Consider the following 230686-nt stretch of genomic DNA (forward strand, 5'->3'; position numbering starts at 1 on the left):
TCAGTTTCGCTAAAGCGGTTTTGTCCAATTGCTCTTTAAGCATATTTAGCGGCACGTCGTATATGGTAGGAGCGTCGATAGACTCAACTACCGCATTTATATTAACATTACAAAATTGAGCAAGTTTTTTCCTGATTTCGTGTGTTAGTTTATGTTCCGTACGGCACACGAGGATATCGGGTTGGATACCATATTCCAAAAGCGTTTTTACGGAATGCTGTGTTGGTTTGGTTTTCAGCTCCCCCGCGGCTGCTAAATAAGGAACGAGGGTCAGGTGTATGACCAAAGAGTCACTGTTGCCAAGTTCCCAACGTAGCTGTCTTACTGCCTCAATAAACGGGAGCGACTCGATATCGCCGACGGTGCCTCCTAGTTCCGTGATAACAATGTCGTACTCTCCGGTTTGTCCTAAGAGTTGCATTCTCCGCTTGATTTCATCGGTAATATGTGGAACTACTTGAACGGTCTTTCCTAAATAGGCTCCTGCACGCTCCTGATCAATAACATGTTGGTATATTCTTCCCGTCGTAACATTGTTGGCTTGCGAAGTGGGAACATTCAAAAATCTTTCGTAATGACCCAGATCTAGGTCCGTTTCGGCGCCATCCTCCGTTACATAACATTCTCCGTGTTCGTAAGGGTTCAATGTTCCCGGATCGATGTTAATGTAGGGGTCGAATTTCTGTATGGTCACTTTAAGCCCTCGAGCTTGGAGAAGTTTGGCGAGAGAAGCAGCAATAATGCCTTTTCCTAACGACGAAGTTACGCCGCCCGTAACGAAGATGTATTTACTCATAGCAATAATGAAAATTTCAGCTATTTTAAGACCTAAATATGGCTTTAAATCTGCTTTATGTACGGGATACAAAGATAAGTTTTTTTTGATACTAACCGAAATTAAAGCATAAAAAAAGCCCCACAATGGTGAGGCTTTTTATACTTTAAGGCGGTATGTATTTATTATATGCGTTTCGCTTTGATACGTGCGGCTTTACCGGTACGGCCACGTAAATAGAATAATTTAGCGCGACGAACTTTACCTACACTATTAATATCTATTTTTTGGATGTTAGGCGAATTTATCGGAAAAATACGTTCAACACCTATACCGTTAGAGATTTTACGCACTGTAAAAGTAGCGTTAGAACCTTCGCTGTTTAACTGAATAACGACGCCTTGGTACACCTGAACACGCTCTTTATTTCCTTCGCGAATTTTATAATGAACGCTGACGGTATCTCCTGCTTTGAAAGCGGGGATTTCATTTTTCACTACCGCTTGTTCTTCTACAAATTTTACTAAATCCATGATTTCGAGTAATTATTAAAACGATTTTATATCCTGCAAAAATCGGAATGCAATATTACGGCTTTTATCTTGAATAAAAAAATACTTTTTTAAAAAACCTGATAAACGCTTTTTCAATAAACGGATGCAAAGCTAAAGAAAAAGTAATTAATAATGCACGATATTATTATTCTGCAATTAATGAGGAGATTAGGGAATAATCGTAAATAAAATCTTGACAGTAATAAAATATGCCGTATATTTGTGCCACACAAAAAAGGTGATACCTTTTCGGGGTGTAGCGTAGCCCGGTATCGCGCCACATTTGGGATGTGGAGGTCGTAGGTTCGAATCCTGCCACCCCGACAAAAAAAGCTCGACAACAAGTCGGGCTTTTTTTGTTTTAGGGCAGGATGAGAACCGTTGGTTCGATCCGCAGGAGCTTTCGGGTGGAGCTTGGGGATTGCGTGGCTAAAGCAATCCTGCCACCCCGGCCGAACACAGAGCTTATTTGACATATCTGGCAAATATTAACAGCCAATTGGAACATCTGTTAACGATGATATGCTTGGTTATCATAAATAAATGTTCAATTTCTTGTCTTATGCAAAGAAGATAAAAAACGGATATTTTTAGATTTGTAACGAAAAGATTGTGACAACGATAAAGATTGTTGCATTTTGGGCGTTCAGACAAGATATTCCTGAAAATATGATAAACCAGAATGGGTTGTTCAACGACCTAGTAATATCTCTATTCCAAAACACGCCTGCACAATTTCACGGCAGACCTGAGGCGGTTGCAGAAATGACCAAAGAATTAAGCTTGTTAAAATAGGAGTAAAACAAAGATTGATATGAAACGCTCTTCAAAAGCAGAAAACGTCTTGGCCCAAATCAATAGGGGAGCTAAGTTGGGCGATCTACGGAAGATTGCGAGCGAGATTAAAAAAGATCACGAACTTGCTTTGGAACTTTGGTCTACGGGGGAGTTTTTACCCCGACAATTGGCTATTCTGATTATGGACAAGAAGCAGCTTTCGCAAAAACTCATCGATAAGTTAGATAACAACATTAGGCAACATAATGATGGTGAAAAACTTCAGTTAATTGACTGGTTAATGGCAAATCAACTTTCCAAAGACAAAAAGACAATTTCATTAATGGAAAGTTGGGAAAATAGCCCGTCTTCGTTGCAAAGACGAGTTTTTTGGTATTATCAGGCTCGTCTACGTTGGGTTGGACAAACACCACCTCCAAATACGGAAGAATTGCTCTCTAAAATCGAAATACGGATTGAAAAGGAGGTGCCAGAAGTACAATGGGCTATGAATTACACGACGGCTCAAATCGGAATTTTTGAAGAAAAATATCGCTCCAGATGTATTGAACTTGGCGAACGCACTGGCTTATATAAGGATGAAATAGTTGCCAAAAATTGTACACCTAATTATTTGCCCAAATTAATAGCTATACAAGTAGATAAGCTGAAAAAATAGAAAGAGTAAATTGTTATCGACGAACCGCGTGTCTTGATGATAATAAAGTATATTGTTTGATTGGAAAAGGTGCTATCAACAGAACGCAAATGCCTACAAAATAGGGTATATTAAAAAAAGACTGATTTTCGTCAGTCTTTTTTTAATTTTAGGCAAGATGAGAACCGTGGCTCGAACCGTTTTCCATTTATAATAATATTACAATTTAAAACTTATATCCAACAGATAAGCCTACTATTCGATCTCGGCTATCAAGGGCTTTACTCGTTTTGTTAACCGAGTGATTATATCGAAGATCTATCGTAAAGCGATTGATGTCCGTTCCGATGTTCACAACGCCATCAAAAGTGAATGTATTGAAATTTGTGTTATCTGTAGCATCAATCTTTTTTAAGTTATAGTTTACTTGAGGACCTACGGAAGCTCGTAAATTCATTTGCGCTGTTTCTATGATTTTATAGCCTAGTTGGATCGGTAAATTCAATTGATAGAAAGTCGGCTTGTAGTTTCGTTGTTGAAATGTATATTTCGACTTAAAGGTAGAAAAGGTTAATTCTCCTTGCAGATATAGTTTTTCAGAAGTTCGAGCGAAAACTCCCGCTTGTATCCCAAACTTCGATTCAGAATCACTGACCGCTTTATTGCCAAAGCTTGGCATATTGTATAAAGCTCCTGCCCTCAAACCGTATGTAATGTCTTGGGCATATGCTGTTAACTGAAAGCCAAGACATAAAACGAAAATCGTTAATACGTGCTGTGCTTGTTTTTGCATTTTTTGCGTTTTTTTCATTTTGTGATTACGTTTAAGATTAAATATTGTTTATTCTTTTAGGTATATGACAGTTTATTCTGGATATACCCTTACTGTAAAATAAAAATAAATTGTCGTTGTCTATTTTTGTTCCAAAAGAATGGAGAATGTGGATGAAAAAACAAAAAGAGAAAATCTTTCAAGGGTGAAAACCGAATTGATTGTCTTTATAGATAGTTAGGGCATTTAGAATATAAATATGCTGTTAGATAAAGAAAAAAAATTTGAAGAAGTATTCAGGGCTCATTTTGGAGAGCTGCATCGATATGCTTTTAAAATATTGGGGAATACCGAGACGGCGGAAGAAACTGTTCAACAAGTTTTTTTGAAACTGTGGGAAAAAGACTGGCAACGAATTATCCATACATCTGTTCGATCCTATCTGTACCGTGCGGTATATAACGAGAGTGTAAATCTCATTAAGCGAGAACAACGAAAGGTTCGATATGAAATAGATCTGCAACATGCTGGGGCTAATCACACCTATGCAGAACAAAGTGATACTGAATTGCGACGACAATTGCATGTCGCCCTGGCTAGATTACCAGAAAAGAGCCGGATGGTATTTGAGATGAGTAGGTTTCAGGAATTGAAATATCATGAAATAGCAGACGCGCTGACATTGTCACTAAAAACTGTGGAAGGGCATATGACCAGAGCGTTGAAACACTTGCGACATCATCTCGCAGATTATTTAAATCTATTGACTTTAATCATCATGACAGGATTATGAAAGAATTGATAATAAAATATATTGTTGGAGAAGCCAACAATCAAGAGCGTCTTTTGGTGGAAGCGTGGGTTGCTGAGCAAAGCGACAATAAAAAGGAATTGGAGGAAATGAAAAAAGTATGGGACATTGGGGGCGAATTTAATGAGGTTCCTGAAATAAACATTGATAAGGCATGGTCTGATTTCGTTCGGATGCGTGGCAAGGGGAAGCGATATAGCCTGAATTGGATGCACATAGCTGCGTCGTTGGTACTGTTGGGGGCATTTGCTTTTTGGGGACTCCGATCTTTTCTAAGCGTAGAAACACAACTAGCAACAGATCTACAGGTACAACACATTGGATTGCCGGACGGGAGTACGGTGCATCTAAATACACACGCAGAAATGGTGTATCGAAAGCAATGGCTTGAGAAAGACCGAAAGGTTCGGCTACTGAAAGGAGAAGTCTTTTTTGACGTAAAAAAAGACATACATCATCCTTTTGTCATCGAAAGCGGTAAAAGTAAAATCACAGTGTTAGGGACAAGTTTTCAGGTTCGGCGAGATGGAATGGATACAGAAGTTATTGTTGCGAGTGGTGCTGTAAAAGTTGGCTACAGGGGGCAGGAAGTTGTTTTAAAGCCTAATCAGATGATTGTTGTCTCGGATACCTCTGATCGGGAAGCCCGCATAGACACCGTTCCGGATCAGCTTTATCGGTATTATGTTCATCAGGAATTTACATTCGAAAATACGCCCTTGCCACGAGTTTTTGAAATTTTAGGGAAGGCCTATCAAAAAAAGTTTCTTATCGAAGACCCAAGAATCAAGGCTTTAACCTATACGGCAACGTTCGAGCAGCAGGATCTGAACGAAATCATTGACGTGATTCTTAAAACGTTCAGCTTAAAAATAAGTAAAAAAGATGAGGCCTATTACATTAATTAAACAGTTTATGTCAAAATACGCTGACGTTATCAAACATTTGAAAATTATCCTATATATTATTCGGAAATCGAAGCTTTTCCTGGTTAGCGCGGTGATCGTTGTTTTTAACTATTTACCAGTCTTTGCTCAAAATAGACTTTCAAACAATATACAGCTGCCGAAATTTGAGGGAGCAAGTATGAGAGATGTTTTTGAGATCTTAAAAAAAGATCAAGCGGTATTGTTTTCCTATGATAGCAAACTACTCGATTTAGATAAAGAAGTTTTTGTAGGCTCTTATCAAGGGACGTTGATCGATTATTTGGAAAAGTTGCTTGGCAAGCAATACAGTTTTAACGAGACCAATTCGCATATTATTATAAGGTATGCTCCGCAACAGATGAATTTAAGTACCGTCGATTTGGATACGACCAAAAATAATCGGACGAGAATTTCTGGCTATGTTAAAGATATTCGAACGGATATACCGGTTAGTTTTGCGACTGTATACGACAGAACGACATATCAAGCAGCTACGCTTACGAATAAACGTGGATATTTTGAGCTAGATGTTAAGCATCCAGAAGCTACTTTTACAATTGCCTTGAGTAAAGAAAACTACCGCGATACGATGCTCGTCTTATTGCTCCCGGTAGAGGTGTCGCTCTCCGGGAAGGAGAGGAAAACTGGGTATTATTATGCGTCTGATTCTAGTAAAATGATTTCAAATACCGCCTTTGGTAGATTCTTTACGAGTTCCAGACAACGAATACAAAACCTTAATTTAGGAGGATTCTTTGTGTACAGCCCTTTTCAAGTTTCGATGACTCCTGGTTTGAGTACGCACGGGCTTTTCAACTCGCAGGTAGTTAATAAGTTTTCGCTAAACATCATTGGAGGATATACAGCGGGAGTGAATGGGACGGAAATTGCTGGTGCTTTTAATGTCAACCAGTTTGATATGCACGGCCTCCAATTTGCCGGTTTATTCAATGTGGTTGGAGGCGACGTTAAAGGATTCCAGGCGGCGGGAATCAGCAATGTTGGTTTGAATAAATTGGCCGGTGCACAATTTGCAGGCGGGTGGAATAGCGCGGATACGGCTCTGTCGGGAATACAATTAACAGGGGGTATCAATAAGGTTAATTATGCTCCAAAGAACCTGCAGTTTGCCGGCGTGATGAATTTAGCTAAGGATGAGATCGGAAGCCAATTGGCGGGAGGAATTAATGTGGCCAAGAAGGTGCACGGTGTGCAGTTTGCTGTTGTTAACGTTGCTGACAGTAGCGATTATCCTATCGGCGTGTTTAATTGGATTAGAAATGGCTCCCGTCAATTGTCAGTAGGCATCGACGAAAGTCGGTTCACGAATTTAAATTTTAAAAGTGGTGGACGGGTGTTATATAGTGTCTTGGGAATAGGAGCCTATCTAAGTTATCATGACGTTAAATACGGTATTGAGGCGGGTATTGGAGCGCATCTGTTGCGAAGAACAACGTTTACCTTGTCTACAGAACTGGTTCATCGCACACATTTTGATAAGGATTTTAAATACATTGATCCTAACCGAAGTTCTCTACGTCTTGTACCGGCGATCAATTTAAGCCGGCATCTTCAGGTATATGCGGCACCTTCGCTAACCTATGCGGAGGCAGTCAATCCTATGCAGGAAGCTAGGGGTCGGGTATGGAGGTTTTGGGGAGCCGACCAGAGAAGAAATACCTTTCACGGTGGGGGAACAATTGGTTTGACGTATATTTTCTAACGTTATAGAAACGCACAAAGATTAGATCAACAAAAAGAGAGCGCATATATGCGCTCTCTTTTTGTTGTCCCACCTGGATTCGAACCAAGACTAAATGAACCAAAATCACTTGTACTACCCTTATACTATGGGACAAACTTTTGTCGAAACCGGGTTTGTTTCCGTTTTGACGATGCAAATATACAGCAGTTTTTAAAACTTACAAAAAAAAATAGCTAAAATCCTATATCCAGACTGATTCTCAGTGAAATATTTTTTTACGAGAAGTAGAAAGTATGAGCTTTTAATTGTAGTGTTTGTAACAAACTTCGTTAAAATGTGCAAATAATATTTAATAGTCGGTTAGTATTCCTTATTTTCGGAGCGTATTTTAGAATAACCTTATCTAGTATAGAATGGATTACAAGAAGATCAACAACCTTTTGGGATGGATATGTGGAATCATCGCGACGGTAATATATATCATGACGGTCGAACGTACGGTGAGCTGGTGGGATTGTGGTGAATTTATTGCCTCGGCTTTTAAAATGCAGATTGTGCACCAACCGGGCGCCCCTCTGTTTTTGATGATACAAAATCTATTTTCCAATTTAGCGATGGGGGATACCTCCCGGATTGCATTTTGGATGAATATAGGATCTGTTGTCTGTAGTGGTTTGACAATTCTCTTTCTGTTTTGGACAATTACCGCCTTGGCGCGTAAAGTATTTGTCGGCACATCGGACCATGCCGAATTAAGTTCTCCGCAACTATTTGTCGTTATGGCTTCTGGAGTGGTAGGGGCACTAGCATATGCTTTCACGGATACGTTTTGGTTTTCTGCTGTGGAATCGGAGGTATATGCGATGTCTTCCCTTTGCACGGCCGTCGTATTTTGGGCTATATTGAAATGGGAAGCGCGGGCGGATGAACCGCAAGCAGATAAATGGCTTGTACTGATAGCGTATGTGATGGGGTTGTCCATTGGCGTGCATTTGCTGAACTTATTGGTTATCCCTGCAATCGCTTTGGTTATTTATTTCCGGAAAACAAAACAAAGTACCAGTGCTGGAATTTTAAAAGCGTTGGCGCTAGGAGTCGTTGTGTTGGCCTTTATCCTTTGGGGGGTCATCCAATATTCTGTTAAAATTGCGGCCTATTTTGATTTGTTCTTCGTGAATACGCTGGGCTTAGGTTTTGGTTCGGGTCTCGCTTTCTTTATCCTATTACTCGTTGGCGGATTGACCTATGGTATTTATTATTCTGTCAAAAAGAAGAAGTATATCTTGAATATTGCCATGATCAGTACGGCTTTTATTATTTTGGGGTACAGTTCTTTTGCGATGATTATGATTCGTGCAAAAGCTAACCCTACTTTAAATAATAGTGATCCCGATAATGCGTTTTCATTTCTCAGTTATTTGAACAGGGAACAATACGGCGATGAGCCCCTCTTTAAAGGTAAGTTCTTCGACGCCCGGCTTACGAGTGTAGAAGATGGAAAGAAAGTGTATCGCAAGGATGGTAATAAATATGTGGTCGCTAAGCGTAATCCGGCCTATGGTTATGATAGAGAAACTATATTTCCCCGAATTTACAGTGATAAAGGTGGACATCCAGAATATTATCGAGAATATTTGGGATTGGGACCGAATGAGGCACCGACATTTGCAGACAACTTAAAGTTCTTCTTTGGTTATCAGATTGGGCATATGTACGGTCGCTACTTTCTATGGAATTTTGCTGGACGCCAAAATGACCAGCAAGGACATGGTTCCTTTACGGAGGGAAATTGGATAAGTGGTGTCAAACCTATTGATAATATGTTGGTTGGTGGACAAGATGCGCTACCCACTTCGGCGAAAACAGACCCGTCTCGGAATACGTATTTTTTTCTACCACTTATTCTAGGGTTACTTGGAGCTTTTTGGCACTTTGGTAAACGACAGCGTGATGCTGGTGTAGTCGGGTTATTGTTTTTCTTTACGGGTATTGCTATCGTATTATATCTGAACCAAAACCCATTACAGCCGCGGGAGCGAGACTATGCTTATGCCGGTTCTTTTTATGCATTCAGTATTTGGATTGGTCTGGGTGTTTTGGCGATTGCAGATTTCCTTCGAAAGAAAACGAATATAAAGGTTGCGGGGTATGCGGCAGCAGTTGTAGGTGTATTGGCGGGTCCTGTTATTCTTATTGCGCAGAATTATAATGATCACAATCGTTCCGAGAAATCTTTAGCGAGAGATATGGCTCGAAATTATCTGGAATCTTGCGCGCCTAATGCGATTTTGTTTAGCTATGGGGATAACGATACCTATCCGCTGTGGTATGTGCAAGAGGTGGAAGGTTTCCGTACCGACGTTCGCGTTGTCAATTTGAGTCTACTTAGTGCGGATTGGTATATGAAACAGATGATGAAGAAAGTCAATGACGCTGACGCATTGCCCATTAATATTGACCCTGAACTGATTAAAGATGGTGTGCGTGATGTAATTTATTACCAAGATTATAATGTGCCGGGCTATATTCCTGTTCAAGATCTTCTGAAGGTGATGTTGTCAGATAATCAGCAGAATAAAGCGCAATTACAGAGCGGTGAGTTCGTTAACGTGTTGCCAACTAAAAAAATGGAGTTGACTGTGGATAAAAAGGCTGTTTTGGTAAATAAAGTTGTTCCTAAAGAATGGGAATCTGCTATTGTGGATACCATGCGCTGGACATACAGTCAAAACTATGTGAGCCGCGCGGAACTTTCGATGTTGGCAATTTTGGCTAATAATAATTGGAAACGTCCTATCTATTATACGATTACTACACCGGAAACAAACTACATGGGATTGGATAGGTATTTAATAAACGAAGGTTTTGCCTATCGCCTGATGCCGGTCGACTTCGGATTACAAGAAGGAGATCCATCCACGATCGAGAACACCGAACAGATATACGATAACGTAATGAATAAATTTTCGTGGGGCAATATTGGAAATGCGTCGTATATAGATCCTGATTCCTATCGCTATATCAGTATGTATGTGGGATCGATATATGGTCAATCTGCACAGCAACTGTTGTCGGGAGGGGAAACGGACAAAGCGAAGAAATTGGTGTTGGATGCGTATGAAAATATGCCAAAAAAGGCATTTCTTATGTCGGAGGTAATGGGTTATGTTCCTCTACTGGGGGCTATGTATGAAGTAGGTGAAGCTGATAAGGCAAATGAGATTACACAGCGAAACTTAACCTTTATTCGCGAAAACATGGCGTATTACGAGAGGGTAGGACAAACAAAATCTAACTTGGAATATCAGAATATGCGTTTTGGGCTAGCATCGATTCAACGATACAAACACATGTTAGATGAGATCGACCAACCGGAGTTGAAAAAACAAATAAACGAGTTATTCCAGACGTACAGACATTATTTTGAACAAGCTGGCGAATAAAAAAAGGAAAAGCACAAAAAATACATTATTTTTGCTTAAATATTCCCATGATGAAACAATCCATTTTATTAGAAGGAGCTAAATTTCAAATAACGATCAAGCGTCTATGCCAGCAACTGATTGAGGATCATGGCGATTTTTCCAATGCGGTGCTTATTGGGATTCAACCCCGCGGCACTTACTTGGCGAAACGTATTCAAAATGAACTGGAAAAAATGACGGGGGCAGAGATCCAACTCGGTATTCTAGATATTACTTTTTACCGCGATGACTTTCGAATGAAGGGTGCTAATCCGTTGATCGCAAACAGTACAGATATCGATTTTATGGTCGATGACAAAGACGTTATTTTGATCGATGATGTACTCTGGACAGGACGAACCATTCGTTCCGCAATGGATGCGATTCAAGCTTTTGGCAGGCCGGGTAAAATGGAACTCATGGTGCTCGTCGATCGTCGTTTTTCTCGTCAAATACCTATCCAGCCTGACTATATTGGCATACAGGTGGATTCTATTGATTCGCAAAAAGTGATTGTGAGCTGGCAGGATATCGACGAGACAGATAGCATTGTGCTGATTACGGAAAAGAAATAACGCGAGAGAAAATTTTGATAACATGTCAACTACAATAGAGCAGCTAAGTACAAGACATCTTCTGGGAATAAAGGATTTGAATGAAAATGATATTCAACTTATTCTGGATACGGCAGCAAATTTTAAAGAAGTATTAAATCGTCCGATAAAGAAAGTTCCGTCTCTACGGGATATTACGATTGCAAATGTGTTTTTCGAAAATTCTACGCGTACGCGTTTATCTTTCGAATTAGCAGAAAAACGCCTCTCCGCTGATACTATCAATTTTGCAGCTTCTTCTTCCTCTGTTAGTAAAGGTGAAACATTGATTGATACGGTTAATAATATTTTGGCCATGAAAGTTGATATGATTGTCATGCGCCATCCGTATGCGGGAGCTGGCGTTTTCCTGCGTAAACATGTCGATGCACAGATCGTCAATGCCGGAGACGGTGCGCATGAACACCCTACGCAGGCTTTACTCGATTCCTTTTCTATTCGTGAGCGCTTGGGTGATGTCGCGGGGCGAAAAGTAACGATCATTGGCGATATACTACACTCCCGTGTTGCACTGTCGAACATCCTTTGCTTGCAAAAACAGGGAGCGGAGGTCATGGTATGTGGGCCGACGACCCTGATTCCAAAATATATCAGTTCCCTCGGTGTTAAAGTGGAGCACAATTTACGCAGGGCGTTACAGTGGTGTGATGTGGCTAATATGTTGCGTATACAGCTTGAGCGGCAAGATATAGGTTATTTTCCTTCCTTACGGGAATATTCTATGCTCTATGGGCTTAATAAAGAGATTCTAGATTCTTTGGATAAACAGATTACGATTATGCATCCCGGTCCGATCAATAGGGGGGTAGAGATCACATCAGATGTGGCGGACAGTGAACATTCCATCATTCTGGAACAGGTTGAAAACGGTGTGGCGGTGCGTATGGCAGTGCTTTATTTGCTTGCTGGACAACGGGGGTGATCGACGGATGTTCGGTCCTGTGGCGTTAAAAAAAATGAAATATGCCCAGCTTTTAAAAGTTGGGCATATTTTTTGGGTAAAAAGTTCGTTATAAAGACATGGTTACCAACAGATGTTAAGAACTTTTGAGGAAAACGTGAAAGTTTAGTTATAATTTAGTATCCTGAAGAATTGAGCCTTGAGGTGAGGCGTTTTCATGTTTAATGCGAAGATTTAGTTGTTGAATAATTCATCAGTATGAATAAGAAAATTTATGGTGTAGGAGTGGCATTGAGTTTAATGGGGGCCACTGCGTTTGGGCAACAAACGGCCTGGCAACAGATAAACAATGCGTACAAATCCGGAATGGAGTTGTTTGAAAGAGGGAAATTTAGCTCTGCAGCAAAGCAGTTTGATCGAGTCGAAGACATCCGGACTAAATCTACCTTGCAACTGGACGAGACGGAGGAGCTCACCCTAATCAAAGAAAATGTTCGCTTTTATCAAGCTATCTGTGCACTGGAGTTAGGCGATACCAATGCCGAATCCCGTTTCTTGAAATATATTAAAGACTATCCAGCCAGTGCCAATTCGAAAGCGGCGTATTTTCAGATAGGTCGATCATATTATGCGAAGAAAGACTATGTTAAAGCCATAGAATGGTTTGAAAAAATTGACAGTAAGAACCTTGCAGGTGCCGAGAACGTAGAGTACCGTTTTAAACTTGCTTATGCGAAGTTTATGACGGATGATTACGAGACTTCCAAACCACTATTTGAACGGTTGAAAGATGAAAGTGGTCAGTATCAGGAAGCATCGATCTATTACTACGCCTATTTGAGCTATTTGGATGCTGAATATAAAACGGCATTAAATGAATTCGAAAGGCTAGAGGGATCGAAGGCCTATGAAAACAGCTATCCTTATTATATCACTGCGCTTTACTTTTTAGATAAGCGCTATGATGATGTTTTAAATTATGCTTTGCCCATCTTGGATCGTACGAAGCAAGAGAATGAAACAGAGCTTTTCCGGATCGTCGCGGCAACTTATTTTATAAAAGGGGATTTAGAAAAGTCAAAAAGCTATTACGATAAATTTCAGGCCCAGGATCAAGGAAAAACACAAAACAATCAAGATAGCTACCAGATCGGTTACATTGCTTATAGACTGAAGGATTATGACAAAGCCATCAGCGAATTAGAGAAGCTGAGTGAGCCAGATGCCTATTATCAGAGTGCGATGATTACATTGGGGGATGCCTTTTTGAAAACTGGAAATAAGCAAAGTGCACGTAATGCTTTTTTTAGAGCTTCAAAATTGGATTTCGATCCGGAGCTTAAAGAAGAGGGGCTTTTTAATTACGCGAAGCTATCGTACGAGTTGGAGTTTCATCAAGTAGCCTTGGACGCAACGCAAGAATATTTAGATACATACCCACGTTCCGCGCGTTTGGAAGAAGCAAAAACTTTATTGGCAGAAGTATTGTTGAGTACAAAAAACTACCGTGCTGCGGTCGATATTTTGGAAAGTATCGGAAAGCGTGGCCAGGAGGCTAATGCCGCTTACCAAAAAGTAACCTATTATCGTGGATTGGAGTTCTATAATGAACGCGCTTTTGAAAATGCCATCTCCATGTTCATGCGTTCTGAAGCCCACCAATATGATCAAGAGATATATGCTTTGGCGTTGTACTGGAAAGCGGAAGCCATGTATGAAGTACGTAAGTATGGCGAATCTGTAGCTAATTTTAACAAATTCATGCAATTGCCTGCAGCGCGTAAAACGGATGTATACAGTTATGCCAATTATGCGCTAGCCTATGCAGCATTCCGTAACGATCGTTATAATACCGCCGCGAATTACTTTGAACGCTTTTTGGCAACAGGTGGCAAAGAGGGAATAGAGTTGAATACACGCAACGACGCCATTGCCCGTTTAGCAGATTCTTATTTCGGTATGAAAAACTACGGTCGGGCGATGGAATATTATAATCGGCTGATTAACTCGAATGCGGCGAGCCAGGATTACGCATTGTTCCAAAGAGGAATTATACAAGGATTACAAGGGGATAACAATGCGAAAATTGCCACATTAAATTCCGTTGTAACGAAGTATCCAAAATCAAATTATGCGGATGATGTAGCCTTTGAAATTCCCTATACGCATTTCTTAATGGGTGACCATGATCGTGCAATTGATGGCTTACAACAGATGGTAGAAGATTACCCTCGTAGTAGCTATGTGCCTCGAGCATTGGTTACGATTGGATTGGTTCAATATAATAAAAATGAAAATGAAGCTGCGTTAGCGACATTCCAGCGCGTCGTAGATCAGTATGCGATAACAGATGAGGCGCAGCAAGCCATGCGTTCCATTGAGAATATCTACTTAGATAAAGGCGATGCAACTGGATATATCCGCTATGCCACGAGTACCAATATTGGTGACTTGAGCACGGCCGAACAGGATAGCCACACCTTTAGCGTGGCAAAAACATTATTTGATAGAGGTAATTATCAAGGGGCGGTCGAGGCAATAAATGCCTATTTTGATAAATTTCCAAAACCTATTCAAGAGAAACACGCACGCTTTATCCGCGGGGAAAGTTATGCGCGGTTAGGTAAAGACAGCGAAGCTCTTCACGATTTTAATATTATCATGAACGATTGGACTAGTGCTTATACCGAACAAACTTTAGTTAGCGTTGCCAAATTACACCTAAATAAAAAGGCGTACAATGAGGCTGTACAGGTATTGCGAAAGCTAGAGTTGACCTCCGAATATAAGTCAAATTATGGTTTTGCGATCAAAAACCAATTGATCGCTTACTATAATTTAGGAGATTATGTGCAGACAGAAACCTACGCAAAATTGGTGAAAGAACACGATAAATCTTCCGAAGAAGATATTGCACTTGCTCATCTTTATTCGGGTAAAGCATATGTGGCTACTAATAAATCGGCGGAAGCATTGAAAGAATTTAATCTCGCAGCATTGAAGAGCAATACCATTACGGGAGCAGAAGCGAGATATCTCGTAGCGGACCAACAATTGAAAGCGAAGCAATACGATAAAGCGATTGAGTCCGCATTCGATATTTCCAATACCTTTTCTTCGTATGACTATTGGGTGGCTAAAGGATTTATTCTAATGGCTGATGCTTATGCTGGTAAAGGCGATACCTTCCAAGCGAAGTCAACATTAGAAAGTGTAATCGACAATTATGATAATGAAGAGGACGATGTACTAAAAGATGCTCAGTCTCGTTTACAAAAATTGAAATAAGTAAGAATAGGAAGAATGATGAAGCATAAAAAAGTATTTAAGAATTACGCTATCATGGCGTTATTACTTGGTATAGGTGTGGAGGGGTATGCACAACAGCGGGATACTGTTCCGGACAGACCGGTGACAGTCGATTCATTTGATATTGTCCGTGATTATAGGCCTATTCTAGCAGATGCGGTTAAGATTCGTCGTAGCCCCGATATGACAAATAAGCGTAGCTACATGCCGAAATTATCTTATGGAAATATACCCGACAAAAAGCTGGATATCAACACGGGATTGAAAGAATTAAATGTGCAGGAAACACCTTTTTCTCAGGCACAGGATTTGCGAAGTAATTACGTGAAGTTTGGCTTAGGAAATTTCAACACCATATTGGGTGAAGGTTATTTCTCTTATGATGAATATGAAGATATGCAGGTGGGCGGTTTCCTAAAGCACCTAAGTCAAAAAGGAAGCCTAGAAGGGCAGAAATTTTCCCGTCAGGAAGTAGGTGTATTCGGCAGACGAATTCTACCTTTATTTACGGTCGATGGTTTAATCGGCTATAATCGCTATGCGACCAATTTTTATGGAATACCACTGGCGGATGATGGTATGTCGTCTCTAAACCCATCGCCAGAGAGTCAGGCATTCAACGATATTTATTTTACGGGCGAGCTAACAAGTAACTATGACCCGAATGATGACCAAGCCATAACCTATTCCGCAAAGTTGGACGCCTATTCGTTTAGTGATAAATTTGATGCGAAGGAAACATCATTCGCATTATCTGCTTATCTAAATAAGCGGGTGAACGCTTTTAATGTTGGAGCAAATGTAAGCGTCGATATAAATAGTGTTGACGGCACGAACAATATCTCTAGTGGAGGAAGAACAAAGAATTCGCTAGCAACTTTAAACCCGTATATCCGTTTTAAAGGAGATAATTATGCGATTACGTTAGGCGCGAACTTTATTCCTGAGTTTGGAGATAGTACTAGTTTCAATATTTTCCCGTCGGCTGAAGTGGATTTTGCATTAGCGCCAGAATACTTCCATATTTTCGGTGGGGTAAATGGAGGAGTAAAAAAAGCTTCTTATCGGGAATTTGCCAGACAAAATCCGTTTTTAGGTAGTCACCTTGCTATTCAGAATATGGTGGAGCGTTTACACATTTTCGGGGGGATTAAAGGAAACGCAGGAGCAACATTCGGTTACAAAGTAAAAGCCATTTACCGACAATTAGAAGGAATGCCTTTGTTCGTTAACAATACAGGAACGCCTTTTCAGTTTGATATCCTTTATGATGGAAATGGCGATAAAGCGGTAAAACATGTTGGCGTAGAGGGAGAGATTAATGTGCGTCTTTCCAAATTAGTGAATTTGGGAGGTCGTTTAAATATCGATGAGTATACCTCTGCACAGCAAGAGGAGGTCTGGCATACACCAAAAATACGGCTGGCAGCCAATGCACGCTTTAATATTTCTGAAAAATTGTATATAGACGCAGAGGCGTTATTCCACGGTGTATCTTATGGAAAAGCTTTTGATTATAGTTATGACGCTTCTTCAGGTGCTTATATCCCAACAGGCGACTACTATAGAAAAGAAGTACCTTCGTTTTTCGATTTGAGTGCGGGAGCCGAATATAAAGCGACGAAGCAGTTGGGGTTATTTGTGAAAGCAAATAATATTTTCAATACAGAATATCAAACATATTTATATTATCCGAAGCTCGGATTTAACGTACTCGGTGGTTTAAATTTTTCATTTTAAGCGCAGAACATATAACTTTGTGAGTTAATAGAAAATAGGATGAATTTAGGTAGGAACGTTTATAACCTGTTAAAGAGGCAACCCGAAGTATACGTAGAGGGGTTGGGTTCTTTCAGGCGGAACCATACGCCGGCAACGTATGACGAGAAGCGAAATGTCTATCTTCCACCTATAACATATATTGATTTTGAACAGACAAGCCGACAAGGATATGATTTTATTCAATATATACAGCAGTTAGAGCTTATAGACCGAAAGGAAGCCGAGGAAGCGGTAGCATTACAAGTTATCGATTTGCTACGTCATGTGCGAGAGGAGGGCCAAGCGAAGTTAGATGATTTAGGTCATTTGGTAAGCTATGGAGATAGCTATGTTTTCAAAGCATTGGATCTGTCCGGCTTTCATTATGAACCTGTCGAAGCGATAGCCGGACAACCGCAACCCACCGAAGAGGATACCCCTGAATTGGATGAAAAGAGCCCTGTAATGGAAGATGTTGCCAACATTGGTGAAGAACCGACGGAGGGCGCGCAATCAATACCGGAAATAGAGCAACCCGTCGCAGCTGATATTGTGGAATCGGTTGTTGCTGATGAAGAGGCGGTCAGCCCACGGAGCAATACAATATGGTATGCAGTTATCGTCGTGATTGCGTTAGGAATCATGGTTGCGTTGTATTTAGCAAACCGACATCAATCGAGCGTACCGGAAACACAAGTGTTAGCTATCGATTCAAATTTGCACAAACGAGATACGACGGCGCTTTCGTTGGCAGGAGATTCAACACAGGTCATCGACTCACTGGCACAAAATAATATAGATAGCGCCGAAATAAAAACAAAAATGAAGGAACTGTTGGTTCCCGAACACCACACTTGGCAGATTGTGATAGGTTCACATAAAACGTTGGCACAGGCTTATGAACAAGCAGAATCCTACAATAAAGCTGGATTCCCGAAGGTAAGGGTCATTCCGAGCAACCTAGCAAAGAATCGGAAGAAAGTAATCTGGGATTCGTACGGAACAAAACAAGAAGTGGACTCTGCCCTGAAATATGTGCAAAGGCATCACATCAAGGACGCCTGGCCGGATAAGATTAAATAGAAAGTAAACAAACTCATAACAAATATTATAAAAAGACGATGTCATTTATGCAAGAGATGGATTCTTTGAACACAGTTCAACAGCAGACTATAGAGTTAGCGACGACCGAAGAGAGCCTGAATATGATTCAGATGTTGATGAAAGGCGGATGGATCATGATTCCCATCACATTTCTTTTGTTTCTCGCATTGGTTATCTTTTTTGAGCGATATATCACGATCAGGAAGGCGACAAAATCGGATACCGGTCTAATGTCACAGGTGAAGAGTAATGTAATGTCTGGTCGCTTGGACGCGGCAGTTGCCGTATGTCGTTCCAACAATTCGGCATTGGGACGGATGCTCCAAAAAGGATTGTCTCGTGTAGGAAGGCCGATTAAAGATATTGAAGCTGCTATAGAAAATGCAGGTAAACTGGAGGTGTCTAAATTGGAGAAAAATATCAATATTTTAGGTATTGTGGCGGGTATCGCACCGATGATGGGTTTTGTTGGAACCATTTTTGGGGTTATTCAGATTTTTCGTGAGGTAGAAATGGCTGGAGGTATCGATATCGGTACGGTTTCGGGCGGTCTATATGTGAAGATGATTGCCTCGGCTAGTGGTTTAACGGTGGGTATCTTGGCTTATATCGGTTATCACGCATTGAACATGATGGTGGAGAGACTAATTCTGCGGATGGAAACAGATGCCGTAGAGTTTATCGATTTATTGGACGAGCCGGGTGTATAAAATTTTTTAAAATGAATTTAAGGAATAGACGACATAAGCCTGCAGCAGAGGTACACACTGCAGCACTGAACGATATCATGTTTTTCTTGATGTTGTTTTTCCTATTGGCTTCTGCAGTTGCGAACCCACAGGTGGTCAAGTTACTTTTACCAAAATCAAGCGCGGGAGAACAATCGGTGGCAAAAAAGACCATGACGGTTTCCATCACATCGGATTTGACTTATCATGTTGATAAGCAACCGGTGAGTTTAGAACAATTGGAACCGCTTATTCAGTCGAATATAGCGACAGGTGAGGAATTAACGATTATGTTATACGCAGATAGTGCAGTGCCTATTCAGAACGTCATCGCGGTGATGGACATAGCCAATAGGAATGGTGTCAGGATGGTTCTAGCAACAGAGCCGAAGAGAGAGTAGAATTAAACGTTTGGAAAATAGCATGGTCAAAAGCTAAACAAAAAAGATATGTATTACCACACACAAGAGGAAAATAATATGCCTAAGGCGCTGGGGCTTTCGACTGCGGTGATGGGTTTATTCGTGTTGATTGGTTTTTTTATCGTATTTGGAGGAGATATACCGCGTTATGGCATGGGCGGAATTATTGTAAATTATGGTACTGCAGAGGAGGGAATGGGAGACGATTACATGAGCGTTGACGAACCGTCTATGAATGAAAACGCCAATAATGTACAACCCGATAAAGTAGATCCAAATACGACTCCTGTGCCGACACCATCACAACAAGTGACGGATAAAGTGGTCGCAACACAGGATATGGATGATGCGCCTGCTGTGCCTAAGCAGGAAAAACCGATACAGGCAAACGCAGATATCGCTACGCCGGAAAAGAAAGAATCGAAACCTGCGGTTAATCCAAATGCTTTATACAAAGGCAAGCAAAATAATACTACAGGTAAAGGTGATGGAACTGGCACGACTGCTGGAAATCAGGGTAGTAACTTAGGAGATCCGTTGGCTAGTAATTATGGTGATGGCGGCTCGGGAGATGGGAATATGATGTTGGACATTAAAAACCGAAACTGGGCAGTACCACCTAAATTTGACGATCGCGGACAACGTCCCGGACGGGTGGTGGTGCTGTTTACGGTGAATAAAGAAGGAAGAATTACTTCTGCCAGAGCCGGTCGTTCTGGGACGACCTTATCCGAGCCAGGACTCTGGGAGAAAATTGAACGTGCAGTTATGTCGGCGCGTTTGAATCAGTTGCAGAACGCACCGGAATCCCAACAAGGAACCATTGTTTTCAACTTCAAGTCTAGGTAACTTACATGGTAAAAACATATGATGAGGTAATTGGGTATCTATTCGCTCGGTTACCCATGTTTACCCGTGATGGTGCCAGCGCGATAAAAAAAGATACCGACAATACGATGCGTCTTTGTCAGGCACTGGGTAACCCGCAAAACAAATTTAGATCTATTCATATCGCCGGCACCAACGGAAAGGGCTCCACATCTCATATGTTAGCTTCTATTCTGGCTTCTGCCGGATATAAAACAGGATTATACACCTCACCACATCTCGTCGATTTTAGAGAACGTATCCGTATAAACGGAGTAATGATTCCACAAGGAAAAGTCACCAATTTTGTTAATAGACATCGTTCTTTAATAGAAGAGACTCAACCGTCTTTTTTTGAGGTAACGGTAGCTATGGCGTTTGATTATTTTGCGTCAGAAAATGTAGATGTTGCCGTTGTAGAAGTAGGGCTAGGTGGGCGATTAGACAGTACCAATATTTTAGTTCCTGAATTATGTGTGATCACTAATATTGGTATGGACCACATCGATTTGCTCGGCAGCACGCTAGCGGAGATAGCGAGCGAAAAGGCGGGTATCATCAAACCGCATGTGCCAGTCGTTTTATCGGAACGAGATGAATCAATTGCTTACGTCTTTCAGCAGAAAGCCCGAAAAATGAATGCTCCCCTTCGTTTTGCTTCAACAGAATTAGCCGTGCAGGCTTGCGAACCTAGCGGTATTGGCCTAACGTTAAATATCGTAGATAACATACACCATATAGCGAACGAGATCTACGTTGGATTAGCGGGATATTATCAACAAAAAAATATCTTGGGAGTATTGACGGCTGTGGATGAATTGAGAAAACTTGGGTGGGAGATTGGAGAAGAGCAATTACGGTATGGTCTCGCTTATGTAGAAGGGAATACAGGCTTACAAGGAAGATGGCAAACACTATCTGTAGATCCCCTTATTATCTGCGATACGGGACATAATGAAGATGGTATACGGGAGGTTGTGGCGAACATCCAAGCAACAGCACATCATAATTTACATGTTGTTATTGGAGCTATGCGGGATAAAGATTTAAGCCACATGCTTCCTCAACTCCCGAAGGAGGCCGTTTATTATTTCTGTAGCCCGGATATGCCACGAGCCTTGCCTGCCATGGAATTGAAAGAGGAAGCGGACAAATACGAATTAAAGGGCCAAGCATACTCTTCTATCGCTAACGCCCTTACTTCGGCAAAGCGAGCTTATGCAGACGGAGATCTAATCTTTGTCGGAGGTAGCAATTTTGTGGTGGCCGATGTACTAAAAGAATATAAATAACCGTTTTTATTCGTTGTCTGTATTCATCGTAGACGAATCATTTTGTCGCGGGATACGCGAACGTTTGTAATCTCGCACAATACCCTTACCGTACTCATTGCTATAAACCTTAACCAATACGCCAATGGAAGAAAGGATCAATGGGCCAAAGATAAGTCCGAGCATACCGAAGAGGTTTAAGCCTAATAATACACCAAATACCGTAATCATCGGGGGAACGTTTCCAATGGTTTTTAAAATGGTAAAACGTAGGATGTTATCTATCCCACCTACTAAAAAGAAACAGTATAGCGTTAGACCAATAGCATTCCCTAAAGAACCTGTAGCAAAGGCGATGAGGCAGATAGGTACATAAATCGTCATGGTTCCCAAAATAGGAATAATGGATGCGATTCCTGTTAATAATCCAAGCAAGATATAACTTTCGACCCCGAAAATCCAATATCCTATCATCGCAACTATACCTTGAAAAAATCCAAGTATAGGGATTCCAAGCGCATTGGAACGGACCATCATGTTCACTTCATCCCATATCTCCTGTTTACTCGTACGGCTGAATGGGAGAGCGCGATATATGGTGATTTCCATTTTCTTTGCATGCACCTGCATAAAATAAAGGACAAAGAGGGTTACGATAATGTTAACGGCTACCTCTGCAACGGAATTTAAGATATTAGGCACGTAACGTGTCAAGTTTTGCAAAAAAGCTAATAATGCCGCGTCTGACATGTCGATATCCCTTAAGAGAGGTTTATCAGCCATATATTCCTTTAGCATGTTAAATTTCTCAATGATCTCATCGCGGTTGCCTAGAAAACTGTTGAGCTGTGCTATCAGATAATCGATAAGCGCCCACAGGGGCAATACGATAAAAACAACAGAAAGCACGATAAAGAAGATACTGGTCAATGATTTTTTCCAGTGACGAACATCTGTAAGATGGAAATAAGACTTACGAAACAGGATATAAAGCGTAATGGCTCCCAAAAAGCCAGGTAAATAGTATAATAGATTACTGAAAACGAGAATCAATATCAAGACAATGATAATGATCAGCATAATCTGATTGATGGAATTGTTGTTAATTTGTTTGTATTTCATGTTTCGACGTTATACTGTCACAAAATACATAATTAGCCCCATTTTTCATTTATTTTTTTTGATGGCTAATGCCAAGCTCGGTCATTTACATCTTGCTTTTCAAATCTAATATCTCTTCAATTTTGGGTTGAATGATTTTTACCATGCGTTCGAAACCAACATCTGTTGGGTGTGTCCCATCTATGGTGCCCTCATAATCGTCGCCGATTAGATGATCAGCAGGCAGGTAAAACAGGTTTTTATAGCCTGCTGCTAGCAATCGTTCATATTCTGTTCTGAAGTTTACGTTTTGCTTATGCCGTTTTTTCTTCCATTCTAGGTTATAATTTCCGATCTGCCTTATAATACTCTCCATCATTAAGATAGGTGTGTTCGGATGTCTTTTTCTGAGTTCTTTTACGAACGCAAAAGTACGTTCTGTAACCTGCTCGGGCGAGCAATTGGGAACACAGTCCATGACGATAAGATCCACACCTTCGATGTCATTTATCATTTGGGCGACGGACAGTTCCATTCGCGCATTACCACTGACGCCCATATTGATGACGTCGGCATGCATGCTGCGAGAGATTTTTGCCGGGTAGGCCAAACCTGGACGGCTTGCTGAGGCTCCATGTACGATACTGGAGCCATAAATGACTATTTTTTTGTCAAATTGTTGTATCGTAGGAGAAAACGAGGCATCTTCATCAATACGTAGTTGGAAGGAACGAAGTTCTTTATAAAGAGGGAAATAAAGAAGAAATTCTTTTTCGGTCTTCTCCATATTTTCGACGATAGTATAGCTACTCTCTGCTTTTTTCAATTGGGGACGTGCAACACCAGCGAAACGCCAGCCATCAGGTTCTTTCACATAGGCATCAAAGCCACGAGACATAATAGGAGTCGAGTTATTACCCAATGCGGCATCAGCCGTTTCCCAGTCAATGGAAAGTTTAGCACTATTTGTGCGGAAGGTAATAAATAGCCCCGCAGCATGTGCATATAACTTCTTCACCGCAGGGGGGATATTGTGGTATTTTATGGTGTCTACCCGGTGAAAACCAGGGACTTCAGAAAACGCCCGACCTTGCACAGTAAGAATAGATGATGGGATAACTTGTTGAGCCCGTATGCCGGTAAGACTACTCAGTAACACAATAATCACCAAGAGATATTTTTTTTGCATATATTATCGATTAGGTTTTCCAAACATAAATAAAATGTTTTGTATTTTCAAATTCATTGTTGTACCTTTGCAGACCTTATTGTAGGGATTACAGTAGGAAAGAACATTTTTATTAATATTTATTTAATCGAAAGCAAGTGAATACGTTAAGTTACAAAACTGTCTCTGCCAACAAAAACACCGTTAACAAGGAGTGGATTGTTGTTGACGCTGAAGGAGAGATTTTGGGGCGCTTAGCAAGCCAGATTGCGAAAGTAATTCGTGGTAAGCATAAGCCGGAGTTCACCCCACACGTAGACTGTGGAGATAACGTGATCGTTATCAATGCAGACAAAGTAAAGTTGACTGGGAACAAATTAAGCGACAAGGTGTATACCCGTTACACAGGCTACCCAGGTGGTCAGCGCTTTACCTCTCCAAAAGAAATCTTGGCTAAGCATCCGGAACGTCTTATTGAGAAGGCAGTTCGTGGTATGTTGCCTAAAAATCGTTTAGGTCGTCAATTATTTGGAAACCTTTATGTTTATGCAGGTACAGAGCACAAGCATGAGGCGCAGAAACCAAAACCAGTTAAATTTTAAGGAGAGCAAATATGTCAACAACAAATACTTCAGGAAGAAGAAAGACAGCCGTTGCCCGCATTTATTTATCTGCTGGTAGTGGAAACATTATCGTAAACGGTAAAGATTATAAAGAGTATTTTCCAACATTGCCATTGCAATATATTGTTACTCAGTCTGTTGAGGTAGCAGGTGTTGCTGGAAATTTTGATGTAAAAGTTAACGTGAATGGTGGTGGCGTTAAGGGCCAAGCTGAAGCGGTACGTTTAGCTATAGCGAAAGCTCTAGTAGAACTTGACCCAGAGGTAAAACCAGCGTTGCGTGCTAAAGGTTTGATGACACGTGATGACCGTATGGTTGAGCGTAAGAAACCAGGGCGTCGCAAAGCACGTAGAAGGTTCCAATTCAGTAAACGTTAATCAAAGGAGGATCAAAAAATGGCAAGAACAACATATCAAGAACTATTGGATGCAGGTGTTCACTTTGGTCACCTTACTCGTAAGTGGGATCCGAAAATGGCTAAGTACATTTTCATGGAACGCAACGGTATCCACATCATCGACTTGAACAAAACTTTAACGAAATTAGAGGAAGCTGCTTCAGCTATCAAACAAATCGTTAAATCAGGTCGTAAAGTGCTATTTGTAGCAACAAAAAAACAAGCAAAAGAAATCATCTCTGAGCAAGCGAAAGCAGTAAATATGCCGTTCGTAACAGAAAGATGGTTGGGGGGTATGCTTACTAACTTTGCAACAGTGCGTAAGTCTATCAAGAAAATGTCTAACATTGACAAAATGCAAAAAGACGGTACATATGCGGTATTGTCTAAAAAAGAGAAGCTCATGATTCAACGCGAGCGTGTGAAATTGGAGAGTCTTTTAGGAGGTATCGCTGATTTGAATCGTTTGCCTGCTGCTTTGTTTGTCATCGATGTAAAAAAAGAACATATAGCGATTTCAGAAGCAATCAAGTTGAATATTCCTACTTTTGCAATGGTGGATACCAACTCGGATCCTTCTAATATCGACTTCCCTATTCCTGCAAATGATGATGCTACAAAATCAATTAGCTTAATCGCAAGCATTATAGGAAAGGCTATTCAAGAAGGTTTGGATGAACGCAAACGCGATAAGGAAGAAGAGGCTGAAAAAGAAGCGGTAGCTGCTAAGGCTGCGGTAGATAACGGTGAAGCTGAAGAAGCTAACACTGGAAAGCGTCCTCGTAAAGCAAAAGACGGAGAATAATATTCCTCTCCGTGTGGAAGCCGGATGAACAAGTGTTAGTCTTTATGGAGCATTGCTTCGCGGAGTCTACATAAGTTCGTCCGGTTTTTTTATTATTTAACAAAAGTTTAATGCCTGCGTTACATATACATATTATACTTGTCAGGCTGTCGAATTGTAAAAATTATTAAAGAAATAAAACATGTCAGTAAAAATTTCTGCATCAGATGTAAACAAATTGCGTCAACAAACGGGCGCTGGTATGATGGATTGTAAAAAAGCATTAGTAGAATCAAATGGTGATTTCGAAGCTGCTATCGATTATTTGCGTAAAAAAGGTGCTAAAGTTGCTGCTAGCCGTCAAGATCGTGATTCTAACGAGGGTGTGGTTATCGCTAAGGCCACTGCTGATGGAAAATCAGGTATCGTAGTGGAGGTGAACTGTGAGACAGACTTCGTAGCAAAAAATGCAGACTTCGTAGCCTTCGCAGAAAAAATCGCTGACATCGCTTTGCAAAATAACCCTGCTTCCGTTGAGGAATTGAAAGCTTTAGAGCTGGATGGTAAAAAAATTGGCGACGCTTTAATCGAGCAAACTGGTGTGATCGGTGAAAAAATCGATGTTTCTAAGTACGAAACTGTTTCTGCAGAGAAAGTGGTAGCCTATATCCACGGAAATTATCGTTTAGGTGTATTGGTTGGCCTTTCTGCTAATGTAGCAGGGATTGATGAAGCTGGTAAAGATGTGGCTATGCAAATTGCTGCAATGAACCCTGTTGCAATCGATAAGGATGGTGTAGATCAAGAGATCGTTGATCGTGAAATCGCTATTGCGAAAGAACAAATTATCGCAGAAGGTAAGCCTGCTGAAATGGCGGAGAAAATTGCACAAGGTAAATTGAACAAATTCTTCAAAGATACGACGTTATTAAACCAAGAGTTCGTGAAAGACTCTTCTAAAAATATTGCTCAATTCTTAGATTCCGTTTCTAAAGGTTTGACGGTCAATGCATTTAAGCGCGTTCAATTAGGGGCATAGTTCCTGTTCGTGGCAAAAATAAAGCCTGTCTGATCGTTCGGACAGGCTTTATTTTTGCCTGAAAAATTAAAATTTAACCTATTTTAAGATACAATCACTAAACTTTTACTTTTTTTTGTCATCTTTATAAGATGGGCACTTTACCCATAGTATAATAGGAAGGACTTTGGATGAATATGTTTAAAAAAATAGCTTATATCGGATTGCTTGTTATTGTAGGATTGTTTTGCACAACGTGTATGTATGCACAGCAGGCACAAACTGACGACAAACCGTATAAGCAGTTGTTGGTCGATGTGGAAGCAAGGCTACGCACGGGGGACTTCGCAGGGGCGATAGAAAAACTGGATGACATTATCGCCAAATATCCCGATGCAGCGGAAGTATATTATGCTAAGGCACTTTTATATGGACAAGCCCGCAATTTCGATGTAGCGATTTCGTTGACAGAAAAGGCATTAGAAATAGAGCCTAAAAATATGTTATATGTCAACTATCTAGTGGAATTATATAAAGGCAAGGGAGATGTTGCTGCTGCGATTCCCGTTATCGACCGAGCAATCGCTATATATCCGAATAACGCATCGCTGTACCGGGAGAAAATGCTCTTGTTACATGCTTCAAAGCAATCAGATGAAGCTTTGAAGATATATGATGACGCGGTTGCCGAGTTTGGAAGCTCCGACACGTTAGATGTGATGAAAGCGGAGATGTTACTTGATTTGGATAGAAAGCAGGAAGCAGAAAAATTGTTATTACCGCAAGTTCAAAATAACACTAGCCTCCGCCAGGTTTACAGCACCTTAGGATTCATATACATGGATCGGAATGCTACGAAGCGAGCCGTACAGATATTAGAGAAAGGATTGAAGAACACGGAAGACCCGCTCTTATATTTAGATCTTGCAGATGCATATACAGCGGAAAAAAAAGATAAACAGGCCTTTGAGTCGTTGCGAAAAGCTTTCGAATCGATGGATGTTAATTATATGGATAAACATCGCGTGATGTTTACATTATTGAGTGGGAAGTCAGGTTTTAAACTGGAGCAAATTCAGCAGTTAGCTAATATATTGGTGTTGAAACACCCACGCATAGCCGATAGCCATGTAGCGAAAGGCGATGTGCTTTGGAGACAGGGAAACTTGCAAGAGGCGAGATCCCTTTTCCTTACAGCTGTAGGGATCAATCAGGCACATGTAGATGCTTGGCGGATGTTGATGAATGTGGAAATGGCACTTAATGAGGTTGATCAAGCAATTCATCACGGTTTAGAGGCATTAGAAGTAAATCCCAATAATCCGATGCTGTTGTATTTTACCGGCTTGGCTTATATGGTGAAGGATGACGGAGAAAATGCCCGCAAAATGATGGAAGCGGCATTGGATAACAATGGAGAGGATAATACGTATTTACAGTCGCTTATTTATGCGGGGCTTGGTGATCTATACCATAAACTGGAGATGGCGGATGTATCTGATGTTGCGTATGAAGAGGCCATAAAACTTGACAGTACAAACGCTACTGCTATGAATAACTATGCATACTATCTGGCAGAGCGTAAAGAGAAGCTCGATTTGGCAGAAAAACTTTCTCGACAATCCAACGAATTGGAACCTGCATCTGCTACTTTTCAAGATACTTACGCATGGGTACTTTTTCAGCAAGAAAATTATAAAGAAGCCCTAAAATGGATAGAAAAGGCAGTTCACGGATCATCGCCGTCAGCGGTACTATATGAGCATTATGGTGATATCCTTTTTAAATCTGGGAATAGTAAAGATGCGTTAAAGCAATGGCAAAGAGCATTGACGATGAGTGACGGAAGTGACGTCGATGTGGAGAAATTAAAATCAAAAATAGAAACAAAAAAATATGTGGAGTAGAGTAGTTTTGCTCGTGGTGGTGAGTGTCGTGGCCTTTACTTCTTGTAAAACGAAACGAAAAGTAACTATGCCTACGCATGACACACCAGCGGAAACTGGGAACGCCCTTGCAACGAATATCAAGACTTTCGAAATGAGTAATCTGGATTTTTATACCTTTTCCGGACGAGCAAAAACAAAGATCGAGATGGGTAAAAACATACAGGATGTTACATTAAATGTACGAATAGAACGCGATAAAGCGATTTGGTTATCTGTTACAGCCATATTGGGCGTTGAGGTAGCTCGAATCTTAATAACCCCCGACAGTGTTAAAATACTCAATAAATTGCAGGGAGAGTATATCGCAAAACCTTTTCATTATATATATAATTATACAAATCGAGGTGTTACCTTTGCTATACTACAAGATCTATTGATGGCAAATGTGTCTTCTAATTTGTTACGTACCAACGACGTACAGGTGGCTAGTGCTACAGATGAATTCATTGTCGTTGGGATTAAAGAAGAATTATCCTATCAGTATCGTATTAATAAAGAAAATAGACCTTTCAATTTTGTCTTGCAAGAAGTGGGGGGTGGGCATAATCTTGAAGCGTTTTACGGAGACTATGTGAAAACGAACGGTTATAATTTTCCGGAAGATATGGCGTTAAATATCGTAGGGGAAGAGGTGTCGTTGAAAGCACGGTTGGGGTATAACCGTGTTTCTTTTAATGAGCATATCGAAATGCCCTTTTCTGTTCCTAGTCGGTACAAAGTAATAAATTAGGGATAATCATAAAATCATAAAAAAGCATAAAATAATTTTTATTTTTGTAGGCTTATTTTTGCCGAAAAGAGAAAACGGTACATGGATATTAGAAAAATACTATTTAGCTTCTTATTTGTTTGTAGTGTCGGGGTGGGACTGGTTTCCGCGCAAAGTAGTGCTGAATTAAAAAAGCAACGAGAAAAGATAGATGCAGAGATTGCGGAATTGATGAAGATTGTCCGGGCTAAAACACAAGAAAAGCTATTGTCTCAAAAGGAGGTGAATGCGTTAAGCCGACAACTTAATCTCCGAGAAGATAAAATTAAAACGATAAGTTCAGAGCTACGGATCATTAATAGCAATATACAAAAAAATACAAAAGCGGTTAATGAATTGAAAGCGGAATTGGAAAAGATGCGAAAGGATTATGAGAAAATGATTCTCTTTGCTTTCCGAAACAAAAACGGTTATAATAAACTGATGTTTATTTTTGCCTCTAAGGACTTTAACCAAGCCTTCAAAAGGGTGAAATATTTGCAGCAATTTAACGACGCCCGCAAAATAAAGGCGGCAGAAATTGAGGCTACAAAACAGGAAATAGAGCTGAAAATTTCGCAATTAGAAAGAGATCGGGAAATGCAAAATAAACTGTTGAAAGAACAGGAAGCGGAGAAGGCCATCATTGCCAAAGATCGATCTGCGCATGCGAAAGAACTCAGTCAATTGAAAAGAGAAGAAACGGATTATAGAGGGCAACTCAGCAAGAAACAGCAAGAAAAAAAACGTATCGATGCGATGATTCAAGCGGCCATACGTAGAGAGATCGAAGCACAGAGAAAACTCGCTGAGGCAGCACGAAGAAAAGCAGCAGAAGCAGAAGCTAGACGAACGGGTAAAACTGTTGAAGAAGTGGAGAAATCAACACCACGGAAATCAGATAGTGAGGTTCTGCGTTCTACACCGGAAGCTGCAAAGCTGTCCGCAGATTTCAAATCCAATCGTGGACGCCTGCCTTGGCCAGTATCACAAGGAAACGTTGTGCGAAATTTTGGTTTCGAAACAGTAGAGCGGAATGTACGTATTGATAACTCGGATGTGGCTATTCGCACAGCTGATAACGCTGCAGTGAAAGCGGTTTTCGAGGGAGATGTGGTACAGGTGGTTGGAAGTTTTGTCGTAATAAAACACGGGGAATATTTTACATCTTACTCCAACTTGAAGAGTGTGTCTGTAAGACGCGGGCAGAAAGTAGGGAGAGGACAACAAATTGGAACAGCGGGGGAAGATCCGGACGCCGGTTATTCCATTGTAAACTTTGGGGTGTTTCAAGGACAGACTGCAATGAATCCTGTTTCGTGGTTAGCAAAATAGTTACAGGAAATTCAGGATTTTAATTATATATTTGTAATACGTTGATAATGAAAGCAACGCTAAGAATGTTAAAGCTATGTATACATCGGGATTATTATTTATTGGAACGCAAGAGATTATTATCATAGTTGTTTTGGTTTTGCTACTTTTTGGTGGTAAAAAAATTCCAGAATTAATGCGTGGTCTAGGCCGCGGTGTTAAGGAGTTTAAAGACGGACAGCGAGACGACGCTAGTGAAAACCAAAACAACAACACAAATAATAACAATAACCCCCAGAATTAATTAGAGGGTGGAAAAAAATAAGAGTTTCGTGGGGTAGTCCTTTACGAAACTCTTTGAGTTTTTTGACGTGAATATACTACTTGGGGAAAATTTACGTTTAGATAAAAACACCAAATACCGTATGATTAAAAGCCTTTTGTGGTTAATGCCTTTTTGTCTATTCGGGTTTCAGTCCTCCTTGCATGCGCAAGACATGGAACTCGTTGATATGGAACCCGTCCCATTACATCTGATCGAGGCCGCATCCAACCAACGGCAAATCATTATTTCTGGCTTGGATTCGCTTAAAACATTGTCTTATTGTGCTCCTCTTTACACGGCAGAAGACTCCTTGGTCTTCAACCGTATGCGTAAAATACAACAGACTATTCCATTAGCCCTGAACGAAGAAATTAAGTCTTATATCGATAAGTATATTTCACGTAATTACAATCCTTACATGAATAAATTAAAAGGATTGACGGAGTATTATTTTCCTATATATGAAAAGATATTTTCTGAAAATCAGTTGCCTGAAGAATTAAAATACCTATCCGTTATTGAATCGTCCTTAGATCCGAACCTGGTATCTCGTGCAGGTGCAGTGGGGCCATGGCAATTTATGTACCCAACGGCTAAGGTATACGATCTGACAATGGATAGCTACATAGACGAACGGAAAGATCCATATGCTGCCTGTTATGCGGCGAGCCGTTATTTTCAGGATGCTTACGACGAATTTAACGATTGGTTATTGGCATTGGCATCTTATAATTGTGGGAGGGGATGTGTGCGACGCGCCATTCAAAGATCTGGACTGCAAAATCCGGACTTTTGGCAGCTCGCTCCTTATTTGCCGAAAGAAACTCAAAATTATATACCCAAGTTCATAGCGATGACATACACGTTAAAACACGCAGATGACTACGGCATATCCGCCGCTGCTACCGATTTCGCTTGGGAAGCAAGGCCTATCATGGTGGAAAAACCAATTAACCTACAACAAGTTGCGCAAGCGGTCGATTTACCCTTGGAAACCATCAAGAAGTTTAATCCCGCGTACAAACGTACAGTTGTAAATGCCAGTACGGAAAGTCCGAAACGTTTGGTTTTACCGCACAAGGGGTCTTTGAACGATAGCTTGCTATATGTCGTATTAAATGATCAGGTCGGCGATAGAAGTAATATGTTGGCTATAAAAGATGAGCGTGCATCCACCTCTCCGAGCAAACGTTCGTCGGGATCGGGAGAAAGATTGGTTGCTGTTTCCAGGAAAGCTACAAAAAGAGGAGCGGTATACACCACGTATACTGTTAAAAAGGGCGATACATTATCACATATAGCGGCTCGATATAAGGGAGCCACTGTTGCTCAGATAAAAACAGATAACAATCTGCGTAGTACAAGACTTAAGATAGGCCAGAAGCTGCGGATTAAGAAATCGTCTTGACCTTCTACGATAACCAGGCTGCGTCTTCTTTTTTGTCGAACTCTTCCAGTTCAACTTCCACATGTTCCTTTAATATTGTAGAGAGTTTAAGTCCATAATAATCACTGAACAATGGAAACTGATGATGAGATCGGTCGATGAGTACTGCTGTTCGCATTTTCTTGAGAGGTACGTTAAGGAATAAGCCAAGCCCATATGCTAGCGTACGACCGCTATTGAGTACGTCGTCGATCAATATAATTACTTTATTTTTTGCCGTTTCAACGGGAATGTCGGTAATCGCCTCTAAATTTCTTTTCGTTTTTGAAATCGAAACTTTGATGAGTTCGATGCTTTTTTCTGGAGCAATGTCTTTTAAAAGCTGCTGAAGTCGCTCTGCAAAAACGTAACCTCGGTCTGCAACGCCAACCAATACCAAAGATCTTTCATCGAAGTTATCTTCGAGTATTTGATATGCGATACGAATAGATTTTTGTTTGATCTGTTCTTTATCAAGAATAAGAGTTCGTTTATTAGACATATTACACATGTTGATTATTGCCCCATAAAAATACAAAAAAGGTTCGGATATCCTTTACATCCGAACCTTTTGTAATCACCTTTCAAGAAAAGAGATTAATGTAAGTTTTTATCTTCATCGTCGGACCCAGTATCCGCTAACATGGCTTCATTTATTTCCGACGGCCTACCGCCGTTGTAATAATACCGTTTCCAATAAGCCTCATTAAGATTGCTAATCATAACACCCCTACTAGAGGCAGCATGCGCGAATTTATCATCGCCCAAATAGATGCCTACATGCGTAATCTGCCGGCTACGAATTTTAAAAAATACAAGGTCGCCCGGTTGCAGATCGTTTTTACGGATTGGTTTTACGTTTGCGTATTGATTACGGCTGTTGTAGCCTATAGTTGTATTAAAAACATTCTCGTATACAGCGAGGGAAAACTTGGAGCAATCAATGCCTTTTTTGGAGTCCCCACCTAAACGATAAGGAGTGCCTAACCATTCGTATACGAATTGATAAAGCTTTGTGTTTGCCATCGCATTAGACGCGACGCCCATTATCTGTGAAAAGTATTCTTTGGCTAGGTTATCAGGGTCAGAAGAAGTCGATTTTGCTGTTTGTGCCTGAGACACAGTGCATAAGCCTACGAAAAGCATGCCTGCTGTCAGTTTTTTTATATTCATTACGTCGCCTATTTCACTATTGATGATACGTTTGTGTCCTGTCTTATATTTTCTACAGGACTGAAGCAAATCTACTACATAATGTCTAGGGTTCCAAGCATTTTGGTGTTTATTTTATACTTTTTTAACGTATTTTAACAAAAATTTTATTGTTTTTCAATTAAACTATTTTTTAAACGCGTAGTTGGATTGCTACTTTTTCTAAAAATGCTTTTGTTAAAATTCAATTAAAATTAAAAAATATTTGACTGTTTCAAATTAAAACCCCTATATTTATATCGTTTTTCAAAAATATGGAAAGTTTACACCTTATTATTACAACGATTATTATTACCACCGACGCGATTCATCGGAGGAAGTAATTCTATTGTATAAGAAAGTGTACATAACATATAGAGCCTTCCTCCAAATGGGAAGGCTTTTTTAGTTAGTATATACATTATTTTAAATTAATAAATAAACTGAAATGAAAGTATTAAAGTTTGGAGGGACGTCAGTTGGCAATGTAGAGAGTGTAAAAGCTGTATTAGACATTGTTAAGAGCTCTTACGATAAAGGAGAGAATCCTTTAGTCGTCTTGTCGGCTATGTCTGGTGTAACGAACTTGTTGACCAAAATGGCAGAAAATGCAGCAGGACGTATCCCTTTTGACGAAGATTTAAAGTTGTTGGAAGAACGTCATTTTGAAGTGGTGAAAAAGCTCATCGCGGTAAAATACCAGAACCCGGTTTTTACCAAATTGAAATTGATGCTCAATGAATTAGAAGACGTTTTGCAAGGGATCAATGCGCTCCGCGAACTAAGCTTGCAGAGTAAAGACTTGATTATCTCCTTTGGAGAACGACTATCAAACTATATGGTTTCTAAAATCATGGAACAGTACGTGGAACAAACCACATATATTGATGCCTCTCATTATATAAAAACAGATTCCAATTTCGGACACGCACACATAAATGAGGAGGTCACCAATCAACTTATTCAGTCGCTGGCTCATACATACGGAGAAAAACTTTTATTTGTTACCGGTTTTATAGGGTCGAATGAGAACGGACGTGTCACCACACTAGGAAGAGGGGGATCTGATTATACAGCGGCGATTTTTGGGTCGGTTCTGGAAGCTTCCACTATTGAGATTTGGACGGATGTCAATGGGATGTTGACGGCGGATCCCCGTATTGTAAAGAAAGCCTTTTCCCAACCCACTTTATCCTATAATGAGGCGATGGAGCTTTCTTACTTTGGAGCGAAGGTCATTTATCCACCGACTATGATTCCAGCTTTTTTGAAAAAAATTCCTATTGTAATCAGAAACACCTTCGAACCAACATTTCCCGGTACAGTTATCCAATTTGAAAGTGGGAAATCTGTTTATCCAATTAAAGGGATTTCCTCTATCGCTTCTATTTCTGTTATCAATGTTTCCGGAAGTGGCATGATTGGTAAGTCAGGGTTCAGTGGTCGTCTTTTCACGTTGTTAGCAAGAGAGCAGATTAACGTGGTACTGATCACGCAATCCTCGTCGGAGCACAGTATTACTTTTGCGGTCCATCCAAACGATGCTACGAAAGCTGTACAACTTATCAAAATGGAGTTTGAACTCGAGTTGGAAGCAAATAAACTAGTTCTCCCAACCGTTGAAAATGATCTTTCCGTATTAGCAATTGTTGGAGAGAATATGAAACAAACACCGGGAATGTCAGGTCGTTTATTCCATGCATTGGGCAGAAATGGGATCAATGTGCGGGCTATTGCACAGGGATCTTCCGAGCTTAATATATCGGTAATTATCGAGCAGGAGAATATGGCGAAGGCGCTGAATACAGTGCACGATGCATTTTTTGCGGAATTAAAGAAAACCTTGTACGTATTTAGTATAGGCACAGGTAATATCGGCGGCACGTTGTTTAAGCAAATCCATGAGCAATATAACTTTTTAGTGGAGAATAACGACTTGGAAATTAAAGTGGCGGGTATAGCTAACTCAAGAAAAATGCTTTTCGATGCAGAAGGTATTGATTTGGCAGACTGGCGCACAACGTTGGAAGGACAAGGTGAGGTGGCAGATTTGTCCGGTTTTGTGGAACGTATGAAGGCCATGAATCTTCCAAATTGTGTTTTTATCGATAATACAGCTAGCCCACTTCCATCTACTTATTATTTGGATGTATTTAAATCGAATATTTCAGTTGTCACCTGTAATAAAATAGCCAACTCCGGCGAATATACGCAGTACAAATCGCTTCATGATACCGCACGTAAATATGGTGTCGACTTTTTCTATGAGACGAATGTAGGAGCCGGCTTACCTATTGTTCGCGTGTTGAAAGATCTGATGTTGAGTGGAGACCGTATTGTACGTATCGAAGCTATTCTCTCCGGAACGATTTCGTATATATTCAATAACTTTACAGGAGATGCTTCTTTTTATGAAATCGTCAAGCAGGCACAAGAATTGGGATATACAGAACCCGACCCGCGGGATGATCTAGGAGGAATTGACTTCATGCGGAAGATGCTTATTTTAGCGCGAGATGCAGGGCACGTGATTGAACCTTCGGATGTTAATTTAGGTGCCATCCTTCCCCCGGCATGTTTAGAAGCCGCATCTGTTGATGATTTCTATGCCGAGCTGCTTAAAGCTGATCAGTATTTCAACAAATTAAAAGAAGAAGCAGAAAGTCAAAAGAAAGTAATCCGGTACATTGGAAAGTTAGAAGATGGTAAAGTATCGATTGCGTTGGAGATGGTTGACGAAAATCATCCTTTCTACGCCTTGTCGGGAAGCGACAATATCATCTCATTTACGACAGAGCGTTATAAGGAACGCCCGTTGGTCGTAAAAGGCCCTGGGGCCGGAGCGGAAGTGACTGCTGCGGGGGTATTTGCTGATTTGGTTAATGTGGGAGCGTAATCAAGATAGAGTTATAAGTTATAGTAATGAATCAAAATAAAACAGTTAAAAAAATAGATTTTGATAAAATCTTGAATACCGTCCGGGTGTTTGCACCGGCTACTGTAGCGAACATGATATGTGGATTTGATATATTGGGTTTCGCTGTAGACTATCCGGGGGATGAGGTCGTTATGTATCGCGTAGCAACGCCTGGAGTGCGTATCCGTTCGATAACCGGAGATGATGGAAGACTGCCGGTCGATGCAGATAAAAATACGGTAAGCGCCTGCGTACAAATGGTATTGGAATATCTTGGCATTTCGAAAGAAATCGGAGTAGAGATTGAACTCATCAAACATATGCCTATCGGGAGTGGTTTGGGGTCGAGTTCCGCTAGTACCGTAGGCGGGTTGTTTGCCATCAATAGTTTGTTGGGAAACCCGTTGACCAAGGAAGAATTGTTGCCTTTCTGTGTGGAAGGCGAGCGTCTTGCCTGCGGTCATGGACATGCTGATAACGTGGCTCCAGCTTTGATGGGTGGTATTACGTTAATCCGCGGACAACATCCGCTTGACGTGATCAAACTGCCGGTGCCGGAAGAACTGTATGCGGGAATAGTCTTTCCCAAGGTTGATGTACCTACGCGTGATGCGCGGCAGCTTATAAAAGAAAAAGTGTTTTTGAGAGATGCCGTTACCCAGTGGGGCAATATCGCTGGGCTAATCGCAGGCCTATATGAAAGGGATTACGCGTTGATTAGTAGAAGCATGCACGACGTGCTTATCGAACCTACCCGCGCGATTTTGATTCCAGAATTTTATACCATGAAGCAAATTGCGCTCGATGCAGGCGCTCTAAGTTTTGGTATTTCGGGATCGGGACCTTCTGTAGTTGCTATTTCCCGCGGTGAGGAAACGGCTAAAAATGCGGCGAACCTCATCCAGAAACACTTAACAGATTGTGAGATCGATAGTTTTAAATATGTATCGCCTGTCAATATCAATGGCCCAAAAATTTTATAATAAAAGATGAAATTATATAGTACAAACAATAAGGAACTTCGTGTTTCCTTTCAGGAAGCCGTCTTCAATTCATTGCCGTCGGACAAAGGCTTATATATGCCCGAAGTTATTCCATCATTGGATCCTGCTTTTATTCGTAATATTCAACAATATTCTTTACAAGATATCGCTTTTGAAGTAGCGCAGGCGTTAATCGGAAATGATATTCCAGACGATGATTTAAAGAGCATTATCGCCGATGCGATTAATTTTGATGCGCCCGTTCGGTTTCTAGATGCGGAAACAGCCGTATTAGAATTATTCCACGGACCGTCATACGCCTTCAAGGATTTTGGCGCGCGATTTATGAGTCGGGTAATGGGCTATTTCTCTAAGCAAGGAGATCAATTGTTAGATGTTTTAGTTGCTACCTCCGGAGATACCGGTGGAGCTGTCGCATCAGGGTTTTTAGGCGTCGAAGGTACACGTGTAACCATACTTTATCCCAAAGGCAAGGTGTCTAAAGTGCAGGAAGAACAATTGACAACGAACGGGAAAAATATACGTGCATTGGAGGTTGACGGTACGTTTGACGATTGTCAAGCACTGGTGAAAACGGCATTTAATGACGCTGAGCTTAATAACGTGCTGAGATTGACTTCTGCTAATTCCATTAATATTGCTCGATTGATACCGCAAACATTCTATTATTTTTGGGCATACGCACAACTAAAATCACAAAGTATTTCTGAAGTCGTTTTTACAGTTCCTAGCGGTAATTTTGGTAATATCGGTGCGGGCTTATTAGCCTATAAAATGGGACTACCGGTGAAACACTTCGTAGCGGGAACCAATATCAATGATACTGTTCCACGTTTTTTGCAATCAGGTAGCTACGATCCGAAGCCGTCGGTGCAGACACTGGCAAACGCAATGGACGTGGGGAATCCGAGCAATTGGGTGCGTATTCAAGATATGTTTCACAACAATTTGGAAGAACTTCGTCACATCGTATCATCTTATACGTATGATGATGACCAAACGGTGAAAGCAATGGAAGAGCTTTATAATAAATATCAGTATATAGCTTGTCCACATACAGCTATTGCTTATCTCGCATCGAATCAATATCGGCAAGATCACCCAGGAACATATGCTTCTGTGTTTTTATCAACAGCCCATCCATGTAAATTTCCCGATGCTATTTCTGCGGAAGTATTTGCAAAAATTGAATTGCCAAAAGGTGCCGAGGAATTAGCTGGGAAGCCAAAGATAGCGACGGAATTACCTGCGGACTACGAAAGATTTAAATCCTATCTGCTTGTCAATAATTAATTATAAAAAGGATTAAAAGCAACAGTTCTACTATTGATGTGTTTATTCCGTTTTAAAAAGATAACCTTAATTTAACAAAAAACTAAGGATATTTGTGCCTAAATTAATTTGGGTAGATGGCAGAAAGATTGCTATATTGTAAACGCAATATAGCAATCGATCGGATTATGATGTTCCAATGGTTCGTTATGGAGTCCGACGTTTAAGTTAGATATGACGAATTATTCGCACATAGAATATTGGCAGCGTTTTATTCAGGGAGATCAAGAGGCATTCAGAAGCTTATATGACCTATATGTCAATGCGCTTTTTTCTTATGCAATTCGATATTGTGCCGACGAGGAAATAGTAAAGGATAGCATACATGATTTGTTTGTTGATTTACATCGGTATCGTTCCAGATTGAATCTTCACGTGAATGTAAAAGCCTATCTGTTTGGTTCTCTTCGCCGAAAAGTGGTAGAAAGTAAGAGAAAAAGTATAGACCGTTCTATTTCTGCCGAAAACTATCGTTTTCGATTGGGATTGGATACCGAAGACTATATTACGTTATCTGATGATAAAGAAAACGAGGTTTTAACGAAACTTCGTGCTGAAATGGAGAAATTGCCATACCGCCAAAAAGAGGCTCTTTATTTGCGGTTTACCTGTGAAATGTCCTATGAACAGGTTGCCCAAATTATGGATATTTCTATCGCATCTTGTCGTACGCTTATATATAGGGCTATAAAGGATTTGCGTCTACGGATGGAAAACAATAAAATTTCTCAATTATTATTCATCGCATTTCTGCCGGTTCGGGAAAGTAACGATCAGCCTATTACAAGTCGCTCCATGCTCATTTAATCAAGATACCTTCTGTTCTGTATATTTAAGCTTTTGCTTTTTTACGTTGATTTCCGGTTGATTCTAATTTTTTTCTTTTTTTTCAAAATTCCTGTCTATAAAAAGATAATTCGGTTCTCTATATATGTAGATAAAGACGGAATTATTTATAAATCCCAAAAGCGTTAATCGATATATGGAACGTAAAGTAGAGGACATTCTAAGTGGCGACTCACCCCGCGAGGATCTCGATAAAGAGGCGGCTGCCGACGTTAGAAAGTTGGGAGACCGTATTTTAAACATATTGCAATCGACGAAATCCCTCAGGTTGTCATCTGAGGCGCACGTGACGTTATGGACACGTATCGAAGAAACAACGAAAAATGCCCGTCGACGGAATCGTCAAATTAAAATCTTAAGATATAGCGCAGTTGCTTGCGCCTTTATTGCGCTTTCATTCTTTTTTTGGAATAGGCAGGACCCTGATATTTCTTATAATTCCTTATTGTATAATGCCATGAATAACCAAAATTTGATAACAGAGGAACAAGAGGTATCTATGAGACATGGCGATGGACAAAACGTGCGTATTTCCGACGGGCAAGAGGTTATTGATTTAAGTTTGGATCAGAAGTATGAGAATGCCAGAAAGAAAACGTCTACATTCAATACACTTACGGTGCCTTATGGAAAACGTATCGAAGTCATATTGCCGGATAACTCGAAAGTGTGGTTGAATGCGGGGTCGCAACTGACATTCCCAACCATATTTGACGCTGCTGAAAGACGGGTATATTTGGAAGGCGAGGGGTATTTTGATGTAGAGAGCGATGTAAAAAGACCGTTCTACGTTCATACGGCAAATCTGGAGGTCAAAGTATTGGGGACAACGTTTAACATTAGTTCTTATAAAGATGATCCTTTTGCTTCAACAGTGTTGCTTAGCGGAGAAATAGAATTACAAGGGGCGGGAGAGACATTATTTGAACCTCAAATCCTAAAACCAGGAACTGCTGCCGTATTGCGCAAGGACAGTAAACATTTATCTATTTCCAACGAAACTGTTGAAGATCATATCTCATGGAGACAGAAACAACTTATTTTGAAAAATACCCCTTTGGCAGAGATTACCACGAGGCTAGAGCGTGTTTATAATACGGATATTACAGTAGAATCTACGTCTGGATCTAATGAAACCTTTTCGGGGAGGTTAGATTTAACACAGCCTTTAACGAGTTTACTGACAACATTATATAACCCAGTTGAATACCAACTTCAACAAGAGGAAAGGAGGATCACGATCAAGAAAAAGTAACACGATGTTTAACTGACATACTAACAAAAGTCGATAAAAGAAATAGGCAGATGCGGCTACATCCACCTATTTATAAGTGTATTAATTAACAAAATATTAATTTATAACGATTGTAAATCTATGAAGTTTCTTTACAATAGGCAAACCTTTTTTGTCAAAGAAAGGCATAAAAGTCTATACCAAAAAGCGATCCGTATGATAAAGTTAACAGCTCTTTTTTTGTGTTTGGGAATGGTGGCAGTTCATGCCGACACCTATTCACAAAATGTCAGTGTTGATATCAGAAACGGTAAATTGATCGATTTATTTGAGGAAATCGAAGGACAAAGTGAATACGTATTTCTGTATAGAGATAAATTAGTTGCCGATAAAAAGATAAATATAACCGCCAAAAATGAAAATTTACAACGTCTTTTGAAGAAGACGCTAAACGCCGAAAATTTAGATTATACCATTACCGGTAATCAAATTACCATTATGCTGCGGAAAGAAGTCCAGCAGCGAGTTGTTTCCGGTACCGTCAGGGATGAAGATGGGAACCCGCTTGCGGCGGCGAACGTATTGATCAGGGGATCAACGGTAGGCACCGTGACAGATGACGCAGGGCGTTATCAAATTACAATAAATGGCGAGGTGACATTAATGTTCAGTATGATGGGATACCAGGAAGTGGAAGAAGGTACGCAGAATCGAACCCGTATTGATGTGGTACTACGTTCTGATACTCGAGATATAGATGAAGTGGTGGTGACGGGCTACAGCCAGATCGAGAGAAGACACGTGGCTTCTTCGGTATCCGAAGTGAATATGGACCGGGTTACCAATAGACCGATGTCCAAATTGCAGGAAGCATTTAGCGGCACTGTGCCGGGGGTGATGATGATGCAGAGTAGTAATATGCCGGGGGAGACGCCCGGAGACATATCGATTCGTGGAATTAGCACGTTAAAAGGACAGGCACCTTTGGTCATTGTCGACGGAATGGAACAGACGCTTACAGACATTGATCCCAATCAGGTTAAAAGTATTTCCGTACTGAAAGATGCTGCATCCGCTTCACTTTATGGTTCTAAAGGAGCAAATGGTGTAATCATTATCGAGACGCATCGTGGACAGCCGGGGCAGTTTAAAGTGGACCTACACCATTGGTCGGGTGTTAGCTCACAGATCGACAAGCCTGATTTCGTCGGCGCTGCAGATTATATGCGTCTGAACAATGAAGCACGTGGCTTGCAGGGGCAGTCGCACCTTTTTTCGGATGAAGATATTGCAAAAGCTGAATCGGGCGAAACACCTTCTGTAGATTGGTTGGATGCTATTGCGGAACGTACCCCATTCAAGCAGAATACCAGTGCTAATATCTCTGGTGGCGGAGGTGTCGGAACATTTAATCTGATGCTGGGATATATGGCCGATAAGGGGTTGAATAATATTGAGGGATCTGACAAATTCAGTGCACGTTTTAATACCAACATCAATATGGCGGATAAGTTTGTGTTGTTGGCTGATTTTTATGCACATCGCTTACAGAACGATCGACTTATGGCTAACACCAACGGGCATGGATTATATCAGGATGCTTGGAAGATGAATCCGACGCAATCGATATTTTATGATACCGATCGGCCAGATCACTACGCGCTATACAATAATCTTAATCCTGTGGCATCGATCCACCACGGTGGGACACGAAGCAGTATGTATGATCGGAGCACGATTAATTTAAGGCCTCGTTACTTCATCAGTGATAACTTCTCTATCGATGGTAACGTATCTTATCTGATCAATAAATCAGCATGGAAACAGGAGCGTTTAACCTACCGTTTTTATGATGAAGAAGGTAAACCGGCACTGATATGGGGGAACAATGTTGATGCAACCCAGAATGTAAGCGAGAGCCAGTTGACCGCAAGGGCAAACATCAACTACCAGGAATCTCTGTTTAACAATCGTGATAAAATCTATTTGATCGCCGGTACAGAGACCATGTCAAATATTTTTTCGGACTATAGAGAAATTAATAAAGCTTCTTTCTTCGGGAAGTTAAACTATGTATTTGATGAACGTTATCTCCTCGAAGTGACGGCACGCGCCGATGGCAGTAGCAAATTTGCACCCGGCCATCGCTGGGGATTTTTCCCCTCCGCAGCCTTAGCTTGGAATGTACATAACGAGAAGTTTATGCAGGATTTGAAGACCAGTGGAGCGATCAACAACCTGAAATTCCGGTTCTCTTATGGTAAAATCGGTAACGAAAATGTGGATCCTTATCTTTGGCAAGAAGTGGTGAATAACTGGGGATGGTACACACGTGTCCCTAATCCTGAGTTTAGTTGGGAAAAGCAAAATCAATGGAATATTGGGATGGATTTGGCAGCTTTGAAGAACCGATTGAATGTGACGGCAGAAGTATATCATAAACATTCCTACGATCTGATTTACGATAACTTTCCTATTCCCCCGCTAATTGGTGCAAGTATTTTAGAATCCAGTGTTAATATTGGCGAAGTCGAAAATAAAGGTTGGGAGATCGGTGCCAGTTGGAGTGATAAAGCCGGAGATTTTTCCTATTCCGTCGGCGGGATGCTGTTCGATAACGTAAACCGTGTACTCAAAGCTGGTTATTCCACTACTGATAGTTTGGTGTTTAAAGGAAATGAAGATAAAATATGGTATCGAGGTATTGCTATTGATAACTATTATGGATACCAAAGCAATGGCTATTATCAAAATCAAGAAGAACTGGATGCTACTGAAGCGAAACTGGCGAACACGCAAATCGGCGATATTCGCTATGTGGATCAAAATGGAGACGGTATCATTAATGAAAATGACCGTATAAACCTGGGAGACCCCTTTCCGCATATGAATTTTGCTGTTAATGTAGATATGCGATACAAAAACTGGGATTTTAGTATGCTAGGGCAGGGCGTAGGTCGTCGAACACAACGGATACGGGGACTTGAAGCTTATCCGGTATTGATGGACGGCAGTGAGAATAGTTTAGGTACGCCGCGGCAGTATTATATGGATAACCGATGGACACCGGACAATCCGAATAGCCGCTTTCCGAGGGTATGGACTGGCGCTTCGCCGAATGCCAATCTCAGCGACGTGTGGTTGGGCGATGCGGCTTACTTTCGTATCAAAACAATACAGCTAGGCTATACCTTTAAAAATATTGGTAAATCTATCCGTAATGTGCGTGTCTATGTGAATGCACAGGATGCGATTACCTTCACCAAGTGGGAAGGATTGGAGCCGGAAATTGAAGAGAAAGATTCGGCGCGCTTTTACGGTAACGGAGCCTATCCGCGAATGGCTACATACAGCATAGGTATTAAAGCAACAATATTGTAATCTACAAACATAAAGAAGATGAAAACGAAATTTATATTTATGATTTCTCTATTGGTAGTTCTTACGAGTTGTGAGAGTTTTTTGGACAAGCGCGACCCAACTGCTACTACCTTTGAGGAGTTTTTCAATACCGAAGCTGATTTACAGCGTGTGACCTACAGTTCTTATCTGGATTTTTTCACTCCCCGGGATAACCGCAGACTTCTCTTTTATATGAAAGATGGTAGATCTGATGATGCGTATGCTCGAGTGGAAGGCGATCATCACCTGCGCATTGCGAACGGTAATATCAACGCCAATACACGAGCATTTGAATATTATTATACCTTGCATATGAAACATATTGGTCGTATCAATATGTATATTGCTAATATCGATAAGCCTTATTTAGAAAATGAAGCAGTACGACAGAAATATAAAGCTATCCTGGAAGGATTGCGTGTATGGCACTATTTTGAAGCTACAACACGATGGGGAAATATCCCCTTTCTGCTGGAGCCGGCTACGATAGAGGAAGCGAAACAACCACCTTTACCACAGGCCGAGATATTAGACAAGCTGTTTGAAATGTCAGATAATATTATTAGCCGCTTACCCTCGGGGGAATATTCTACAGATAAGCACTTTTTGAATAAAGAATCTTTCAAAACGCTTGTAATGCGCTATGCTTTGTACCATGGGCGTTATGAACTAGCGGCCCGTTTGGCACAGGAAGTTATGGAAAGTGGAAGATATGAGCTTTATCCGAATTATGGAGATTTGTTTCAGTACGCCGGAGCATCGTCAAATAAAGAATTTATCCAGCATCATAATTTGGAAGCAGTAGGCGCTAATAACACCTGGTCTTTCCGGGATTTGGGTCCGCATTTCCGTACAGGAAATGGGCAATCTTATAGCGTCCCGACCAAAGCATTAGTAGATGCTTATTGGACGTTACAAGGACGGCCCATCGATGATTGCCCACTCCATAGTAAGGAAGAATATGAATTAGATCCCAAATTGAACAGAGACCCACGTTACCAAGCGAGCATCATGGGACACGGAGATATATTTTATGGCGAAGAAATTGATATCTATACCCCCGGACAACCCATGTACTACCAGAACCTGAGAGCCAGTAAATCGGGATATTGGTATCGTAAGTTTGTACCCGAAGAAGATGCCTTTCGTAACGGCAATTTAGTATTTGGTATCACCCGTTATGCCGAAGTCTTGCTAACCTACGCGGAGGCCAAAATTATGCAAGATGATATCGATGCTTTGGCAAAAGACTGCATCAATCAGGTGAGAAGACGGGCGGGGTTGGATATGAGCTATGCAGACGTTACACTATCGGAATATAGTGCTTATAACCAACAGCAGTGGATTGATTTGGTCCGTAACGAACGCCGTACGGAGTTTGCAGGAGAAGGGATGCGTTATGACGATATTATCCGATGGAAAATTGCCGAAGATGTATTAAATAAACCAGCATTAGGGCATACTAGAATGGTTGGGAATCAAAAACAAACGCTACACATCGAAAATAGGACTTTTGCACCACACAATTATTTGTGGCCGCACCATGCGTTACAGCTGAAAATAGAACCAGATCTCGTACAAAACCCAGGTTACTAAACTTAATTAAAAAAACAAAACAGGTGGAAGAAAAACTTTCACCTGTTTTTTTCTGATTTTGCCCTCCTAAACCCATACTTTTGCAAATATGAATAAAATAACATTGCATAAAGGCAAAGAGAAGGCTGCCTGGCAATTACACCCTTGGGTTTTTTCTGGCGCAATAAAAAATGTAGATGGGACACCTACAAATGGTACTGTTGTTAAGGTTTTTAATATAGATAAAGAATTTATAGCATATGGCGTTTACAACGCCCACTCAAGGGTAGCCGTCCGTTTATTGGAATGGGACCCGGAGCATCCGATAGACGAAATTTGGTGGCGCAATAGGATACGCCGAGCTTTAGAACTGAGAACTCATTTGTTAACGGATCAGAATAATACGGTGCGTTTGGTTTTTGCAGAAGCCGATTTTTTACCAGGGCTTATCGTCGACAAATATGGTGATTTTTTGTCGTTACAAGTACATTCTTCGGGTATAGAAGCTGTAAAGAACATCATTGTTGATGAGCTGGTACAGCTTGTACAACCTAAAGGGATCTATGAGCGGAGTGATTTAAACGCCCGCCAACATGAGGGACTACGAGACACCAATGGGCTACTTTACGGAGACATGCCACCCGAATTTGTCGAGGTCGTAGAAAATGGTATTCGCTATCAAGTCAATATTATTGAAGGGCAGAAATCTGGCTTTTACTGTGATCAGCGGGATAATCGCTTATTAGCGGCACAATACGTCAGCGGGAAACGTGTGTTAGACTGTTTCTGCTATTCCGGCGGGTTTACACTGAATGCTTTTAAGATGGGAGCCTCTTCCATTGTTTCTGTGGATAGTTCTGCGTTAGCGATAGAAACGCTAAATAAAAATATAATATTGAATGGTTTTGACGCGACGATGTTGACAGCAGTACAGGCCGATGTCAATAAATATCTTCGGCAGTTGGGAGAGAAAGAAGAAAAGTTTGACGTTATTATTCTCGACCCGCCTAAGTATGCACCATCTCGTTCGGCATTAGACAAGGCGGCTAGGGCTTATAAAGATTTGAATAGACGAGCTCTGCTCTTGCTGGAAAGTGGTGGGCTATTGGCCACGTTTTCCTGTTCGGGTGCAATGGATATGGATACCTTTAAGCAAGTTATCGCATGGTCGGCCTTGGACGCTGGGAAGGAAATCCAGTTTATCAGGCAATTCAATCAGCCAGAGGATCACCCTATTCGAGCATCATTTCCAGAAGGTGAATATTTAAAAGGATTGTTGATTAGAGTAGTGTAAGATACTCGGCTTTTTGACAAAAATGTGAATATATTCAAAAAGTAAGCCTTTGATAAGATCGTGATACATGGTAACTTTGTTTGCTTTGTTTATCAAAAATATGTGCTATGGCAAAGAAATTATATGTTTCTAACGGGACCGAATCCGTTCGGATGTTTAAAAATAATTTTTTAGAATCTCTGACCAAAATACATTACAGTATTCCACTGATATTTTGGATTCCAGTGATAGGCTATTTTATTTACAAAGCATACACAGAAGGGGAAATGTCTGTAGGAAATATTATCCTGTATTTTTTCGCTGGGCTAGCATTTTGGACGTTAGCAGAATATATACTGCATCGCTGGGTTTTTCATTATGAGCCAACTTCTAGTTGGGGCAAACGGATACATTTTATTTTTCATGGCGTTCATCACGATTATCCGAAAGACCGTTTACGGTTAGTGATGCCCTTATCGGCTAGTATTCCACTGGCGACCATCATTTATCTTATTTTCAGTCTGTTCTTACCGGAGTTTATATTAGCCTCTTTTTTTGCGGGATTTTTATTGGGCTATCTTATTTATGATGAATGCCACTATGCCATGCACCACGCTAATTTTAAGTCGGGCTTATTCAAGAAAATAAAAGATCACCATATGTTGCATCACTATTCGGATCCAGAGCGTGGATTCGGTGTGAGCTCGGCGATATGGGATGTTATATTCAATTCTGGTTTTCGGAAAAAAAAGAAGAAGAACACGATAAAAGAAAAAGACGTTGATTAGTCAGCGTCCTTTTCATTTATCTACCAACGTATTAGCGCCGAACCCCAGGTAAAACCAGCGCCAAACGCTGCTAAGCATATGAGGTCACCATCTTTAATTTTTCCCTCCTCCCACGCTTCACATAAAGCGATAGGGACTGATGCTGCGGTGGTATTCCCATATTTCTGAATATTGTTAAAAACTTGATCATCCCCTAGCCTTAACGTTTTCTGAACAAATTGGGCAATTCGTAGGTTGGCTTGATGGGGGATAAGTAAATTAATATCAGTTGATTGAAGATTGTTTTTCGTCAAGGATTCTAATATGACTTCCGGAAATTTAACCACGGCTTTTTTGAATACTGCTTGTCCGTCCATATAGGGGAAAGCAGTGCCGTCGTCCAACATTTCCTTGGTCATCAACATTCCGCCAAGTTCCTGCTTCGGCCAGTCGGGCTGTTGATCTTGATCTAACCATATTCCGCTTGAGCTCCCTGGATAGTACATAGCAAGCTTTTCCGCGTCAGCGCCGTCCGAATGTAAATGGGTGCTTAGAATGCCTTTTCCTGGCTCGCTCGTTGGTTGTAAGACAACGGCCCCGGCCCCATCTCCAAAAATAACGGACACTGAACGCCCTCGGGTAGAATAATCTAGCGCAAAAGAGTGCTTTTCTGCACCTACAACCAAGATATTTTTATACATACCCGTTTTGATAAACTGATCAGCAATCGAAAGCGCATAAACAAAACCGGAGCACTGATTTCTGATATCCAGTGCACCAATTTCTCCCATCCCCATTTCACGTTGTAATAACACACCACAACCCGGAAAATAGTAATCGGGCGATAATGTTGCGAATATGATAAAATCAATATCTTCTACTGTAGTATTTGCCCGTTCGATCGCAATTCTAGCCGCTTCGATACCCATTGTAGTAGTCGTCTCTCCTATACGGTCGGCATAGCGTCGCTCTTTGATGCCTGTCCGCTCTTGGATCCATTCATCATTGGTATCCATAAACCGGGTAAGGTCATCATTTGTGTAAACATTTTTTGGCACGTAATAACCTATGCCGGCAATTTTCGATTGAAACATCTTACTTTCCTCATGATTAGTTTGTAAATCTACATATTTTTTAAAATATTAATTATTTTTGCAGAATGGGGGTACAAATAGAGCAAGAAGCGTTCACGCTTGAAGAGATATTGGCGACTGTCCGGTCTTCGAACCGTTTGATTCTATGGAATGACGAAGTTAACACATTTGATCATGTTATCGATTGCCTGATGAAGCATCTGCAGTACTCGGAAGGGCAAGCAGAACAAATTGCGTGGAAAGTACATACGGAAGGCAAATGCGCCGTACTCGAAGGTTCTTTCACAGAGATGGAAATATACCGAAAAATCTTAAAATCCGAGGGGTTGACAGTTTCTGTAGAGTAATATTTTGATGCGTCCCACTAGCCCGCACTTTTCTCGCATCGACAATAGTTTACATATGGCATTAAGAAGGTTGAGGATGAGATAGTACAATTGTACAAATATCCCTTTAACACAACAATGTCGCATCCGGATTTTTGGGATCTGTAGAAACTCATCCTTATTACGATCCCCTCCTCTCAAACATCCAAAGCGACGATTTTTTTTGTTTCTTTTTTCGGAAAAAAAATAAAAATCCCATCGTAATAATGCGGTTACGATAGAACGATAGCAGCTTTTATTTTGTTTTTTTGTGAAAAGGATAATTTTTTACATGATGTTTACGCGAAACTTGAAGCTTATTTTTTTTATTATTTTTTGCCCGATATTTCTTTTTGCACAACAAGGGAAGATAGAAACTATTATTATCGACGAGGAGACAAAGGAGCCTATCATAGGCGCTAGTGCTTCCCTTCTCCAACAATCCAACCAACATTATATTCAAGGAGCACAGAGCGACATTGAAGGTAAACTAATGTTTTCTGATGTTGATTTCGGAACATATGCGATCCGGATTACGTACGTTGGGAAAGAAAATGTTCTTATTGAAAACGTACGTGTAGCGAATTCACAGCCAGTAAAACTGGCGCAGGTATCCATGATGGATGATGGCAAGCTGATCGAGGAAGTAGTTGTGGAAGGACGTACGCCAGAGATGCGTTTGGGAATTGATAAAAAGGTGTTCGATGTTTCCCAAAGTTTGGTCAGTGTAGGGGGGTCTGCCAGTGATTTGTTACAGAATGTGCCCACGCTTGACGTCGATGTCGATGGGAATGTTTCTCTCCGCGGTTCCAGCAGCGTAAAAATTTTGATTGATGGAAGAGAATCAGCGATGGCCGGTTCCGATATAAATGCATTGCTACAATCCTTGCCTGCCAATAGCATAGAAAAGGTTGAACTTATTACCAACCCGTCTGCCAAATATGATGCGGAGGGCCAATCGGGTATTATCAACATTATATTAAAAAAGAACGTGAGAACTGGGTTGAATGGAAGTGTGACGGCATCGGGTGGTTCTTATGATAACTACAGTGCTGGGGTGGACTTGAATTATCGAGATCGCAAATTTAATTTCTTTGGCGGATATAACTATGCGAATAGGGTTCGTCCGGGGAACGATTTTAATGATAATACAGAACTCATCGATGGCGTAATTCAGGAAAATAGTGCCCGTACAATTAGCACGAGTGAAAATAGCCGGAAAGGTAAGAACCATACGTTTAGGTTTGGTACGGATTGGTACGCCGCACCGAAAACTACGCTTAGCCTAGGTGCAAATGTTAGCGTTCGCGATAATGACAGGCGCTCGGATATTGATTATCGTTATTTTAATGTCCTGGGTCTAGGGGACCGATCTTCTCGAATTTCACAGCAATACGAAGAAGATCTGGGGATGGATATAACCTTTGATTTTAAGCAGGAACTCAAAAGAGAGGGAGAAGAGATTACCGCTAATATTACGTATGGTAACGATACGGAAGATGGGACAAATGATTTTCATCAAACTTATGCCAATAATCGTGCGGATTTCCGACGCCAGAATGTAACGAGTGAGGCCGGAAAGAACTGGAATTTTCAAGTAGATTATGTTCTGCCGTTCGGGGAAGATCACAAATTTGAAGCAGGTTATCGTACCATCGTACGTAACAGTGAGGATACCCAATGGTCGGAAGTATTGGATACCCTGACGAATCAATTTCTGCCGGACTATAGTGTTAGCAACGATTTTGACCTGGCGAATAGTGTGCATGCATTATATGCGAATTATCAACGAAAGCTGACAGAGAAATTAGGTATGCAAGTGGGGCTGCGTGGAGAGCAAACCTATTTAAGGTCTACTTACTATAATTTAGATCCAGACGCACCCGAAGATGAAAAAAGAAATGACGGAAATCAAGATTTCTTTCGTCTTTACCCGAGTGCTTTTTTGTCGTATGAAGTGGGTGATTCCGGTGACAAAGTACAGCTTTCTTATACACGCAGAGTGCAACGCCCACGAGGGTGGCAGGTGAACCCCTTCGTCAACGTAAATGATGAAATCAATTATCGACAAGGTAATCCAAACTTATTGCCCGAAGATATACATTCCTTTGAATTGAGTTTTGCGAAATTTTATGACAAGTGGAACTTTATTAGTTCCGCGTATTATCGTCGCTCAAGTGATATGATGAGTCCGTTTTTGAGGGATCCCGAAGAAATAGCGGATATTGTCGGCGACAGAAGTAACGTGACGTATAGTCGCTGGGAAAACGTTTCGAAACAAAATGCGATGGGACTGGAACTGATATCAAAAGTGAACTTTCTGCAGTGGTGGGACGCCACGGCAAATGTGAACTTGTTTTATGATAAAACCATGCCTTATGCAGAATTCAACACGGGAGATGTAGAGAACTTCAGCTGGAACGGAAACATCAATACCAATGTGAAATTTACAAAATCCACCACTTTGCAGGCTCGTGGTTTCTATCGTGCTCCCCGGAAATGGGTGCAAGGTCGGATGAAATCCATGGCGGGCTTGGATGTTGCTGTACGTCAGGACGTGTTAGCCGGTAAAGGGAGCGTGATGTTTAATGTGCGTGATGTATTCAACAGCCAACGGTTCCGTATGGAAAATAACTTGCCTACCCAGTTTAATCAAAGGGAAAGCCGATGGATGCGACGCATGTTCTCACTGTCATTCACCTACCGTTTCGGTATGCAAGATTTGACAAAGAAACAAGAAGATCGTGGAGGAGATAATGGGATGGACGAAGGTATGGAAGGCGGCTTTTAAAAAATCAGATATTTTTCTACCTTTAACGGACAACTAAAAAAATAAAAGATGTGTTTTAACATGAAGAAAAGATTTTTGTATATGGTAGGATCGGTAGTGTTATTGTCCTCCACTATTTGTAAGGCACAAGATGTAGCCGGCAACAATGTTCCCCCCTATGAGTTGAATAATCTTCCCAAGATGGATATGAATAAAATTCAAAAAAATGCGGAAGGAGCCTATGTGCTCTTTAATGGCACATCATTGGAGGGGTGGCGAGGGTACAACAAAGCAAATGTTCCAGCAAAGTGGAGTATTGAAGAGGGAACCTTAAAATTCTCTGGGAAGGACGCGGGGCTAACCAAAAACGATGGGGGAGACATTATTTTTGCACACGATTTTCAGAATTTTGAATTGGAGTTTGAATGGAAGATTTCCCATGCAGGTAATTCAGGCGTGTTTTTCTTAGCAAAAGAAGTAAAAGGACAAGCTATATATATATCGAGCCCGGAATACCAATTGTTAGATAATGAGAATCATCCGGACGCTAAACAAGGGGTTGATGGCAATCGTAAATCGGGATCCCTTTATGACATGATTCCGGCCAAGCCACAAAATGGTAAACCCGCTGGAGAATGGAATAAAGCGAAGATTGTCGTCAATAAAGGGAAAGTTACCCATTATCAAAATGGAGAGAAAGTGGTTGAGTATACATTGTGGACACCCGATTGGACCGCCTTATTGCAAGCGAGTAAGTTCAGTCAAGAAAAATGGCCATTGGCATTTGAATTATTGAATAACGTAGGGGGAGTTTCTAAATCGGGTGTGATCGGGTTTCAAGATCACGGTGATGATGTGTGGTTGAAGAATATAACCGTGAAAGTTTTATAATTCAAGCCACAGAGATATGCAGAGATGGGATTATCCTGAACTCTCCAAGGGTCATTTAATCGCATCTCTGCATTTTAGAATACCTGTTGTAATTCCGCTAAATCGCGAATCATATGACGGATATCTTTCGGTTGTTCGAGACCCATGGCATTAAAGAAGATAGCATCAATACCCGCGTTTTGTGCACCACGAACATCGGCATCGAGACTATCTCCAATCATGATAGATGTTGTTTTCTCCGCTTCTCCATGCTGTAACGCGTGCTCGAAGATTCTAGGATCGGGTTTATTTACTCCGAATAATTCGGAAATAACAATCGTTTTAAAATAGGGCTTTAGTTTGCTGTGTTCCAACTTCTTTTCACAGGCCTCTTTGAAACCATTTGATATCAAATGTAGTTTATATTTACGCTGTAAATAGGCTAATGTTTCAATCGCATTTGGAAACAGGTTTGTTTTGGTAGGGCAAATGTGTAAATACTCCTCCTCAAAAGCCTCCGGAAATAGTTCTGGGTCAATTCCAAGCTGGGTAAAAGTATCAGCAAACCGAAGTCGGCGTAGGGTCGACTTGTCGATTTTTCCGTGATGGTAAAGTGCCCAAAGCCGGTGATTATTTACAGTATACGTCTCGATAAAAAGATCAGAATCAGCCTTTCCGATCAATTTGTCAAAATGATATTTATAGTAAAGATCATGTAGCGTTTCCTGTGCGTTCTTGTCAAAATCCCAAATCGTGTGATCTAAGTCGAAGAAAATATCTTTTTTGTGGAAAAACATAAGGCAAATATAGCACCTTTCTTAACCTATTGTCATATTGCGCCGAGTATTTCCTTTCAGGTTAACAAATGGTTATTTTTGTATGACATTAATTTATCTGTATGAAGCGAGCGCTCGTGCTGTTTTATTTTTTGGTGTTTTACGCTATTACACAATTACTTTGGTGGGGGTATCTGCTGGTTAATTACGAACCGGAACGCAAGGGGATGATCATTGGAGAAGGGCTTTTCTTCTTTTTGATTTTTATTTGGGGAGCCATGCGGCTGAAGAAGCTATTCACGCGCGAGCATAAACAGCAGCAGCAGCAACAAAACTTTCTACTCTCTGTAACGCATGAATTGAAATCACCTCTCGCTTCCGTAAAGCTATACATCCAGACTATTCTAAAGCGTGATCTAGAAAGAGAGCAGCAAAAAGTTTTCCTCTCTAATTCCTTAAAGGATATCGAAAGATTGGACGATCTTGTCGAAAATGTATTATTGACAACCAAATTGGAAAACCGAAGTTTTAATTTTCCAAAAGAAAATTTTAATTTAACAGAATTGGTGGACAATGTGGTTGACAGACTGCAAAAAAATGCATGTAGTTCTCAGGTGATAAAGCCGGATTTGGAAGCAGGGCTAATTATTCGTGCAGATAAATTTGCCATCACAAATGTTGTGACTAATCTAATTGAAAATGCGATTAAATATTCGCCACCTTGTGCGACTGTAGAAGTGCAGCTTAAAGAGGAAGAGGAAGGTAATCGTATCATCTTTTCAGTGGCTGACCACGGTCCGGGCGTTGTAGACGAAGAAAAAAAGAATATATTTAATAAGTTTTACAGAATAGGCAATGAGTCGACGCGTAAAACTAAAGGCACAGGTTTAGGGTTGTATATAGTGAAGACGGTATTGCAAAAACACAACGCCTCCATTAAGGTAAAAGATAACGCTCCATCTGGGAGTATTTTTGAAGTAACATTTGAAAATTATGCAAGCTAAGCAACGTATATTATTGGTGGAAGATGAGGAACACTTGTTAGAAGCCATCAAATTGAATTTAGAATTAGAAGGCTATCGTGTAACGACAGCGACCGACGGAAAGAAAGCATTAAAGATATTTAAAGAAGAACGCTTCAATCTAGTGGTTTTAGATGTGATGATTCCCGAAATCGACGGTTTTCAGGTTGCGGAGACCATTCGTTTACAAAATTCGGAGGTGCCTATTATGTTTTTAACTGCAAAAAATAGTAGCGAAGACCGTATCACAGGCTTAAAAAAAGGTGCGGACGACTATCTAGTAAAGCCTTTTAACTTGGAAGAGTTGATTCTCCGTGTAGGCAATTTGATCCGTAGAGGACTTAAGTCAGACGATCTAAAGGAATTTAACTCGTATACTATTGGTGATAAGACAATTTATTTTAACTCCTATGAACTTCATCATGCGGATGGAAACATCACCTCACTAACAAAAAAGGAAACCATGCTGTTGAAGCTATTGATCGAACGTAAAAATGAAGCGGTTTCCCGAGAGCAAATATTAGAGACTGTGTGGAATTATGATGTCTATCCATCGACGCGTACGATAGATAATTTTATTTTGACATTTCGTAAATATTTTGAACCAGATCAAAAACATCCTGTGTATTTTCATTCAATCCGTGGGGTGGGGTATAAGTTTACGGATACACCAACATAAGAGTAAATGAACACACGAGCAAGAATGATTGTCATCGGCATTGCGGTGACATTTCTTCTTTATGCAGTTTACGAGAAGCATTACAATATTACAATTTATATTTTAGGGCTGATTGGATACTTCATTTGGAGCCATTATCGGGAAGGTACTGTTTTCTTGGCTACGCAAGCTTTTCACAAACAAGATTACGAGAAGACAAAAAGCTTGCTGTCGGAAATTAAAGATCCCGACAAGTTGCGGAAGAAGCGACGGAACTATTACGAATTTATGATGGGTAATATTGCGTTGAAAGAGGAGCGGATTGACGACGCTGAGTATCATTTTCAATTAGCATCTCGTTTACCCTGGAAACGGGATACAGAGAAGGGGTTCGTATTGATTAATTTGGCAAATATTAGTTTACGCAAGCGTAATTATGAACGTGTTCCAGCCTATCTTGAACTCGCTAGTAAGCTCAAGCTTACAGAACGTCAAAAAGGAATTATCGAAAAAATACAAAAAGAACTAAATAAACAGACGTAGTGAACAAAACTTTACAGAACGATTTATTGATTAGAGCTGCGTTATCGCAGTCTACGGAGAGACCTCCTGTTTGGATGATGCGTCAAGCTGGACGCTTTATGCCCGAATATTGGGAAATAAAGAATAAATACAGTTTTTTGGAAATGTGTAAAACACCGGAAATCGCAGCAGATGTCACCATGTTGCCGGTAGATCTGTTGGATATCGACGCAGCGATCCTATTTTCTGATATCCTGGTAACGGGTGAGGCCATGGGAGGAGACCTATCGTTTGAACAAGGAGTAGGCCCTCGATTTAGTAATCCCGTACGTACGCAGGCGGATATAGATCAGCTCGAAGTCGATTGTTTAGATAAACTACAATACGTGGCAGATGCTATTCGAGTAGTACAAGAACGTCTGGGAGGACGTATCCCTTTAATTGGCTTTGCAGGAGCACCATTCACGCTATTAAGTTATCTTGTAGAGGGAGGTTCGTCTAAAGATTTTAAACGAACAAAATTGTTGCTTAATAATGAACCCGCGTTAGCCCATCAGCTTCTGCAAAAAATTGCCGACGTCACGATAAGTTATCTGAATATGCAAATTGATGCCGGTGTCAATGCTGTACAATTGTTTGATAGTTGGGCATTAGCATTATCATGGAACGATTATCGCGATTTTGCACATTACTATAATAAATATATTCTGGACAATATCAAACGGTCCGTTCCCGTGATTTCTTTCTGTAAAGGTTCTTCGGTATTTGCGCCGATGATGGCAGAAGCAAATCCAGATGTGGTATCCATCGACTGGAATGCTGATTTAAAAAATGTGAAACAAATGCTCCCCAAGGGGATTGCCGTACAAGGCAATTTAGATCCATTTGTATTGTATGCAGATAAGCAGGTTATTACGGATAAAATTTTACAATTGTTTGAGCGTATGCGTGGCGAGGATGGATTTATCTTTAATTTAGGGCATGGGATTATGCCGGATATTCCCTTTGATAACGTGAAGCATGCTATTAACCTTGTAAAGGAATTTCGATATTAGTCTATTGTGATTCGTAAACTTGCTCAGGCAGGAACGAATCACAAACAATGAATGAACAGATGATATACCTATACGCAAAATCACTGCATATTATCTTTATGGTCTGTTGGATGGCGGGGCTGTTCTACATGCCCCGTTTGTTCGTCTACCATACAGAAGCAAAGCAAAAACTGGACATGGAGTACCAGGTTTTGCATGCGCAATTTATCGTTATGGAACGAAGGCTTTGGTGGGTGATCACCACGCCGGCGATGTATATCACTGTCGCTTCTGCATTGACCATGCTTTATCTATCGCCAGGTTTGTTAAGTCAAGGATGGATGCACGTGAAACTTACATTTGTCGCGGCTTTACTCGTTTATCATTTTAAAAGTCAGCACATCATGAAGCAATTGGCTGCAGGTACGTCTACATGGACTTCCACACAGTTACGCCTGTGGAACGAAATTTCCACCATTATTCTTTTTGCCATCGTTTTTTTAGTTATTTTTAGGTCTGCGATCGATTGGATTTACGGTGTGGTAGGTTTGTTAGGGCTAGCGCTCTTATTGATGCTGCTGATTAAGCTTTACAGAAGGTATCGAAATGCGAAAAAAGAGTAACGTAGGAGACTAATTATCAGGAAATAGACATATGAAGAATATAGTTTTATTATTACTTCTATCTGTAGTTGTATGGCAAGGAAAAGCACAAGAACATGCTTGGGCATTTGGTTTCTACGGTGATGTGCAGTTAGAATCGCCAGATTATCAAGGAGCATTTGGCGTTCAGGGAAAGTACGACTTCGCCAAACGCTCTGCCTTACAAGCACAGGTATATGGTCGAAATGGATACGTAGCCGTTGGCACTGATTATCTGTTGTCATTGTTAGATAAAACCCAGCGTAATTTTAATGTATTTATCGGAGGGGGATTAAGCCAAGACTTTTACCGTTACAATGAATTGATGGTAGACCAAGAACAGGTATCACCCGAAAAACGCGAGAATTTTACCATATTGAATGGACAAGCTGGTGTTAGTTATTATATGCCGGCAGTAAACCTATCGTTATATACGGGATATAAACTTAAATACCATTTCGAATGGGAAGAAGTACAGCCTAATTATTTGATGTTCGGCATGCGTTATCATTTGTGGTAAAGAACTTTATAACGTAGCTGATGACATATTCACATGCTCGTTATCTGGACAAATAAAACAATTGACTTTAAAGCATGCTTTTAGAGAAACACGCATGTCTGTAAATTATATTTCGAATAAAAACCGTACCCTATTCGGCGTAGTTGTTTCGACAATAATACTAATATTTGCTAGCCAATGTAGCCCGACGGATTCATCTTCAAAATCTCTGGATACATTAAAGCAGGCGATTGGGGACCGTGAATATTACCTCGACAGGAAGTTAAATCAGATTGACAGTGTGCGAAAAGAATTGCAATCATCTACCGAAGCCGTGGAGCAGTTTGATGCATGTAGAACGCTATATCATATGTACTATGATTTACAGATTGATACCGCTTTGGAGTATGCAGAGCATATGCGCTCTTTGTCGGAGCGTATACTTAAATCTCACCCGGCTTACCTAAAAGAGTCATTACTTTTGACTGCTCGTGTTTATGCATACACAGGAATGTATAAAGAATGTGCAGAATTATTAGAAGAGCATTTCTTTAAAAAGGAGCTCTCGGAAGATCTCAAACGACTTTATTTTGTCGCACAGATGGAATTATACAAAGGTTTAGCTGATCAAGCTATTAGTGAACGAGAGCTGAAAGCTTACGAGAACATAATAGAAGCTAGCCGAGACTCCTTAATGGCTATCATTCCAAAAAACTCCGTTTGGTACCTTATACATTTATCAAATAAAATCAAGGTAGAAGGCGACTATAATCAGGCGATGGAAATATTGTACAAAGCCTATCACCAGCTAACTACTGAAGACCGCGATATGGCCCATGTCGCTTTTTATATGTCTGATTTGTATAGACTAAAGGGGAATGTAGAAAAAGAAAGACAATATTTGGTGATATCATCTATTACAGATGTAAAACATGCTGTAAAAGAATACGTTTCCCTTTGGAAGCTTGCAGAGATTCTTTATAATGAAGGTAACATAGAAGTCGCGTATAAATTTATTGAAATTTCCTTACAGGATGCGATATATAGTGGTGCATATAGGTGGACGCAGTATATCATAAAAATTATGCCGAGCATTTATGCAAGCTACAACGCCAAAATTCTACAGCAGAAGAATACGATTTCATCCGCTTTTTTTGTAATTGTCTGTTTATTAGGTTGTTCGGTTTTTCTGTCGATATATATCGTTAGACAGTACAGAAAGTTGGACAGAGCAAAAGGTCAGCTGAGCAGAATGAATGACGACCTGATGGAGATGAATGAGGAATTGAATGCACTGAGTGATAAATTACACTTAACGAACACCGAACTAGAAACGACCAATAATCAGCTCCGTTTTGTCAACAGCGAATTGGTATCAACAAATATCTTGAAAGAAACCTACCTAAGCAAGTTTATAGACTTATGTTCTGATTATATTGATAAACTTGATGAATATAGAGGTAGTTTAAAACGACTGCTTAAAGGAGGGAAGTTAGACAAAATAGAAAAAGAGTTACAGTCTACAAAATATATTGAAAATGAACATAAAGTGTTTCTTGCAAACTTTGACGAAACATTTTTGAATTTATACCCGAACTTTGTTTCTGAATTTAACGGCTTGTTCGCTGAAGAGGACCAGCAAAAAATAAAACAAAACGAGTTATTGACGACAGAGCTACGTGTGTTTGCACTTATTAGACTCGGTATAACGGACAGCTATAAAATAGCCAAGTTTTTGAGGTGCTCCATTACAACGATCTATACATATAGGTCAAAAATGAAAAATAAATCAAACTATCCACATAGTTTTGAAGAGCGAATCAAAGAATATCGGAAACACAAACAATGGGGTGCCTCTACCCTATAACCTCTTTTTTATAGACGAAAAAGTTTAGATTACGGGGATTCGTGAAGTGTTATAATCGATTCATTTTCAGATTATTATTTATTTCTTTTGTTTTGATTTTTCCTGTATAGACAGCAGGGGTATCTTTATCTCAAATCAAAATTCAGAACTTTGATGTCGCTAATAATATTAAGATACCAAAAAAATTATTGTACTTATCTACTATCATAATCATAGAATCATAAAATACCGACTGATGCTTATATGAAGTACGTATCAGTAAATGAAAATGCGAGCCATAATTAATTTATATAAATATGAAACAAAAAAGAAATATTTTCTGGGGCTTTGTACTATTGCTCGGCTGTCTAGGATTTTTTGCCTGTTCAAAGGAGGACAATACCAAGAATGCTGCTGCACGTCTCAAGGTAGACAAAATACAGCTATCTGTTATCCAATCGGGAAGATTGAGCTCCGGTAGCAAGCCTACGCTTACCGTTTTAGCAAATTTAGGATATGAAATAACGAGTGATGTCAACTGGATAACGACGGATAAACCTATAGGAAGGGGACAAACAGACGTGATAATCGACATCCAGGAAAACACCACTGGGGATACCCGTATAGGGCAACTTACTATATCTTCTAAAGAGTTAAAAGAAAAAGTAACGGTTATACAGACTATGGATTTAGACACGGATGATGGTCAAGATGTAGGATTCGTATACTTGGAAGATGACTTTAGCTGGTGTGAAGAATTTGGAGGAGAAGATGAAATTGAAAAACAAGCTACCGGAACGACAATTAATGCGAATACCGTAGCCGCTGCAAAAGCGGCACTCAATTCCAGAGGATATGAAGACATTAATTCGGGAGGCAATTGTTTCTATTTAGGGAAACATTACTTTAAAATGGGGAAAACTAACTATCAAACTGGGGTTCGACTTACCAATATTCCTAATCTTGAAGACGGTAAAACAACAAATGCCCGTCTTACATTCAATGCCACCCCAATTCGTACGGGTAGCGGGAACTATGACAATGTACAGGTTATCGTTGAGATTGAGGGGCCGGGTACTGTCGGCGGCGGATCAAAAAAGACAAGTGAGGAAATCAGCATACAGATTCCCAACGGTGGCCCTTGGCATTGGGTTGAAAGAAGTGTGGAACTTTTCGGAATAGAAGCAGGTAGCAAGATCACATTAAAAACAACAAAAACAGGTTCCGATACAGGTACTTTTCGCTGGAGCTTGAATGATATCAAGATTGAAAAAATAAAAACAAACTAGCATCCAATAGATTATGAAAAATATAAAAGCAACTGTCATCTTGCTGACCATTTTGGCAACAATGTCTTTTCATTCTTGTAAGCAGACATTGGATATGGATGACATTTTCGAAGTATCAACGAATAGCGTTTCGTTGAATTATCAGGGGCTATTAGAAAACGGAGATCATGCCCAGATTGAAATCGGTACCAGCGGAACCTGGCAAGTATCGTCAAAGCCGGAGTGGATAGAACTCAGTAAAGGCACTGGTGATCGTGGTCGTTATACGATCTTTTTAACCGGAGAAGAAGCTGGGACGATGGAAGACAGAGAAGGCAAGATTGTATTTGAAAGCCTCGGTCAAACGATTTCTGTCGATATCAAACAAGTGAAAAAAGTAGAGGAACTAAATATATCTCCTGCAGAAATAGCGGTTAATATCAGAGGTTTACTTGATAATGGAAAAGCACCGGCTATCTATATATCCACGAATTCAGATTGGCGTATTTCCGAATTACCGGAATGGATTTCCGTGGACAAAACGGAGGGAAAAGCGGGGAATGTCTCGGTAATATTAACGGTTACGAAGAATAATACAGGAGAATCTCGTCAAGGGTCGTTTACGGTTATTTCCGGTGATAAAACGGAAAAAGTCGATGTAGAACAGGACCTTACTTATATTCCGCTGACGGAGGTCACTATAATCACAGGGAATCAAAGTGGAGCAATTACCAGCGGGGCGGCAACCTTTGAGATTAATGCTGTTGAGGCTTGGACATTGGCAAGCGACAGTTGGATACACGTAACGCCCAATAAAGGAGATGCTGGTACAACGGAAGTGACTGTTAGTCTGGAACCGACTGCCGTAGCACGTACCGGTGCGATTACCATTAAAGATGCTGATAATTTAACTACTGTTGTTACCGTGAAACAAGAAGTATTGTTGCCGGACGATGGAAAAGCGGTTGGATATTTATATTATGCAGATGACTTTGAATGGGTACGTCCATATGGCGGAGAAGACGAGTTGTTGAAAGCACCTACCTCAGCGGGGCATGGAAAAGGTTTCGCGGGATCAACTAAAAATATGCACACCACCGGTCCCACGGGATCTGCGACAGTGTCTGCCGCTACAGCCTTCGCAAATCGCAACTATGAGGATGTCAATTGGAACGGGAACGCCTTCTATTATGGTGCGCACTATTTCAAAATGGGAAAGACAGACGTAGAAACCGGAATTAAATTGGTGTCTATACCGAATACAACAGCAGACAGATCAACGAATGTGAGACTGACGTTTAATGCGACACCTGCGCGAGGAGGAAGTTCGGGAAGTGGGTTCGATGATGTCATCTTGATGGTCGAGATAGAAGGGCCGGGATCGGTTGGCATAGATGATAAAAGCACCAAGTATAAAGATGATCTTGACATCCAGATTCCAGATAACGCGGCTACTGATTGGTATTGGATAGAAAAAAGTGTGGTTCTTTATGGCATCACCTCCGAAACAAAAGTCATCATAAGGCCAAGTACGAAAACCCTTGGTGGCAGATACAATCGTTGGTTGTTGAACGACATCAAGTTGGAGAAACACAGTAAGGTAAATTAGTAGCTCTTTGTCATAGAAATAATATCATAAAATGAAAAAATTAAGAAAGCGTGCGCTTTATCATATATTAGCCCCCATATTTGCGTTCTTTACGCTTATATCGACAGCCCAAGGGCAGACTAATAATATCTCGGGAACCATCAAGGATGAAGATGGTGAAGTAATGATCGGCGTGAGTGTCACCGTGAAAGGGGAGCAAAAAACAACCGTTTCTGACCGGGAAGGAAACTATGCGATCAGTAATATTCAACCAACAGATGTATTGGTATTTTCACTTATCGGTTATCAAACCGTAGAAGAGTTGGCGGGTGACCGAAGTGAGATTAATATTCAATTGGTCTCCTCATTCATTGATTTAGGCGAGACCGTTGTTATCGGGTACGGCTCTTTGGAAAAACGACAGGTTACTTCCTCCATTACATCTATTCGAGGCGATAAGCTTACTTCAGGACTTGGCGGAGCTACCATTGCAACTGCTTTACGGGGAAAGGTGCCGGGATTGATGATTGACGGTACTTCGAGTCCGAACGCCGGTAACAGTTTTCAGTTAAGGGGAGTTGCTTCTGTAAACGCAGGGCAAGGACCATTGGTTGTTATTGATGGTATTCCCGGTGGCGATATCCGGGCGCTTAGCCAAGAAGACATTGAAACCATTGACGTGTTAAAAGATGCCTCGGCAGGTGCTATTTACGGTACGCGTGCCGCAGGTGGTGTTATACTCATAACTACCAAGCAAGCTAAAGTGGGCGATGTAAAAGTGCAATACAGTGGAGAGTTTTCGACAGAACAGGTAAGAAAACGTCCTGATCTTCTTACATCGAGTGAATATGTCATGTATGGTCTTGGTCAAGATTATGGATACGATACGGACTGGTATAGTGCGTTGACCAATGATCGCCCGTTTTCACACCGTCAAGTGCTCAATATATCTGGCGGTAGTCCGAACGCGCTGATATATACTACGTTTTCGACACAGGATCAAAAAGGAATTGTCATTGGCGACGGACGGAAAGATTATGCTGGGCGTATGAATAGCAAATTTTCCTTATTTGACAATAAAGTAGAGATTCAGGCACGTGCAGAATACCGTCAAGCACAACGAGATCAGCGAAACGGTTCCGGTTCTTTCAATGCGGCGATGATGTTAAATCCAACCATACCGATATACAACGATGCGAATGAATCGGGGTATAACGTAAGGGAAATTGGTATTTCTGGAACGAGTTACAATCCCGTCGCTGATATCATGTTGAAAACCTATGATGGAAAAGACAGCTGGTTGTTAAGCGATGTTTCGCTTAATATTAACCTGACAGATAATTTATCTGCAAAGGGAACTGTTGGATATCAAGAATCAAAATGGCAGTTGTACCGTTATACATCTCCTCATCATAAATCATCCGTCGATAATGCAAGACGAGGAGAGGGTTATCATGGATTTAGTAAAGATAACCGTTTTTCTGCAGATGCTTATCTTAACTATAAGAAGATATTCCAAGAGAATCACCATGTTGATGCGGTAGCCGGATATAGTTATTGGGAAGGAAATGGCGAAAGCTTTAATATGACAAATTACAATTTTACGATCGAAGGGGTGGGGCCGTGGAATATGGAAGACGGTACGTGGCTAAGCGATGGAAGAGCAGGCATGGCTTCACAGAAAGATCCACGTGAACGCCTTTTATCGCTGTTTGGGCGTGTTAATTATACGTTTAAAAACCGTTATATCCTATCCGGAAGTTATCGGCGAGAGGGCTCTTCTAAATTCGGTCCAAACCATCGTTGGGGGAACTTTTGGGCTGTTTCGGGAGGATGGCGACTTATTGAAGAAGACTTTATCAAAGATTTACCTTTCATCAGTGACCTAAAGCTACGTGCAGGTTACGGTGTAACAGGTAACAATAGTTTTGGTAACGGTTACGCGACCCGTATGTACAGCCCGGATAGTCAAATGTATCCGACGCCCACAGGTGAGTGGATCTACGCATACGGACCACAACGAAATGTCAACTCTAATCTCAAATGGGAAGAAAAAGGTGAGTTTAACGCTGGAGTAGACTTTGGATTCTGGAACAATCGCTTATTTGGTAAATTTGATATTTATCAACGGCGCGTGAAAGACCTGTTATTCCAAACGGATGCCCCAACGCCTCCAATGACCCATACCACCATCATGCGAAATGTGGGAACCTTACAGAATAAAGGTTGGGAATTTGAACTGGGTGGCGAAATCGTCCGTAATAAAGATTGGAACTATAATACCATAGCCCGTTTTTCACACAATACGTCCAAAATATTGGATTTGGGAGAAGACGGTGTTATCGATATGGATGCTTTTCCTTCTCCGGGTAACCCAGGAAGGGCCGGACGTCTATTGAATGGATCGACCATCGGTCAATTCTTTGTCTTTAAATATGCGGGACTAGACGAAAATGGAAAATGGTTGATCCACGACCAGAACGGCGAGATCGTTCCAGGCACAAGTGAAAATTTGATCAACGATAATAAACACTATGTTGGCAATGCCATCCCTAAGTTGACCGTTTCATGGGATCACAACTTAAGCTATAAACAATTTGATTTCTCGGCATCTCTACGTAGCTATATTAATTATGATGCGTTTAGTCAAGTCAATATGTATTATGGGTTGCGTACGCAGTCGCAATTTAATGTATTAAAAGAAGCATTTGATCGATACGCTGCTGTCAATGATGAAAAAATATTGAGCGATGTATTTATAAGCGACGCTTCTTTTGTAGCGCTTGATGCAGTCAGCGCTGGATACACGTTCGATTTAAAGAAATATACACCATATATATCGAAAGCACGATTGTACTTTACCTCAAGAGACTTATTGGTATTGACCTCTTATAAAGGAATCAATCCTGAAGTAAGTTTAAACGGACTATTCCCAGGTTTTGAACAAATTAATAGTACGGCTAGTATGTATCCACAAACCCGTCGGTTCACGTTAGGCGTACAATTGACATTCTAAAATTAGATAAGATATGAAACGCAATTCACTAAAATATTTTAAACTATCTGGAGTCATGCTTTCCCTTTTATTGGGAGGTTGTGATCTCAATGAACAACACTATTCTTCGGTTACGCCGGATACCTTTTTTACATCAAAAGAAAGTACATACGCTGTCCTTGCTCGTCCGTTTACCCATTGGCGATGGTTTATTGGTGCCGACCGTTGGTATCTACAGGAGTTGACGACGGATGCAATGACCTGTCCGCAGCGTGCTGAGGATTGGTATAATGGAGGTGAATATTTCCGCTTGCAGTACCATACTTGGAATCCGGATGATCGTTTTGTCGAAAATACGTATAACGGAGTTGGAGGGGGGATCGCCCGTACGATGTCTGCTAAAGAAGATTTGGAGGCATTGGATTATTCGACTGTCGGAATGACAGAACAAGACAAGGCAGATCAAGTTCAACAATTGGAGGCTTTGATTGCATGGTTCTATATGCGCGGTCTTGATTTTTTTGGTGGAATGCCCATATATGAATCAACCCAAGATGAGCTACGTCCAAGAGCTTCGGCACAAGAAACATTCGACCACATAGAAGGATTGCTGAAAAATGCAATTCCCAACTTGAAGAAAAAGACGCAATTGGGCGCATTTGAAGATGGATATATCAGACAAGCGGCCGCTGCATCCATGTTGGCACAGCTTTATTTCAATGCAGAGGCTTATACCGGACAGGACCGATTTGCGGAATGTGCTGCTATTTGCCAAGATATCATTAACGTTGAATACGGCGTTTATGAACTTGATAATACATGGTGGGGACCGCACGGTTTCGATAACGATCGCTCTCCGGAAATAATTTGGGCAGCTCCTTCCAAAGGCGGTTCCACAACAGATGCCGCATGGCTTTGGTACTGGCGATATTTCTATCATCAGGAAAGCGGTAAATACTTTGGTGGAGTCTCCGGGAATGGAGCACCATACAATGGTTTTATGCTTAGTCCTTCCCGCAAACCTACCGGACAGATATATACAGAATTTAAATTAGGGAATCCTTACGAGAAATTCCATGATAATGATCTTCGAAAAAAACCTTTTGTTTATAGAGGTAATAAGAATTACGAAGGTATGTTCTTGGTGGGTACTCAAACAAATCCTATAACAGGGGAATCTACTAAAGGAACAAAGGCATATTCGGGAGAAATCCTTAATCTTGTTGACATTGTTGCGCCATTTAAAGAACTCAATACAAAGTATGGCGGGGATGTATCCAAATTGCCTTCAAATATCCAAGTAGGAGAGGAGAACAGTGGAATACGTCTCGTAAAAGTCCCACAGCCCAATTTAGCGGATCAGCCACTTCAATTTGATCCGGATGCACCTGTTATTCGTTTGGCTGAAATATATTATATGCTCGCCGAATGTAAGCTTCGTGAGGGAGACGCAGGAGCAGCTGCTACATTAATCAATACGGTCCGTGAACGGAACTTTGCAAACAGGGTCGATCCAAACCCGGCGACGGCTGCTAATATGGATAAATACAGAATGCTGGATGAATGGTTGATCGAATTTCTTGGAGAAGGACGTCGTCGTACAGATCTTATCCGTTGGGAAGCATTTACACAAGAGAAATGGTGGGATCATGAGCCGACAGATAACACGAAAAATAGATTTCCAATACCATACTCTGCTATTTCAGCGAATAACTTATTGTTACAGAATCCGGGATATGGAGGAAATAGCAAATAATCAATTTAAATCATTTAAAGAGAAAATAATCGAATCATGACAAGGAAAATATTTTTTAAATTGTTAACGTTAAGCCTACTCTTCTTTATCGGATGCAGTGAGGATGAGCGACTTGTTAGAAATCCAGCTCCCGAAGAACCTACGGATATCGTCGTAAAAGAGGGTATGAATCTGGTCGGTAAGCTTACAGATGGTGATACACCTGTTGTTGGCGCTGTTGTCAGCGATGGGTATACCACGACGCTGACAGATGAGGAAGGTATTTATCAGCTAGGAGCAAACGAACGCGCAAAATTTGTCTTTGTTTCCGTTCCATCAAACTATGAAATACCCATGGAGAATGGATTACCGAAAATCTATTATGCGTTGCCTGCGGACAGGAGTGAAGTTATGCGACGGGATTTTAGTCTGAAAAAACAAGCTGTTGTAAATAAATTTCAGTTGCTGGCGTTAGCCGATGTGCAAATCGGCCAAACGGTGGAACTGAACTGGTTGCGTAATACAGAAATACCGCTAATAGCAGAGTATGCAAATAGTATGAAAACCGAGTCACCGGTGTACGGGATTTCTTTGGGGGATCTAGTTTGGGACAACATGGCCTATTTCCCAGAATACGCGACGGAGATAAAACGTCTACAACTGCCGGTATTTCAGGTTATTGGTAACCACGACCATGACCGGACAGTTTTAATGGACGATTATAACGCAGCACGCCAGTTTGAAGCGAATTTCGGGCCAACCTATTATTCCTATAATATCGGAGATTGTCATTTCGTCGTATTGGACAACGTTAATTTTAACGGGCATAGTGATTATAGCGCGCATATTACACAAAATCAGCTTGATTGGTTGGAAGAAGACTTAAAACATGTAAGTAAGGATAAACTTATTATATTGGGTACGCATATCTATACATCAAGAAGAGACCGTCCAAATCTAGGCGTTAGCAATAAAGAGGATCTCTATAAGCTATTAGAAGGCTATAAAGTGCGCATACTAACGGGGCACTTGCATAATAATCGCATGACAACAATCAGTGAAGATATTGAGGAGAATAACTTGGGATCGGTCATGGGGGCTTTTTGGAACTATCTATGTAATGATGGTAGTCCGCGTGGGTATGCTGTTTATGAGATTGAAGGCAATGAAATTAAAAACTGGTATTATAAGGGTACGGATCAATCAAAAGATTACCAGATAAAGATCTATAAACCGGGACAAGCCGTAACAACTTCTAGACAGGATGGTGTTATTATCAATATTTTTGCTTGGCATACCAATTGGACGGTTAAGGTCTATGAGAACGATGTTTATAAAGCTACTTTAGCGGAGAATCTACGGTTTGAGATGGATAGGGATGCGTACGATGCTTATTCCGGAGACGAAAAACCTGCTCACCGCCCTTCTGCGGAACCAGAGGCGTATAATGACCATATGTTTTATTATAAACCTTCTGCAACGACAGGAATCACTATTAAAGTGGAAGCAGAAGATCCTTATGGGAATGTTTACGTCGAACGCGTAACGTTATAGTGTATTGGCAAGGTAACAGAAAAAGAAAAGGTGAATTTTTTAAGTTCACCTTTTCTTTTATACTTCTTGATATCCTACGACATTTATTTTTATTCTACAACTTTTAAAGATTTTGTTTGTAAGTGTGTCCTTCCGAACATATCGGTTGCCCTTACTTGAATATTGTGTTCACCGACTTCTAACTTTCTAGGTAGTTTGGCTTCCCAGATATGAGTAGAAGGTGTGGCAGCTGATGGTCTGCGTCCATCCATTAAGGTTTCTGCGTTATCAAATTTCAATACGTTGAATTGATAGCTAGGATCTTCTATTAGCGTATGTTGCATTTTGGTCCAACTTTTTCCATCCAAACTATATTCCACTATATTGTCCTCACTACCGATAAAAAAGTTTACATAAAGGGTATGTCGTCTAACATTCTTCTGCTGTAATTCTGCAGGGAAGGTCAAGTTGAGCTGATAATCAGCAGGTTCACCCGCTACCTGATAGTCAAAAGTGTAAGTATTGCCGGTTATATTCAGGATAACATAGCCTTTTGGAGTTCCGTCACGCATCGTCGATGCAGGTACACCTTGCTTATTTTTTAATCCCGAGTACCAGTCTCCGGAAGTCGTGCCCACATTATATTCATGGTGTGGTTTCTCCTGTCTCCAACCATCATTTTTTGTATAAAAATTATGTCTTTGGAGATGCGTATGTGCCGAAAGTGAAAGCGTATTGGGGTATTCTGCCAATAAATCGAATAAACGCTGTCTGTCTTCATCGCGGAAAACATTCGAATTTTGGTGTAAGAGCGGAATATGAAAAGCTAGTACAATCAGTTTATCTTTCGGGACGAATTTTAAATTGTTCTCAACAAAATCGAGTTGATCTTTCCGAAAGCCACCCAAATAGCCCTTTCCCGTACGAGGGTTTGGATATAAGATATTGTCAAGGACAATAAAATGAGCGTCGCCGTAATTAAAAGAAAAGTTGTTGGGGCCAAAATTCTGTTCATAGGTTTCATCAGAGAATATATCTTCCTGAACATCGTAGTTCATGTCATGGTTTCCCATCACATTAAACCATGGAAGTCCAAGTTTACCGACAGTTTCTATATAGGGACCATGTAAAGCGAGGTCATCACCCACTAAATCTCCTAAACTTAGTCCAAAAGAAAATTTTTCTTTATCAGCGATGTCCTGTATAATGCCTTTATCAAAATAACTGATTTCGTCCATATTGTATGCCTGTGGATCGCCAAAAACTAAGGCGCTGAAATCTTTTTGTTCATTGACGTCCTTTTGCAACGCAAAATCGACAGATTTCGGTAATTTACCTGTAGGTTTGCTCCCCGTATATTTCAAGACAGGAGATCCTTCTGGCTTGTGGATATAATAAAATTGGGGTCTGTTGTTTTCGTCTACCGGAAACTGATAGCCGTTGGGTTTGATTACGAAAAAAACACTGTTTTCCCGGGCCGGAATGTTATATCTCCCTGATGCATCGGTAAGCACAACGTCCACGCCGTTACTGATAGCAACCTGCGCGATTCCTTTTTCTTTTGCATCCCGCTTACCGTTCAGGTTGGTGTCTTCATAAACCAAACCGCGGGCAATCTCTTGTCCATAACCTAGACTTGAAACAAAAAGTCCAGCAATTATCAGGGTAAATTTTAAATTCATGGTTTTAGTTGATAAATTATTATTTTTCACAAAGGTCACTTTTTAAAATTAACAAATCGTAGCCACATTTTTAAGAATATATTAAGTGTGTTACACCAGCGGGCAAATTGGCCTATTTTTTTAGCATCAAAGTATTGAAAAGCGATCAGATTTTTTAGACGCTTGGTTATAATAATTCATATTCGCATAGCCATACTTAGTATAAGCTTTTTTCATGATTTCTATTCATTCCATTTATAAATCGATTTTCCTTCTTTTATGGTTTCCAATACCTTAATATCTTTTATTTTTTCTGATGGTATTTCAAGGGGATTTTGATCGAGAATAACTAAATCTGCGAGTTTCCCCACTTTAATGGAACCTTTTATTTTTTCTTCATGGAACTGATAGGCAGCATGAATGGTGATCGCTTTCAATGCATCCAAAGGTTTTATTCTTTCGTCAGGTCCTAAGATTCTTCCTGACCGTGTTTTTCGATTTACAGCTGCATATACAGCAGTAATGAGATCTGGCGGTGTAACCGGAGCATCGTGATGGATTGTGAAAATAATACCTGCTTTTTTTGCAGCGTTAGTAGGACTGATAAAAGCTGCCCTTTCGGGGCCGAAAACACTAGTGTAATGCCAATCTCCCCATAGATATACATGTGTGGGGAAATAAGAAGGAATCACACCGATATCCTTAATTTTTTGAATATGATCTGGACGACTATTTTGCACATGAATAAAGGTCGTGCGTAATTCTGGCTTATAGGTACCTTCGCTTTTTAATCGGCTAATTACCCGAATAGCTTGATCAATTGCAGCGTCGCCATTAACATGCATTTGTGCGGTGATATGGTTTTGAAACAATGTTTTAAGGTCTGAATACAAAGTTGAGTCGGTGAAAATAGGAAAGCCCTTATAATCGGTTCCCTGACCTTCTGGAGGAACTAAGTAGGGTTGGGTCAACCATGCTGTCTTTCCCTGTGGAGAGCCATCATCAGAAAATTTGAAACCACCTAATTTCAGGCGATTGTAATATTTCATGTATTCGGGCTTGAAATCCTTCAGGTGTTCTTTATAGTGTTCATAGTCAGGGAAGTAAATAATGTCTGCTTTTAAAAGATTTTTATCCGCCGCGTCCTTTAAGAGTGCAAGGCTCTCGCCCATTGTTCTTCCATCACAGATGGTAGTTTGTCCGTAGCTTAACCATTCATCTTGGGCTTTCAACAAATTTTTTAGAGCATTTGATATCGTATCATTATTTTCGTTTCCATTTTCTTGGGCGATCTTTTTTGTCAAATTTAGCAACGCTGTAAAACTTGCGTTCTCTTCTAATTTCCCATTAAGTTTTCCTGTCTTTTTATCTCGACCAAAATGGCCACCTTCCGGATCTCGTACTGTTTCATCTATTCCTAAGAACTTCAGCATAGCTGAGTTAACAACACTAGCATGACCTGATGCATGAATAACAATAATTGGATGAGTTTGACTAACAGCATTCAATTCGAGTATTGTAGGGTGTCGGTGTTCGGTAATGATGGCATCGTCATAACCATTTCCAATTATAGGTTGATCTACTGGTAAATTATGTTTTCGAATATATTCCTTTAGTGTTTGTTGTAAGTCAGCAATTGAATTTACTGTTCCATAAGGTGTAGGCGATAAATCAACGGCTTGCATCATGCCTGCTCTTGATGTAATATGTCCGTGAGCATCTATAAACCCAGGCAATAACGTCTTTCCTTTCAGATCATACTCGACGGTCGTTTCATCGGCATATTTTTCTGCTTCTTGCTTGTCACCGGCGAAGATGATTTTTCCATCATTTAGCACCACGGCCTCAACCGTTGGGGACGTATCCTCCATGGTCAAAATCGTTCCTCCAAAATAGATGGCATCACCCTTATGTCGGTCGCTAACGTGTCCGCAACCCGACAGTGCAACTATCAAAAATGTGTATAAAATAACCTTCATGTTCACATGGCTTATGAATGGTGAACATTTAACAAACAAAAGTAAATTAAGTTTGCAGACCACGGAGAAAAATATAGTTAATTCCCTCTAATAGCTTTGTGCTATTGGTTTTTTATTCAAAGTCTGGCGGGACGGAATTTTGCTGTGCTTCGCAGGAGGATTAACGTCCTTTAAATACTAGGTATTCCAATTTTATCGGTATTTCCTAAGATTTCCATGGACAAGCCATATTTCTAACTTTTATACAGAAACGGAAAAAGCCACATACCTGTTTGAGGATGCAAAAATTATACCGCCAAGTGAACCTTATGTAAATCCGGCGGTTGATACTACGTCTAAACCGTTTTTGCTGCTTTACAAAAAGGGAGGAAATGGTAAAAAAATACCTTGGGTGGTCGATCTCCATAAGGGAACGTTAATAAAAGGGAAGTCGGCGCAGCGTTTTGTGGATGAACAACTACCGCTGTGACACCCGCTACTTTATTTCCGTATTTTTAACCTCCGGTAATAGGAAGATCTGAAACCTCATCTACATTTTTCCGATTAACACTGGATTACCCTAAATAAAAATAGGAGAAGCGATTGTTTTAATCACTTCTCCTATTTAGTAGCGGGGAGCAGGATCGAACTGCCGACCTCAGGGTTATGAATCCTGCGCTCTAACCATCTGAGCTACCCCGCCGTTTTTCGTGATGCAAACCTAAATAAATTTATTTATATATGCAATATATTCTCGTCTGTATATAAAATAAATTTTATTTCGCTCTCCTCGGTCATCAAGGGCTATTTTGTAGAGGTAATATAGCAATAAGTCGTCATTTCCAAAGGCAAAAAATTATTTTTTTAATTTAACTAAATAGGATCGTCAAAAATTAATTCAGCTATTCCGTTTTAGAATAACAAAATAAAATTGTATACTTACCGACAGACAAAATACCTTGGTTTTTAAAATGGCCGAAACGAACTATATGGAAAAGAAAGTAGAAATTCACTTAGAGTATATCATAAATTCATCACCACGCATCTTGTTTCCTTTTATCCATGAACCAAATGCATTGGCACAGTGGTTTGCCGACGATGTCAATTACAAAGAGGGCATCTATGAGTTCATATGGGACGACGAGATGAACCGTGCCAAATTGGTATCGGTAAAAGAGAATAAAAGTGTTCGTTTTAAATGGCTCGAGGATGAACCTTATTATTTTGAAATAGAGATTATTCAAGATGAGTTAACGAATGATGTAGCCCTTTCCATAACCGATTTTGTAAAGCCCGATAACCTGGAAGATAGGAAACAGATATGGAATAATTCTGTCGGTTACCTGCAGAGCGTAATAGGCGCATAAGTTAGATTACTTACTGGAAAAATAGTATCTTTGTAACCATATTGCGGTGATCGATAAGAGGTGATATGAAGAAGATACACTTATTAATTTTACAAGCATTTATTAGACCATTCATGGTATGTTTCTGTATCGTGATGTTTGTGCTATTGATGCTTTTTTTATTTAAGTATATCGATGATCTCATAGGCAAAGGTTTTGAATGGTATGTGTTGATGGAACTTATCGGTTACCAGTGTGCTGTCCAATTGTCTATGGCATTACCGCTTTCCATGTTGCTTTCCTCTATTATGACCTTTGGTAACCTTGGAGAAAGCTATGAATTGGTCGCCATCAAAGCGGCTGGGTTCTCCTTGCGAAAAGCAATGACACCACTTATCATTCTCGTCACATTATTTGCAGGTGGTTCTTTTTTATTTTCTGATTATATACTACCGGTGGTTAATTTAAAGATGGGGTCTTTATTGTGGGATGTACGCAACAAGAAAGCTGATTTTTTAATCAAACCTGGAATCTTTAATAAATCCATCCCCGGCTATTCGATTCGGGCTAAGAATAAAAGTGAAGACGGGACAATATTGTACGATTTGATGATTTATGATCATCGAACCGGCAACACCGCAAATAATGTCCTGTTGGCAAAAGAGGGTTTTATGCACAACTCTGCCGATAACAACTACATGATACTGCGTCTGAGAGATGGTGTTCGTTATGAAGAATCACGCGTAAAAAATGCGAAGCGATACGACCCTAGGCAGCAGTTCACTCGCTTCCGCTTCGCGGAAACAGAGCAAAAGTTTGACATGGAAGCCTTCCAAATGAAACGAACCGATGAAAGCCTTTTTAAGTCACACCATCAAATGCTGAATTTAAAACAGCTCAGGCATTATACCGACTCGAATCGTATACAATTAGATAGTATTTCTCGCCAGATTTTAGTAGAAACGCAAAGCTACGTTTCTTATTTTTCGCCTTATTACCGAGTTGATACCGTACAGCACATAGCTGTACAAAAATTTAATCATTTTTTGATGGACTATGTGCCGGAAGACCAACGTCGCGGTATTATCAGCAACGCGTTGAGCCAAGCGCAGCAAATGAGTAGCGTTTTAGAAATGAAGGACATCGAATATCGAGCTTTTTCCGATAGAGATATTCGCTACCATATTGAGTTTCATAGAAAGTTTACATTAGCGGTGTCCTGTCTTTTACTTTTTGCTATCGGAGCACCACTAGGTGCCATTATCCGCAAAGGAGGTCTAGGATTGCCTGTTGTGGTAGCTATTATTTTCTTTCTGATATACCACATTATATCTACAATGGCCGAAAAAGCAGCAAAAGATGGCAGTATGGATCCGCTTATCGGTATGTGGATGGCGATTATTGTACTAACGCCTTTGGCCGCGTTTTTAACCTATAAGTCAACAACAGATTCCGCATTATTTGATGCAGACCAATATAAACAGAAATTGGAACGCATCTGGAAATGGATCAGCTTCAAATTTACTAGAAAGAAGATATAGCATTGGATTTTGACAAGTTTGTTATACAAAACAGCATAAAGAAATATCCACGATTGTAAAACACAAATGAATACGACGGGATATTCCATATGACCTTTAAAAGACAAATTATTTACATATGAAATCTACCTTTGCATAGATTAAGCGTACATGAAGATGGATATAAAATTAAACACAATAGCGGAGGCTATAGAAGATATTAAAGCGGGGAAAGTGGTCATCGTGGTGGATGATGAAGATCGGGAAAATGAGGGCGATTTTGTCACCGCAGCCCGGAACGCCACCCCAGAAATAATAAACTTCATGGCTACGCATGGTCGGGGGCTTGTCTGCGTTCCTTTGACGCAAGAACGTTGTGACGAATTGAATCTTGGCCTGATGGTGGGGCAAAATACCGCGGTGTATGAAACTAATTTTACGGTGTCGGTGGATTTGCAAGGATATGGATGTACCACAGGCATTTCTGCTTCTGATAGATCAAAAACCATTCAAGCGCTCATCAATCCCGATATTAAGCCTGAGGAATTGGGGCGTCCAGGACATATATTTCCGTTAATTGCAAAAGATGGAGGTGTATTACGACGTACCGGCCATACCGAGGCCGCGATCGATCTAGCTCGTCTAGCGGGGTTTGAACCCGCAGGTGTATTGGTCGAAATCTTAAAAGACGACGGAGAAATGGCCCGTCTTCCGGATTTAATCCCGGTAGCCGAGCGTTTTGATCTCAAAATAGTGAGTATTCAGGATTTGATAGAATACCGACTAAAACATGATTCTCTTATTCAGGAAGAAGAGACGGTTCAAATGCCAACACAGTGGGGCGACTTTAAGCTGAAAGCATTTACACAAAAAAATACCGGCGAACAACATCTCGCTTTGTATAAAGGAGAATGGGAGGAAGGCGAGCCTGTTTTGGTACGTGTACATAGTTCCTGTATGACCGGAGATATTTTTGGTTCATGTAGATGTGACTGTGGACCACAGCTTCATAAAGCCATGGAGATGATCCAGAAAGAAGGGAAGGGAATTGTTGTTTATATGAATCAAGAAGGGCGTGGAATAGGTTTGGTAAACAAGCTTCATGCTTATCGTCTACAAGAAGAAGGCGTGGACACTGTAGATGCTAACTTGCAGTTGGGTTTCAAATCAGACTTGCGGGATTACGGTGTAGGTGCGCAGATTTTACGACACATGGGGGTTTCTAAAATGCGCTTGATGTCCAATAATCCTACTAAGCGTGCCGGACTTATCGGCTATGGTTTGGAAGTAGTTGAAAATGTGCCGATAGAAATAGAGCCAAATCCTTATAATGAGCATTATCTCAAAACAAAAAGGGATCGGATGGGCCATTCTATCATGAAGAATTTATAGGGAAAGACGCGAAAGCGTCTTTTTCTTTATACGCTCGTATAGGGATAACCCGAGGTATGTATGAGTTTTCGAAAATAAGCAATGGTATTTAGCAGACCTTTTTCTAGTTGTATTGTTGGTGTCCAATCCAGTACTTCTTTGGCCAATCCAATGTCTGGCTGACGCTGCTTTGGATCATCCATAGGAAGGGGCATAAATTTAATTTTGGACGTGGAGTTGGTAAGTTCAATTACTTTTTCTGCAAGCTGGAGTATGGTAAACTCATGAGGATTACCCATATTTACAGGGCCGATAAAATCATCCGACGCCATCATTTTGATCATACCGTCTACCAGATCATCTACATATTGGAAACTGCGCGTCTGCGTTCCATCTCCATAGATAGTAATATCTCCACCTTGGAGAGCCTGTACGACAAAATTAGAGACAACGCGTCCGTCTTGAGGGTGCATTCTTGGACCATATGTATTGAAGATTCGTACGATCTTAATATCGACCTGATGCTGACGATGATAATCCATGAAAAGTGTTTCTGCGCACCGTTTGCCTTCATCATAACACGAGCGAATACCGATAGGGTTGACATTACCCCAATAATTCTCTTCCTGTGGGTGTACGGTAGGATTGCCATATATTTCACTTGTGGACGCTTGTAATATACGAGCATGTGTGCGTTTGGCTAACCCTAGCATATGAATGGCCCCCATTACCGAAGTTTTAATTGTTTTGATAGCATTATACTGATAGTGTAAGGGACTTGCAGGACACGCAAGGTTATAAATCTGGTCTACCTCAGCTAAGAAAGGTTCCGTGACATCATGTCGGATTAGCTCGAAATAGGGGTCATTCAATAAATGTACTACATTTGATTTCGCGCCGGTGAAAAAATTGTCCAGACAGAGTACTTCATTGCCCTCTCTTAGCAGTCTTTCACAAAGATGGGAACCTATGAATCCAGCTCCACCCGATACCAGTATACGTTTACGTGTAATATCCATTTTGTTCTCTTTTTAATCATTCACGGTTAACTCTCCGCGTATATTCTTTTCGACCCAATAGGCAACGTCATCTTGTTCGGCCAGCTGTCCTTGTAGATAAATGAGCTTTGTCACAGCAGCTTCGAAAGTCATATCGTATCCGTTGAGAACACCTAGTTCTTTCAACCCTTGTGACGTTTCGTACCGGCCCAGTTCAACCGACCCCACTTTGCATTGCGAAATATCGACAATATTCTTTCCCTTTTTTATCGTGTCAGCAAGCATATCGAGAAACCATTGATCGGTCATTGTATTTCCCGATCCAAAGGTCTCCATGACAATACTACGTACATCGGCATCTAAAATAGACTTGACAATGGTCGGACTAATCCCCGGAAACAATTTAAGAACACCTACTCGGTTATCTAGCGCTGTATGCATAATGAACTCCTTGGCTGTGTTGTCTAATAAGGCTTCGCGGTTGTAATTGATGTGGATACCGGCTTCTGCTAAAACAGGATAGTTGGGCGAGCGGAATGCCTCAAACTTAGCCGAGTTATATTTGAAAGAACGGTTTCCCCGAAACAACTTGTTGTCAAACAAAATACAAACTTCCTGGACAATAGATTTGCCATTGTCCTTTGCAGACGCAATTTCCAAGGCTGTCATCATGTTTTCCCGTGCATCCGTTCTGATTTCTCCGATGGGGAGTTGAGAACCGGATAGAATAACGGGTTTTTGAAGCCCCTCGAGCATAAAGCTCAAAATTGACGCAGAGAACGACATCGTATCAGAACCATGTAATATAACAAAACCATCATAGTTGTCGTGGTTATTCCGGATAATTTCCGCCATTTCCACCCAAATCGTCGGATTCATATTGGAAGAATCAATAATAGGGGTGAAGGAATGGACTGTTAATCTATAATCCACTCTTTCCAAATCGGGCAAGTTGCGGGCTATTAAATCAAAATCGAAGGGAACAAATGTACCCGTTTCAGCATCTTTGACCATGCCGATTGTGCCCCCCGTATAAATAATAAATATATTTTGCATATCGGAATGTTAGATGGCAAATATTCTCTTTGAGTTCTCTGTGGTAATCTTGGCTACTTCTGAAATATCTATTTCATGTATGTCAGCTACCTTTTTTGCAATGTGATAAAGATAACTACTTTCGTTTTCTTTACCGCGATAAGGGCTTGGAGCTAAGTAAGGTGCGTCTGTTTCCAATACAATATGTTGAAGATCTATTTCTTTGACGACGGCGTCCAGTCCGGCTTTTTTAAACGTAACGACACCACCAATGCCTAAAGAAAACCCGAAATCAATGGCGCGCTTCGCCTGTTCGAGTGTTCCGGTGAAACAATGAAAAATACCGAATAGTTTGTCGTCTTTTAATTCCTCCAATAATTCGAATAGTTCATTAAAAGCATCTCGACAATGAATGTCGATGGGTAACCCCATAGTCTTTGCCCAACTTACTTGAATGCGAAAAGCTTCACGTTGAAAATCCAACGTGCTTTTATCCCAATAGAGATCTAATCCAATTTCGCCAATGGCGTATATGCGGTGGGCAGCTAGTAGACGCTCTATTCGTTCCAATTCTTCTTTATAATTCTCTTTCACAGAGCAGGGATGCAGCCCCAACATGGGAAAGCAGTTTGTCGGATAGGCCCGAGCCGTTTCCATCACCAAAGGAACAGACTCGTTATCGACGTTTGGTAAAAACAAACGTTGGATATTTTTCTCAAAACATCGTTGAAGCTGCTCGTCCAATTCGGGCGTTCCCGCATGGTAATAAATGTGCGTGTGGGTATCGGTGAGTGTATAGGGATCAATAGACGTTGTCATAGCGGGCTAAATTTAGGACTTTCATGCTAAAACACCTAATGCCGAATAAAAAAAGCGAGATTGGTAAGGAGATCTTGCATTTGTTGTGGATTTGTTAATGTTTTTGGTCTTCGCTGTGAACATTATCGCATGACAACGGATTTTTAACTCCCTATTCTCCAGCGTAGTTTCCAAACGACACCCCTGTTGATTTTGTTCAGAAAGATAATATAAAAGCAAAAAGATGAAAAAGAACATTTTACCAAATGCCTGATGTCGGCTATCGAGAAGCAATGGATGTATAGGTTGTGTTAGGTTACCTGTGATGTCATGGAACCCTTTTAGATACAAAAAGCTTGAAAAAACGTATATTAGCCGCCAACATTTGATAAACGTAGAGGTTCTGAAATCTGAAATGAATAAAAAATCCTATAAAATTATACGCATTCAACATATTGTTTACGTCAGTTTCATGGCCGTCCTGCTTCTTGCGAGCTGCTCACCAAAGTTACACACAAGCAGTAGGGAAGTGCGAGAGAATGGCAATGCTTCTTATTATGGTGGTAAATTTCACGGGAGGACTACCGCTAGCGGTGAGAGGTTCAATCAAAATGCAATGACGGCAGCCCACAGGACTCTTCCTTTTGGTACCAAGGTTACCGTAAAGAACTTAAGTAACGGAAAACAGGTGGTCGTAAAAATCAACGACAGAGGTCCGTCTTCCAAGTCAAGGGTGATTGATCTTTCCAAAGGAGCGGCCAAGAAGATTGGGATGATCCAGGCGGGAGTTGTGCCGGTGGAATTAAGGTATAGCCACGGAGTCGCCGGTACGGGAAAAAAAAACAAAGCAAAAAAAAATACCAGGGTTAAAAAGAGATCTAATAGGAAGGTAAAGAACTAAACCAATAATGGCAACCACGTGAAATGGCATTTGTTTAAATTCAAAGATAAAAATCAATACGGCATACAATATCCCGGATTTTGGGGATTTCCATTCAAATTTATTTTCTGGATTTTTGATGCCAACAAACTAGTTTTCATGGCAATGACAAGAATATTTATAAAAAACACAGCCGGTGTTATATCCATATTATTCGCAATAATGCTGTTAGCATCTTGTGATAACAGAAATGCAACGCGGAAGGAATTCGTTTGGGATGACGAAATAAAAGAACTTACTGGAGAAAACCTCCATGCTTGGCTGGAGAACGCCCCCTTTGATAACGAATTAAAAAAATATGAAAAGGATAAGCTAGTTTTTACCAATGCGAAGCAAGTATTCCCTTTTTTGGGGCGCTATTACAACGCTATAGAAGAGCTTCACAGGGATCATAGTACAGATATAGATACCCTCATTTTTACGGAAACTGATATCCTTTTTCAGGATTCCATATGGGGCGATTTATTTCTTTCGGCAACGTTACTTTATAATCATGAGGAAGTTTTTTTGAGCGATAGTTATCTCGAAATGGGAAGTCCTTTTTTCGGCGGAGTGGATGCTTTTACAGAAATGCACCGTGCATCGCTATATGAAACCGCTGTTTTCAAAAAACAGCAGCAGTACAAAACGGGAATATATTGGGTATCCGCGAATTACCGAGACTATCTCCTCGGGTTCTACCAACAAGGGCAGTTGATTTTTGAAACGGCTGTACCTTTATTAAGAGGAGACACCCTAGCGACCCTCGATAAATTGAACGAAATCAGTCATAAGCTCGGGCTGAATATTGTCGAATGGGAGCGTGCCCAGGTAGCGGATCTGCAACGTGTTGAAGATCCAGAAAGCTTCTGGAAAGATCCTTTTCAGGGAATTTATCCCGGGGAATATACAGATGATGTCTACCTAAAAACAAAACAGACACCTTTTGTCCAAGACGACAAAGCGCGTAAAGGAGATTATTATTTCAGCTATCGCTCAGACGACGGTTTGGTTGAGCTGTATACGGAGTTGCGGGAATCAGAAATGAATAAAGAAAACTTCGAAAAAGCCAATAAGAAAATGGATAAATATAGGTACAGTTATCAGGATATTTTCTATGAGGAACGAGCTGAAAATGGAATTGTTAACGGTGTAGCAAAAACCTATTATAAGGATAATCAATACCTGGAAATGCATTTTTCTTATCCGGAAAAAGATAGCGAAGCAAAAGCGCAGGTACACAGTGTCTTGCATTATATTAAAGTACTTAACTACGGAGCGCAATAATGATGAACGAGAGAGAAGGCTACTTCCCTCCCGTTAAAAAAGTCTAAATTCCGTAGCAAGTTTGACGACGACTGCCATACTGTTGGTATTGAATTTTTCCATTAGATTCTTGCGGTGTGAGTCCACTGTATGTGTGCTGATGAATAGTTTGTCTGCGATTTGCGAAGAAGTGAGTCCAGCTGCAATTAAAGATATAACTTCTTTTTCCCTGCGGGTGATGGCAGGAACAGCGTCGGGACCCGAATCTTGATCGTTATCATATATTTCCCGTACTTGCCGGCAAAAGTATGTTTTGTTATCCACAACTTGGTGTATGGCGTCTATGATTTCATCTCCTGTGGAGTTTTTAAGTAAATAACCTTTTACCTTATTTTTTAAGACAGATCCGATAACTGCTTTTTCATTATGTATACTTAAGATGATAATGTGAAGATCCGGATAAAGTTCATTAAATTGGCGACTCAATTCAATGCCATTAATGTCCGGTAAGTTAATATCTAATAAGAGCACATCAGGAACCTCCTCTTTCAATGCTGCGATCGTATCCGCACCCGTGTTAAACAATCCTTTGAGCTCCATATCTTCTTGAGCACTAATTAGATTTTTTAATCCATCCAATACAATCGGGTGATCATCGGTAATATATATTCGTATCATGTTTTTATGTTATGAGATAGTTTACCCTGTTATCTTATGACTTTACAACCTTGTTCTTTATTTACCTAAATAGGGCAATGTAATACGGTTGAGGTGCCTGTTTCCGGTGAGCTATCGATTTGTAAGGTGCCGTTCAGAAATACTGCGCGGGCTTCGATATTTTGCAGTCCAGAACCCTTTTTTTGTTTTGCTAGCCCGATATCAAAACCAATGCCATCATCTTCCACGATTAACGACAAATGCTCTTGTTCCTGTCGTAATTCTACGAGGATGTGGCTTGACTTTGCGTATTTTATTGCATTGTTGACAAGCTCTTGTGCGATACGATATACCACCACTTGTTTGTTTTTCGATAAGTTATTCTGATAATTGAATACCTGACATGTAATATTCACCCCCGAACGTTTTAACGATTGACAGTATTCTTTCATGGCTTCTTCCAAGCCATAATGCAATAATATTTCGGGCATCATGTTACGAGAGATACGCCGGAGCTCGTCTACCGCCTGGTCAATACGTAACAAGCCGTTGCGGATAAGTTTTTGTGTATTTTCGATTGTCGGAAGTGTCGTTCCTCCTGAAAGTTCAATTTTCAATCCAGAAAGCAGTCCACCCAGCCCGTCATGCAGATCGCGGGCAATACGACCCCGTTCGTTCTCCTGCCCTTCGATCATAGCCGATAAGAGGGATATTTTGTGTTCCTGTTTGATGTTATCGAGCTCCATGAGATGCAGACGCTGTTGTTGCTTTAAGCTCTTGGAGCGTTGTCGATAGGCTAAGAAAAGAAAAATGAGCGCGATGAAAATTGTCAACGAGAAGAGGATATAGATGAGGTTGAGCTTTTTTCGGTGTGCTACCTGCTCTTCTAGCATGATGAGTTTTTGCTCCTTCAGTTCTGTACTGTATTTTACCTCCAGTTCTTTACTGGATGCCATCTTTTCTTTATCAAATTGCTGCTTATAATAAGATAAATAGTTTTTATAGTATTCCAAAGCAGATCGATAATCTTCTTTCTTTTCGGCCACCTTAGCAAGCGCTTCCGTCAGGTGGAGCTGGGTGGCGAGTTCAGGCATTTCATTCATCTGATTATACAGGGTCGCCTGGTTTAAGGAATGCGATGCGTCATCCCACCGATTTTCACGTTGAGCGTATTCGCTCATAATACCATAGACCCCGGTAACCACCGTATATTGCTTACTTCTCAACCCTTCTTTCAATGCAATATCCAAATACCTTTTGGCCGTATCTTTATAGCTTAATGGATAAAATTCTGCGTACAAATTGGCCAAACCCAATGCATTAAAAGGTAACTGGGAACGCGGTGTGATACGATTTTCATGAACGGTGATGGTGGATATGGATTGCTTGTAATAAAATTCTGCCGAATCGCGGAAGGAAGGATCCGTTCTATCGGTACGATATCTTTCTTCAAAGGTATAGGCTAAAGAATACTGCGTTGACGCGATCTGTTCAGGATCCCCTGATTTCTGGGCATTTTTTAGTCCAAGTCGGGCATACTTTTCCATATTCTCTTTATCTCCCCACGCACCATAAATACTATACAACTCATTAAAGACAGACGATTTGGTCGTCATATCGGAAAGTATTTCAGTATCACCATAGTATTGTAATGATTGAATAAAACTGGCTGTGGCCTCTACAAGTTGTTCGTTACGCGCTTCCATCCAGCCTTTGGCATACCACACATAACCCTTAATACTTTTGTCGTCACTTTCGGTAAGCTGATCAAGAGCCAACTGTAATTTCTTCCTCGCGGTTGAGTCCCCTTGTATACGTAGCATCATTGCCTGCACGGCTAGTGTCCGGGCAAGAAACTGTTTGTCTGTTAATGTTTCCGCTAATTGTACTGCTTCCTTTAGTAGCTTTTCACCTTCGGCTTGTTTGCCATTAAAATAGTAGTGGGTACCCAATCGGCCCATGGTCAATATATTTTCGCTTATCGATGTGTTCTCGCTTCGCAACAGCTGTTCTAGGGAATCTTGTTTACTGCCTTGGGCGGGCAACATATCGGTAATAAAGCAGGTAATGAAGAGCAGGAGTATGGGCAATAACGTAACGTTCAATCCGAAAGTAAGGTGTTTTGTCATATGATAATATAGATCAAGGGGTGTTGTCACAAAAATATTTAAAATCTTACTAAAAATATGTGTATCAAATAGATGGTATCTCCCCGATAGGCGTATGATTTTTTTTGCATTCATATGTTGGGTGTAGTGTCGCTTGTTGCTGCTATCAATGATATTTTTAGAACAATATATCTTACACTTCACATTCAGCAGATAATACATATTGTGCTCATGAGATAAGCCGTGATTAAAAACAAGATAATGAAAATAAGACCAGCTATTACAGCTACCCACGCACGGGTATTACGTTTTATGAGGAGACTATAACCTCCCAATAATACTGCGACAATAGCGAAAAATAAATAGGTATAGATTACAAAATCCAACCATTCTATCGGTACCAATATCAGTAATACAATGCTAGCTATTCCACACAGTAAACTGGTAATAGCCAACACAGCGGTTGGATAATGGTCTTTTTTCTTTTGGTACATCTTGAAACAAAATTACCTAAAGGTCGTAGGAGAGGAAATAGCGGAATTTGGGGATTTTGAAATAAAAATGCGAGATCACGTTACTGATCTCGCATTTTTATTTCAGCTGATATTGCTGTTATGTTACTACATCAATATCAATTAATTTACAGCTGTTGAATCTGCTGGAGCGTCTTTTGGTCCAGGCACAATGTCTACCAATTCCACATCAAACACTAATGGCGCATATGGAGGAATTTTACCACCACCACGTTCACCATAGCCAATACTAGAAGGTACTAGTAATGTTGCTTTCGAACCTTTGCTAAGCAGTTGTAACCCTTCTGTCCATCCTTGGATAACAGGATCGTGGCCTACACGGAAACGAATAGGCTCGTATTGACGCATCGGATTAAACACATTTTCTTTTTTGGCGACCTCGGCGTCGTTTGTATCGAAAATAGTACCAGATACCAAAGAACCCGTATAATTTACGACAACGGTATCACCAACTACTGCTTTGTTTCCTGAACCCTCTTCTTTTAAGATATACTGTAAGCCAGAATCTGTTTTCTTAGGCTCCAGTTTGTTTTTCGAAATATAATTTGCCAACTTACCCTCTTCCGCGGTCTTCAAAGTTTCAATTTCTGCTTTGAAATACTCATCCACTTGCGCATACATCGCTGAATCTGTCAGGTCACCTTTTTTGAAATGCTTTCTCACTTTTACCTTGAAGGTAGCGTAGTGATCTGCAAACTCTGGCTTGGGTTGGCCAGTTTTGGCGGCCATAGTATCTAGGTTCAGACGGAAAATAGCACTGTCGCCTTCTCCTAACATTTTGAACATCGAATTATAATCGCCAGCATACAAGCCAGGAATAGAATCGGGTGCAATATTGACGATTTGGGGCAAACCGATGTCGTAAGTACTTTGCAACAAAGAATCTTTACGATCCGATGTTACGATCATGTCTACCGACAATAAATCGCCAGCCTCGGCTTTTTCAGCTCCTGCGTCTTTTACAATATTATATTCAAGACCGCCATCACCTTTCTTGAAATTTTGGCAACTCGTTGCGGCTAATAAGCCCACAGCAGCCGAAAGGAATAAAATTGATTTCTTCATTCTGATATAGTCACTTAAATTATGTTGTTAAAATTTCTTTATATGTTGGTAATATGGATTTGAACTTATTTACGGTCTGGCTGAGTGTGTCTGTCGAACTACCCCCCGAAGCGTTTAAATGTCCTCCTCCGTTAAAGTACTTTTTACAAATTTCATTACATGGAATTTCTCCAGTCGATCGCAAAGATAATTTAATTAATTCGGTTCTGTCAATAAATAATGCAGCTAATCGTATGCCTTTGACTGATAGTGCGTAATTTACGAGTCCTTCCGTGTCTCCCGTAGTGACGTGGAAACGCTCTAAATCCTCTTTTGTAACAGCAAACACTGCAGTATTGTATTGTGGGATGACTTCTAAGCAATTCAATAGACAATATCCCAAAAATTTCAATCGGTTTTCTGTTGAACTATTGTAAACATGTTCATGAATTTCCCAGTTTCTAGCGCCTGCTTCGATTAGTTTTGATATAATCAAGTGTACGGCAGCGGTGGTAGAGCGAAAGCGAAAAGAACCGGTATCGGTCATGATTCCTGCATACAGGCAAGTAGCTATTTCCACCGTTATAGCTGCTGTATCCTCACAAATATCCGTGATAAAGGTGTATACCAATTGAGCCGTGGCCGCCGCCATAGGATCCCAATAACGAAGAGAAGCAAAATCTTCTGGATCCAAATGGTGATCGATCATCCATTTTTGGCCAGCTGCAGCCTGAAGAAGGGGCTCCAGAATATTTGTACGGCTGAGTGCGCTATAATCCAAACAAAAAATAATGTCGGCCTGCGCGATAAGATGTTCTGCTCGTGTGTTTTCATGCGGGAAGATAATAACATTTTCACGACCGGGCATCCAGTCTAAAAAATCTGGAAAATCAGAAGATAAAACGACCTCCACGTGATGTCCTTTCGTTTTTAGCCAATGATACAAACCTAAAGAAGAACCAAGTGCATCCCCATCCGGTTTGTGGTGGGTTGTGATAACGATTTTCTTAGGTTGGGCCAGTAAGTGTAAATTATTTTCTCCTGTCAGCATAAATCTTATAAGTGTGCAAACCTACTATTATTTTATGGGTTGCGGAAATTTTTGCGGCCATCACTTTCTTAAAAAATGTTAAGAAAATAGTTGAAGAAAAATAAGACTAGTGCTTGAATGCATATAGCTTACGATCACGTCTGACACATAGTAAATAGGTAGCACTATTATAGTCGATTTTCCCATAATAAAAGTCCGGTAGCGCCTCAATGGGAAAACCATCGCGTATCGATCCCTTTTCGTCAAAGAGATAAACAAGATAGTTTCTACGCGAGGCAATCCCTAATAAATAATTATTAGGGCCCTCCGCGAAATATTGCGGACGATCCGTAATCTCTTGTGTAAAGGTGAAATCAAACAATGCGCTACTGTCTTGTATACCTTTCGTTAATACATGCTTTTGATTAATGATTACCATGCGATGGGCAATATCCTCTGTATTTGGGAAAAAGGATATCAAGGAGCGGTGTCCGTCCGGTTCCAGTCTATAGGTTTTAAGTTCGTCTCTAAAATCTATGGTAAACGAAACGTTGGCGGTATCAATAGCGTATACCGCATATTGGTTTTGTTCCGGACGGATAAGGGCTATCGGATTGTTGAAGTGGCTGTCGGCGATAATTTCTTCTTTAAGAAGATTGCCTTGTGCATCAAACTGATAAAAATGACCATTTTCTGTGCCCACGAAGATCTGATCATTATGAACTTTTACATCAAATAGGATTTTTCCCTCCAAATTTTTGTGATTCCAACTTTCCGGCTTTTTACCGTCCAAGGTGAAAACGAGCAACTTTTGACCAGCAGGAATAAAAATTAAAGGTTTACCGCCTACATCTCCTATAGTTGGTGAATAAGTAGGTTCATTATCCATGCCTAGGGAGAATCCCGGTAAAGAATTACCGTCTGGATCAAACCTGTAAAGTCTATTTCGATCCGTTACTAATACAATGGATCGGTCTTCCAGTTGTTGTGCTTCACCTACCACACGTCCATGAAATACCGTAGACCAAAGTTTGCTCCCCGCAGGGCTAATAGCGTGCACCGTATGATCCTGTTCCTGCATCAGAATAAATTGGCTGGTATCTGAATGTTCGAAAACTTGTGGGGCAGTGATCGGTCTATGGTCAAATTCATATGTCCAATCGGCTACGGAACCCAATGCATTTTTACTTTTGTAGACACCATAAATACTCGATTGGAAGTGACCATTGTTACCGGCAATCTGTATGGACCAGGAATAAAAGTCTTGGTAGCCGAAATCCTTTTTGTCACGGAAAGATTCGCGAAAGTCCGGTTTTAGTAAATTATTGATGATCGAAGACGATGTGCTTGTACGGATAAAACAGGTAATATTCGCTTCATTTCCCTGTATCCGTTCCGAATTCTTGAAACCTAATGTATTGGTGAGTAGATTGACCCGTCGCCAGTCGCGCTGGTACTCGCTCAATAGACTTTCGTAGTTGGCTAATACAAGAATATTCGCGATGCGAAGAAAATACGGACGTTGAAAAGATTTGAGTGGGTCGCCATAAAGTGCAAACGGAATATTGGAATGATCGAATCGATAAAGAGAGTCGCTTATATGGGTGGCTATAGAAGAAAGGAATGCGTCGAGTTGATTAGAATCGGCAACAGAAATAAAGGCAAGCTGAGCTTGGTTACTTTGTTCTACCAACGCAAATTCTTTTCCGAAGATCGGGCGTATATCTTCTTCAAAGGAAACGTCTTTGCTTCGTTTTATTTCCGCAAACTGTGCTTGTAATCGAGGTAGTTCCTTCTGCTGTTCTAACCATGAAAATAAATCGTTTCGGAAGCGATCGGGATCACTGATAGCAAAAGATAGGTAAGAAGCCGTACTTTGAGGAAAGTAATTATATAGCGTCTGTGACGTCTTATGTTGGTTCGCGAACAGTTCTATATAATGTTCTTTTCGATGCGCTGTTTCACTTTCGCCACTTAGGATAAGCGCGTCATTTTTGAAACTTAAGTTCCATGCCGATTGACCGCCCAGGTTCTTGAATAGTTCGATAAAGTCCCCCGTTTTTCTACGCATAAGGTGTTCCGCGATCTGGGAAATCTGTTCATGGACAAAATATATACTGAGCGGTGAATTACGGCTGTTATTATCAATAAAGTAATCAATTTGATCCCTGCCGAGCTTAGGACTTTGTTTGTCTATAACTTGGTAAAGTATACGTTCCGAAAAAGATGCGAAGAAAATATCCTCGTGGTAAACGATATGAAAAACGGAATCTTTAACCCCCTTATCCAAGCTATAAATACGATGCTCTAGGGTGTCTTTCTGTGTTATGGTGTACGTAGATGCGGCGTTGTCTAAAAATGACCTGATTGCCGACGTGTCGATACGCGCTGAAGTAGGAATAGTAAACAAGCTGGTGATGGCATCTTTTTCCGGATGAAAAGAAACGTATAGATCGACATCATTCACATAGGGTTGCATAGCTGCGTGTCGAAGTAACTTAGCTTTTAATGTTTGCCACTGTTCAAATTCTTGTCTACCCACCAACGCTCCAAAAATTTCAAAATCTTTGAAGATGTTATCGGTCGTTGCATTATTTTGAAATGTAGTAATTAGAAAAGTCTCTTTTGGAAGGAAAGTAAGCGGGCGGAGTGTTTCCTTTTTATCGCCGTCTAAATTCGCAAAATAATATATGGAAGCACCAATAATGGCGACAAACAGTAAAACGGTAATGATAATCGTATTTCTCATCAAGAACAACCTCTAACAGATCCAAATTTAAGTAAAATGCGTAGCATTTTACGAACCGAATACTAAATGAGCGGCTGTTAGCCTCTAAAAATAAACAACTATGCGCAATACCAGCCTCATAAAATCGTGATCAATAACGCCTGGCAGTGTGTTTTGTAAAATTTAAAATACATGATGTGTTATATTTTATTACATTTATACCCACGGAAGAAATTTCATTAGAATACGATCTCTTTTATGAATAAACAAATTATATTAATAGCATCTTTTTTCGGATTGACGGCTGTAATATTGGGCGCATTCGGGGCGCATGGGTTAGAGGGGAAAATTAGCGATTATCATTTGGAGACTTGGAAGACCGCAAACCAGTATCATTTCTACCATACTTTTGCATTGTTGTTTTTGTCTACCTTTTCCCGAGCGAAGAATTCCTCTATACGTGTTTCGTTTATCGCTTTTACGATTGGTATGCTATTATTTTCGGGTTCACTTTACTTATTGAGTGTTCGTTCGTTAATTGGATTAGAGGGATTTGGATGGTTGGGTCCGGTGACGCCGCTTGGAGGACTTTGTTTTATGGTAGGATGGATAGGGTTGTTTGTAGCTGCTGTCCGGAATCGTTCATAACGGTTTTGTTTGTTCTTTTTTTAGAAAAAAGAACGAAAAAATCGTCGCTTCGAATGTTTAAAATGATGGTTTGTGCAAAAAGGAGATTTCTACATGCTTCAAACATTCGGATGCGACATGGAATGTTAATAAAGGGTAGTGCAATCTGCCTATCTCTGAAAGAGCGTGTTGGGGATAGATTAGAGGAGACATTGTGGGACGGGGAAAGGATGGGCTATGCAATGGCGTAAATAAAAGTGGAGAATTAAAAAATAGCTGTAATGCGGACTAAATCGGCCTCGCATTGTTCCGTGACCAACTTTACGCAGGATATTCCGTTAAAAACAGCATTTGTCTGAGCGAAGCGAGTTTATGCTGTTTAGGAATAAACAAGTAAAGATAGCGGAACCTTGCAAGTCTTGATTTTTTTGTTTCTTTTTTCATCAAGGAAAAAAGAAAAGAAAGATAATTATGTCAGAAACTTCTTTATTTCATAGTGATCGAGAAACACTGTTTGTCGATGTTATCTTACCGTTATACATCGCTAAAACATATACCTACCGTGTTCCTTTAGAATCGAACACCGATATTGCCGTTGGAAAACGTGTCATCGTACAATTTGGTCGCAATAAAATCTATGCAGCGATCATCCATAAGATTTCTAAAGAAGCACCTTTAAGTTATGAAGCAAAGTATATACTCAACGTAATAGATGAAGAACCGGTAGTTGATGCTAATCAGTTAGCTCTTTGGGAATGGATTGCCGGTTATTACATGTGTTATCTGGGAGAAGTTATGCAAGCGGCTTTACCAGCAGCGTTAAAGATGGCGAGCGAAACAAAAATTGTGGCGTCAGAAAATGTCGATTTGGATCGTTCGCTTTTATCTGACAAGGGATACATGGTCATGGAAGCGTTGGATGTGGCAGGAGAATTGACGATAAACGATATTGTGAAGCTATTAGGGCAAAGCACGGTTTTCCCCCTACTGAAGAAACTTTTTGATCAAGGACATATATTGATATCTGAAGAGATCAAAAACAGGTACGTGCCAAAGCGTAAGGCATATTTAAGATTGGCATCGGAGTTTGACGATGGCGAAGGTATCCGGGGATTGCTGGATTCTTTAAACCGAGCACCAAAGCAACAGGATGCGGTTTTAGGTTTTATTCAGCTTCGGAAGACCAAAACCGATATTACCCGACAAGATATTATGGAGGTTACGGGTGTGAGTTCCGGGATTGTTGCGTCATTGATTGAAAAGGAGGTGTTTGTGGTGGAGGAGAAGATCGTCTCCCGTTTAGGAGGTGAAGAGGTAGAAGTAACGGCAGCATTCAACTTCAATGCGGCACAACAACAGGCTTTTGATCAAATAAAAGTTTCTTTTGAAAAAAAAGACGTTGTGCTTTTGCATGGTGTAACCGCTTCGGGCAAAACACAGATTTACATACGGCTGATTGAGCAAGCTATTAAGGACGGTAAAAATGCCTTATATCTTTTGCCAGAAATAGCGCTGACCGCACAGATTACAGATCGATTGAAACTGCATTTTGGGGATAAATTGGGAGTTTATCACTCAAAATTTAATGATAATGAGCGAGCAGAGGTGTGGCATAAGGTATTGAAAGGTGAGTATAAAGTGGTTGTAGGAGCTCGTTCTTCCATATTCTTGCCTTTCCAAAATTTAGGGTTGGTGGTCGTTGATGAAGAACATGAGAACTCTTATAAACAATATGAACCAGCTCCGCGATACCACGCTCGGGATACCGCGATCTACTTGGCCTATTTACAACAGGCAAAAGTACTGTTAGGGTCAGCTACGCCATCGATAGAAAGCTACTATAACGCTAGAGCGGATAAATATGGATTGGTAGAATTAACGGAACGTTTTGGAGAATCTCAATTACCCGATATACAGATTGTTAATGTCGCAGAAGAAGGCCGCAAAGACCAAATGTTTTCTTATTTCAGCAGTGTCTTGTTGCAGGGGATAACAAATGCTTTGGAGCGAAAGGAACAGGTGATTTTGTTTCAGAACAGACGTGGGCATACACCATTTGTACAGTGCAATACTTGCGGCTGGGTCGCTAAATGTGTGAACTGTGATGTGAGTTTGACATATCATAAATCCACCAATCATTTGCATTGCCATTATTGCGGACATACGGAGCCCCCGGTGCAGGTTTGTCCCGCTTGTGGGATGCCACACATTGAAAGTAAAGGTTTCGGAACTGAAAGGGTAGAGGAGGAACTGGAATTGCTGCTGCCACAAGCACGGCTAGGGCGTTTGGACTTGGACTCTACGAAAGGGAAATATGGATTTGAGAATATTATCACAGCGTTTGATGAACACGAATTTGATATTCTTGTGGGTACACAAATGGTGGCAAAAGGATTGGATTTCGGGCGTGTTAGTCTAATTGGTATCATCAATGCAGATGCGATGATTAATTTTCCAGACTTCCGGGCCTATGAACGGGCATTTTCGCTATTTTCGCAGGTAGCCGGACGTGCCGGACGCAGGGAGCACAAAGGGAAAGTAATCATTCAAACACATACCCCCAATCATCGCGTGTTGGAACAAGTTATTCAGCACGATTATGAAGGTATGTTCATGACGGAAATAAAAGAACGAAAGAACTACCAATATCCTCCTTTTTATCGCATCATTAAACTGGATGTTCGCCATACAGAAATGCAAATCGCCAGTGATGCAGCCACTCGTTTGGCAATTTTGCTTCGTGCCCTGTTGGGGAGTAGGGTCTTAGGACCTGAGCCACCGATGATTTCTCGTATACGGAATCATTTCATTCAAACGGTTACCTTAAAAATAGAGCGAAACAACGTCAGTATCACACGCGTGAAAGAATTAATAAACCAAGCTATAACGCAATTTGGCATGGAAAAACAATACAAAGGTGCGCGTATTTCTGTTGATGTTGATCCTTATTGATCTCTCCGCTCTTTCCATTGCTTAGTGAATGATTTTTCTGCGAGTTTTGGCAGTTCCCGATGCTTGCCCCAAGTTTTCTTGAAAAAACTTTGCAGAAAGAAATTTTTGGTTTTTCCGCTGAAGAAATCGATCAGCCCACGACGTTGGATGGCGTAGGTAAAACCTTTCCATGTCCGTCTTTCCATGCCCGGTGCCAAACCCTGTGCAACAGCATCTCGGCGGTTGAGCAGAAGCATCTTCTGAATGTCTATACCGACTGGGCATACTTCGGTACACTTCCCGCAGAGCGATGAAGCATAACTTAGGTGTTTAAATTCCTTCATGCCCTGTAAGTGGGGGGATATCAACGAACCGATAGGGCCTTGATAGGTTGTTTCATACGTGTGTCCACCGATATTCTGGTAAATGGGGCATACATTTAAGCATGCTCCACAACGAATACAATAAAGTCCTTGACGTTGATCTTTTTGTGCCAATACATTGGTTCTGCCGTTATCAAGTAATATAACGTACATTTCCTCTGGGCCGTCTATATCCTTTTCTTGCCGAGGCCCTCCTAAAATGGTGTTGTATACGGTAAGATTTTGCCCTGTTCCATGTGAAGCGAGTAAGGGCCAGAATAAATCGAGGTCGCTCATGGTCGGAATAACTTTCTCAATGCCCACTAGGGCGATATGCACTTTTGGAAAAGACGTCGTTAATCGTGCATTTCCTTCGTTTTCTGTAATTGCGATACTACCTGTATCAGCGATGATGAAATTTGCGCCCGAAATGCCCACACCTGTCGATGTATATTTCTCGCGTAACAATTCCCGGGCTTTCATCGTCAATTGTTCCGCTGAGGCGTCCAGTGGAGTGTCAAATTTCTCGTGAAACAGTTTCGCTATCTCCTCCAAACTGAGGTGCATGGCAGGTGTAACAAAATGATAGGGTTTTTGATCGAGTAGCTGGATGATAAACTCCCCTAAATCACTTTCGAAGACTTCTACATGTTGTTTCTCCAAAAAATGGTTGAGTTCGATTTCCTCGGTGGCCATAGATTTCGACTTGACAACCGATTGTGCTTGGTGACGCTCCATAATCTTCGCAATCGCCTGTCGAGCCTCTTCTGCATCATTTGCCCAAATAACCTGTCCCCCTTTTTTCGTAAAATTGCTCTCGAAATCTAGGAGATAGCGTTCCAAGTTTTCGATCGTTTTCCATTTGATCAGGTTCGCTTTCTTTTTTGAGTTTTCTAGATCGAAAAATTTACTTTTTCCACGCTCAAATGCGAGGTTATATTTATCTATATTGGTGTTGATGATCTCCCTATGGCGTTGATCAAAGGATTTGACCGCGCTATCTTTTAAAAACTTTTCTGCAACATCTCGAGCCATGAGGTAAAGCTAATCTTTTTTCGAAAGATTCACAAAAATTTGCAGGCAGTTCTGTCGATATATCGGTTACTTCTTCGATCGTTGTTTGGAGCAGTTTCGACCTTCCTTCGAAACTGCTTCGGAGCATCTTAGGCTATTGTTTGACCTCTGTCCGGGTTGGTGCTGGCATATATCCGGATTTATACCGGTACCCATCTGAACGCCACGCGGAACACAGTCGTTGCGTACATAATTTTGGTTAAACCGTTTAAAATTCCGATTTTAGTTTTCTTGACAACAATATAGAATGGAATGTTGAATTTTTTCAAGAAAAGTAATACAAAAAAAGATACTAAACACCAATCAACAGCCCTTGAAGAGGCGATAAATCTGTATCGACATGTGTTGGAGCAAAAACGTTGTTATTCTAACAGAGACTATATTGTAAACCGGTATACCGAGGCAATGGGGCAAGCACCTGATTTGGAAAATCCAACATTGTTTACTGAAAAAATGCAATGGCTTAAGCTGCACTACAATAATCCACTGTATATAACATGTGCGGATAAATATGCGGTTAGAACGTATGTAGAAAGCAAGGGGTATAAATATATCTTAAATAATTTGATTGGTGTTTATTCCGCTGCGGGAGATATTCCGTTAGCGGAGCTTCCAGATAAGTTTGTGTTAAAAGCGACGCACGGTTGTACATGGAATTATCTCTGTAGAGATAAATCGGAAGAAGTCCCGAAATGGACGGAGACCAAACGATTGCTGGACGAATGGCTTACCCAAGATTACGCTATGCATGGTAGGGAACTTCATTATACTTACATCCCGCCAAGACTCATCTGTGAACGTTTTTTAGAAAATGCAGATGGGAGTCAGATAAGAGATTACAAAATACATTGTTTTCATGGAGAACCTAAGCTAATTCAAGTAGACTACGAACGTTTTACGGAGCACCAACGCAATTACTATGATCCAGATTGGAGTCTAACAAATATTAAATGGGTGGAGCAAGACAACTACCCCCGAGCAGAAGATAAGCCGACTAATCTAGAAGAGATGTTGGATATTGCGCGTGCGCTTTCGGCCGATTTCGGATACGTACGTGTGGATTTATATAACGTAGGGGGAAAGGTTGTTTTTGGGGAATTAACGTTTACACCCGGTTGTGGCTTTACGAAGCTGGAGCCAGCGGAAATAGATGCTCTTATGGGAAGCTGGTTGACGCTACCGTTAGAAAGTAAACATGTAATACAGTAGGGAGGTAAAGTTTCCCCCTACCGTATTTGAAGTCTTATAACGCACTACGAATCTTTAAGTTCAGTTCGTCGAGTTGCGCATTATCAAGAACCGCTGGAGCATCAATCATCACATCGCGCCCTGCATTATTTTTTGGGAATGCAATAAAATCACGTATGGTCTCCTGTCCACCTAAAATAGCTACCAGGCGATCAAGACCGAATGCCAATCCACCGTGTGGAGGTGCTCCGTATTGAAAAGCGCTCATCAAAAATCCAAATTGCTCCTGCGCCTGCTCTCGTGTAAATCCGAGATGTTTAAACATTAGCGCTTGTGTTTCCGCATCGTGGATACGAATTGAACCGCCGCCAATTTCATTGCCGTTCAGCACCAGATCGTACGCATTGGCACGAACTTTTCCGGGGTCCGTATCCAAGAGGTGCATGTCCTCTTTTTTTGGAGAAGTGAACGGATGGTGCATAGCGTGATGTCGCCCTGTCTCCTCATCCCATTCAAGTAAAGGGAAATCCGTTACCCATAGCGGAGCAAACTCACCTGGTTTGCGCAACCCTAAACGGTTGGCTAATTCCATACGTAAGGCGCTTAGTTGCGCGCGCGTCTTGTTCGCTGGTCCGGACAAAACCAAGATAAGGTCTCCTGCTTTTGCATCGGTAATTTCCGCCCATTTGGCAAGATCGGCTTGATCATAGAACTTATCAACAGATGATTTAAATGTTCCATCAAGCTCACACTTGCAGTATACCATGCCTAAGGCACCTACTTGTGGACGCTTTACCCAATCAATTAATGCATCGATTTGCTTTCTCGTGTAGGATGCCGCGTCTGGTACAGCGATACCGACAACCAATTCGGCATTGTTAAACACGGTAAACTCCTTATGTTGGGCAACGACATTCAGTTCGCCAAACTCCATGCCGAAGCGGATGTCGGGTTTGTCGTTTCCGTACCTTCGCATCGCTTCGTCGTAGGTCATACGGGGAAATTGCGCAATATCGACCCCGTGTGTCGTTTTCAATAAATGACGTGTCAATCCCTCAAAAATATGTAGAATATCCTCTTGTTCAATGAAGGACATTTCACAGTCAATCTGCGTGAATTCCGGCTGACGGTCTGCCCGAAGATCCTCATCGCGGAAACATTTCACAATCTGAAAATATTTATCTAGACCGCCTACCATCAATAGTTGTTTAAAAGTTTGCGGTGATTGTGGTAATGCGTAAAACTGGCCAGGATTCATACGAGATGGGACCACGAAGTCACGTGCACCTTCTGGTGTAGACTTAATTAAATAGGGAGTTTCTACTTCACAAAAGTCCAAATTCGAGAGGTAATTACGAACCTCCTGTGTTACCTTATGACGGAAAAGTAGACTATTTTTTACCGGATTACGGCGAATGTCCAAATACCGATATTTCATGCGTAGGTCTTCGCCGCCGTCAGTTTCATCCTCCATGGTAAAGGGAGGGACCTGCGATTGGTTCAGCACGGTCAACTCGTTTACGAGTACTTCAATCTCACCGGTGGGAATATTCGTATTTTTAGATTCGCGTTCGATAACGGTGCCTTTTATTTGGATGACGAATTCACGGCCCAATGACCTTGCCTGTTGCATAATGGTGTCATCGGTACGTACCTCGTCGAAGATCAATTGCGTAATGCCATAGCGGTCACGCAAGTCTACCCAGATCATAAACCCTTTGTCGCGCGACTTTTGGACCCAGCCCGCTAATATGACTTCCTTGTTTGTATCGGTGATCCGTAATTCACCGCAATGATGGCTTCTGTACATGTTCGCAAAAATATCGGATTTTACGGACAATAAAGATTTGTTTGTTCTTTTTTTGCTCCAATGATCGTTCCGAGCCTCACGCTTCTCCCACTTTACCCCACTTGGAAAACACAACCCGTAGCTGCTCACACCGTATTGCTTGATTATTGTCTGAACTGTGATTATTCATTACTGTTTTTTTTAATGGTATTCATGCGTTCACTTCGCTCGGTTTTTGTGATCGCATCCTTAGTATTATCCCATCCTGTCAAATATCCGCAGCGACGGGTTTTATGGACGAGTGCTTGTTTTGATGTCCATGAGCCCCTTTCGGTCAGTTTTAGTTCTTTTTTAGAAAAATCACGAAGTGTTCATGCATACCATTCAACATAAATCTTCATGGATAAAAGAACCACTATGTAGTATTTCTTCGATGTGGAAAACTTTTTTGTGTTATATTGTGGGAGAAAGTGGGAGAAAGTGTATACTTTTACATTAAAATTTAGATTAGCTGTATAGACTGTGAACTATTTAATCGGAGAATACGAATGCAAGCTGGACGCCAAAGGTAGAATGGTGGTTCCTGCCGCGCTCAAAAGGCAACTGCCGGATGTAGAGCGAGACGGGCTTGTCGTGAATCGTGGCTTCGAGAAAAATTTGGTCATTTATACGCGGTCTGAATGGAATAAGATTTTGAAGCAGTTGTCTAGGCTTAACCAGTTTCAGCCCAAGAACAGGGATTTTGTAAGGAAGTTTATGAGTGGAGCGACTGAATTGATGCTTGACTCGGCGGGAAGGGTTTTATTACCTAAGGGGTTGTTGGAATATGCTGAAGTGGGGAATGAATTGGTTTTGGCTTGTAATTTAGAAAAAATAGAAGTTTGGTCGAAAGCAAAATATGAAGAGCAGTTGGGTGCGATATCCGAAGATGATTTTTCGGACTTGGCTGCGCAAGTGATGGGTGGATTTGACTTGGAAGGAGGGCGGGATGGCGAATAATCCGAATGGTTATCATGTTCCGGTGATGTTGGAAGAGTGCATAGAGGGCTTGGCGATTAAGCCGGATGGTGTATATGTTGACGTGACGTTCGGCGGTGGTGGTCATTCTCGGGAGATCTTGAAAAAATTAGGTGATAAAGGGAGGTTGATAGCGTTTGATCAGGATCCGGATGCGGTAAAGAATGCACTAGATGATCCGCGTTTCACACTCGTACAGCACAATTTTAGATTTTTGAAAAATAATCTTCGATTATTGGGTGTTCGGCAAGTAGATGGAATATTGGCTGATTTGGGTGTTTCTTCCCATCAATTTGACTCGCCTGATCGTGGTTTCTCTACCCGTTATGATGCGGATTTGGATATGCGAATGGATCAGGTGGCTGATTTGGATGCAAAGAAAGTTTTGAACAACTACTCGGAAGCCGAATTGCATCGCATTTTTGGTATGTATGGTGAAATAAAAAATGCGCGCTCGCTGGCAAAAACAATCGTCACAGGACGCCTAAGTTCGCCTATTGAAACGGTAAGCGGGTTGCGGGATGTGATTAAGCCTCAGGTTCCGAAAGGAAAAGAGCATAAATATCACGCACAGGTTTTTCAGGCCTTACGCATTGAGGTGAATGGTGAATTGGAGGTGCTGCAAGATTTTTTAGAGCAAACGGGAGCTGTTTTGAAGCCTGGTGGTCGTTTAGTAGTGATGTCTTATCACTCATTAGAGGATAGGTTGGTGAAGAATTTTATGCAAAAAGGCAGGTTTAAGGGTGAGGTAGAAAAGGATTTCTTTGGCAATGAAATAAAACCATTCCATGTTGTCAGTCGTAAAGCTGTGACGGCAAGTTTGGCAGAATTGGAGGTAAATAATAGGGCGCGTAGCGCGAAGTTACGTGTGGCCGAGCGCAAAGCTTAATTTTTGGAGAGATATGGCTAAAAAAAACACCGTCCGAAACAACGAATTAAGTGAAGAGGTTCAGACAAAAATGAATGAGTCTGTAGAGGAAAAGGTGGAGGAAACACAGCATTTTCTTCGCTCTATTTTCTCCACAAAGTACTTGTCCAGTTATCTGGTGGCAAGAAATTTGCCCTTTGCCGCCTTTGTGGCACTGCTTGGTTTGTTGTATATCTCCAATCGCCACTTAGCCGAAAGAACGGTGCGAACTATTGATCATGTGGGGCGCGAAGTGAAGGAGTTGGGTTGGGATTACAAGTCGCTGTCCGCGGAATTGATGAAGCTAACAACGCAAACAGAAATTGCGAAACGGGCTGATACCCTAGGATTAAAAGAACGTATGCAACCTCCGATTAAGTTAGAGGTCGTAAAAGAAAAAAAATAGATAGACACGGAGTCGTATGAATATCAGGAAGACTATACTTATCCGCGTGTACGTGGCATTTGGCCTCATGGTGCTTTTTGCGCTAACGGTCTTTGGTAAGCTCTTGCATTTACAATATATAGATGGGGGAGAGTGGCGTGCTATGGTCGATAGTTTGACGATTCAGGAGCGCGGGATTGAGGCGGCTCGTGGTAATATATACTCCAATGACGGTAGTTTATTGGCTACCTCTGTTCCGGAATACGAACTTCGTTTTGATGCGATGTCGATACCTACCGAAGAGAGCGATGTGTTTAATTCCAAAGTGGACTCCTTAGCCGCGAGACTAGCTGTTCACTTCAAAGATAAATCATCCCGACAGTACCTTATATTGTTGAAAAACGCCCGCGCAAAAAAGCAGCGGTATGTTCTGATCAAAAGAAATGTTTCCCATCAAGATTTAAAAATTATCAAGACTTTTCCGTTGTTTCATACATTCAGAGAGGGGAAGAAACGCTATCCTACTAGTTTGGTTACCGTGCGTGAAAACAAACGGATTTTACCATTTACGAATTTAGCAGCACGTACTATTGGCTATAAAAATATCAAAGGGGATACGGTGTTGGTCGGCTTGGAAGGCGCTTACGGATCTTATATAGATGGGAAAAGTGGTTCGCAGCTCATGCAGCGTATCGCAGGTGGCGTTTGGGTACCCGTAAATCGGGAAGTCGAAGTTGCGCCGGTGGATGGCTCAGATATCATTTCCACACTGGATGTGAATATGCAAGATATGGCACAACGGGCATTGGAGAAACAGTTGATTGCAAGTGATGCAGACAACGGCTGTGTGGTGGTTATGGAGGTGAAAACCGGAGAGGTAAGGGCAATCGCGAATTTTACACGAGATAAAGAAGGCGTCTTTCGCGAGAAATACAATTACGCTATTGCACAGGGCGCTGACCCGGGATCAACATTTAAGCTGGCGAGCTATTTGGCATTATTGGATGATGGTTTTGTCGATACATCAAGCACAGTAGATGTCGGAAATGGCACATACAAAGTGCCTGCTCACACTATCCGTGACTCACACGCGCCAAAAAAATCCGTGATGACCGTTAAAGAAGCATTCGAGCAATCATCTAACGTTGGGGTTGCTAAGCTGATAAATACTTATTACGGCAATAAACCAGCGAAATATACGTCGAAGTTGCATCATTTTGGTTTAGGTAAACCTTTAGGGTTACAGATTCCTGGCGAGGCCACTCCATGGGTAAAGATGCCAGATAGTAAAACATGGAGCAAGCTGTCGTTAGTACAAATGGCCTATGGTTACGAGTTACGGTTAACACCGTTGCAGATGTTAGCTCTTTATAATGCCGTTGCCAATGATGGGGAATTACTTGCCCCATTATTTGTAAAGGAAATTCGTCATTTAGGTAATACGGTGGAGCGCTTTGAAGCAAAAGTACTTAATAAGCAGATTGCGTCAAAAGAGGCGATTCATAAAATGCAAGATATGTTGGCAGGCGTAATGATAGAAGGAACCGGTAAGCGCTTGAGTTCGCCTTTGTATTCGTCGGCCGGTAAAACGGGTACCGCACAAATGAACGATGGTGCGAGAGGGTACGGGCAACGTCGTTACCAATCCTCGTTTGCAGGTTATTTTCCCGCGGAGAACCCAAAATATTCGATGATCGTGGTTATTCGGAATCCGAGAAAAGGCTATTACGGAGGAACAATTGCCGGGCCGGTTTTTAAGGAGCTGGCGGATATGATTTATGCGAATGACTTAACCTTGCACGGAACGTTGGCAAACAGAAAAGTTAATACAGCTGGATCAAGATTACCCCTGACGTTGAGAGGATCCAAAGAGGCATCGAATGCGGTGTATCAAGCATTAGGATTCCATCCATCCAATTGGAATGGGATAGCACAGTCAGCGGATTCTTCTACTAAAGCTGTCCCGTTTGTAGAAACACAGGTGAAGGAAGGTGTTGTGCCCGATGTCGTGGGCATGGGGTTGTCTGACGCGATATTTACCATGGAAAATGCAGGGTTTAAAACGAAGGTTACCGGTTGGGGAAAGGTGGTTAATCAATCCCTCGCTGCCGGAGAAAAATTAAAAATAGGAACGCCGATCGCATTGGCGCTTAATTAGAAAATATGAAGCTAAGAGAATTACTACATGCGATTCCTGTACAACAGCTCGAAGGAACGGTTGACCTCGAGGTGTCGTCGGTATGCTTTGATTCGCGAAAAGTTTCAGCACACAGCCTTTTTGTTGCCGTGCGAGGGGTGCATACCGATGGGCATTTGTATCTCGATAAGGCGATCGAAAATGGTGCAAAAGTATTGGTTGTTGATGCTTTGCCTGATCAATTGCAAGCCGAGGTGACCTATGTAATGGTGGCGGATACTTCGTATGTACTGGGATTGTTGGCTTCTAATTTTTATGGAAATCCATCTAAAGCGTTGAAACTTGTCGGTATCACGGGAACGAATGGAAAAACGACCATGGCCACGCTTCTTTTTAACTTGTTTAAAAATTTAGGGTATCATGTCGGGTTGCTGTCAACCGTCGAGAATAAAATTGGAGACCGTGTTATCCCAGCAACGCATACAACGCCTGATTCGATAGCGCTGAATAGTTTGCTTTCGGAGATGGTAAACGAAGGGTGCGACTATTGCTTTATGGAAGTGAGTTCGCACGCTGTCGTGCAACAGCGTATAGCGGGGTTGCGTTTTGCGGGAGGTATATTTTCCAATATTACGCATGATCACCTGGATTTTCATGGTTCGTTTGATCATTATATCAAAGCCAAGAAAAAGTTTTTTGATGACTTGGATAGGTTTGCCTTTGCGCTGACCAATGTAGATGACCGGAATGGAGCGATAATGCTGCAAAATACGTTTGCGCATAAAAAGACTTACGGGTTAAAAAATATGGCGGACTTCAAGGCGAAAATTATAGAAAGCCATATGGACGGGATGCTACTACAGGTAGATGGGCATGACGTGTGGGTAAAACTCGTTGGAGGATTTAATGCGTATAATATGCTGGCTGTTTATGGTGCGGCAATATTGCTGGAGCAGGAGACCATGAAAGTGTTGACCGCCATGAGCGATATCATAGGAGCGGAAGGAAGATTTGATGTGTTACGTTCAACAAACGGTATAGTGGGCGTGGTAGACTATGCGCATACCCCAGACGCGGTAGAAAATGTTCTTTCTACAATCCGGGAACTTAGGCAAAGTGGGCAACAGATTATTACCGTGTTAGGTTGTGGAGGTGATCGAGATAAAGCCAAGCGTCCCGAAATGGCAGCGGTGGCTGTGCGTTTGAGTGATAAAGTTATTATTACCTCTGACAACCCAAGGACGGAAGATCCGATGATGATTATTCGGGACATGGAAGCGGGAGTAGACGCCAAGGATCGCAAACATGTTTTTACCATTGCTGAACGTAAGGAGGCTATCCGTGCCGCATGTCATTTAGCGCAGCCGGGCGATATCGTCTTGGTTGCGGGTAAAGGACACGAGAAATACCAGGAGGTTAACGGTATGCGTCAACATTTTGACGATAAGGAAATTTTAATAGAAACGTTTAACGAACAATAAGAAATACGGATGTTATATTATCTATTCAGTTGGCTACAAGAACATATGCATATACCCGGAGCGGGATTGTTTCAATACATCTCCTTTAGGACAGCAATGGCCGTTATTGTTTCGTTAATTATTACGACGGTGTACGGAAGCCGTCTGATCCGTGCTTTACGCAATAAACAGGTCGGCGAGACCATCCGTGATTTGGGCTTGGAGGGCGAGAAGAAAAAAGTCGGCACGCCAACGATGGGTGGATTGATTATCATCGGCGGGATTTTGGTTCCTACACTTTTATTCGCCAAACTAGATAATATCTACGTGATCATCATGATTATCACGACCATTTGGATGGGTACGATTGGTTTCTTAGATGACTACATTAAAGTATTCCGAAAAAATAAAGAAGGACTTGCTGGACGCTTTAAGATCATTGGACAAGTCGGGTTGGGGACATTGATCGCGATTACTATGTACTTCCATCCCGATATTGTTGTTCGTGAAATAGTGCAGAACCCCACATCGACAAAAGCGGTAGAGGTGATGATGGACGTCCAAACAGGGAAACGTTATTACACTGAAAATGTAAAATCGACGAAAACGAATATTCCATTCTATAAAAACAACGAATTCGATTATGCTAAAGTGTTGAGCATGTTTGGGTTGAATGGCTATTTAGTCACATTTATTGTGTTCCTAATTGTAGTTGTGTTTATCGTCACTGCTGTATCCAACGGTGCGAATATCACGGATGGAATAGATGGGCTGGCTACGGGAACCTCTGCCATTATCGGGATCACTCTAGCTATTTTAGCTTACGTATCCGGGAATGTGATTTTCTCCGATTACTTGAACATTATGTATATCCCTAATTCGGGAGAACTGGTGATTTTCGCCGGGGCCTTTGTAGGTGCCTGTACGGGCTTCTTGTGGTATAATGCTTATCCAGCTCAGGTCTTTATGGGAGATACTGGAAGTTTGACCATTGGTGGTATCATCGCTGCGTTTGCTATTCTTATCCGGAAGGAACTGTTGATTCCGATGCTATGTGGTATTTTCTTGTTAGAAAACCTGTCGGTCATTATGCAAGTGTCCTATTTCAAATACACGAGGAAAAAATATGGGGAGGGACGACGGATATTCCTGATGTCTCCCTTGCATCATCATTACCAAAAAAAGGGATATCATGAATCGAAGATTGTGATGCGGTTTTTTATCGTATCGATTATTCTTGCGATTCTGACTATTGTCACATTAAAAATAAGATAAGAAATGTCCAATATAGCACATACATATTATCCGCAATCTGGTTTTCTTGTCATATTAGGCGCAGGGGAAAGCGGTGTTGGTGCGGCTATATTGGGTCAGGATAAAGGGTTTGATGTATTTGTTTCCGACAGCGGAACGATAAGCGAGGGGTATAAAAATACATTACAGCAGGAAGGAATTGCCTTTGAAGAGCGTCGACATAGCGAAAATAAGATTATGCAAGCTACGCTGATTGTCAAGAGTCCTGGTATTCCAGCGCACGCACCTTTAATAAAAGCCCTAAAAGCCGCGCATATTCCTGTTATTTCGGAGATCGAATTTGCTGCGCAGTATACAGACGCGAAACTCTATTGCATTACGGGCTCTAATGGTAAATCAACCACAACGATGTTGACGTATTATATGTTGCAGCGTGGTGGTGTAAATGTGGGTTTAGCCGGAAACATCGGCAAAAGCTTTGCGCTACAGATAGCACGTGAAAATTATGATGCATATGTGTTGGAAATATCCAGTTTTATGTTAGATGATATGTATCATTTCCGTGCAGATGTGGCGGTTATTTTGAACATCACGCCCGATCATTTGGACCGTTACGACAACCAGATGGAACACTATAGGGCGTCCAAATTTCGTATGATTCGAAACCAGACAAAAGACGATTATTTTATCTATTGTTTGGATGATGAAGAAACGATAAAAGGACTAAGCGGATTTAAAACAGAGGCTCAGCATTTGCCCTTTACACAAAAAGAAGTGGTGGGGCAGGGAGCGTATATAGATGAAGAAAAGAATATTATAATAAAAGTACCTCATAAAGACATTTTTGCGATGAATATGGAAGAGTTATCATTACAAGGGAAGCACAACGTATACAATAACATGGCCTCAGGCTTGATTGCGAAGGTTCAGGAATTACGCAATCAAACGATGAAAGAAAGTATGGAATCGTATGTGAATATAGAACATCGTTTGGAGCATGTGGCCTGTATCGGTGGTGTAAATTATATTAACGACTCGAAAGCAACAAATGTGAACTCTGTTTGGTATGCTTTGGAGAGTTTTTCACCCGATATTATATTGATTATGGGCGGTGTAGATAAGGGGAATGACTATGAGATGATGCGTGATCTGGTGAAGACTAAAGTTAAGGCAATCGTATGTATTGGCAAGGACACCGTGCGTATCCATGAATCTTTTGAAGAAGATACGGATGTAATTGTGAATAGTTCGTCGATGCAGGACGCTGTTGAGATTGCTTCTTATTTGGCGAAAAAAGGAGACACCGTTTTGTTGTCGCCAGCATGCGCTAGTTTTGATTGGTTCAAAAATTACGAAGAACGTGGAGAAAAATTCAAGGAAGCCGTAATGTCTTTGTGAAACGAATAAAAATTTGATAAGCGATGATGGATCAGATTTTCAGTAAATTAAAAGGAGATAAATGGATTTGGATTATTGTGATTGTCCTGTCCGGCTGGTCTCTGTTGGCGGTGTATAGCTCTGTTGGAACGCTTGCCTATAAGGAGGGTAAAGGAACGGAATTATATCTGTTTAAACATTTTTCCATCATTGTGGTGGGGTTGGTGTTGATGTATCTATCGCATAAATTAGATTACCGCTATTACGCTGGTATTTCTAAGTTGTTGATGATCATTGCTATTCCCTTACTCTTATTTACGCTGATTGGGGGAAATAAAGTAAACGAAGCTAGTCGTTGGGTAACGATTCCGGTTATAAACCAGACATTTCAAACATCAGACTTGGCAAAACTGGCGCTGATTACTTTTTTAGCGCGCATGTTGTCACGTAAAGCACATGAGATAAAGGATCTTAAAAAATCATTTATTCCCATCATGGGAACAGTGTGTCTGGTGTTCGTCCTGATCGCATGGGCAAATTTATCTACTGCCTTAATGTTGTTTGGAACAAGTGTACTACTTCTTTTGATTGGTCGAGTAAGTTTTAAGCAAATCGGCATTGTTTGCGTCGGAGGTGCGTTTTTGCTTTTGTTAGTAATCCTTATCGGTCCCAGACGCGCCACATATATTAGCCGCTTCGAAAGTTTTTTTAAGACTGAACAAACGACACAGGGTCCCGTCTCTTTTCAGGAAGATAAAAATTATCAGGCAAATCTGGCGAAAATGTCTATCGCTTCCGGGGAATTATTCGGCAAAGGCGCAGGAAATAGTGTAGGCAGAAATCTATTACCACACCCTTATTCTGATTTTATTTTTGCGGTGATTGTGGAGGAATACGGAACTATTGGAGGCGCAATTTTACTCTTTCTGTATGTGGCACTCATGTATCGCTGTATACGCATTGTGACGCTGAGTCCACGGGCCTTTGGCGCGTTCTTGGCTGCTGGGTTAGGCTTTAGCCTCACTATACAGGCTTTGGCGAATATGGCGGTTGCTGTGGGGTTAGGGCCCGTCACTGGGGTGCCGTTACCATTGGTCAGCATGGGTGGGACATCCATTTTGTTCACCAGTGTAGCGTTAGGTATCATTTTAAGCGTGAGTCGCAGTGTAGAAGAATTGAAAGGAAAAGAAGAATTGAACGAAATTCCGAAAAACCCAAAAGTGGTTGTTGGAACGATTTAATAACGATAGAACAAACAAGATATGGCGCATAGAATAATCATAAGCGGAGGAGGGACAGGGGGACATGTTTTTCCGGCTATTGCTATAGCCCATGCATTACGTCGTATAGAGCCGGAAATTGAAATATTGTTTGTAGGCGCAAACGGAAGAATGGAAATGGAACGTGTACCACAGGCCGGTTATAAAATAGTCGGACTAAATATACAAGGCATAGACAGAAAATCCATACTGAACAATCTGACGTTGCCCTTTAAACTGGTAAGTAGTTTGCTAAAAGCACGAAAAACCATCACTGATTTTCGTGCGGACGCTGCTGTAGGTGTTGGTGGCTACGCATCGGGACCATTATTGATGGCAGCGAATAACATGGGGTTGCCGACATTGATCCAAGAGCAAAATTCATACGCAGGTGTAACCAACAAAAGTTTAGGGAAGAAAGCAAAAAAGATATGCGTAGCCTATGAAGGGATGGATAAGTTCTTTCCAGCTGAAAAAGTTATTTTGACGGGCAATCCTATACGCCGTGATTCGGTAGATATTGAAGGCAAGCGTGAATTTGCCATACAGCTGTTCGGACTACAGTCGCAAAAAAAGACGATCCTGATTATCGGAGGAAGTTTGGGTGCCAAGCAGCTGAACGGTTATGTCCTGGATGTGATACACGAACTTGGTGAGAAGGAAGATGTGCAATTTATTTGGCAAACAGGGAAAACGTATTATGAGGACATGAAAAGTATGCTGAAAATGGATCAGTTAATTCCGGGAAATGTAAAAGTAAAACCATTTTTAGATCGTATGGATCTGGCGTATGCGGCAGCTGATTTGATTATTTCTCGAGCAGGTGCTGGGACGATATCCGAACTTTGTGTAGTAGGTAAACCTGTTATATTAATACCATCGCCCAATGTTGCTGAAGATCACCAAACAAAAAATGCACAGGCTTTAGTGGCAAAAAATGCAGCAATAATGATCTCGGAAGCCGATGCTCGGGATACGATGATGTATGTGGCGCTAGAGTTACTTTCTGATGAAACCAGATGTGCGACTTTAGGTAGGGAAATAAGAAAGATGGCGATGCCCGACGCGGATGAAGTGATCGCAAGAGAAGTATTGAAACTTATTAAATAGATGATGAACCTTGACCATATAAAACGTGTTTATCTGCTCGGAATCGGAGGGATTGGTATGAGCGGACTGGCTCGTTATTTCAAGCACCTCGGCTGCGATGTGCAGGGGTATGATAAAACGGAAACCGAGTTAACACGCGCGTTGGTGCAAGAGGGTATTGAGGTGACTTATCAAGATGATATAGCGTTATTACCGGATGCATATAAGCAGCCGTCTGCGCAAACATTGTTGATCTTTACACCGGCGATTCCAAAAGATCTCAAATTGAAGGCTTACTTTTTAGAGCGTGGCTTTGTACCCTACAAACGTTCGGAGGTATTGGGCATTATTAGTGCCAGCAGGTATACAATCGCCGTGGCTGGAACGCATGGTAAGACGACGACGTCGACGATGATTGCGCATATACTGAAGGATTCGGGATATGATTGTTCGGCTTTTTTAGGAGGAATTAGTTCAAATTATAACAGTAATGTGTTGTACGGGGCGAACAACGTGGTTGTGGTGGAAGCAGATGAATATGATCGCTCTTTTCTCACTTTACATCCGAATATCGCTGTGGTTACCTCGTCAGATCCTGATCATTTGGATATCTATGGGGATGCCAAGCACCTCATTGAATCTTTTGAGCTTTTTTTGCAGCGCGTCGTCCCAGACGGTGTGTCTATCGTGAAAAAAGGATTGCCTTTTCGTGGTCACGTAACTTACGCACAGACGGATGCGTGTGATGCCTATGCAAGTCGTATCCATATAGAAAATGGGGTGTTTTATTTCGATTACATCAGTAAACAAACGGAAATACGAAATATATCGTTGGGGATTCCGGGGTTTCATAATGTGGAAAATGCTATTGCCGCCATTACCGTTGCGTTACGGCTTGGAATAGCGGAAGAGAAGATCCAATCGGCGTTGACGTCGTTTAGAGGGGCGAAGAGACGGTTTGAGTATATCGTCAAAGCACCAGCACACGTATATATAGATGATTATGCGCACCATCCAGAAGAATTGCGTGCGTTTCTGGTATCGGTGAAGAAACTCTATCCGACAAAAAAGTTGACTGTCGTTTTTCAGCCACATCTATATAGTAGAACCCGGGATTTTGTGGACGGCTTTGCGGAAGTGTTGGAATTGGCCGATGAATTGCTGCTGATGGATATCTATCCGGCAAGAGAGTTGCCTATGGAAGGGGTAACCTCCAGTTGGCTATTAGACAAGGTTGGAATCGATAATAAACAACTTGTTTCGCCTAATGAGGTCATGGAAATTGTACAACAAAACAGTCCCGAACTAATCGTGACGATAGGCGCGGGAGATATAGACAGACTGGTGAAACCTTTAAAAGAGATATTAGAAAATGCTGAAGATCGTTCGTAACATACCGTGGAGACAGCTTGGTTATCTGTGTATCGGGCTTCTTGCTTTGGCAGGGATAGGTATGTTGATGGGCGTGGTCAAAAAGAAAGACATGGCGCAGGCCTGTGTCTCGATGAAAGTAATTGTAGAAGGAAAAGAAACCTTTATCGACCAACATGATATTTCTAATCTAGTCAGTGCACAATTCGGGAAGGTCGTCGGAAGACCGTTGGCGGAGATTCCCACGGACAAAATCGAGAAAGCATTGATGGAGCTTCCTTACGTATCTAGCGCGGAGGTGTATGCCGATATGGACGGGATTCTGCAGATCCTTGTACAGCAACGGGAAGTTATTTTACGTATTGTTAATAAGGTGGGTAAAGAATATTATATTGATACACAGGGAGAAAAAGTACCTGTTACTTTAAAGTATGTTCCGCATGTTTTAGTGGCTAACGGTAATATACGGGAAGGATATGAAAAGCCGTTAGACACCATTCAAACGCAATTGGTAAAAGACTTAGTTGCCATTGTGGAGCATGTGAAAAACGACCCTTTGTGGAGTAATCAAATTGTACAGTTGTATGTTGATCACCAGCAAGATATTGAGATTATTCCAAGAGTAGGAACGCAGCCGCTGATCATCGGCGATGCATCTAAATTGGAGGAGAAATTAGGAAGGTTAGAGATTTTTTATAAAAATATTCTGCCAAAGGTAGGTACACGCGCTTATGAAAAAGTAAATGTGAAATATGACGGACAGATTATCTGTGAACGAAGGGATGGATGGATGTTAGATAGTTTACAGATGAAACTAAAAATGAAATAATTGATTTGAATAAACAGCAACAAAACACACAGCATATGAAACCAAGATTAGCAGAAAACGAAAAAGATAGTCCAATCATCGTAGGATTGGATATTGGAACAACGAAAATTTGTGTTACAGTCGGTCGTCGTAGTGGAGCCAGTAAAATTGAGCTTTTGGGTGTAGGGAAAGCGGAGTCCTCGGGGGTTAACCGTGGAGTCGTTGCGAACATCCAAAGAACGGTCAGTAGTATCCGGGACGCGGTTTCCATTGCGGAATCTCAATCGAATGTAGATATCAAGGTGGTGAATGTAGGAATCGCTGGCCAGCATATCAAGAGCATTCAACATCGGGGTATTCTAACCAAACGCGATTACGACGAGGTTACCCGTGTTGACGTGGAGCAACTCATCTCCGATATGTATAAGCTGGTTCTCCCTCCGGGAGAGGAAATTATCCACGTATTGCCCCAGGAATTTACCATCGATAACGAACCAGGTATTAAAGAGCCTATTGGGATGGCTGGACGTCGTGTAGAAGCTAATTTTCATATTATTTCCGGACGTGTAACAGACATTAACAACATTAAACGGTGTGTAGACAATTCGGATTTGGAGATTTCTTCCTTGGTTTTGGAACCTCTAGCATCATCTGAAGCTGTGTTGGATGACGAGGAGAAAACAGCTGGTGTGGTGTTAGTGGATGTTGGTGGCGGTACGACCGATGTTGCGATTTTTCATGAAGGTATTATTCGTCATACGGCGGTGATTCCATTGGGAGGGAATATTGTGACGGAAGATATAAAACAAGGTTGTTCGGTTTTGCGTAATCAAGCAGAGCAGTTGAAGGTTCGCTATGGCTCTGCGTTGGCTGATGAAAATAAAGACAATGAAGTGATTTGTGTACCAGGTATTCGTGGGCGTGAAGCAAAAGAAATATCGGTGAAGAACTTAGCCTACATTATTCAGGCACGGATGGAGGAAATTATTGAGCACGTTTATTACGAAATTAAATCGTCTGGTTACGAAGATAAATTGATTGCGGGCATAGTCATCACCGGCGGCGGTGCGCAATTGAAGCATTTGGTGCAATTGGTAGAATACATTACCGGAATTGATTGTAGAATAGGTTATCCCAACGAATACCTGGCAAAGACAGAAATGTTGAACAAACAGGCGTTAGAAGAATTGAAAAGCCCGATGTACGCAACTTCCATTGGATTGCTAATCAAAGGTGTTCAAGCTGTGGAAGACGCCGAAGCTACCGAACACGAAGAAGAAGCGTTCAAAAAAAGCGGACGAGTAAAAGATATAGCTGAAGAAAAGAACAAAAAAGAAAGTTGGTTTTCCAAACTGTTATCCGACTTCATCAAGGATGACACGGGAATTGATGACGATACATTTATAGGAAGGAAATAAGTAAGTTTTCCACATCAGGTCTTTTTTCCACAAATTCACAAATGTGGAAAACTGTTGTGAGGAATTTGGTATTATTACATTTGAATTGTTGAACCTATCGGGGATTTCTAAGTGGTTTAGCAAGAGTTAAATAGGGTATTTTATGTCGATACAATTTGAAATGTTAAAGGAACAATCGTCAATAATCAAGGTTATTGGGGTTGGTGGTGGTGGTGGCAATGCCGTAAACCACATGTACAAGCAAGGGATCAGCGGTGTAGACTTTATCGTTTGCAATACGGATGCACAGGCGTTAGAGCTAAGTCCTATCCCAAATAAGGTGCAGTTAGGCACAAGTTTGACAGAGGGAATGGGCGCAGGTGCTGACCCCGACGTAGGTGAAAATTCGGCTATTGAAAGTATCGAGGATATCAAACGTATGCTAGGTACCAATACGAAGATGCTTTTCATAACAGCAGGAATGGGAGGTGGTACGGGTACTGGAGCTAGCCCCGTATTGGCTAAGGCTGCAAAAGAGCTGGGCATCCTCACCGTAGCTATTGTAACTACTCCTTTTACATTCGAAGGTAAGCGACGTCGCGCGCAGGCGGAAGAAGGTATGGAAGAGTTGCGTAAATATGTAGACTCTTATCTAGTTATCTCGAATGACCGTTTGCGAGAGATATTTGGGAACCTTACCATGCAGGCGGCTTTTGCGAAGGCGGATGATATTTTGACAACAGCGGCGAAAGGTATTGCCGAAATTATTACCATTCCGGGCTACGTGAATGTGGATTTTAAAGATGTACGTACCGTTATGAATGATAGTGGTGTTGCCATCATGGGGAACGGAATATCTACCGGCGAAAATCGCGCTATTGAAGCTGTAACAGGCGCATTGGCATCGCCGCTATTGAAAGATAACGAAATTGAAGGTGCGCGCTATATTTTGCTGAATATTACCTCCGGTAAAAATGAAGTAACGATGGATGAAGTTGCTATTGTTACCGATTATATCCAGGAAAAAGCAGGCTTATCTGCGGATCTTATTTGGGGTAATTGTATTGATGAGAATTTGGACGACGAGTTGTCGGTAACTATTATTGCGACAGGTTTCCAAACGGCGGAAGAGCGTGTTATAGAAAAAGAGAAGGAAAAAATAGCATTACCTTTAACACCAGAGCCTACCACAAAACAATTCGTAAAGCCAGTAGTTCAAAATCAATTTATAAAGAAAGAAGGAAGTGCTGATACACAACAGCCGTTTATTAAACCAATCCAGGATACTATCGAGAAAACACCTTCTTTTGGAGGGACTAGTGCGCCTCAAGGAGATTTGTTTACCTCGCCGAAGCCCATTCATGCGGCAGTTGTAAAAAAAGAAGAACCAGAAGTGATTCGCCATACGCTGAGCTTAGATGAGCCGGAGCAAGAGGAGGCTGTTGAAGATGCTGGCTTTGAACTGAAGACTTCTCCTTCCATGTTTGAATTTAAGTTGCCATCGGTATTCGATGCCTATAAAAAGGAAACACCATCACCATCAGAGGGGGAAGAAGCGGAAAAGCCGGAAAACATAATAAGAGAAGAAACGGTGGCACAAGTAGAAGCTACACCGGAAAAGGAAATTGATTTTGAAGATCAATTGATGAAGACGAAAGAACGAATATTGCGCTTGAAAGAATTGAGCATGAAGTTGAAGTCTAGCAATGGTTTGCAAGAGTTGGAAAATGAACCGGCTTATAAACGTCGACAAAAATCATTGGAAGATGTGCCACATTCGTCGCAATCCCAAGTGTCAAGGTTTACGTTGTCGTTTGATGACGGAGAGACAGAGATTCGTCCGAACAATTCGTTTCTGCATGATAACGTTGATTAATCGCACATGAAATACACCTGAAAGACAGCCGAAATGCTGTCTTTTTTGTTTATATTTAACCGAATTGAAAATTAAAATATTGACGTTATGTTGGCTAAACTAAATAATCCGATATGGGTAATGAGCTCTGCGTATGATAAATTATCTTTGGACGAACTGATAGCGACCTCCAAGCAGGTGGGGGCGCAAGGGATTGACTTGTGTGTGTTTAGAAAAGACGGTACACGAGAAGATCACACCGCTACACATCTAACATACGAAGACTTTTCGCCGGAAGATGGTAAGCGCCTTATTGAAAAATTTAATACAGCAGAATTGAGCTTATCTTTGGGTGCGTTTGAGAACATGATTGGTGGCGACCCGGAACAACGTGTAAAAAATCAGAACCATCTGTTGCGTCTTATTCGAATAGCGCACCTTTTGGGAGGAGACGAGAATGATGTGAAAGTAGGAACATTTGTAGGATACAATCATGACCTGGGAAATGAGATAGACGGGTTTCACAAGAATTTAGAAGAGTATAAGCGTGTATTCGAGCCGATTGTAAAATACGCGGAAGATCTCGGCGTCACGATTGTATACGAAAATTGTCCGATGGAGGGTTGGCGTTCTGCTCGTTATACCTCCACGTATAATAATTTGCCTGCTGTATTGGCCGCGAGAAAATTGATGTATACATTAATTCCGAGCAAAGCACATGGTGAAATATATGACCCTTCACATGATATATGGCAAAATGTAAATCCTGTGGACGTGATAGAGCACATGGATATCGATCGATTGAAACGCATTCACGTAAAAACGACTCGTAATTTAAAAACCAAAGCCCGTGTAGAATGGGGAGGAATGTACCCTATGCAATATGTAGATACATCCTTAGCAGAACGTGCAGGAGTAACTATTCCACAACATGATTGGGATCGTCACCATTACGAAGCTATGCTTCCGGGGTTTGGCGGAACGGATCATATGGATTGGAATGATTTTGTGGCCGTATTGCATCGGAGAGGTTTCGATGGCCCTTTTGAAATTGAAAATGAAGCTAAGAATTCCAAAGATACGGGTAATCTTGCGGCAACTAATCAAGGGTTTGCAAATTGCATCCGTTTCCTATCACCCCTATTGTGGGAGTTAGATCTTGAAGAGGGATATACTTTTCAGCGGAGAAGTTATTTGAAAGAGCCTTCGGTAAAAGATCTTCCAGAGGTTTTCATAACCGACTTGATATAGATAAAAAAGGCTGCAACGCAGCCTTTTTTATCTATATCTTTTATGTATTTCCCTCACTATGTAATTTAAATAGCTCGATCAATTCGGGGATATTACCTACATTTAATTTTTCGAAAACACGACTTTTATAAGTGCTTACCGTAGAAGAGCTTAACTCCATTAGTTTTGCCACCTCCAAAATACCAAGTCCCTTTGTTAGATGCTTGGCTACATCCATTTCACGATTGGATAATTTGTGCAACGGATTGTTCTTGACGAAAGAAGATTTGCTTGTTGTGAGTTTCTGTATGTAGAGTTCTTTAACCGTATCTGACATATATTTCCCGCGTGTCATGATACTCTCTATGGCGTTTTTAAGCTCGGACATCGCGGTTGTCTTATTTAGGTATCCACAGGCACCTGCATCGATATAACGCAAGGCATAAATACTTTCCTCATAAGAGGAAAAAACCAATATCTTCACTGCGGGTTGGATATCTAATAACTTCTTAACGACTTTAATATTATTTCCGCCGGGCATGTTGATGTCGAGCAGGAGTAAGTCGAAGGATTCTTTGCGTAAATGATTGTAGACTTCGTCGTAAGTTTGTGCCTGTTGAATATCTGTATTGGGAATGCACTCCTTAATAATCATAGAAGCTCCTAGCCTTACAATGCTATGGTCATCAGCTATTAATATTCTCTTCATTTACGTGGGTACTTCTGTTGATGTTACGTAACTTTTGCTGTCGACGCAATTTTTTGCATCTAACTACAAACCTACATAAAATGCTTTGTATTTTCCAACCGAATGTTAAACGAGTCCATACATGTCTCGAAAAAACAAAAATGCTTACTGCCTATAGTACAAAATAGGCATGTGGAGTTCATCGTTCTGCACAATATCATGTCGCTGTAATATGAAGACGGATATTGTAGTTCTCCACTTATATATTTTTTATAAAAAATATAAAAAAGTGTATTCAGCAAATGTCATCATCATATGTGTTGGCATGAATAATGATATATATGGCTGTGTTAAAAATATTTCGAATTTTTTGAATATTGTAGATTTAATTGTCATTTTTGATTATTGATTATTTTTAAATTTAAAATTATGGGGTTTCTAAAAGAATTTAAAGAATTTGCCATGCGGGGAAGTGTCGTCGATCTTGCTGTCGGTGTGGTAATTGGAGGTGCCTTTGGCAAGATTGTGACGTCCATGGTAGATGATATTATTATGCCGCCCATCGGCTATATTACTGGTGGAGTAGACTTCAGTAATATGAAGTATGTCCTCACGGAAGCTAATGAGACGGCTGGTACTACCGAAGTAGCCATTACTTATGGCAATTTTATCAATGTTATTATTCAGTTTTTGATTATCGCGTTCTGTATATTCTTGGTTATTAAAGGAATAAATTCTTTAAAACGTAAAGAAGAAGCTGCGCCTGAAGAAGCCCCTGCACCATCCAAAGAAGAGATACTGTTGGCTGAAATCCGGGATATACTTCGTAATAAATAGCGTGTTTCGGCAAGCGTCTTCAGCGAAGAAGAAAATTATAGAGATGAAATTTGCTTCTTTTCGAGGAAAACAGTACTTTTGCATTCCCTATTATATAGGGAGGGATTGATTTAGATATAAAAACAAGCATAATAGCGTCATGAAAAGAACATTTCAGCCTTCGTTAAGAAAAAGAAGAAATAAGCACGGTTTCCGTGAGCGTATGAGCACAGCTAACGGTAGAAGAGTATTGGCGGCTCGTAGAGCTAAAGGAAGAAGACGTCTTTCTGTATCAGACGAATACCGTCACAAAGGATAAGTCAACTCTGTGGCTCCTGAGGGCTTGTGTTTCGGCAAATAGTCACGATGAGCTATACATTTACTAAAGAAGAACGATTATGTAGTAAAAGACTTCTCGAGCGTCTTTTCCGTAATGGTTCTTCTTTTGTTGTTTATCCTTATCGAATCGTGTTTCTGTATAGCCCATTAGTGCAGAAAGACACCATTCCAGTACAGTGTGTGATTTCTGTTTCCAAACGTCGCTTTCGGCAAGCGGTGGATCGGAATGCGATAAAGCGTCGTATACGCGAGACCTACCGCCTGCAAAAATCAGATTTATACAACTTTCTTCAGGAACATTCCCTACATTTGCTCTTGGCATTCCAATATGTGGGAAAGGAAAAGGAACCCTATGCAATGCTCTATCAACGTATGGGAAAAGTATTAGCCAAGCTGAAAGATGCACATACTCAAATTTATATGGGAGAAGCTGATTAAACAACCATTACAGTGGTTTTTTGTACTTATTATTCGTTTTTATCAACTTTTCATTTCACCGTTTCTGGGTGCCAACTGTCGATACACGCCTACTTGTTCACAATATGGTAAGGAAGCTATTCTAAAGCATGGTCCTTTTAGAGGAGGTTATCTGGCGATTCGACGGATTTTGAGATGCCATCCTTGGGGAGGGCATGGGCACGATCCTGTTCCATAATGTTTATGACTGAAAATACGTACATCTTACAAATAGAAACAGCGACGCCGGTGTGTTCGGTCGCTATCAGTAAAAATGGTGAAACCATTGCTCAAGTGGAAGCAGACGGTCCTAATTTACATGCAAGTTATCTGACGTTGTTCATTGAAGAAGCTTTAGAAAGGGCAGACGTTAGCCGGAAAGACCTGCATGCCGTAGCGGTGAGCAAGGGCCCTGGCTCCTATACCGGTCTCCGAATAGGTGTTTCGACAGCTAAAGGTTTGTGTTATGCGCTCGACCTTCCATTAATTGCTGTCAATACGCTGGAAGCGATGGCGCACGGATTTGTTCGGCAAAAGGATAACCTAGCAGATATAAGCTCTATTCTGGTTCCGATGATTGATGCACGTCGGATGGAAGTCTATATGGCCGAATATAATGAACAGTTGCAATGTATGAAAGAAACAGCTGCCTGTATCATAGATGAAAATTCGTTTGCCAATCAAACAAGAGATCGGTATTATATTCTCTTTGGGAGCGGTGCGGACAAATTTGAGACACTTTTCGAAAATAGGGCAGACGTACAGGTGAAAATGGGATTTCGTAATGCCGCGTCATTTTTCGATAGCCTAGCCTTCCAAAAATTCAGGCAGGGCGCCTTTGAGGATGTGGTTTATTTTGAGCCGTATTATCTGAAAGATTTTATCGCAACGACTCCAAAAAGACGTTAGCTATAACCATCTGCGCTTTTTGAACCAATAATAAATAAGTGCAGCAAGAATAGCCATCGCTAGCATTATTGCCGGATAACCATAGTACCACTCCAGTTCGGGCATATTTTTGAAATTCATACCATATACACCTACGATGAATGTAAGCGGCATGAAAAATACCGATATAATGGTTAAGGTGCGCATAATGTCGTTCGTATGATTGGACTCTATATTGAAATAAACCGAAAGCAGTTGCGCTGTATTTTCCGAGATGTTGCGGTATAAAGTAGATGAGCGGGCATAAATATCTTTTAAGTCCTGCGTATAAATATTTTTGAATGCCGATAAGTGGAAGAAATCTACGATGTCTTTGTAAAGTGTCAAAATAATACGAATAAGATCTATTTGACGTTTAATATGATACAGCTGGCGGAGGAAATCTCTTTTCCGCCGGTTTAAAAAAACCATTTCTTCATAGCTGTCCAATTGGGTATTCAGTTTGTTGATAACCAGGTTTTCAAAGGTCTTTAGTGCTTCTGAGGTAAGGTGGTTGATTAAAAGCTTGCTGGAGTTAAGCTTGTTAAACGGAAAGTTGTCAGCAAGTTTTTCCAAGTACTCGACATTTCCACGGTGCACCGTAATGACAAACTTATCACTAAAGAATACAGATATGCGTTCGGTTATTTCCGTTAAGGTATCGGAAAAGTTGTCAAATTTAGTCGGAATCGAACGGATGATGAGAAAGTGATAATTTTCAAATTCTTCGATCTTAGGCAACTGTCCTACCTGTAGACAATCTTTAATGGAAGCTTCATGCAATTGATATGTCGTCTTGAGCGTTGCGAAATCTTCCAGTGTAGGTTCGGATATATCGATCCAGTCGAAAGGCGCATTGCCAGCATCTAAGATAGTACGTACCATATGCGTTACAATTATCCATAAATATATAAAAACAAATAAGGCTATTCTTAGAATAGCCTTATTTGTTTGAATTTTCTTATTTCTTTTCTTTCGCTTTTTTGTCTTGGTATTCCTTGTTTAACGCCGCTACTACTTCGGTGGTAATATCCTTTTTCTTTTCCGCATATAACACGGTAGGGTTGGAGACGGAGTAGGTTAATACTAATTCATAGCCTTTCTCTTCTGCATGTTTTTTCAAATACTCCGAGATCGTGTTATACACATTATTGAACTCAGTCGATTCATCCTGCGCAATCGAAGCGGAAGCATTTTGGTCTAGACGGCCCAATTCGTCTTGTTTACGAGCAAGTCTTTCTTCGGTAGCCTGGCGGTCAGAAGCACTCATGGTAGCCGCTTTTTGTTGATACTCAGCAACCTCACGTTGGAAGGCTTGTCCTTTACTTTGTAAATCACCTTGTGCTTTTTTGACCTTCGCTTCGAGCTTCGTTCTAACATCTTTGTAATATTCGTATTTTTCGGATAACGTATCAGCGTTTATATAAACGATTTTCTCTCCTTCGTTAGCGTTCGCTACCGATGCCGTCGAATCATTTGTCGTATTCGTGGCTCCGGTATTCGCATTTTGATTACAGGAAGCTATAGCCAAAACGGCGACTAACCCTAAAGATACGTTTGTTACAGTTTTAAGTAGTTTATTCATATGTATATAACTTGTTTTTTTAATGGTCATATGGAATATCCAGTCATATTTGTGTACACTTTTATCGCGGACTGGTGGACATACTGCTTTGCCGTCATTCGTGTACGTTTAGCCATCGTGGATATTTCATTCTAATATAGTTTTCAGAAAACAAACCTAAGATAAAAAATCAAATTTTAGAAGTTCTTTATTATTTCTTGGCGAAATAAGACGTTATAGCCAACAGAATCAACCTTGTTTTATCGTTATTTACGATTTTGATGAGGTCGATTGTATAGATATCATCTCTTGATTTTTAGGGAAAAAAATCGTATTTTTGGATGTTAAACGATACTCATTTTAATTTAATTTCATGAGCGAAGAAAATAAGAATTCATCAACGTACTCTGCAGACAATATTCAGGTATTAGAAGGTCTGGAAGCGGTACGTAAGAGACCTTCCATGTACATTGGCGATACGGGTGTTAAAGGTTTACATCATTTGGTTTATGAGGTGGTCGACAACTCTATTGACGAAGCGGTTGCGGGGTATTGTTCAGAAATTACAGTTACGATTCACAGTGACAATTCCATTTCTGTTAAGGATGACGGACGAGGTATTCCTACCGGTATCAACAGGAAAGAGAATAAATCGGCTCTGGAATTAGTGATGACCGTGTTGCATGCCGGGGGTAAATTTGATAAAGATACCTATAAAGTGTCTGGTGGTTTGCATGGTGTAGGGGTTTCTTGTGTAAACGCGCTGTCTACCCGTTTGTCTGCCGTGGTACATCGTGAGGGAAAGATTTTTCAACAAGAATATGAAAAAGGGAAACCTTTGTATGATGTGAAAGAAATTGGAGAAAGTGAAATCACGGGGACCATTGTCACTTTTCGGCCGGATCCCGATATTTTCACGATGACGATTACGTACAACTACGATACATTGGCCAATCGTTTACGAGAGTTAGCATTTCTAAATAAAGGCATACGTTTATCGCTGATAGATGAGCGCGAGATGAATGAAGATGGATCCCGTAAGTCGGATGAGTTTTTCTCGGAGGGTGGTTTGCGTGAATTTGTTAAATTTTTGGATGGAACGCGTCAGGCGCTTATTCCGGAACCGATATATGTAGAGGGTATCAAACAAGGGGTGCCTGTAGAACTCGCTCTGCAGTACAATGAGACGTATTCAGAAAACGTACACTCCTATGTCAATAATATTAATACCATTGAAGGAGGGACACACGTAGCGGGTTTCCGACGGGGATTAACTCGTACGCTAAAAGCCTATGCGGATAAATCAGGTTTATTGAAAAACTTGAAGGTTGATATAACAGGCGATGATTTTCGGGAAGGTTTAACTGCGGTAGTATCCGTTAAGGTAGCCGAACCACAGTTTGAGGGACAAACCAAAACAAAACTGGGAAATAACGAAGTGATGGGGGCTGTTGATATGGCTGTGGGGGAGATTTTGGGTATTTATCTAGAAGAAAACCCAAGGGAGGCAAAAACCATTGTACAGAAAGTTGTCATAGCAGCCCAAGCACGTGCCGCTGCACGTAAAGCAAGAGAGCTGGTACAACGTAAAACCGTTATGGGAGGGTCTGGTCTTCCTGGTAAACTAGCAGATTGTTCAGATACTGACCCGGAAAAATGTGAGATTTTCTTCGTCGAGGGTGATTCGGCAGGTGGAACAGCTAAGCAAGGCCGTAATCGCCGTTTTCAAGCCATTATGCCTTTAAGGGGTAAAATCTTGAATGTTGAGAAAGCCATGGAACATAAGATTTATGAAAACGAGGAAATAAAAAATATGTTTACGGCGTTGGGCGTAAGTGTCGGGACTGCAGAAGATTCCAAAGCCCTGAATATAGAGAAATTACGTTATCACAAGATCATCATCATGACGGATGCCGACGTCGATGGTTCACACATTGCAACGCTGATCTTGACTTTCTATTTCCGTTACATGAAAGAGCTGATAGAGAAGGGTTATGTATATATAGCAACACCACCGCTTTATCAGGTCAAGAAAGGGAAAGAGTCCGAGTACGCATGGAGTGAAGACCAGCGTCTGGCAGCTATCCAGCGTTTGAAAGGCACGGGAAAGGAAGATTCCGTCAGCGTGCAACGTTATAAGGGGCTTGGTGAAATGAATGCCGAACAGTTATGGCAAACCACTATGGATCCAGACCAGCGTACTTTACGCCAGGTGACCATCGAAAATGCTGCGGAAAGCGATCGTATCTTCTCCATGTTGATGGGAGATGAAGTCGCTCCGAGACGAGAATTTATCGAAAGAAATGCGAAATACGCAAAAATTGACGTATAACACATAGGTTGATGCACGATCCCGATCTAAACCAGATCGGGATTTTTTTATATACTATATCAGTTTCTGTTCGATAGCCATTTTAACCAATACGGCTGTGTTTTTTGCACCCAGTTTTAATAGGAGGTTTTTCCGGTAACCACGGATTGTTTCCGGACTTAAAAAGATTTGGTCAGCAATTTCTGTATTGGTCAAGCCTTCTGAAATAAGACGAAGCAGTTCTCGTTCCCGCGGGCTTAGCCAGATGTTTTTTTCTGAAGGCCGTTTCATCAACAAGTCTATCTCATGGCAAAGAAACGTTCCACCGGCAGCAACGACTTCTATCCCCATCAATACTTCATCCGCCATCGCGTTCTTAATGAGATATCCAGAAGCACCGTTATCTAACATTTGCCGAACAATGGCATATTCATTATGTGTCGTTAGTGCCAATACCTTGATTTTGGGGAATTGTTCTTTTATTTCCTTGCAAAAATCCAGTCCACTCGTATCAGGCAAACCTACGTCCAACAATAGAATATCTGGTTTCCAAAAACCAAGGGATAATCGACACTCCGTGGCGCTATGCGCTACACCAACAACCTGAGCTATACCAGAATCTTGAATAAGACTCTGTAACCCCTCCGTTAGGATTTTGTGATCGTCTACAATAGCTACGTTAATCATTTTCATTTTCTGTTCTCTCCCCGAGCTTCATCCTTTTGTGTATGGTCCAACTCGACATGAATTTCCGTGCCCTGCTCAGAAGAATAGATATTCATCTTCCCTTGAAAGGCCTCCACCCGTTGCTGTACATTCTGTAAGCCCATCCCTTTTGCAATCTTTTTCTGATCGAAGCCCTTACCATCATCTTGCACCGTAAAAGAGATTCGATTTTCTTCCTGCACCAGCTGCACGTGGATATGGTTAGCTTCAGCGTGCTTGAGCGCATTATTAACCAGCTCATGGATACAACGGTAGATCATAATTTCTAATTTTTCCGGCAACCGGGTTTCATCACCAAAGTAGTGAAAATCAGCTGTAGAAATCGCCATGCAGAAATCGGTCAAGGAAGTCTTTAAACCGTAACGCAGTAATGATTCTGGCATCATGTGATGGGCTACGCGCCGCAGTTCCTGTATGGAATCATCCAGCATACCAAGAGCTTTTTGAAAGCGAGATACATCAATGGTTTCCAATACGGCTGCCTCTCCCTTCATCTGAGGCAGATTAAATTTTACCAACGATAACATACTACCTAAACCATCATGGAGATCTTTCGCCAGGCGAGTTCGTTCTGCCGCCTCACCATCCAAGGTGGCCTGTACAGCCACCAATTGCTTCTCTTGTTCCAGTCGTTGAGATTCTTTCTCGGCAAGTTTTCTTTTGGAAACGGCCAAACGATAGCGGATGAATGCAAAGGCAAGTGCGATGAGAAATATAGTCGCCCCAGCAACACCTAGTAAAATATAAAGCTTTCGTTGTTTTTCTAACCCTGCTATTTTGAGTTCTTTTTTCTCCGTTTGATATGTTGTTTCCAAAAACGAAGTTTGTTGTTGACTTGCTTCATTATAGAGCGTATCTTTAAGTGTATACGCTTGCAACAGCTGCTGATAGGCCATTTCAAAATTTAGGTTGTTAGCACTCACTTGTGCCCCGACCGATAACGCGATTTCTTTTTTATCTTTTGATTGCAACTGTTCGGCTAACTGTAAAGTTTTTTTAGCCGCTAACCAAGCGTTTTCATATTGTTCATTTTGTAAGTAAGCCTCCGATAGTGCAGCGTTTTGCCGCATGAGCTCCCATTCATCGCCTATCGATTCCGCTAATTCTGTGGCCTTCTCGTATTCTACCACGGCTGATAGATAGTCTTTTTTATATTTCATAAGATAGGTGCCGTAATTTAAGTGATACAACAATATCTTATAGGGGTCATTGTAACGCTCTCCATATTCTAAAACTTTGTTTAGCAAAGGAATTATTTCGTGGTATTTGTCTTGCTGTAATAAGGCATCTGACAACGCAATGCTCCCGGTCGCTTCCATAAAACTATCATTGATTTGCTGCGCGTGCGAAATGCATTCGCGGGCGTACTTTTCTGCTTTTTGGTTATCTTTAACAAGGGCATACATGGTCGAGATATTGTTCAGGGTATACGCATAAAATTTTGTGTTTTCAACTTCGTCAAATAATTTCAACGCCTGAATATAATCATCAATTGCGCCTGCGTATTCCCCTTTTACTTGTTGGATTGTGCCGAAATTATGAAAAACCATCGCAAGGCCTTCAACAGCCTCTTTTTGGTTCAACGAACGGAAGAGTTGTTGTGCTTTTCCAAAACAATAAATAGCCGAATCGTAATCTGCTTTTATCTGAAAATAGCAAACTCCCATAAATTGATAGCTTTGTGCGAGTTCTAGCGGAACTCTTTGTCTTTTTGCAATAGAAAGCGTTTTCTTTGCAAGATTGAAGGTTTCCGTAGGGTGGCTATAAACTCGTTTTTTTTCCGTTTCTAATAGCGTTGTTATATTCAATTTCCCCTGACTATCCGTATGCTCCAAAATCAAGGAGTCTATATATTGTCCTAGTGAGTTCAATGGCAAACTAAATCCCAAGAGAATTATGAGCCATGGCCAGAATTGATTTGTCGTTTTATATACATGTCTTTTCATCAACCTATCTATAAAGGGTTATCCATTTGTGTTAGTTTAATGATAACAAAGGTAACGCATTTACCATGAATAAAAACCCCCTTTTGGGGGTAAGCTAGCTGTCCGACCTCTTATAACTTTGCCTTTACCATATCGAGAGATGTGAAAAATTAAACAATAAAAAGCAGGCAGTGGACCGTAAGTCTCGAGTCGTTCTTCATCGATTAGTTAAAATTAGACTGCCTGTTAGGTTAAACTCAGGCTTACGGTTTTTTAGATATGGCAACAATACTTTATAACAAATAACAATTAACAAAAATGAAAAAATCAATCTTTATTCTTCTGGCTATTTTTATGGCCGTAGCTGCGGAGGCGCAGCCATTTCAAAAAGGAACGACTACTGCCAATATTGGTGTGGGGCTAGGAACCGCACTTGGCGGGCTTGGTAAGGCACGTCCTGCTATTAGCGCCTCGATTGACCATGGGGTTTGGGATGTCGGTGGACCCGGAATTATTAGTTTAGGCGGCTATGTCGGTAATACCGGTTACAAATACGCAAGCGGTAATTATACCTACAAATGGAATTATATCGTAGTCGGGGCACGCGGAGCCTACCACTACAACGGGTTCACCTCAGTTCCTAAATTGGATGTGTATGGCGGCGTCATGCTCGGCTATAATATCGTTAAATATTCGTCCGATGGCGATGATATGTCCATGGCCAATAGCTACGGTAGTGGTATGGGATTCAGTGGGTTTTTAGGTGGTCGATGGTTCTTCAGCAACAGCATGGGTGTCTATGCCGAATTAGGATATGGTGTGTCTGTCTTGAATGCAGGTTTAACATTCAAGTTCTAATAAAGGTTATAATAGAAAGCCCCGATGGATTTCCAATCGGGGCTTTTGAAGTATAAAGATCAATCTAAATTATTTAGATTTCTTTTCGTCACCTTCCATTTGCTGTTTTAATTGTGCAAGAACATCTAAGTCACCTAATGTAGATTTCTCAACAGAGTCTTTTACTTTTTTCACAGCTGAATTAGCCGCTTTGGCTTCTTTTTTACGGTTATTGAATTCTTCGATGCGAGCTTCTGATTTTTTGTCCTCCCAAATACGTGAGTGAGAGATAACCAAACGCTTGTTCTCTTTGTTGAATTCGATGATTTTAAACTCAGTAACTTCGTCAACTTTCAATGGGTTACCGTCTTCTTTGATAGAGTGTTTGTTAGGGCAGAAGCCTTCAACACCATATTGTAATGCAACGATATCACCTTTGTCACCAACTTTGATTACTGTACCTTCGTGGATAGAACCTTCTGTAAAGATGGTTTCAAATGTATCCCAAGGGTTTTCCTCCAATTGTTTGTGTCCCAGAGAAAGTTTACGATTTTCTTCATCAAGCTCTAAAACAACAACCTCTAATGTTTCACCTACTTTAGTGAATTCGTTAGGGTGGTTGATTTTCTTAGACCAAGAAAGATCAGAGATATGGATTAAACCATCTATACCATCTTCTAGCTCTACAAACACGCCGAAGTTGGTCATGTTTTTAACAACAGCAGATTGCTTAGATCCGATTGGGTAGCGCTCTGTGATGTTTTTCCAAGGATCCGGTGTCAATTGTTTAATACCTAAGCTCATCTTCCGTTCTTCACGGTCTAATGTTAAGATTTCTGCTTCGATTTCATCGCCTACTTTCAAGAATTCTTGTGGAGAACGTAAGTTTTGAGACCAAGACATTTCCGATACGTGAATTAAGCCTTCTACTCCAGGAATGATTTCAAGGAATGCACCATAGTCTGCTACGGTAACAATTTTTCCTTTTACTTTAGAACCAACAGCTAGTTCCGTATCTAAAGATTCCCAAGGATGCTCTGATAGTTGTTTAAGACCTAAAGCGATACGTTTTTTCTCATCGTCAAAATCTAATACAACCACGTTGATTGTTTGATCTAAAGCCAAGACTTCTTTCGGATGTTCAATACGGCCCCAAGAAATATCTGTAATGTGAAGTAAACCGTCAACACCACCTAGATCGATGAACACACCGAAATCTGTAATGTTTTTAACAGTACCTTCCAATACTTGTCCTTTTTCTAACTTAGCAACGATTTCAGATTTTTGGTTTTCTAGGTCGTCTTCAATTAATACTTTGTGTGATACAACAACGTTTTTAAACTCATGGTTGATCTTAACCACTTTGAATTCCATCGTTTTACCGACGTATACGTCGTAGTCACGGATAGGTTTGATGTCGATTTGTGAACCCGGCAAGAAAGCTTCTACACCTTTGATGTCCACAATTAAACCACCTTTTGTACGAGATTTAACGAAACCGTCAATGATAGCATCGTTTTCCAATGCCTCGTTGATGGCCTCCCATGATTTTTGTGTTTTAGCACGTTTGCGTGATAATACGAGTTGACCATTTGCATCTTCTTGCGATTCTACAAACACATCTACTTTATCACCAGGTTTCAAGTCAGGTAAGTCGCGGAACTCCGAGGATGCTACAAGGCCGTCTGATTTGAAGCCTACGTTCAATACAACATCTTTGTTATTGATCGATACAACGATACCTTCAATAATTTCACCTTGGTTGATTTGATTGAACGTTCCAGCGTACTGCTCTTCTAATTTAGCACGCTCTGCGTCACTATAGTTACCGAACGCTTTTTCATCTAAATCCCAATCGAAGTCACCTTCTGGTGTGCTCCAAGTTGTAGACTTGATGTCGTCGATTAATTTTGAATCTGCTTCAGACTCGATTTCTTCAGTGTCTTTCACTACTTTAGTGTCAGCACCTTGTAGCTCTGCGTTTTTCGCCGCTAACTCTTTTTCTGCTTCTTGTTTTTTTGCCATTAATTATTAATTCTCCTTTTCCTTGCGTTGCAAGGACTGCAAAGATACGAAAAACTTTTATTTACAATAGATTATATTAAAAAAAAGGCTCCATTTTTTCTTGGAAAATCTGCGGAGCGCGGCAGGGCCGATTCTTTTTCATATCAACGAAGACGAGTTGTGTATACCCTGTATTCAACAGTACGCCATCTTGGTTGTATATTTCATATTCAAACTGAATACGTACTAAAGGTTTTTCCTTAATAGAGGTTTTGATCGTGATCAGATCGTCGTATCGAGCGGGCTGATAATATTTACAAACCAGATCAGTAACGGGTAGCATGACGCCCATGTCTTCCAATTCCTTATAGGAAATTCCGGTGCTACGGAGCATTTCTGTACGTGCTACTTCATAGAACGCAGCGTAATTCCCGTAATACACATACCCCATATTATCTGTTTCTGCGTATCGTATGCGTAGGGTGGTTTCGTGTGTAAACATACTACTCCTGCTATCTCATTATATTGCGTTCGTTCAACGCGCGTTGAAACTTTCGTGCGTTTATTAAATGTTCTGCCTGCGTTTTAGCAAAATTATGGTAACCCGAAAAATCATCTTTGGCACACATATAAATGTACTCGTGCTTTTGGTGATTCAGGACAGCGTCGATAGAAGCAATGCTCGGAAGCATAATTGGTCCTGGAGGTAGCCCCTTATATCGATACGTATTATATGGATTGTCGACAGTTAAATGCTTATTGAGGACACGCCTAATTGTAAAGTCGTTATTTGCGAAAATGACCGTGGGGTCTGCTTGCAATAACATCCCCTTTTCCAGCCTGTTGAGGTACAACCCGGCAATATCGGGCATTTCATCCGTATGCAACGCTTCTCCTTTGACGATAGAAGCGAGGATACTGACTTCTTGGGTCGTTAAATTAATAGCTGTTGCTTTTTCTTTACGTTCGGCTGTCCAAAATTTGTTGTATTCATCATGGAACCGAGCAATAATTTTATTGGGAGCCGTATTCCAATAAATTTCGTAGGTATTCGGCACAAACATCGTGAAGAAGTTTTCCACGGTAAAACCGTACGACTCTGCGATATCTTCCTTATTTAAGATCTCGATAAAAGAGGCGGAGTCTGCCTCGAAGTTTTTTCCTAGCAGGGCCGCGAAGTTTTCTTTCAAGCGGATGTTTTCAAACCGAAATTTAACCGCTTCCTGATATCCGCCTCTAAGATTCCCTATCAAGCGTCGGTTAGACATACCTTCGATAAGTTTGTAACGCCCAGGTTTAATATTTCCGGGGTATTCCATTGTTTCGGCTACGTAGCGGAAAAAATCGGGATTTTTGACGATTTGTTGCTCGGTAACGGTATGCAACACATCGTCGAAGGTATCGCTTGTCTTGACATATAAATATTCCTGTTTGTCACTGACGCTAGGCCCCATGAAAGCTTGGTAGCCTATCCACGCCATTACAGCGCCTACGATGACTAGCAACAGGAGTATAATGCCGAATATTTTTCGAAAACCTCTTCTCTTTATCGCCATGTTTCTTTAATTAGATAACGTTACGTTTACCGCACTGCCTAAGCTTATAAAACCGGCCGTACTATCCGGTTGTTGAGAAGTAATAGTTGTCGATAACGAGTCGGTTATTATTCCCCCATAGGAGATATTTCCTAAGTTTAACCCCACGCCAGAAAGGGCAAATCGTGCTTCACTTAACGATAAGCCGACAAGATTAGGCACTTCAACATCGTCGGCTCCCCGACCGTTACCCAATACAAGCGTTATCTGAGAGCCCTTCGGTATAAGTCGTCCGGCTTTTAATGGTTGTCCAGCAAATTTAACATCCAAAACAACATCTCGTGCAATATCCGCAATATATACGGTGTCCGCAATTTTAAGAGACTGGTTTCTCAAAATTGCAGATGCCTCTATCCACGTTTTTTCAATGATGTCTGGGAAGGCTACCTCTGGTGGCGTTTCAGTGATAATGGTCAAATAGACCGTCCGCCCGTTTTTCACCTGTGATTTCGGATCCGGATCCTGATCGATGACGAGCCCCGGTTGCGCATCCATCTGATATACGTAATCAATTGAATATTCCAAATCCGCTTTCTCCAATGTTTTGACAGCTTCATCGATATGTAACCCTTTTACCTGCGGTACTTCAATCGAAATGCCGTGTTTTGTATACCATTGAAGCCCGAGATAAACACCTAAAAACAGGAGTGCGAGCGCAATTAGCGCTCCAATTAAATTTTTTCTAAAAGTATCCGTTCGGAGATACAGTAATAATTTCGACATGTGTTGTTCCTCTATAATTAAAGCACATTATGCTATGGGCCGAACATGCAATATAATACACAAAATTATTCTTTTTTCCCCGTAACACAAGTTATATTTGTTTTCGTTTAACATTAATTAAGAATAAACGGTAAAGAAGTGAAGAGTTGGAAAAGATCCTTCCTTCGTCAGGATGAGAGGTTTTAGGAGTCCGCCAGTCGGTGGATGCATCTTTAGATAACCGAGCTTGTGTGCTCATCTTTAGATAATAACAAAAAGAATATGAAGACGAAAGTAGCTTTGATTACCGGAGGTTATACCGGGGAAGCGGAGGTTTCTTTTAAAAGTGCTGCATTTGTACAGGCGCAACTCGATAAGGAAAAGTATGCGGTCTATCCGATAACGATCACGTTGGATAGTTGGTTTCATGTAACGGATGCCGGAATTAAGATTTCGGTCAATAGAGAAGATTTCTCATTGGATATCGACGGGGATATCGTCATGTTTGATGTCGCTTTTATTATCTTACATGGCTCACCGGGAGAAGACGGACGGTTACAGGGATATCTCGATATGATTGGGTTACCCTATACGTCCTGTGGAGCGTTGACATCTGCGTTAACCATGAATAAGGAGTACACCAAAGCCGTTATATCCGGTATCCAAAATCTCTATGTGGCAAAATCCGTTTTGCTGTTTGGACCCGATCGGCAGGGAGCGGGCGATGTTGTGCAGAAAAATCTAACTTTACCTTATTTCGTAAAACCCAATGCCGGTGGAAGCAGTATAGGAATGTCAAAAGTGAAAGTGCCATCCGAACTACAAGAGGCGTTGGATAAAGCTTTTGACGCCGCAAATACAGGCTGTCAGGTTCTTGTCGAAGAATTTGTAACAGGTCGTGAATTTTCGCAAGGTATTTTTCGAAATGCAAAAGGCGAGCTGCTGGTGTTACCCGCGACGGAGGTTCGTACGACGCGTGAGTTTTTTGATTTTGAAGCAAAGTATGTGGCGGGCTTAACGGAAGAAATCACACCTGCTGACTTGACAGAGGAGCAGAAAGAAAGAGCTTCCCGAATTATTCGAGATATTTATATACGGTTGAACTGCAAAGGCATGGTGCGGGTTGATTTCTTTTTAGAAAAGGATACAGATAAGTTTTACTTTATCGAAATTAACACGATCCCTGGCCAGACGCCGCAAAGTTTTATCCCACAGCAAGTTCGCGCATTAGGTATGAAAGAAAGCGAGTTTTATGCAGAATTGATTGAAGCGGTTATAGCACCCGATCCCACACTTCGAACGTAAAAGCATATGCATGTCGGTCATCTTGTGCGTGTCTTTCTTCACTTACCTTTTTCCACTCTGTTTGTGGAAGCTCCGGAAAGTAGACATCACCGTCTAACGTCGTATGTACCCGGGTTAATAAAATCTTTTGCGCGAACGGAAGCACCTGTTGATAAATTTTGGCTCCACCGATGACGAAGATTTCTCTCTCATCACGACAATACGTAAGTACCTCGTCGAGCGAATTCGCGACATCGACTTCCTCAGCAGACCAATTTAGATCTTTTGTTAATACAATATTGCGTCGTTGTGGAAGGGGTTTCCCTATAGATTCAAATGTTTTTCGCCCCATGACAACAGAATGGTCTAGGGTATGCTGCTTGAAATATTTAAAATCGTCTGGCAAATGCCATAGCATCTTATTGTTTTTTCCAATAGCATTGTTCGCTGCTGCAGCAACAATCAGTGTTATTTTTAGATTACTCATCGTTTGTTATTTTACCCTAATACAAATCCTACATCATTACACGGCAACGGGTGCCTTGATATGGGGGTGAAATTGATAATTTTCCAGCTCAAAATCCTCAAATTTAAATTCAAAAATATCTTTCACAGCCGGATTTATTTTCATTGAAGGCAGCGGTTTTGGTTCCCTGCTCAATTGCAATTCTGTTTGCTCAAAATGGTTGCTATAGATATGAGCGTCGCCTAGGGTGTGTACAAAATCGCCCACTTCCATATCACATACTTGAGCGACCATCATGGTCAATAAGGCGTATGATGCGATATTAAAAGGAACACCTAAGAAAATGTCCGCACTTCGCTGGTAGAGTTGGCAAGAAAGCTGTGGTTTCAGGATACCCTTTTCAGGTTGTGCGGGTGCAACATAAAATTGGAAAAAAGCATGACAGGGCGGAAGTGCCATATTCTCTATTTCCCCTACATTCCATGCAGATACAATAATCCGACGGGAATCGGGTGATTTTTTTAGTTGTTCAATAACTTGCGTTATCTGATCGATATGACGACCATCCGGTGTCGGCCAGGAGCGCCATTGCGAGCCGTATACTGGACCTAAATTACCGTTCTCATCTGCCCATTCATCCCAAATGCTCACACCATTTTCTTTTAAATATTTGATATTCGTCTCACCTTTTAAGAACCATATCAGTTCGTGTATGATGGAGCGAAGGTGTAATTTTTTTGTTGTTACTAACGGAAAACCATCGTTTAGATTGAAACGCATCTGGTAACCAAACACACTCCGGGTACCTGTTCCCGTACGGTCTGTTTTTTCAACTCCATTTTCGTAAACATGCCGCAGTAAATCCAAATATTGTTTCATATTGATTACGAAGATAGGCCTTTTTCTTCATTTTTTTCTTGATAAAAAAACGAAGCAAAAAAAATCAAGACTTGCATCGTTCCGCTACCTTTACTTGTCTATTCCTAAAACAGCATAAACTCGCGGTGCTCGGACAAATGCTGTTTTTAACGGAATATCCTGCGTAAAGCTGGCTGCGGAACGATGCGAGGTCGATTTAATCTGCGTAATCGCTGTGCAATTATGGATTGCGAACATTACAAGATTGCACGATCCCTAAATTAACCTTAAATGTCGCATCCAAATGTTTTACAACTGCACGAATCTATTTTTGGCACTATCCTAGATGTAAAACATTTGAAGCGACGAGTTTTTTATGGATAAGTGTTTATTTTAGTATCCATGAGCTCACTTCGTTCGGTTTTGGTTATTTTTTTGAGGGAAAAAAAGTAACTTTGCACCATTATCATGAACAAAAAAGTAGCTTTTTATACGTTAGGATGTAAACTGAATTATTCAGAGACGTCTTCTATTGGTCGTATTTTTAAAGAAGCTGGTTATGACGCCACGCCATTCAATAGTCAAGCAGATGTATATGTGATCAATACCTGTTCGGTAACAGATCATGCCGATAAGAAGTGCCGTAAGGTTGTGAAAGAAGCCCTAAAGCATTCTCCCAATGCCTATATCACCATTGTAGGGTGCTATGCCCAATTGAAGCCACAAGAGATTGCTGAAATTCCAGGTGTAGATATGGTATTGGGGGCGGCCGAGAAATTCAACATTATCGAACATATCAACGATCTGACTAAACAAGAAAAAGCGGTTGTTCATAATGCTCCGATTGACGAAACAAATCAGTTTGTTCCCGCCTTCTCCATAGGCGACCGTACCCGGACATTTCTAAAAGTACAAGATGGTTGCGATTATTCCTGTACATTCTGTACCATTCCGTTAGCACGTGGAGCAAGTCGTTCGGGCAAGATCGAGGATATTGTGCGGCAAGCGGAAGAGATTGCGGCTTCAGGCGTGAAAGAGATCGTGTTGACCGGCGTGAATATTGGCGACTACGGTATACGGGATGGAAAGCGACAGGATCGTTTTTTGGATTTGGTAAAAGCGTTAGACGAAGTGGACGGTATAGACCGTATCCGTATCTCGTCTATTGAGCCGAACCTTCTCGCGAATGAGATTATAGAATTTGTTGCGCAATCAAAGCGTTTTGTGCCACATTTTCACATGCCACTACAGTCTGGGAGTAACAAGGTGTTGTCAAAAATGCGGCGACGATATAAGCGAGAGCTGTATGCGGAGCGTGTTGCGAAGATAAAATCGCTTATGCCAGATTGCTGTATAGGGGTTGATGTTATTGTAGGATTCCCCGGGGAAACGCGAGAAGATTTTCTAGATACCTATAATTTTCTCCATGAAATGGACATCTCCTATTTGCACGTTTTTACCTACTCAGAAAGAGAAAATACAATTGCTGCCCAGATGGAAGGTGCTGTTCCTGGTGCACAGCGAAGTGACAGAAGCAAAATGCTTCACATCCTTTCGGAGAAAAAGCGGCGGTCATTTTACGAGCAGCAGCTCGGCAAAGTAGGAGAGGTGCTGTTTGAAGGTGATGTGAAAGACGGTTATATGCATGGCTTCTCCAAAAATTATGTGAAGGTACGTTCGTTGTACGATCCATTGATGGTCAATGAAATAGTGCCGGTTAAATTCACATCGATCACCGAGCAGTGCGAAGTGGAGTCAGAAGAGCTACCCGAGCTATTAGCACATTCCTAACATCGTAGTTTGGAACTGTCTCTGCTCGCGTATCATTTACGAAGGTGAAGTAAGTAAGATGTTCATTCTGCGGCGCCAAATATAAAAACATTGTCAAACTAATTTGGGATGCTTATTTTTGTTGTATGCAGCGACAACTCTATCGATACATCGCACTATTTTCGTGGATTATAGCCGTTTTCTTATTGGTATCTTGTGGAACGAAAAGAAAGGTGCTTCATCGCGGTGATCATGGGCAAGGCACGTCTTCTACGAGCAAGTCAATTCCCACAGATGCAAGTGATGCGCGCGGTAAATCAATATCAGGAACCGGTCTAGATAATTATGCATCCATATTAGGCGTATCTTCTCGGGATTTGAAGAATAGATCGTTGTATGAATTTATTGATAAATGGTTGGGCAGCCCCCATCGTTTGGGTGGCATGAAGCCATCAGGCATAGACTGTTCTGGTTTTGTGGGGATCTTATACCGCGAGGTTTACGGCAAAGATCTGCCTCGTACCTCACGGGATATGGGGAGCCAAGTAAAGCGAAAATACGAAAGGCAGCTGCGTGAAGGTGATCTGGTTTTTTTCTCATTTGGTGGTAGAAATATCGATCATGTGGGCGTATATCTGCATAACAATAAGTTTGTACACGTATCCACGCGCAGAGGAGTTATTATCTCCGACATAAAAGATAGTTGGTACTATAAATACTTTGTACGCGCCGGAACGCCTAAAATCTAACATTCAAATTACAAAAACACGCCAATAAGCAGTGGCCTTTGGTGGTTAAGTTCCATCTAATGTGTATTTTTGCGACAAATTGATTTGTCATGAGTAAAAGAGCGAAGGCCATCTTTTTGGCGTTGTGTATTATCGGTTCCTTTTTTATCTATTGTGTTTATTACTATTCCAACATGATAAAAAATGCCCCATTTCGATATTCAGATTTTGAATATGTTTCCATTCAATATGGTTTGCGCGATTCGATGTTGAACAGTTACAATTCCGCGACGCAAGACTACCAATATTTGAATCGACAAAATGAAGTCATCAAAAAAAAATTGAAACTTTCGGATGATGATTTACTTTTTCTACATCGGAAAGCGATGGAAATGGGATTCTGGAATGTAGATGATGATATGACTACGCCTCAGAAAGATTCCGTTGACGGGCGACGAGTTCCGCGTTATATATTGGAGTATAAGTACAAGGAAAAAGGAAAAACAGTGACGATGGATGCAGATTATCCGGGTAACCAAAAAATGATGGACGCAGCCAAAACAACGATCGAGACGGTATTGGAGCGGATAAATATCGCTAATGCACGCTAGCGAAAAAACATAACTTTTAACATAGTGCTAATCATTACTTCATATTAATACAGCACCTTTGTGATGAGTAATTTTTGTTCGTCATTAATGGTTTAATTAATGGTTAGTGTTTATGTTGAGGTCTATTGTGAAATACGCCGAAAACAAAGGGTTGTCCCGAAGGATAACCCTTTTTTATTTCCTAAAAATTTTCACATCTTAGACAGGGCTAGTTTGGTGCTTTTTCACCTGCTCTTAGCGCTCCCTGCGAAAGCAGAAGCCTTAAATCATCAGAAGCTGGTAATTCAAATACTTCGAGATGAAAGTATTTTATTGCGGCAAATAGGTGATCAAATAAATCAGACATGGTATTTTCGAAGAACGCCCATTGCGTACCATTCGTAAACATATATAGCTCTAGCGGTAAGCCATGTTCATTGGGGGCTAATTGACGAACCATAAAGGTCAATCCCTTATGGATATCGGGGTTATTTTTGGCGTAAGCATTGATGTACGCTCTAAACAGGCCGATATTGGTCATTCGCCTGCCGTTCACCAGTACCGATTCGTCCACGCCGGTACGTTCATTATAAGTTTTGATTTCCTCTTCCCGTTTTGCAATGAAAGGCGCCAGTAGTTCAATTTTCTTCAGTTCAGAAATTTCTGCTTCTGAAAGATAGCGGATCGTCGAGATTTTGATATTGATCGATCGTTTAATCCGTCGTCCGCCCGATTCCTGCATCCCCCGGTAATTTGTAAAGGAATCACTTAATAAGGTATATGTAGGAATAGTGGTAATTGTCTTGTCGAAGTTCTGTATTTTTACATTGTTCAAGTTGATCTGTACGACATCACCATCCGCACCGTACTTCGGCATGGCAATCCAGTCGCCTACACGGACAGAATCATTTGCCGACACCTGTATGCTGGCGACAAAGCCGAGAATAGTATCCTTAAATACCAACATTAAAATGGCCGATGCGGCTCCTAGTGAAACAAGGAAAGACCACGGTGAATTACCGGTTAGTATCGAAACAATAAGGGTACCTATAACAAAAAATAAAAATATTTGTACAACCTGTAAATAACTGTCAAGTGGTTTGTCTACAAAGGCTTTAGAGGTACGTAAAATATCCCGCCCAGTTTTGAGTAAGCTATTGATGAATGCATAAACGGAAAGGATAACAAGTATGTTTAGAAATTTTTGGAGACCTGCGGTGAAATTCGGGAAGCCCATAAAAATGAATGGTATCATCTGCTGCGCAATGATGACGAGAATAAGCTGACTAAGTTTGTTTAATACCTTATTACTCAGTAAAAAATCATCCCAGTTGGTTTTGGTCTTCTTGATAATTTTTGTCAACACGGAATTAAAGATAGCGGCTATAATAATGTTTATTATGTATAAAAGCGCAAAAGCAATAATAAGCAGGCTGACAGAGGTTGTTATATGCGCTACTCGGTCGGATAGGCCGACGTTTTGTATGGCGTTAAATGTCCAATTGTAGAGTGCGCTGGTTTGTTGTGAGGCAATGTTAATGATGTCTGTTTTATCCATATCAGCAGACAAACCTACATAAAATGCGCTGCATTCACGAACCGAATTTTAAATGAATTCCTACATGCCTTTAATAAACATGATGCGTAATTCATCATGACTCGTGTTTGTGTTTAAAAAGCAAATCGAATAAAAAGACAACTATCAACGTATAGCCAGCAAAAGCCAGCCATATATTACGCCAATCTTTTAGGAGTACATTTTCGCTCAGCGCGCCATCAGGTGATACGGAGATTCCACGCGATTGGATAAATAGCAACAAGGTATTATTAGAAGCTTCGGTTTGCAAGTAAGATGCCAACATTTCTATAGTGGAAAACTGTAGCGTGAAAAAGTAATCTATTACCCATCCGGATATGAGGCTGCCGAGTATCGCGCCAAAACCATTGGTCATCATCATGAAGAGGCCTTGGGCCGCATTGCGAATTTCAACCGTGGTAGATTTTTCAACAAATAAGGATCCCGATATATTGAAGAAATCAAATGCCATTCCATATACAATGCAGGAAAGGATGATCATCCATAAGCCGGTTTGCGGATCTCCGAAAGCAAATAGTCCAAATCGAGCCACCCAGGCCCACATGGCGATAAGCATCACTTTTTTGATGCCATATCGTTTCAAAAAAAAAGGTATAGCTAAGATAAAGAGTGTTTCCGAAATCTGAGAGATGGACATAATCAGTGTAGAGTACTTGACCGCGAAGGCGTCGGCATATTTTGGGTAAAATTTGAACTCATCCAGGTATACATCGCCGTAAGCGTTGGTCAATTGCAATGCACCTCCTAAAAACATACAGAAGATAAAAAAAACAGCCATCTTGTAATCTGCAAACAGTCGGAAGGAATCGAGTCCCCATGTTTTTGTCCAAGATTGTTTTTCTTGCCACTGTCGATTTTTTGGTGGACACTTGGGAAGTGTTAATGCATATAATCCCAATCCTACAGCCGCTATTCCAGCGACATAAAACTGATAAGACGTGGCTTTATTTCCGGTTAGGTTCACCATCCACATCGCGGTGATAAAACCTATCGTACCCCACACTCGTATCGGTGGAAAAACCTTGACCACGTCAAATTCGTTCGCAACCAGCGTTGTATAAGAAATGGAATTAGAGAGTGCAAGTGTTGGCATGTAGAAGCACATCGCCAACAACATAACATAGAAAAATAGTTGTGGATTGTCAACCTGTGGTAAGTAAAAGAGGGTGGCGGCGTATAAAATATGCAGTATAGCGTATAACTTTTCCGCATTTATCCAGCGATCGGCAACGATACCCATCAGTGTGGGCATAAAGATTGCAGAAATGCCCATGGTCGAAAAAATAGCGCCAAATTGTGTGCCGTCCCATTGTTTTGTGCCAAACCAATAATTGGCAATGGTGATTAACCAAGCTCCCCAAACAAAAAATTGAAAGAAGCTTACAATGGTTAACCGGAATTTGATAGGCATCGTGATGATATTACCTGTTTTTCCTTCTTTCTATCTCGTCGCGGATTTTGGCAGCCGTTTCATATTGTTCTGCTTCAATGGCTTTGTTGAGATTTATTTCCAGTTGGTCGTCGCTTATATTACCATAGGGCGATTTTGGTGTATGTTCTTTTTCCGTGGATGAAGCTGTTGCTCCAGTCATCGTATTTTCTTTTGGGAGCCCCTCTAAATTCTCTAGAAAAGCAAAGTCGTTACTTTCGATCACGATACCGGCCGCATCCATTATAAAGTCGTAGACATATATGGGGGCACCAAAACGTACCGCTAAGGCAACAGCGTCCGAAGTTCGTGAATCAATATCAAAAGTTTTGTCCCCGTTGGAGCATACCAGCTTGGCGAAGAATATGCCATCTATCAAATTATAGACCAGTATCTCTTGGATATTGATCTGGAAATTGTCGGCAAAAGTCTTGAAGAGATCATGTGTTAATGGGCGGCTTGGTTGCATTTTTTCGATTTCTACGGCGATTGCTTGTGCCTCAAAACCTCCAATGATAATGGGCAGTCGCCGGTTCCCTCCGGTCTCCCCCAAGACTAATGCGTACGCACCAGACTGTGTTTGGCTGTACGACAACCCCACTATATCTAATTTGATTTTCTTCATTCTTAAAGCCTAAACTATAGTACAAACATATATATTACTTTTTTTACCTCAAAAAAAGTATGCAAAAAACCGACCAACAGGAAAAAAAATGATCGGCTGTAATGCATTACAGCTCGACCATTTTTCATTGTTTCAATTGTTTCTGTTTAGTGATTCTTATATGCTTTGAACGCGTCGATAAGCTTCGGGACGACATCAAACGCATCTCCCACGATGCCATAATCAGCAACTTTAAAAAAAGGAGCCTCTGGATCGTTATTGATGACCACAATAGTCTTGGATGAGCTTATTCCTGCAAGGTGTTGGATAGCGCCCGAAATACCGATTGCGATGTACAGATTTGGACTTACGGCTAACCCTGTTTGTCCGACATGCTCCTCATGCGGACGCCAACCTGCATCAGAAACCGGTTTAGAACATGCGGTAGCTGCACCTAAAACGTCCGCTAATTCCTCTATCATTTTCCAGTTTTCTGGACCCTTTAATCCACGTCCGGCAGATACGACAATATTCGCCTCGGGCAATGGTATTTTGTCTGTTGCCTGCATGATATCTTTAACAACCGTAGACAAATCCGTAGCGGCAACTTGCGGTTGGAAAGCTTCGATTTCAACCGTTGTCTGTGCTTCTACTGCCTCTATGGTATTCGGCGTCAATGCAATCACTTTAATAGGAGCCGTGAGCTCCTGCGTTGCAATAGCTTTGCCTGAAAAGGCAGACTTCTTAATCTCCCAAGCGTCTCCCTTGATAACGGGTAATGTAATCGCACCGTCAGCAAGTGCGGCATCCAATTTAGCGGCAATACGCGGTGCTAGTCCTTTTCCGCTAAAAGAATTAGATAGCACAATGGTCGTTGCCTGTATGCTATTCGCCACCTCCGCGATAACGGCAGCATACGCTTGATTAACGAATTGATGAAGCTGTTCGGTATTCACTGCTATTACTTTGCTGACGCCGTAGCGGCCGAGACCTTCTAAAGATCCGGTATCAACCTTTCCGATACTGAGTGCAGTAACAGGCTGACCGGTAGCGTCGCCAATGGCTTTCGCATAGGACACCGCCTCGTATCCAGATTTTTTAAATGCTCCTGCTATATTTTCGATATATACTAAAATTGCCATAATAAGCGCTTTAATGAAGATTTATATAACTTTTGCTTCACTGTGTAACAACTCAACCAGTTGCGTTACATGATCTTTGTCAACAAGTTTAACGTTGCCCCGAGGAGGCGGTGTATCAAAATGAGTAATATGAGATAATGCGGGCACATCAATGGCCTGAATTACTTCGAGTGGTTTCGTGCGCGCACTCATAATTCCCCGCATGTTTGGTATTTTGGGTTCCGCGACACCCTCGGCTGTTCCGATAACGACAGGTAAAGGTACTTGTATTACTTCCTTACCTCCTTCAATTTCACGTTCTACCGTTGCCTGCGAATCGTTGATGTCTAGTTTTTTAGCAATAGAAATCGACGGTATACCTAACAGTTCTGCAATATATCCCTGAACCAAGCTGCCATTATAATCAATAGATTCACGCCCGGTTAAAATCAGGTCAAAGTTTTGTGTCTTCGCGTAGGATGCGATTTGATGCGCTACAAACCAGGCATCGCGTGGATAGGCGTCTATACGGACAGCTTGGTCTGCACCAATTGCCAGTGCCTTTCTAATGGTAGGGTCAGCGGCAGCTTCGCCCACATGGATAACCGTAATAGTGCCTTGACCGTTGCCGGCAAGTTCTACAGCCCTCGCCAGCGCAATTTCGTCATATGGATTAATAATATATTGTATGCCAGCTGTATTGAATGCTGTATTATTATCCGTAAACGTGATTTTAGATGTTGTGTCGGGCACATTACTTAAACATACAAGTATCTTCATTGGAGTGTTTTTTATTAGCCTTCACCCAAACCTAGCAATTTCAAAAACCAAAAACAAGAGATAGACCGACGTAAGACGTCAGCAAACTGTCATTTTTCTATGCAAGCATAGTATTGTTGCGTAATGCTTTGAGATGAGAATTTCCTATTTTTGCTTTATTATGGAAAATAGGTTAGAAGAATTACAACGGTTTTTAAACGAGAGTCCAGAAGATCCGTTTTTAAAATATGCCCTTACGATGGAATGGAAAAAGAGGGGGGATGCCGAAAAGACGTTTGCTGGCTTTCAGGACTTACGACTAAACCATCCAGATTATGTGGGGGCATACTATCATTTTGCTAAATTTTTAGAAGAGCGGGCAAGAAGAGCGGAAGCCTTGGAAATTTATCAAGCAGGGATGGAGGTGGCGCAACGATTGCGCAACCGTCACGCATACAACGAGCTACTGGCAGCCTATAATCTCGCAATGGGGGTGGACGACGACGAATGGGAGGGCTAAAATGTGGTACCTTTTTTGTAGTCTATAGTAAAATTCGATGTCATGCGCTTGGTTGTATATTTATGTGGACTATTGCTGTCGGGAATATTCATCATCATCAGTTGTGTGAATACCCGCACCAATGCCAATATAGAAAACAACAAAGTGAGTAACATGACCGAGAGTCGTTTAGTCGGGACCTACCGTGGTAGTCTACCGTGCACAGATTGTGACGCAATTGCGACTTCCTTAACCTTGTCCAATGACAGAGGCTATTCGTTGAAATATATATATATGGGAAAAAGTGCCAAATCCTTTTCTAAAACAGGAAGCTGGAAATTACAAGATGGAGAGCTTAATTTAGAGGGTGTAGACTACAAATATAAAGTGGAACTCGATCAGTTAAGACAGCTCGATCTGTCAGGGAAAGAAATTCGGGGTGAATTGGCAGAACGCTACGTGCTCCGTTTTGCGAATTGACCCCTTTCTATTTTTACCGGTGTTCCTCGCAGAGCTCTTTCAGTTTCTTAACAACAAAGTCGATTTCTTCCTTCGTGTTGTATTTGCTAAATGAAAATCGAACAGCAGGTTTATCGTCGTCTGTTCCAAGGGCTTGAAGCACATGACTGCCCAGTTGCGAGCCAGAACTACATGCACTTCCTCCCGAAGCCGAGATACCGGCAATATCGAGGCTAAATAGCAACATATCTGCCATCTCTGTACAGGGAAGGGATACGTTTAAGACGGTGTAAAGAGACGCTTCCGCTGCAATATTTCCGTTAAATGTAATTTCGGGGATATTTTTTTGCAGTTCCGTACGCATATAGTCTTTCAACTCTTGAATATAAATCCGATGGCTTTCCATGTCTTGATAACACAATTCCAAGGCCTTTGCCAAGCCGACGATGCCGTAAACATTTTCCGTTCCGCCACGCATATTTCTTTCCTGCGCGCCACCGTAAAGGAGCGGACGAATTTTATTTTTACCGTTAATATAGATAAAACCTACCCCTTTTGGACCGTGAAATTTATGAGCAGCGCCCGTCAGAAAATCAATATGTAATGTAGAAAGGTCGTGTTTATAATGCCCCATGGTCTGCACCGTATCCGAATGAAAAACCGCATTAAACTCCTGGCATATTTCCGAAATTTTATGGATGTCGGTCAAGGTGCCGATTTCGTTGTTGGCATGCATCAGGGACACAAGGGTCCGTGGGTTTTGAGATAACAATTCCCTTAGATGGTCTACATCAACATTGCCTTTTCCGTCTACGTATACAAAATCCAACTGTATAATGCCTTGCTGCGCTAAATCCTCCATCGTATGCAAAACAGCATGATGTTCCAAGGCGGAAGTAATTGCATGTGTTATACCGAGATCCGCGATGGATCTAACAATCGCCATATTGTCTGCTTCTGTACCTCCCGATGTAAAGAAGATTTCGGAGGGCGATGCTTTTAACAAGCCTGCTACCGTCTTTCTTGCCTTTTCTATAATAGTCTTGGCTTGACGACCGTGCGCATGGATAGAAGAGGGGTTGCCAAAATGTTCTTGCATAGCCTCTACCATGACCTTTGTTACCTCTGGATCTAATGGCGTCGTGGCGGCATTATCGAAATATACTTGCATGATGGCAAAAATAAGGAAATTTTATGTTCTTTTTTTCCTCAAAAAAGAACCAAAAAAATCGTCGCTGGGAACTTTTGCATAATGGGTAAGTGCAAAAGGAAAATTTCTACAAATGCAAAGTTCCAAGGCAACCTTAACGGTTAAGGGTGGGGGAGTGCAATTTACCACCCCGTCCAACGGGCACTCCTCCAACGGAGGGGGAATAGCGTAGCTGAAAGCGATCATTATCGCAATGCGATTATACAGATCAAAACGGCCTTATATTGTTCTGCGTTCATTTTGGTATCCATGAGCTCACTTCGTTCGGTTTTGTCTCCTTTTTTGTCAAGAAAAAAGGAGGAAAAGAACTTTTCTTAAAAAGCAGAAAAACAGAAAACAACCCGCCGAATAATGCCAAATACAAAATCAAATCACCATTTTTGGTATAAAAAGTCAACTCTTCATTCAAGTTGATTTCCTGTGCCAGCGCATCCGCGGTCCACCAGGCTGTTTTTTGGACAATATCGCCGCGTTGATTGATGAAACCGGAAATCCCAGTGTTTGCAGAACGGGCTACCCAACGCCGGTTCTCTATCGCCCGTAGTTTGGCATAGAGTAGGTGTTGGTCTTTTCCGGAGGTGTTGCCCCACCATCCGTCGTTGGTCACGATGGCGATAAACTGTGCGCCTTTCCGGATATATTCGGCCACATAATCGCCCCAAATAGATTCATAGCAAATAACAGGGGCTGCTCCAATGCCACTTTGAGAATAGAATACCGATGGTTCTTCTTGGCTGCCATACCCTCCTGTAGAGCCACCGAAATGCGCAAAAAGAGGCTTCATAAAACTTAGTGTCTCGCCAAAAGGAAGCTGTTCTACACCAGGAACTAGCTTCGATTTATGGTAGAACTGCAGTTTACTGGATTGATCTATCAAGACGGCAGCATTAAATGGGTCAAGGAAGACACCGTTACCATAATCTCGGGCAGTTGAGGTTTTCGCGTAATTATAAATTTGATAACTTTCAATACCCGAGAGTACATTGCCGTTCTTGTATCGATTGAGGAAATCTATCACCCGTTCATAAGCCGGATGGGCTCTAAATTGCTCTTCATCAATTGCACCCCGTTCGGACGAAAGAGCTGTTTCTGGCCATAGGAAAAACTCGGTATTCGGTTTAGCAACGCGCTCCGATAGTTCTAATAGCGTAGTTAGTTGTTCCGCCGGAGGAATCAACCCAAACTTTCCATACGGGTCAATATTAGGTTGAACCACCACAACTTCCGATGGGTTGGTGTGCTCGACGTACGTATTATATTGTATAATGGAAGCCCCGATAGGCAGTGCCAAAGTCGCCGTAATAGCGATCATAAGTTTTTTGGAATGAAAGACTTCTATTTTTTCGCGTTTTTGCCAGATAAACATAAACACGAATAAATTGACTGCCCAAATCCACACCGTACCCCCAAAAACGCCCGTAAAGCTATACCACTGAACAAGCTGGTGAAAATTAGCAAAGCCATTGCCCAACGTCATCCAAGGAAAGGCTAAATCCCACCATTGGTGTAGAAACTCGTATCCCAACCAAAAAGAAACCAGACCGATAAAACTATAACCGATGGCTGTTCTCTTGCGGAGTTGATAGTAAAGCCGAAAAACAAGTGCCATTAGTAGCGGAGCCAGCCCGAAAGGAATGAGTGAAATGAGCAGCGATACATAGGATGGTAAATACGCATTCATGGCATTGTATACCCAATAGATAGAAGCCGTATTCCATATAAAACCAGTGAGGAAACTCAACCAGAAGATCTTTTTGCCTTTATGCGTATAATTCCCCCTCATAATTTTTTCAATAGCAATGAGTAAGGGTACGAAACCCACAAACAACAATGGACTGCTATAGGGGACTGGTGGCCAAGCCAACCATAAAATAACTGCGCTTAAAAGTGCTAGAAGATAATTTTGTTTCATGAGTGGATAAACTGTCTTTTAAAGGCCGCATGGCATATCCAGATGATCTGTATTTTTTATAATCACGGATATTTCACAGATCAGAGCTGTGATAAAAGTTCTGATTTTTTGTTTTCGTATTCGGATTGTGTGATGAGCTGCCGGTCATAAAGTGTTTTAAGCTTTTTTAGCTTTTGTGTAAGCTCATCGTCTCCTACAACGGATATATTGGATTCTGTTATTTTCTCCTCTTTGTTTTTCTCCGTAACCGGCGGTATTGCTGGTTCATCAACAACGGGTTGCACCGGTATCGTGAGAGGCTCAATCGGCCTTTCCGCTGGAATAACCGGAGTAGGTTCTTCGCTTTTATTGCCTGCTGGATTTTCCAACGCTGTTTTAATAAGCTGATATAACTTTCGAGCCTGCACCTTTGGAATATAATCAATGGTGAGATTTTCCCCTGTAAACGGTATGACCGTCACTTTCGATCCAAAGATTTCCTCCTTGAATGCAATATCTTTGATGTCGTTCCAAGAAAAAATTTCAAAATTTGTTGCTAATCCCAGTTTTGTAAACTCACAAAGGAAAATACGCTTGTTGCTGATCGTGATACTGTCGGGCAGTAGCGTCACCGCTGGTTTCTTCTGCAGCGAGATGTATTGTATAAATTCGCCTGCCGTTAAAATATCGACAATTTTGTCGTGGATTCTTTCCGCCACTTTGGCATCCTGTCCATCCTGAATAAATTTATCTACACTCATTATTTATGTCATTAATCGTAATCAGTAACTATATAGTTAACCAATTTTCACGCATCACCCTTTCCCTGCTACACAAAATACAAATTCCCCCTTAATAGCGTGTTGTTCAAAATGTAATTTTAGCGTTGCAAGGGTGCCTCTTATCGTTTCTTCGTACAATTTACTGATTTCCCGTGAAATAGCGGCTTCTCTTCCTTCCCCAAAATATTGTATAAATTCCTCAATGGTTTTAAGGATACGATGCGGAGATTCATAGAAAATCATCGTCCGTTTTTCTTCTGCCAATTGTTTCAGCCGCGTTTGGCGTCCTTTTTTGACGGGCAGGAAGCCTTCAAAACAAAACCGGTCGTTCGGCAGGCCCGAATTGACAAGGGCAGGTACAAAGGCGGTGGCGCCGGGTAAGCATTGTACAGCTAGCCCCTCTTTAATCGCTTCCCTCACCAACAAAAAGCCGGGGTCAGATATGGCAGGGGTTCCGGCATCGGAAATTAATGCTATCTGTTGGCCCTCTTTCAGAAATCGAATAATTTCCGCAACAGCCTTATGTTCATTATGTTGGTGATGGGCAAAGACCTTTTTGTCGATGCCAAAATGCTTAAGAAGAGGAGCACTTGTACGCGTATCCTCCGCTAAAATTAAGTCGACCTCTTTCAAAATACGTATCGCTCGAAAGGTCATATCTTCCAGATTGCCAATAGGCGTAGGTACGAGATATAGCATGATCAAAAATAAGCATTAGTTATGAGTTATAAGTGATGCGTTATGAATTATATGTTGAAGGGAGTAATTTCCGGTAGGTGTAATATGTATTTTAAAGAAAGAGTGATGTTTTTAAAAGATATTATAAAAAAAATATCCCCCTCGGGGTGAGGGGGATTAGTCTTCAAAATCGTTGAAGTCGTCGCCATCATATGCAAACTCAAGTAAGTCTGGATAGATGTCTTGTTCGAAAATTTCTAAATCTTTTAACATGTTACTATTTTATTTTATATTACAAATATACTACAGTCATATGAACTCTACGTGATACTTATATCAAATAATTGTTAATATGATTGATAATGACTCTAAAGTATGTAATATTTTTAACAATTACAAATTATTAATACGAATATTTCATTAAAATAGCCTTTTAGTTGATATATTGACTGGTTTGAGGTATTTTGATTACACTTCTCGTGTTTTTATTATCTTTGCTCCTCTAATTTACTTATTCATTTTATGTTACAGATAAATTATATCCGTGAAAACAAAGATGCAGTCCTTGAACGATTGGCAGTAAAGAATTTTAAAGACATGGAATTGGTTGACGAAGTCATTCAATTGGACGAGTCGCGTCGTAAAATTCAGAACGAATCGGATGCGATTGCTGCGGAAGCCAATGCTGCTGCCAAGCAGATTGGGGATTTGATGCGTCAAGGAAAAAAAGAAGAAGCCGAAGCCGCGAAATCCAAGTCGTCCGGATATAAGGAGCAAGTAAAAGCGTTGACCGAAAAACTGGCGGAAGTTGAACAAACATTGCAAGACAAGATTGTGCAATTGCCGAATTTACCACATGTATCCGTTCCGGTAGGGGTTTCTGCTGAAGATAATGAAGTGATATTGGAGTATGGGGTTGTACCGCAACTGGGAGAGTCGGCGTTGCCACACTGGGAACTGTTAAGCAAATATGATATTGTCGATTTGGAACTCGGGGTAAAAGTAACCGGAGCAGGTTTTCCAGTCTATAAAGGGAAAGGAGCTCGGTTGCAACGTGCCCTCATCAATTTCTTTTTAGACCAAGCCGTAGAAGCTGGCTACAATGAGGTACAGGTGCCTATTCTGGTTAATGAAGATTCGGCATTTGCAACTGGACAACTCCCGGATAAAGAAGGGCAGATGTACCATGTTGGTGATGACGATTTTTATCTGATCCCCACAGCGGAGGTACCGGTGACGAATCTTTACCGCGGTACGATTGTGAAAGAAGAACAATTTCCGATCAAGCATTGTGCGTATACGCCATGCTTCCGCAGGGAGGCAGGTTCATACGGTGCGCACGTCCGCGGCTTGAACAGACTCCATCAGTTTGATAAGGTAGAGACCGTACAGATTGTACATCCAGATAAATCATACGCGGTACTGGAAGAAATGAGCCTATATATACAAGGCTTATTGCAACAACTGGAATTACCGTACCGCGTATTGCGTTTATGTGGCGGAGATATGGGCTTCACTTCTGCGCTGACGTATGATATGGAAGTGTTCAGTGCAGCACAGCAACGCTGGTTAGAGGTGTCGTCCGTGTCCAACTTTGAGACCTACCAATCTAATCGTTTGAAAGTACGGTTTAAAGACGAGAACGGCAAAATGCAACTAGCACATACTCTTAATGGCTCAGCATTGGCACTACCCAGAATTGTAGCCTGTATTCTAGAAAATAACCAGACCGAAAAGGGCATACGTATTCCCGCCGTTTTGGTTCCTTATACCGGTTTTGAATGGATTGATTTGGCGTAACGACTTGTTACAGGAATATCAAAAGCCCCATAAAGTGAGAAGCTTTATAGGGCTTTTTTATGCGTCATACTTTGGGATTGTCTCGGTAAATACAACTTGCTAAATAATAAGGATATTATAGGGACTTTATACGGACCTCGTTCGGACCTTATTCGGATAAAAGCGAAAAATGTGCGTTCTATGTCCTTAAGACTTCGCTCTAATATAAGCCATAATAAGGAACTTGATATGAATTTATTCTTTTCTCGGTTCCATTCTCGCTAAATACTGATCATTATCATCTTCAAAAAGAATCTGTACCACCCAACCTTCTTCATGGGCGATTTTAATGAGTTCCTGCTGGTCGATATATAACCAAGGAAACGGTTTCCCGAGAATGCCCTTATATTCATACTGGAAACGGATCTCGCCCAAGTAATATTCCGGTTTAGGAATGCGGTATTCTTCGTATAAATAGGAAATATCAGACGAATCAAAGAGCAGTTGCCCTCTCTCAGACAACAGCTTTTTGCTGTGACGAAGTAAATCCCGTAACCCGGTGATGGTACCGGCAAGACCAATACCGTTCATCAGGAATAGAAGCGTGTCGTAATTTCCATTCTGCAACGTGAAGAAATCATGTTGAATAATATGCCGCACACTGCGTTTTTTCATGATGCTGCACGCAGATTCCGATATTTCCAAAGCATCCACCTGAAAACCTTTATCTTGTAGGTATAGTGCATGGCTGCCGACACCAGCTCCTACATCCAGTACATGGCCATCACAAAGCGCAAGCGCAATATGTTCCAATTCTGGGAAATCGGTCTCATCCCGGAAAAAGACTTCAATAGGCATTTCTTCGATATCGCCATAACTGCTATGTAACAATAGCGGATCATTTAATTCTTGAAGCATGTGAAAATCATACAAAGCTTCTCCATATACATCACGCTCCATTAATCTTCTATTTTCAATATTTGTTTGGCAATAGCTATTTCGTTGCGGTCGCCGGTGTGCTTACCCGGTTCATCGGAAAGTTTAATGACGGTCGTCCAGTCGCCGTCTTCCGGTTTAGCCTCTACCATTTTTAAAACGATATTCATGCGCGGTAGACCGACATCATTCGTGAAGTCCGTCCCTATACCGAAGGAGATGCCGATTTTCCCCTCGCAAAAGCGAACGATATTTTCGACTTTATCGTAGTCCAGTCCGTCCGAAAAAATGATGGTTTTCGACTGCGGGTCGATTCCTTGCTGTTTATAATGTTCGATAGTCATTTCGGCGAAAGTAATAGGATCCCCGCTGTCGTGCCGCACACCATCGAACAATTTGGATAATTTTTTATCGAATTGTTTGAAGAATACTTCCGTCGTATACGTGTCTGATAGCGCGATACCTAAGTCGCCCCGATATACGTCCGACCAATGTTCAAGCCCAAGCAGATTGGCCATTTTGTATCCATATTTCGCGGCATGAAACATGAACCATTCATGGGCGTGGGTGCCAATAGGTGTTGTTTCGTATTTCATCGCAAAATGTACATTCGATGTGCCGATAAAAGTCTTGGACGGGTGGTTTTTTAAGGTGCGGATAACGAGATCGTGTACTTCGTAGGAATGGCGACGTCGGGTACCAAAATCGGCAATGGTGATATTCAATTTATCGTATTTTTCCATTTTATCTTCCGCTATCTGGCAAACCTCTTCGTTGGCGACACGCGCCGTCCCGTCCATTTCGTAATACAGTTCGCAGATTAATGACATAATCGGCACTTCCCAAAGAATGGTACGGTACCAATAGCCATCTATCGTGACGGACAGCTCACCACCAGTTTGTGTAATGTAGACCTCATCGGGATCATAGCGATAACCTTGTAGGAAATCCAGATAGGTCGGGTCGATATAAGGACATTTGGTGCGTAAAAATTCTTTCTCTGCTTTGGTAAGTTTAAGCCCTGCCATCTCGTTTAAAGCATCTTTTAGCAACTTGTCAAAGCCACGAGGAAACTGGTGTTTGCCTCGGTTGATGAACGCATAACGGGCTCGTGCCCTAGGAAACAATTTACTGGCGGCAAATTGCATAGTGAATTTGTAGAAGTCGTTATCGAGAATGGAGGTGAGTGTTGCCATGTAAAAGCCTTTTTATGTAAAATTAGCGTGAAGTTACGGAATTTCTATAGGGAAATATACGATAAATTCAGTCCCTACACCAACTTTTATTTCATCGGCATAGGAAACTTGATAAGAAGTGAAACCAATGAAAAGATCTAAACCGATACATAAAAACAAAAAGCTTAATGGAATTTTTGTTAATAACAAGCCTCCTGTTTGCAAGAGCAAAACAGGAGGCTATCGCATCAATATAAAACAGAAAGTTTTTATCTGCTACCTCGACTAGACGAAGAAGAGCGATTGCTTCTACTATTTGAAGTTGCCGATCCGCGCGACGAAGAATTGCTACTGCGTTGTACGCTGGATCTGTTTGAACTGTTCGAACGGTTTACACTGCTCGAAGAGCTGCTGCGCGAACGATTAACCTGTGCAGGTGCGCTGCTCCGCTGGCTAGTTTGCTGCACGTTGCGGGAAGGCGTAGACTGCTGACGAGGCTGACTGCTACGCGAGGGCGTCTGCGTACGGTTAGGCGTAGTACGTTGTACCCTACCGCGATTATTTTGTTGCGGTTGTGTGGTAGTCCTGCGATTCACCTCGCTTCGTTGTTGGGAGCGGTTATTAGACTGCTGACTCCGCGGTTGTGTCGCACGTTGGTTCCGTTGTGTTGAGCTGCGGTTAACATTCGTCCGTTGCTCGTTAGAACGTGTTTGGCGCTGCGTCGATGTACCTTCGCGATTATTGGACGAAGAACGGTTGTTCGTATTCGGTGTCCTTGTCGCCCGTTGATTTTGTGTACGATTGGACGTTGTATTGCCGCGTGTCGCTCGATTTTCTGTCGAACGCTGATTGTTACGATTAGGGTTATCTCCAATATAACGTTCTGTTCTTCCTGTGTTTGACCGTGTAGTGCGACTGTTGCGGCTCGATTCCGAAACTCGTGCAGAATTTCGGTTGCTACGGGTGTTGGCCGCTCTATCCGGACGGTAAATGGAAACCGAACGACTGTCTACACGCGAGCGTCCAGGGCGCTCGGTCGTGCGAACGTTTCGAACAGCTACGCGGCGTCCAATATTAAGTTCAATATCACGACGGGCCGGACCGCCATAATAGCGGTTGTTGTTTACAATATAGGTATTGTTGATAATCGTTGTGCGATTATAGATAGCACGTTGACCGTGAGACCAATGACGGTGTATATGACGGTCGTAAATACGGCGTGAGGGAAGAAATACCCATAAGTTAATTGGGAGACCCACAGAAACCGTAACACCTACTGCAGGAGCCATCGGCGCCCATCCGTAATATCCGCCACCACTTCTCCAATCTACCCATGCCGGACCCCATTCATAACCCGGAATCCACCCCCAACCGCGGTGGTTGGTGTAGACCCAACGACCGTAATGAAACGGTGCCCATCCCCAATCATAGTCGGATACCCAAGTATTACCATATTCGGTCATCGCCCAGTAACCGTTTGTACCGTACGGACGAAAATTAGCTTCTGCCCGTGGAAACCAGATGTCACCGTAGGCAGCGTCTCGATCCCAATGTCCGTATGGAGCTAATTCATCGTAAAATAAATCAAATGAAACTGAACCGTGAGGTTGAGCAGACACTTGTTTACTCGAGAAGACACTAAATGCAAATGCTATTAGTGTAATCAGTATGGGGGATATTTTTATGCTTCTCATGATCTTCGTCTTTATAAATGAAACCATCTGCTGTCTGTATTGTTATGACTGCATAGTAATATAAAAGGTTTAATAAGTTGATCACGTTGATCTTCATAAAAGTTTTTATATTTGCCGAGTACTTTTTTGGAAACCTCATACATACATGGGACGAAAAATAGAAAAATTACTTATCGAGTTCGCCAGAATCCATCGTTTTATGATGAGCTTCCTGCGGGAAGCGGTGTCTCCTCCCTATGAATTTAAAGAGATTATCCGGCAGTGTTATGAAATAGGTTGGAAATCGTTCCCATTAATCAGTTTGACAGGATTTATTGTAGGGTTCGTATTTACCAAACAGTCGCGCCCTTCTTTGGAAGAGTTCGGAGCAACATCTTGGTTGCCGGCCCTCATATCTATTGCCATTGTACGGGCGCTAGCGCCACTAGTGACCGCACTTATTGCCTCCGGAAAAGTTGGTTCTCAGATCGGCGCTGAGTTGAGTTCGATGAATGTGACCGAGCAGATTGACGCCATGGAAGTTTCGGGCACAAATCCAACAAAGTTTTTAATTTCCACACGTATTATTGCCACTACAACCATGATTCCCGTATTGTGCTTTTATGTGGCCGGAATAGGGTTGTTGGGAGGATACCTCAGTATATCGGCAAAAGATGATATCAGTATTCTGGCATTTTTCACACAGGTTTTCGAAGCTATTGCTGCCAAGGATATATTTGCTATGGTAATACGGGCAGTGGTCTTTGGCTTCACGATTGGTTTTGCAAGCACCTATGTCGGATATTATTCTTCCAAAGGAACAGAAGGGGTAGGTAAGGCTGCCAATGCCGCCGTCGTATCTTCGATGTTCCTTGTGTTTATCGAAGAGTTACTTATTGTTCAGTTACTTTCATTGATTGGGTAAACGGATATGGAAAAGAAGATTGTCAATATCAATCAGGACGACGTCGTTATCCGCGTAGACAACGTCAGTAAGTCATTTGGTGACCTGCATGTATTACGCGATGTCGATCTCCAGTTATTTAATGGAGAAAACTTAGTTGTATTAGGGCGATCGGGTACTGGTAAATCCGTATTGATCAAGCTGATATCGGGTTTGTTAAAACCAGATAAAGGCAATATTCATGTGCTAGGAGAGGTGGTAAATCAGTTGGATGAACGCGAATTGCGAAATTTACGCCAGCGTATTGGTTTTTCTTTTCAGAATAGTGCTTTATACGATAGCATGACCGTACGGGAGAATTTGGAATTTCCGTTGGTCAGAAATAAGCGTAATTTGACCAGAACAGAGATTAACAAAGAAGTAGAAGAAGTACTGGAGGGTGTAGGGCTATCGCAAGCGATTAACCAGATGCCTTCTGAACTATCGGGTGGACAACGTAAACGCATAGGGATTGCCCGTACATTGATATTGCGCCCCGATATCATGCTTTATGACGAACCAACAGCAGGGCTTGATCCACTGACTTGTCTGGATATCAATTCATTGATAAATCAGGTGCAGGAACAATACCAAACTTCATCCATTATTATTACCCATGATTTGTCCTGTGCAAAAATGGTCGGAGATAGAATGGTGATGTTGTTGGATGGTAAATTTGAAAGGCAAGGAACGTTCGAGGAAATCTTTGATACGGACGATGAACGGGTGAAGCCTTTTTATGATTATAATTTTATCGATTAAAGATATATGAAATATTCACGATTGCAAACCGAACGGAGCGCGCTCATTGATGCAACTGAAAATAGACAATTATCAATAAATACAAGCATCAATGATGTAGTCTGGATATTCCATATGACAATTAAAAAGCAAGTTTTATACATATGAATACAAACGAAAGGAAGCGTTCGCTTACAGTGGGATTATTCGTCCTGATCGGTTTGATTATTTTAGTTGCGGGTATTCTGGTATTGGGTACACAGCAAAATAAATTTAGCAAGAATTTGGTGGTGACGACGTACTTTCATGACGTGAAAGGGTTGAAAGTCGGAAATAACGTCTGGTTTTCGGGTGTAAAGGTAGGGATCGTCAAGGAAATAAAATTCCAGAGCATTGACGATGTAAAGGTAATAATGCACATCGAAGAGAAGTCCAGTCAGTTTATTCGGGAGGATGTCGTCACCAAGCTCGGTTCTGATGGATTGATCGGAAACGCTATCGTTAACTTGGTGGGTGGAACGGACCAAGCTCCGCCTATAAAGGACGGTGCGGTTATTAAATCCGTGACAGGTACGGATACAGATGCCATGTTTGCAACATTACAGACAAACAATGAGAATTTGGTGGAAATAACGAAAAACTTTGCGGTTCTTTCTCAACAAATGGTGGAGGGAAAAGGTGCTGTTGGCGCTCTAATGACCGACTCCACTATCGCACTTTCGTTAAAAAGTTCTGTGAACTCGTTAAATAAGGTGATGACAGATGTCAATAAAGCATCGGGAAATCTCGCAGTTTTGATGGATAAGCTGAATAGTAATCAAGGGCTCATTCATGATTTAACGACCGATACGGCTGTTTTTGCCAGCTTACGGGCGTCAGCCTCCCAATTGCAGGACGTGACCACGACAGCCTCTACGTTGATGGAAAATCTGAATACGACTTCGGCTCGCCTAAACGATAAAGATAATGCGATCGGTGTATTGACTAATGATCCAGAAGCGGCAGCAGAAATTAAACAAATCCTGCGAAACCTCAATATGAGTACAGAAAAACTCGATGATAATATGAAGGCACTGCAAAGCAACTTCCTGTTTAGAGGGTATTTTAGAAAGCAACAAAAGGAGCAGGAAAAGCTCGCAAAGGATTCCTTATAGTTATTCGAATGGGTGTGACGGATAAAGATGTTATCTACGAAGACAACCACTATCTTGCCATAAACAAACGAGCGGGCGATATTGTCCAAGTTGATGATACCGGCGACAGGTCGCTAGAAGATATGGTGAATGTTTATCTTACGGCCAAATACCAAAAGCCAAATGGTGCTTTCGTGGGTGTTATTCACCGACTGGATCGGCCCGTTAGCGGGATGATTCTTTTTGCAAAAACAAGTAAGGGGTTGGATCGTATGAACCGGCTGTTTCACGACCGAAAGGTATCAAAAACTTACTTGGCCATAGTTCGGATGCGCCCGCCTAAAGAGGCCGATACGTTGAAGAACTGGTTGCTGCGTGATCGAAAGAAAATGGTTACCAAAGCCTATGACCGGGAAGTGAAAGGGGGTAGTTTTGCACAATTGGATTACGAAGTTTTAGGTATCCTCGATGGCTACTACCTCTTGAAAGTAACCCCTCTCACTGGGCGTACACATCAGATTCGCGCGCAATTAGCCTATATGGGTTGCCCCATTGTAGGAGATAATAAGTACGGCTACCCTCGAGGAAGCCTCCGCCGTACGATTTGTCTACATTCTCGTTCTCTGGAATTCATCCACCCTATCAAAGATGAAAAGTTGACGCTTACTGCAAAATTACCGGTTGACGGTTTTTGGGAACGGTTTAATGTGCTGTTGAAGTCCTAAATTATTATATTAAAAGGTTTATACTTTTTTTGTTTTAAACAAATAACTACTCGATGGGGTTTTACTAGAAATAAGTCAAAATCTACATGATATGAATGCTAAAAGACTGATAAGAGGAAAAGCCTTTATAAACGGACGATGGATAGAGGGTACAAATACATTTGATGTGGTAAACCCCGCCTCCGATACGGTTGTTGAAAAAGTAGCAAATCTAACCGTAACCGAAGTACATGATGCGGTAGACGCAGCATATAAAGTTTGGTCATCTTTTAAAATTAGTGATACCTCGCAGCGCGCATCCATGTTGGAGCGTTGGTATCAATTGATTATGGAGCATAAACGGGAGCTGGCGGAGATTATAACGCTGGAATCGGGAAAAGCGTTGGCCGATAGCTTGGGGGAAGTGGATTATGGGGCATCCTTTGTGTTATGGTTTGCGGAGGAGGGCAAGCGGGCTTATGGGGAGACCATGCCTGCACCGAAGATATCAAACAGAATACTTACAATTAAACAGGGAGTGGGGGTCGTCGCAGCAATAACACCATGGAATTTTCCACTAGCGATGGTGACGAGAAAAATCGCTCCGGCTATTGCAGCAGGCTGTACAGTGGTGCACCGCCCGGCTTCACAGACGCCATTGACTGCTTTAGCGCTTGCTATTCTCTCGGAGAAAGCCGGCTGGCCGGCTGGGGTATTAAACGTCGTGACGGGGACTGATTCTTCGGGCATCGGTTATGAGTTGAGTACAAATCCGTTAATCAGAAAATTATCGTTCACCGGTTCGACTTCTGTTGGGAAGTTATTGATGAAGCAAGCCGCAGATAATGTAAAGAAGGTTTCTTTGGAACTTGGGGGAAACGCTCCATTTATTGTATTTGAGGATGCGGATATGGACGCTGCTGTCGAAGGCGCTATGTTTGCGAAGTTTCGTAACGCCGGACAAACTTGCGTAGCTATAAACCGATTTTTAGTACAGGATTCTATTTTTGATAAATTTTCAGAGCGATTAGCGGACGCTGTAAAAGCATTGCACGTTGGGAATGGATTGGATGACGGTGTTCAGATCGGGCCAATGATCAATAAAAACGGGTTGGTCAAAGTCCAGGAACATGTGGCAGACGCTATTGATAAGGGAGCTCGCATATTGACAGGAGGTAAGGTAATCGAAGGATTGTTTTACGAACCTACAGTCCTAGTTAATGTACCCGAAAATTCGCTGATTGCAAAGGAAGAAACTTTTGGGCCAGTAGCTTCGCTATTTCGGTTTACTACTGAAGAGGAGGCTATCCAAATGGCAAACGATACAGAATTTGGACTCGCGGCCTATTTTTATAGTAATGATGTACACCGTTGCTGGCGCGTTGCAGAGGCCATTGAAGCTGGGATGGTTGGAGTGAACGAGGGGCGGATTTCATTTGCTGGAGCGCCGTTTGGCGGAATCAAGGAATCTGGTGTCGGCAGAGAAGGCTCAAGGTATGGCCTGGACGAATACCAAGAAATAAAATATATAAATTTTGGCATGGCTGATAGATAAATGGCGGTGATTACGCGAAACCATAAAATTTTGGTATTTTTGTGCATGATTTCGAAATGGAAGCCCCTGTTGGTTGTAGCAACATTCATCGTGTTGGGTATCTTATGTTATACGGAGGTATCTGCCCAATGTGCAATGTGTTCCTTAAACGCGGAGAACAGCGCGACCAATGGCAATACGCAAGGTAAAGGATTGAATGATGGTATCCTCTTTCTATTGGCTATTCCCTATCTGATTGCCATAGGAATTGGTCTATTGTGGTATAAAAAATACCGGAAGAACAGTTCAAAAAAAGTATCACCTTTTGGAGAGCAAATCTAATATGGCAACATCTAGGTTTTCGGCGATGATACATTCTAAATGTCCGAAATGCAGGGTTGGGAATGTCTTTGAAGGAGCGGCATACGGTTTTAAAAAACAAAAAATGCACGAACACTGTCCGCATTGTGGGCTAAAGTTCGAAATAGAACCGGGTTACTTTTATGCGGCGATGTATGTGAGCTATGCTTTTTCCGTCGCAGAAGTAGTCACTTTAGGTTTGGCAACAGGCCTGTTGACAAAAAGTGAATCACCTTGGGTATATGTTTTAGTCCTTTTGGCGGCTATACTGATTTTTGCACCGTTTAATCTTCGCTATTCTCGCTTGGTATTGTTACATTACCTTTCGCCAAAAATTATTTATAACCCGAGCTACCAAGATGCCTTAAAAAAGGACTAAAATAATCCTTTTTTGAGTTTGTTATTCCAGCGATAAATATTGCATCTTGCTGTCAAAAATAAAAGCTTTCTCGGTATGGTTGGTTGCGAGATACGTTTGTAATTCGGCTACGACATCTTCTTGAAACTTAACGATTGCGGCGTGGTCGGTTGCCAGAAACTGTACACAATACGTGTTGCCTTCGTGGGGAGAGTCCAACATTTTTAACAATGTCGTCTCATAATTACTTGCGCGTAAATGTGATTTGAGCCATTGAATCACTTTATGGTGGCTGCTATCCTCGACAATAACGGAGATATTATATAAAATCATGCGCAAAGATACGGGAATAACAAGAAATGAACAAAGCGATATAAATCCCCGTATAGGTTCTTCTATAAAATATCCGCGATTGTGGCATACGAACGCGAATGAAATAGAGATAACCTTGTAAAAATAAGGTTGCACATACTATATTTAATAAAAAAATAACAATATTTGAAATTGCAATAGATTGGAATATGTTTAGATGTTTGCTTTGGGTATTTGCTGTATGTTTCTTTGTCGCTTCCGTTTCATGTGAAAACAAACAAAATACGAAGAAATTAATCCCCATTGAAGATTTTTTCGTCAAGCCGGAAAAAAGTAACTTCAAAATATCCCCGGATGGTCGTCGGATTGCTTATTTAGGGATAGACGACCATTGCAGGAATATTTTTGTTTTGGATTTACAGAACAAAAGAAAATCCAAACAACTTACCTATCAGTCGGATATGAATGTGCAGTATTTTTTCTGGGCGTCTGACTCCTTGATCATATATTCCAATAGTCACTCACCGCAGGATAGTCTGCGTATTTATAGTATCCTTGTCGACACGGAAAAAACAACACCGTTATTGCCCGTTAAGAAAGCTCGATTACGGTGGTTAGCACCGCATACATTATATGGAGATTATTTGCTTGCTACGCTAAACGATCGAGATTCGACCGTATTCGACTTGTATAAAATTTTTGTAGATGGCACGGCTCCCGAATTATTGACACGTAATCCGGGCAATATTTCCAAATGGTTTTCGTCGCCAGATGGAAAAGTACGATTGGCGATGACCAATGATAGCGTACAAGAAAGTATCTTGTACAGAGCGGAAGAGGATATGCCTTTTCGACAAGTTACCACAACCGATTACCAGACATCGATAAGACCTTTGGGGTTTGTGAGGGATTCCGATACGCTCATCTATGCGCTGTCTAACCATAATAGAGATCGATTGTCTTTGGTGGAATACAACGTGTCTACAGGAGAAGAAGAACGGTTAGTCTTCGAAAATTCAGAGGTAGATATTGAGCCAGTCGGATATGCTGAACATCTGCAAGAACTTATTTATAGCCAATACACGATTAATAAGGTGAAAAGACATTTTTTTCACTCCACCGTTCAACAATATTTCGAAAAGCTTTCTGCGAAATTCGATAACCAATCTATTGATATTATTGATACAGATACCAGTATGCGTCAATGGCTTGTTAAAGTTTATACGGACGTAGATGCCGGTGGAATTTATCACTATGATGTGCAACACGATACAGCGGAACTATTGGAAGAGATGAATCCGAAATTATCAGCGGTATCCCTATCTCCGAAAGAACCTGTTGGTTTTCAAAGTCGAGATGGTCTGACATTGCATGGCTACCTAACTTATCCACTAACCGGAAAGCGGGAGGGATTACCGGTAGTCGTACTGGTACACGATGGACCCTATCGTCGCGAAACAAGTGACTTTGATGCGGAGGTACAGTTTCTTGCAAACAGAGGCTATTTGGTGTTTCAATTGAATTATAGAGGATCGGCAGGCTATGGAAAGAAATTCTGGGCAGCTGGATTCAAGGAATGGGGGGGGAAGATACAAGCCGATATGATCGACGGCGTGACTTGGTTGATACATCAAGGGATTGTCGACAAGAATCGAGTGGCTATCATGGGAACTGGTTTTGGAGGGTATTCCGCGTTACATGCAGCTACCTATAATTCATCCTTTTATAAGTGCGCTATTTCCATGTCGGGGTATACCAATTTATTTACCTATTTCAGAGAAATTCCGCCTCATCATCAACACTACGTTCGTCTTTTCTACAATATAATCGGTGATCCAGTTACAGAATACGAGATGTTCAAGGCAATATCACCCGTCTTTCACGCAGATAAGGTGAAAATCCCGGTGCTTTTTGCACAAGGAGGAAAAGATAGATTCAGTTCGTTGACGGACGCAAATCAATTTGTACAGAAATTGAAAAACAATAATGTGCCGATTAAGTATATATATAGAGAAGAGGAAGGAAGACGATTTAGAAGCGAGGAAAACATTATAAACTATTATCAAGAAGTAGAGGCTTTTTTAAATAAGTATCTATAACCGCATGGCGTATAACCAGCTAAAATACCGAAAGAATTTTGGGTTGCTGATTGCTTTTGTAATATTGGTGACGATATTATTTGGTGTCGCTATGCTCGCGGCTCGATCTATGATCGCGAATTTTATCGAAACAGAATTTAACAACAGAAAAGTAGAAGTATTCGATAGATCCGTACAGCCTTTCCATGAGTTTTTTAATGATAAGATCCCTGAGATATCGTATTATCAAGGATATTTGGACTCCGTAAAAGCCGCTTCATACGTTAACGATGTTATTCGAAAATATCCTTTTGTTGATCGCGTTCTTTTTTACGATATTGTTATCACGAATTCCGATTCCATAGATTTAGGTATCAAGTATAATCACTTGCTGCTGTACCCCAAAAACATAACCTCTTTCCATTTAGATAAAGAAAATAGGTTTATTGCCCAACGTCCTGAAAACACACAAACACGCGCTTTTATAGATGATTTTAACACGATGGTGTTGAAGTTTGTCGGCTTTTTAGACCGTGTAAATGAATCGACCAGTATGTCGGACGATGATATTTATCGCGTATTTTACACGTTGAATCCGGGTAAGGTAACTTACATGAATATTCCGCGTATTTCTGACCTATTGGTGTATAAGCATATGATGTTAGCGCCGGATACAAATATTGTTGCCTATGATCAGGATATGTTCATGTTTTTAATTGATCCCAGCAAGATTCAAATTAAAAACGTCGCTTTAAATTTATACGAAAAAATTGAGATACAACCCATTGTTTCGGGTAGCGTGAGTGATCAGAATTTCTATCTGCAAACCGAATTGCCCCTTCCGGGAGCATTGTCTGATTATAAATTGCAGTATACCAGTTCCGAAACATTTATTAATAAAGAAATTAATAGACGGTTCTTCCCAGTCAGCCTTGGTATATCGGGGGTATATCTCATATTGATCTTGATCGCTTATCTGATTTATCGAAATGTAACGATCAATAGTAGACTGTTCCAGTTGCAGTATGATTTTATCAATAATCTAACCCACGAATTTAAGACACCCGTCAGTGTGATTAAGATTGCTGGAAATAACATTCAGAGCAGTGAGAAGCTTTCAACGGAAGAGCAACGTATGTACGGGAAGATTTTAGACCAGGAGGCCGACAAGTTGAACAGTTTGATGAATAAGTTGTTGTCATTTGCACAAATTGAAAACAAATCGATTAAACCCAATAAAGAGGAGGTAGGCGTAGAGGAGTTTTGTGAACCGATTTTCGAGGCTGTCAGATTAAAATATCCTGATTTAAACTTTTCCTATGTGATCGATGTCCAAAACAATATGATGGTGGATACAACACTTTTATTGAGTGTATTCCAAAACCTGATTGACAATGCTTATAAGTATTCGGAATCGGAGCGAAAGTTCCTTGATATCGACGTGCAACAAAACAAGAAAAATTTTGTTATAAAGTTTAAAGATAGAGGGATAGGTATAAATAAAAAGGAATTTAATAGTATTTTTAAAAAATTTTATAGGGTAAAGAATCAATTCAACCAACAAGGAAGCATTGGTTTAGGTTTGGCGTTCTGTAAGGAAATTGTAGATTTCATGGGAGGCGAGATTAAAGTGGATAGTGTGCCAGATCAAGGCACCACATTTACACTGTTCTTACCCCTAGGACCGAAAAGAACTAAATAATATTATGAGTAAAGATATCACTATTGCTGTAATAGAAGACGACGAAAACTTACGTTTTTTGGTAACACACCGTTTGCAAACGGAGGGGTACAAAGTTATTCAGGCCGCCAACGGCCTGGAGGCCGAAGAACAAATACTGCAAGAGAAGCCCGATGTCGTTCTCTTGGATTGGATGCTTCCTGGCAAAGAAGGTATTGATGTGTGTGAATCCGTGCGTCAGGCTGGTTTTGAGAATATCATTATTATGATGACTGCGAAATCACAAGATGTCGACAAAATTGATGCTTATAGCTACGGTGTAACCGACTATATTACGAAGCCGTTTAATATGGACGTGTTGGTCGCTATGATCGAAAACAAAGTTCGATTCTTCGTTCCCAAAAATAGCGATGTGTATACTTTTGGCCAAACGGAACACCACCCCACCATACATTCCTTGGTAAGAGATGGACGTAAGATCGAGTTAACGATCTTGGAAAATCGAATATTGCTTTATTTTCTACAAAATGTGGGAAAGGAAATTACACGAGAGGAGCTTATGGAGGTTGTTTGGGGTTATAGTTCTAATGTCAATACGCGAACGCTCGATATGCACGTGGTACGGCTTCGTAAAAAAATCGAAACGAATCCCGATAAGCCTCATTATTTACAGACTGTCCGCGGATTAGGGTATAAATTTGTCGATACAGACGAGCAAGAATAATAAAAGAAATTTGTTTTATTAGAAGTTGCTCACTATCTTAGCAGACAACGAGCAAGACCATGTTGTCCTGACAAAGGGCGGTATGGTCTTGTCTTTTTTTAATTTTTTTTGTAAACAAATAAGAAGAAATATGGCAGAAGTAACTTATTACACACAAGAGGGTTTAGATAAGCTGAAGCAAGAGTTACACTATCTAAAAACGGAAGGCCGGGCGAGTATTGCGAAAGCCATAGCGGAGGCCAGGGATAAAGGAGATTTATCCGAAAATGCGGAATATGATGCTGCGAAAGAAGCACAGGGTTTGCACGAAGCAAAGATTGCTAAGCTAGAAGGCGTTTTGGCCAGTGCCCGCCTAATCGACGAATCTAGTTTAGATACGTCAAAGGTATTGGCGTTATCTTATGTGAAAATTAAAAACAAGAAAAACAACGCTGTAATGACCTATCAGCTGGTGTCGGAGACAGAGGCTGACTTGAAAGCCGGGAAGATCTCCGTAAAATCTCCTATTGCGCAAGGTCTTCTTGGTAAATCTGTAGGAGAAGTAGCCCAGGTGGAAGCTCCCGCAGGTGTTATGGAGTTCGAAATCTTGGAAATCTCAAGGTAAAAGATATACGGTTATGTGCGGTTTCTGCCATAACCGCACATCATCTAAGAAATTAAAAAAACGGTTGCGAAAGAGCAACCGTTTTTTCTTTACTAGAATTTTCCAATGCGCGTATGTCGTCTGGTTTTTTCTATTTGGATTTGTGCATTTTTGTTTATCTATAAGGGCATACATGAACTCATTTAAAATTCGGTTCGTGAATACTGGGCATTTTATGTAAATTTGTTTGTTTTGTTTAAAAAAGATAAAAATGTCAACAATTTTTTCAAAGATAGTGTCCGGTGAAATTCCAGCTTATAAGGTAGCGGAAAGTATTGATTATTTAGCTTTTTTAGATATTAGTCCTTTGGCTAAGGGACATGTATTGGTGATTCCGAAGAAGGAAACGGATTATATCTTTGATATTAACGATGATGAATATATGGGTATGTGGGTGTTTGCAAAAATTGTGGCCCAAGGTATAAAAAAAGTGTTTCCTTGCCCTAAAGTGGGGGTTGCTGTAGTCGGTTTAGAGGTGGCACACGCGCATATTCACTTAATACCGATAAATAAAGTGGACGATATGAATTTTGCGCGCCCTAAACTGAGCTTGTCAAATGATGAAATGATGAAAATAGCGGAAGATATCAGAGAAGCTATTTCGGAAGTAACTAATCCATAATTAATGATGTCTAATTGGAAAACGAAAAGATTTCAGTTCAGCTGGTGCTGATAGAATAAATGGAAATTATGCAAGATTTATGGCTATCCTTTCAGCAGATGATGGATCCGGAGTATTTATTAAGCCACGGTGGATTCTATCTCGTAGTGCTGATCGTTTTTGCTGAAACAGGTCTTTTCTTTGGCTTCTTTTTACCAGGAGACTATTTACTATTTCTGGCAGGATTGTTTTGTGCGTTAGGGAAAATAGACGTCGATATTGTGACGATGTATATGGGAATTCTCGGAGCCGGTATTTTAGGGAATTTTACGGGATATTGGTTTGGCTATCGAACGGGGCCTGTACTCTTCAAAAGGAAAGATTCTCTTCTTTTCAAACGTAAATACGTGATTATGGCAGAAGAATTCTATCAAAAATATGGTGGAACAGCCTTGGTCATCGGTCGTTTTGTACCGATTGTGCGTACCTTTGCTCCGATATTCGCCGGGGTCGTGAAACTGAATTTTAAAAAATTCGTTTTCTATAATATCTCCGGTGCGTTCTTATGGGTCAGCTTACTCACGTTGAGTGGGTATTTTCTTGGTGTTAAATTCCCCGCTATCATTAATTATGTAGAATATATCATCGTAGCATTGATTGCTATCGCCTTTCTACCGATTGTTATCGCACTTTTTAAAAGGTGGTTAAAGAATAGAAAAAAAGAAACAAATAAAACAAACAGTAATAACAGTAACGTTAATTAATTAATGAACAAACAACATCCTTGGCATCAGATAGCTCCCGGCAGCGACGTGCCAAATTCGGTCAATGCAATCATTGAAATTACAAATGGCTCTAAAGGGAAATACGAATTAGACAAAGAAACGGGACTTCTTTTACTAGACCGTGTTTTGAGTTCGTCGGTAGTATACCCTGCCAACTATGGTTTTATCCCGCAAACGTATTGTGATGATAAAGATCCATTGGATATCTTGGTTATTTGCTCGGTAGATATTTTGCCGATGACATTGGTTGAAGCGAAAGTTATCGGTGTAATGAATATGATTGATGGCGGAGAACAGGATGATAAAATCATCGCCGTAGCAAAACATGACCCTAAATATAGCTATCTGAACCATATGGAAGATTTGGCACCGCATATTATGAAAGAAATCGTTCAGTTTTTTGAAAGCTATAAGGCGCTTGAGAAGAAAAAAGTGAGTGTGGACGGTATCCACGGTCGTGACCGTGCGCAGGAGATTTTATTGGAAAGTATCGAATTATATAAAAAGGAATTCGGTAATAAATAATCTGTAGCATGGCTCTCGATGTTTTTTGGACGGTATTTTTGGTTTTGGCTAATGGTTTTTTCGTTGCTGCGGAATTTGCAATTGTCAAAGTTCGGGCTTCGCAGATTGAGCTTCAGGCAAAATCGGGTAGCAAAGTTGCCAAAATTGCTAAGAATATCACCGAACACTTAGATGGCTATTTAGCGGCTACACAGCTCGGGATTACATTGGCTTCTCTTGCTCTGGGATGGGTGGGAGAGGCTGTAATGACCCGAATTGTTCATGAGTTTTTTGGTTTGTTCAATGTCGAGTTGACTGGAACATTAGCGAAAAACTTGGGACATGTCTTAGCATTTGGTATTATTACATTTTTACATATCGTTTTTGGGGAATTGGCGCCAAAATCGATAGCTATACAACGGCCGGTGGCAACAACCATGCGTATAGCGGCACCATTGCAGTTCTTTTACTACATTTTCAGACCAATTATATGGGTGTTGAATGGGTTTGCTAATTTCTTGTTACGCCTGATAGGCATTGAAGTAAACCCGCATGACGCGCATCACTCTTCCGAAGAATTACAATACCTGTTAGAAAAAGGAAAAGAAAGTGGCGCATTGAATAATGCGGAGCACGAACTTATTAAGAACGTTTTTGATTTCAATGAGCGTATCGTAAAGAATATTATGGTACCGCGTACAAAAATTGTTGCCGTAGAAGTTACAGATACTACAGAAGAACTCATTACGACAGCTACAGAGGAAGGTTACTCCCGAATCCCAATTTACGATGATAATATTGATCAGATCGTGGGAATCGTACACACGAAGGATTTATTGCCCATTATTGTACAGGGGAAGGAAGTCGTCTTAAAAAATATCATACGTAAGCCTTATTTTATTCCCGAAACGAAGAAAATCAACGACTTGATGGCAGAATTCCAGCAAAAGCGGATTCAGATTGCTATTGTTTTGGACGAATTTGGTGGTACGGCAGGCATGGTAACACTGGAAGATATCGTCGAGGAATTAGTTGGCGAAATTCAAGATGAGTATGATGAGGAAACACCGGTTGTGGAAAAAATTTCGGAAACGGAATATATGGTGGATGCCGGTGCTAGCGTACACGACGTTAATGGATATTTACCACTAGAACTACCCGAGAGTTCTGACTATGACACCATGGCCGGTTTAGTGAGTCACTATTTTGAAAAGATTCCCGATGTGGGGGAGGTTCGCGTGGCCGCGGGTTATTCATTCACGATTATGAAGAAAACCCAGCAAAACATTGAATTCGTGAAATTGGAACTGCTAGAGACACCATACGATGATATTGATGAAGAGTAGAACCTCATAACGTTCAAACATGCATTTGTTTTACACACCCACTATCGAGCCGCATTATACAGAATTCATGCTTACCGAAGACGAAAGTAAGCATGCTGTTCGGGTGCTGCGCCTAACCGCTGGGGATGACATCTATTTGATTGATGGTGTTGGAGGGTGGTATACGGCTAGAATTTTGGATCCGCATCCCAAGCGAACAACATTGTCTATACTGCAGGTAAAACAGGGTTATGAAAAGCCAGCATATTACTTACATGTTGCCGTAGCACCGACTAAAAATATCGATCGGATGGAGTGGTTTTTAGAGAAGGCCACGGAAATTGGTATACAGGAGATCACACCGATTATTTCGGATCGTTCGGAACGCAAAGAAATAAAGTTGGAGCGCTTAAATAAAGTCGTTGTCTCGGCGATGAAACAATCGCTTAAGGCGTACCTCCCGAAGATAAACCCAGCAATTTCGCTTTCGCATTTCTTCGAGCAGATAAAATCAGAAGAATATACCACCACAACGATTGCGCATTGTGCCGAAGGGCAAAAACAATATTTAGCCGATATTTGTTCGCCGGAAGAGAAATATTTAATCCTGATAGGACCAGAAGGCGATTTTTCTGAGAACGAAATTGCACAGGCGTTATCTTTAGGATATCAACCTGTTTCATTAGGAAGCAGTCGTCTCCGCACCGAAACCGCTGCGCTAGCAAGTTGCATGGAAATAGCGCTACTGAACCGTTCTTTTTAAAAGAAGGTTTTCTTTAATCAAATTTCTTTTACTCCTTTTTTCTTGACAAAAAAGGAGACAAAAAGTCAAGACTGAATATCGTTCTGCTATTTTTCTTTGTCTATTCCTAAACAAAATAAACTCGCTATGCTCGGACAGTATTTTGTTTTTTACGGAATAATCTTCAGAAAAATGGCCGTAGAACGATATAAGGTCGTTTTAATCCGCACAGTAGCTATTTATTATTGATCGTTCATGTCAACGCGGGTGCACTATCCCTTCCTTAACCTTAATTGTCGCATCCGGATTTTTGACAACTGTAGAAATCCTCTCCTTGCACTTTCCCGCCCTTTCAAACATCCGAAGCGACGAGCTTTTTGTTTCTTTTTCGCGGAGAAAAAGAAAGAAGAAAAAGTTATTTAACTAACACAGCATCTACAATTTGAATCTCTGCATTCCCCTTTAGAGGTTCCGGATTAAACACCATTTTACCTTTTACCTTAATGGGTTCCTCTGTAAACCTTACAGATTCCGTCTTCATGAAAATTTCGACCATGGGAGGTATACCATTGCTTCCACAGAAAGCGCATTGCATAACGGGAAGCACCGATAGCATAAACGTCTGGTGATTGCGACCACTGTTTAATGGCACAAGATAGCCCGGAAGTTCTACCACTTTGTTTTCTAAGGCTTTTAGAACGGGTGGATAGTGGGGGGTATATACCTTTTTATTGTTCTCTGTAGTCACTTTATACATCATTTTATCGACAGCTTCCCAAGTGCTGTTCATCATAGGCGTATGGTCAGGCACATTGGCATCTGGAAATTGTCCGATTTGAGCTTTTGCCAAACCCGATGTAAATACAGTAATAATAAATGCTAATATATAGATCTTTTTCATCTTCATTTATCTGCTAAAATTGTTGAAATGGATGTTTTGTAGGCTTTAATAGCCGGAATAATTGCCGCTAAGATGCCGAGCAGGCAAGCAGCGAGGACTAAAACCAGTTCCCGTCCGTGAATATGAAAAGCCTCCATAAAATCTGCACTTTCAGTGGTTTGCTGACTAATAGCATACAAGGCCCCATGTCCAAGCAGTAATCCAAGTACTCCACCTACCCATGTAATCACTAAACCTTCGACTAATACCAAGCTGAAAAGTTTAGTTTTAGATGCGCCCATTGAACGCATGATAGCGAGGTCGTATTTACGCTCTTTCAAAGCGTTATAAAGACTAATAAACACACTTAGACCTGCGATAAGCATGATAATATAAGCCAGGATAGCAAGAGAATCTAATCCTACGCCCATTAGTGAGAATAAACGGGAGCTTTCGATTGCCGGCGATGCAGCCTGCATATCGGTTGATTCGTTCACCAAACGGGGAATAACCCCCATTGCCGCCGGCGAACTATATTTGATCAACAAGGCTGTCACTTCCTCACCGCGGTCTTCCAGCATATCCGCTCCAATGCTTTTGACGAACATATCTTTCGGTTTTTCAGAAACCATTTCATCATGATCGTGTACATCCTCGTCATGTTTATGCTCTCCATGTGCATGCTCGGTATGGTGCTCGTGTACATGGTCGCTGTGATCATGTTGATGGGCTTCGTGCTGATCATCGTCGTGTTTATGATCCGGATCGTGGTCATGCTCATGCGGTTCCCCATGTTCGTGTTCATGGTCATGCTCGCCATGGTGGAGCCCATGCACATCCCACACGCTTTCCAGATTGCATAAAATAAGGTTGTCCACAATAGATCCCGATTTTTCCAAAATACCGACTATTTTAAACGGATGCTCGTCGTGCACATGTCCATCTTCCGAAAGACCATGAGCTGTATGAAATTCATCACCAATTTTCAGGCCCCTTTTGCGCGCCACCTCGCTCCCTATTACAGCTTCAAACGATGTTGTCCATGGTTCACCGTTTTCTATGGATAGTCCATATAGCTCCAAGTAAGAAGGCTCTGTACCAATGACGCGGTGTCCTTTGAAGTTATCACCTAAAGAGATAGGAACCGCCATCTCGATAAACGGATTTTCGCCGAGTTGCCTGGCCTCTGCCAATGCGATATTACCGGTGGGGTTGTCTACATGGTAAAGCGAACTCAGAATGAGCTGCAAAGGACTTCCCTTTGCTCCGACGACAAGATCGATGTTTTTGGTGTTATTGGTGAGTTGCTTTTCGAACGTATCTCCCGTGATGTAAATAACACACAAAATGGCCACACCGAAAGCGGTGAGTAATATGCTGAGTAAGGTAGAGCCCAGTTGTTGGGTAATGTTTTTCCAGACGAGTTGCAAATTGTTCATGCCTAAAGCTGATAAGAGTTAGCGAATTGATCCTTGATACGCTTATCGTGGGTAGCGATAAGTAGGGTAGAGCCGTAGTCGCTAGCAATGTTGAAAAGCAACTTTAATACGAGATCCGTATTTTTATCATCTAACGATGCCGTAGGCTCATCTGCTAGCAATAACCCCGGACGATTAACGACGGCCCTGGCTATGGCAACACGTTGTTTTTGGCCGCGGCTCAATTGGCTTGGCAATACTTGAGCTTTCTCCTTTAGTTGCAAATAATCCAACAGCTCGATAATAGTTTGTTCATCCACTGGATTTTTAGCTAGGCTCTGTGCCAGCTTGATATTTTCGGTTATGGTGAGGTTTCGTAGAAGATGCGCTTCCTGAAATATAAAGCCAAGATTCTTTGCACGGAAAGCATCCAGCGTCGTGCCGTTCATGGTATATAAAGATTGACCCATCAAGTGAACTTCGCCGGTAGTCGGTTTGGACAAACCACTCAATAAGTGTAAAAGTGTCGTTTTGCCACTCCCGGAGTCGCCTAAGAGCAAGCTATGTTGGTTTTTCGCTATATGGATGTCAGGAAAGTCCAATTTAACACTTTGTGGGTATTGGTAACTTAACCCGACGGACGATAGTATCGTATCTGCCATAGTTGTTGTTTTAAGGCACCAAATTACTAACTATTATACACAACTCCGAATAAACAAATGAGGGATGCTAGGATTTAACGAAAAAAATACAAATCGCCCTAACAAAGGTTAACAATTTATTAACAAACAAGTGATGTTTTAATAATTTAGTGTTAACAGTTAGCTAATATTATGCTCATAATATTGCAACATAATATTAACACACGATGATTAAGTTTAGTTATTATGTTGCTTTAATCGTTACGCTAGTCACTGTACAGGCTGCGCGGGTTAACGCACAACAATTTGGGGTAAAAGGGAAGGTCTTAGATATTGAAACCTATCAACCTATTTCTGGCGTGAGCATCAAAATCGCGAACACGCAATATGCAACCTCGACGGACAATGCCGGAGAGTTTTCGATTACATTACCGGAGAAACAGACGGAATATGTTCTTGTCAGTACGTTCGTAGGATACGATACCGATTCTACCGCATTCAACGTGGGAGCCAGCGAATGGGAATATGTACCGGTAGTGATGGTCAATGCGAATTCTACGTTAGAAGAGGTCGTCATTACGAGAAGGAGAGAGCGCATCAGTGAAGCGGCTCTGTTGGCAGAGCGTAAGGCGTCTAACTTAATGTTAGAAAAAATTGGTGCACAGGAGTTGTCGAGAAAGGGAGTTAGTAATGCGGAAGCTGCATTGACAAAAATGAGTGGAGTAACCAAATCTGCAAGTGGAGCGAATGTATTTGTACGTGGTCTAGGTGATCGTTACAACAGTTCATCATTAAACGGTTTGGCGCTCCCGTCAGAAGATCCATTGAATAAGAATATTTCCTTGGATTTCTTCGGTACGGGCATTATTCAAAGTATTGGGGTAAATAAAACGTTTAATCCTGCTATCGGGGGAGATGTTGCTGGTGCGAATATAGATATCGTATCTAAGGAATTATCGGAGGAAGCTTTCTTTGAAATAGGCGCTTCAGCAGGCGTTAACTCTCAGGCGGTTAAAGCAACAGACTTTAAGCGTATTTCCGGAACGAATTGGTTCGGTTCACTACAGGAGAGAACACATTCGATTACGGATCTCTCACAATACCAGTTTAAAAACAGCTGGGATCCGAAGAATGTAAAAAATCCCGTAAATTCTAGTTTTTCTTTGTCTGGCGGAAAAAAATTTAGAATAGGTGATGGAAATCTAGATGTATTTTTAACCGGAAACTTCAATTCCGAGTATCGTGATTTTGATGGTATTTCCAGACAGACGCTGCAAAATGGAAATATCCTGATTGATCAAAATATGCGTCGATCTCAATACAATGTTTCGAAGACCGGTATGGCTAACTTGAAATATACGTTTAATAACAACTTTATCGCATTTAATTCTTTATATATCAATGATCAAATGCAAGATTTTGGGCATTATTATGGCAAGCACGAAGCTATCAATATCGGTGATAAGCGCTTGTTTCAAAGAAGCTACGTTGTTGACAATAATCTATATGTCAATCAATTATTGTCGAAATTGAATTTGTCGGAAAATTGGCAATTGGACTTAGGTGTAGGCTATAATGTTGTAAACGGGATAGAGCCAGATCGTCGTACGACCAATCTATATGAGCGTGACGGCATCATACGTGTATTGAACGATGGAAGAGGGACAGATAACGAACGTTATTACTCAGATATGTTTGAAAAAGGATGGACTGCAAAAGCTCTTGCTACTTACAAATTTAATAATGACGACAATTTCGATAGAAAAATCGAATTTGGATACAATGGTAGTACTGCGAGGCGAGAATTCAACGCCAATATTTTTGTCCACAATTTAAGGATGCCTTACGAAGTTGATAATATTGATGTACATTTTGATGATATTTTTAGTGGGGCTGCTCAAGATGCTGGAAGATACTATCTAGAAACACTCGGTAGTACGCTTAACCCATATTGGTATAAAGGCGATAAACAATCACATTCTGCCTTAGCTTTTGGAACATACCAGTTTACTGACAGATTTACTGCGGTATTAGGTTTACGCTATGATAAGGTCATGCAAGAGGTTACTTTTTTTACGCAAAACTACAGTAGTGATCTGAACGGTCCTTCCAAAATTGATAAGGACTTCTTCCTTCCTAGTTTGAATCTAAAATATGTCTTAACAGACAAAAGTAATCTAAGAACATCTTTCAGCAAGTCATATACTTTGCCCCAATTTATAGAACTAGCACCTTTTCGGAATACATTTGCGACCTATAAATCAGAGGGTTATCCAGATCTAGTGCCTGTTGAGAACTATAATGTAGATGTAAAATGGGAACTTTTCCCATCGGACAGCGAATTAATTGCTGTGGGAGCATTTTATAAACAGCTTAAAAATCCGATAGCAAGAACGGAAATGCCGGTTGCGGGTAATACCGTTTCATATAGGAATGTAGGAACGACCGCACAAGTTGCAGGTGCAGAAATCGAAGTGAAGAAGAACTTGTTTAAAACGCAGACAACACATGGTGAAAATGTGCTTTCTGCGGGTGCGAACTTATCTTATTTATATTCGATGCAAGATTTGGCAACTTCGCCAGCCGAATTTACAGAAGATGAAAGTGCTTTGCAGGGCGCATCGCCGTTCTTGGCAAACGCCGATGTATCTTATTTATTCCATGGACGGAAATGGAATGTTACGTCGTCTGTTGTGTTTAATTATTTCAGCGATCGTATTTATACCATCGGAACACGAGGATTTAATAATATTGTCGAAAAAGGGGTTCCCGTTTTAGATTTTGTAGCTAATGCCTCCATTAACAAGAACTGGGGAGTGAATATCAAAGCTCGTAATATCCTGAATGCAGCAATTGAGCTAGAACGTGAGTCTAATTCAGGCGAAAGTATCGTGTTGGAATCCTATACAAGAGGAGTAGATGGGAGTATTGGTGTTTCTTATAAGTTTTAACAGTAAGATAACATCAGCTTAATGATGGATTTAAAAGAGAAGATTAATATTGCACTATAAAAATGAAGAAGATTATGAAAACAAAATTACTTGCAATCGTAACCGTTTCTGCGCTAGCCTTTACAGCTTGTTCAGATGACGACAATCCAACACCAGGACAAGAAGATGTGGTTTTAACGGAGTTAAAAGGCAATATCACTGGAAATGCTACGCTAGGATCCACTAATGTTCCCTTGAGTGGTGCAACGATCGTCAGGGAAGGAGCAACGTTAACCATTCCTGAAGGAACAACGATCACGGCAGATGCGGCTGGAACAGGAACATATTTGTTGGTGGAGCGTGGGGCTAAAATTATTGCTGAAGGTACGGCCGATAACCCGATTGTATTTACATCTTCAGGAGGCAAGTCTGCTAGCTGGGGAGGACTGTTAATAAACGGCTATGCACCTATCTCACGTTCTGAAGGTGGTTCTCTTGAAGCAGCTACTGAAATTGCGGGAAATATTATGTTTGGTGGTGATAAACCCAACGATAATTCTGGTATCCTAAAATTTGTTAAAATTGAATACTCAGGCGCTAAAATTGATAATGATGCGGAACACAATGGATTAACATTGAATGGAGTAGGAAACGGTACTGTCATTAGCGATATCTTTATCGTTGACGGAGCAGATGATGCGATCGAATTCTTTGGCGGAACAGTTAATGTAACTAACTTGTTAGTGGTCAACTCGGAAGACGATATGTTTGATTTCTCGCAAGGGTACAGTGGTACACTGGCGAATGCATATGGTGTATGGGAACCAAGTTATGTAAGTACTTCTAGTGATCCACGTGGTATAGAAGCTGACGGTAACTTAGACGGTGACGGTCCAGATGACATAAATCAATCAAATTTTACGGTCAAAGATATGACGATTGTAAACCGATCGCAAGCAGATATGAATGACATGATCAAAATCAGAAGAGGTGCTACGGCCACAATTACTAATCTTTTATTAGAAATTGCAGAAGGTGCTAAGTTTGTGGAGACTGATATCATTGATTTTGAAGATGGTAAAGGTGCGGGTGAAAGCACTTCTTCTATTACGTATACTTTCAATCCAGCATCTTTGTTTGATGCGTCCAAAGTGAAAGACGAAGGTGCTACAATCACGAAAAACGATTCGCAAACAGGTGCAAATACTTCAGTATTCAGCTGGACAGGTTATTCTTTCTAAGCTTGTGTAAAAAGCGGATACGCTTCAGAACATAAAAAATACCTCTCAAAAAGCCGGCTTCCTATAAGGAGCTGGCTTTTTTTTGGTGTTTTAACAAAACGATAATATTGCTCTCATTAACGGATGACATTAAATTTGTTATTTCGGCTAACTAGCAAAAGAATATGATAAAGATTAAATTTATACTTCCATTAACGATGATAATGGTTAGTTGCTTCATCGGCTGTGAGAAAAATACGTCAGATGAGCCTGAAATAACGGATTCGGAAATCGTAGAACCAACATTAGAAGAACCAATAGAACTCAAATTTGTGATTAAGAACCTCGCGGAGGGCAATAGTACGACAGATGTAGAAGGGTATGGCGAGCTTAATTTTTTAGGGTTTGGCTATGATGTTACCGGTAAATATTCTCATAAGAGTTCCGTTAGAGAGGCTATAATTAATACACCGACATTTGGACAAGACAATCCCAGCCGTCTTGATGTACGATTTATTCGTGAAGCGAGTTTTACAACCGTTTATGGCGTCGATTCGGAGGATTTTACAAATTGGTTGACAGATGAAACGACTGATACCAATTACTTTAAGGGCAATATCATACATCCTTTTCCAAATACCGATCCCAAAGGAAGTAAATACGTTTATGGGCTGTATGATACCTATATACAACACAAACGACTCAGAATATTTCGAAATCCCGGAGAAAACCGTTTGATACGGTATTTGACCAAAAATTTTCAAACCGACAGCGAATCTCTGAAACCAGCGGAACTTGTTGAAAAATATGGCACACATGTGTTACTTTCTTTGTTTACCGGAGCTAAGCTAAGCTTAGATTACCAAGCCGAATATACAGGGAAAGACAGACAAAATGCTGTGAAGAACAGTTTTAACCTTGGTCTAAGTGAGTGTTTTGGATTTTTTTATGGCTCTTTTGATCCAATAGATTCAACGGCGCTCAAGGATGTGGGTACTCCGATAATCGCTTTCGAAGCAATTGGAGGTGATCCATCTAAAATAGTAATAGATAATACGCGAGGTTATAATCCAAAGGTTAGTATTTCGGAATGGTCAAAAAGTGTCAACGAAGATAATCATCGGTTTGTATATATTGATGGTCTCGATAACTTGTTGCCTATTTCAGAGCTTATAGAAGATGCTGAGAAAAAACAAAAGGTAGAGGTTTATATTAATGACTATATTAAGGCGAATGAAGTGAAGTTGAACAACTAACTAGCAAGATGCGCTTGTTGACAGCCTGAGGTGCGCTGTTCAGTCGCTACAATAATTATATGAGCGAATGGAAGGGACAGGATGAAGATCAGGTCTATCTTGTGTATGGCCCGCCGATGCGTAAACAAGCGCTTAAAGATGGGTGAACACTTATAGCGTATGCTTATAAAGCACTGGATGGAGACAGCATAATCACATGCGGGATTAGATTCAAGCTGCATGATGGTGTTGTTGAGCAAGCGAACTACGGAGGTAATTACGGTGCGGTATCACGTTTTGTGAAAGGCCTTGGAAAGTAGTGTCTAGTCGTATTCCGAGAAAATAGCCATTTTGTACATTTACATAGAGCCTTCCGCAATGTAGTTAGCGGCTATGTACAGTGACATAATCAACAAAGCAAAGTAGTTGTCGGCTTTGACGGGTTACAATATATACTTGTTGCTTGACATAACGGCTACGTCACTCTAATGGGCGACTAACTAAAGTGACATAATCCATTTGTCCCCGCTCAAGTGAAACATGCCGTCTGCTTTAACGGCGATGTCCATGTAATCGACGACAAAGTCACGGAACAAGATCAACAACCCATCTGACAACGAAAAGATGTTCCGTGCCGGCATTGACATGTAACCGTACATAATCGCTTAGACCTATCCAAAACGTTTGTGAGTCAAAAGTGAGTTTTCACTTCCAAATTTCTTTATATGTATAGAATTCTATATATTCACAAATATACAAAGGAGTATTAGAGAGGAAAACACCTGGGAGTAATTCATTTTATTTATAGCAATATAGTATCCTAACCATGATTATCAAAAAATACGGAATCGCATTAAGCTTGTTGATGGCCAGTCTATTTAGCTTCAGCCAAACAAAGCTACCTTCCATGATGGTGAAGGATATCGATAAAGCAACGGCATTCGAGGAATTAGTGGAACTATTGGCAGAGAGTGACTATTTCATCCAAAATATAGAAAAAGATGTGGGATTTATTCAAATTAAACGTATTCAAAAAAAGAAGGCAGGCATATTTGGTAAAAATACGGGAGATAGAATAGTTTATAATATATTATTGCGAGAAAGGGAAGGAGGGGGCGTTCTGCTTATGCTGCAAGCCAATGTAGAAAAGGAGGTATGGAATGGTCAGGTTAATGGCAGCGAGTACTATTATAGGGATGAGGGGGTCTCTAGCGACCCCAAAGATTATGAAGAACTGCTAAAGCTGATCGAATCTCATTTTGAAAATCAGTAATTCACGGCTAATCCTACACCAAAACCCATATCGCTATCATAATGCGTGCGGATACCAAAATTCCGAGTAAGGATATACCGTAAGTCGAGCATATATTCTTTATCGGTGTTGACCATAAAACCTGCGCGCAGTCGTCTGGATACAGGAATATCTTCACGCATCAAGGCTAACCGCACAATACCGTCATGATACATTTCCGCTTGAAAATTAATGAGCATCGGTAATGTGTACATGACTCCTACACTAAAGGCACTCCGGCTATCTTTCTTATTTACCTGTCCGAACATATTCTTTTCCTGTTCGTTGTGCCCCATTTTTCGATAGCGCCAGTCGAAACCGACAAACGGCATAAGCCACTGCATTTTTCCGATATACCGGCCGAAGTGCGTTTCTACCTCATAACCATGCATATCATGATAGCCTAACCGCCATTCTGTCCCTAAGCTCCAACGTGTGTTTTGCAACATCGCTTGCCCGTCATTACCGTTGGTCGCAAAATCATTTTCGGCCATGAAATGCAGCATATTGCTTTCGCGTTGTAGCACTTTATAAGCCTTTTCCTTATCGGGGAGCAAGTCATTTTGATAATCACCTACCGCGAATACACGGTTCATGCCGGCCATCATATGGTATAAGATATGGCAATGGAAAAACCAGTCTCCTTCCGTGTTTGCCATAAATTCGATGGTATCTGTTTCCATGGGCATGATATCCAACACATTTTTTAAAGGAGCATATTCACCCTGCCCGTTCAGAACACGGAAATCAAAACCATGCAGGTGCATGGGGTGGCGCATCATGGAGTTATTGAATAGAATAATCCGTAAAACTTCTCCTTTATCCACCGGGATTTTGTCTGTTTCGGATAAAACCTTATTGTCCATACTCCATACATACCGATTCATGTTCCCCGTCAATTCAAATCGAAGTTCCTTGACAGGCGCATCACTAGGCAAGGTAGTCTTGTGAGGCGATTTCAACATCGCATAGTTTAACGTCACCATTTTCTGGGATGATAGCTCGCGTCCGTTATGTTGTTTATGGTTAACGTGGTTATGATCAGATGTATGTTCCTGAGCGTAATGATGAGCGTTTTTCTGTTCTTGCTGATGCGCTGCATTATCATCGTGGTGATGATCATGCTCCGTTTGGTGTGTATTACCATCTGATGAGGTTGCACCGTGCTCGTGATGCCCCTCCTCTGCGGGGATTTCCGGATACATCACCGCGTTCATATCCATCTTTTGAAGCCCCATATCCATGCCCATATCGTCCATATCACCGTTCATCTTCATCATGTCGTTCATCATCTTCATCCCCTCAAAGTACCGTAAACGGGGTAAAGGCGAAACGAGCTGGCGAATACCTTCGCCGATATAAACAGAAGCAGAACCGGAACGATCTTCCGCTGTTGCCATTAGCTCATAAGCGGTATGTTCTGCCGGAATATCGACAATAATATCATAAGTCTCCGATACACCGATGATCAGTCGGTCCACTTCTACGGGAACCACATCGTTACCGTCGTTAGCAACGACCGTTATTTTGCCGCCGGCATAGGTCATCCAAAAATAGGAAGAGGCACCACCGTTAATAACCCGGAGGCGCACGCGATCCCCTGCTTTAAACTGGGAAAGTTGTTGTTCGCTCGTGCCGTTTATCAAAAACTTTTCGTAATAAACATCACTAACGTCCATAGCTTCCATACGCTTCCATTCATTCACTACTTTTGTTTTAAAATGACCTGCCTTGATTGCCTCGGCGTAGCTTTGTACCGTATTCTTCTTGATACCAAACCAATCGTTCCCCGTACCCAGCATACGCTGTACATGATGCGGGTGGAGATCCGTCCATTCACTCAAAACCACAGGGATGGTCGGTATGTCGTCAATTCCCTTCCGAAAGCTACGGTCATCCTTGCGTTTCTGAAAAATGATAGCACCATACATGCCTATCTGTTCCTGAAAGCCAGAGTGGCTGTGGTACCAATAGGTACCATTTTGCTTTACAGGGAAACGATAAGTGTAAGTTGCCCCCGCAGGTATAGGCATTTGGGTAAGAAATGGTACACCGTCTTCTCGGTTGGGTAGCTGTACACCGTGCCAATGCAAAGAGGTGCTTTCTTTAAGCTGGTTATGCACGACGATTTCGGCGGTGTCGCCTTCTGTAAAGATCAATGTCGGCATCGGAATCTGTCCATTTACGGCAATGGCGTGTCTTTCTTTTCCACTGTAGTTAACCAGTGTATCCGTCACGTATAGATCGTATCGGACGACGTTTTGGGCAAAAGTAAACGAAACAGATAAAAGGAGAGGGAACAGGAAGGATAGATACCGACTAAACATATTCATCTTTTTAAATATTGTTATTTTTTAATGATGTTTTCCTTGATGTGATGAACCTTGATGGTGATCATGTTGCGAATGCTCATCGGTCTTTGTTTTGGGCTTCGATTGCTTCAATTTACGATCATATTGACAACAGTCATGTAAATTACTGTAGACATCATCAGGAGCCAAATATTTTTCATTATCATAGCCCACTTGTGCAATACGTTTCAAGACTGTGTCCACTGTCGTCTTTTCTGCATCGTAGGTAATAGAAGCTCGCTGGTTATCGGCATCCCAAACAACCTGTGCTTCATTTTTTACATTACCTGCTTTCTCGATTGTACGCTTGCACATACCGCAATTGCCATTGACTTTCGCGGTCTCGGTTTTTGCATTTTTTATCTGCGCGATCGATAGCGTCGATAAAAGGACGAAACATGTCGTGATAATATAAGATAATCTCTTCATTTTTTTATTGTTTTATCGTTTACTAAACTTGCGTCGGTTCTATTTTAAAGCCCGCTTTCTGAACCGAATCTATAACCTCTTTTTCCGTCGCCGTATCTGCAACAACGGTTAACACTTTATCTTTATTGTCGGTGTCTACGTCCCATTTGGTTACCCCATCCAGTCCATTTAGAAATGGTGTTACACCAGATACGCATCCGCCACAATTGATGTTTGTTTTGAATTTAAAAGTTTTATTTTCCATGATGTTCCATTGTAAATTATGTGTGTGAATTATATTTATTATCTGTAGTTGTTTACGTTTGGTGCAACGTTACTTCTTCCATTTCAACCGTAAACTGTTACTTACCACGCTTACACTACTCAATGCCATCGCCGCACCGGCAATCATTGGGTTGAGCAGGAACCCATTTATCGGGTATAATATACCTGCTGCAATTGGGATGCCAATTAGGTTGTAAATGAAAGCCCAAAATAAGTTCTGTTTGATAGTAGCCACGGTCTGTTTAGATAATTTGATCGCTTCGGGTATCTTCTTTAAATCGGAGGAAATGATGGTCATTTTCGCCACATCGATCGCGATATCACTTCCTTTCCCCATAGCGATACTCACATCGGCGGTTGCCAAAGCGGTGCTATCGTTAATACCGTCGCCTACCATAGCAACTACCTTTCCTCGCTGATGTAACTCCTTAACGAAGTCTGCCTTATGCTGCGGTAACATCTCGGCTTTATAATGGGCGATTCCTATCTGCGCTGCAATTGCTTTGGCAGTTGCTTCGTTGTCGCCGGTAAGCATATATAATTCGATGCCCATCTCCTGGAGCTGTTGGATAGCTTCGGCCGAAGTATCTTTTATTCTATCGGAGATTGCCAATACGGCAAGCGCTTCTGTACGATTAGCAAACCAAATAACCGTTTTAGATTGGGTGCTCCACGTGTCGGCGTGTTGCTGGAGTTTGGGTGAAATTTGGATCCCATTTTCCGTCAATAGCTTTTTGTTGCCCGCATAGTAATTTTCATCTTCGTAAGTTGCTTTAGCACCTTTCCCGGTAATGCTTTCAAAGGAAGATAACGAAAGCGTCTGGCTGTTTTCCAAATGTTTTACGACGGCGTCGGCTAGGGGATGTTCGGATTGTTTCTCCAAACTAAATAATATATTTTTGTCGATACCGCCATCGCGAAGCCAGTGTGCGTCCGTCACTTCTGGCTTACCTTCGGTAATGGTACCGGTTTTATCCAGAATAATGGCGTCCACCTTTTGGGCCAATTCTAAGCTTTCCGCGTCCTTAATTAAAATACCCCGCTCAGCCCCTTTTCCAACGCCTACCATAATAGCCGTAGGCGTTGCAAGACCCAATGCACATGGACAGGCAATGACCAAAACAGTAACAGCAGCTAGAAGACCATGCACAAGACCTTCATTTCCGTCTAATACGAGCCATAAGATAAAAGTGAGCAACGCAATCGCCATAACGATAGGAACGAATATACCGGCTATCTTATCGACCAGCTTTTGTACAGGCGCTTTACTGCCTTGTGCATCCTGCACCATCTTGATAATTTGCGCAAGCATTGTTTCTTTGCCTACCTTGGTCGCTTTAAATTGGAAGCTTCCTTTTTGGTTAATGGTGCCGGCAAAGACTTTTTCGTTTTCTTGTTTCTGCACCGGGATAGGTTCGCCGCTGAGCATGCTTTCGTCGACGTATGAATTCCCGGAGGTAACTATACCGTCTACGGCGATCTTTTCACCCGGCTTTACCAAAATCACGTCGTCCACATGGACGTCTTCAATAGCCATTTCTTTTTCGGTTCCGTCGGGAAGGATGACGACAACATTTTTGGGTTGTAGGCCCATCAACTTTTTGATGGCCGTGGAGGTGTTTCCCTTGGCTCGTTCTTCTAATAATTTGCCCAATAGAATAAATGCAATGATAACGGCGGCCGCTTCAAAATAGACATGTGCTTCTAGTCCTCTGCTATGCCAGAAATCTGGGTACAGCATATTAAAGACACTAAAGATATAGGCGATCCCCGTGCTCATTGCGACGAGTGTATCCATATTCGCCGAACGGTGTTTGGCTTGCTTCCAGGCGTTGATAAAGAAATCCCTTCCCAGCCATAGGACGACCGGAGTAGAGAATAACCACATAATTTCATTGCCATAGGGCATGTCCATAAAAAACATGCCGATCACAACCACCGGAAGTGATAGAATAATTGCCCAAAGCGTTTTGTCTTTTAGCGTTTTATATTTTTTCTCATGAATGGCTTCGAGGGTTTCCTGCTGCGTACTTTCATCTTCCAAGAGCAAATCATAACCTATCGCTTGCAACGCTTTTTGCATAGTCATAGGGCTGGTCGTCTCCGGCTGGTATTCAACGGTAAGGGTGCCATTGGCAAAGTTTACCGCAGCGTCCAATACTCCCGGCACTGCTTTAACGGTGCTTTCGGAACTTACAGCACAGCCTGCACAGGTCATATTCAAGACCGGAAATGATTCTTTTACCGCCGTTTGTTTATTATTTGTAGCCATAGCTTTATACCTTTCTTGTTGTTATCAACAAAGTTCGGCATAAAGAGTTGATAGGATCTTACACTATTTCGGGAAAGAGTTGTAAGATTTACATACATTATACTTCATCTAGCGGCTTACGCTTATCCTCTTTAATTTTTTTAAAATGGCTGGGCGATAGGCCGGTAACCTTCTTAAACTGGTTGCTCAGATAGGCTACACTGGAATAGCCCAGCTGATAAGCGATTTCGCTTAACGACAACTCATCGTACACCAATAATTCCTTCACCCGTTCTATTTTTTGCGCGATGTGATATTTTTCGATCGTGATACCTTCGACTTCGGAGAATAAGTTAGACAGGTAGTTGTAATCATGATGGAGCTCATCGGCTAAAACATCGGAGAGGTTAACCGTACGTTCTCCATCTTGTTCGCGAACCCATTTTATAACGATGGCCTTTATCTGCGCAATGAGTTGGCTCTTTTTGTCGTCTATTAACTCAAATCCGAGTGGCTCCAGAACGTCTGCAATCTTACCTAACTGTACTTGCGCCGATGCCTCCGTCAACACCACTTCTCCTAATTTTATCGCCTGTATATGGAAACCGAGTTTCTCTACCTCTTGTCGAACAACCATGATACAACGGTTGCATACCATGTTTTTGATGTATATCGTCATGTTTTTATACATTATACGAACCTATAGCTATTATGCAAAATAACGAAGAATAATGGGATTCTCTTTTCTTTTTTTCTTGATAAAAAAAGAAACAAAAAAATCAAGACTGAGCACGTTTCTGCTATTTTTATTCTCCTATTCCTGAACAGAATGAAACTCACTTCGTTCAAACAACATTCTGTTCTATACGGAATAGTCTACATAAAAATGGACGCAGAAAAGTACAAGGTCATTTTAGTATAAGTAATTGCCATGCTATATAAAACGCTTTTAGTTACGCATTCGCACTATCCCTCCTTAACCCTTAAGGTCGCATCCAAATGTTTTACAACTGCACCAATTCATCCTTAGTACTATCCATTCCTCTCAAATATCCGAAGCGACGACTTTTTTGGTTCTTTTTTGAGAGAAAAAAGAACAATGAAAAACCTTATCTTTACCCCTTATGGAAATTTTACATTCACGAATATACGGAGAAGATAAACCTGGTACACCGCTATTAGTTATGCATGGCTTATTTGGAATGTCTGATAACTGGGGATCCTTTGCCCGTGAATTTGGTCAGGAGAGACCGATTCATTTGCTGGATCTGCGTAACCATGGGCATAGCTTTCATAGTGAAGAGATGTCGTTGGTGGCCATGGTCGATGATTTAGAGGCTTATATTTCACATCATCAATTGAGCGAGGTCGATATTCTTGGACATTCCCTTGGGGGGAAAGCAGCTATGCAATATGCGGTTTCTAAGTCGACAAATATCCGTAAGCTGATTATTGTGGATATTGCTCCGAAAGCTTATCCTCCACATCATCAAAAAATAATTGAAGCATTGAAGGCGGTGACGATTGGCGAAGCCAGTAATCGCGGAGATGTAGAAAACCAACTGCGCCAATATTTGGATGAAATCGGTGTTATTCAATTTTTGCTAAAAAACGTATATATTAAGGGAGACCGTACGTTAGACTGGCGTTTTAATCTAAAAACGCTCACGGAAAAATACGCTGAATTTATCACGGTGGGGGTAGAGCCTGGCGTGTATGAAGGGGAGACTCTATTCGTGTCTGGCGAGAAATCAAATTATATCTTGGAAGAAGACTATCCGATGATCAAAGAGATGTTCCCGAATTCGGTCGTCAAGACGGTTCCTAAAGCGGGGCATTGGGTGCAAGCCGAAAATCCGAAAGCGTTCAATGAACTGGTTGCCCAATTTTTAGGCTAGCGTACAACGGTATATATGTAACAAAATTTTCCTATCTTCGGCCTTTATCCAAGTGAACTATATATGAAGCAAGTACGTAATTTATTGTGCTCCGTCGTTATACCTATTGGTTTATTGGTAGGCTGCGGAGAGACCCAAAACAAACAAGTACAAGAAACGGACAAGGCGTGGCAAACAGCCGATAGCATACGCGCGTTGATTGTGGAACCCACTTTCGCTGCGAAAGATTTTGTCATTACGGAATACGGTGCTGGTTTAGATAGCACCGTGCTAAGCACCAAAGCGATCAACGGAGCTATTGAAGCCTGTCATTCCGATGGGGGAGGACGAGTGATCGTTCCTAAAGGCACGTTTTTAACCGGTGCAATCCATCTGAAGAGCAACGTCAACCTACATCTGGAAGATGGCGCAAAATTGTTGTTCAGCCGGGATGTGGCAGACTATAAGCCGCTGGTGAAGACGCGTTGGGAAGGAATGGAGTGTATGAACTACTCGCCTTTGATTTATGCTTATGGTCAAGAAAATATTGCTATTACCGGAAATGGTGTCCTCGATGGAAATGCCAATAACGAACATTGGTGGCCATGGAAAGCGAAGAAAGAGCACGGTTGGGTTGAAGGGATGGATAACCAGCTGGCTGCTGTTAAGAAACTGACGCAGGACGTAAAAGATAGGACTCCTGTAGAAAAGCGTATATACGGCGACGGACATTTCTTGCGTCCACCGTTTATTCAACCTTATAATTCTTCCAATATTCTGATTGCAGATGTGAAAATCATTAATGCACCGTTCTGGAATATTAACCCGGTACTATGTGAAAACGTCACCGTACGTAATGTGAGTGTGGTGACACATGGACCAAATAATGATGGTTGTAATCCAGAATCCAGCAAAAATGTGTTGATAACAGATTGTTATTTTGATACGGGAGATGATTGTATTGCTATAAAATCGGGTCGAAACGAAGATGGTCGCGAGATCGGACGTCCTGCAGAAAACCATATCATCGAAAATTGTGAGATGAAGGATGGACACGGTGGTATTGTACTGGGTAGCGAGATATCTGGCGGTGCAAGGAATATTTTTGCGCAAAACCTCAAGATGGATAGCCCCGAGCTCGACAGGATACTACGGATCAAAACGAGTTCGCTCCGCGGTGGGATCATAGAAGATATTTATGTGCGTAATATTGAAGTGGGCACCTACAAAGAGGCGGCAGTCCTAGTAGATATGTATTACGAAAACCCGGGCGATTTTATGCCTACAGTACGTAATATTACCGTAGAGAACTTGAATGTAAAACAAGGAGGGAAGTTCGGCGTGTTGATCAACGCTTATGAAGAATCTCCAGCAGAAAATCTTAAAATTATCAATTCAAATATCGAGGGGGTAGATGTACCTATTCAGGCGAACTATACGAAAGGGATGAAGTTTGATAATGTAACGATCAATGGAAAGTTGGTAACGGAAGAGGATGTGCAATCGTCATCTGGAGCTGAGTTTGAAACCTTTTAACTGGGAGAGTATCCCATAAGAAAAATAAATGGCGGACATTTCTTATGCACCGCCATTTATATTTTTATTGTACAGGATGCTGATCTATCCAATCTTGTAAAATATTCCAATCATAGAGGTGGAATACATTGCCGTTACTCATTGCCACAAATACGCCGTTGGGAAATTGATTTCCAAAATTTACATTCAATGCATCCGCACCGTCACACTCTACAGTCGAAACCGGAATATCTGCAATCAATGTATGTTCATGTGGATTAGTCGATTCACCTTCTCTTTTATAGACTAAAAAAGTATTGTTTTGCTGGTTTGAAACCAAGATATACCCTGTTTTGTCATCGTTCTTATAAATTGCGATACCTTCATGATCCCGCTGTGCATCGTTCTGCGCAAAAAAAGCCAGCTCTTCGTCCCCTTTTTTGGGATCAGCATAGTATTTTCGAACACCTACCGTTTCATCCGAGTAATAGACGTACCCTAATTCATTGTCGACGGCGATGGCTTCAATTTCTTTCTTCCCGCTGTATGTACCGAATTTACGGATAACCTCGCCGGATACCGTGCCATCCTCGTTTCCGGATAGCTTATATTGCCATAGATAGCTGCCCGAAGGCCCGGTCTTGCGCCCCACAATCGCTTGTATTTCTACCTGGGCAGAGTCAATCTGTTTCGTATAGAGCGCTACTCCCATGCCGTCCCGTTCCTCCTCTCCGGTCTCTCCTTCGAAAATCGGAATGCCGCCATTATCGATAGGCGTTAAATCCGGTAGTGAAAAAATGCGGAGGCGGTGCGCTTTACGTTCGGTAGTCACCGCTATATCCGTCTTTTTCCCGTTAATCAGGAGTCCATAAGCAACATCCACATTATTCGGACGTTCCATATCAATGTACTTGTTTACGATCTTGCCTTGTAGGTCATACACATACAATCCGCCGCCAACTTCCTTGTCGGTTCCAATAATCAGACTTTGTATCGGATCTTCGGCGTTTACCCAAATAGCAGGATCATCTGTGTCATGTGGCGTAGGCTCTGTAATAATGGTCGGCTTAATGGCGTTGTCTGCTAGCGGAGCCATGCGATCTTGACAAGATAGGGCCAATAGAGCCAATAGGGGTGAAATAAGAAATTTGTTCATCGTCATGTGTTTTATGGTTTTTATTTTGTTAGTTCATGTTTGTGTAGCACTTTTGCGCCGGTCGCCGTTGCTTGGACGCTCTGGATAAGCATCTTGTTATCTAATATGGAGAATGCCATAAAGCCAGGCTCAGCCGCGGCGAAAATAGTCCCATCACGCTTGCCCGATGCCCGTACCTCGCTCGCTGCTCCCGAAAGGAATTGCGTGGTAAAACGATTTTGTGGCTTGATAATCTGGAGATCATGCTCGTGTCCACAGATATAGGCATCAACCTTGTATTGATCAAATAAGCCAGCGAATTTCTGTTCAAACAATTTCGTGTCTTCGCTTTCTTTCCGTTTACCTCCGGAATATAAAGGATGATGGCCCACGACGATTTTCCACTTCACTTGTGGATCCGTTGTGTTGAGTTGCTCAATCAACCACTGCGTTTGTAGAGCGGTATCCTGCTTGGCCAAGTCTGCATACTTTTCAGGATCCTCATGATAACCGTCGATATACGGATTCGTATCCATAACAACAAGGAGCATTTTTTCGTTATCGTCTATCTCGAATGTTTTGCTATAATAGCGAGCTGGCATATTCCATCTTCTACTTACATCCGAATAGTCAATTTGTGCCTGTACATTTCCGCGGTAGTCGTGATTTCCCAAGGCTACGTACCAATCGCAGTATAAGCTTGGATCCTTGTAAATGGATTCATAGGAGGAAATCCAGTGATAATCCGTGGTACTCGCGACACCGTTGGGATAGAAATTATCGCCTACGGAAACAATAAACTCTGCTTCCGCGACAATAGCGGCATGGCCTAGCTCCCGAGCTACATCCTGTTGGTAATAATCGCCCACGCGCCCAAAGTCTCCGAGTACCAAAAAACTGTAGCTGTCTTCCAAATAGGTTAAATCCGGGATGTTATTGCCTTTATATCCGGTTTGCTTCTCGTAATCGAATGGCGTTGTCTGCGCGAATGCGAAAAACAAGTTGAAGGAAATGATCGTGGCAAAAAGAAGTCTTTTCATATGCATTTTTTTATAACCAAAACCAACCGCATTATTTTCGCTGCTGGTTTTGGTATGGGTGTACCCATCGGGTTGTTATAAATCAAATTTCAATCCTAAGTTAAAGCGCGGACGATAATATTCCATTTGCATCGTGCGTTCTTTACTTCCCTGATAGTAGCGCAAAGGCTGGTTGGTCAGGTTATTCGCTTCACCGAAGATGCGCAGCTGCTTCGTGATTTTGTAAGCTGCATTGGCATCTAAGAAAAACTGGTTGTCGTAGTAAGCGTCATAGAAATCGGCGTCACCGATCTCATCCAGATAAGCGGCAGTGTAGTTGGCCGATACCCGGGCCGAAAATTTATTGTTTTCCCAAGATAGGGATCCGTTTAACATGTGTGGTGCTGTACGGGGAAGGCCAAGACCGGTTCTTTCCTCGCCATCCTCACTGGTAATCCCCTTCGCCACAGAATGTGTGTAGGTATAGTTGGCATAAATGCCGAAGCCTTTTAGAAACTTGCCGGGAAGGAAATCCAACTGCCGTTGAAAGGCAACTTCTGCACCATATACGTCCACATTGTCGCCGTTCCGGGATTGCACAAATGTCCATTGTCTATCTACATCGGCCGGGATAGGATTGGTAATATCCGGAAAATCTGATGCAAACTTTTCACGAGAATAGTTGGCATCGCGATAGGAGTAGATAAAGTTTTTCAGCTTCTTATAAAAGATACCACCGGATAGTATACCAATGTTGTCAAAGTAGTTTTCCGCCATCAGATCGAAATTCGTGGCATAAGTAGCTTTTAGGTCAGGGTTTCCGGCAAAAACCTCGTAGTCGCCCGGAAGCGCGCTGACGAATGGTGCTAAGGCATAGTAATTCGGACGGGCTAAGCTCGTTGTCACAGCAGCACGCAAGATGAAGTCCTTTGTCACGTCGTGGCGGAACGTAATGCTCGGCAGTATATTGACATAGTCGTTTTTGTTGTTTATCTCACCGATCAGCTCTTCTTCATCTTGTACATAATTTCCGGTATAATCGATTTTGGTGTATTCTACCCGTGCACCTACGATCATCGATGTTCTTTCGCTGAAGTTTTGATCCCAGCGTACATAACCTGCGCCGATGAGTTCATTCGCATGATAGTTCTCGGCCAGGTATTCCGAAGCATTGACATCTTGCTCGAATAGCGACCCATTATGTAGGTCTAATCCACCTAGATAACGCTTGTCTACGAAACCGCCGGGAACATATTGGCTACCCGGAGCGAAGTTACTGTTAGCCCAATTTTCGATCGGTAACGTGCTCATGGCACCTAGATCTTCGATAGGAGCATACTCGTAAAAAATATTATCTCTTTTTTTGCTCTTGATACGCAACCTTGTGCCAAAACGGAATCTGCCTTTTTGATCGGCAATGACGCTTAACGGGATACGGAAGTTTATTTTCGCACCAAACTCGTCTTCGGACGTATAATCTTGGTTGTCCGTTAATTCGCGCAGGCTAAACTGCCCGTAATCTCGGTTATCCCCTCCAACGAAAGGTTTGCGCGGGTTTGAAAAGTCGTTATTTAACAGCACATCTTCCTGCTCGAACTCGATATAGCGTTCGTTGGGGCGATCTTCAGAAGCTTTGGAGTAAGAAGCCGCCCAATCGAAATCTAATTTAGAAGTCAATAAATGCTCACCCTTTAACGAAAAATTCATGACGGTCTGTCTTTCCAGACGCGCGTTTTTATTCGTCTTGTCGTCTATACCGCCTTTTGTTTGTCTACGGATACCGCCCACATACGAATTTTGATCGGCGTCCCATTCCAGGTCGGTGTAGGTCGTAGCATAACGGTTTTCACGGTCATCACGCCAGTTATAGATGGCATTCAGTTCCAGCCGGTTTCTGGAATTGATTTCGTAATCGGTGGCTAAGGAGAAGCTACGGCGAATACGTTGCACATCATATTTACGGATTTCCATCTCCTCGACAAAGGGTTGATCGTCTTCTTGTTCCCAGGCGGCCTCGATATTATCGGACCCAAAGGTTTGGCTTTGAATCGTACCGCTGAGCACGATGCCTAGTTTGTTGTCGGCAAAGCGGTTACCATATACCAAGGAACCATTGTAGATGCCTTTCTCGCGGATAGGCATATATCCCCCGCCAAATGTAGCGGATATACGTTGTTTATTCGGTACCGCGCGCGTAATCAAGTTCACTGACCCGCCGATAGCGTCGGCATCCATATCGGGGGTTAATGTTTTGTTTACTTCAATCGTGGAGATCATATCGGCTGGAATCAAGTCCATCTGTACGTTCCGGTTGTCGCCTTCGGCCGAGGGGATGCGGTCACCATTCAGCGTAACCGAATTCAATTCCGGGGATAAGCCGCGTACGATAATATTACGTGCTTCACCTTGGTCATTCTGCATGGTGATACCGGGTACACGTTTCAATGCGTCACCGATGTTTTGATCTGGAAAACGGCCGACTTGATCACTGGAGATGATGTTGGTAATATTACTGTTGTTTTTTTGCTGGTTTAGTGCTCTAGCCTGTCCTTTAGCGATATCGCCCATCACGCTGACTTCCCCGATAGTCTGGCTAGAAGGGGATAACAAAACGGCTAATTGCTCTTGTTTTCCATTTACCGAAATCTGTTTGGTATATGCTTGATAACCCATATAGTTCACGCTGAGGGTATAGGTGCCGGCCGGAAGATTCAGAAACTCGAAATTTCCGGAGATATCGGATATGGTATATCGGTTGCTCGGTTCGAGTTTTAGTGTTGCCCCGGGCAACGAAAAGGTGTCGTTGCTGTCCAAAACTTTACCTTTTAAGATTGTTGTCTGCGCGTAAGATGCAGCGCAACATAATAAAAGCAGAATAGTGTAAATAAGTTTCATGTGTATATAAATTGTTCCGTTAATTAATACTCGACAAAGGTTAACGACTTGGCCGTTAATTACAATTTTCTGCCGTAAACAAAACATCAACAGCTGCTTTATGACCGTATACAACAGGGCAACAATCTGTCTTTTTATTTATCAAAACACTGTTTATCAGTTTGTTGTGCTGTGTTTTTAAATCCATTAAGTTTGTGTTAAAAAGGTATTATCTTATTTTTAACAGGGGTGTCAAAGATTTTGGATAAAGGTGCTTAAGCTTTCCCCTTCGGGTAGGACGAGTTTTTTTCGTAGCCGATATCGGGCTATTCGAAGACTATCTTGTGATATGCCGAGCATCGTGGCTATATCGGCCGAACGTAGATTCATTTTTAATAATGCAGCCAATCGGAGGTCTGCGGAACTGAGTTTGCTGCAGTGCGCCATTAACCCCTCGAAGAAATGTTCGTGTACACGTTCGAATACAACGCGAAAGTCCTCCCAGTTTTTGTCTTGGTTGTGGTTGAGCTGGAGCAGATTCAAGAGCTGTTTTAATTCTTTTCGCTGATCTCGCTTATCGTTATTAACGATTTCGCCAAGCTTTTCCTTCAGCTCTTCCAGAAGCTGGTTTTTCTGGATTAGGTGAAGGGTGTGGCTGGTCAGTTCCTTGCTTTTGAGCTCCAGCTCGTTTCGTAGGTTTTCGGCTTTCAGCTGCTTGTTATAGAGATCGGTCTCCATGGCGATCTTCTGTGTCTCGTGGAGTTTTTGATTTTGCTCGTTAAGCTTGCGTTCATTGGCAATCTTTGACCGCTGCCGGCTGATGATGCTGAGCCCTAAGAATAACAACAACAAAACAATGGCTATACCGAATAGGAACATGGTTAAGTGAATTCTCCGCTCCCGTTCATATTGGGTAATAGCATCCTCTTTTTGCTCCAATTCAAATAAAGTCTGCAGGATCGTTAGTTGTTTGGCATTATCTTCGGAGAATATCTCGGTATGGATATTTCTGCCGGCTTCACTGTAATGGTAGGCACTGTCGTACTGTCCGGTCAAGGAAAATATTTTGGAGAGATCACGGTAGGCACTAGCCAGCTGATAATGTTCGTTCATCCTTGTTGCCAAGTCGACCGCCTGACGCGTGTAATCCAGTGCCGTGCTGTATTCGCCCGTTTTTCGATAAATGTCGCCCATGTTATTGGTAATTCGGATATGGAGCGTCTGATCACTTGTCTTCTTGGCGATTTCCAATGCTTTGCTAAAATAGAAGCGGGCCGAGTCGAGCTGAAATTTATCTTCATAAATGCTACCTATATTTTCATGAATTTTCGCGGCAAGGGCCCAATCACCTTTCTCGCCAACCTGCGCGAGTGCCAAATGCTGATAATGTTTAGCTTCTTCCAGCTTTCCGTTTTTCTCATGTACCTGTCCGATGTGTGCCAGCGCATCGGCGATACCTTCCTGTACGTCTGCCGACTTATATAAGAAGAGACCCTGTTCAAAAGCCTCTAAGGAGGAAGAGTATTGTTTGTTATGGAGCCTGGTTTCGCCGATTTTAATCCATATCGCTGCCAGTTGGGGTAACTGTTCTTGCTTTCTAAATAGGGATTCGGCCCGGTAGAAGTTGTCTAATGCCTGTAGATAGGCTGCTTGAAAATAATATAAATCGCCTAGCTGTCCGTAGCAGACTGCCACTAGGTAGTGGTCGTCATCGGCTAAAGCGGCATGTAACGTTCTTCTTATCTGTTTAAATGCCTCATCGGGATTTTCACGCATGGATTCCCGTAGGAGTGGGGCCTCGGGCGTGTCTTTCTGGGCAAGCAGCACATTCCCCAGACATAACAGGAATGCCGGAAGAAATAAATACCTAAAGAAAATTGTCATTAAGTTGTTGTCCTTTGTGAAATGAACCTAAAAGCTTAAAAGTAAAATGCTTATATGATTTTACGGTTACATTAATGTTAATTAAATATTTATTAACCAACATTTATGCAATAAGGCACAAGCGGTTGATGATTTTATCAACCGCTTGTGCCTTAAAGATCGCTGTGTATCAACTATGTTGTTTCGCGTGGCGGTTTATATATTCCGAAGGACTCAGTCCATACATCTTTTTAAACAAGGTAGAAAAATGTGTCTGATTCGTGAAGCCCAGAGCGTATGCCACCTGGGAGATATTCATTTGCTTGTCTAAAAGTAGTTTTTCAGCCTGCTTGAGGCGTATGTTCCGAATAAACTCACTCGTCGAAATACCGGTCAATGCCTTCACTTTGCGATGTAACTGTACCCGGCTTAATCCTACTTCGTCGGCTAATAATTGTACATTGAGGCTTGGATCTTCCAGATACTGGTTAATGATGCTAACGATGCGTTCCATCAGGATCTCGTCGCTTGATTTAAAGGAGATCGTCTTCACTTTTCCTTCTTGCTCCTGGGCGCCCGAGTATTTTCCTTTCACCGTCATTCGGTTCTTGATTAAGTTTTCAGCCAAGACCAATAGTTCTTCAATTAAAAAGGGTTTGGTCAGGTAAGCATCTGCGCCTAAACCGATTCCTTGCATGCGGTCCTCGTGGTTTATTTTAGCAGTAAGCAGAATAACGGGTATATGGTTAGTCGTGCTGTTGCTCTTCATCTTTTTGACGAGTTCAAATCCATCCATATCGGGCATGGAGACATCTGATATAACCAAATCTGGGAGCTGCGATAGCGCGAGTTGGAATGCTTCACTTCCATTTTCTGCAGATATGATTTTATAGATGTTTTGCAGTTCCTGGCTTACATAACGAAGAATATCTTTCTCATCATCTACGACGAGCACCTTGAAATTTGTTTTATGGGAAATGGTTGGCTTCATAATGGTTTCCACGATCGGTCTCACAGCTGGTTTTTCAACCAATATAGGATCGTTTTCCGTTGTTAACTGGGCTTTGGGTAAATGGCGGGTTCCCATAGGGATTTGGACGAAAAAGCGACTTCCTGATTTGTCTGTTCGGTTTTCGACAAAGACCTTCCCGCCGTGTCTTTCAACAAGTACTTGCGTAAAGTGCAAGCCGATACCTGATCCCCGCTGTCCTCCCGAAATTTGATTGTTTCCCTGATAAAAACGTTTAAAAATCTTGATCGTATCATCTTCCGGGATGCCCGGCCCCGTATCGGAAACACTTATCTCCACATAGCTAAGGGGTTTACTGTTTTGTTTGTTGAGGGAAGAGGTGACATGCACATCAACCATACCGCCGTCGGGCGTATATTTAAAGGCGTTGGACAATAAATTATGGATGACCTTCTCCAGACTGTTCGTGTCTACCCAAATCGAAATGTAGTTGGAATCGGAGGTGACCTGAAACGTTATGTTTCTTTCGTGCGCCTGTTGCGCAAAGGCATCCGCAGCCTGCTTGATAAATGCGACAATGTTTGTTTCCTGGAATTTTAATTGAAGTTGGCCACTTTCCAACTTGCGGATATCGAGCAATTGATTGACAAGGTTAAGAATGCGATGTGCATTTCTGCGCATATTTTGTAGTGTGTCTTTGGCTTGTGCATCAACCGTGTTTTTTATCAACTTATCAATGGGACTAAGAACCAAGGTGAGCGGGGAGCGAATCTCGTGCGAGATGTCCGTGAAAAGCTGAAGCTTATAGGCGTGTAGCTTTTCTAACCGGCGTTCCCGAAGATAATGAGCGATAAAGGTAAGGATACCGATGAATAGCACCAGATAAATAAGATAAGCTAATGTGCTGCGGTACCAAGGAGGCATGACATGCAGTGTAAGAAACTTGCTTTCCGAATACGCCCCAAATTTACAGGCTCTGATTTCCAACTCATGCTCTCCCGGCGAAAGATTATTGTAGGTGATCAGATTGACGCCCGGTAAAGTCGTATTCCAAGCTTTGTTGAAACCCTTCAACCGATATTCGTAGTGGATGTTTTCTGGACTGTTAAAATCCATCGTGGAGAGTTCCAATGTAAAACTATCGTCGTGGTTGCCAAAATGGAATTCGTTTGTGGTCGCCAAACTTTGCGTGTAAATAGGCGTATTACCAGACAAATATCCAGGTTTGATGGTCTGATTTCGGATATATAAGTTGGTGACATATACGGGGTACGTATATTTCGTTAATTGCACCTGCTCTGGATAAAAGGAGGTAATGCCTTGTTTTCCACCAAAGTATATTTTTCCATCAGGGTCTTGATAATAAACGGAGCGGTTATACGAACGATCAACTAAACCGTCTCCCGTGTAATAGGTAATGATCCGATCTTCTTTCGGGTTTACATAATTGATACCGTTAAATGTACTACACCAAATATTTCCCCTTTTATCTTTACCAAGGCCAGAAATAACATTACTGGATAGGCCGTTGTTGGTGGTGTAACTTGTTAATTTTCTGCTTCTTTTGTCAACTTTGTGCAGGCCGTTATATGTTCCGACCCAGACATGCTCATCTTTATCTTCTAGTAAAGAAAGGACAATTTGTTCCGAAAGATCCTCGTTTGCCCATTGGTTTATAAATGTCTGCTGTTGGGGATCATAACAACTCACGCCCTTATGGTGACCAAGCCAAATTAAGCCATTTTGACCGCATAAAATGGTGTTGACCCAATCATTCCCTAATACACCGTTAGGGTTCGTGGTATCGTTCATAGTGAACTGTTTGGATATGTTATTGTGGGGGTCATACTCTGCAAATCCGTTTCCGAATGTCGAAATATACAATTTGCCGTTTTTTCCTAACGCCATTGTTCTGGTCTCTTTCTCCCGCAAGATATCCATATATACGGCGTCGCTCTTTCCTTCTTCAATCTTGCCTAGCCCACGGCGAAAGGACAAGAACCAAATATGACCACGTTGGTCTTCTAATAGCTGCATGATATCATGAAGTTGGGGATATCTCTTTAGTATGCGGCCTGTACTATCTACTTTAAATAGTCCAGCACCTTCTACACTATACCAAATATGCTTTCGTCGGTCGGTTGTAATCGCATTGATCTTTTTGCTATCAGATTCTTCTATTTCTAAGATACGCCAAAATTCGAATTGGTGGCTGGAAGCCGGTATAAAAACGAGACCGCGCTGGAACCAACCGAGCCAAAAATTGCTTTCTTGATCTTGAAAAAATGTTCTTATACTGGCTTTACTATAATTCTTGTCGAGATTTGATAATTCTGTTTGACGAATTAATAAGGGATGCTCCGATAACTTTAAATGCCATATGCCGCCACCTTCCGTACTCATGACGACATTCCCATCTTGCACAGTTCGTATTTCATTGATCGTCGGATGTTGTTTATTTTCAAATGATAAGGAGGTGAATTTCGTAAGCGACTTATCGGCGAGGACAACCCGGGAGTTGTAAGCTAATATTATATCGCCAGAGGGCGTATTCACCATGTTATACTTCGCCCCCTTGGGAAACGGAACTTCATCGTCCGAAAACTTTTTAGTGTGTTGGAGGTCTGCAGATATACAAATGACACCGGCGCGATCGGTCGCTATCCAAACCCGGTGTCTACTGTCTTCTAAAAGCTTACGCCCATACATACCACCCGCAAGTTGATTCACTTGTTCTAATGAATGGGCTGCGTTCAGGTTGATATCAATGGAAAAAAAACCCCAACCTGAGGTAGCGACCCATAATGACCCGTCGGCACGTGTTAGAATATCGATAATGTGAGGAGCAATCTGATCAGGGAATTTAATCCGAATAAATTGTTCGCTATGATCATCGTAATACTGAAGACCATTTGAACAACCAATCCAAAGACGGTTATCGCTATCTCGATGAAGAATAGTAACGTGATTGCTTGATATGGAAGTGCTGTCTTGTACATCATGAAGATATTGCACAAAACGCACCCCATCAAACTTATTAAGACCGTATTCGGTAGCGATCCATATATATCCATTTTGGTCCTGCTCCACACTCGTAATTAGATTAGACGACAGTTCACCAAATCCATAATCTCGATGATCATAAATGCGAGTGGCTTGTCCGCTAACCATGAGCGTACAGAAAGAAAATATCGAAAGCAAAAATACTCTTAACATTGGTTTTTACGGTTATCAAAAGGAAAGATACAAAATCTATTCATTTCTGTGACAATGGAAAGTTTTTTTTGAACTCAAAACAGACAGCGAATCGAAGCGCGAAACGGAAAGAAACGAATATGTAACATATGGAAAGGTCTTTGCAACAAAAGAGAGATGGAATGTAACGTGCCCGATCATCTTTGCTAACCGATTGATTTACCTTTACTTCACGTTTTTGCTTCGTTCGTCATATCCCTTCAATATGCAGGACTTGCTATAAGATAGGAATGGGCTAAACACGATAATAAATCATCGTTTATGATAAGGAAGCACGGTCGAATTATAAACCCTAAAACAAGAGATACGCACAACATGAACGCAGAAACACGTTTGGTAAACGAATCAAAAGGCTTTTATAAGCTATCACATGTACAACGTATAGGCTTCGGATCAGGCGATTTAGCCCAGAACCTTATTTACCAAACGGTTTCGATGTACCTGCTTATTTTTTACACGAATGTTTTCGGAATTTCCGCTGCCGCCGCCGGTGTCATGTTCCTTGTCGTCCGGATTGTCGACGTGATCTGGGATCCTATTGTAGGTGCCTTTGTCGATAAGCGTAATCCGAAGATGGGTAAATACCGTTCTTATTTAGTGCTGGGGGGAATTCCGCTCACGGGTTTTGCTATCCTATGTTTTTGGAACGGATTTTCCGGATCGTTGGTTTACGCCTATGTGACCTACGTAGGCTTGTCGATGCTTTATACCCTGATCAACGTTCCTTATGGGGCGTTAAACGCATCGCTGACCCGGGATACGGATGAGATCACCAAACTGACCTCGGTGCGCATGTTCATGGCGAATCTAGGTGGTCTAGCCGTGGGATACGGCGTACCTATTGTCGTGCAGTATTTTTCACCAGATGGTAAAATAAACTCCCGTGAATCGGGTGAAGCTTGGTTTATAACGATGACCATTTATGCCATTATCGGTCTGTGCTTGCTGCTGTTTTGTTATACACAAACGAAAGAGCGCGTGGTCATGGATGAAAAGGAAACCGAGAATGTAAAGGTTTCCGATCTGTGGGTCGAATTTAAACACAATGGTCCGCTTCGGGTTTTGGCGTTCTTTTTCATCACGGCATTTGCCATGATGGCTATTGGGAATTCCGCAGGATCCTACTATATGATCTACAATGTACAAGCGCCTGAAATGCTGCCCTATTTTATGGCGTTAGGTTCTATTCCGGCATTCATCTTTATGCCCTTGGTACCGGCTATCAAGCGGGCTATCGGTAAGAAACAGATGTTTTACGTGTTCCTAACCATTGCTATTGTGGGGATGGTCATGCTGTATGTTATATCGATCGTTCCTTCCTTCAAATCACAGGTTGGGTTGGTACTTGTTGCGCAGTTTGTGAAATCGACCGGTATTATTGTCGCGACGGGTTATATGTGGGCGCTGGTGCCGGAAGTCATATCCTATGGAGAACATGCAACGGGCAAACGTATCTCGGGTATTGTCAATGCGTTGACCGGGATTTTCTACAAAGCAGGGATGGCATTGGGGGGCGTTGTCCCCGGTTTAGTGTTGTCGTATGTTGGTTTTGATAAAGATAATACACTTACACAATCTGCCTTCGCTGAGCAAGGTATTTTATGGCTCGTGGCCATTATTCCGGCGATTCTCTTGATCGTGGCAATGTTTATTATTTCCAAATACAAGTTGGAAGATGAGCTGATCGATAAACTCAATTACGAAATAGAAAATAGACATAAACAGTAAGCAGAAATATAAATTAAATATGAACATAGTAAAGACCGTAATTTTAGCTGGAATAGCTACGTGGAGTGTGGGTTGCACTTCTACAAATTCACAGGTAACGAGCAAGAAGAAGGAGACCATTTTAAAGGAGGCCTATGCGGAACAGTTTTACGTGGGCACCGCTTTGAACTTAGCGCAGATTTGGGAGCGGAATCCTGTTGCGAACAAAGTAATCGAACAGCATTTTAACTCGGTAGTTGCCGAAAACTGTATGAAAAGTGAAAATATACAGCCCCGGGAAGGCGAGTTTTATTTCAAAGACGCCGACCAGTTTGTTGCATATGGTGAAAAGCACAATATGCACATGGTGGGACATACCTTAATCTGGCATTCCCAAGCGCCTAGATGGTTTTTTTCCGACAAAGCGGGAAAAGATGTTTCGCGTGATGTGTTGATTGAAAGGATGCGAAACCATATTCATACAGTGGTATCCCGCTATAAAGGCCGTATCGACGGATGGGACGTCGTAAACGAAGCTATTCTAGATAATGGAGAATACAGAAAAAGTAAGTTTTACGAGATTATTGGTGAAGATTTCATTCCATTAGCTTTTCAATTTGCACACGAGGCCGATCCCGAAGCGGAACTTTATTATAATGATTATTCGACAGCCATCCCGGCGAAACGTGCAGGTATCGTCAGGTTAGCTAAGAAGTTACAGGAAGCGGGGATAAAAATCGATGGTTTAGGCATGCAAGAACATCACGGGTTGACCCATGCTTCCCTCGAAGAAACAGAGCAAACGATAAATGACTTTGCGGACCTAGGTGTTAAAGTCATGGTGACGGAGATGGATATATCTGTTCTACCACATGCAAGAAAGCATGTAGGAGCCGAATTGACCGATACGGCAGCCTATAGTAGGAGCTTAGATCCCTATAAGGAAAATCTACCGGAGGATAAAATGCAAGAATTGGGAAAGCGCTATGTCGATTTCTTTAAATTATATGTAAAGCACCAAGACAAGATCAGTCGGGTAACTGTGTGGGGAGTGGGAGACGCCGATTCCTGGAAGAATGATTGGCCGATCGAAGGACGTACAGATTATCCGTTGTTGTTCGACCGTGACTATGAACCGAAACTGTTCTTTCAAGACCTTATTGATTTAACAAAATAACCAGACACATTTTTAATATGAAGACGCCTAGATATTTAGTTCCGAATGATTATATGGCAGATCCGTCTGCTCACGTATTTGAAGATAAGATTTATATATATCCCTCGCATGATTGGGAAAGTGGTATCGCCGAAAACGATAACGGTGATCATTTCAATATGCGAGATTATCATGCTTTTTCGATGGAAGATCCGGAATCCGAAGTCATCGATCACGGCGTCGTACTTTCGGTAAAGGACATTCCATGGGCAGGACGACAGCTTTGGGATGCGGATGTGGCACATAAGGATGGAAAGTATTATTTGTACTTTCCACTGAAAGACCAAAATGATATTTTTCGTCTAGGCGTGGCGATTAGCGATAGACCAGAAGGACCATTTGTTCCGGAAGCAAACCCGATGAAGGGAAGCTATAGTATAGACCCCTGTGTTTTCGAAGAGAATGGCGTACATTACGTTTATTTCGGTGGGATCTGGGGTGGACAATTGCAGTTTTATCGGGACAATAAACTGACTCCCCCTTGTTCACTTCCACATTTTCATGAACCGGCACTTTGTCCGAAAATAGCCAAACTCCAGGATAATATGCTGGAGTTTGCTGAAGTACCTTGCGATATACTTTTGCTGGACGAGGAAGGTAATCCGTTGAAACAGGGGGATACCGAACGCCGCTTTTTTGAAGCGTCCTGGGTACATAAATACAATGGCAAGTACTATTTTTCCTATTCCACGGGTGATACGCATTTATTGTGTTATGCTACGGGTGATAATCCGTATGGTCCGTTTACCTATCAGGGGGTTATTCTTACACCTGTCGTCGGCTGGACAACGCATCACAGTATTCTCGAGTTTAAAGGAAAGTGGTATCTGTTCTATCATGACGCTGTGCCCGCCGGAGGTAAAACTTGGTTGCGCAGCATGAAAATGATCGAATTGGAGTATGATGAAAATGGTGCCATCAGGACAATAGCAGGGCAATAATTTCAAAAAAATAAAAATTCGGGTTACCATGACACGACATTTCTTATATGTAATCTTTCTCTTTCCGTTTTTGGTGTATGCAGAAGATGGAAGTCAGCTTTGGTTAAGGTATACACCTGTTGATGAGTCTGTGGCGAATAAACGGACCATAAAGCTACGCGCCACACATGATCTGGTTCAATTGGCCCAACAGGAACTCCAGACTTACTGGGCAGGACAGTCGGTGGTGCTGAGGCTAGATAAAAAGTTGAAAAGATTAAAAGAAGGTTATGTGCTGAAAGGAGATGCGTCGAACATCGAGCTTGTTGCCGCGGAACCGGTGGGGCTGCTTTACGGCGCTTACCACTTATTAAGGCTGCAAGAGGCAGGAGAGGACACCAACCACCTACAGGTCGAAGAGATTCCCGATTACGATATCCGCATATTAAACCATTGGGATAATCTCGACAGGACGGTAGAAAGAGGGTATGCGGGGTATTCGTTATGGCGTTGGGATGAGCTGCCTCATACACTGTCGCCACGATACGAACAGTATGCGCGTGCAAACGCGTCTATCGGTATCAATGCTACCGTGTTGAACAATGTCAATGCATCACCACAAATTTTAACCTCGGATTATCTTGTTAAGGTGAAAGCTTTGGCCGATATCTTCCGAAAATATGGTATCCGGGTTTATTTATCGGCCAATTTTTCATCACCGAAAGTATTGGATGGATTGTCTGACTCCGACCCCTTGCGCGAAGAGGTGCAAGATTGGTGGAAAAAGAAGGTGAAAGAAATCTATCAGCATATTCCTGATTTTGGAGGTTTTTTGGTCAAAGCAAATTCAGAAGGCCAGCCGGGGCCGCAGGATTATGGTCGTACCCACGCCGATGGCGCGAATATGCTGGCGGATGCGTTGAAGCCTTATGGCGGGCTGGTGATGTGGCGGGCTTTTGTCTATAATCCAACGGAAGAGGATCGGGCTAAACAAGCCTATCAGGAGTTTGTACCGCTGGATGGGAAATTTCGGGAAAATGTCATCATCCAGATCAAAAATGGCCCCGTAGATTTTCAACCTAGAGAACCGTTTACGCCGCTCTTCGGCGCCATGAAGAATACCGCCCAAATGATCGAGTTTCAGATTACACAGGAATACCTGGGCTTTTCGAACCATTTAGCTTATCTGGCACCGTTATTTAAAGAAACGTTGGATGCGGATACGTATAGCGACGGAAAGGGGAATACGGTGGCGCGTATTACAGATGGAAGTATCTGGCAGCATAAGAAAACCGCTATTTCGGCCGTTGCCAATATAGGTGAAGACGCCAACTGGACAGGGCACCATTTTGCACAAGCGAATTGGTACGCGTTTGGACGCCTGGCCTGGAATCATCAACTTTCGTCGGAAGAGATTGCACGAGAATGGATTCGGACGACGTTTACCCGGGATGCGGATTTTGTGAAGCCGGTTCAGCAGATGATGATGGATTCCCGTGAAGCAGTCGTGGATTATATGATGCCATTGGGCTTACATCATATTTTCGCCTTCGACCACCACTATGGGCCGGAACCGTGGGGGGATCGGAAAGGAGGGAGACCAGACTGGATGCCTTGGTATTACCATAATGCAGATACCGTGGGTTTAGGATTTGACCGTACGACAAACGGGAGCAACGCCGTGTCGCAATATAATGAACCTTTGCGGACTACATTTAATATGATCGGGACGTGCCCGGAAAATCTGTTACTATGGTTCCATCATGTGTCGTGGACGCACCGCATGAGAAGTGGACGTACGTTATGGGATGAGCTTTGTGTTCATTATGACCGAGGCGTACAGGAGGTACGGGAGTTTCAGAAAACTTGGGATAAGCTTGAATCCTATGTCGATCAACAACGATTTAACGAGATACAATCCAAATTGAAAATTCAGACAAAGGATGCGGTGTGGTGGAAAGATGCCTGCTTATTATATTTCCAGACGTTCTCCCAAATGCCTATACCTTATGAGCTCGATCGCCCGATTCATGATTTAGAAGAATTGAAGAAAATTAAATTAGATATGAAACACCATAATTAACTGTTAACTTATATGAACCTATAACAATGAACAAATCTATTTTTATGATTTTCTTGCTGCCTTTGTTTTTCCTAGGTTGTAAGAAAGAAGAAGGAACCACGGCGCCATCTCTCGAGGTATCGGAAGACGGGATGGCGCTGACCCACGCTGCAGGCCGCGGAGAACTTACGTTGCGTTGGGCGTATTCCGAGTGGGAATTGACATCAACATCCGACGGATTTTTATCGGATTTCACCTTTAAGAAAGGCGGAAGTTTAGCGCATGCGAGCGCTACCCGGATCCAGTTCAACTATTCGGAGAATACTACAGGAGAAGAACGATCGCAGGAGCTGGTGTTTAAAAACCGTACGACCGGTGTTGAGCAAAAAGTCAACGTTAGCCAATCTCCAAAGCCCCCCATTACATTAGCGGTTAATACGGCCTTGAAATATCAGCATATTACCGGTTTCGGCGGGATGCTCAATCCCGCGCTATGGCTAGGAAGCAATCAATTGACAGAAGGGGAAATAGAGCTTCTGTATGGAGAAGACGGATTGGGTTTCAAAATGCTACGCATGATGATCTACGCTGACCCTGCACATTGGGACAGAGATTTGGCGATAGCCAAAAAAGCACAATCTTTAGGGGTACGTATTTTCGGCTCTCCGTGGACACCTCCCGCCTATATGAAAAGTAATCAACAACAGTCGGGAGGCAATGGTGGATATCTGTTGCCCGAGTATTACCAAGATTACGTGGATCATCTGAATGCTTTCGTCGATTACATGGCGGATAACGGTGTTACCATTGAAGCTGTCTCTATCCAAAATGAACCGGATTGGGATCCGGATTATGATGCTTGTGTGTGGACACCCGCTCAGATATTGGCATTCATGAAAGATTACGCCAACGGGATAAAGGTGAACGTTATTGCTGCGGAAGCGGTTAATTTCAAAAAAGAATATACGGATCCGGTTTTAAACGATCCTATTGCTGTACAAAATTTGGACATAGTAGGAACACATTTATATGGAGGAGGAATCGGTGATTACCCCTTAGCCAGACAACACGGGAAAGAAATCTGGATGACGGAGCACTTGCATAATACAAATAGTCCTAACGACTGGTCATGGGATCAAGCGTTGATGGTGGGCGAGGATATTTACGGTTGTATGGATGCTAACTTCAATGCTTACATCTATTGGTACCTGAAACGTTATTATAGCATGCTTGGCGACGGCGAGCAAGGAACGGCTGTAGGGCAGTTGTTGCCCAGATCGACCATCATGACGCACTATGCGCAGTATGCCACAGGGCGTCAGCGCATCGGTATAGATAGAATAACGGGAAATAATGACTTTTTGCTAACTGCTTATGAGGGTGAGTATGACATTACGCTCGTGTTACAGAACAGCGCGGAAATTCACTTAGGCGTCATACAATTTGATCTACCTATTGAGATATCTAGTGTTGAAGCCATGGAAAGCACAGAAGAAAGTGTAATGACCAGCAAGAATGTTGCGTTATCGGGAGATAAAAGAACTGTTGTCGTTAATGTAGATGCAAAATCAATCGTTTCAATTAGATTAACAAAGTAGGTTACGGCTCCGGCATTGGAATGAATAGGTGGTAATAAATAAAAGTGAAAAACATGAAAATAAAACCGAGAAGGATGAAGTATAAACGGAATACTTGGCTCAGCTTGCTGGCAATAACATTGATGTCGTCTTGTCAGCAAGATCACAGAAATCAGAAAGATGCTGTTGTTGCAGGCCGCGAGCCTGTTTTTCAGAATTTTGAATATGTGGGCAATGATAAAATATATACCCAAAACTCCTTACCCGAAGGACACTTTTACAGCCCGATCTTACAAGGCTGTTATCCCGATCCGAGTATTACCCGCAAGGGAGGCGATTATTATTTGGTGACTTCTTCATTTGTGATGTTTCCCGGTGTGCCTATCTTCCATTCCAAGGATTTGGTGAACTGGAAGCAGATTGGTCATGTACTGGATAGAGAGTCCCAGTTAAAGGTCGAAACAGCAGGCATCAGTGCCGGGATCTACGCCCCAGACATCATGTACAATCCGCATAACGACACGTTTTATATGATTACAACACAAATTGCATCTGGAATTGGCAATATGGTTGTTAAGACTAAAGATCCGTTGCAGGGTAATTGGTCAGATCCCATTAAGCTCGATTTCGGTGGAATTGACCCGGCATTGTTTTTTGATGACGATGGGAAAGCTTATGTGATCCATAACGATGCACCTGACGAAGGGAAAGAATTATACCAAGGACATCGTGTGATTAAGGTGTGGGATTATGATGTGGAGAAAGATCAGGTCATCGCTGGTACCGATAAGATTATTGTCGACGGTGGTGTCGATATCGCTCAAAAACCGATTTGGATCGAAGCCCCGCATATTTATAAACGGAACGATAAATATTATCTGATGTGTGCGGAAGGTGGAACGGGAGGGAACCATAGCGAAGTTGTCTTTGTGAGCGATAGTCCCCGTGGTCCTTATAAGCCAGCTGCAACGAACCCTATTCTTTCGCAGCGGCATTTGGATAAGAGCCGATCTAATGCGGTGGAATGGGCCGGCCATGCGGATCTTGTTGAAACCCCGAACGGAGAATGGTATGGCGTATTTCTAGCCATCCGCCCGAATGAGAAAAATCGCGTAAATACTGGTCGTGAAACGTTTATTTTACCCGTTGATTGGTCCGGTGAATGGCCTGTATTTGAAGGAGGGATGGAGCCGCTCCGACCGTCTATCAAAATGCCCCAAGGTGCGGAAAATAAAATGAACAGCGGTGAGTTTTTCCAGAACGGTAATTTTACATTTATAGATAAATTTGACGGAAACGGTTTGGATGATCGCTGGATTGCCCTCCGCGGCCCTCGTGAAAAATTTGTTGAAGAGCGTACAAATGGATTGGTCATTAAACCATTTGATGTGAATATCAAAGCGCAGAAACCCATTTCTACCCTATTTCACCGCCAGCAGCATATTACTTTTTCGGCATCCGTGGATATGTACTATAAACCTGAAACAGAAAGTGATCTGGCAGGATTAGCTTGCGTACAAAGCGAGACATTTAATTATGTATTCGGCGTAACCAAGTCGGGTGCAGAGTATTATATCGTTTTAGAACGGACGGAGAAGGGCGAATCGTCTATTATTGCACAAGCTAAACTAGCTGAAATCGGCAAAATTTCCCTGAAAGTGGAAGCCCAGGGAGATGATTATCAATTTGCCTACGCGCTAGATAGTGGCGATTTTGAAAACTTAGGCGGCACGGTATCAGGTGATATCCTGTCGACAGATGTAGCTGGTGGGTTTACCGGCGCTATGATCGGGCTATATGCAACTTCTGCCAGCGATATTAAAATAGACTAATTTTTTAGTTTAGTTGCTTGAACGGTTGCTCCACGTCCGTGGGACGCCGTTTATTAAAATCTAAAAATAGGATCAATTGAAATCCGTCGACGTCGTGGCGGCGTACGACTTGAACAAGGTGCCGGGCAAGGATACGGCTCTTTTGTATGGGGAACGGATTCCGGCATATGCCAAGACGATTAAGATGGGCTTCTTTTTCATAACCCCATGCAAGGAAACCAATATGCCGTGTGCCGAGATGATACTGTTGCCCTCCATAACCAATTTTGTGTCTTTCCATGTAATTTTCTTGCCCGCCGAAAATAAACTCTTGTGCACCAACGTGATTTCGGCATACGACAATACGTTTGTCTTGGGCAACGGAATGATCATCCCATACGACGACGCAAAAAAGATGGCCGGAAGTTTCATCAGGTAGGGCAACAAAACGATTTCGGCAGACGACGACATTACCCTCCTGCCCAACGACATGACACTTCCGTCCGCTGCAATGATACTTCCGAACGACGACAAAGCAATTTAAGAATAGACAGATATAGCATATCTAAGGGCCGTGTACAAAACCACAGCCCTTATCCATTATTAAATGTAGGAGAATCAATTATTTTGTAATGCTTCAACGACACCTACATAAGCAGGTTTACGTTGATAACCACCACTATTGGTAAATAAGCCCACTGGTTGATTCGGCCTCCAGGTCGCGTTAGAAACCCGATCCGCCGGGCTTCGGAATATAATGCCAGCTCGTTGATCTGCCGGAATTATTTGATAATATGCTTCCACAAACCATTTATACATCGCGGCTTGTTGCTGATATAAAGCCGTTGTTGCTTGATTAATCGTTGTTCCTGTACCGATATCGAACGAGATTTTTATTAGTTTATCTATTGCGGCTAACTGTTGCAGCGTAGATTCTATTTTTTCCTTGTTATCATCCACATTTAAGGACAATTCGGCAATTATACCATCGACTGGCGTTCCCTTATCTTCTGTATAGGCAATAAAATCTACTAAACCTTGAATCTTAGTGGGATTGTCGACTAAATTTGTTTCCGTAAAAAATATCTGATCGCTTGCATTGGCGTATTGCTTAATCATACCGATGGCAATGCTGGCGTAATCTTTACCAAGATAATCTTGCCAATAGAACGTGTTCGCAGGTAACTCAGCTACACCAGCGCCGCTACGCAATTCAGAAGGGTTTTCTTCATCCATAGGCTGATATACAACACTCCAAGATTTAACCCTTTCTTTACCGGTTGTGCCGATAGTTGCGATCCATTTATCAAGTTCAACCGTAAATATCTCCGCTTTTTCTTCCGGTGTTTTGATAATTGTTTCGCCGACTTTTTCCCATTGCACGGAGATATTGTCTATCAGATAATCGGCAGCTCCTGTTGCTGAACCAATGGTTAAGACAAAACTGGTGAGCTGTTTCTGCGCATCACTGAGGTTGAGGTTTGCAATTGGTAAAATAATACCGTTTCTGAACCATTGACCATCAGGCGCACCGAAGCTGGAAGGGCTACCATAATTAATCAATGTTACTGAACCTAATGAAGTGCTGATAGCCATACGCATACCTGCTCCGTATAAACCACAACAGCCTGCGCCCTTAAAATCTATCGTGACAGACTTCGAATCACCTAGTGTAAGCCCTTCGGGTAAGTTAATCTCAAACTGGGGAAAGGTTTGAGGGCCCAATACATATAATACTTTTCCGCTTATGCCGTCCGGGTCATTTGCTACGCTCGTACTTCCTGAACCGATGACGGCATAAGATTTACCCAATTCATCCTCTTCAAAATTCAGTAGCATTTCTGTTCCTGATTCTCCGGGAATAATGATATCGGCAACTAAAGCATTTAAATAATCTGACGCTTGATTTTCATGCCAGACCAAATGCCCCAGATGTGTGGACATGTCGGTGTTCGCATGGGTTTCCAGTGCTGCACTCACATTATTGTTTAAGACGACCGACCCATCTTCTTGGACAGCGTTGACGTGTCTCAAATCCGTCGTTAAACTGACCTCATCAAAATGTTGCTGCATCAACCGATAGAAAACGTTGTTGCTCGCCAGATCGGCTAAAGAAAGCTCGACACCTAATTTAAAATGCGGTTGACCATCGTAATTGACGTAAGTTTTGAGCTCGTTGTAGGCATCCCGTTCTTCTTGGTCAATTAAACTTTGCGGTCTGTCAGCAAAGAAATCACGGGTTTCAAATTCGGCACAACTACCGAGCAGGGTAGAGGCTGCTAAGCAAATAGCAAGCCTCTTATTCCATTTTGTATAACTTTTCATAATTTGTCTTTTTTGAAATTAACGCACTACAGGGGTAATATACTCTGGCGACACCGCACGATCACGCATGACGAGCGTATCTTTGCTAGCGATATTGCCGCTGATGATTCTCGTATCATCGCTACTACCCACGGAGATATTACTATACGTTACTTGATAATCTAAATACAAGGCATCACGATCTTTATTACCCCAACTGTTTTTCTCTCCTTTCGTTACAAAAGAACCCGTGCCTGTCACTGTATACCCCGTCGTGTTCGTTGAAATGCTGCACTTCCCCTCCTCGTCAAAATCTAATAATAATGTACAGGAAAAAATATTGCCTCCTTCCGCATCCCTAAATTGTACCGGAAAAGCGGTGGAATGAAGCGAGCGGGTATTTAACTTGTTGAGTTCGTCATTTTCTACGTATGCCGCATGGCGTGTAACATTGCGAACAACGTCGCCTGTCATGGCATCTTTACCCCGTCGAAGATAATTCCCATGCCATTGGTTGATAAACTTAAGGGTATACAGTACAAAGTCTTTCGTGGATAAAATGGAGTCTGCATGCTGCACATTTTTCATCTTTAATGGGAGAGTGTACGTGTTCGATATGGCCGATGGGTCGGCAAAGAAAGCATCTGTAAGCTGTACCTGAACGCCGCCCATAATGTTGCCGGGAGCAATAGTGATCTGATCTGCCGCCAAACTATAATAGCCTGCAGGCAATGGTTCCATCTTAGGGCCGTTGTTCGGAAAATAGAGATCGTCTATTAATGTATTGTCTACTGCTACATCAATAATAACATTTTCGGTGTTGTTCCGTGTTCCGCCAAGGGTTGCCTTTATTTCCACCTTATGTTCCTTATCCAGCGTATTGTCTACGTTCGCGTCTTCGCCCAGCACCACCGTACGAACGGGGTATTGGTTAGCAAAATAGACCGTTTGGTAATCGAAATCTGGTAATTCAAGCATGTTGTTTTTACAACTGTTTATCGTACTGAAAATCAACGCTAAACCTATTAAAATTTTATTTCTTTTCATGTCTTCTAAAATTAAATTAACCTTTACGTTATTCCCAACCGGCGTTCTGTACTAGGTTGTTGTATTTGAGTATCTCGGAAAAAGGAATGGGGCCGTAATACATGTGGTTTTGATAAGATCGCACCTCGACAGCAATCGGTGTATAATTGGTTCCATTTACATCTAAGCCACGAGCGGTTTCTGTCAAACTGAGCTTCCAGCGGCGAAGATCCCAAAAACGGAAACTTTCAAAGCACAGTTCTAATCGACGTTCATTTCGAATTAATTCCCGCATCTTTTCTTTATCCGCTTTACACTCCTCTAAATAGGGGTCATTATTGCTCGCCCCTACACCAGCTCTTTGACGTATGGCTTTGATAACGTCATATGCAGAAAATGAATGGACTCCGGTGCCGGTTGGACCCCATGCTTCGTTCGCTGCTTCCGCATAAGATAGATAAATCTCTGTATATCGAATACGTGGCGTGTAACGGTTTCTCCCCACGATATTGCCCGGGGTTCTATTGACATCCATCCGCAACCCTTTCTTCATATAGTAGCCCGTCCGGGTAGACGTTGCCAGTTTATTCAATCCATCGTCGGTGGAGGAAGCATTCCCCGTATAGATAGCGGCACTTGTAACCCCCGCTGTACTACCGTTGTAGATGATATAATAACTCAGGCGAGGATCTCGCCCGGCATAAGGATTGTCCGCGTTATAGGTGCTATTTGGATGATCGATAGGGTATCCGTCGGCTGTTGGGAAAGCATCCACTAAATTTTGTGTCGGGTTTGTTAAACCTTCGCCATATAATGATGGAGGAAAGTTTTGTGCCTCGCGATCACCATTGTTTGCTTGGATGTTTTCCCGCCAGATCATTTCGGGTGGATTGTTACCATCATTTAAGCCATCTATTTCATTCACATTATTGTAAAAAGTCAATCCATTATCAGGCAAAGCATCTGCACCACCCTTATATTGAATAATTGCTGCCGCTGCGTCGGCTGCCTGTTCCCAGTTAGCCGGATTAGATACGTGCTGAAAGGCCGGACTAGCAGCCAGCAAGGCTGTTCTTGCTCGAAAAGATTTGGCTATAAGCCCGTTAAAAAGTTGACGACTGTATCGACCCATAACGCGGTTATAAGTGGATGCATTCTGTGTTATGAAAGTAAAACGTTCGGGTATTTGAGAAGCATTACTGATATCATCATACTCTAAGGGCAAAAATCGCTCGGCACTGTCTAGATCATGGTATATCTGCTCTAAACAAGCTGCAAAACTAGCACGGGGTGTATTGAAATCCGCGGTGGTGGATAGGAATTCGGTCACAATAGGAACGCCCAGTAACTGTCCATCCGGTGTGAAACCCGCGTGATTACGTAACAGAAAGTACATATATAATGCCCGTAGACCATATGCTTCTCCTCGCAATCGCATGTTAAAAAGTGCAGTCGCTTCTTCGTCTTCCGCCCATTTTATTTGATGTGAATTTTCCAAAAATTGGTGAAGATATAATAAGGTGGCATAGGATTGGTTCCAAACACTTAATGGATTGTTGGCAGCGCTCCATGAGCCGGTCGCCATTTGCAGAAAGGAATGTGTACGCAGGTTGGTAACGGCATCGTCCGTTGCAAAATCGCTATTGTTATAATAACCAGGAATGGCTCTATACGCGGTCGTTACAAAACCCTGTGCAAAATGTGTATCAACTTGCATTTGCTCCGCGTTCCTTATATTTTCGGGATCGGGTTCTAACCACTTTTCACAGCTACTTAGTATTGCAGCGATTATACCGATCATAAATAACTTCGTTTTCATATTATAGTACGTTTGATTAGATTTAAAAGAAAGCTTTAACCCCTACGTTATAAAACCGCATTTGAGGCGCACTTCCAAAGCTGGTTTCCATCATTTTTCGTTCTTTTGAAATAACGAGTAGGTTATCCCCGTTTACATAAACGCTTATGCGGTTGACAACCGACGAATTCTGGAATAGATGTTCGTCTAAGTCGTAGGTAAGCTGTACGCGGTTCAGATTAAAGCGGTTATTTTTGTACATCCAAAAAGTGGAATTCTGGAAATTATTACTATTCCCGGTTGTAGTTAGGCGAGGATGAGTGGCTGTACTCGCCGTTTCTGCTGTCCAACGACCTAAAGCTTCTTCCGAGTATTTACCTAGCCCTCTTACCCAATAATAGGAATTGTTCTTGAAGCCCATACCGCCGACGTGCCCTGATCCCAGCGCAAAAAACGTTAGGTTTTTCCACTTTAGGGTCAGGTTCAATCCGTAACTAAACGGATTGGCGGCCCCACCATGATGTCCCAAGTCAACCTGATCTCTACTATCGATAAGTCCATCACCATTTATATCCTGATATTTGATGTCTCCAGGTTTTAAATCTCCGCCAAAGGTTTGCCTAGCATGGTTTTCTATTTCGATTTGGTTCTGGAAAAATCCTTCTGCAATATATCCCCAAGAAGCGTCTAATGGTCTATCTGCCCGATACTGATAATCATTTTCGTATACCTCGTCTCTCTTCGTTGCTCTAGAATTGTATATCATTCCCACAAAGCCTAAAGAATAATCTACATTGCCGATTTTATCGTTGAAATTTCCGGAGAAATCAACGCCCGTACGCATATCGTTGTTGAAATTAAGCCAAGGCCGAAAATCCCCGTTCCCCAAAAAATAAGATGGAAAAACAGTAGCGTCTCCTCGCGTGAGCAAACCATTGGTGTGTTGTCTAAAATAGTTGGCGTTTAATTGGATGCGGTTATTTAAAAGCGATGCATCTAAACCAACTCTAAACTCTTTGCGCTCCACAAAGGTAAGATTTGGGTTAGCCCCACGACCAGAGAGAACAGTGGCACCACCGCCACCCGTAGTACCTCCGTCTCGCCATTGATACCATGCACCCAACGCACCTTCCGCAGTGCTATTGCCATAATTTTCGTGATAGAGGTAGTACCCCGTAATATCTAGATCTTGTTTCAACGATGAGTAAGAAGCCGTCAACTTTAGATCGTCTACAAATGACTTTTGATCTTTAAAGAAATCTTCCTCGCTGATCCGCCAGCCAAGAGTTGCACTGGGTGAAAGGGCTCTTCGGTTGTCTTTGGGCAGTTTGGCGGAATGAACAACAGATCCCGTAAAATCGATATAGTACCGTTGTTTGTAATTGTAACCGGCGTGGATACCGAGATTGGTATTTCGGAAAGGCTGATAGTCGCTTCCACCCTGATTGGTATCGATATCACTCGAGAACTGCCGCATATAACCCCATCCCAATAAGGTACTGGTTACGTTATGATGTTGATTGAAGGTGCGTTGATAATTGAACTGAGATGTGAGTGACATCGTCTGATAATATAATGAAGTACCGATGAACTCATTGGTACTGTTCCCATCATTACCAAATTTAGTCAGCGAGGTAATCATTTCTTGACCATCGACCATTTGCCAGTGGGGTTGATACGTCGCGTAGGGTACGTTATACCCTTCCGTATAGCGCGTGGTATAGTCCATGCTGTAACGGGTGCTGAAACTTAGGCCCGGTGTAATGCTGCTCAAATCTGCTTCCGCGCCGACATTGAACATAAAAGTTCGATTTCTGTTCTTGATGTAGCCGGATGCGATCATTTGCGAAAGATCGTTTGTCTGCATATTGGATAATCCGCCTAACAGGTATTTTCCATCAATAATGTGATTACTGTTTTGAACGATAGCTTCGAGATCAGGATTGGTAAGATCTAACCGATCTATAGGCACAAACGGATGAAATCCGTCGTGATTAGGACGGATATTTGCCGTGGCACCCCAGAAATTACCTCGAGCATAGTTGTTATCTGCGATGATGGCGACAGCATCGGTTGATGCTTTTAACCAACTTGTCAGGTTCATATCCACGTTCGTACGGATGTTGAAGGAGAGGTCTTTGTTATTGTTGCCTTCTCCAACTTTAAGGATATCATTGAAGTGAGACATCCCCATGTTGGTATAATAACGTGCACGCTCATTCCCGCCGGAGATTTCCGTTGTTATATCCGATCTAGACGAATATTTCTTTAAATATTCGTCCGAGAAAAAATTAAGATCCGGATACCGATAGGGATTTGACCCTATCGTCGTATTATAGATCGCTTCGGGCGTATACCGCTCTGCGATACCGTCATTACGTGATGCTTCGTTGTAAAGCGTCATGTATTCTGCCGCATTTAGATACGTAGGATAGCGCTTCGGAACTAATATCCCGGTGTTAGCTCGGACGTCGATGCTGAGCGGCTTGATCGATCCCCGGCGCGTATTGATCAATATAGCGCCCTTGGAACCCGCACTCCCATATAAAGCGACGCTGCTCGCATCCTTTAATACGGTGATGGATTCTATCTCGACCATACGAACATCCTCCGCACGGCGTGGAATACCGTCGATTAGAATGAGCGGCGACTGTCCCCAGATATTTCCGCTATATCCACTCACGAAACTTTCTAGGTTATCTAAGCTATAGGTGCTATAGTTTTTGTTTATCAGAGAAGAAACGTCCACAGAAGTGACGGCACCTAATACATCTTTTTCGTTTATTTTCCCGAATGCCACATGGATGGAACTGTCTGGGTTCGTCTGTGACCTATTTTCGACAACTTCTTGTGCCTGTAATCCAACTGCTGTTAAAGAGAGTGAAATATAGATACAACAAGCTTTTATATGTTTTTTTATCATTTTAGCTGCAATTTTATACTACCAACCTGGGTTCTGAGGAAACTCTTCGTATATACTGATGTCGTCTACGAGAAACGGAAACCAGTAATGCCGTTGGGTGTATTGTCTTTCAAATAAAATCGTTTGCCGGAAGTTTCTTACCCGCGCATTTCTTGGATCGGCATATACTTCGTCGTTGGGTGTGGCCCGATCAAACTCGATCCCCTTCTTATAGGTATAAGGGCGTTCGGATAATAAGAGCCAGCGACGAAGATCCACAAACCGATGTCCTTCAAAGGCCAGCTCGACAGCGCGTTCCCGCCTATATTCTTCCCGGAACGCTTCTTGTGAGACTAAAAATTGAGGAGCGACATGACCAACGCCTAGTCCCGGTCTATCCCGTACAAAATTAACGGCATCAACAGCAGTTTTACTATAGCCGAGCGCTTTTCCGGTTGGAGAATTATACCCTTCTGATGCCGATTCGGCATACATTAAATATACATCCGATAGGCGCAGTAGACTCAAAAGAACAGTATTTCCGTCAGCAAACCCTTCCCAATCGTTCATCTGTTTGGAGACGAATTTGGAGAACATATAGCCCGTAAACACGGCTTTGGTTGGGTTGGCGGTACGGTAAAAGCCCCCAGTAAATAGACTGGCGTATTGACGATATTCGTTATTGCCGACGAGGCCTCCATTGTTGACAGCTTTTTCTCCATCAATCATAATGTCATGATAGAATCGCGGATCACGGTCCCGCCAAGGGTATTCCGGATCATATCCCGATTCGGAATCTGCCTGTGTCGGATTTTTTATCGGCAGGCCGTTCGCCATACCATAATAATCTACATAATTTGCCGTAGGATACACTTTGATTCCGGAGCCATTAATGGTCATCGGACGATAGTCATTGACCTGATTCCATCGGAAACGATTGTCGGAGACATTCGCTGGATTTTCCATCATAATAGCTTCTGTGTAACGTTGATTATTTACGACCACAGCGCCTGGAATGGCATAATTTTGATTAAAGGTGTAAAAAATGCGCGAATAGTGCGAGAAAGGAACCAATTGGTAACGGTCGGTAGATTCTACAAGATTCAGGGCTTCTCCAAATACATCTGCAGCACGTTTGCAATATTCCGTATGATAAGACCGCTCGCCGGTAGATTCTTCGTTCATGAGTGGGCTTCCAGCGAACAATAGATTTTTCCCAAGGAATCCTAAGGCCATGATCTTGTTTGCCCGGCGATCCGTATTTCCGATGTTGGGACCTACAGCGGTTTCTTCCCAGGATATGGGAAGTAAATCAGCCGCTTTCCGAAGATCGGCGGCCACTTTTTCTGCCGTTTCGTGATAATTCAACCGAACGACCCTCGGTGCTTCATCTGGAGGCAACACAGTATCGATATAAGGTAACCCACCCCAATATTGCATAAGCATAAAATGAAACCATCCTCGGAAAAAATACAGTTGTCCTTCAATCAGACGTCTTTCTTCCGGTGTCGCATCGATTAGTAAATCTAGGTTGGCTAGCCCGATATTGGCTTTACGTATGCCGTACCAAGATAGTCCCCATAGGTTTCCTTTGTTCTCGCGCACTTGATTGTTCGGATTTCCACCAGATTTGAACCAGGACCCAAAAATTGCGGTATTCCATGCCCAATAATCTCCATGGTCTATATTATAAGCCAGTAGCCGCGTTTCAGTAGGCTCCCACATTTCTTCGTCTCCAAAATTCCAGTTATTGTGCGAACCAATGGCGGTAATCACAGGGACACAATTGTATAATTCCTCGGTAAATCCTTGAAAATTCCGAAAATCTTTAAAGGCTTCCGTTTCGTCAATATCCGCGAGCGGCGATTTATCAAGATATTTTTGACACGAACTGGTACCTAAACATGTGGATATGACAACGAGTTGCCATAATATCTTTTTAAAATATGTTTTCATTTTAGCTAGTTTTAGAAGGTTATATCCAGACCTAGGTTAATGCGACGTACGGTGGGATACGCTCCACCACCTGCACTGGCCGCGAAGTTTGATTCCCTATCGTCCGGCATCTTTGTCCATAAAAGCAAATTATTTCCGTTTATATAGACTCTGCAGGCATTGATCCCTAACCTGTTTACGATTTTTCCACTGAGCGTGTAAGCTACTTCAGCATTTTTCAAGCGTACATAAGATCCATCATACAGATAGCGAGTAGCATTTCCGGCGTAAGGAATAAGTGTGCCCCACCTAGGAAGGGGAACATCGCCACCACCGTTTTCTTTCGTCCAGTAAGTACCTTCGACGAAAGCTACGTTAGATCCGGAATACGTGTTGAAGGTCGGAAAGTCTACCGTTCGAGATACATTATTCACTCCGTAGAATTGTACAAAAAGACTAATACCTTTCCATTCGCCCCCAATACTTGCATTATAGGTATTGTGTGGGGAACCCGAATAGCCGTAAGGTGCGGAATCGAATCGATCGATGATACCGTCGCCGTTAAAGTCGATAATGTTATAATCGCCTGGCAGCTTTAGATGGTTATTCGAGGTGCGTTCTGTGCTCCCGTATATATCATCCCAACTGGCTAAATGTCCGTGGTCGATATGGGTTCTATGTTGTCCCAATTGCCATCCGGCTTGCTTCTGATAAGCAGGTAATAACTCTGGATCATCTCGAAATAATACTTCATTAACTGCATGTGTCATGTTGGTGTTAGCCCATAAGCGCAGGCCGTTGGCAAACCGATGATTGAAATTTAACTCCAGTTCATAGCCTTGTCCGCGCACACTTCCAAGATTAGCTCTCGCCGCAGTTTGTCCAAAATAACTGGGAATAGCCCGTCCATTTCCGTCGATAATAATGTCGGTTCTTAAGTCCCGAAAGAAATCGACACTGCCAGAAAGCATCCCATTTAAGAAGGAGTAATCGATGCCCAGGTTACGTTTTTCCACATTCTCCCAAAAGATATTGGGATTACCTAAATCCGTAATCCGATAAAAAGTAAATGGGGTATTTTGAATAGGACTACCCATTTGTGCGTTACCGCCAAATGCCCATTGGTCTCTATACAGCCAACGTCCACTAACGTTGTCGTCACCTATTTTCCCCCAAGAAGCCCTTACTTTCAAGGTGTTTATAAATGGAAGGCCTTGCATGAATTTCTCATTGCTGATCACCCAACCGGCAGAAAGGGAGGGGAAGAAATCAAAGCGGTAATCCGGGCCAAACATTTCTGAACCATTGTAAGCGCCGTTTGCTTCAAAAAGATAACGGGCATCAAATGCGTAGGTAGTCCGAAATACCCAATCTTCCCGATAACGCGGAAACATGCTCCCAACAGCAAACTTTTCTCTTAAGAACAAGCCCATTACACCCACATTATGCTTATCGAACTGTCGGTTATAGTTTAATTGGGCAGAATAATTGATACGACGGTACGTTGCTCCTTTATCTAGGGCTCCAGAAGCGGTCGTCCACCGGATACGGTCGGAATAATCCAGTTGGGTGGACCCATCAACTTGTTCTTCCCAAGTTATATTGCCTGTTTCCGGATCAATCCATTTACGGGGAGGTCCATTGTATAGATCATTGACTCCCCTTTCATGTTCGACAAAGGTATTGTCTAGGGAGTAGTTAGCCCGGAAGCTAAGCCCTTGGGTAACCATACTCAAGTCTTGCGTAATAATAAAATCGGTTGTCAATTGGGTATTGGTGCGCTTTTCTAAACCGGAAACGGCTAGATTATATACTGAATTCGGAACATCATGTTCTCTAGGGGTATAATAGCCCCACGTACCGTCGGAATATATCGGACGCATCGCATCTGGAGACGATCGGTAGGCAGAGGCCCAGAATGCATTATCGGTTTGGGCAGCCGAATTCCAAGGAAATTGACGTACGCCGTTAGACCCAAATAGCTTCGTTGAAAATTTCGTCGTACTGGTTAGATTAAAGTCGAGGTTGCTGCGTACATTCACACGGTTGTAGCCATAATTGGAAGTATAACCCCGGTTGTTTTCGAAAGATTTGAATAAATCACCTTCTTTAACATAATCAACTGAACCGAAATAGGTGACAAAATCTGTTCCTCCGGATACGTTGGCATTCGCACCGTAGGACATGGCATGTGATCGAAAAAGTTCTTTTTCCCAATCCACATTGGGATATCGATCCCATTCCTCGGCATTGGCTGGATGCCGATATTTTAATAATATTTCTTCAGGTCGTATGTTTCCCCATCCGATTTGGTCAACGATAAGCTCATTCTCGATTACCCGATTACGCAGCGAAAGAGCATCATAGGCATCATATTTTGTTGGTAGTCGCGAGGCCACTTTTGCCGTGGTGTTCACGCGACCACGGATGACAGCCGTTCCAGATCGTCCCTGTTTGGTAGTAATAAGGATAACGCCATTTGCTCCTTTTACACCGAATACGGCGGTGGCGGAAGCATCTTTTAGTACAGAAATGCTTTCGACCGAGGCGATATCAATCCCGCTCATAGACCGTTCAACACCGTCGACTAAAATTAGGGGAGAGCTACTGTTCCAGGATGTTTGTGCGCGGATTAAGATCTGTGGATCTTCGCCACCCGGCATACCAGAAGAGCTCGATGTCACCAGCCCAGGCAAATTACCGGTCAAGGCCATTCCGAGGTTAGTGACGCCCCCCGTGCGTTCAAGCACTTCACCGGTAGTTTGAGCGATCGCGCCTACCAAACTTTCTTTCTTCTGGGTTCCGTATCCCACAACGATCGTCTCTTCGATCTGGATACTTTCATTGGTGATGGTAATACGGAACTGATCTTGATGACCTATCGTTACCTCGGTGCGGCTGTGGCCAACTTTGGAAACCACGATTGTATTTGCGTTTTGTGGCACCTGTGATAAGGTGAAAGCGCCGTTTACATCGGTAGACGCCACGATGTTGCTGCCCATTACAACAACATTCGCATTCTCTACGGGGTTTTGGTGTTGGTCTATCACAATACCCTGGATCGTTCGGGTATTTTGGGCGACAGCAATCGTCATGGAGCTGATCCAGCCGATAAAAAGGATGATCAGCGATCGACGGGAGAAACCATTCAAACGCTGCCAATATCTCCAATGAGAATTAGTAGATTCTATCATCATAGTTTATTTTAATTGATTATTATTTTAATAAAAGCACTTGTTAGTTGTCGCGCGATTGTGTGCCGTCTAATACATTGTTGATGAATAGGCCCACGGGTTGTGTCTGTTACGCATATTATTATTTTTGTTTAAATGGTTATATAAATTAGTTGTTGCTTCTCGCGCTAAATTTATCCTTATGTGCATCAGGACAAATAAAAAAACGCTGTTTCCGAGTTCTTTATTTCTGTTAGCAATGAAGATACTCTGGTTTATGAGGTTAAATGTCTATAAAACAATTTAAGAGCTCAAATTTTTGTGTTTCATTCTGATTTCTGTTTGTAACATGGTGTTTTAACGTTCATATTATCAGTCAGTTAAAATGTATTTTATGGTTTTGGTTCTTCCACAGTCTAGACGTTTTTTTTGGAAGGAGATAACGATGTTTTTACTTCTCGATGTTGCATATCCCTTTCTATTTATTTCAAATGGTGTCATTTTAAGGTTTTATGGGTTGGTGGTTATTTTATTCTGCCACTGCCTTTTCGTAAAGACGTGGACAAGTTTGTAATTTAGCGATAAGCTAATTAACGATATCCATACGATCAAGCCATTGGATAAGGAAGCTATAATTATTGCGGTCCAAAAGGTTCTGGATAGGAAAAATAAAAAAACGCTCATTATGATATATGTTAAACAGATTGTCACATTATTTCTAGCAATTCTTTCGTTCGGCTTTGTTTTAGGTCAACAGGAGGCTAAAAATTCTCGTGAACGGATTTTGTTATCGGATGATTGGAAATTCTTCCGTTATGAAAATGATGGAGATAGCCTTATTTATGATGTTAGACCGGAGGTAAAAGAAGATATTGACAAGCGGGAAGCAGACGCTAAACCTGTGGAGGGTGATAAAGCGACTACCGAAGCATTTGTACTCAAACCGTGGATATTACCATCAGGAAATGCATTTTTAAAAGATAAAGAAAAACACCACCAAATACCAGATGGTCACCCCGGAACAGACTTCCCTTTTGTACAAGCTGATTTTGACGATAGCACATGGGAGCAGATCACGGTACCACACGATTGGGCAGCTCGAGGTGAATTTTATAAAGGGTGGGATGTGCCTATTGGCGGAGGAATGGGGCGATTGCCCGTGCAAGGCGTAGCATGGTATCGTAAAAAATTAGAAATCCCATTATCGGATAAAGGAAAATCGATCTACTTAGATGTAGATGGTGCGATGTCTTATGCGATGGTATGGATAAACGGCAAATTGGCTGGAGGCTGGCCTTTTGGCTATGCGTCGTTTCGGATCGATTTAACACCTTATATTATCCCTGGTGGCGACAACCAATTGGCCATTCGTTTGGATAATCCGGCAAGTTCGTCGAGATGGTATCCGGGAGCGGGCTTGTATCGAAATGTATGGTTGACAAAAACTGATCCTATACAGGTAGATCAATGGGGGACGTTTATCCGTTCGATGAACGTGTCGGAACAGTCAGCCGATGTGACCTTAGATGTAACAGTAGCCAATAAGGGAAATGAACAGCGCAATATAAAAGTTATTACATCTGCCTATTGGATAGACAGGGAAGGGAAACGGCGTTCAAAGGCAGATTTTACGTTTCCTGAGCAGAGTAAGGTATTGCAAATAGGACGGAAAGCTGTTTTTTCAGCGCTTGCTACCGTTCGCAATCCCAAACTTTGGGGACCTGCCCCAGAACAGACACCACACCGCTATATAGCAGTAACGGAGGTGTATGTTGATGGTAATCTAGCGGATACCTATGAGACAAAATTTGGAATTCGATCTTTGGAATTTGATGGAACGAATGGACTTTTTGTCAACGGCCAGCATGTGATTATGAAGGGTGTTAATCAGCACCACGACTTAGGCGCATTGGGGGCAGCATTTAACCGTCGAGCCGCCGAAAGGCAATTGGAAATGTTGCAGGAGGTGGGATGTAATGCCATACGCATGGCGCATAATCCACCTGCACGCGAATTACTGGAGCTCACCGATAGTTTGGGTTTTTTGGTAGTGGATGAGATTTTTGATAACTGGAAATTACGTAAGACGCCGTTGGATTTTCATTTGATTTTTGACGATTGGCACGAACAGGATATTCGTGCATTTATGCGCCGAGATCGTAACCACCCATCGGTTATTATGTGGAGTTATGGTAACGAAGTAGGGGAGCAGTATACCGAAGATGAAGGCGCACAGCTTTCGGCCAAACTGAACGCCATCGTTAAAGAAGAAGATAGTAGCAGGCCGACAACAGTTTCGATGAATTATGCCAAAGCGCATATGCCTTTTGCATCCGTAGCTGATATCATTAGCTTAAACTATCAGGGAGAAGGTATACGAGATGCGCCAGCTTATCGGCACTTGAAAGGTATTACTGCTCCACCCTCGTTTGGGGCGTTTCGGGAAAAACATCCGAATACGATGATCATCAGTAGTGAAAATGCGGCAGCCGTCAGTAGCCGTGGAGAGTATTTTTTTCCGGTATACCCCGAGAATAGCGCACCTATAGACGAAGGGCAGGGAGGAAATAACGAACTGGCGCAAGTAAGCGGTTATGAACTCTATACGGTGCCTTTCGGCTCGAGTGCAGATAAGGTATTCGCAACGATGGACGAAAATCCTTATGTAGCCGGTGGATTTGTATGGACGGGCTGGGACTATATTGGTGAACCAACGCCTTATTATCAGTCTAAGAGCTCTTATTTCGGAATGATTGATCTGGCAGGGTTTAAAAAGGATCGTTTTTACCTGTATCAATCTTATTGGAGACCAGATTTCCCGATGGCTCATATTCTGCCGCATTGGAACTGGCCCGAGCGGATTAATGATACGGTTCCAGTACATGTATTCACTTCTGGTGATGAGGCAGAGCTATTTTTAAATGGTAAATCCTTGGGACGTAAAATGAAAGAGAAAGGCGACTATCGTTTGCGTTGGGATGACGTGGTATACCAGCCGGGTGAATTACAGGTGATTGCTTATAAAAACGGACAAAAATGGGCGGAGAATAAAGTTAGAACGACAGATGCTGCCGTTGCGTTGCGCTTAACAAGTGATAAGCCAACAATTAAATCAGACGGAGAAGATTTGATTTTTGTAACGGTAGATGTGGTGGATGATCGCGGTGATATTGTGCCGCGTAGCAACCAAGATTTAATCTTTACTATTGAGGGTCCGGGTGAAATTGTGGCGACAGATAATGGAAATGCGAATGATCTGGTATCGTTTGCATCACTGGAACGCAAGGCGTTTAACGGAAAAGCACTGACGATAATACAGGCAAAAAAAGGACAGACAGGAGCGATTAAAGTAACGGTAAAATCGGGACATCTAAAAGGTGGCAACCTCTTACTGGAAGTAAAATGAGTAGGCTAAACATGACATTTATACAAATAAATTAACCATAAAATAATGAAAGACTTTATACTATTACTACTGTTAACCCTGACTGGCTTAAATGCGCTGGCAATAGATCATAAAGGGATAACCTCCCATGAATTGTCAGCTAGCCGATTCACGCTGATTGAAAAAGGCATATCGAGTACAATATTAATCGATCAAAACGATGATAAAGGGGTAATGATTGCCGCCCAGAATCTCCAGGAAGATTTTGCGAGAGTTTCCGGCAGTCGTGCGCCGCTCATATTCGAGCCTAATGGGAACCGTTTGATTATAATTGGCACGTTAGAGAGCCATTACATCAAGGATTTGATAAAGAACAAGAAAATTGATGGAACGCAACTGCATGGTAAAAACGAAAAATACTTGATGACCGTAGTCGATAATCCTTTAGGAGGTGTAAAGGAAGCGTTAGTGATCGTCGGCAGTGATAAGCGCGGCACCATATACGGTATATACGAGCTGTCTGAACAGATGGGTGTTTCTCCTTGGTATGATTGGGCGGATGTGCCGGTCCAACCGCAACAGAATTTAGCGATTGATCGGGGGCAACATACGGCGGGTGAACCGGCTGTAAAATACCGCGGAATATTCTTGAACGACGAAGCCCCTTGTTTAACAGGCTGGGTAAAGCATACGTATGGGACGAATTACGGCGACCACAGGTTCTACGGCCGTGTATTCGAACTAATTCTCCGCTTACGCGGTAATTTTTTATGGCCTGCGATGTGGAGCTGGAGCTTCTACGGGGACGATCCGGAAAATAGTAAACTAGCCGATGAGATGGGAGTCATTATCGGTACCACGCACCACGAGCCGATGGCGCGTAACCATCAGGAATGGGCAAGGAAGCGAAAAGACTACGGCGTGTGGGATTATAGCAAAAATCAAACGGTGATTGATCGCTTTTTCCGTGAAGGGATTGAGAGAGCGTCCGGTACGGAAGACTTGATCACTATAGGTATGCGTGGCGATGGCGATACACCGATGGGAGGTAAAGAAGGCGAGGATCACAACTATGTAGCGCGTGACGAAGAAAATATCAAACTGCTGGAGGAAATTATCAAAAATCAGCGTCAGATCATAAAGGATGTAACGGGCGAAACCCCGGAGAAAACACCACAGGTGTGGGCTATATATAAAGAAGTACAACGTTATTTTGATATGGGATTAAGACCACCCGATGATGTCATCATGCTACTTTGTGACGATAACTGGGGGAATGTACGCCGCCTACCTCAAGGAGAAGAAAGAAATCATCCTGGGGGATGGGGCATGTACTACCATTTCGACTATGTAGGTGCGCCCCGTAATACAAAATGGTTGAATGTTAGTCCAATTCAGAACATATGGGAGCAGTTGCAACTGACATACGATTACGGCGTAGACAAGCTTTGGGTAGTGAACGTAGGTGACTTAAAGCCCATGGAATATCCGATTACTCTTTTCTTAGACATGGCTTGGAATCCGAATAACTTCACGATAGATAACCTCCTAGAACATACACGCGAATTCTGCGCCCAGCAGTTTGGTGAAAAGCAGGCAGATGAGGCGATGCGTATTCTAAATCTGTATAGTAAATACAATGGACGTGTTACCCCTGAAATGCTCGATCGTCATACCTATAATATCGAGACAGGGGAATGGAAACAGGTATCCGACGAATACATCAAGCTCGAAGCCGAAGCGCTTCGCCAATATCTTACACTCCAGCCGGAATATCGAGATGCTTATAAGCAACTGATCCTGTACCCCGTACAAGCGATGGCAAATCTATACACCATGTACTATGCGCAGGCAATGAATCATAAGCTATATAAGGAGAACAATCCGCAAGCAAATAATTGGGCAGACAAGGTTGAAGAAGCATTCAAACGCGATGCGGAATTAAGTTACGATTATAATCACGTGATGTCTGACGGTAAATGGAACGGCATGATGACCCAAAAGAAAATTGGATATACGTCGTGGAATGATAATTTCCCAGAAGATACATTGCCGGAAATTTACCGTCTGGAAAACCCCGAAGAAGCGGTTGGGGGATATGTTTTTACAGGGAAGGATGGTGTTGTCGTGATCGAAGCGGAGCATTATTTTGAAGCTGATAACGCATCGGAAGCAGAGTGGACCGTTATTCCGCATATGGGACGTACCTTGAGCGGTATGGCATTGATGCCTTATTCGAAACCCGTCGAAGGAGCGTCTTTATCTTATAAGATGCAGATTCCGAAGGACGTCACCGAAGTGAATGTGCATGTGGTCGTTAAATCGACTTTGGCATTTCACGATGGCAAGGGGCATGAATACATGGTGGGATTTGAGGATGGTACAGAAAAAATGATAAACTTCAATGCTGACCTGAACGAAGAACCGGAAAATGTTTATAGCGTATTCTATCCTACGGTCGCTCGCCGTGTGGTGAAAAAGGAAGCGAAGTTTCAAGTACCCAACACGGTTGATGGTATGCAGACATTAACCCTGAAACCACTGGACCCAGGGATCGTATTCGAAAAAATAATTGTTGATTTTGGCGGCTATCAGGATACTTATCTTTTTATGGATGAGTCGCCAAATAAGCGGATTTCAAGGGAAAACGCGAAAGATTAGCCGACGGAACAGTGTTTGGGAGCTTATGGTCATATACCATAAATTAACAACTATAGAAATAGATAAACATGTTATGAAAAAGATCATTTTAATCTTAGGAGCCGTACTGATATGGGGTGCTTCGGACGCACAAGATGTGAAAATTGCGCCGGCGGGATTCGATGTACAGCGATCCGATATTGCCCACGGTAAAATAGATACCGTCGAGTACAATTCTAAAACGGTAGGGGTCAAGCGGAAGGCATTAATATATACCTCGCCGGGGTATGATAAATCAAAGGAATATCCGGTGTTGTACCTGCTCCATGGCATAGGAGGAGATGAGTTGGAATGGTTTAGGCATGGTGTGCCACATATTATTTTGGATAATTTATATGCAGACGGAAAAATAGAGCCGATGATCGTGGTATTACCCAATGGCCGGGCGATGAAGGATGATCGGGCAACCGGCGATATCATGGCCGGGGATAAAGTAGAGGCCTTTTCTACTTTTGAGCGTGACCTGCTCGATGATTTGATTCCGTTCGTCGAACAAAAATACGCAGTAAAAAAAGATCGGGAACATAGAGCCTTGTTGGGTCTGTCTATGGGGGGCGGACAAGCGCTAAACTTCGGATTGGGAAACATGGATGTTTTTGCTTGGGTGGGTGGTTTCTCTTCGGCTCCAAATACGCGGACGCCTGAACAGCTGTTGCCTAATCCACAGGAGGCGAAAGATAAATTAAAACTTCTTTGGATTTCCTGCGGAGATCAGGATAGGTTGATGCGATTCACAGAGCGCACCCATGAATATTTGGAAAAGCATGAGGTTCCTCATATTTATTACATCGAACCGGGAGGGCATGATTTTAAGGTATGGAAAAATGATCTATACCAAGTGAGTCAGCTTCTATTCCAATAAAAACCTATTCTTAACGCGATAATATGAATATAGAAATAAGTTTGCGTGCATCGGCCATGATAGGATTATGGGTTATGATGCTATATAGCGGTAACACATATGGGCAAGAGACTAATCAACTCAAACTTTGGTACGACAAGCCGGCAGACGCGAAGGTTTGGGAACAAGCATTACCCATCGGCAATGGGCGTTTGGGAGCGATGGTATATGGCATACCACAGCGTGAAGAACTGCAACTCAATGAAGAAACCATCTGGGGAGGTGGGCCTTATCGTAACGACAACGAAAAAGGAGGGACAGCATTGGCCCAAATTCAACAGTTGATCTTTGACGGAAAGACGGGTGAAGCGGACAAGCTCATCAATGAGACCTTCTTCACAAAGACACACGGAATGCCTTTCCGAACCGCGGGAAGTGTCTTATTATATTTTCCTGGGCATGAAACTTATAGCAATTATACGCGTGAGCTAGATTTGGAAAAAGCGGTAGCGACCGCTAGATATACCGTAGATGGTGTGATCTATACCCGAGAAGTATTGTCATCTTTTGCAGAAGACGTTATTGTTATGCAGTTAACGGCAAGCAAAAAGGGCGCGTTAAATTTCACGGTAGAATATAATAACCCCGCTGAACATAAGGTTTTTAAAGAGGGCAATTGTTTAGTGCTAGAAGGGAAGGGAGCTACACACGAAGGGATTGAAGGAAAAATTGTATATCAAACACATACGACCGTCAAGAATAAAGATGGTAAAGTGGCCTTGACAGATAACAGCCTAACAGTATCTGATGCGAGTTCTGTTGTGCTCTATATCTCGATCGGAACCAACTTCGTGGATTATAAAACGGTTGACAACAACCAAAGCTCACGTGCGGCCGACAAACTTGCACAGGCTATACAGAAAGATTTCCGAAAGGCACAGCAAACGCATACGGAACGTTATGATAAGCAGTTTGGTCGTTTTTCGTTGGACTTGGGAAAATCCGTAGATTCCAAACGTACTATGACCGAGCGCATAGCGAATTTCAAGAGAACGCAAGATCCGGCATTGGTTGCGCTATTGGCGCAGTTTGGGCGCTATCTTCTAATCTGTTCGTCGCAACCCGGCGGACAGCCAGCGAACTTACAGGGACTTTGGAATAACTCGATGCACCCAGCTTGGGATAGTAAATATACCATCAATATCAACGCCGAAATGAACTATTGGCCGGCCGAGGTGACTAACCTTTCCGAAACACACGAGCCGCTTTTTCAGATGGTCAAAGAACTCGGAGAAAGTGGTCAAGAAACAGCTAAAAAGCTGTACGGCGCAGATGGTTGGGTAGCGCACCACAATACGGATATTTGGCGCGTAACAAGTCCTATAGATTTTGCCGCAGCCGGCATGTGGCCAACCGGTGGAACCTGGTTGGCACAACACCTATGGGAGCACTATTTATACACAGGTGATCGGGAATTTCTGCGTGAAGTGTATCCGGTTATGAAAGGAGCAGCAGACTTTTTATTGACAACCCTGATTGAACATCCTAAGCATACAGACAAAGGTTGGTTGGTTCTTTCTCCATCAGTCTCACCGGAACATGGACCTATGTCGGCCGGGGTCACGATGGACAATCAATTGGCTTTTGATATGTTGACCCGTACGGCACTAGCGAACGAAATATTGGGGGGAGACGCCTCGTATAGAGCAAAGATTCGAGCAACAGCCGAGTGTATCCCGCCTATGCAGGTGGGGAAACACACCCAACTGCAGGAGTGGCTGGAAGACCGTGATGACCCGAAAAGCGAACATCGACACGTATCGCATCTTTATGGTTTGTATCCTAGTAATCAGATTTCTCCGTATCGGACGCCCGAACTTTTTGAAGCGTCGCGTAACTCGTTAAACTACCGGGGGGATATGGCAACGGGTTGGTCGATCGGTTGGAAGGTTAATCTCTGGGCGCGTCTTCTGGATGGCAACCATGCGTATAGAATCATCAATAATATGCTGACGTTGGCGGACGGTAAAAATGAAGACGGACGAACGTACCCGAACCTGTTTACGGCACATCCGCCTTTTCAGATTGATGGTAATTTCGGCTTGACGGCGGGCGTGGCGGAGATGTTAGTCCAGAGTCATGATGGAGCGGTACATGTATTACCGGCACTGCCGGATGTCTGGCCGGATGGTTCTGTGAAGGGGATCAAGGCGAGGGGAGGGTTTGAATTGGACATGCGCTGGGAAAACGGTGAAGTACAAGAAGTAACGGTGGCTTCGACTATCGGAGGAAACTTGCGTTTGCGTTCGTATGTACCATTGACGGGTAAAGGACTGCAGGAGGCTTCCGGTAATAACCCAAATAGTTTATTAAATGCGGTCGAAGGTGCTGAAGTTATTGTTTCGGAGCAGGCTTCTTTGAAAGGAAATGACTTACAGAAGGTTTATGAGTACGATTTGGCTACGATAGCGGGTAAAGAATATAGTTTCTATAAAAAATAACACGATAATCCATGAATAGATTTTCAACCATTTTAAAAACGTTTACCTGTATAGGGTTAATCGGTATCTTTGGCGTTTCCTATGCGCAAAAAGCGAAAAATCCGATAATTTTCGCCGATGTGCCGGATATGTCCATGATTCGTGTGGGAGATACCTACTATATGAGCAGTACCACGATGCACATGAATCCGGGGCTCCCGCTGATGAAGTCCAAAGATCTGGTGAACTGGGAACTGATTGGCTATGGCCATACATCGCTGGCGGATATGGACGAACTGAACCTGAATAACGGGAAAAGCACGTATGGTCGGGGTACATGGGCCAGTAGCATTCGATACCACAACGGGAAGTATTACGTGAGTACATTTGCACAAACTACCGGCAAAACCTACGTCTATATAACCGAAGATATAGAAAATGGCCCCTGGGAGGTCAAGAAGTTTGAACCCATGATGCATGATCATACGCTCTTTTTCGAGGACGATAAAATATACATGATATGGGGTGGGGGAAAGCTTAATATCGTCGAACTGCAACCTGATTTTTCGGGTATCAAACCCGAAACGCAACGTGTACTGATCGAAAACGCAACCTCGCCGAGCACCCCCGCAGGTACAAAAGGCGGTCTACCGGCGGAGGGATCCCAACTGTTTAAAGTTAACGGAAAATACTACCTGTTCAATATATCATGGCCGCCGGGCGGAATGCGTACCGTGATTGTACATCGAGCAGATCAACTAGAAGGGCCATATGAAGGTCGTGTGGTTCTACAGGATAAGGGTGTCGCACAGGGTGGACTTATCGATATGCCTAACGGAGAATGGTATGCTTACCTATTTCAAGACTACGGCGCGGTAGGCCGGATTCCGTTTATGGTTCCCGTGAAATGGGAAGATGGCTGGCCTGTTTTGGGCATAGACGGTAAGGTGCCGATGGAATTGGATCTTCCGGCTAGCAAAGGGCTTATACCCGGCATTGTCCATTCCGACGACTTCAGTCGAAAAAATGGCGAGCCTGATTTACCACTGGTGTGGCAATGGAATCACAATCCGGCAGATCATCTTTGGTCGGTGAGCGAGCGTAAGGGATATCTGCGTCTGAAAACGGATCGTATAGACGAGAACTTCTTACAGGCAAGGAACACGTTAACGCAACGCACAATAGGACCAACATGTGTGGGAGCTACGGCGATAGATGTGTCAAAAATGAAAGACGGTGATTTCGCAGGACTTTCTCTCCTGCAAAAAAACTATGGCTTGGTTGGTGTACGTATGGTAGACAATAAAAAATCACTGGTAATGGTCAACGCGACAACCGGGACACCCGAAGAAGTTGCGAACATCCCTGTAACCCAACAGACACTATATTTAAAGGCCGAATGCGATTTCACAAATAAAAAAGATGTGGCTAATTTCTTTTATAGCTTGGATGGAAAAAAATGGAGCCCCATCGGAACGGAGTTAAAGATGGCTTATACTATCCCGCACTTTATGGGCTATCGTTTTGGTTTATTTAATTATGCAACAAAGACTCCTGGTGGATA

General features: G+C 41.8%; 183 protein-coding genes and 2 tRNA genes (2 of these 185 cut by a window edge). 117 read left to right on the top strand and 68 right to left on the bottom strand.

The window, feature by feature from the left end:
• Positions 1–796 carry the beginning of a CTP synthase gene (locus H8B17_RS05215; protein ID WP_223816371.1) on the bottom strand. It extends 812 nt beyond the left edge of the window, so only the first 796 of its 1608 coding nucleotides appear in the window; its start codon is at positions 794–796; its stop codon lies off the left edge, out of view.
• Positions 797–960: 164 nt separating this feature from the next.
• Positions 961–1308 (bottom strand): 50S ribosomal protein L19, encoded by a 348-nt coding sequence (gene rplS, locus H8B17_RS05220; protein WP_190308069.1) that lies wholly within the window; start codon positions 1306–1308, stop codon positions 961–963.
• 271 nt (positions 1309–1579) lie between these two features.
• On the opposite strand from rplS, the gene H8B17_RS05225 reads away from it, so the two are divergent.
• Positions 1580–1653: transfer RNA gene (locus H8B17_RS05225), tRNA-Pro, on the top strand.
• 490 nt (positions 1654–2143) lie between these two features.
• Positions 2144–2785: a DNA alkylation repair protein gene (locus H8B17_RS05230; RefSeq protein WP_190308070.1), complete on the top strand. Its 642-nt coding sequence runs from the start codon at positions 2144–2146 to the stop codon at positions 2783–2785.
• 205 nt (positions 2786–2990) lie between these two features.
• Here H8B17_RS05230 and H8B17_RS05235 read toward each other — a convergent pair whose 3' ends face one another.
• Positions 2991–3557, bottom strand: a complete 567-nt coding sequence (locus H8B17_RS05235; RefSeq protein WP_190308071.1) for a porin family protein — start codon at positions 3555–3557, stop codon at positions 2991–2993.
• Between the two features lie 238 nt (positions 3558–3795).
• Here H8B17_RS05235 and H8B17_RS05240 point away from each other — a divergent pair, with 238 nt between their 5' ends.
• The 13 genes from H8B17_RS05240 (at position 3796) to H8B17_RS05300 (ending at position 21443) form a co-directional block, all read left to right on the top strand.
• A complete protein-coding gene (locus tag H8B17_RS05240; RefSeq protein ID WP_190308072.1) occupies positions 3796–4329 on the top strand; it encodes an RNA polymerase sigma-70 factor in 534 nt (177 codons plus the stop codon).
• Entirely contained in the window at positions 4326–5255 is a 930-nt protein-coding gene (locus H8B17_RS05245) for a FecR family protein (protein ID WP_190308073.1), read from the top strand. Before H8B17_RS05240 ends, H8B17_RS05245 begins: the two co-directional genes overlap by 4 nt.
• 7 nt (positions 5256–5262) lie before the next feature.
• Positions 5263–6999, top strand: coding sequence for a peptidase associated/transthyretin-like domain-containing protein (locus H8B17_RS05250; RefSeq protein WP_190308074.1), 1737 nt, complete (start codon positions 5263–5265; stop codon positions 6997–6999).
• A 395-nt stretch (positions 7000–7394) separates the two neighbouring features.
• On the top strand, positions 7395–10424 hold the full coding sequence (locus tag H8B17_RS05255; RefSeq protein ID WP_190308075.1) for a glycosyltransferase family 117 protein: 3030 nt from the start codon (positions 7395–7397) through the stop codon (positions 10422–10424).
• A gap of 50 nt (positions 10425–10474) precedes the next feature.
• Positions 10475–11020 (top strand): bifunctional pyr operon transcriptional regulator/uracil phosphoribosyltransferase PyrR, encoded by a 546-nt coding sequence (gene pyrR / locus H8B17_RS05260; RefSeq protein WP_190308364.1) that lies wholly within the window; start codon positions 10475–10477, stop codon positions 11018–11020.
• Positions 11021–11042: 22 nt separating this feature from the next.
• On the top strand, positions 11043–11981 hold the full coding sequence (locus H8B17_RS05265; RefSeq protein WP_190308076.1) for an aspartate carbamoyltransferase catalytic subunit: 939 nt from the start codon (positions 11043–11045) through the stop codon (positions 11979–11981).
• Between the two features lie 237 nt (positions 11982–12218).
• On the top strand, positions 12219–15248 hold the full coding sequence (locus tag H8B17_RS05270; RefSeq protein ID WP_190308077.1) for a tetratricopeptide repeat protein: 3030 nt from the start codon (positions 12219–12221) through the stop codon (positions 15246–15248).
• A 15-nt stretch (positions 15249–15263) separates the two neighbouring features.
• A complete protein-coding gene (locus H8B17_RS05275; RefSeq protein WP_190308078.1) occupies positions 15264–17009 on the top strand; it encodes a porin family protein in 1746 nt (581 codons plus the stop codon).
• Positions 17010–17048: 39 nt separating this feature from the next.
• On the top strand, positions 17049–18113 hold the full coding sequence (locus tag H8B17_RS05280) for an HU domain-containing protein (protein ID WP_190308079.1): 1065 nt from the start codon (positions 17049–17051) through the stop codon (positions 18111–18113).
• Between the two features lie 38 nt (positions 18114–18151).
• A complete protein-coding gene (locus H8B17_RS05285; RefSeq protein ID WP_190308080.1) occupies positions 18152–18844 on the top strand; it encodes a MotA/TolQ/ExbB proton channel family protein in 693 nt (230 codons plus the stop codon).
• Between the two features lie 11 nt (positions 18845–18855).
• Positions 18856–19263: an ExbD/TolR family protein gene (locus tag H8B17_RS05290; RefSeq protein ID WP_190308081.1), complete on the top strand. Its 408-nt coding sequence runs from the start codon at positions 18856–18858 to the stop codon at positions 19261–19263.
• A 48-nt stretch (positions 19264–19311) separates the two neighbouring features.
• Positions 19312–20133, top strand: a complete 822-nt coding sequence (locus H8B17_RS05295) for an energy transducer TonB (protein WP_190308082.1) — start codon at positions 19312–19314, stop codon at positions 20131–20133.
• A 5-nt stretch (positions 20134–20138) separates the two neighbouring features.
• On the top strand, positions 20139–21443 hold the full coding sequence (locus H8B17_RS05300) for a bifunctional folylpolyglutamate synthase/dihydrofolate synthase (protein ID WP_223816372.1): 1305 nt from the start codon (positions 20139–20141) through the stop codon (positions 21441–21443).
• Between the two features lie 6 nt (positions 21444–21449).
• Here H8B17_RS05300 and H8B17_RS05305 read toward each other — a convergent pair whose 3' ends face one another.
• The gene (locus tag H8B17_RS05305) at positions 21450–22544 is read right to left on the bottom strand and encodes an AI-2E family transporter (RefSeq protein ID WP_190308083.1); all 1095 of its coding nucleotides are present in this window, start codon (positions 22542–22544) and stop codon (positions 21450–21452) included.
• A gap of 85 nt (positions 22545–22629) precedes the next feature.
• The gene (locus H8B17_RS05310) at positions 22630–23712 is read right to left on the bottom strand and encodes an SGNH/GDSL hydrolase family protein (RefSeq protein WP_190308084.1); all 1083 of its coding nucleotides are present in this window, start codon (positions 23710–23712) and stop codon (positions 22630–22632) included.
• 137 nt (positions 23713–23849) lie between these two features.
• Here H8B17_RS05310 and rplM point away from each other — a divergent pair, with 137 nt between their 5' ends.
• From rplM to H8B17_RS05355, 9 genes are all read left to right on the top strand, one after another.
• A complete protein-coding gene (gene rplM / locus H8B17_RS05315; RefSeq protein ID WP_190308085.1) occupies positions 23850–24293 on the top strand; it encodes a 50S ribosomal protein L13 in 444 nt (147 codons plus the stop codon).
• An 11-nt stretch (positions 24294–24304) separates the two neighbouring features.
• Entirely contained in the window at positions 24305–24691 is a 387-nt protein-coding gene (gene rpsI, locus H8B17_RS05320; RefSeq protein WP_190308086.1) for a 30S ribosomal protein S9, read from the top strand.
• Positions 24692–24709: 18 nt separating this feature from the next.
• Positions 24710–25516, top strand: coding sequence for a 30S ribosomal protein S2 (gene rpsB, locus H8B17_RS05325; RefSeq protein WP_190308087.1), 807 nt, complete (start codon positions 24710–24712; stop codon positions 25514–25516).
• A gap of 181 nt (positions 25517–25697) precedes the next feature.
• Positions 25698–26534: a translation elongation factor Ts gene (gene tsf, locus H8B17_RS05330; RefSeq protein WP_190308088.1), complete on the top strand. Its 837-nt coding sequence runs from the start codon at positions 25698–25700 to the stop codon at positions 26532–26534.
• A gap of 170 nt (positions 26535–26704) precedes the next feature.
• Complete coding sequence (locus H8B17_RS05335; RefSeq protein ID WP_190308089.1) at positions 26705–28420, top strand: tetratricopeptide repeat protein; 1716 nt, start codon at positions 26705–26707, stop codon at positions 28418–28420.
• Positions 28410–29192, top strand: a complete 783-nt coding sequence (locus H8B17_RS05340) for a DUF4292 domain-containing protein (RefSeq protein ID WP_190308090.1) — start codon at positions 28410–28412, stop codon at positions 29190–29192. Before H8B17_RS05335 ends, H8B17_RS05340 begins: the two co-directional genes overlap by 11 nt.
• An 81-nt stretch (positions 29193–29273) precedes the next feature.
• Positions 29274–30545: a murein hydrolase activator EnvC family protein gene (locus tag H8B17_RS05345; protein ID WP_190308091.1), complete on the top strand. Its 1272-nt coding sequence runs from the start codon at positions 29274–29276 to the stop codon at positions 30543–30545.
• A 76-nt stretch (positions 30546–30621) separates the two neighbouring features.
• Complete coding sequence (locus tag H8B17_RS05350) at positions 30622–30828, top strand: twin-arginine translocase TatA/TatE family subunit (protein WP_190308092.1); 207 nt, start codon at positions 30622–30624, stop codon at positions 30826–30828.
• Positions 30829–30949: 121 nt separating this feature from the next.
• Positions 30950–32257, top strand: coding sequence for a lytic transglycosylase domain-containing protein (locus H8B17_RS05355; RefSeq protein WP_190308093.1), 1308 nt, complete (start codon positions 30950–30952; stop codon positions 32255–32257).
• Positions 32258–32261: 4 nt separating this feature from the next.
• Here H8B17_RS05355 and H8B17_RS05360 read toward each other — a convergent pair whose 3' ends face one another.
• Positions 32262–32777 (bottom strand): phosphoribosyltransferase family protein, encoded by a 516-nt coding sequence (locus tag H8B17_RS05360; protein WP_190308094.1) that lies wholly within the window; start codon positions 32775–32777, stop codon positions 32262–32264.
• Between the two features lie 95 nt (positions 32778–32872).
• A complete protein-coding gene (locus tag H8B17_RS05365) occupies positions 32873–33448 on the bottom strand; it encodes a C40 family peptidase (protein WP_190308095.1) in 576 nt (191 codons plus the stop codon).
• Between the two features lie 466 nt (positions 33449–33914).
• Here H8B17_RS05365 and thrA point away from each other — a divergent pair, with 466 nt between their 5' ends.
• The 9 genes from thrA (at position 33915) to H8B17_RS05410 (ending at position 47837) form a co-directional block, all read left to right on the top strand.
• Positions 33915–36362 carry a bifunctional aspartate kinase/homoserine dehydrogenase I gene (thrA, locus tag H8B17_RS05370; RefSeq protein WP_190308096.1) on the top strand — a complete coding sequence of 816 codons (2448 nt, stop codon included), beginning with the start codon at positions 33915–33917 and terminating at the stop codon, positions 36360–36362.
• A gap of 26 nt (positions 36363–36388) precedes the next feature.
• A complete protein-coding gene (locus tag H8B17_RS05375) occupies positions 36389–37366 on the top strand; it encodes a homoserine kinase (RefSeq protein ID WP_190308097.1) in 978 nt (325 codons plus the stop codon).
• Positions 37367–37372: 6 nt separating this feature from the next.
• The gene (thrC, locus tag H8B17_RS05380) at positions 37373–38680 is read left to right on the top strand and encodes a threonine synthase (RefSeq protein ID WP_190308098.1); all 1308 of its coding nucleotides are present in this window, start codon (positions 37373–37375) and stop codon (positions 38678–38680) included.
• A 213-nt stretch (positions 38681–38893) separates the two neighbouring features.
• Positions 38894–39526: an RNA polymerase sigma factor gene (locus tag H8B17_RS05385; RefSeq protein WP_190308099.1), complete on the top strand. Its 633-nt coding sequence runs from the start codon at positions 38894–38896 to the stop codon at positions 39524–39526.
• 175 nt (positions 39527–39701) lie between these two features.
• A complete protein-coding gene (locus tag H8B17_RS05390; RefSeq protein ID WP_190308100.1) occupies positions 39702–40820 on the top strand; it encodes a FecR family protein in 1119 nt (372 codons plus the stop codon).
• Between the two features lie 195 nt (positions 40821–41015).
• A complete protein-coding gene (locus H8B17_RS05395) occupies positions 41016–44180 on the top strand; it encodes a SusC/RagA family TonB-linked outer membrane protein (RefSeq protein ID WP_223816373.1) in 3165 nt (1054 codons plus the stop codon).
• Between the two features lie 18 nt (positions 44181–44198).
• Positions 44199–45797 (top strand): RagB/SusD family nutrient uptake outer membrane protein, encoded by a 1599-nt coding sequence (locus H8B17_RS05400; RefSeq protein ID WP_190308102.1) that lies wholly within the window; start codon positions 44199–44201, stop codon positions 45795–45797.
• 88 nt (positions 45798–45885) lie between these two features.
• Positions 45886–47070, top strand: a complete 1185-nt coding sequence (locus H8B17_RS05405; protein ID WP_190308103.1) for a class I SAM-dependent rRNA methyltransferase — start codon at positions 45886–45888, stop codon at positions 47068–47070.
• A gap of 107 nt (positions 47071–47177) precedes the next feature.
• Positions 47178–47837 carry a sterol desaturase family protein gene (locus tag H8B17_RS05410; protein ID WP_223816374.1) on the top strand — a complete coding sequence of 220 codons (660 nt, stop codon included), beginning with the start codon at positions 47178–47180 and terminating at the stop codon, positions 47835–47837.
• Between the two features lie 20 nt (positions 47838–47857).
• Here the strand turns inward: H8B17_RS05410 and H8B17_RS05415 are convergent, their stop codons facing one another.
• On the bottom strand, positions 47858–48910 hold the full coding sequence (locus H8B17_RS05415; RefSeq protein WP_190308104.1) for a 3-oxoacyl-ACP synthase III family protein: 1053 nt from the start codon (positions 48908–48910) through the stop codon (positions 47858–47860).
• A gap of 65 nt (positions 48911–48975) precedes the next feature.
• Between H8B17_RS05415 and H8B17_RS05420 the strand changes: the two genes are divergently transcribed.
• The 3 genes from H8B17_RS05420 to H8B17_RS05430 all read left to right on the top strand — a co-directional run bounded on the left by H8B17_RS05420 (position 48976) and on the right by H8B17_RS05430 (position 52936).
• Positions 48976–49257, top strand: a complete 282-nt coding sequence (locus H8B17_RS05420) for an ATP-dependent Clp protease adaptor ClpS (protein WP_190308105.1) — start codon at positions 48976–48978, stop codon at positions 49255–49257.
• Between the two features lie 310 nt (positions 49258–49567).
• Entirely contained in the window at positions 49568–52066 is a 2499-nt protein-coding gene (locus H8B17_RS05425) for an outer membrane beta-barrel protein (protein WP_190308106.1), read from the top strand.
• Positions 52067–52126: 60 nt separating this feature from the next.
• Positions 52127–52936 (top strand): 3-keto-disaccharide hydrolase, encoded by an 810-nt coding sequence (locus H8B17_RS05430; RefSeq protein WP_190308107.1) that lies wholly within the window; start codon positions 52127–52129, stop codon positions 52934–52936.
• Positions 52937–53010: 74 nt separating this feature from the next.
• Here H8B17_RS05430 and H8B17_RS05435 read toward each other — a convergent pair whose 3' ends face one another.
• Entirely contained in the window at positions 53011–53712 is a 702-nt protein-coding gene (locus H8B17_RS05435) for a YjjG family noncanonical pyrimidine nucleotidase (protein ID WP_190308108.1), read from the bottom strand.
• Positions 53713–53813: 101 nt separating this feature from the next.
• Here H8B17_RS05435 and H8B17_RS05440 point away from each other — a divergent pair, with 101 nt between their 5' ends.
• The 12 genes from H8B17_RS05440 to H8B17_RS05495 all read left to right on the top strand — a co-directional run bounded on the left by H8B17_RS05440 (position 53814) and on the right by H8B17_RS05495 (position 69053).
• Positions 53814–54695, top strand: a complete 882-nt coding sequence (locus H8B17_RS05440) for a sensor histidine kinase (RefSeq protein WP_190308109.1) — start codon at positions 53814–53816, stop codon at positions 54693–54695.
• The gene (locus H8B17_RS05445) at positions 54685–55392 is read left to right on the top strand and encodes a response regulator transcription factor (protein WP_190308110.1); all 708 of its coding nucleotides are present in this window, start codon (positions 54685–54687) and stop codon (positions 55390–55392) included. The genes H8B17_RS05440 and H8B17_RS05445 overlap by 11 nt, the downstream gene beginning before the upstream one ends.
• Positions 55393–55398: 6 nt before the next feature.
• The gene (locus tag H8B17_RS05450) at positions 55399–55914 is read left to right on the top strand and encodes a hypothetical protein (RefSeq protein WP_190308111.1); all 516 of its coding nucleotides are present in this window, start codon (positions 55399–55401) and stop codon (positions 55912–55914) included.
• Entirely contained in the window at positions 55914–56948 is a 1035-nt protein-coding gene (gene hemE / locus H8B17_RS05455) for a uroporphyrinogen decarboxylase (protein ID WP_190308112.1), read from the top strand. The genes H8B17_RS05450 and hemE overlap by 1 nt, the downstream gene beginning before the upstream one ends.
• 59 nt (positions 56949–57007) lie before the next feature.
• Positions 57008–57550, top strand: coding sequence for a protoporphyrinogen oxidase HemJ (hemJ, locus tag H8B17_RS05460; RefSeq protein WP_190308113.1), 543 nt, complete (start codon positions 57008–57010; stop codon positions 57548–57550).
• A gap of 31 nt (positions 57551–57581) precedes the next feature.
• A complete protein-coding gene (locus tag H8B17_RS05465) occupies positions 57582–58088 on the top strand; it encodes a hypothetical protein (protein WP_190308114.1) in 507 nt (168 codons plus the stop codon).
• 94 nt (positions 58089–58182) lie between these two features.
• On the top strand, positions 58183–59934 hold the full coding sequence (locus tag H8B17_RS05470; protein WP_190308115.1) for a DUF6377 domain-containing protein: 1752 nt from the start codon (positions 58183–58185) through the stop codon (positions 59932–59934).
• A 296-nt stretch (positions 59935–60230) separates the two neighbouring features.
• Positions 60231–61202, top strand: coding sequence for a BACON domain-containing protein (locus tag H8B17_RS05475; RefSeq protein ID WP_190308116.1), 972 nt, complete (start codon positions 60231–60233; stop codon positions 61200–61202).
• A gap of 13 nt (positions 61203–61215) precedes the next feature.
• Positions 61216–62790 carry a BACON domain-containing protein gene (locus tag H8B17_RS05480; RefSeq protein ID WP_190308117.1) on the top strand — a complete coding sequence of 525 codons (1575 nt, stop codon included), beginning with the start codon at positions 61216–61218 and terminating at the stop codon, positions 62788–62790.
• A gap of 31 nt (positions 62791–62821) precedes the next feature.
• A complete protein-coding gene (locus H8B17_RS05485) occupies positions 62822–65785 on the top strand; it encodes a SusC/RagA family TonB-linked outer membrane protein (protein ID WP_190308118.1) in 2964 nt (987 codons plus the stop codon).
• A 13-nt stretch (positions 65786–65798) separates the two neighbouring features.
• Positions 65799–67520, top strand: a complete 1722-nt coding sequence (locus H8B17_RS05490; protein WP_190308119.1) for a RagB/SusD family nutrient uptake outer membrane protein — start codon at positions 65799–65801, stop codon at positions 67518–67520.
• A 36-nt stretch (positions 67521–67556) separates the two neighbouring features.
• Positions 67557–69053, top strand: coding sequence for a calcineurin-like phosphoesterase C-terminal domain-containing protein (locus tag H8B17_RS05495; RefSeq protein ID WP_190308120.1), 1497 nt, complete (start codon positions 67557–67559; stop codon positions 69051–69053).
• 89 nt (positions 69054–69142) lie between these two features.
• On the opposite strand, the gene H8B17_RS05500 is transcribed toward H8B17_RS05495, so the two are convergent.
• The 3 genes from H8B17_RS05500 to H8B17_RS05510 form a co-directional block, all read right to left on the bottom strand.
• Complete coding sequence (locus tag H8B17_RS05500; protein ID WP_190308121.1) at positions 69143–70714, bottom strand: calcineurin-like phosphoesterase C-terminal domain-containing protein; 1572 nt, start codon at positions 70712–70714, stop codon at positions 69143–69145.
• Between the two features lie 221 nt (positions 70715–70935).
• Entirely contained in the window at positions 70936–72672 is a 1737-nt protein-coding gene (locus H8B17_RS05505) for an amidohydrolase (RefSeq protein ID WP_190308122.1), read from the bottom strand.
• A gap of 608 nt (positions 72673–73280) precedes the next feature.
• Positions 73281–73354, bottom strand: a tRNA-Met gene (locus H8B17_RS05510).
• A gap of 286 nt (positions 73355–73640) precedes the next feature.
• On the opposite strand from H8B17_RS05510, the gene H8B17_RS05515 reads away from it, so the two are divergent.
• From H8B17_RS05515 to H8B17_RS05525, 3 genes are all read left to right on the top strand, one after another.
• Positions 73641–74018, top strand: coding sequence for an START-like domain-containing protein (locus H8B17_RS05515; RefSeq protein ID WP_190308367.1), 378 nt, complete (start codon positions 73641–73643; stop codon positions 74016–74018).
• A 65-nt stretch (positions 74019–74083) separates the two neighbouring features.
• The gene (locus H8B17_RS05520; RefSeq protein ID WP_190308123.1) at positions 74084–75538 is read left to right on the top strand and encodes an LptF/LptG family permease; all 1455 of its coding nucleotides are present in this window, start codon (positions 74084–74086) and stop codon (positions 75536–75538) included.
• A 156-nt stretch (positions 75539–75694) separates the two neighbouring features.
• Complete coding sequence (locus H8B17_RS05525) at positions 75695–76909, top strand: bifunctional 3,4-dihydroxy-2-butanone-4-phosphate synthase/GTP cyclohydrolase II (RefSeq protein WP_190308124.1); 1215 nt, start codon at positions 75695–75697, stop codon at positions 76907–76909.
• Positions 76910–76935: 26 nt separating this feature from the next.
• On the opposite strand, the gene H8B17_RS05530 is transcribed toward H8B17_RS05525, so the two are convergent.
• The 3 genes from H8B17_RS05530 to H8B17_RS05540 are packed head-to-tail and all read right to left on the bottom strand — an operon-like array spanning position 76936 to position 79740.
• A complete protein-coding gene (locus tag H8B17_RS05530; RefSeq protein WP_190308125.1) occupies positions 76936–77907 on the bottom strand; it encodes a UDP-glucuronic acid decarboxylase family protein in 972 nt (323 codons plus the stop codon).
• A gap of 12 nt (positions 77908–77919) precedes the next feature.
• Positions 77920–78942, bottom strand: coding sequence for an asparaginase (locus H8B17_RS05535; protein ID WP_190308126.1), 1023 nt, complete (start codon positions 78940–78942; stop codon positions 77920–77922).
• 9 nt (positions 78943–78951) lie between these two features.
• Positions 78952–79740, bottom strand: a complete 789-nt coding sequence (locus H8B17_RS05540) for a TatD family hydrolase (RefSeq protein WP_190308127.1) — start codon at positions 79738–79740, stop codon at positions 78952–78954.
• A gap of 394 nt (positions 79741–80134) precedes the next feature.
• Here H8B17_RS05540 and H8B17_RS05545 point away from each other — a divergent pair, with 394 nt between their 5' ends.
• A complete protein-coding gene (locus H8B17_RS05545; protein ID WP_190308128.1) occupies positions 80135–80620 on the top strand; it encodes a septal ring lytic transglycosylase RlpA family protein in 486 nt (161 codons plus the stop codon).
• A 138-nt stretch (positions 80621–80758) separates the two neighbouring features.
• Positions 80759–81925, top strand: coding sequence for a hypothetical protein (locus tag H8B17_RS05550; RefSeq protein ID WP_190308129.1), 1167 nt, complete (start codon positions 80759–80761; stop codon positions 81923–81925).
• Positions 81926–81958: 33 nt separating this feature from the next.
• Here the strand turns inward: H8B17_RS05550 and H8B17_RS05555 are convergent, their stop codons facing one another.
• The 6 genes from H8B17_RS05555 to H8B17_RS05580 form a co-directional block, all read right to left on the bottom strand.
• A complete protein-coding gene (locus tag H8B17_RS05555) occupies positions 81959–82582 on the bottom strand; it encodes a response regulator transcription factor (RefSeq protein WP_190308130.1) in 624 nt (207 codons plus the stop codon).
• A gap of 65 nt (positions 82583–82647) precedes the next feature.
• On the bottom strand, positions 82648–84690 hold the full coding sequence (locus tag H8B17_RS05560) for a sensor histidine kinase (RefSeq protein WP_190308131.1): 2043 nt from the start codon (positions 84688–84690) through the stop codon (positions 82648–82650).
• Positions 84691–84875: 185 nt separating this feature from the next.
• Positions 84876–85163, bottom strand: coding sequence for a hypothetical protein (locus H8B17_RS05565; protein ID WP_190308132.1), 288 nt, complete (start codon positions 85161–85163; stop codon positions 84876–84878).
• A 141-nt stretch (positions 85164–85304) separates the two neighbouring features.
• Complete coding sequence (locus H8B17_RS05570; RefSeq protein WP_190308133.1) at positions 85305–86267, bottom strand: FKBP-type peptidyl-prolyl cis-trans isomerase; 963 nt, start codon at positions 86265–86267, stop codon at positions 85305–85307.
• 19 nt (positions 86268–86286) lie between these two features.
• Positions 86287–87297, bottom strand: a complete 1011-nt coding sequence (locus H8B17_RS05575; RefSeq protein WP_190308134.1) for a DHH family phosphoesterase — start codon at positions 87295–87297, stop codon at positions 86287–86289.
• 106 nt (positions 87298–87403) lie between these two features.
• Positions 87404–90025, bottom strand: a complete 2622-nt coding sequence (locus tag H8B17_RS05580) for an NHL repeat-containing protein (RefSeq protein WP_190308135.1) — start codon at positions 90023–90025, stop codon at positions 87404–87406.
• 237 nt (positions 90026–90262) lie between these two features.
• Here H8B17_RS05580 and H8B17_RS05585 point away from each other — a divergent pair, with 237 nt between their 5' ends.
• Both H8B17_RS05585 and priA read left to right on the top strand, forming a co-directional pair.
• Positions 90263–90652: a DUF423 domain-containing protein gene (locus H8B17_RS05585; RefSeq protein ID WP_190308136.1), complete on the top strand. Its 390-nt coding sequence runs from the start codon at positions 90263–90265 to the stop codon at positions 90650–90652.
• Positions 90653–91102: 450 nt separating this feature from the next.
• Positions 91103–93583 (top strand): replication restart helicase PriA, encoded by a 2481-nt coding sequence (priA, locus tag H8B17_RS05590; protein WP_190308137.1) that lies wholly within the window; start codon positions 91103–91105, stop codon positions 93581–93583.
• Here the strand turns inward: priA and H8B17_RS05595 are convergent.
• On the bottom strand, positions 93577–94959 hold the full coding sequence (locus tag H8B17_RS05595; RefSeq protein WP_190308138.1) for a LutB/LldF family L-lactate oxidation iron-sulfur protein: 1383 nt from the start codon (positions 94957–94959) through the stop codon (positions 93577–93579). The two genes, priA and H8B17_RS05595, sit on opposite strands and share 7 nt — an antisense overlap.
• A gap of 291 nt (positions 94960–95250) precedes the next feature.
• Between H8B17_RS05595 and H8B17_RS05600 the strand changes: the two genes are divergently transcribed.
• Positions 95251–96207 (top strand): ATP-grasp fold amidoligase family protein, encoded by a 957-nt coding sequence (locus H8B17_RS05600; protein WP_190308139.1) that lies wholly within the window; start codon positions 95251–95253, stop codon positions 96205–96207.
• Positions 96208–96241: 34 nt separating this feature from the next.
• Here the strand turns inward: H8B17_RS05600 and aspS are convergent, their stop codons facing one another.
• Positions 96242–97996: an aspartate--tRNA ligase gene (gene aspS, locus H8B17_RS05605; RefSeq protein ID WP_190308140.1), complete on the bottom strand. Its 1755-nt coding sequence runs from the start codon at positions 97994–97996 to the stop codon at positions 96242–96244.
• A 501-nt stretch (positions 97997–98497) separates the two neighbouring features.
• Between aspS and mraZ the strand changes: the two genes are divergently transcribed.
• The 14 genes from mraZ (at position 98498) to H8B17_RS05675 (ending at position 115542) form a co-directional block, all read left to right on the top strand.
• Positions 98498–98974 (top strand): division/cell wall cluster transcriptional repressor MraZ, encoded by a 477-nt coding sequence (gene mraZ / locus H8B17_RS05610; protein ID WP_190308141.1) that lies wholly within the window; start codon positions 98498–98500, stop codon positions 98972–98974.
• On the top strand, positions 98964–99881 hold the full coding sequence (rsmH, locus tag H8B17_RS05615; RefSeq protein WP_190308368.1) for a 16S rRNA (cytosine(1402)-N(4))-methyltransferase RsmH: 918 nt from the start codon (positions 98964–98966) through the stop codon (positions 99879–99881). The genes mraZ and rsmH overlap by 11 nt, the downstream gene beginning before the upstream one ends.
• A 13-nt stretch (positions 99882–99894) precedes the next feature.
• On the top strand, positions 99895–100305 hold the full coding sequence (locus tag H8B17_RS05620) for an FtsL-like putative cell division protein (protein ID WP_190308142.1): 411 nt from the start codon (positions 99895–99897) through the stop codon (positions 100303–100305).
• Between the two features lie 16 nt (positions 100306–100321).
• Entirely contained in the window at positions 100322–102442 is a 2121-nt protein-coding gene (locus H8B17_RS05625) for a penicillin-binding protein (RefSeq protein WP_190308143.1), read from the top strand.
• A gap of 5 nt (positions 102443–102447) precedes the next feature.
• On the top strand, positions 102448–103902 hold the full coding sequence (locus H8B17_RS05630; RefSeq protein ID WP_190308144.1) for a UDP-N-acetylmuramoyl-L-alanyl-D-glutamate--2,6-diaminopimelate ligase: 1455 nt from the start codon (positions 102448–102450) through the stop codon (positions 103900–103902).
• Between the two features lie 9 nt (positions 103903–103911).
• Entirely contained in the window at positions 103912–105156 is a 1245-nt protein-coding gene (gene mraY, locus H8B17_RS05635) for a phospho-N-acetylmuramoyl-pentapeptide-transferase (RefSeq protein ID WP_190308145.1), read from the top strand.
• 3 nt (positions 105157–105159) lie between these two features.
• A complete protein-coding gene (murD, locus tag H8B17_RS05640) occupies positions 105160–106533 on the top strand; it encodes a UDP-N-acetylmuramoyl-L-alanine--D-glutamate ligase (protein ID WP_190308146.1) in 1374 nt (457 codons plus the stop codon).
• A 26-nt stretch (positions 106534–106559) separates the two neighbouring features.
• On the top strand, positions 106560–107753 hold the full coding sequence (locus tag H8B17_RS05645; protein ID WP_190308369.1) for an FtsW/RodA/SpoVE family cell cycle protein: 1194 nt from the start codon (positions 106560–106562) through the stop codon (positions 107751–107753).
• A 21-nt stretch (positions 107754–107774) separates the two neighbouring features.
• Complete coding sequence (murG, locus tag H8B17_RS05650; RefSeq protein WP_190308147.1) at positions 107775–108881, top strand: undecaprenyldiphospho-muramoylpentapeptide beta-N-acetylglucosaminyltransferase; 1107 nt, start codon at positions 107775–107777, stop codon at positions 108879–108881.
• Positions 108882–108884: 3 nt separating this feature from the next.
• On the top strand, positions 108885–110252 hold the full coding sequence (gene murC, locus H8B17_RS05655) for a UDP-N-acetylmuramate--L-alanine ligase (RefSeq protein WP_190308370.1): 1368 nt from the start codon (positions 108885–108887) through the stop codon (positions 110250–110252).
• Entirely contained in the window at positions 110233–111060 is an 828-nt protein-coding gene (locus tag H8B17_RS05660) for a cell division protein FtsQ/DivIB (protein WP_190308148.1), read from the top strand. The genes murC and H8B17_RS05660 overlap by 20 nt, the downstream gene beginning before the upstream one ends.
• Before the next feature lie 35 nt (positions 111061–111095).
• Entirely contained in the window at positions 111096–112457 is a 1362-nt protein-coding gene (ftsA, locus tag H8B17_RS05665; RefSeq protein WP_190308149.1) for a cell division protein FtsA, read from the top strand.
• 142 nt (positions 112458–112599) lie between these two features.
• On the top strand, positions 112600–114312 hold the full coding sequence (gene ftsZ, locus H8B17_RS05670) for a cell division protein FtsZ (RefSeq protein ID WP_190308150.1): 1713 nt from the start codon (positions 112600–112602) through the stop codon (positions 114310–114312).
• A gap of 87 nt (positions 114313–114399) precedes the next feature.
• Complete coding sequence (locus H8B17_RS05675) at positions 114400–115542, top strand: sugar phosphate isomerase/epimerase family protein (RefSeq protein ID WP_190308151.1); 1143 nt, start codon at positions 114400–114402, stop codon at positions 115540–115542.
• Between the two features lie 40 nt (positions 115543–115582).
• Here the strand turns inward: H8B17_RS05675 and H8B17_RS05680 are convergent, their stop codons facing one another.
• A complete protein-coding gene (locus H8B17_RS05680; protein ID WP_190308152.1) occupies positions 115583–116230 on the bottom strand; it encodes a response regulator transcription factor in 648 nt (215 codons plus the stop codon).
• A 408-nt stretch (positions 116231–116638) separates the two neighbouring features.
• On the opposite strand from H8B17_RS05680, the gene mscL reads away from it, so the two are divergent.
• The 5 genes from mscL (at position 116639) to tsaB (ending at position 118729) form a co-directional block, all read left to right on the top strand.
• Positions 116639–117046, top strand: coding sequence for a large-conductance mechanosensitive channel protein MscL (gene mscL / locus H8B17_RS05685; RefSeq protein WP_190308153.1), 408 nt, complete (start codon positions 116639–116641; stop codon positions 117044–117046).
• A 139-nt stretch (positions 117047–117185) separates the two neighbouring features.
• Entirely contained in the window at positions 117186–117344 is a 159-nt protein-coding gene (rpmH, locus tag H8B17_RS05690; RefSeq protein ID WP_105716541.1) for a 50S ribosomal protein L34, read from the top strand.
• A 47-nt stretch (positions 117345–117391) separates the two neighbouring features.
• Positions 117392–117802 (top strand): ribonuclease P protein component, encoded by a 411-nt coding sequence (locus H8B17_RS05695; protein WP_190308154.1) that lies wholly within the window; start codon positions 117392–117394, stop codon positions 117800–117802.
• Positions 117765–118019: a membrane protein insertion efficiency factor YidD gene (gene yidD, locus H8B17_RS05700; RefSeq protein WP_190308155.1), complete on the top strand. Its 255-nt coding sequence runs from the start codon at positions 117765–117767 to the stop codon at positions 118017–118019. Before H8B17_RS05695 ends, yidD begins: the two co-directional genes overlap by 38 nt.
• A gap of 5 nt (positions 118020–118024) precedes the next feature.
• The gene (gene tsaB / locus H8B17_RS05705) at positions 118025–118729 is read left to right on the top strand and encodes a tRNA (adenosine(37)-N6)-threonylcarbamoyltransferase complex dimerization subunit type 1 TsaB (protein ID WP_190308156.1); all 705 of its coding nucleotides are present in this window, start codon (positions 118025–118027) and stop codon (positions 118727–118729) included.
• On the opposite strand, the gene H8B17_RS05710 is transcribed toward tsaB, so the two are convergent.
• Together H8B17_RS05710 and H8B17_RS05715 are read right to left on the bottom strand one after the other, a co-directional pair.
• The gene (locus H8B17_RS05710; protein WP_190308157.1) at positions 118730–119632 is read right to left on the bottom strand and encodes a CorA family divalent cation transporter; all 903 of its coding nucleotides are present in this window, start codon (positions 119630–119632) and stop codon (positions 118730–118732) included. It abuts the gene before it with no gap.
• 76 nt (positions 119633–119708) lie between these two features.
• Positions 119709–120332, bottom strand: coding sequence for an OmpH family outer membrane protein (locus H8B17_RS05715; RefSeq protein ID WP_190308158.1), 624 nt, complete (start codon positions 120330–120332; stop codon positions 119709–119711).
• A 352-nt stretch (positions 120333–120684) separates the two neighbouring features.
• On the opposite strand from H8B17_RS05715, the gene gyrB reads away from it, so the two are divergent.
• Positions 120685–122643, top strand: coding sequence for a DNA topoisomerase (ATP-hydrolyzing) subunit B (gene gyrB, locus H8B17_RS05720; RefSeq protein WP_190308159.1), 1959 nt, complete (start codon positions 120685–120687; stop codon positions 122641–122643).
• Positions 122644–122697: 54 nt separating this feature from the next.
• Here the strand turns inward: gyrB and H8B17_RS05725 are convergent, their stop codons facing one another.
• Positions 122698–123315 (bottom strand): response regulator, encoded by a 618-nt coding sequence (locus tag H8B17_RS05725; RefSeq protein WP_190308160.1) that lies wholly within the window; start codon positions 123313–123315, stop codon positions 122698–122700.
• Complete coding sequence (locus tag H8B17_RS05730; RefSeq protein ID WP_190308161.1) at positions 123312–125294, bottom strand: tetratricopeptide repeat-containing sensor histidine kinase; 1983 nt, start codon at positions 125292–125294, stop codon at positions 123312–123314. Before H8B17_RS05730 ends, H8B17_RS05725 begins: the two co-directional genes overlap by 4 nt.
• A gap of 297 nt (positions 125295–125591) precedes the next feature.
• Between H8B17_RS05730 and H8B17_RS05735 the strand changes: the two genes are divergently transcribed.
• Positions 125592–126131: a hypothetical protein gene (locus tag H8B17_RS05735; protein ID WP_190308162.1), complete on the top strand. Its 540-nt coding sequence runs from the start codon at positions 125592–125594 to the stop codon at positions 126129–126131.
• 69 nt (positions 126132–126200) lie between these two features.
• Here H8B17_RS05735 and rpsA read toward each other — a convergent pair whose 3' ends face one another.
• From rpsA to H8B17_RS05755, 4 genes are all read right to left on the bottom strand, one after another.
• Complete coding sequence (gene rpsA / locus H8B17_RS05740) at positions 126201–128135, bottom strand: 30S ribosomal protein S1 (RefSeq protein ID WP_190308163.1); 1935 nt, start codon at positions 128133–128135, stop codon at positions 126201–126203.
• A 76-nt stretch (positions 128136–128211) separates the two neighbouring features.
• Positions 128212–128616 (bottom strand): acyl-CoA thioesterase, encoded by a 405-nt coding sequence (locus tag H8B17_RS05745; RefSeq protein WP_190308164.1) that lies wholly within the window; start codon positions 128614–128616, stop codon positions 128212–128214.
• Between the two features lie 10 nt (positions 128617–128626).
• The gene (gene mltG, locus H8B17_RS05750; protein WP_190308165.1) at positions 128627–129670 is read right to left on the bottom strand and encodes an endolytic transglycosylase MltG; all 1044 of its coding nucleotides are present in this window, start codon (positions 129668–129670) and stop codon (positions 128627–128629) included.
• A 6-nt stretch (positions 129671–129676) separates the two neighbouring features.
• On the bottom strand, positions 129677–130432 hold the full coding sequence (locus tag H8B17_RS05755) for a PASTA domain-containing protein (RefSeq protein WP_190308166.1): 756 nt from the start codon (positions 130430–130432) through the stop codon (positions 129677–129679).
• Between the two features lie 261 nt (positions 130433–130693).
• Between H8B17_RS05755 and H8B17_RS05760 the strand changes: the two genes are divergently transcribed.
• Positions 130694–131716, top strand: coding sequence for a D-alanine--D-alanine ligase family protein (locus tag H8B17_RS05760; protein ID WP_190308167.1), 1023 nt, complete (start codon positions 130694–130696; stop codon positions 131714–131716).
• On the opposite strand, the gene H8B17_RS05765 is transcribed toward H8B17_RS05760, so the two are convergent.
• Entirely contained in the window at positions 131685–132182 is a 498-nt protein-coding gene (locus H8B17_RS05765) for a dihydrofolate reductase (protein ID WP_190308168.1), read from the bottom strand. The genes H8B17_RS05760 and H8B17_RS05765 overlap by 32 nt on opposite strands.
• Positions 132183–132218: 36 nt before the next feature.
• Complete coding sequence (locus H8B17_RS05770) at positions 132219–133040, bottom strand: thymidylate synthase (RefSeq protein WP_190308169.1); 822 nt, start codon at positions 133038–133040, stop codon at positions 132219–132221.
• Positions 133041–133487: 447 nt separating this feature from the next.
• Here H8B17_RS05770 and mtaB point away from each other — a divergent pair, with 447 nt between their 5' ends.
• The 3 genes from mtaB (at position 133488) to H8B17_RS05785 (ending at position 136128) form a co-directional block, all read left to right on the top strand.
• Positions 133488–134810, top strand: a complete 1323-nt coding sequence (gene mtaB / locus H8B17_RS05775) for a tRNA (N(6)-L-threonylcarbamoyladenosine(37)-C(2))-methylthiotransferase MtaB (RefSeq protein ID WP_190308170.1) — start codon at positions 133488–133490, stop codon at positions 134808–134810.
• Positions 134811–134935: 125 nt separating this feature from the next.
• Complete coding sequence (locus H8B17_RS05780; protein WP_190308171.1) at positions 134936–135538, top strand: C40 family peptidase; 603 nt, start codon at positions 134936–134938, stop codon at positions 135536–135538.
• Positions 135539–135627: 89 nt separating this feature from the next.
• Complete coding sequence (locus H8B17_RS05785; protein ID WP_223816375.1) at positions 135628–136128, top strand: hypothetical protein; 501 nt, start codon at positions 135628–135630, stop codon at positions 136126–136128.
• Positions 136129–136336: 208 nt separating this feature from the next.
• Here H8B17_RS05785 and H8B17_RS05790 read toward each other — a convergent pair whose 3' ends face one another.
• The 5 genes from H8B17_RS05790 to H8B17_RS05810 all read right to left on the bottom strand — a co-directional run bounded on the left by H8B17_RS05790 (position 136337) and on the right by H8B17_RS05810 (position 141638).
• On the bottom strand, positions 136337–137665 hold the full coding sequence (locus H8B17_RS05790) for a mechanosensitive ion channel family protein (protein ID WP_190308172.1): 1329 nt from the start codon (positions 137663–137665) through the stop codon (positions 136337–136339).
• A gap of 94 nt (positions 137666–137759) precedes the next feature.
• Complete coding sequence (locus tag H8B17_RS05795; RefSeq protein ID WP_190308173.1) at positions 137760–139115, bottom strand: nucleoside permease; 1356 nt, start codon at positions 139113–139115, stop codon at positions 137760–137762.
• A gap of 10 nt (positions 139116–139125) precedes the next feature.
• Positions 139126–139758 carry a bifunctional nuclease family protein gene (locus tag H8B17_RS05800; protein ID WP_190308174.1) on the bottom strand — a complete coding sequence of 211 codons (633 nt, stop codon included), beginning with the start codon at positions 139756–139758 and terminating at the stop codon, positions 139126–139128.
• 146 nt (positions 139759–139904) lie between these two features.
• A complete protein-coding gene (locus H8B17_RS05805) occupies positions 139905–140879 on the bottom strand; it encodes an electron transfer flavoprotein subunit alpha/FixB family protein (RefSeq protein ID WP_190308175.1) in 975 nt (324 codons plus the stop codon).
• 21 nt (positions 140880–140900) lie between these two features.
• The gene (locus H8B17_RS05810; protein WP_190308176.1) at positions 140901–141638 is read right to left on the bottom strand and encodes an electron transfer flavoprotein subunit beta/FixA family protein; all 738 of its coding nucleotides are present in this window, start codon (positions 141636–141638) and stop codon (positions 140901–140903) included.
• A 160-nt stretch (positions 141639–141798) separates the two neighbouring features.
• Between H8B17_RS05810 and H8B17_RS05815 the strand changes: the two genes are divergently transcribed.
• Positions 141799–142137: a tetratricopeptide repeat protein gene (locus H8B17_RS05815; protein ID WP_190308177.1), complete on the top strand. Its 339-nt coding sequence runs from the start codon at positions 141799–141801 to the stop codon at positions 142135–142137.
• A 42-nt stretch (positions 142138–142179) separates the two neighbouring features.
• Complete coding sequence (locus H8B17_RS05820; protein ID WP_190308178.1) at positions 142180–142596, top strand: copper resistance protein NlpE; 417 nt, start codon at positions 142180–142182, stop codon at positions 142594–142596.
• 13 nt (positions 142597–142609) lie between these two features.
• Here H8B17_RS05820 and H8B17_RS05825 read toward each other — a convergent pair whose 3' ends face one another.
• The 4 genes from H8B17_RS05825 to rsmI all read right to left on the bottom strand — a co-directional run bounded on the left by H8B17_RS05825 (position 142610) and on the right by rsmI (position 147157).
• Positions 142610–143746: a cysteine desulfurase family protein gene (locus H8B17_RS05825; RefSeq protein WP_190308179.1), complete on the bottom strand. Its 1137-nt coding sequence runs from the start codon at positions 143744–143746 to the stop codon at positions 142610–142612.
• 274 nt (positions 143747–144020) lie between these two features.
• The gene (gene lnt, locus H8B17_RS05830; protein WP_190308180.1) at positions 144021–145697 is read right to left on the bottom strand and encodes an apolipoprotein N-acyltransferase; all 1677 of its coding nucleotides are present in this window, start codon (positions 145695–145697) and stop codon (positions 144021–144023) included.
• An 80-nt stretch (positions 145698–145777) separates the two neighbouring features.
• Positions 145778–146437, bottom strand: coding sequence for a PH domain-containing protein (locus H8B17_RS05835; protein ID WP_190308181.1), 660 nt, complete (start codon positions 146435–146437; stop codon positions 145778–145780).
• 54 nt (positions 146438–146491) lie between these two features.
• Complete coding sequence (gene rsmI / locus H8B17_RS05840; protein WP_190308182.1) at positions 146492–147157, bottom strand: 16S rRNA (cytidine(1402)-2'-O)-methyltransferase; 666 nt, start codon at positions 147155–147157, stop codon at positions 146492–146494.
• 501 nt (positions 147158–147658) lie between these two features.
• Here rsmI and serS point away from each other — a divergent pair.
• The gene (serS, locus tag H8B17_RS05845; protein WP_190308183.1) at positions 147659–148936 is read left to right on the top strand and encodes a serine--tRNA ligase; all 1278 of its coding nucleotides are present in this window, start codon (positions 147659–147661) and stop codon (positions 148934–148936) included.
• Between the two features lie 234 nt (positions 148937–149170).
• Here serS and H8B17_RS05850 read toward each other — a convergent pair whose 3' ends face one another.
• The 3 genes from H8B17_RS05850 to H8B17_RS05860 form a co-directional block, all read right to left on the bottom strand.
• On the bottom strand, positions 149171–149875 hold the full coding sequence (locus H8B17_RS05850; RefSeq protein ID WP_190308184.1) for a class I SAM-dependent methyltransferase: 705 nt from the start codon (positions 149873–149875) through the stop codon (positions 149171–149173).
• On the bottom strand, positions 149875–151047 hold the full coding sequence (pncB, locus tag H8B17_RS05855) for a nicotinate phosphoribosyltransferase (RefSeq protein ID WP_190308185.1): 1173 nt from the start codon (positions 151045–151047) through the stop codon (positions 149875–149877). Before pncB ends, H8B17_RS05850 begins: the two co-directional genes overlap by 1 nt.
• Positions 151048–151295: 248 nt before the next feature.
• Positions 151296–152720: a DUF6600 domain-containing protein gene (locus H8B17_RS05860; protein WP_190308186.1), complete on the bottom strand. Its 1425-nt coding sequence runs from the start codon at positions 152718–152720 to the stop codon at positions 151296–151298.
• Positions 152721–152865: 145 nt separating this feature from the next.
• Between H8B17_RS05860 and H8B17_RS05865 the strand changes: the two genes are divergently transcribed.
• The 7 genes from H8B17_RS05865 (at position 152866) to H8B17_RS05895 (ending at position 158493) form a co-directional block, all read left to right on the top strand.
• On the top strand, positions 152866–153624 hold the full coding sequence (locus tag H8B17_RS05865) for an MlaE family ABC transporter permease (RefSeq protein ID WP_190308187.1): 759 nt from the start codon (positions 152866–152868) through the stop codon (positions 153622–153624).
• 6 nt (positions 153625–153630) lie between these two features.
• On the top strand, positions 153631–154404 hold the full coding sequence (locus tag H8B17_RS05870) for an ABC transporter ATP-binding protein (protein ID WP_190308188.1): 774 nt from the start codon (positions 153631–153633) through the stop codon (positions 154402–154404).
• A 143-nt stretch (positions 154405–154547) separates the two neighbouring features.
• Positions 154548–155537, top strand: a complete 990-nt coding sequence (locus H8B17_RS05875) for an MlaD family protein (RefSeq protein ID WP_190308189.1) — start codon at positions 154548–154550, stop codon at positions 155535–155537.
• 8 nt (positions 155538–155545) lie between these two features.
• Positions 155546–156241, top strand: a complete 696-nt coding sequence (locus tag H8B17_RS05880; RefSeq protein WP_190308190.1) for an RluA family pseudouridine synthase — start codon at positions 155546–155548, stop codon at positions 156239–156241.
• Between the two features lie 91 nt (positions 156242–156332).
• Positions 156333–157775, top strand: a complete 1443-nt coding sequence (locus H8B17_RS05885) for an NAD-dependent succinate-semialdehyde dehydrogenase (RefSeq protein WP_190308191.1) — start codon at positions 156333–156335, stop codon at positions 157773–157775.
• A 45-nt stretch (positions 157776–157820) separates the two neighbouring features.
• Positions 157821–158096, top strand: coding sequence for a hypothetical protein (locus H8B17_RS05890; RefSeq protein WP_223816376.1), 276 nt, complete (start codon positions 157821–157823; stop codon positions 158094–158096).
• Positions 158097–158199: 103 nt separating this feature from the next.
• On the top strand, positions 158200–158493 hold the full coding sequence (locus tag H8B17_RS05895; protein ID WP_317170994.1) for a DUF983 domain-containing protein: 294 nt from the start codon (positions 158200–158202) through the stop codon (positions 158491–158493).
• A 21-nt stretch (positions 158494–158514) separates the two neighbouring features.
• Here H8B17_RS05895 and H8B17_RS05900 read toward each other — a convergent pair whose 3' ends face one another.
• Positions 158515–158805: a DUF4286 family protein gene (locus H8B17_RS05900; protein WP_190308193.1), complete on the bottom strand. Its 291-nt coding sequence runs from the start codon at positions 158803–158805 to the stop codon at positions 158515–158517.
• A gap of 188 nt (positions 158806–158993) precedes the next feature.
• Here H8B17_RS05900 and H8B17_RS05905 point away from each other — a divergent pair, with 188 nt between their 5' ends.
• The 9 genes from H8B17_RS05905 to H8B17_RS05945 all read left to right on the top strand — a co-directional run bounded on the left by H8B17_RS05905 (position 158994) and on the right by H8B17_RS05945 (position 167888).
• Positions 158994–160883, top strand: a complete 1890-nt coding sequence (locus H8B17_RS05905; protein ID WP_190308194.1) for a S9 family peptidase — start codon at positions 158994–158996, stop codon at positions 160881–160883.
• 4 nt (positions 160884–160887) lie between these two features.
• Positions 160888–162564 (top strand): sensor histidine kinase, encoded by a 1677-nt coding sequence (locus tag H8B17_RS05910; RefSeq protein ID WP_190308195.1) that lies wholly within the window; start codon positions 160888–160890, stop codon positions 162562–162564.
• A 4-nt stretch (positions 162565–162568) separates the two neighbouring features.
• The gene (locus tag H8B17_RS05915) at positions 162569–163267 is read left to right on the top strand and encodes a response regulator transcription factor (protein WP_190308196.1); all 699 of its coding nucleotides are present in this window, start codon (positions 162569–162571) and stop codon (positions 163265–163267) included.
• Positions 163268–163397: 130 nt separating this feature from the next.
• Entirely contained in the window at positions 163398–163871 is a 474-nt protein-coding gene (gene greA / locus H8B17_RS05920; RefSeq protein WP_190308197.1) for a transcription elongation factor GreA, read from the top strand.
• A gap of 250 nt (positions 163872–164121) precedes the next feature.
• Complete coding sequence (locus tag H8B17_RS05925; RefSeq protein ID WP_190308198.1) at positions 164122–164532, top strand: HIT family protein; 411 nt, start codon at positions 164122–164124, stop codon at positions 164530–164532.
• A 68-nt stretch (positions 164533–164600) separates the two neighbouring features.
• A complete protein-coding gene (locus H8B17_RS05930; RefSeq protein WP_190308199.1) occupies positions 164601–165275 on the top strand; it encodes a DedA family protein in 675 nt (224 codons plus the stop codon).
• Positions 165276–165278: 3 nt separating this feature from the next.
• Entirely contained in the window at positions 165279–165821 is a 543-nt protein-coding gene (locus H8B17_RS05935) for an inorganic diphosphatase (protein ID WP_190308200.1), read from the top strand.
• Between the two features lie 8 nt (positions 165822–165829).
• Complete coding sequence (locus H8B17_RS05940; protein WP_190308201.1) at positions 165830–167146, top strand: hemolysin family protein; 1317 nt, start codon at positions 165830–165832, stop codon at positions 167144–167146.
• A 19-nt stretch (positions 167147–167165) separates the two neighbouring features.
• Complete coding sequence (locus H8B17_RS05945; protein ID WP_190308202.1) at positions 167166–167888, top strand: 16S rRNA (uracil(1498)-N(3))-methyltransferase; 723 nt, start codon at positions 167166–167168, stop codon at positions 167886–167888.
• 394 nt (positions 167889–168282) lie between these two features.
• Here H8B17_RS05945 and H8B17_RS05950 read toward each other — a convergent pair whose 3' ends face one another.
• The 3 genes from H8B17_RS05950 to H8B17_RS05960 are packed head-to-tail and all read right to left on the bottom strand — an operon-like array spanning position 168283 to position 170827.
• On the bottom strand, positions 168283–168768 hold the full coding sequence (locus H8B17_RS05950) for a hypothetical protein (protein WP_190308203.1): 486 nt from the start codon (positions 168766–168768) through the stop codon (positions 168283–168285).
• A gap of 2 nt (positions 168769–168770) precedes the next feature.
• Positions 168771–170186 carry an ABC transporter permease gene (locus H8B17_RS20745; protein WP_190308204.1) on the bottom strand — a complete coding sequence of 472 codons (1416 nt, stop codon included), beginning with the start codon at positions 170184–170186 and terminating at the stop codon, positions 168771–168773.
• 2 nt (positions 170187–170188) lie between these two features.
• Positions 170189–170827 carry an ABC transporter ATP-binding protein gene (locus tag H8B17_RS05960; RefSeq protein WP_190308205.1) on the bottom strand — a complete coding sequence of 213 codons (639 nt, stop codon included), beginning with the start codon at positions 170825–170827 and terminating at the stop codon, positions 170189–170191.
• Positions 170828–171033: 206 nt separating this feature from the next.
• Here H8B17_RS05960 and H8B17_RS05965 point away from each other — a divergent pair, with 206 nt between their 5' ends.
• From H8B17_RS05965 to H8B17_RS05975, 3 genes are all read left to right on the top strand, one after another.
• Entirely contained in the window at positions 171034–173757 is a 2724-nt protein-coding gene (locus H8B17_RS05965; RefSeq protein WP_190308206.1) for a TonB-dependent receptor, read from the top strand.
• A 167-nt stretch (positions 173758–173924) separates the two neighbouring features.
• Positions 173925–174977, top strand: a complete 1053-nt coding sequence (locus tag H8B17_RS05970) for a hypothetical protein (RefSeq protein ID WP_223816377.1) — start codon at positions 173925–173927, stop codon at positions 174975–174977.
• A 164-nt stretch (positions 174978–175141) separates the two neighbouring features.
• Positions 175142–176212, top strand: coding sequence for an MAC/perforin domain-containing protein (locus H8B17_RS05975; protein ID WP_190308208.1), 1071 nt, complete (start codon positions 175142–175144; stop codon positions 176210–176212).
• A 479-nt stretch (positions 176213–176691) separates the two neighbouring features.
• Here H8B17_RS05975 and H8B17_RS05980 read toward each other — a convergent pair whose 3' ends face one another.
• A complete protein-coding gene (locus H8B17_RS05980; protein ID WP_190308209.1) occupies positions 176692–176838 on the bottom strand; it encodes a hypothetical protein in 147 nt (48 codons plus the stop codon).
• Positions 176839–177017: 179 nt separating this feature from the next.
• Between H8B17_RS05980 and H8B17_RS05985 the strand changes: the two genes are divergently transcribed.
• A complete protein-coding gene (locus H8B17_RS05985; protein ID WP_190308210.1) occupies positions 177018–177464 on the top strand; it encodes a hypothetical protein in 447 nt (148 codons plus the stop codon).
• Here the strand turns inward: H8B17_RS05985 and H8B17_RS05990 are convergent.
• The 5 genes from H8B17_RS05990 to H8B17_RS06010 all read right to left on the bottom strand — a co-directional run bounded on the left by H8B17_RS05990 (position 177458) and on the right by H8B17_RS06010 (position 183456).
• Positions 177458–179809: a multicopper oxidase domain-containing protein gene (locus H8B17_RS05990; RefSeq protein ID WP_223816407.1), complete on the bottom strand. Its 2352-nt coding sequence runs from the start codon at positions 179807–179809 to the stop codon at positions 177458–177460. The genes H8B17_RS05985 and H8B17_RS05990 overlap by 7 nt on opposite strands.
• Positions 179810–179836: 27 nt before the next feature.
• Positions 179837–180262: a heavy-metal-associated domain-containing protein gene (locus H8B17_RS05995; RefSeq protein ID WP_190308212.1), complete on the bottom strand. Its 426-nt coding sequence runs from the start codon at positions 180260–180262 to the stop codon at positions 179837–179839.
• A gap of 22 nt (positions 180263–180284) precedes the next feature.
• The gene (locus H8B17_RS06000; protein ID WP_190308213.1) at positions 180285–180506 is read right to left on the bottom strand and encodes a heavy-metal-associated domain-containing protein; all 222 of its coding nucleotides are present in this window, start codon (positions 180504–180506) and stop codon (positions 180285–180287) included.
• A gap of 69 nt (positions 180507–180575) precedes the next feature.
• On the bottom strand, positions 180576–182798 hold the full coding sequence (locus H8B17_RS06005; protein ID WP_190308214.1) for a heavy metal translocating P-type ATPase: 2223 nt from the start codon (positions 182796–182798) through the stop codon (positions 180576–180578).
• A gap of 97 nt (positions 182799–182895) precedes the next feature.
• A complete protein-coding gene (locus tag H8B17_RS06010) occupies positions 182896–183456 on the bottom strand; it encodes a helix-turn-helix domain-containing protein (protein ID WP_223816378.1) in 561 nt (186 codons plus the stop codon).
• Between the two features lie 445 nt (positions 183457–183901).
• Between H8B17_RS06010 and H8B17_RS06015 the strand changes: the two genes are divergently transcribed.
• Both H8B17_RS06015 and H8B17_RS06020 read left to right on the top strand, forming a co-directional pair.
• Positions 183902–184675: an alpha/beta fold hydrolase gene (locus H8B17_RS06015; RefSeq protein WP_190308216.1), complete on the top strand. Its 774-nt coding sequence runs from the start codon at positions 183902–183904 to the stop codon at positions 184673–184675.
• A gap of 63 nt (positions 184676–184738) precedes the next feature.
• Positions 184739–186190, top strand: a complete 1452-nt coding sequence (locus H8B17_RS06020) for a glycoside hydrolase family 28 protein (protein WP_190308217.1) — start codon at positions 184739–184741, stop codon at positions 186188–186190.
• A 64-nt stretch (positions 186191–186254) separates the two neighbouring features.
• On the opposite strand, the gene H8B17_RS06025 is transcribed toward H8B17_RS06020, so the two are convergent.
• The 5 genes from H8B17_RS06025 to H8B17_RS06045 all read right to left on the bottom strand — a co-directional run bounded on the left by H8B17_RS06025 (position 186255) and on the right by H8B17_RS06045 (position 197246).
• Entirely contained in the window at positions 186255–187325 is a 1071-nt protein-coding gene (locus tag H8B17_RS06025; protein WP_190308218.1) for a phytase, read from the bottom strand.
• A 20-nt stretch (positions 187326–187345) separates the two neighbouring features.
• On the bottom strand, positions 187346–188344 hold the full coding sequence (locus tag H8B17_RS06030) for a metallophosphoesterase (RefSeq protein WP_190308219.1): 999 nt from the start codon (positions 188342–188344) through the stop codon (positions 187346–187348).
• Between the two features lie 75 nt (positions 188345–188419).
• Positions 188420–191218, bottom strand: coding sequence for a TonB-dependent receptor (locus tag H8B17_RS06035; RefSeq protein ID WP_190308220.1), 2799 nt, complete (start codon positions 191216–191218; stop codon positions 188420–188422).
• A 231-nt stretch (positions 191219–191449) separates the two neighbouring features.
• Positions 191450–193081, bottom strand: a complete 1632-nt coding sequence (locus tag H8B17_RS06040) for a tetratricopeptide repeat protein (protein WP_190308221.1) — start codon at positions 193079–193081, stop codon at positions 191450–191452.
• A 169-nt stretch (positions 193082–193250) separates the two neighbouring features.
• On the bottom strand, positions 193251–197246 hold the full coding sequence (locus tag H8B17_RS06045) for a hybrid sensor histidine kinase/response regulator transcription factor (protein ID WP_190308222.1): 3996 nt from the start codon (positions 197244–197246) through the stop codon (positions 193251–193253).
• Between the two features lie 300 nt (positions 197247–197546).
• On the opposite strand from H8B17_RS06045, the gene H8B17_RS06050 reads away from it, so the two are divergent.
• From H8B17_RS06050 to H8B17_RS06075, 6 genes are read left to right on the top strand one after another with little or no spacing between them, the layout of a single operon-like run.
• Positions 197547–199013, top strand: a complete 1467-nt coding sequence (locus tag H8B17_RS06050; protein ID WP_223816379.1) for an MFS transporter — start codon at positions 197547–197549, stop codon at positions 199011–199013.
• Between the two features lie 19 nt (positions 199014–199032).
• Entirely contained in the window at positions 199033–200169 is a 1137-nt protein-coding gene (locus H8B17_RS06055; protein ID WP_190308223.1) for an endo-1,4-beta-xylanase, read from the top strand.
• A gap of 17 nt (positions 200170–200186) precedes the next feature.
• Positions 200187–201149 carry a glycoside hydrolase family 43 protein gene (locus H8B17_RS06060; protein ID WP_190308224.1) on the top strand — a complete coding sequence of 321 codons (963 nt, stop codon included), beginning with the start codon at positions 200187–200189 and terminating at the stop codon, positions 201147–201149.
• Positions 201150–201177: 28 nt separating this feature from the next.
• A complete protein-coding gene (locus tag H8B17_RS06065) occupies positions 201178–203211 on the top strand; it encodes an alpha-glucuronidase (protein ID WP_190308225.1) in 2034 nt (677 codons plus the stop codon).
• Between the two features lie 26 nt (positions 203212–203237).
• On the top strand, positions 203238–204788 hold the full coding sequence (locus tag H8B17_RS06070) for a hypothetical protein (RefSeq protein WP_190308226.1): 1551 nt from the start codon (positions 203238–203240) through the stop codon (positions 204786–204788).
• A 53-nt stretch (positions 204789–204841) separates the two neighbouring features.
• Positions 204842–206599 carry a glycoside hydrolase family 43 protein gene (locus H8B17_RS06075; protein WP_223816380.1) on the top strand — a complete coding sequence of 586 codons (1758 nt, stop codon included), beginning with the start codon at positions 204842–204844 and terminating at the stop codon, positions 206597–206599.
• A 72-nt stretch (positions 206600–206671) separates the two neighbouring features.
• Here the strand turns inward: H8B17_RS06075 and H8B17_RS06080 are convergent, their stop codons facing one another.
• The 7 genes from H8B17_RS06080 to H8B17_RS06110 form a co-directional block, all read right to left on the bottom strand.
• Positions 206672–207112, bottom strand: coding sequence for a hypothetical protein (locus tag H8B17_RS06080; RefSeq protein ID WP_190308227.1), 441 nt, complete (start codon positions 207110–207112; stop codon positions 206672–206674).
• Between the two features lie 84 nt (positions 207113–207196).
• Positions 207197–208903 carry an endo-1,4-beta-xylanase gene (locus H8B17_RS06085; RefSeq protein WP_190308228.1) on the bottom strand — a complete coding sequence of 569 codons (1707 nt, stop codon included), beginning with the start codon at positions 208901–208903 and terminating at the stop codon, positions 207197–207199.
• Between the two features lie 18 nt (positions 208904–208921).
• Positions 208922–209929, bottom strand: a complete 1008-nt coding sequence (locus H8B17_RS06090; protein WP_190308229.1) for a DUF5627 domain-containing protein — start codon at positions 209927–209929, stop codon at positions 208922–208924.
• A 28-nt stretch (positions 209930–209957) separates the two neighbouring features.
• Positions 209958–211727, bottom strand: a complete 1770-nt coding sequence (locus tag H8B17_RS06095; protein ID WP_190308230.1) for a RagB/SusD family nutrient uptake outer membrane protein — start codon at positions 211725–211727, stop codon at positions 209958–209960.
• A 22-nt stretch (positions 211728–211749) separates the two neighbouring features.
• Entirely contained in the window at positions 211750–214629 is a 2880-nt protein-coding gene (locus H8B17_RS06100) for a SusC/RagA family TonB-linked outer membrane protein (RefSeq protein WP_190308231.1), read from the bottom strand.
• Between the two features lie 18 nt (positions 214630–214647).
• Entirely contained in the window at positions 214648–216564 is a 1917-nt protein-coding gene (locus H8B17_RS06105) for a RagB/SusD family nutrient uptake outer membrane protein (protein WP_190308232.1), read from the bottom strand.
• An 11-nt stretch (positions 216565–216575) separates the two neighbouring features.
• Positions 216576–219740 carry a SusC/RagA family TonB-linked outer membrane protein gene (locus tag H8B17_RS06110; protein ID WP_223816381.1) on the bottom strand — a complete coding sequence of 1055 codons (3165 nt, stop codon included), beginning with the start codon at positions 219738–219740 and terminating at the stop codon, positions 216576–216578.
• A gap of 661 nt (positions 219741–220401) precedes the next feature.
• On the opposite strand from H8B17_RS06110, the gene galB reads away from it, so the two are divergent.
• The 5 genes from galB to H8B17_RS06135 form a co-directional block, all read left to right on the top strand.
• Positions 220402–223122: a beta-galactosidase GalB gene (gene galB / locus H8B17_RS06115; RefSeq protein ID WP_190308233.1), complete on the top strand. Its 2721-nt coding sequence runs from the start codon at positions 220402–220404 to the stop codon at positions 223120–223122.
• A 45-nt stretch (positions 223123–223167) separates the two neighbouring features.
• On the top strand, positions 223168–225762 hold the full coding sequence (locus H8B17_RS06120) for a glycosyl hydrolase 115 family protein (protein ID WP_190308234.1): 2595 nt from the start codon (positions 223168–223170) through the stop codon (positions 225760–225762).
• A 73-nt stretch (positions 225763–225835) separates the two neighbouring features.
• Entirely contained in the window at positions 225836–226663 is an 828-nt protein-coding gene (locus H8B17_RS06125; RefSeq protein ID WP_190308235.1) for an alpha/beta hydrolase, read from the top strand.
• 23 nt (positions 226664–226686) lie between these two features.
• A complete protein-coding gene (locus H8B17_RS06130) occupies positions 226687–229143 on the top strand; it encodes a glycoside hydrolase family 95 protein (protein WP_223816382.1) in 2457 nt (818 codons plus the stop codon).
• An 11-nt stretch (positions 229144–229154) separates the two neighbouring features.
• Positions 229155–230686: the 5' portion of a glycoside hydrolase family 43 protein gene (locus H8B17_RS06135; RefSeq protein WP_190308236.1), read on the top strand. Its footprint extends 34 nt past the window's final position; the window shows 1532 of its 1566 coding nt (coding positions 1–1532); its start codon is at positions 229155–229157; its stop codon lies beyond the right edge, outside the window.

It is taken from the genome of Sphingobacterium arenae (assembly GCF_014692505.1).
Lineage (GTDB): Bacteria > Bacteroidota > Bacteroidia > Sphingobacteriales > Sphingobacteriaceae > Sphingobacterium > Sphingobacterium arenae.

Excerpts from the sequence above, each read along its gene's own strand:
- H8B17_RS05515 (WP_190308367.1), top strand. The coding sequence starts at position 73,641 with ATGGAAAAGAAAGTAGAAATTCACTTAGAGTATATCATAAATTCATCA.
- H8B17_RS06055 (WP_190308223.1), top strand. The coding sequence starts at position 199,033 with ATGAACATAGTAAAGACCGTAATTTTAGCTGGAATAGCTACGTGGAGT.
- H8B17_RS05410 (WP_223816374.1), top strand. The coding sequence starts at position 47,178 with ATGGCAAAGAAATTATATGTTTCTAACGGGACCGAATCCGTTCGGATG.
- tsaB (WP_190308156.1), top strand. The coding sequence starts at position 118,025 with ATGACTGAAAATACGTACATCTTACAAATAGAAACAGCGACGCCGGTG.
- H8B17_RS05580 (WP_190308135.1), bottom strand. The coding sequence starts at position 90,025 with ATGAGAAATACGATTATCATTACCGTTTTACTGTTTGTCGCCATTATT.
- H8B17_RS06105 (WP_190308232.1), bottom strand. The coding sequence starts at position 216,564 with ATGAAAACATATTTTAAAAAGATATTATGGCAACTCGTTGTCATATCC.
- H8B17_RS05870 (WP_190308188.1), top strand. The coding sequence starts at position 153,631 with ATGGAAAAGAAGATTGTCAATATCAATCAGGACGACGTCGTTATCCGC.
- H8B17_RS05245 (WP_190308073.1), top strand. The coding sequence starts at position 4,326 with ATGAAAGAATTGATAATAAAATATATTGTTGGAGAAGCCAACAATCAA.
- H8B17_RS05305 (WP_190308083.1), bottom strand. The coding sequence starts at position 22,544 with ATGAAATACAAACAAATTAACAACAATTCCATCAATCAGATTATGCTG.
- H8B17_RS05730 (WP_190308161.1), bottom strand. The coding sequence starts at position 125,294 with ATGAAAAGACATGTATATAAAACGACAAATCAATTCTGGCCATGGCTC.
- H8B17_RS06090 (WP_190308229.1), bottom strand. The coding sequence starts at position 209,929 with ATGAAAAGAAATAAAATTTTAATAGGTTTAGCGTTGATTTTCAGTACG.
- H8B17_RS05375 (WP_190308097.1), top strand. The coding sequence starts at position 36,389 with ATGAATCAAAATAAAACAGTTAAAAAAATAGATTTTGATAAAATCTTG.
- murD (WP_190308146.1), top strand. The coding sequence starts at position 105,160 with ATGTCCAATATAGCACATACATATTATCCGCAATCTGGTTTTCTTGTC.
- H8B17_RS05695 (WP_190308154.1), top strand. The coding sequence starts at position 117,392 with ATGAGCTATACATTTACTAAAGAAGAACGATTATGTAGTAAAAGACTT.
- H8B17_RS06000 (WP_190308213.1), bottom strand. The coding sequence starts at position 180,506 with ATGGAAAATAAAACTTTTAAATTCAAAACAAACATCAATTGTGGCGGA.
- rsmI (WP_190308182.1), bottom strand. The coding sequence starts at position 147,157 with ATGCTATATCTCGTACCTACGCCTATTGGCAATCTGGAAGATATGACC.
- H8B17_RS05435 (WP_190308108.1), bottom strand. The coding sequence starts at position 53,712 with ATGTTTTTCCACAAAAAAGATATTTTCTTCGACTTAGATCACACGATT.
- H8B17_RS06085 (WP_190308228.1), bottom strand. The coding sequence starts at position 208,903 with ATGAAAAGTTATACAAAATGGAATAAGAGGCTTGCTATTTGCTTAGCA.
- H8B17_RS05980 (WP_190308209.1), bottom strand. The coding sequence starts at position 176,838 with ATGTCAATGCCGGCACGGAACATCTTTTCGTTGTCAGATGGGTTGTTG.
- H8B17_RS05250 (WP_190308074.1), top strand. The coding sequence starts at position 5,263 with ATGTCAAAATACGCTGACGTTATCAAACATTTGAAAATTATCCTATAT.
- H8B17_RS05550 (WP_190308129.1), top strand. The coding sequence starts at position 80,759 with ATGGCAATGACAAGAATATTTATAAAAAACACAGCCGGTGTTATATCC.
- H8B17_RS05485 (WP_190308118.1), top strand. The coding sequence starts at position 62,822 with ATGAAAAAATTAAGAAAGCGTGCGCTTTATCATATATTAGCCCCCATA.
- H8B17_RS05950 (WP_190308203.1), bottom strand. The coding sequence starts at position 168,768 with ATGAAAAAGATCTATATATTAGCATTTATTATTACTGTATTTACATCG.
- H8B17_RS05385 (WP_190308099.1), top strand. The coding sequence starts at position 38,894 with ATGACGAATTATTCGCACATAGAATATTGGCAGCGTTTTATTCAGGGA.
- ftsA (WP_190308149.1), top strand. The coding sequence starts at position 111,096 with ATGAAACCAAGATTAGCAGAAAACGAAAAAGATAGTCCAATCATCGTA.
- H8B17_RS05295 (WP_190308082.1), top strand. The coding sequence starts at position 19,312 with ATGTATTACCACACACAAGAGGAAAATAATATGCCTAAGGCGCTGGGG.
- pyrR (WP_190308364.1), top strand. The coding sequence starts at position 10,475 with ATGAAACAATCCATTTTATTAGAAGGAGCTAAATTTCAAATAACGATC.
- H8B17_RS05785 (WP_223816375.1), top strand. The coding sequence starts at position 135,628 with ATGAGTAAAAGAGCGAAGGCCATCTTTTTGGCGTTGTGTATTATCGGT.
- H8B17_RS05270 (WP_190308077.1), top strand. The coding sequence starts at position 12,219 with ATGAATAAGAAAATTTATGGTGTAGGAGTGGCATTGAGTTTAATGGGG.
- H8B17_RS05810 (WP_190308176.1), bottom strand. The coding sequence starts at position 141,638 with ATGAAGATACTTGTATGTTTAAGTAATGTGCCCGACACAACATCTAAA.
- H8B17_RS05710 (WP_190308157.1), bottom strand. The coding sequence starts at position 119,632 with ATGGTACGTACTATCTTAGATGCTGGCAATGCGCCTTTCGACTGGATC.
- H8B17_RS05465 (WP_190308114.1), top strand. The coding sequence starts at position 57,582 with ATGAAGAATATAGTTTTATTATTACTTCTATCTGTAGTTGTATGGCAA.
- H8B17_RS05230 (WP_190308070.1), top strand. The coding sequence starts at position 2,144 with ATGAAACGCTCTTCAAAAGCAGAAAACGTCTTGGCCCAAATCAATAGG.
- H8B17_RS06065 (WP_190308225.1), top strand. The coding sequence starts at position 201,178 with ATGACACGACATTTCTTATATGTAATCTTTCTCTTTCCGTTTTTGGTG.
- H8B17_RS05570 (WP_190308133.1), bottom strand. The coding sequence starts at position 86,267 with ATGAAGAAATCAATTTTATTCCTTTCGGCTGCTGTGGGCTTATTAGCC.
- priA (WP_190308137.1), top strand. The coding sequence starts at position 91,103 with ATGTCAGAAACTTCTTTATTTCATAGTGATCGAGAAACACTGTTTGTC.
- H8B17_RS06010 (WP_223816378.1), bottom strand. The coding sequence starts at position 183,456 with ATGACGATATACATCAAAAACATGGTATGCAACCGTTGTATCATGGTT.
- H8B17_RS05585 (WP_190308136.1), top strand. The coding sequence starts at position 90,263 with ATGAATAAACAAATTATATTAATAGCATCTTTTTTCGGATTGACGGCT.
- H8B17_RS05475 (WP_190308116.1), top strand. The coding sequence starts at position 60,231 with ATGAAACAAAAAAGAAATATTTTCTGGGGCTTTGTACTATTGCTCGGC.
- H8B17_RS05645 (WP_190308369.1), top strand. The coding sequence starts at position 106,560 with ATGGATCAGATTTTCAGTAAATTAAAAGGAGATAAATGGATTTGGATT.
- rpsB (WP_190308087.1), top strand. The coding sequence starts at position 24,710 with ATGGCAAGAACAACATATCAAGAACTATTGGATGCAGGTGTTCACTTT.
- H8B17_RS05480 (WP_190308117.1), top strand. The coding sequence starts at position 61,216 with ATGAAAAATATAAAAGCAACTGTCATCTTGCTGACCATTTTGGCAACA.
- H8B17_RS06035 (WP_190308220.1), bottom strand. The coding sequence starts at position 191,218 with ATGAAACTTATTTACACTATTCTGCTTTTATTATGTTGCGCTGCATCT.
- H8B17_RS05925 (WP_190308198.1), top strand. The coding sequence starts at position 164,122 with ATGTCAACAATTTTTTCAAAGATAGTGTCCGGTGAAATTCCAGCTTAT.
- H8B17_RS05990 (WP_223816407.1), bottom strand. The coding sequence starts at position 179,809 with ATGTTTAGTCGGTATCTATCCTTCCTGTTCCCTCTCCTTTTATCTGTT.
- H8B17_RS05905 (WP_190308194.1), top strand. The coding sequence starts at position 158,994 with ATGTTTAGATGTTTGCTTTGGGTATTTGCTGTATGTTTCTTTGTCGCT.
- H8B17_RS05790 (WP_190308172.1), bottom strand. The coding sequence starts at position 137,665 with ATGGATAAAACAGACATCATTAACATTGCCTCACAACAAACCAGCGCA.
- H8B17_RS06095 (WP_190308230.1), bottom strand. The coding sequence starts at position 211,727 with ATGAAAACGAAGTTATTTATGATCGGTATAATCGCTGCAATACTAAGT.
- H8B17_RS05745 (WP_190308164.1), bottom strand. The coding sequence starts at position 128,616 with ATGTTTACACACGAAACCACCCTACGCATACGATACGCAGAAACAGAT.
- H8B17_RS05820 (WP_190308178.1), top strand. The coding sequence starts at position 142,180 with ATGCGCTTGGTTGTATATTTATGTGGACTATTGCTGTCGGGAATATTC.
- H8B17_RS05445 (WP_190308110.1), top strand. The coding sequence starts at position 54,685 with ATGCAAGCTAAGCAACGTATATTATTGGTGGAAGATGAGGAACACTTG.
- H8B17_RS05520 (WP_190308123.1), top strand. The coding sequence starts at position 74,084 with ATGAAGAAGATACACTTATTAATTTTACAAGCATTTATTAGACCATTC.
- H8B17_RS05340 (WP_190308090.1), top strand. The coding sequence starts at position 28,410 with ATGTGGAGTAGAGTAGTTTTGCTCGTGGTGGTGAGTGTCGTGGCCTTT.
- H8B17_RS05545 (WP_190308128.1), top strand. The coding sequence starts at position 80,135 with ATGAATAAAAAATCCTATAAAATTATACGCATTCAACATATTGTTTAC.
- rsmH (WP_190308368.1), top strand. The coding sequence starts at position 98,964 with ATGGCGAATAATCCGAATGGTTATCATGTTCCGGTGATGTTGGAAGAG.
- H8B17_RS05405 (WP_190308103.1), top strand. The coding sequence starts at position 45,886 with ATGAATAAAATAACATTGCATAAAGGCAAAGAGAAGGCTGCCTGGCAA.
- H8B17_RS05345 (WP_190308091.1), top strand. The coding sequence starts at position 29,274 with ATGGATATTAGAAAAATACTATTTAGCTTCTTATTTGTTTGTAGTGTC.
- H8B17_RS06110 (WP_223816381.1), bottom strand. The coding sequence starts at position 219,740 with ATGATGATAGAATCTACTAATTCTCATTGGAGATATTGGCAGCGTTTG.
- lnt (WP_190308180.1), bottom strand. The coding sequence starts at position 145,697 with ATGAAACAAAATTATCTTCTAGCACTTTTAAGCGCAGTTATTTTATGG.
- H8B17_RS05360 (WP_190308094.1), bottom strand. The coding sequence starts at position 32,777 with ATGTCTAATAAACGAACTCTTATTCTTGATAAAGAACAGATCAAACAA.
- H8B17_RS05975 (WP_190308208.1), top strand. The coding sequence starts at position 175,142 with ATGATAAAGATTAAATTTATACTTCCATTAACGATGATAATGGTTAGT.
- H8B17_RS05735 (WP_190308162.1), top strand. The coding sequence starts at position 125,592 with ATGAAAAAATCAATCTTTATTCTTCTGGCTATTTTTATGGCCGTAGCT.
- H8B17_RS05625 (WP_190308143.1), top strand. The coding sequence starts at position 100,322 with ATGAATATCAGGAAGACTATACTTATCCGCGTGTACGTGGCATTTGGC.
- H8B17_RS05875 (WP_190308189.1), top strand. The coding sequence starts at position 154,548 with ATGAATACAAACGAAAGGAAGCGTTCGCTTACAGTGGGATTATTCGTC.
- H8B17_RS05440 (WP_190308109.1), top strand. The coding sequence starts at position 53,814 with ATGAAGCGAGCGCTCGTGCTGTTTTATTTTTTGGTGTTTTACGCTATT.
- H8B17_RS05280 (WP_190308079.1), top strand. The coding sequence starts at position 17,049 with ATGAATTTAGGTAGGAACGTTTATAACCTGTTAAAGAGGCAACCCGAA.
- H8B17_RS05865 (WP_190308187.1), top strand. The coding sequence starts at position 152,866 with ATGGGACGAAAAATAGAAAAATTACTTATCGAGTTCGCCAGAATCCAT.
- hemJ (WP_190308113.1), top strand. The coding sequence starts at position 57,008 with ATGATATACCTATACGCAAAATCACTGCATATTATCTTTATGGTCTGT.
- H8B17_RS05965 (WP_190308206.1), top strand. The coding sequence starts at position 171,034 with ATGATTAAGTTTAGTTATTATGTTGCTTTAATCGTTACGCTAGTCACT.
- ftsZ (WP_190308150.1), top strand. The coding sequence starts at position 112,600 with ATGTCGATACAATTTGAAATGTTAAAGGAACAATCGTCAATAATCAAG.
- H8B17_RS05395 (WP_223816373.1), top strand. The coding sequence starts at position 41,016 with ATGATAAAGTTAACAGCTCTTTTTTTGTGTTTGGGAATGGTGGCAGTT.
- rpsA (WP_190308163.1), bottom strand. The coding sequence starts at position 128,135 with ATGGCAAAAAAACAAGAAGCAGAAAAAGAGTTAGCGGCGAAAAACGCA.
- H8B17_RS05420 (WP_190308105.1), top strand. The coding sequence starts at position 48,976 with ATGGGGGTACAAATAGAGCAAGAAGCGTTCACGCTTGAAGAGATATTG.
- H8B17_RS05530 (WP_190308125.1), bottom strand. The coding sequence starts at position 77,907 with ATGGATATTACACGTAAACGTATACTGGTATCGGGTGGAGCTGGATTC.
- H8B17_RS05945 (WP_190308202.1), top strand. The coding sequence starts at position 167,166 with ATGCATTTGTTTTACACACCCACTATCGAGCCGCATTATACAGAATTC.
- H8B17_RS05335 (WP_190308089.1), top strand. The coding sequence starts at position 26,705 with ATGAATATGTTTAAAAAAATAGCTTATATCGGATTGCTTGTTATTGTA.
- H8B17_RS06100 (WP_190308231.1), bottom strand. The coding sequence starts at position 214,629 with ATGATAAAAAAACATATAAAAGCTTGTTGTATCTATATTTCACTCTCT.
- pncB (WP_190308185.1), bottom strand. The coding sequence starts at position 151,047 with ATGGCAACACTCACCTCCATTCTCGATAACGACTTCTACAAATTCACT.
- H8B17_RS05940 (WP_190308201.1), top strand. The coding sequence starts at position 165,830 with ATGGCTCTCGATGTTTTTTGGACGGTATTTTTGGTTTTGGCTAATGGT.
- H8B17_RS06030 (WP_190308219.1), bottom strand. The coding sequence starts at position 188,344 with ATGAAAAGACTTCTTTTTGCCACGATCATTTCCTTCAACTTGTTTTTC.
- H8B17_RS05930 (WP_190308199.1), top strand. The coding sequence starts at position 164,601 with ATGCAAGATTTATGGCTATCCTTTCAGCAGATGATGGATCCGGAGTAT.
- H8B17_RS06070 (WP_190308226.1), top strand. The coding sequence starts at position 203,238 with ATGAACAAATCTATTTTTATGATTTTCTTGCTGCCTTTGTTTTTCCTA.
- rpmH (WP_105716541.1), top strand. The coding sequence starts at position 117,186 with ATGAAAAGAACATTTCAGCCTTCGTTAAGAAAAAGAAGAAATAAGCAC.
- H8B17_RS05310 (WP_190308084.1), bottom strand. The coding sequence starts at position 23,712 with ATGCAAAAAAAATATCTCTTGGTGATTATTGTGTTACTGAGTAGTCTT.
- H8B17_RS05470 (WP_190308115.1), top strand. The coding sequence starts at position 58,183 with ATGTCTGTAAATTATATTTCGAATAAAAACCGTACCCTATTCGGCGTA.
- H8B17_RS05425 (WP_190308106.1), top strand. The coding sequence starts at position 49,568 with ATGATGTTTACGCGAAACTTGAAGCTTATTTTTTTTATTATTTTTTGC.
- H8B17_RS05985 (WP_190308210.1), top strand. The coding sequence starts at position 177,018 with ATGATTATCAAAAAATACGGAATCGCATTAAGCTTGTTGATGGCCAGT.
- H8B17_RS05415 (WP_190308104.1), bottom strand. The coding sequence starts at position 48,910 with ATGTTTCAATCGAAAATTGCCGGCATAGGTTATTACGTGCCAAAAAAT.
- H8B17_RS06020 (WP_190308217.1), top strand. The coding sequence starts at position 184,739 with ATGAAGCAAGTACGTAATTTATTGTGCTCCGTCGTTATACCTATTGGT.
- murC (WP_190308370.1), top strand. The coding sequence starts at position 108,885 with ATGAACCTTGACCATATAAAACGTGTTTATCTGCTCGGAATCGGAGGG.
- thrA (WP_190308096.1), top strand. The coding sequence starts at position 33,915 with ATGAAAGTATTAAAGTTTGGAGGGACGTCAGTTGGCAATGTAGAGAGT.
- H8B17_RS05815 (WP_190308177.1), top strand. The coding sequence starts at position 141,799 with ATGGAAAATAGGTTAGAAGAATTACAACGGTTTTTAAACGAGAGTCCA.
- H8B17_RS05595 (WP_190308138.1), bottom strand. The coding sequence starts at position 94,959 with ATGGCTCGAGATGTTGCAGAAAAGTTTTTAAAAGATAGCGCGGTCAAA.
- H8B17_RS06040 (WP_190308221.1), bottom strand. The coding sequence starts at position 193,081 with ATGACAATTTTCTTTAGGTATTTATTTCTTCCGGCATTCCTGTTATGT.
- H8B17_RS05255 (WP_190308075.1), top strand. The coding sequence starts at position 7,395 with ATGGATTACAAGAAGATCAACAACCTTTTGGGATGGATATGTGGAATC.
- H8B17_RS05765 (WP_190308168.1), bottom strand. The coding sequence starts at position 132,182 with ATGAGTAATCTAAAAATAACACTGATTGTTGCTGCAGCAGCGAACAAT.
- H8B17_RS05505 (WP_190308122.1), bottom strand. The coding sequence starts at position 72,672 with ATGAAGGTTATTTTATACACATTTTTGATAGTTGCACTGTCGGGTTGC.
- greA (WP_190308197.1), top strand. The coding sequence starts at position 163,398 with ATGGCAGAAGTAACTTATTACACACAAGAGGGTTTAGATAAGCTGAAG.
- H8B17_RS05490 (WP_190308119.1), top strand. The coding sequence starts at position 65,799 with ATGAAACGCAATTCACTAAAATATTTTAAACTATCTGGAGTCATGCTT.
- H8B17_RS05910 (WP_190308195.1), top strand. The coding sequence starts at position 160,888 with ATGGCGTATAACCAGCTAAAATACCGAAAGAATTTTGGGTTGCTGATT.
- H8B17_RS05900 (WP_190308193.1), bottom strand. The coding sequence starts at position 158,805 with ATGATTTTATATAATATCTCCGTTATTGTCGAGGATAGCAGCCACCAT.
- H8B17_RS05390 (WP_190308100.1), top strand. The coding sequence starts at position 39,702 with ATGGAACGTAAAGTAGAGGACATTCTAAGTGGCGACTCACCCCGCGAG.
- H8B17_RS20745 (WP_190308204.1), bottom strand. The coding sequence starts at position 170,186 with ATGAACAATTTGCAACTCGTCTGGAAAAACATTACCCAACAACTGGGC.
- H8B17_RS05575 (WP_190308134.1), bottom strand. The coding sequence starts at position 87,297 with ATGCTGACAGGAGAAAATAATTTACACTTACTGGCCCAACCTAAGAAA.
- H8B17_RS05525 (WP_190308124.1), top strand. The coding sequence starts at position 75,695 with ATGGATATAAAATTAAACACAATAGCGGAGGCTATAGAAGATATTAAA.
- H8B17_RS05760 (WP_190308167.1), top strand. The coding sequence starts at position 130,694 with ATGAAGACGAAAGTAGCTTTGATTACCGGAGGTTATACCGGGGAAGCG.
- H8B17_RS05795 (WP_190308173.1), bottom strand. The coding sequence starts at position 139,115 with ATGCCTATCAAATTCCGGTTAACCATTGTAAGCTTCTTTCAATTTTTT.
- H8B17_RS06005 (WP_190308214.1), bottom strand. The coding sequence starts at position 182,798 with ATGGCTACAAATAATAAACAAACGGCGGTAAAAGAATCATTTCCGGTC.
- H8B17_RS05285 (WP_190308080.1), top strand. The coding sequence starts at position 18,152 with ATGTCATTTATGCAAGAGATGGATTCTTTGAACACAGTTCAACAGCAG.
- H8B17_RS05895 (WP_317170994.1), top strand. The coding sequence starts at position 158,200 with ATGCACGAACACTGTCCGCATTGTGGGCTAAAGTTCGAAATAGAACCG.
- yidD (WP_190308155.1), top strand. The coding sequence starts at position 117,765 with ATGCACATACTCAAATTTATATGGGAGAAGCTGATTAAACAACCATTA.
- thrC (WP_190308098.1), top strand. The coding sequence starts at position 37,373 with ATGAAATTATATAGTACAAACAATAAGGAACTTCGTGTTTCCTTTCAG.
- H8B17_RS05800 (WP_190308174.1), bottom strand. The coding sequence starts at position 139,758 with ATGAAGAAAATCAAATTAGATATAGTGGGGTTGTCGTACAGCCAAACA.
- H8B17_RS06125 (WP_190308235.1), top strand. The coding sequence starts at position 225,836 with ATGAAAAAGATCATTTTAATCTTAGGAGCCGTACTGATATGGGGTGCT.
- H8B17_RS05880 (WP_190308190.1), top strand. The coding sequence starts at position 155,546 with ATGGGTGTGACGGATAAAGATGTTATCTACGAAGACAACCACTATCTT.
- H8B17_RS05240 (WP_190308072.1), top strand. The coding sequence starts at position 3,796 with ATGCTGTTAGATAAAGAAAAAAAATTTGAAGAAGTATTCAGGGCTCAT.
- H8B17_RS05450 (WP_190308111.1), top strand. The coding sequence starts at position 55,399 with ATGAACACACGAGCAAGAATGATTGTCATCGGCATTGCGGTGACATTT.
- H8B17_RS05290 (WP_190308081.1), top strand. The coding sequence starts at position 18,856 with ATGAATTTAAGGAATAGACGACATAAGCCTGCAGCAGAGGTACACACT.
- H8B17_RS05365 (WP_190308095.1), bottom strand. The coding sequence starts at position 33,448 with ATGAATATAAAAAAACTGACAGCAGGCATGCTTTTCGTAGGCTTATGC.
- murG (WP_190308147.1), top strand. The coding sequence starts at position 107,775 with ATGGCGCATAGAATAATCATAAGCGGAGGAGGGACAGGGGGACATGTT.
- H8B17_RS05780 (WP_190308171.1), top strand. The coding sequence starts at position 134,936 with ATGCAGCGACAACTCTATCGATACATCGCACTATTTTCGTGGATTATA.
- H8B17_RS05630 (WP_190308144.1), top strand. The coding sequence starts at position 102,448 with ATGAAGCTAAGAGAATTACTACATGCGATTCCTGTACAACAGCTCGAA.
- H8B17_RS05675 (WP_190308151.1), top strand. The coding sequence starts at position 114,400 with ATGTTGGCTAAACTAAATAATCCGATATGGGTAATGAGCTCTGCGTAT.
- H8B17_RS05935 (WP_190308200.1), top strand. The coding sequence starts at position 165,279 with ATGAACAAACAACATCCTTGGCATCAGATAGCTCCCGGCAGCGACGTG.
- H8B17_RS05235 (WP_190308071.1), bottom strand. The coding sequence starts at position 3,557 with ATGCAAAAACAAGCACAGCACGTATTAACGATTTTCGTTTTATGTCTT.
- H8B17_RS05770 (WP_190308169.1), bottom strand. The coding sequence starts at position 133,040 with ATGAAACAATATTTGGATTTACTGCGGCATGTTTACGAAAATGGAGTT.
- H8B17_RS06060 (WP_190308224.1), top strand. The coding sequence starts at position 200,187 with ATGAAGACGCCTAGATATTTAGTTCCGAATGATTATATGGCAGATCCG.
- H8B17_RS05350 (WP_190308092.1), top strand. The coding sequence starts at position 30,622 with ATGTATACATCGGGATTATTATTTATTGGAACGCAAGAGATTATTATC.
- H8B17_RS05620 (WP_190308142.1), top strand. The coding sequence starts at position 99,895 with ATGGCTAAAAAAAACACCGTCCGAAACAACGAATTAAGTGAAGAGGTT.
- H8B17_RS05265 (WP_190308076.1), top strand. The coding sequence starts at position 11,043 with ATGTCAACTACAATAGAGCAGCTAAGTACAAGACATCTTCTGGGAATA.
- galB (WP_190308233.1), top strand. The coding sequence starts at position 220,402 with ATGATATATGTTAAACAGATTGTCACATTATTTCTAGCAATTCTTTCG.
- H8B17_RS05915 (WP_190308196.1), top strand. The coding sequence starts at position 162,569 with ATGAGTAAAGATATCACTATTGCTGTAATAGAAGACGACGAAAACTTA.
- H8B17_RS05715 (WP_190308158.1), bottom strand. The coding sequence starts at position 120,332 with ATGAATAAACTACTTAAAACTGTAACAAACGTATCTTTAGGGTTAGTC.
- H8B17_RS05540 (WP_190308127.1), bottom strand. The coding sequence starts at position 79,740 with ATGACAACGTCTATTGATCCCTATACACTCACCGATACCCACACGCAC.
- aspS (WP_190308140.1), bottom strand. The coding sequence starts at position 97,996 with ATGTACAGAAGCCATCATTGCGGTGAATTACGGATCACCGATACAAAC.
- mscL (WP_190308153.1), top strand. The coding sequence starts at position 116,639 with ATGGGGTTTCTAAAAGAATTTAAAGAATTTGCCATGCGGGGAAGTGTC.
- H8B17_RS06130 (WP_223816382.1), top strand. The coding sequence starts at position 226,687 with ATGAATATAGAAATAAGTTTGCGTGCATCGGCCATGATAGGATTATGG.
- gyrB (WP_190308159.1), top strand. The coding sequence starts at position 120,685 with ATGAGCGAAGAAAATAAGAATTCATCAACGTACTCTGCAGACAATATT.
- H8B17_RS05660 (WP_190308148.1), top strand. The coding sequence starts at position 110,233 with ATGCTGAAGATCGTTCGTAACATACCGTGGAGACAGCTTGGTTATCTG.
- H8B17_RS05890 (WP_223816376.1), top strand. The coding sequence starts at position 157,821 with ATGATTTCGAAATGGAAGCCCCTGTTGGTTGTAGCAACATTCATCGTG.
- H8B17_RS06120 (WP_190308234.1), top strand. The coding sequence starts at position 223,168 with ATGAAAGACTTTATACTATTACTACTGTTAACCCTGACTGGCTTAAAT.
- H8B17_RS05535 (WP_190308126.1), bottom strand. The coding sequence starts at position 78,942 with ATGCAAAATATATTTATTATTTATACGGGGGGCACAATCGGCATGGTC.
- H8B17_RS06050 (WP_223816379.1), top strand. The coding sequence starts at position 197,547 with ATGATAAGGAAGCACGGTCGAATTATAAACCCTAAAACAAGAGATACG.
- serS (WP_190308183.1), top strand. The coding sequence starts at position 147,659 with ATGTTACAGATAAATTATATCCGTGAAAACAAAGATGCAGTCCTTGAA.
- rplS (WP_190308069.1), bottom strand. The coding sequence starts at position 1,308 with ATGGATTTAGTAAAATTTGTAGAAGAACAAGCGGTAGTGAAAAATGAA.
- mltG (WP_190308165.1), bottom strand. The coding sequence starts at position 129,670 with ATGGCGATAAAGAGAAGAGGTTTTCGAAAAATATTCGGCATTATACTC.
- H8B17_RS06075 (WP_223816380.1), top strand. The coding sequence starts at position 204,842 with ATGAAAATAAAACCGAGAAGGATGAAGTATAAACGGAATACTTGGCTC.
- H8B17_RS05300 (WP_223816372.1), top strand. The coding sequence starts at position 20,139 with ATGGTAAAAACATATGATGAGGTAATTGGGTATCTATTCGCTCGGTTA.
- H8B17_RS06015 (WP_190308216.1), top strand. The coding sequence starts at position 183,902 with ATGGAAATTTTACATTCACGAATATACGGAGAAGATAAACCTGGTACA.
- H8B17_RS05835 (WP_190308181.1), bottom strand. The coding sequence starts at position 146,437 with ATGAGTGTAGATAAATTTATTCAGGATGGACAGGATGCCAAAGTGGCG.
- H8B17_RS05400 (WP_190308102.1), top strand. The coding sequence starts at position 44,199 with ATGAAAACGAAATTTATATTTATGATTTCTCTATTGGTAGTTCTTACG.
- rpsI (WP_190308086.1), top strand. The coding sequence starts at position 24,305 with ATGTCAACAACAAATACTTCAGGAAGAAGAAAGACAGCCGTTGCCCGC.
- tsf (WP_190308088.1), top strand. The coding sequence starts at position 25,698 with ATGTCAGTAAAAATTTCTGCATCAGATGTAAACAAATTGCGTCAACAA.
- H8B17_RS05755 (WP_190308166.1), bottom strand. The coding sequence starts at position 130,432 with ATGTCGAAATTATTACTGTATCTCCGAACGGATACTTTTAGAAAAAAT.
- mtaB (WP_190308170.1), top strand. The coding sequence starts at position 133,488 with ATGAACAAAAAAGTAGCTTTTTATACGTTAGGATGTAAACTGAATTAT.
- H8B17_RS05725 (WP_190308160.1), bottom strand. The coding sequence starts at position 123,315 with ATGAAAATGATTAACGTAGCTATTGTAGACGATCACAAAATCCTAACG.
- H8B17_RS05275 (WP_190308078.1), top strand. The coding sequence starts at position 15,264 with ATGATGAAGCATAAAAAAGTATTTAAGAATTACGCTATCATGGCGTTA.
- H8B17_RS05560 (WP_190308131.1), bottom strand. The coding sequence starts at position 84,690 with ATGACAAAACACCTTACTTTCGGATTGAACGTTACGTTATTGCCCATA.
- H8B17_RS05565 (WP_190308132.1), bottom strand. The coding sequence starts at position 85,163 with ATGTACCAAAAGAAAAAAGACCATTATCCAACCGCTGTGTTGGCTATT.
- H8B17_RS05960 (WP_190308205.1), bottom strand. The coding sequence starts at position 170,827 with ATGGCAGATACGATACTATCGTCCGTCGGGTTAAGTTACCAATACCCA.
- H8B17_RS05495 (WP_190308120.1), top strand. The coding sequence starts at position 67,557 with ATGACAAGGAAAATATTTTTTAAATTGTTAACGTTAAGCCTACTCTTC.
- mraY (WP_190308145.1), top strand. The coding sequence starts at position 103,912 with ATGTTATATTATCTATTCAGTTGGCTACAAGAACATATGCATATACCC.
- H8B17_RS05355 (WP_190308093.1), top strand. The coding sequence starts at position 30,950 with ATGATTAAAAGCCTTTTGTGGTTAATGCCTTTTTGTCTATTCGGGTTT.
- H8B17_RS05995 (WP_190308212.1), bottom strand. The coding sequence starts at position 180,262 with ATGAAGAGATTATCTTATATTATCACGACATGTTTCGTCCTTTTATCG.
- H8B17_RS06025 (WP_190308218.1), bottom strand. The coding sequence starts at position 187,325 with ATGAACAAATTTCTTATTTCACCCCTATTGGCTCTATTGGCCCTATCT.
- H8B17_RS05600 (WP_190308139.1), top strand. The coding sequence starts at position 95,251 with ATGTTGAATTTTTTCAAGAAAAGTAATACAAAAAAAGATACTAAACAC.
- H8B17_RS05825 (WP_190308179.1), bottom strand. The coding sequence starts at position 143,746 with ATGCAAGTATATTTCGATAATGCCGCCACGACGCCATTAGATCCAGAG.
- H8B17_RS05430 (WP_190308107.1), top strand. The coding sequence starts at position 52,127 with ATGAAGAAAAGATTTTTGTATATGGTAGGATCGGTAGTGTTATTGTCC.
- H8B17_RS05805 (WP_190308175.1), bottom strand. The coding sequence starts at position 140,879 with ATGGCAATTTTAGTATATATCGAAAATATAGCAGGAGCATTTAAAAAA.
- H8B17_RS05885 (WP_190308191.1), top strand. The coding sequence starts at position 156,333 with ATGAATGCTAAAAGACTGATAAGAGGAAAAGCCTTTATAAACGGACGA.
- H8B17_RS05850 (WP_190308184.1), bottom strand. The coding sequence starts at position 149,875 with ATGGAGCGTGATGTATATGGAGAAGCTTTGTATGATTTTCACATGCTT.
- H8B17_RS06045 (WP_190308222.1), bottom strand. The coding sequence starts at position 197,246 with ATGTTAAGAGTATTTTTGCTTTCGATATTTTCTTTCTGTACGCTCATG.
- H8B17_RS05555 (WP_190308130.1), bottom strand. The coding sequence starts at position 82,582 with ATGATACGAATATATATTACCGATGATCACCCGATTGTATTGGATGGA.
- H8B17_RS05860 (WP_190308186.1), bottom strand. The coding sequence starts at position 152,720 with ATGAGAAGCATAAAAATATCCCCCATACTGATTACACTAATAGCATTT.
- H8B17_RS05680 (WP_190308152.1), bottom strand. The coding sequence starts at position 116,230 with ATGAAGAGAATATTAATAGCTGATGACCATAGCATTGTAAGGCTAGGA.
- H8B17_RS05500 (WP_190308121.1), bottom strand. The coding sequence starts at position 70,714 with ATGAATTTAAAATTTACCCTGATAATTGCTGGACTTTTTGTTTCAAGT.